General features: G+C 41.2%; 196 protein-coding genes, 7 tRNA genes, 2 pseudogenes and 1 riboswitch (2 of these 206 running past the window's edge). Of the genes and pseudogenes, 138 read left to right on the top strand and 67 right to left on the bottom strand.

Annotated elements, in window-relative coordinates:
- From BQ7997_RS10510 to BQ7997_RS10410, 22 genes are all read left to right on the top strand, one after another.
- A protein-coding gene (locus BQ7997_RS10510) for a phage portal protein (RefSeq protein ID WP_073346071.1) crosses the window boundary here: on the top strand, window positions 1-1,226 show its 3' portion. Its footprint begins 31 nt before the window's first position; the window shows 1,226 of its 1,257 coding nt (coding positions 32-1,257); its start codon lies beyond the left edge, outside the window; its stop codon occupies window positions 1,224-1,226.
- A 51-nt stretch (window positions 1,227-1,277) separates the two neighbouring features.
- On the top strand, window positions 1,278-1,865 hold the full coding sequence (locus BQ7997_RS10505; RefSeq protein WP_073346070.1) for an HK97 family phage prohead protease: 588 nt from the start codon (window positions 1,278-1,280) through the stop codon (window positions 1,863-1,865).
- Window positions 1,862-3,001: a phage major capsid protein gene (locus BQ7997_RS10500; RefSeq protein ID WP_073346068.1), complete on the top strand. Its 1,140-nt coding sequence runs from the start codon at window positions 1,862-1,864 to the stop codon at window positions 2,999-3,001. The genes BQ7997_RS10505 and BQ7997_RS10500 overlap by 4 nt, the downstream gene beginning before the upstream one ends.
- A 106-nt stretch (window positions 3,002-3,107) precedes the next feature.
- A complete protein-coding gene (locus BQ7997_RS10495) occupies window positions 3,108-3,425 on the top strand; it encodes a head-tail connector protein (protein ID WP_073346067.1) in 318 nt (105 codons plus the stop codon).
- Entirely contained in the window at window positions 3,422-3,739 is a 318-nt protein-coding gene (locus BQ7997_RS10490; protein ID WP_073346066.1) for a phage head closure protein, read from the top strand. The genes BQ7997_RS10495 and BQ7997_RS10490 overlap by 4 nt, the downstream gene beginning before the upstream one ends.
- On the top strand, window positions 3,739-4,200 hold the full coding sequence (locus tag BQ7997_RS10485) for a hypothetical protein (protein ID WP_073346064.1): 462 nt from the start codon (window positions 3,739-3,741) through the stop codon (window positions 4,198-4,200). Before BQ7997_RS10490 ends, BQ7997_RS10485 begins: the two co-directional genes overlap by 1 nt.
- Entirely contained in the window at window positions 4,193-4,609 is a 417-nt protein-coding gene (gp17, locus tag BQ7997_RS10480; RefSeq protein WP_073346062.1) for a tail completion protein gp17, read from the top strand. The genes BQ7997_RS10485 and gp17 overlap by 8 nt, the downstream gene beginning before the upstream one ends.
- Before the next feature lie 19 nt (window positions 4,610-4,628).
- Window positions 4,629-5,096: a phage tail tube protein gene (locus tag BQ7997_RS10475; protein ID WP_073346061.1), complete on the top strand. Its 468-nt coding sequence runs from the start codon at window positions 4,629-4,631 to the stop codon at window positions 5,094-5,096.
- 192 nt (window positions 5,097-5,288) lie between these two features.
- Window positions 5,289-5,951 (top strand): hypothetical protein, encoded by a 663-nt coding sequence (locus BQ7997_RS10470; RefSeq protein WP_073346059.1) that lies wholly within the window; start codon window positions 5,289-5,291, stop codon window positions 5,949-5,951.
- Window positions 5,952-5,971: 20 nt separating this feature from the next.
- Window positions 5,972-10,063, top strand: coding sequence for a phage tail tape measure protein (locus BQ7997_RS10465; RefSeq protein ID WP_073346058.1), 4,092 nt, complete (start codon window positions 5,972-5,974; stop codon window positions 10,061-10,063).
- On the top strand, window positions 10,063-12,438 hold the full coding sequence (locus BQ7997_RS10460; protein WP_073346056.1) for a hypothetical protein: 2,376 nt from the start codon (window positions 10,063-10,065) through the stop codon (window positions 12,436-12,438). Before BQ7997_RS10465 ends, BQ7997_RS10460 begins: the two co-directional genes overlap by 1 nt.
- A gap of 3 nt (window positions 12,439-12,441) precedes the next feature.
- Window positions 12,442-14,745, top strand: coding sequence for a tail fiber domain-containing protein (locus BQ7997_RS10455; protein WP_073346055.1), 2,304 nt, complete (start codon window positions 12,442-12,444; stop codon window positions 14,743-14,745).
- A gap of 6 nt (window positions 14,746-14,751) precedes the next feature.
- The gene (locus BQ7997_RS10450) at window positions 14,752-15,900 is read left to right on the top strand and encodes a hypothetical protein (RefSeq protein ID WP_073346053.1); all 1,149 of its coding nucleotides are present in this window, start codon (window positions 14,752-14,754) and stop codon (window positions 15,898-15,900) included.
- On the top strand, window positions 15,900-16,142 hold the full coding sequence (locus BQ7997_RS10445; protein ID WP_073346052.1) for a hypothetical protein: 243 nt from the start codon (window positions 15,900-15,902) through the stop codon (window positions 16,140-16,142). The genes BQ7997_RS10450 and BQ7997_RS10445 overlap by 1 nt, the downstream gene beginning before the upstream one ends.
- Window positions 16,143-16,289: 147 nt before the next feature.
- Complete coding sequence (locus BQ7997_RS10440) at window positions 16,290-16,763, top strand: hypothetical protein (protein ID WP_073346050.1); 474 nt, start codon at window positions 16,290-16,292, stop codon at window positions 16,761-16,763.
- 2 nt (window positions 16,764-16,765) lie between these two features.
- Window positions 16,766-17,164: a hypothetical protein gene (locus BQ7997_RS10435; RefSeq protein WP_073346049.1), complete on the top strand. Its 399-nt coding sequence runs from the start codon at window positions 16,766-16,768 to the stop codon at window positions 17,162-17,164.
- Between the two features lie 1,890 nt (window positions 17,165-19,054).
- Window positions 19,055-19,648, top strand: a complete 594-nt coding sequence (locus tag BQ7997_RS10430) for an HNH endonuclease (protein ID WP_073346047.1) — start codon at window positions 19,055-19,057, stop codon at window positions 19,646-19,648.
- Between the two features lie 2 nt (window positions 19,649-19,650).
- Window positions 19,651-19,818 carry a hypothetical protein gene (locus BQ7997_RS25485; RefSeq protein ID WP_159436756.1) on the top strand — a complete coding sequence of 56 codons (168 nt, stop codon included), beginning with the start codon at window positions 19,651-19,653 and terminating at the stop codon, window positions 19,816-19,818.
- A gap of 17 nt (window positions 19,819-19,835) precedes the next feature.
- Complete coding sequence (locus BQ7997_RS10425) at window positions 19,836-20,195, top strand: helix-turn-helix domain-containing protein (RefSeq protein WP_073346046.1); 360 nt, start codon at window positions 19,836-19,838, stop codon at window positions 20,193-20,195.
- A 600-nt stretch (window positions 20,196-20,795) separates the two neighbouring features.
- Window positions 20,796-21,074, top strand: a complete 279-nt coding sequence (locus BQ7997_RS10420; RefSeq protein WP_073346044.1) for a hypothetical protein — start codon at window positions 20,796-20,798, stop codon at window positions 21,072-21,074.
- Between the two features lie 466 nt (window positions 21,075-21,540).
- Window positions 21,541-21,613 (top strand) — tRNA-Met (locus BQ7997_RS10415).
- A 300-nt stretch (window positions 21,614-21,913) separates the two neighbouring features.
- Complete coding sequence (locus BQ7997_RS10410) at window positions 21,914-22,372, top strand: hypothetical protein (protein WP_073346043.1); 459 nt, start codon at window positions 21,914-21,916, stop codon at window positions 22,370-22,372.
- A 237-nt stretch (window positions 22,373-22,609) separates the two neighbouring features.
- Here BQ7997_RS10410 and BQ7997_RS10405 read toward each other — a convergent pair whose 3' ends face one another.
- The 3 genes from BQ7997_RS10405 to BQ7997_RS10395 form a co-directional block, all read right to left on the bottom strand.
- Window positions 22,610-23,017 (bottom strand): hypothetical protein, encoded by a 408-nt coding sequence (locus BQ7997_RS10405; protein ID WP_139260897.1) that lies wholly within the window; start codon window positions 23,015-23,017, stop codon window positions 22,610-22,612.
- A gap of 12 nt (window positions 23,018-23,029) precedes the next feature.
- Window positions 23,030-23,359 carry a hypothetical protein gene (locus BQ7997_RS10400; RefSeq protein ID WP_139260896.1) on the bottom strand — a complete coding sequence of 110 codons (330 nt, stop codon included), beginning with the start codon at window positions 23,357-23,359 and terminating at the stop codon, window positions 23,030-23,032.
- Between the two features lie 290 nt (window positions 23,360-23,649).
- The gene (locus BQ7997_RS10395) at window positions 23,650-25,410 is read right to left on the bottom strand and encodes a recombinase family protein (RefSeq protein ID WP_073346039.1); all 1,761 of its coding nucleotides are present in this window, start codon (window positions 25,408-25,410) and stop codon (window positions 23,650-23,652) included.
- A gap of 112 nt (window positions 25,411-25,522) precedes the next feature.
- Between BQ7997_RS10395 and BQ7997_RS10390 the strand changes: the two genes are divergently transcribed.
- The 4 genes from BQ7997_RS10390 (at window position 25,523) to BQ7997_RS10375 (ending at window position 28,652) form a co-directional block, all read left to right on the top strand.
- Window positions 25,523-25,852, top strand: coding sequence for a PadR family transcriptional regulator (locus BQ7997_RS10390; protein ID WP_073346037.1), 330 nt, complete (start codon window positions 25,523-25,525; stop codon window positions 25,850-25,852).
- 20 nt (window positions 25,853-25,872) lie between these two features.
- Window positions 25,873-26,970, top strand: coding sequence for a PspC domain-containing protein (locus BQ7997_RS10385; protein WP_073346036.1), 1,098 nt, complete (start codon window positions 25,873-25,875; stop codon window positions 26,968-26,970).
- A gap of 154 nt (window positions 26,971-27,124) precedes the next feature.
- Window positions 27,125-28,123: an MBL fold metallo-hydrolase gene (locus BQ7997_RS10380; RefSeq protein ID WP_022139285.1), complete on the top strand. Its 999-nt coding sequence runs from the start codon at window positions 27,125-27,127 to the stop codon at window positions 28,121-28,123.
- Between the two features lie 22 nt (window positions 28,124-28,145).
- A complete protein-coding gene (locus BQ7997_RS10375; protein WP_022139286.1) occupies window positions 28,146-28,652 on the top strand; it encodes a flavin reductase family protein in 507 nt (168 codons plus the stop codon).
- Between the two features lie 147 nt (window positions 28,653-28,799).
- Here BQ7997_RS10375 and BQ7997_RS10365 read toward each other — a convergent pair whose 3' ends face one another.
- The 4 genes from BQ7997_RS10365 to BQ7997_RS10350 form a co-directional block, all read right to left on the bottom strand.
- The gene (locus tag BQ7997_RS10365; protein ID WP_073346034.1) at window positions 28,800-30,902 is read right to left on the bottom strand and encodes a dipeptidyl-peptidase Dpp5; all 2,103 of its coding nucleotides are present in this window, start codon (window positions 30,900-30,902) and stop codon (window positions 28,800-28,802) included.
- Window positions 30,903-30,950: 48 nt separating this feature from the next.
- Window positions 30,951-32,282: a multidrug efflux MATE transporter BexA gene (gene bexA, locus BQ7997_RS10360; protein ID WP_073346539.1), complete on the bottom strand. Its 1,332-nt coding sequence runs from the start codon at window positions 32,280-32,282 to the stop codon at window positions 30,951-30,953.
- An 83-nt stretch (window positions 32,283-32,365) separates the two neighbouring features.
- Complete coding sequence (gene yidC, locus BQ7997_RS10355; RefSeq protein WP_073346033.1) at window positions 32,366-34,222, bottom strand: membrane protein insertase YidC; 1,857 nt, start codon at window positions 34,220-34,222, stop codon at window positions 32,366-32,368.
- A 26-nt stretch (window positions 34,223-34,248) separates the two neighbouring features.
- Window positions 34,249-35,859 (bottom strand): CTP synthase, encoded by a 1,611-nt coding sequence (locus tag BQ7997_RS10350; protein ID WP_022139290.1) that lies wholly within the window; start codon window positions 35,857-35,859, stop codon window positions 34,249-34,251.
- Between the two features lie 189 nt (window positions 35,860-36,048).
- Between BQ7997_RS10350 and BQ7997_RS10345 the strand changes: the two genes are divergently transcribed.
- The 34 genes from BQ7997_RS10345 (at window position 36,049) to BQ7997_RS10175 (ending at window position 77,783) form a co-directional block, all read left to right on the top strand.
- Complete coding sequence (locus BQ7997_RS10345; protein WP_044656379.1) at window positions 36,049-37,587, top strand: DUF3078 domain-containing protein; 1,539 nt, start codon at window positions 36,049-36,051, stop codon at window positions 37,585-37,587.
- A gap of 130 nt (window positions 37,588-37,717) precedes the next feature.
- A complete protein-coding gene (locus BQ7997_RS10340) occupies window positions 37,718-38,923 on the top strand; it encodes a tyrosine-type recombinase/integrase (RefSeq protein ID WP_073346031.1) in 1,206 nt (401 codons plus the stop codon).
- A gap of 419 nt (window positions 38,924-39,342) precedes the next feature.
- Window positions 39,343-39,927 (top strand): DUF3575 domain-containing protein, encoded by a 585-nt coding sequence (locus BQ7997_RS10335; RefSeq protein ID WP_073346536.1) that lies wholly within the window; start codon window positions 39,343-39,345, stop codon window positions 39,925-39,927.
- A gap of 14 nt (window positions 39,928-39,941) precedes the next feature.
- Window positions 39,942-41,381, top strand: a complete 1,440-nt coding sequence (locus BQ7997_RS10330; RefSeq protein ID WP_073346030.1) for a DUF3868 domain-containing protein — start codon at window positions 39,942-39,944, stop codon at window positions 41,379-41,381.
- An 11-nt stretch (window positions 41,382-41,392) separates the two neighbouring features.
- Window positions 41,393-43,219, top strand: a complete 1,827-nt coding sequence (locus tag BQ7997_RS10325; protein WP_073346028.1) for an Mfa1 family fimbria major subunit — start codon at window positions 41,393-41,395, stop codon at window positions 43,217-43,219.
- Window positions 43,220-43,462: 243 nt separating this feature from the next.
- Window positions 43,463-44,572, top strand: coding sequence for a FimB/Mfa2 family fimbrial subunit (locus tag BQ7997_RS10320; RefSeq protein ID WP_073346534.1), 1,110 nt, complete (start codon window positions 43,463-43,465; stop codon window positions 44,570-44,572).
- A 5-nt stretch (window positions 44,573-44,577) separates the two neighbouring features.
- On the top strand, window positions 44,578-45,744 hold the full coding sequence (locus BQ7997_RS10315; protein ID WP_235817278.1) for a hypothetical protein: 1,167 nt from the start codon (window positions 44,578-44,580) through the stop codon (window positions 45,742-45,744).
- A gap of 45 nt (window positions 45,745-45,789) precedes the next feature.
- Entirely contained in the window at window positions 45,790-48,828 is a 3,039-nt protein-coding gene (locus tag BQ7997_RS10310) for a DUF4906 domain-containing protein (RefSeq protein ID WP_073346023.1), read from the top strand.
- 133 nt (window positions 48,829-48,961) lie between these two features.
- The gene (locus BQ7997_RS10305; protein WP_073346020.1) at window positions 48,962-49,552 is read left to right on the top strand and encodes a UpxY family transcription antiterminator; all 591 of its coding nucleotides are present in this window, start codon (window positions 48,962-48,964) and stop codon (window positions 49,550-49,552) included.
- A gap of 267 nt (window positions 49,553-49,819) precedes the next feature.
- Complete coding sequence (locus tag BQ7997_RS10300; RefSeq protein WP_073346017.1) at window positions 49,820-51,751, top strand: polysaccharide biosynthesis protein; 1,932 nt, start codon at window positions 49,820-49,822, stop codon at window positions 51,749-51,751.
- Between the two features lie 13 nt (window positions 51,752-51,764).
- A complete protein-coding gene (locus BQ7997_RS10295; protein WP_073346015.1) occupies window positions 51,765-52,601 on the top strand; it encodes a polysaccharide biosynthesis/export family protein in 837 nt (278 codons plus the stop codon).
- Between the two features lie 9 nt (window positions 52,602-52,610).
- Window positions 52,611-55,025, top strand: a complete 2,415-nt coding sequence (locus tag BQ7997_RS10290; RefSeq protein ID WP_073346012.1) for a GumC family protein — start codon at window positions 52,611-52,613, stop codon at window positions 55,023-55,025.
- A gap of 685 nt (window positions 55,026-55,710) precedes the next feature.
- Window positions 55,711-57,024, top strand: a complete 1,314-nt coding sequence (locus BQ7997_RS10285) for a UDP-glucose dehydrogenase family protein (protein ID WP_073346009.1) — start codon at window positions 55,711-55,713, stop codon at window positions 57,022-57,024.
- Between the two features lie 549 nt (window positions 57,025-57,573).
- Window positions 57,574-59,013 carry a lipopolysaccharide biosynthesis protein gene (locus BQ7997_RS10275; RefSeq protein WP_073346005.1) on the top strand — a complete coding sequence of 480 codons (1,440 nt, stop codon included), beginning with the start codon at window positions 57,574-57,576 and terminating at the stop codon, window positions 59,011-59,013.
- Between the two features lie 3 nt (window positions 59,014-59,016).
- Window positions 59,017-59,922: a hypothetical protein gene (locus BQ7997_RS10270; RefSeq protein WP_073346003.1), complete on the top strand. Its 906-nt coding sequence runs from the start codon at window positions 59,017-59,019 to the stop codon at window positions 59,920-59,922.
- Between the two features lie 86 nt (window positions 59,923-60,008).
- On the top strand, window positions 60,009-60,947 hold the full coding sequence (locus BQ7997_RS10265; RefSeq protein WP_139260895.1) for a hypothetical protein: 939 nt from the start codon (window positions 60,009-60,011) through the stop codon (window positions 60,945-60,947).
- Window positions 60,948-60,950: 3 nt separating this feature from the next.
- A complete protein-coding gene (locus BQ7997_RS10260) occupies window positions 60,951-62,015 on the top strand; it encodes an acyltransferase family protein (protein WP_073345997.1) in 1,065 nt (354 codons plus the stop codon).
- Between the two features lie 8 nt (window positions 62,016-62,023).
- Window positions 62,024-62,317, top strand: a complete 294-nt coding sequence (locus BQ7997_RS26105) for an acyltransferase family protein (protein ID WP_073345995.1) — start codon at window positions 62,024-62,026, stop codon at window positions 62,315-62,317.
- A gap of 475 nt (window positions 62,318-62,792) precedes the next feature.
- Complete coding sequence (locus BQ7997_RS10250; protein ID WP_073345992.1) at window positions 62,793-63,758, top strand: glycosyltransferase family 2 protein; 966 nt, start codon at window positions 62,793-62,795, stop codon at window positions 63,756-63,758.
- The gene (locus BQ7997_RS10245; protein ID WP_073345990.1) at window positions 63,743-64,462 is read left to right on the top strand and encodes a glycosyltransferase family 25 protein; all 720 of its coding nucleotides are present in this window, start codon (window positions 63,743-63,745) and stop codon (window positions 64,460-64,462) included. Before BQ7997_RS10250 ends, BQ7997_RS10245 begins: the two co-directional genes overlap by 16 nt.
- A 28-nt stretch (window positions 64,463-64,490) precedes the next feature.
- Window positions 64,491-65,651, top strand: a complete 1,161-nt coding sequence (locus tag BQ7997_RS10240; RefSeq protein ID WP_073345988.1) for an ATP-grasp domain-containing protein — start codon at window positions 64,491-64,493, stop codon at window positions 65,649-65,651.
- A gap of 32 nt (window positions 65,652-65,683) precedes the next feature.
- Window positions 65,684-66,700 (top strand): polysaccharide deacetylase family protein, encoded by a 1,017-nt coding sequence (locus BQ7997_RS10235; protein ID WP_073345985.1) that lies wholly within the window; start codon window positions 65,684-65,686, stop codon window positions 66,698-66,700.
- 44 nt (window positions 66,701-66,744) lie between these two features.
- Window positions 66,745-67,734, top strand: coding sequence for an acyltransferase family protein (locus BQ7997_RS10230; RefSeq protein ID WP_159436755.1), 990 nt, complete (start codon window positions 66,745-66,747; stop codon window positions 67,732-67,734).
- Window positions 67,706-69,010, top strand: coding sequence for a glycosyltransferase family 4 protein (locus BQ7997_RS10225; RefSeq protein WP_083589208.1), 1,305 nt, complete (start codon window positions 67,706-67,708; stop codon window positions 69,008-69,010). Before BQ7997_RS10230 ends, BQ7997_RS10225 begins: the two co-directional genes overlap by 29 nt.
- A 35-nt stretch (window positions 69,011-69,045) precedes the next feature.
- Window positions 69,046-70,269: an O-antigen ligase family protein gene (locus tag BQ7997_RS10220; protein ID WP_073345978.1), complete on the top strand. Its 1,224-nt coding sequence runs from the start codon at window positions 69,046-69,048 to the stop codon at window positions 70,267-70,269.
- Window positions 70,270-70,283: 14 nt separating this feature from the next.
- The gene (locus BQ7997_RS10215) at window positions 70,284-71,426 is read left to right on the top strand and encodes a glycosyltransferase family 4 protein (RefSeq protein ID WP_073345975.1); all 1,143 of its coding nucleotides are present in this window, start codon (window positions 70,284-70,286) and stop codon (window positions 71,424-71,426) included.
- A 9-nt stretch (window positions 71,427-71,435) separates the two neighbouring features.
- Window positions 71,436-72,587 (top strand): glycosyltransferase, encoded by a 1,152-nt coding sequence (locus BQ7997_RS10210; RefSeq protein ID WP_073345972.1) that lies wholly within the window; start codon window positions 71,436-71,438, stop codon window positions 72,585-72,587.
- A gap of 10 nt (window positions 72,588-72,597) precedes the next feature.
- The gene (locus BQ7997_RS10205) at window positions 72,598-73,203 is read left to right on the top strand and encodes an LbetaH domain-containing protein (protein WP_073345969.1); all 606 of its coding nucleotides are present in this window, start codon (window positions 72,598-72,600) and stop codon (window positions 73,201-73,203) included.
- Window positions 73,204-73,472: 269 nt separating this feature from the next.
- On the top strand, window positions 73,473-73,760 hold the full coding sequence (locus tag BQ7997_RS24930; protein WP_083589207.1) for an LbetaH domain-containing protein: 288 nt from the start codon (window positions 73,473-73,475) through the stop codon (window positions 73,758-73,760).
- Window positions 73,753-74,667 (top strand): glycosyltransferase family 2 protein, encoded by a 915-nt coding sequence (locus BQ7997_RS10195; protein ID WP_073345963.1) that lies wholly within the window; start codon window positions 73,753-73,755, stop codon window positions 74,665-74,667. The genes BQ7997_RS24930 and BQ7997_RS10195 overlap by 8 nt, the downstream gene beginning before the upstream one ends.
- A gap of 31 nt (window positions 74,668-74,698) precedes the next feature.
- Window positions 74,699-75,466 (top strand): glycosyltransferase family 2 protein, encoded by a 768-nt coding sequence (locus BQ7997_RS10190; protein ID WP_073345961.1) that lies wholly within the window; start codon window positions 74,699-74,701, stop codon window positions 75,464-75,466.
- 1 nt (window position 75,467) lies between these two features.
- The gene (locus tag BQ7997_RS10185) at window positions 75,468-76,406 is read left to right on the top strand and encodes an NAD-dependent epimerase/dehydratase family protein (protein ID WP_073345958.1); all 939 of its coding nucleotides are present in this window, start codon (window positions 75,468-75,470) and stop codon (window positions 76,404-76,406) included.
- 2 nt (window positions 76,407-76,408) lie between these two features.
- Complete coding sequence (locus tag BQ7997_RS10180) at window positions 76,409-77,398, top strand: MraY family glycosyltransferase (RefSeq protein ID WP_073345955.1); 990 nt, start codon at window positions 76,409-76,411, stop codon at window positions 77,396-77,398.
- Window positions 77,388-77,783: a WbuC family cupin fold metalloprotein gene (locus tag BQ7997_RS10175; protein WP_073346531.1), complete on the top strand. Its 396-nt coding sequence runs from the start codon at window positions 77,388-77,390 to the stop codon at window positions 77,781-77,783. Before BQ7997_RS10180 ends, BQ7997_RS10175 begins: the two co-directional genes overlap by 11 nt.
- A 75-nt stretch (window positions 77,784-77,858) precedes the next feature.
- Here the strand turns inward: BQ7997_RS10175 and BQ7997_RS10170 are convergent, their stop codons facing one another.
- The 3 genes from BQ7997_RS10170 to BQ7997_RS10165 all read right to left on the bottom strand — a co-directional run bounded on the left by BQ7997_RS10170 (window position 77,859) and on the right by BQ7997_RS10165 (window position 78,986).
- A complete protein-coding gene (locus BQ7997_RS10170; protein WP_044653406.1) occupies window positions 77,859-78,272 on the bottom strand; it encodes an N-acetylmuramoyl-L-alanine amidase in 414 nt (137 codons plus the stop codon).
- Window positions 78,273-78,276: 4 nt separating this feature from the next.
- Window positions 78,277-78,384 carry a smalltalk protein gene (locus BQ7997_RS25480; RefSeq protein ID WP_022136901.1) on the bottom strand — a complete coding sequence of 36 codons (108 nt, stop codon included), beginning with the start codon at window positions 78,382-78,384 and terminating at the stop codon, window positions 78,277-78,279.
- A gap of 98 nt (window positions 78,385-78,482) precedes the next feature.
- Complete coding sequence (locus tag BQ7997_RS10165; RefSeq protein ID WP_073346528.1) at window positions 78,483-78,986, bottom strand: HU family DNA-binding protein; 504 nt, start codon at window positions 78,984-78,986, stop codon at window positions 78,483-78,485.
- Window positions 78,987-79,206: 220 nt separating this feature from the next.
- Between BQ7997_RS10165 and BQ7997_RS10160 the strand changes: the two genes are divergently transcribed.
- The gene (locus BQ7997_RS10160; protein WP_044653407.1) at window positions 79,207-79,425 is read left to right on the top strand and encodes a DUF4248 domain-containing protein; all 219 of its coding nucleotides are present in this window, start codon (window positions 79,207-79,209) and stop codon (window positions 79,423-79,425) included.
- Between the two features lie 147 nt (window positions 79,426-79,572).
- Here BQ7997_RS10160 and BQ7997_RS10155 read toward each other — a convergent pair.
- Together BQ7997_RS10155 and BQ7997_RS10150 are read right to left on the bottom strand one after the other, a co-directional pair.
- Window positions 79,573-81,407: pseudogene (locus tag BQ7997_RS10155) on the bottom strand (DUF3987 domain-containing protein).
- 74 nt (window positions 81,408-81,481) lie between these two features.
- Window positions 81,482-82,108, bottom strand: a complete 627-nt coding sequence (locus BQ7997_RS10150) for a BT4734/BF3469 family protein (RefSeq protein WP_073345953.1) — start codon at window positions 82,106-82,108, stop codon at window positions 81,482-81,484.
- A gap of 166 nt (window positions 82,109-82,274) precedes the next feature.
- Here BQ7997_RS10150 and BQ7997_RS25720 point away from each other — a divergent pair, with 166 nt between their 5' ends.
- The 9 genes from BQ7997_RS25720 (at window position 82,275) to galE (ending at window position 89,646) form a co-directional block, all read left to right on the top strand.
- Window positions 82,275-82,427 carry a hypothetical protein gene (locus BQ7997_RS25720; protein WP_022136895.1) on the top strand — a complete coding sequence of 51 codons (153 nt, stop codon included), beginning with the start codon at window positions 82,275-82,277 and terminating at the stop codon, window positions 82,425-82,427.
- A gap of 349 nt (window positions 82,428-82,776) precedes the next feature.
- The gene (locus tag BQ7997_RS10145) at window positions 82,777-83,202 is read left to right on the top strand and encodes a SoxR reducing system RseC family protein (protein WP_073345950.1); all 426 of its coding nucleotides are present in this window, start codon (window positions 82,777-82,779) and stop codon (window positions 83,200-83,202) included.
- 7 nt (window positions 83,203-83,209) lie between these two features.
- Entirely contained in the window at window positions 83,210-84,127 is a 918-nt protein-coding gene (locus BQ7997_RS10140; RefSeq protein ID WP_073345948.1) for a Fe-S cluster domain-containing protein, read from the top strand.
- Between the two features lie 25 nt (window positions 84,128-84,152).
- The gene (rsxC, locus tag BQ7997_RS10135) at window positions 84,153-85,490 is read left to right on the top strand and encodes an electron transport complex subunit RsxC (protein WP_044653412.1); all 1,338 of its coding nucleotides are present in this window, start codon (window positions 84,153-84,155) and stop codon (window positions 85,488-85,490) included.
- A 5-nt stretch (window positions 85,491-85,495) separates the two neighbouring features.
- On the top strand, window positions 85,496-86,488 hold the full coding sequence (locus tag BQ7997_RS10130) for an RnfABCDGE type electron transport complex subunit D (RefSeq protein ID WP_073345945.1): 993 nt from the start codon (window positions 85,496-85,498) through the stop codon (window positions 86,486-86,488).
- The gene (locus BQ7997_RS10125) at window positions 86,485-87,174 is read left to right on the top strand and encodes an RnfABCDGE type electron transport complex subunit G (RefSeq protein WP_073345943.1); all 690 of its coding nucleotides are present in this window, start codon (window positions 86,485-86,487) and stop codon (window positions 87,172-87,174) included. The genes BQ7997_RS10130 and BQ7997_RS10125 overlap by 4 nt, the downstream gene beginning before the upstream one ends.
- Before the next feature lie 14 nt (window positions 87,175-87,188).
- The gene (rsxE, locus tag BQ7997_RS10120; RefSeq protein WP_004295586.1) at window positions 87,189-87,773 is read left to right on the top strand and encodes an electron transport complex subunit RsxE; all 585 of its coding nucleotides are present in this window, start codon (window positions 87,189-87,191) and stop codon (window positions 87,771-87,773) included.
- Window positions 87,774-87,795: 22 nt separating this feature from the next.
- A complete protein-coding gene (rsxA, locus tag BQ7997_RS10115) occupies window positions 87,796-88,368 on the top strand; it encodes an electron transport complex subunit RsxA (RefSeq protein WP_004303570.1) in 573 nt (190 codons plus the stop codon).
- 243 nt (window positions 88,369-88,611) lie between these two features.
- Entirely contained in the window at window positions 88,612-89,646 is a 1,035-nt protein-coding gene (gene galE, locus BQ7997_RS10110; RefSeq protein ID WP_022136693.1) for a UDP-glucose 4-epimerase GalE, read from the top strand.
- A 257-nt stretch (window positions 89,647-89,903) separates the two neighbouring features.
- Here the strand turns inward: galE and ispE are convergent, their stop codons facing one another.
- Complete coding sequence (gene ispE, locus BQ7997_RS10105) at window positions 89,904-90,758, bottom strand: 4-(cytidine 5'-diphospho)-2-C-methyl-D-erythritol kinase (protein WP_073345940.1); 855 nt, start codon at window positions 90,756-90,758, stop codon at window positions 89,904-89,906.
- A gap of 230 nt (window positions 90,759-90,988) precedes the next feature.
- Between ispE and dnaB the strand changes: the two genes are divergently transcribed.
- The 6 genes from dnaB to BQ7997_RS10075 all read left to right on the top strand — a co-directional run bounded on the left by dnaB (window position 90,989) and on the right by BQ7997_RS10075 (window position 98,600).
- Window positions 90,989-92,557 (top strand): replicative DNA helicase, encoded by a 1,569-nt coding sequence (gene dnaB / locus BQ7997_RS10100; RefSeq protein ID WP_022136689.1) that lies wholly within the window; start codon window positions 90,989-90,991, stop codon window positions 92,555-92,557.
- A 265-nt stretch (window positions 92,558-92,822) separates the two neighbouring features.
- Entirely contained in the window at window positions 92,823-95,285 is a 2,463-nt protein-coding gene (gene pheT / locus BQ7997_RS10095) for a phenylalanine--tRNA ligase subunit beta (RefSeq protein ID WP_073345938.1), read from the top strand.
- A gap of 40 nt (window positions 95,286-95,325) precedes the next feature.
- Complete coding sequence (locus BQ7997_RS10090; RefSeq protein WP_073345935.1) at window positions 95,326-96,063, top strand: YebC/PmpR family DNA-binding transcriptional regulator; 738 nt, start codon at window positions 95,326-95,328, stop codon at window positions 96,061-96,063.
- 6 nt (window positions 96,064-96,069) lie between these two features.
- Window positions 96,070-96,315 (top strand): TIGR03905 family TSCPD domain-containing protein, encoded by a 246-nt coding sequence (locus BQ7997_RS10085; RefSeq protein WP_022136686.1) that lies wholly within the window; start codon window positions 96,070-96,072, stop codon window positions 96,313-96,315.
- Between the two features lie 237 nt (window positions 96,316-96,552).
- Window positions 96,553-97,806, top strand: a complete 1,254-nt coding sequence (locus tag BQ7997_RS10080) for an Nramp family divalent metal transporter (RefSeq protein WP_073345933.1) — start codon at window positions 96,553-96,555, stop codon at window positions 97,804-97,806.
- Between the two features lie 29 nt (window positions 97,807-97,835).
- Window positions 97,836-98,600: an exodeoxyribonuclease III gene (locus BQ7997_RS10075; protein WP_022136684.1), complete on the top strand. Its 765-nt coding sequence runs from the start codon at window positions 97,836-97,838 to the stop codon at window positions 98,598-98,600.
- Window positions 98,601-98,678: 78 nt separating this feature from the next.
- Here BQ7997_RS10075 and BQ7997_RS10070 read toward each other — a convergent pair whose 3' ends face one another.
- A complete protein-coding gene (locus BQ7997_RS10070; RefSeq protein WP_073346526.1) occupies window positions 98,679-98,945 on the bottom strand; it encodes a hypothetical protein in 267 nt (88 codons plus the stop codon).
- Window positions 98,946-99,037: 92 nt separating this feature from the next.
- Here BQ7997_RS10070 and BQ7997_RS10065 point away from each other — a divergent pair, with 92 nt between their 5' ends.
- The 5 genes from BQ7997_RS10065 (at window position 99,038) to nhaA (ending at window position 104,446) form a co-directional block, all read left to right on the top strand.
- The gene (locus BQ7997_RS10065; protein ID WP_044654714.1) at window positions 99,038-99,496 is read left to right on the top strand and encodes a C-GCAxxG-C-C family protein; all 459 of its coding nucleotides are present in this window, start codon (window positions 99,038-99,040) and stop codon (window positions 99,494-99,496) included.
- Window positions 99,497-99,650: 154 nt separating this feature from the next.
- Window positions 99,651-99,851, top strand: a complete 201-nt coding sequence (locus tag BQ7997_RS10060; protein ID WP_044654713.1) for a winged helix-turn-helix domain-containing protein — start codon at window positions 99,651-99,653, stop codon at window positions 99,849-99,851.
- A gap of 128 nt (window positions 99,852-99,979) precedes the next feature.
- The gene (gene lepA, locus BQ7997_RS10055) at window positions 99,980-101,761 is read left to right on the top strand and encodes a translation elongation factor 4 (protein ID WP_022139216.1); all 1,782 of its coding nucleotides are present in this window, start codon (window positions 99,980-99,982) and stop codon (window positions 101,759-101,761) included.
- A gap of 141 nt (window positions 101,762-101,902) precedes the next feature.
- Complete coding sequence (locus BQ7997_RS10050; protein ID WP_073345930.1) at window positions 101,903-103,081, top strand: cation:proton antiporter family protein; 1,179 nt, start codon at window positions 101,903-101,905, stop codon at window positions 103,079-103,081.
- Window positions 103,082-103,126: 45 nt separating this feature from the next.
- Window positions 103,127-104,446: a Na+/H+ antiporter NhaA gene (gene nhaA / locus BQ7997_RS10045; RefSeq protein ID WP_073345927.1), complete on the top strand. Its 1,320-nt coding sequence runs from the start codon at window positions 103,127-103,129 to the stop codon at window positions 104,444-104,446.
- On the opposite strand, the gene BQ7997_RS10040 is transcribed toward nhaA, so the two are convergent.
- From BQ7997_RS10040 to BQ7997_RS10025, 4 genes are all read right to left on the bottom strand, one after another.
- On the bottom strand, window positions 104,447-105,685 hold the full coding sequence (locus BQ7997_RS10040; protein WP_073345925.1) for a DNA recombination protein RmuC: 1,239 nt from the start codon (window positions 105,683-105,685) through the stop codon (window positions 104,447-104,449). It lies immediately after the preceding gene.
- On the bottom strand, window positions 105,685-106,539 hold the full coding sequence (map, locus tag BQ7997_RS10035; RefSeq protein ID WP_022139212.1) for a type I methionyl aminopeptidase: 855 nt from the start codon (window positions 106,537-106,539) through the stop codon (window positions 105,685-105,687). Before map ends, BQ7997_RS10040 begins: the two co-directional genes overlap by 1 nt.
- 124 nt (window positions 106,540-106,663) lie before the next feature.
- Window positions 106,664-107,287 carry a DUF4858 domain-containing protein gene (locus BQ7997_RS10030; protein ID WP_073345922.1) on the bottom strand — a complete coding sequence of 208 codons (624 nt, stop codon included), beginning with the start codon at window positions 107,285-107,287 and terminating at the stop codon, window positions 106,664-106,666.
- A 151-nt stretch (window positions 107,288-107,438) separates the two neighbouring features.
- The gene (locus tag BQ7997_RS10025) at window positions 107,439-109,073 is read right to left on the bottom strand and encodes a B12-binding domain-containing radical SAM protein (RefSeq protein ID WP_073345920.1); all 1,635 of its coding nucleotides are present in this window, start codon (window positions 109,071-109,073) and stop codon (window positions 107,439-107,441) included.
- Window positions 109,074-109,184: 111 nt separating this feature from the next.
- Here BQ7997_RS10025 and BQ7997_RS10020 point away from each other — a divergent pair, with 111 nt between their 5' ends.
- Window positions 109,185-109,592 carry a hypothetical protein gene (locus tag BQ7997_RS10020; RefSeq protein ID WP_073345917.1) on the top strand — a complete coding sequence of 136 codons (408 nt, stop codon included), beginning with the start codon at window positions 109,185-109,187 and terminating at the stop codon, window positions 109,590-109,592.
- Window positions 109,593-109,658: 66 nt separating this feature from the next.
- Here the strand turns inward: BQ7997_RS10020 and BQ7997_RS10015 are convergent, their stop codons facing one another.
- Together BQ7997_RS10015 and rlmD are read right to left on the bottom strand one after the other, a co-directional pair.
- Window positions 109,659-110,579: an RluA family pseudouridine synthase gene (locus tag BQ7997_RS10015; protein WP_073345916.1), complete on the bottom strand. Its 921-nt coding sequence runs from the start codon at window positions 110,577-110,579 to the stop codon at window positions 109,659-109,661.
- A 9-nt stretch (window positions 110,580-110,588) separates the two neighbouring features.
- On the bottom strand, window positions 110,589-111,959 hold the full coding sequence (gene rlmD / locus BQ7997_RS10010) for a 23S rRNA (uracil(1939)-C(5))-methyltransferase RlmD (protein WP_229088148.1): 1,371 nt from the start codon (window positions 111,957-111,959) through the stop codon (window positions 110,589-110,591).
- 247 nt (window positions 111,960-112,206) lie between these two features.
- Here rlmD and ppdK point away from each other — a divergent pair, with 247 nt between their 5' ends.
- Both ppdK and BQ7997_RS09995 read left to right on the top strand, forming a co-directional pair.
- A complete protein-coding gene (ppdK, locus tag BQ7997_RS10000; protein WP_073345913.1) occupies window positions 112,207-114,927 on the top strand; it encodes a pyruvate, phosphate dikinase in 2,721 nt (906 codons plus the stop codon).
- Window positions 114,928-115,226: 299 nt separating this feature from the next.
- Complete coding sequence (locus BQ7997_RS09995) at window positions 115,227-116,708, top strand: tyrosine-type recombinase/integrase (protein WP_073345910.1); 1,482 nt, start codon at window positions 115,227-115,229, stop codon at window positions 116,706-116,708.
- 151 nt (window positions 116,709-116,859) lie between these two features.
- Here BQ7997_RS09995 and BQ7997_RS09990 read toward each other — a convergent pair whose 3' ends face one another.
- Window positions 116,860-117,162 (bottom strand): hypothetical protein, encoded by a 303-nt coding sequence (locus BQ7997_RS09990; RefSeq protein WP_073345908.1) that lies wholly within the window; start codon window positions 117,160-117,162, stop codon window positions 116,860-116,862.
- Window positions 117,163-117,264: 102 nt separating this feature from the next.
- Here BQ7997_RS09990 and BQ7997_RS09985 point away from each other — a divergent pair, with 102 nt between their 5' ends.
- The 4 genes from BQ7997_RS09985 to BQ7997_RS09970 all read left to right on the top strand — a co-directional run bounded on the left by BQ7997_RS09985 (window position 117,265) and on the right by BQ7997_RS09970 (window position 138,284).
- Window positions 117,265-117,744 (top strand): hypothetical protein, encoded by a 480-nt coding sequence (locus BQ7997_RS09985; protein ID WP_008761272.1) that lies wholly within the window; start codon window positions 117,265-117,267, stop codon window positions 117,742-117,744.
- Window positions 117,745-117,760: 16 nt separating this feature from the next.
- Window positions 117,761-118,876 carry a hypothetical protein gene (locus BQ7997_RS09980; RefSeq protein ID WP_073345905.1) on the top strand — a complete coding sequence of 372 codons (1,116 nt, stop codon included), beginning with the start codon at window positions 117,761-117,763 and terminating at the stop codon, window positions 118,874-118,876.
- A 10-nt stretch (window positions 118,877-118,886) separates the two neighbouring features.
- A complete protein-coding gene (locus tag BQ7997_RS09975; RefSeq protein ID WP_073345903.1) occupies window positions 118,887-136,247 on the top strand; it encodes an LPD38 domain-containing protein in 17,361 nt (5,786 codons plus the stop codon).
- 66 nt (window positions 136,248-136,313) lie between these two features.
- Complete coding sequence (locus tag BQ7997_RS09970) at window positions 136,314-138,284, top strand: portal protein (RefSeq protein WP_008761277.1); 1,971 nt, start codon at window positions 136,314-136,316, stop codon at window positions 138,282-138,284.
- 46 nt (window positions 138,285-138,330) lie between these two features.
- On the opposite strand, the gene BQ7997_RS09965 is transcribed toward BQ7997_RS09970, so the two are convergent.
- Genes BQ7997_RS09965 through BQ7997_RS09945 form a run of 5 tightly spaced genes read right to left on the bottom strand, consistent with a single transcriptional unit; the run spans window position 138,331 to window position 141,926 of the window.
- Window positions 138,331-138,564: a hypothetical protein gene (locus BQ7997_RS09965; RefSeq protein WP_004317974.1), complete on the bottom strand. Its 234-nt coding sequence runs from the start codon at window positions 138,562-138,564 to the stop codon at window positions 138,331-138,333.
- Window positions 138,564-138,893 carry a hypothetical protein gene (locus tag BQ7997_RS09960; protein ID WP_073345900.1) on the bottom strand — a complete coding sequence of 110 codons (330 nt, stop codon included), beginning with the start codon at window positions 138,891-138,893 and terminating at the stop codon, window positions 138,564-138,566. Before BQ7997_RS09960 ends, BQ7997_RS09965 begins: the two co-directional genes overlap by 1 nt.
- A gap of 33 nt (window positions 138,894-138,926) precedes the next feature.
- Window positions 138,927-141,041 carry a terminase large subunit gene (locus BQ7997_RS09955; protein ID WP_073345897.1) on the bottom strand — a complete coding sequence of 705 codons (2,115 nt, stop codon included), beginning with the start codon at window positions 141,039-141,041 and terminating at the stop codon, window positions 138,927-138,929.
- On the bottom strand, window positions 141,034-141,552 hold the full coding sequence (locus tag BQ7997_RS09950) for a rhomboid family intramembrane serine protease (protein WP_073345895.1): 519 nt from the start codon (window positions 141,550-141,552) through the stop codon (window positions 141,034-141,036). Before BQ7997_RS09950 ends, BQ7997_RS09955 begins: the two co-directional genes overlap by 8 nt.
- Window positions 141,513-141,926 carry a hypothetical protein gene (locus BQ7997_RS09945; RefSeq protein ID WP_229056126.1) on the bottom strand — a complete coding sequence of 138 codons (414 nt, stop codon included), beginning with the start codon at window positions 141,924-141,926 and terminating at the stop codon, window positions 141,513-141,515. The genes BQ7997_RS09950 and BQ7997_RS09945 overlap by 40 nt, the downstream gene beginning before the upstream one ends.
- Window positions 141,927-142,080: 154 nt before the next feature.
- Here BQ7997_RS09945 and BQ7997_RS09940 point away from each other — a divergent pair, with 154 nt between their 5' ends.
- From BQ7997_RS09940 to BQ7997_RS09865, 16 genes are all read left to right on the top strand, one after another.
- On the top strand, window positions 142,081-142,860 hold the full coding sequence (locus tag BQ7997_RS09940) for a hypothetical protein (RefSeq protein WP_073345888.1): 780 nt from the start codon (window positions 142,081-142,083) through the stop codon (window positions 142,858-142,860).
- Between the two features lie 40 nt (window positions 142,861-142,900).
- Complete coding sequence (locus tag BQ7997_RS09935) at window positions 142,901-144,355, top strand: SU10 major capsid protein (protein WP_073345885.1); 1,455 nt, start codon at window positions 142,901-142,903, stop codon at window positions 144,353-144,355.
- Window positions 144,356-144,432: 77 nt separating this feature from the next.
- Window positions 144,433-144,942: a hypothetical protein gene (locus tag BQ7997_RS09930; protein WP_073345881.1), complete on the top strand. Its 510-nt coding sequence runs from the start codon at window positions 144,433-144,435 to the stop codon at window positions 144,940-144,942.
- Window positions 144,943-144,959: 17 nt separating this feature from the next.
- On the top strand, window positions 144,960-145,598 hold the full coding sequence (locus tag BQ7997_RS09925) for a hypothetical protein (protein ID WP_073345879.1): 639 nt from the start codon (window positions 144,960-144,962) through the stop codon (window positions 145,596-145,598).
- Window positions 145,595-153,523 carry a hypothetical protein gene (locus BQ7997_RS09920; protein ID WP_073345876.1) on the top strand — a complete coding sequence of 2,643 codons (7,929 nt, stop codon included), beginning with the start codon at window positions 145,595-145,597 and terminating at the stop codon, window positions 153,521-153,523. The genes BQ7997_RS09925 and BQ7997_RS09920 overlap by 4 nt, the downstream gene beginning before the upstream one ends.
- A gap of 179 nt (window positions 153,524-153,702) precedes the next feature.
- The gene (locus tag BQ7997_RS09915) at window positions 153,703-154,047 is read left to right on the top strand and encodes a type II toxin-antitoxin system RelE/ParE family toxin (protein ID WP_008761282.1); all 345 of its coding nucleotides are present in this window, start codon (window positions 153,703-153,705) and stop codon (window positions 154,045-154,047) included.
- Between the two features lie 4 nt (window positions 154,048-154,051).
- Window positions 154,052-154,363, top strand: a complete 312-nt coding sequence (locus BQ7997_RS09910; RefSeq protein ID WP_004317997.1) for a helix-turn-helix domain-containing protein — start codon at window positions 154,052-154,054, stop codon at window positions 154,361-154,363.
- 251 nt (window positions 154,364-154,614) lie between these two features.
- Window positions 154,615-156,105: an RNA-directed DNA polymerase gene (locus tag BQ7997_RS09905; RefSeq protein WP_073345874.1), complete on the top strand. Its 1,491-nt coding sequence runs from the start codon at window positions 154,615-154,617 to the stop codon at window positions 156,103-156,105.
- A 68-nt stretch (window positions 156,106-156,173) separates the two neighbouring features.
- Entirely contained in the window at window positions 156,174-156,656 is a 483-nt protein-coding gene (locus BQ7997_RS09900; protein ID WP_073345871.1) for a hypothetical protein, read from the top strand.
- A gap of 6 nt (window positions 156,657-156,662) precedes the next feature.
- On the top strand, window positions 156,663-156,899 hold the full coding sequence (locus tag BQ7997_RS09895) for a hypothetical protein (RefSeq protein ID WP_008761285.1): 237 nt from the start codon (window positions 156,663-156,665) through the stop codon (window positions 156,897-156,899).
- Entirely contained in the window at window positions 156,896-157,498 is a 603-nt protein-coding gene (locus BQ7997_RS09890; RefSeq protein WP_004318005.1) for a hypothetical protein, read from the top strand. The genes BQ7997_RS09895 and BQ7997_RS09890 overlap by 4 nt, the downstream gene beginning before the upstream one ends.
- A 2-nt stretch (window positions 157,499-157,500) precedes the next feature.
- Window positions 157,501-158,100 (top strand): N-acetylmuramoyl-L-alanine amidase, encoded by a 600-nt coding sequence (locus BQ7997_RS09885; protein ID WP_073345869.1) that lies wholly within the window; start codon window positions 157,501-157,503, stop codon window positions 158,098-158,100.
- Window positions 158,087-158,653 (top strand): DUF6808 domain-containing protein, encoded by a 567-nt coding sequence (locus tag BQ7997_RS09880; protein ID WP_073345866.1) that lies wholly within the window; start codon window positions 158,087-158,089, stop codon window positions 158,651-158,653. The genes BQ7997_RS09885 and BQ7997_RS09880 overlap by 14 nt, the downstream gene beginning before the upstream one ends.
- A 2-nt stretch (window positions 158,654-158,655) precedes the next feature.
- Complete coding sequence (locus BQ7997_RS09875) at window positions 158,656-159,105, top strand: hypothetical protein (protein ID WP_073345864.1); 450 nt, start codon at window positions 158,656-158,658, stop codon at window positions 159,103-159,105.
- A 23-nt stretch (window positions 159,106-159,128) separates the two neighbouring features.
- The gene (locus BQ7997_RS09870) at window positions 159,129-159,644 is read left to right on the top strand and encodes a hypothetical protein (protein WP_008761290.1); all 516 of its coding nucleotides are present in this window, start codon (window positions 159,129-159,131) and stop codon (window positions 159,642-159,644) included.
- A 9-nt stretch (window positions 159,645-159,653) separates the two neighbouring features.
- Window positions 159,654-160,184, top strand: coding sequence for a hypothetical protein (locus tag BQ7997_RS09865; RefSeq protein WP_004318015.1), 531 nt, complete (start codon window positions 159,654-159,656; stop codon window positions 160,182-160,184).
- A 91-nt stretch (window positions 160,185-160,275) separates the two neighbouring features.
- On the opposite strand, the gene BQ7997_RS09860 is transcribed toward BQ7997_RS09865, so the two are convergent.
- The 29 genes and pseudogenes from BQ7997_RS09860 to BQ7997_RS09735 form a co-directional block, all read right to left on the bottom strand.
- The gene (locus BQ7997_RS09860; RefSeq protein WP_073345861.1) at window positions 160,276-162,924 is read right to left on the bottom strand and encodes a hypothetical protein; all 2,649 of its coding nucleotides are present in this window, start codon (window positions 162,922-162,924) and stop codon (window positions 160,276-160,278) included.
- Window positions 162,925-162,987: 63 nt separating this feature from the next.
- Window positions 162,988-163,152 carry a hypothetical protein gene (locus BQ7997_RS25775; protein WP_210436301.1) on the bottom strand — a complete coding sequence of 55 codons (165 nt, stop codon included), beginning with the start codon at window positions 163,150-163,152 and terminating at the stop codon, window positions 162,988-162,990.
- Between the two features lie 101 nt (window positions 163,153-163,253).
- Window positions 163,254-163,679 (bottom strand): hypothetical protein, encoded by a 426-nt coding sequence (locus tag BQ7997_RS09850; protein WP_073345859.1) that lies wholly within the window; start codon window positions 163,677-163,679, stop codon window positions 163,254-163,256.
- 36 nt (window positions 163,680-163,715) lie between these two features.
- A complete protein-coding gene (locus BQ7997_RS09845; RefSeq protein ID WP_004318022.1) occupies window positions 163,716-163,952 on the bottom strand; it encodes a hypothetical protein in 237 nt (78 codons plus the stop codon).
- 12 nt (window positions 163,953-163,964) lie between these two features.
- Window positions 163,965-164,159 carry a hypothetical protein gene (locus tag BQ7997_RS09840; RefSeq protein WP_004318024.1) on the bottom strand — a complete coding sequence of 65 codons (195 nt, stop codon included), beginning with the start codon at window positions 164,157-164,159 and terminating at the stop codon, window positions 163,965-163,967.
- Window positions 164,159-164,326 carry a hypothetical protein gene (locus tag BQ7997_RS25715; protein ID WP_022042982.1) on the bottom strand — a complete coding sequence of 56 codons (168 nt, stop codon included), beginning with the start codon at window positions 164,324-164,326 and terminating at the stop codon, window positions 164,159-164,161. The genes BQ7997_RS09840 and BQ7997_RS25715 overlap by 1 nt, the downstream gene beginning before the upstream one ends.
- A gap of 9 nt (window positions 164,327-164,335) precedes the next feature.
- Entirely contained in the window at window positions 164,336-164,809 is a 474-nt protein-coding gene (locus BQ7997_RS09835; RefSeq protein WP_073345856.1) for a hypothetical protein, read from the bottom strand.
- 20 nt (window positions 164,810-164,829) lie between these two features.
- The gene (locus BQ7997_RS09830) at window positions 164,830-165,438 is read right to left on the bottom strand and encodes a nucleoside triphosphate pyrophosphohydrolase family protein (protein WP_073345854.1); all 609 of its coding nucleotides are present in this window, start codon (window positions 165,436-165,438) and stop codon (window positions 164,830-164,832) included.
- A gap of 13 nt (window positions 165,439-165,451) precedes the next feature.
- Window positions 165,452-165,652: a hypothetical protein gene (locus BQ7997_RS09825; protein ID WP_073345851.1), complete on the bottom strand. Its 201-nt coding sequence runs from the start codon at window positions 165,650-165,652 to the stop codon at window positions 165,452-165,454.
- An 18-nt stretch (window positions 165,653-165,670) separates the two neighbouring features.
- A complete protein-coding gene (locus BQ7997_RS26015) occupies window positions 165,671-165,802 on the bottom strand; it encodes a hypothetical protein (RefSeq protein ID WP_257227923.1) in 132 nt (43 codons plus the stop codon).
- Between the two features lie 17 nt (window positions 165,803-165,819).
- A complete protein-coding gene (locus tag BQ7997_RS09820; protein ID WP_073345849.1) occupies window positions 165,820-166,482 on the bottom strand; it encodes an NUMOD4 domain-containing protein in 663 nt (220 codons plus the stop codon).
- A gap of 24 nt (window positions 166,483-166,506) precedes the next feature.
- Window positions 166,507-168,192, bottom strand: coding sequence for a DNA cytosine methyltransferase (locus tag BQ7997_RS09815; protein WP_073345846.1), 1,686 nt, complete (start codon window positions 168,190-168,192; stop codon window positions 166,507-166,509).
- Window positions 168,189-169,169, bottom strand: a complete 981-nt coding sequence (locus tag BQ7997_RS09810) for a DUF4373 domain-containing protein (protein WP_073345844.1) — start codon at window positions 169,167-169,169, stop codon at window positions 168,189-168,191. The genes BQ7997_RS09815 and BQ7997_RS09810 overlap by 4 nt, the downstream gene beginning before the upstream one ends.
- Window positions 169,154-169,584 (bottom strand): annotated as a pseudogene (locus tag BQ7997_RS09805) (VRR-NUC domain-containing protein). The gene BQ7997_RS09810 and the pseudogene BQ7997_RS09805 overlap by 16 nt, the downstream one beginning before the upstream one ends.
- Window positions 169,526-170,191 carry a DUF4494 domain-containing protein gene (locus BQ7997_RS09800; protein WP_073345838.1) on the bottom strand — a complete coding sequence of 222 codons (666 nt, stop codon included), beginning with the start codon at window positions 170,189-170,191 and terminating at the stop codon, window positions 169,526-169,528. The pseudogene BQ7997_RS09805 and the gene BQ7997_RS09800 overlap by 59 nt, the downstream one beginning before the upstream one ends.
- Window positions 170,188-170,463, bottom strand: a complete 276-nt coding sequence (locus tag BQ7997_RS09795; RefSeq protein WP_073345836.1) for an HU family DNA-binding protein — start codon at window positions 170,461-170,463, stop codon at window positions 170,188-170,190. Before BQ7997_RS09795 ends, BQ7997_RS09800 begins: the two co-directional genes overlap by 4 nt.
- A 13-nt stretch (window positions 170,464-170,476) precedes the next feature.
- On the bottom strand, window positions 170,477-170,683 hold the full coding sequence (locus BQ7997_RS09790) for a hypothetical protein (protein WP_004318054.1): 207 nt from the start codon (window positions 170,681-170,683) through the stop codon (window positions 170,477-170,479).
- A 207-nt stretch (window positions 170,684-170,890) separates the two neighbouring features.
- Window positions 170,891-171,805: a radical SAM protein gene (locus BQ7997_RS09785; RefSeq protein ID WP_008761307.1), complete on the bottom strand. Its 915-nt coding sequence runs from the start codon at window positions 171,803-171,805 to the stop codon at window positions 170,891-170,893.
- 19 nt (window positions 171,806-171,824) lie between these two features.
- On the bottom strand, window positions 171,825-172,223 hold the full coding sequence (locus BQ7997_RS09780) for a hypothetical protein (RefSeq protein WP_008761308.1): 399 nt from the start codon (window positions 172,221-172,223) through the stop codon (window positions 171,825-171,827).
- A 351-nt stretch (window positions 172,224-172,574) separates the two neighbouring features.
- The gene (locus tag BQ7997_RS09775; protein WP_073345834.1) at window positions 172,575-174,011 is read right to left on the bottom strand and encodes a DEAD/DEAH box helicase; all 1,437 of its coding nucleotides are present in this window, start codon (window positions 174,009-174,011) and stop codon (window positions 172,575-172,577) included.
- Complete coding sequence (locus BQ7997_RS09770) at window positions 173,980-174,192, bottom strand: hypothetical protein (RefSeq protein WP_008761310.1); 213 nt, start codon at window positions 174,190-174,192, stop codon at window positions 173,980-173,982. Before BQ7997_RS09770 ends, BQ7997_RS09775 begins: the two co-directional genes overlap by 32 nt.
- Entirely contained in the window at window positions 174,189-174,626 is a 438-nt protein-coding gene (locus BQ7997_RS09765; protein WP_032850348.1) for a DUF1367 family protein, read from the bottom strand. The genes BQ7997_RS09770 and BQ7997_RS09765 overlap by 4 nt, the downstream gene beginning before the upstream one ends.
- 2 nt (window positions 174,627-174,628) lie before the next feature.
- Window positions 174,629-175,291, bottom strand: coding sequence for a hypothetical protein (locus BQ7997_RS09760; protein WP_073345832.1), 663 nt, complete (start codon window positions 175,289-175,291; stop codon window positions 174,629-174,631).
- A 2-nt stretch (window positions 175,292-175,293) separates the two neighbouring features.
- The gene (locus BQ7997_RS09755; RefSeq protein WP_073345829.1) at window positions 175,294-176,490 is read right to left on the bottom strand and encodes a hypothetical protein; all 1,197 of its coding nucleotides are present in this window, start codon (window positions 176,488-176,490) and stop codon (window positions 175,294-175,296) included.
- Between the two features lie 18 nt (window positions 176,491-176,508).
- The gene (locus tag BQ7997_RS09750) at window positions 176,509-177,465 is read right to left on the bottom strand and encodes a recombinase RecT (protein WP_073345828.1); all 957 of its coding nucleotides are present in this window, start codon (window positions 177,463-177,465) and stop codon (window positions 176,509-176,511) included.
- A gap of 106 nt (window positions 177,466-177,571) precedes the next feature.
- Window positions 177,572-177,841 (bottom strand): hypothetical protein, encoded by a 270-nt coding sequence (locus BQ7997_RS09745; RefSeq protein WP_008761315.1) that lies wholly within the window; start codon window positions 177,839-177,841, stop codon window positions 177,572-177,574.
- A 19-nt stretch (window positions 177,842-177,860) separates the two neighbouring features.
- Window positions 177,861-178,094 (bottom strand): hypothetical protein, encoded by a 234-nt coding sequence (locus BQ7997_RS09740; RefSeq protein ID WP_004318077.1) that lies wholly within the window; start codon window positions 178,092-178,094, stop codon window positions 177,861-177,863.
- A 32-nt stretch (window positions 178,095-178,126) separates the two neighbouring features.
- On the bottom strand, window positions 178,127-178,282 hold the full coding sequence (locus tag BQ7997_RS25710; protein WP_008761316.1) for a hypothetical protein: 156 nt from the start codon (window positions 178,280-178,282) through the stop codon (window positions 178,127-178,129).
- Window positions 178,283-178,303: 21 nt separating this feature from the next.
- The gene (locus BQ7997_RS09735; RefSeq protein WP_004318078.1) at window positions 178,304-178,495 is read right to left on the bottom strand and encodes a hypothetical protein; all 192 of its coding nucleotides are present in this window, start codon (window positions 178,493-178,495) and stop codon (window positions 178,304-178,306) included.
- 113 nt (window positions 178,496-178,608) lie between these two features.
- Between BQ7997_RS09735 and BQ7997_RS09730 the strand changes: the two genes are divergently transcribed.
- From BQ7997_RS09730 to BQ7997_RS09715, 4 genes are all read left to right on the top strand, one after another.
- Complete coding sequence (locus BQ7997_RS09730; protein WP_073345825.1) at window positions 178,609-178,992, top strand: helix-turn-helix domain-containing protein; 384 nt, start codon at window positions 178,609-178,611, stop codon at window positions 178,990-178,992.
- The gene (locus BQ7997_RS09725; RefSeq protein ID WP_073345822.1) at window positions 178,989-180,059 is read left to right on the top strand and encodes a BACON domain-containing protein; all 1,071 of its coding nucleotides are present in this window, start codon (window positions 178,989-178,991) and stop codon (window positions 180,057-180,059) included. Before BQ7997_RS09730 ends, BQ7997_RS09725 begins: the two co-directional genes overlap by 4 nt.
- 308 nt (window positions 180,060-180,367) lie before the next feature.
- Window positions 180,368-180,883: an outer membrane beta-barrel protein gene (locus BQ7997_RS09720; protein WP_022139205.1), complete on the top strand. Its 516-nt coding sequence runs from the start codon at window positions 180,368-180,370 to the stop codon at window positions 180,881-180,883.
- A gap of 192 nt (window positions 180,884-181,075) precedes the next feature.
- Window positions 181,076-181,648 carry a porin family protein gene (locus BQ7997_RS09715; protein ID WP_073345819.1) on the top strand — a complete coding sequence of 191 codons (573 nt, stop codon included), beginning with the start codon at window positions 181,076-181,078 and terminating at the stop codon, window positions 181,646-181,648.
- 108 nt (window positions 181,649-181,756) lie between these two features.
- Here BQ7997_RS09715 and BQ7997_RS09710 read toward each other — a convergent pair whose 3' ends face one another.
- From BQ7997_RS09710 to BQ7997_RS09665, 10 genes are all read right to left on the bottom strand, one after another.
- Complete coding sequence (locus BQ7997_RS09710; protein WP_044655886.1) at window positions 181,757-182,365, bottom strand: thiamine phosphate synthase; 609 nt, start codon at window positions 182,363-182,365, stop codon at window positions 181,757-181,759.
- Window positions 182,366-182,426: 61 nt separating this feature from the next.
- A complete protein-coding gene (locus BQ7997_RS09705) occupies window positions 182,427-183,119 on the bottom strand; it encodes a HesA/MoeB/ThiF family protein (protein ID WP_073345817.1) in 693 nt (230 codons plus the stop codon).
- Window positions 183,120-183,123: 4 nt separating this feature from the next.
- On the bottom strand, window positions 183,124-184,248 hold the full coding sequence (gene thiH, locus BQ7997_RS09700) for a 2-iminoacetate synthase ThiH (RefSeq protein ID WP_073346523.1): 1,125 nt from the start codon (window positions 184,246-184,248) through the stop codon (window positions 183,124-183,126).
- A 4-nt stretch (window positions 184,249-184,252) separates the two neighbouring features.
- Window positions 184,253-185,947, bottom strand: coding sequence for a phosphomethylpyrimidine synthase ThiC (gene thiC, locus BQ7997_RS09695; RefSeq protein ID WP_073345814.1), 1,695 nt, complete (start codon window positions 185,945-185,947; stop codon window positions 184,253-184,255).
- 34 nt (window positions 185,948-185,981) lie between these two features.
- The gene (locus BQ7997_RS09690) at window positions 185,982-186,758 is read right to left on the bottom strand and encodes a thiazole synthase (protein WP_073345811.1); all 777 of its coding nucleotides are present in this window, start codon (window positions 186,756-186,758) and stop codon (window positions 185,982-185,984) included.
- Window positions 186,759-186,921: 163 nt separating this feature from the next.
- Window positions 186,922-187,539, bottom strand: a complete 618-nt coding sequence (locus BQ7997_RS09685) for a thiamine phosphate synthase (RefSeq protein ID WP_073346522.1) — start codon at window positions 187,537-187,539, stop codon at window positions 186,922-186,924.
- A gap of 4 nt (window positions 187,540-187,543) precedes the next feature.
- On the bottom strand, window positions 187,544-187,744 hold the full coding sequence (gene thiS / locus BQ7997_RS09680) for a sulfur carrier protein ThiS (RefSeq protein ID WP_044655891.1): 201 nt from the start codon (window positions 187,742-187,744) through the stop codon (window positions 187,544-187,546).
- 60 nt (window positions 187,745-187,804) lie between these two features.
- A riboswitch (TPP riboswitch) is annotated at window positions 187,805-187,898 on the bottom strand.
- A gap of 163 nt (window positions 187,899-188,061) precedes the next feature.
- On the bottom strand, window positions 188,062-189,699 hold the full coding sequence (locus BQ7997_RS09675) for an IS1182-like element ISBf3 family transposase (protein ID WP_073345809.1): 1,638 nt from the start codon (window positions 189,697-189,699) through the stop codon (window positions 188,062-188,064).
- Between the two features lie 149 nt (window positions 189,700-189,848).
- Window positions 189,849-190,466 carry a superoxide dismutase gene (locus BQ7997_RS09670; protein WP_073345806.1) on the bottom strand — a complete coding sequence of 206 codons (618 nt, stop codon included), beginning with the start codon at window positions 190,464-190,466 and terminating at the stop codon, window positions 189,849-189,851.
- 75 nt (window positions 190,467-190,541) lie between these two features.
- Entirely contained in the window at window positions 190,542-192,281 is a 1,740-nt protein-coding gene (locus tag BQ7997_RS09665) for a hypothetical protein (RefSeq protein WP_073345804.1), read from the bottom strand.
- A 146-nt stretch (window positions 192,282-192,427) separates the two neighbouring features.
- On the opposite strand from BQ7997_RS09665, the gene BQ7997_RS09660 reads away from it, so the two are divergent.
- Together BQ7997_RS09660 and BQ7997_RS09655 are read left to right on the top strand one after the other, a co-directional pair.
- Window positions 192,428-194,803, top strand: a complete 2,376-nt coding sequence (locus BQ7997_RS09660; RefSeq protein ID WP_073346519.1) for an ATP-dependent helicase — start codon at window positions 192,428-192,430, stop codon at window positions 194,801-194,803.
- Between the two features lie 25 nt (window positions 194,804-194,828).
- Window positions 194,829-195,515, top strand: coding sequence for a glycine zipper family protein (locus BQ7997_RS09655; RefSeq protein ID WP_073345801.1), 687 nt, complete (start codon window positions 194,829-194,831; stop codon window positions 195,513-195,515).
- 111 nt (window positions 195,516-195,626) lie between these two features.
- Here the strand turns inward: BQ7997_RS09655 and BQ7997_RS09650 are convergent, their stop codons facing one another.
- Complete coding sequence (locus tag BQ7997_RS09650; RefSeq protein ID WP_073345799.1) at window positions 195,627-196,871, bottom strand: ATP-binding protein; 1,245 nt, start codon at window positions 196,869-196,871, stop codon at window positions 195,627-195,629.
- 263 nt (window positions 196,872-197,134) lie between these two features.
- Between BQ7997_RS09650 and BQ7997_RS09645 the strand changes: the two genes are divergently transcribed.
- The 17 genes from BQ7997_RS09645 to BQ7997_RS09565 all read left to right on the top strand — a co-directional run bounded on the left by BQ7997_RS09645 (window position 197,135) and on the right by BQ7997_RS09565 (window position 222,981).
- Entirely contained in the window at window positions 197,135-198,697 is a 1,563-nt protein-coding gene (locus BQ7997_RS09645; protein ID WP_073345796.1) for an ATP-binding protein, read from the top strand.
- 61 nt (window positions 198,698-198,758) lie between these two features.
- Window positions 198,759-199,646: an Rpn family recombination-promoting nuclease/putative transposase gene (locus tag BQ7997_RS09640; protein WP_073345793.1), complete on the top strand. Its 888-nt coding sequence runs from the start codon at window positions 198,759-198,761 to the stop codon at window positions 199,644-199,646.
- Window positions 199,647-199,887: 241 nt separating this feature from the next.
- Window positions 199,888-200,847: an Rpn family recombination-promoting nuclease/putative transposase gene (locus BQ7997_RS09635; protein WP_073345791.1), complete on the top strand. Its 960-nt coding sequence runs from the start codon at window positions 199,888-199,890 to the stop codon at window positions 200,845-200,847.
- A 768-nt stretch (window positions 200,848-201,615) separates the two neighbouring features.
- Window positions 201,616-202,677, top strand: a complete 1,062-nt coding sequence (locus BQ7997_RS09630) for an AfsR/SARP family transcriptional regulator (protein ID WP_235817277.1) — start codon at window positions 201,616-201,618, stop codon at window positions 202,675-202,677.
- Window positions 202,678-202,766: 89 nt separating this feature from the next.
- Window positions 202,767-203,000, top strand: coding sequence for an NVEALA domain-containing protein (locus tag BQ7997_RS09625; protein ID WP_073345788.1), 234 nt, complete (start codon window positions 202,767-202,769; stop codon window positions 202,998-203,000).
- Window positions 202,969-204,051, top strand: a complete 1,083-nt coding sequence (locus BQ7997_RS09620) for a BF3164 family lipoprotein (RefSeq protein ID WP_162842110.1) — start codon at window positions 202,969-202,971, stop codon at window positions 204,049-204,051. The genes BQ7997_RS09625 and BQ7997_RS09620 overlap by 32 nt, the downstream gene beginning before the upstream one ends.
- A gap of 205 nt (window positions 204,052-204,256) precedes the next feature.
- Window positions 204,257-204,490: an NVEALA domain-containing protein gene (locus BQ7997_RS09615; RefSeq protein WP_073345786.1), complete on the top strand. Its 234-nt coding sequence runs from the start codon at window positions 204,257-204,259 to the stop codon at window positions 204,488-204,490.
- 62 nt (window positions 204,491-204,552) lie between these two features.
- Window positions 204,553-205,713, top strand: coding sequence for a DUF4221 family protein (locus BQ7997_RS09610; protein ID WP_083589206.1), 1,161 nt, complete (start codon window positions 204,553-204,555; stop codon window positions 205,711-205,713).
- 492 nt (window positions 205,714-206,205) lie between these two features.
- Window positions 206,206-206,997, top strand: a complete 792-nt coding sequence (locus BQ7997_RS09605) for a DUF1573 domain-containing protein (RefSeq protein WP_159436754.1) — start codon at window positions 206,206-206,208, stop codon at window positions 206,995-206,997.
- Between the two features lie 6 nt (window positions 206,998-207,003).
- Window positions 207,004-209,010, top strand: a complete 2,007-nt coding sequence (locus BQ7997_RS09600) for a hypothetical protein (RefSeq protein WP_073345779.1) — start codon at window positions 207,004-207,006, stop codon at window positions 209,008-209,010.
- A complete protein-coding gene (locus BQ7997_RS09595) occupies window positions 209,001-210,890 on the top strand; it encodes a glutaminase domain-containing protein (RefSeq protein WP_073345777.1) in 1,890 nt (629 codons plus the stop codon). The genes BQ7997_RS09600 and BQ7997_RS09595 overlap by 10 nt, the downstream gene beginning before the upstream one ends.
- Window positions 210,887-211,762, top strand: coding sequence for a signal peptidase I (gene lepB / locus BQ7997_RS09590; protein ID WP_083589205.1), 876 nt, complete (start codon window positions 210,887-210,889; stop codon window positions 211,760-211,762). Before BQ7997_RS09595 ends, lepB begins: the two co-directional genes overlap by 4 nt.
- A 380-nt stretch (window positions 211,763-212,142) precedes the next feature.
- A complete protein-coding gene (locus BQ7997_RS09585; RefSeq protein ID WP_073345772.1) occupies window positions 212,143-213,768 on the top strand; it encodes an O-antigen ligase family protein in 1,626 nt (541 codons plus the stop codon).
- A gap of 14 nt (window positions 213,769-213,782) precedes the next feature.
- Window positions 213,783-214,874 carry an efflux RND transporter periplasmic adaptor subunit gene (locus BQ7997_RS09580; RefSeq protein ID WP_073345769.1) on the top strand — a complete coding sequence of 364 codons (1,092 nt, stop codon included), beginning with the start codon at window positions 213,783-213,785 and terminating at the stop codon, window positions 214,872-214,874.
- 22 nt (window positions 214,875-214,896) lie between these two features.
- Window positions 214,897-217,992: an efflux RND transporter permease subunit gene (locus BQ7997_RS09575; protein WP_073345767.1), complete on the top strand. Its 3,096-nt coding sequence runs from the start codon at window positions 214,897-214,899 to the stop codon at window positions 217,990-217,992.
- Between the two features lie 34 nt (window positions 217,993-218,026).
- Window positions 218,027-219,532: a TolC family protein gene (locus tag BQ7997_RS09570; RefSeq protein WP_022138523.1), complete on the top strand. Its 1,506-nt coding sequence runs from the start codon at window positions 218,027-218,029 to the stop codon at window positions 219,530-219,532.
- 170 nt (window positions 219,533-219,702) lie between these two features.
- The gene (locus tag BQ7997_RS09565) at window positions 219,703-222,981 is read left to right on the top strand and encodes an efflux RND transporter permease subunit (RefSeq protein WP_073345764.1); all 3,279 of its coding nucleotides are present in this window, start codon (window positions 219,703-219,705) and stop codon (window positions 222,979-222,981) included.
- 47 nt (window positions 222,982-223,028) lie between these two features.
- Here BQ7997_RS09565 and BQ7997_RS09560 read toward each other — a convergent pair whose 3' ends face one another.
- Entirely contained in the window at window positions 223,029-223,586 is a 558-nt protein-coding gene (locus BQ7997_RS09560; protein WP_022138521.1) for an NAD(P)H-dependent oxidoreductase, read from the bottom strand.
- A 176-nt stretch (window positions 223,587-223,762) separates the two neighbouring features.
- Here BQ7997_RS09560 and nspC point away from each other — a divergent pair, with 176 nt between their 5' ends.
- The 11 genes from nspC to BQ7997_RS09505 form a co-directional block, all read left to right on the top strand.
- Window positions 223,763-224,902, top strand: coding sequence for a carboxynorspermidine decarboxylase (gene nspC / locus BQ7997_RS09555; RefSeq protein WP_073345762.1), 1,140 nt, complete (start codon window positions 223,763-223,765; stop codon window positions 224,900-224,902).
- A 118-nt stretch (window positions 224,903-225,020) separates the two neighbouring features.
- Window positions 225,021-225,093: transfer RNA gene (locus BQ7997_RS09550), tRNA-Gly, on the top strand.
- Between the two features lie 34 nt (window positions 225,094-225,127).
- Window positions 225,128-225,209, top strand: a tRNA-Leu gene (locus BQ7997_RS09545).
- A gap of 25 nt (window positions 225,210-225,234) precedes the next feature.
- Window positions 225,235-225,318, top strand: a tRNA-Leu gene (locus BQ7997_RS09540).
- A 21-nt stretch (window positions 225,319-225,339) separates the two neighbouring features.
- Window positions 225,340-225,412: transfer RNA gene (locus tag BQ7997_RS09535), tRNA-Gly, on the top strand.
- A gap of 32 nt (window positions 225,413-225,444) precedes the next feature.
- A tRNA-Leu gene (locus BQ7997_RS09530) sits at window positions 225,445-225,529 on the top strand.
- 34 nt (window positions 225,530-225,563) lie between these two features.
- Window positions 225,564-225,639, top strand: a tRNA-Gly gene (locus BQ7997_RS09525).
- 199 nt (window positions 225,640-225,838) lie between these two features.
- Window positions 225,839-227,005, top strand: coding sequence for an N-acetylglucosamine-6-phosphate deacetylase (gene nagA, locus BQ7997_RS09520; protein ID WP_073345759.1), 1,167 nt, complete (start codon window positions 225,839-225,841; stop codon window positions 227,003-227,005).
- Between the two features lie 20 nt (window positions 227,006-227,025).
- Entirely contained in the window at window positions 227,026-228,198 is a 1,173-nt protein-coding gene (nagA, locus tag BQ7997_RS09515) for an N-acetylglucosamine-6-phosphate deacetylase (RefSeq protein WP_073345756.1), read from the top strand.
- Window positions 228,199-228,422: 224 nt separating this feature from the next.
- Window positions 228,423-229,688 carry a TolC family protein gene (locus tag BQ7997_RS09510; protein ID WP_073345754.1) on the top strand — a complete coding sequence of 422 codons (1,266 nt, stop codon included), beginning with the start codon at window positions 228,423-228,425 and terminating at the stop codon, window positions 229,686-229,688.
- A 22-nt stretch (window positions 229,689-229,710) separates the two neighbouring features.
- Window positions 229,711-230,686, top strand: partial view of an efflux RND transporter periplasmic adaptor subunit gene (locus tag BQ7997_RS09505; protein WP_073345752.1) — the 5' portion only. Its footprint extends 119 nt past the window's final position; 976 of the gene's 1,095 nt are visible here — the first part of the coding sequence; the start codon lies at window positions 229,711-229,713; its stop codon lies off the right edge, out of view.

Genomic DNA, 230,686 nt, shown 5'->3' with positions numbered 1-230,686 from the left:
ATAAGGAAAACAAACGAAGTGGAGAAGTCAATGTCAGATACGTGGGAGCTAAACAGAACAAGTATTCCCCAATCTATGATGAAGAAAAAGCCTTAACCAATAGCGTTATATATAGAGGTGTTTCCATCCTGACGGATTCAGTTGCTTCGATTCCTCTTTCAATCTATCGAAAGGATAAAAAGGGCTTTTGGAAAATTGATGAAAAGAATACATTATATAATGTCCTAACGAGAAATGCCAATGAAAGACAAACAGTATATGAGTTACTTGAAGGAATTGTCTTCCAAATGGTGATGTACGGCAATAGCTACATATTGATAAAGAGAAATGCAAGTTCTGACGTAAAAGAATTAGTATTGTTATATCCTCACACTGTTTATCACGATGTTATTTCAAACACATACAACATTACAGATACCTACAATGGTGTTTCAGGCTTATTTAATTCTAATCAAATTATCCATCTACGACACAAATCTTTAGAAAATATTGTCGGAAAGTCAGTTGTAGATTATTGTGGTAAAACTTTAGGTTTAGCGAGTGCTTGCGATTCAGAATCATTATCTACATTATCTAATGGTAACAAGATGAAGGGTATTATATCTTCAGAATCTAGTGTAATTGGATTTGGCGATGCACAGGATAATCAATTGATTGATATTCAAACAAATATCCAAAACGAGATTGATTCAGGAAAGGATATAATGACTTTGCCTTCAGGCGTTAAATTCCAATCTATGAGCTTGTCAGCAAAAGATAGTTTATTGCTTGATAACAAGCAATATAGCTTATCTGATTTAGCCCGTTTTATGGGTGTATCATTATCCAAGTTGGGTATTTCTTTAGGGTCGAATTACCAAGCAGCCCAGCAAGACCAATTGAATTTTTATATCGATACCTTAAATCCGATTTTGAAAAAAATCGAAAACGCTTTTAATTCAAAATTAATTGCTGATTCAGTTTCAAATCGCTACAAAATAGAGTTTGATAGAACATCATTAGCCTATTTCAATGACATTATGAAGAATTATAAATCAATGCTTGAACTTGGAATCCTTAGTGTTAACGATGTACGTAGAAACTTCAATAAGGATGAAGTTGATGGTGGCGATGAAATCTTGGTAAGTACCAATCTTCAATCCATCCAAAATTACAAAGTAACAATAGATAATATCGATAATCCAATTGAAAATGAATCAACTGAAAATCAAGATGTTACATCTTGATTGATACTAAAAATAACAAAACAAACATACAGGTAAACGATTTATAAAACTATGGAAATCAGAAGCATAGAAACTACATTTGAACAAAATGACAATATAATTGAAGGTTATGCTATTCGTTTTAACTGTACTTCCAACGTCTTATACGATAAAGAGAAAAGAAGATTCTTCAGAGAAATAATTGATAGAGAAGCCATCAATCAAGAACTGATAGATAATAGTGATATTAAGTTCTTATTCAACCACGATAAAGAAAGATTATTAGCAAGAAGAAACAGGGGAACTGGAAGCCTGAACGTTGAACTTCGTGAAGATGGTGTGTATTTCAGTTTTGAGATTCCAAATACCACTGTTGGTGGTGACTTGAAAGAAATGATAAAAAGAGGTGAGGTGACTACTTGTTCTTTTGCGTTCGTGGACGGGGATTCAATAGAGTGGGACTTTAGTAATAGAGAAGTACCAACACGAACCGTAAAATCAATTAGAGGACTTTTCGATTTAAGTGCCGTATTTGATGCAGCATATTCTCAAACAGAAATCTCTTGTCGTTCATTGAACGAAATGATAGAAGCACAAACACAGACAGACGAAACTTGGAAACAAGAATTAAATAATTACAGACAAAGACTTAACGAATGAATCAAGAGTTGATTGATAAGATAGCGTTGCTCAAAGAAGAACTTAGAGAATTGATAGACAACGCTGAAACAGAAAAAAGAAGTCTTTCAGATGATGAAAAAATTCTCTTTGAAAATAAAGAGAAACAAATAAAAGACTTGCAGACACAAATCGAAGACACCAATAAAAGAAGTGTCGATAATAATGTAGAAAAAAACACAGACAAAAATAATATGAAGAAAACTTTTAAAGAAAATATTGCTTTAGCTATGCAAGCTATCGCTAACAACAGAAGCATTGAAGATTTAGAAAATGTAGCAGGTAACGTTATTTCATTGAGAGCAGGCGAAACAGGTAACACTACTTCAACAGAAGTTGATGCAGTTAGAGGTGAATACGCTACTGAATTGTTAGAACCACTCCAAGACGCATTAATCGTTGATAAGTTGGGAATCAAAGTCATCACTACTGGTAAGGCTGTTGTAATGCCATCCGTATCTTCAGTTGAAGCTTCAATTGAAGGTGAAGTAACTGAATTGGTAGGACAAAAACTTGAATTTGCGAAAACTAAAGTAACTCCTTTCCGTGTTGGTTTATCGCTTCCTTTCTCAAATACAGCTATCAAAGAAGCTGATATTAATTTAGTTAACTATGCTATCAACTTAGCAGGAAAGAGCGAAGCCCAATTAATCAACAAAGTAATGTTCGCCAAAGAAGCTGTTAACGGTCAAAAAGGTGCATTTGTTGACGCTTATGCTGCTGAAACTGGTAACACTGCTATTAGCTACAAAAACATTGTAAAATTAGCAGCAAAAGTTAAGAAAGCTAACGTAATCTTCGATAACACAGCAGCTTATGTTGTTTCTCCTGATGTTGAAGCCGAATTAAAAACAACTCCAGTTGACGCAGGTAGTGGTAGAATGGTGTTAGAAAACGGTCAAATGAACGGCTTCCCTGTATTGGTGTCAAATGCTGTTGAAGGCTACATTGGTTTTGGTGTATTCTCAAATTTCTTAATCCAAAAAGTTGGTGCGCCTGATATGGTGGTAGACAATTTATCACGTTCAAAAGAAAATATCACTGAAATCAACTTTAACGACAATATCGCATTGCAAACCATTAGAAAAGAAGCATTTGCGGTAATGAAAATTGCATAATTATATAATTTCATAGATGATTGAGACATTAAATTAATTGATGTCTCTTTCATTTATTTATTCAATTTTGATTTTAAATAAAAATAAAAACTAGCGATAATTAAAAATGAGATACGTAACAGTAGAAGATATTAAAAAACATCTGTATATAGACTTTGAAGCTGATGATTATATTATCGCTGATTCAATTGATGCAGCACAAGAGATTATTGAGAAATACTTGAATGTGAAGTTATGTGATTTAGTGATTGATGAAAGGCTTCCGTACCCGATATTACAAGCAATAAAAATAATGGTGGGTAACTTATATAACAACCGTGAAGGGGTCTCTTTTAATGCAGTTCCATATAAAGTTCCTTTTAGTTTTGAGTATCTGCTTCAACCATACAAATCTTATAAAAGAGAAAGTGAGGTAGCCCAATGAGAGCAGCACTATTACGAGAGTTTATCACTATATATAGGTATGAGAATATTCAATCAGAGACAGGACAGATAACCAAAGAGAAAAAGGAGATAGCCCTATTGAGAGCATACCGATTAAAATCGACAGGTTCAAATAAAGAGGTAGCGAAAGAATTATTTGATTCTCAATCGATTGTATTTCAAATAAGATACTTTTCTGATATAAGGGATTCCGATATACTTGTATATAAAGACACTGAATATAAGATAGTATCTATTGATGAGAATATTTGGGACAGGACACTCAAAATAACAGTTCAAAAAATCAATAAGTAATGACTAATAAGGACTTAGATGTTCAAATAGAACTGATTAATTTAGAGACTGTTAAGGATGCGATTCAAGAGCTAGGTGATTCAATTACTCAACACAAAGTCGTTGATGCAGCTTTGAAAAAGGGTGCTAGATACTTAATGAATAAGGGACGCTTGAAGTTACGTCAACGGATGAAGAACCGCAAGGGTGTGTCGGGTAACTTGTTGAAGTCATTCTCATATAGGATTAAGAAACGCAAGTTCGGTGCATTAATCGGTTTTAAAGAGAAAGGACGACACGCACATCTTGTCAGTCAAGGAACTAGAAAACGTTATACCCGAAAAGGTCAGTATAGAGGATTCGTAGTTGGAAACGCCTTTTGGGAAGATACACGGAAAAAGGAAACTCCTAGAGCTATGTTGATTATTCTCAATCAGATAAAAGCATCAATAACAAACATAAAAAATAGACGAAATGGATAATGTAACTTTTTATCCTTCCAAATTACAGACAAAATTTAGTGTATGTACATTGATAAGGGAAAGGCTATTGGCAGACGAAAAGATAAAGGAATTGGTAGGAACACAGATTTACCCAATAATCGCTCCTGAAGGAACAACAAATAACTATATAGTCTACGTAAGAGACGAATATAGTATCGATAGAACGAAGGTAGGAATTGCTTTTCATAACTGTATTGTTTTTATCAGTTGTGTTTCTTCTTCTTATGATGAATCACAAAAAATCGCTGATGCAGTCTTTCAAACCTTGGATGGCAAGTACAAAATAAATTCTGAACAACACAATATAAATGCTATCGAACTAGTTGATAGTACAGAAGATTACGATGGAGATGTTTATATACAAACTCTCTCATTTTCAATAAAATAAAAAAACAAAAAATAAAAATATGGCAAATTATACATCAGATAATTTAATTTTAGGTGATGAGTTATTCCTTTATGTGAAGGCAGGAACGGGTGACACTTATTCTCCTATTGCTTACTCAACATCTTGCTCTTTGAACTTGTCTCAAGATGCAATCGACACTTCAAACAAAATGGCGGGAGTGTGGGCTTCTGCTCTTCCAGGTAAGTTGCAATGGACTGTAAGTACCGAATCTTTAATGAGTTACGATGAAACAGGCTACGGCTTCTTCGTTGATATGATGACACAAAGAAAGCCTTTTTTAATAAAGTTCGGACAAACAACTGACATTTCAGCAGGTGACTTCACAATGGACGAAACTAAGACTTATTATACAGGTCAAGCATATTGTACATCTTGTAATTTGAGTGCAGATAACGGTTCGGTTTGTACGATGTCAATCGAGTTAACGGGCGATGGTGCATTGACTAAAACAGACGCAAAAGCATAAAAACAGTAATTATTTGAAGGTGGCTAATTAATTTTAGTCACCTTTTTTATATATAATAATGTACGTGCGCGCGTGCGTACCTTTATATATATAGTTGTGCGAACAGTGCGAACTTTATTTTTAGGTACGCATAGTTCGCACTTTTTTTATTATTCATTTTAATCATTAAAAACATATCTAATAAAAATAGATATGAAGAAATTAAATTTCAATTTAAAATTAAATATCAAATCAATTATATATTATGAAAGGTTGACTGGAAAACCGTTCTCAACGTTCACAGGTTCAGAAGAAGATGTCATTCCTCTGCTTTATTGTATGTTGGTAGCGAATAATGACTTCAAGCGCACCTACGAAGAAACGATACAATACTTATTTACTGATGAAAAATTTGTAGAGGAAATTAATTCAAGGCTTCAAAAGATTTTTCTCTTTGAGAGTCAGTTCTTCAATAAAGAAGAGGTAGATGAAAAATTACCTTCTCAAAATAATACCCAAAATAAAGAGGAATCAAATAAAGTCTATATCTATCAGTTAGTACCAATCTTGGTGATGGACTGTAACTTGGATATTGATTATGTTCTCAATGAGATGCACTACTCCGAAATAGATAGTTATATCAAATACAGAGACGATAAAAACAAAAACAGACTAGAAGAAAAAAGACTGTTTACCTATTTAACCATAATGCCACACATCAACGCTAAAAAACTAACAGTTAATGAATTACTACCATTCTCTTGGGAAAAAGAAGAAAAGGAAAAAGAAGGATTAAAAGTGATTGATAATCATAAAGATAAGTTACATCAATTTATGAATAGCGGTCAAATCGAATGGAAACAACCTACTGAATAAAAATACAAACACAAACATAAATGAGCAAAAAACTAGATTTCTCTATCGCTGTCAAACTGGCGGCAGAGAATTTTAATAAAGGAATAAAAGGAATACAATCACAACTTGGTAAGTTTAAGAAGCTAGCTATCAATGCTTTTGCTGGCTTTTCAGCCTTATCTTTTGGTCGTGATATGATTCGTGCGGGTGCTGATTTTCAAGACGCTATGGCACGTGTTCAGGCTATCAGTAAGGCTTCCACCAACGATTTGAAGTCATTACGAGAAGAAGCAATGAGATTGGGACGTGATACGAAGTACACGGCAACTGAAGCTGCAAGTGCACTGGAACAGTTAATCCGTAACGGTCTGAAGCCACTTGCAGCAAAAGAAGCGTTAGGCGGTGTGTTACAGTTAGCTCAATCCCAAGCAATTAGTTTGGCGGAAGCAGCCGACATTGCTACCACATCAATGAACGCTTTTGGCTTGTCTACTAAGGACTTAACTAGAATTAATGATGTACTAGCAGCAACCGCAAGTAATACAGCTACTAACGTGTTGGAATTATTTGAAGCGTTCAAGATTGCCGCTCCGATTGCAAAATCAGCAGGCGTTAGTCTTGAAGAAACAGCTACCGTATTAGGTGCTCTAGCAAATCAGGGCTTCCGTGGTTCTGAAGCGGGAACAGGTCTCAAACAGGTGATTCTTGCGATTGCGGACAAAACGCCTGACGCCATTAAGGTAGCGTCTAAATACGGAATCCAGTTGGATGAAGTATCATTACGTTCTGAAGGTTTGATAAAGACATTGGAGAGAATGAAGGCTGCTGCTATGGGTTTTAGTATTCAGGATTTAAGTCAGTTCGCAAACAAGTTGGGGTCGCCAAAGATGGCAGCAGTGCTAAATACCGATATGTCAGAGCTTTATCAAGCCGTAGCCAACAGTCAAGGTGAAGCTGCACGAATGTTTGACGAGGGTTTGGGTGAATTTGAAAAGGCTCAAAAGACGTTGAAGTCTGTTTATGAAAACACTCAAATTAAGGTATTTGATTCATTTAAGAATTTTTTTACTGAACCATTAAATATACTAGCTGAATTTATTCGTAGGATTCAAGATGTTCCTACCGTGATGGTGGCTTCAATCGGGCTTGCTCTATCTAAAATTGGTGGATTATTTCAAAAAACACAAACTAAATTGAAGAGCTTTGCGGAAGCAGAATACAGTAAAGAATTAAACAAAAGAAGTGACGCTTATCAAAATGCTGCCATAGCTCAAAGTATCACTAATATAAATCAAGGTGTCAACAAAGATACAGCAAACTATTATAAGTTGTTACATCAAGAACTGGGACAAGTAGCCGATAAATTCGATTTAAGTACAAAAAATGGAAAGGTTTATCAGAAATTGATGAATGACCTAACCTATATCACAAACGCTAGCACCACAAATACACAGAAGTATAAGAGAGCTATCGCCAATGTCGCTGATACTTTATCTACCTTCAATCGTCAAAGTCAGAATGTTAATGTCAATGTACTACGTACCGCATACACGGACTTCGAGAGAGACAAAAGTAAGATTATTGCTAGTGCTAGCAATTTCCAAAGTACAATGACAACGGTATTTTCCAAGATTGGAAATGCTGCTAAAACGGTCGGACGTTCGATTTATAGCTTTTTTGGTGGTTGGGTTGGTATCGCTTTGACATTGGTAAGTGTCATCGGAACTTCTTTGGTTAGTGCTTGGAGAAAGAGCACTGAAGCGGTAAGGAACGCCAATAAGTTGATGAATGAAGCCACCACAAACAATAATAAGTTAGAGACTTCATTTCTTCAATTAGTATCAATATTGAGAGAGCACGAATCAAGTAGTTATGCTTGGCAAGCTGCTATGAGTAAGCTAAAAAGAGAATACCCTGAACTATTGGAAAAATTACATCTTGAAAAAATATCAGTTAATCAGAGTGCCGAAGAATATGATAAGTTAGCAAATCGAATCAAAGACGTAATCAAATGGCAAAAGCAATATAATCTGTACAAAGCTAAAAATGATGCCATCGAGGGATTAAATAAGAGCTTCTTTGAAAATAATTCTGTTTTCAATGAATTAATGAATAATATTCAAAAGAGATTTGAATCTAACGGATTAATAAAAGAAGTAGCAAAAATAAGAACTGACGATTTAAAGAATAGCGTAAATAATATTTTATTATCTGATAAAAACGATACAATTAAGAAACAAGAATTAATTAAATTAATTCAAGATGCTTTCAAAAATGATAAAAATTCAGCTTCTTTAAATTCAACAGCAGAAAGATTTGCCAACTTGACAATAGCACATTATAATGCTAAAGCAGGATTGAAAATCAAAGAGTTAAATAGAAACTTTCCTGAAGGTGAACCTATAAAAGATAAGTTGACATCTGACATTGATAAATACTTATCAGATAAGGAAGGCGAACTGAATTTGGCTATCGCCAACGTAAGAAAAGAAGGTGCTGCAAAGGGATGGGGTGATGAACAAATTAAACAGAAAATCAACACTTTAGCAAAAGATTTGATTGATGAAATATATAAGGAATTGGACGGTCAAACCTATATTGATAAAAAGGGGGATAAGCGTTCCTCATTGGAATATGCTCAAACTACTAGTCCATATCAATTCATTAAAAATCAATCTATTGCCAATATCGCCAAACCTGATAAAAAAGCTGAACAACGTGAAAATTCAATCGCTGACGCTGAAAAGAGATACGCTATCAATCTTGATTATTACACAAAAGAATTAAAATTAAATTTGATTGATGAAAAGAAATTTCACGAGAAAAAATTATCTGCTCTTCAATCACTTATTTCTAGTTATGAGTTCAACGGAGACGCAAGTAAATTGGAGACTCAAAAATATAAGGATTTGATTAAAGAAAGAGAAAATTTAATCAAGACGCTAAAGAAAGAGAATGACGATGCAGAACGAGCTAAAGAACTTAATCGTTATAATCGTGAAGCTAGTTCTCGTGCCGCCTACCTGAAGAAGAACTATGATAATGTGGTGAATGGTGCAGGTCGTGAGCGCATTAATAAGTGGGATTTCCTTTCATTTGATAAAAAAGAAGATAGAGAAAATGAGGTTTTAACAGGTTACTTAAAAGCTCAATTGGATAAACTCAAACAACTACGTTCCAACATTTCTGCTGAAGACATTGCTAAAGCAAAAGAGTTACAGACGGAAGGTTCTAATGAACTATTAAGGCAAGTTGAACAGCTTGATAATGCTATTGAGAAGTTAGGTGAACACGTTACCAACTTGGAAGACAAGTTTCAATTTAAACAAGCCCAACAACGTATTAAAGATTTGAAAAAGCAGATGGATAGAGGTATCTATGAGGGCTTAAAAGTTACACTTGCTGAAACTCCCAAAACATTTAAAGCTCTTATTGATTCTTTTGAAGATTGGGATGAAATGACAACTTTTGAAAGATTCCAAACCTTTGTAGATAGCTTGTTTGGTGGAATCGATGCGATATTGGAAATGTATAGTGCCTGGAAACAACTTACTGACGTTATCAATAACTATAAGACTGCTACACAGACACTTAGTATGATTGAAAACGGTGCGACAGCACAAAGAATCGCCAACACACAGGCTGAAGCTAATGCGGTTATGACTGCTGAATTGAGTAAAACAACTGCTAAAGCTCAAAGTACAACTCAAAGTATTGCATTAGATTCTGCGGCTGCTGCTAGCACTAAAGCGACAGCAACATCAAACGTTGCTGCTAATACTAGTGAAGCTGCTTCTTCTGCTGCGAAAGGTGCTGCAAAATTGCCTTTTCCGATGAATATCATCGCCATTGCGGGTGCGATAGCAGGTGTCTTAGCTTTATTCAAAGCGATTCCGAAATTCGCCAATGGTGGTGTAATCGGTGGCTCAAAATTTAGTGGTGATGCTAATCTGGCTAGGGTCAATAGTGGTGAAGCTATTTTAAATGGTAGTCAACAGGCACGCTTGTTTAAAGTATTGAATGGTAATTCACCTGTTAACCAAATGAACGGTCAAGTTGAGTTTAAAATCAGTGATAAGGCTTTGGTGGGAATCCTTAAACAACATAATAACAGAATAAACAGATTAATCTAATGTACAAATTATTATATACTTCGATGTTCAAAGACATCGATAATAATTCAATCGAAATAGAAATATATAAGAATTTTGAGGATGCGGCAACAACAGTCGCACCCTCCGAATTACAATGTTCTGCTGACGCTGTTAGTATCAACTATGAGAGTGATGATGATGTATTTAAGCCCTTAAAATGTTCTGATTGTCAAATCAATATAGTTACAAAAACAATATTAACAGAGTTATATACCGCATTGAAAAATGAAATTTATTGCTTGATTAAAAAGAATGGTAAGACAATATGGTGTGGTTTCTCTGTTCCTTGCCTGTATCAATCTGACTATGACAATGAATATAATCAGTTATCTCTTCAATTTAATGATATTCTATCTTCCTTAGAAAACTACAAATATACTTATGTAAATGATAGTCAATCAATAGTTAGTTTCTATTCAATTTTAAAACACATAATAAATAAAATTGATTCAAACAATTTAATTAAAAATATTTATGTACATAATTCAAAAAGAATAAATGGTACAACAGAACTACTGAATAACCTATTTATTTTAGATAGAAATTTCTTTGATGAAAGTGAAGAAGCTGAAAACTGTAAGGACATTATAGAGTATATATCGAGGTTTCTAGGGACAACCTGTTATTATTTTGAGGATTCGATTTATTTCACTGATTTTAATTCGATTAAATCTATCAAAGAATACACCAAATATAATTTGATTGATGATACCAATTCCCTAGTAAGTATTGATAATAATGTAATTGATGTAAATAGTAATGTGTATTACGCTAACGCTGCAATATCAATTAACGAACAATATAATAAGGTAGTAGTAATAGCTAATACAAATTCAAATAATACGATTATCCCTGATTGGGATGATGATTTAATTAATCAGAACGCTGACCCCAATAAATTCTATGAAACACATAGAAGCATTGATAATAAAGACTATACGATGCTTAATGCCTTCTTCAAAAGTAGGTCAAATTGGAACTGGCAGAAGCCCAATATATTGGGTGTCGTACTAGAAGAAATTACAGTTCAAAATGCAGATTCAAATGGCTCGTACTGGCAAAAAGTTGCTTCTTACGAGACTGAAAATGAGCCTTCAAGCCTTAGTTGGAAAACTTACTTTACAATGGCTGATTATGGTCTAATGGGATTAAAAACAACGAGTGGCGTTCAACTTTCATTGAAGAACCGACCACCGATTGCAGTAAAAGGTGGGACGTTCATCATTGACATAAAGTACAAATTATCAGGCGATTGGAATGCTTCAAATCACGTTAAAACTAGTGATGAACAATATTATAATGGTAAGTACAGCACAGGCTTCTATGATACTATGTTTCAATGCCGACTTGCTATCGCTGATAAAATGTACTTCGATGGCGAACAGTGGGTAAGTTACACTGAATATCAAAATAAGGTGGATAGAGGTTACTATCAAGTGTGTCAAGGTCCTAACACGTGGCAAGGAGCACGTTGGTATCGCTATCTTGATGAATACAGCTACTGGCGGTTCTGTAATGAAGCTGAATACAATGCAAGTACACGTGAAAAATACACTGGTGGTTTTGCTGATGTAAATGCAGTATATATGTTTATGCGTAATGGTGAGAGGATTTTCGTTGAAAAGTGGTACTATGATGAATGTAAGTTGCAGGACTGCTTTTATTTAGTTCATAAAAATAAGGTTGATGATAAAGTATTTGACACAGAATATAGTTTAACAAATACTGTATCTTGGAGAATGAACCTTGCTGACAGCGAAGATGGGGTGGCGATACATTTGCCTGAAGACAATATTACTCTAGGCGAATTGGTATTTGAATTATATCCTGCAAACCAATTGGGAACTGTACCGATGCGTAGAACCGACCAAGAACCAGTTCGATGCAACGCTTTTCATTTATCCGACATTAAATTGAAATACACCACTTCATCTTACGTTAAAGATGTATTCAATGATGAAGTATATGATGATGATATAAAATTCGAAAATGTAATCAATGAGGAAATAGTAAAAGAACTGGATGATATTGAATTTCGTGTGAATACCTTCAACGAGCATTCAGGTAGTTATTCTTATGTATTATTCAAGCAAGGAGACAGCTATAAATTCGTAGACAATATTTTTGATATATCATCTAAAGAAACAAAAAAATCAGAAGAGCATTGCATTGAAAAATACACGAATTATTATTCAAAACCGAGATTTATTTATTCAAATTCAATAAAGAATAAAAATGTAAATCTCAATTCGATTCTTAATGAAAAGAGTACTCAAAAAGATTACATAATAAATTCGATAGTGTACGATTTAATTAATAATAAAGTTGATGTTCAGCTAAATGAAATTAATTAGAAAATGGAAATAAAAACAAATTATATACCTCATAACTTTAGAAATAAGTATTTAAAGAATACAGGTGGCTACGCTTCGTCTTCTTCATCTAATGTAAGTACAGGGAATGGTCTGCCTTATACTCTTGATGAAAACGGAAACTATGTTGTTGAGAAACAGGTACTTTTTAAAAAATCGATAATAAGTAAAGAAGAGGTGGTGGCGTATGGAGAGGATAATGTTGATTATGTAGGTACTTACGCACCATTAAGCCATCCACACGGTATTGATGATATTACAGGGCTTCAAGAAATCCTAGACAATATTGAAGGTGGCACTGGTGGAGCAAGCATTGAAGTGATAGATAATCTTGATTCTGTTTCTTCAACTGCTGCATTATCAGCAAGACAGGGAAAGATTTTATCAGACTTAATAAGTGATAAAAGTAGTGTATCAAGTTGGAACGACATAAAAGATAAGCCTACCACATTTCCACCTTCAACACATAACCATACTGTAACGGAAATTACAGGATTACAAAGTCAATTGGATGGTAAGGCTAGTTCTTCTCACAGTCACGTTATTTCAGGTATCACGGGACTATCAACTGAATTGGGTAATAAGGCTAATGTGAATCATTCTCATTCTATATCGGGTATCACTAACTTACAAAATCAATTAGATTCAAAAGCTGCTAGTTCTCATACTCATTCAATTTCTGCGATAACAAATTTGACTGGTGAATTAAATAAAAAATCAAATACGGGACACACACATACTGTAAGTGACATTACCAATTTAAAAGAAGGATTGCCTTATACTGTTGATAGTGCAGGAAATTATGTGATTGATAAAAAGGTGATATTCAATGAAACAATTGTCAGTAAAGGCGAAGTGGTAGCTTACGGAGAGGACGATAAGAAGTATGTTGCCACTTATGCACCATTTACTCATTCACATACGGTTGATGATGTAACAGGGCTTCAAGAAATATTAGATAATATTGAAGGTGGTAGTGGTGGAACAATCGAGGTGATAGATAATCTTGATTCTGTTTCTTCGACTGCTGCATTATCAGCTAAACAGGGAAAAATTTTATCAGACTTAATAAGTGATAAGACAGTAACTTGGGACACATTACAGAATAAACCTGCCACATTTACACCTTCAGCGCATAGTCACGCTATTTCGGGTATTACAGGACTTCAGACACAACTAGATAGTAAAGCCGCTAGTAGTCATACACATACGATAGCTAATATATCGAATCTACAAAGTCAATTGGATAGTAAAGCTAGTGCAAGCCATACGCACGCAATATCAGCAGTAACTAATTTACAAGCTGAATTAAATAAGAAATCTGATACGGCACATACTCACGATAATAGGTACTATACTGAAACAGAGGTTAATAACTTACTTGCTGCTAAGGCTAGTAGTAGTCATACACATACGATAGCTAATGTAACAGGGCTTCAAGGACAGTTGGATGGTAAGTCAAATAACGGTCACACTCACGATGATAGGTACTACACAGAGACAGAGATAAATAGCTTGTTGAGTGGTAAAACCAACAACGGTCACACTCATACAATAGCTAATGTGACAGGACTTCAGGGACAGTTAGATTCAAAGGCAAGTAGTAGTCATACTCATACGATAGCGAATGTAACTAATTTACAAACTGAATTAAATAAGAAATCTGACACAGCACATACTCACGATAGTCGATATTACACAGAGACAGAGGTAAATAACTTACTTGCTACTAAGGCTAGCAGTAGCCATACTCACACAATAGCGAATATCACTAATTTACAGATTGAATTGAATAACAAATCAAATATAAATCATACTCACGCTATATCAGGTGTAACAGGCTTGCAGACACAACTAGACAGCAAAGTTAATACATCTTCTTTGTCTACTTTGAGTGTTAAAAATTCAGATACGGTTGATAATTTACACGCTGCTAGTTTTATGAGGTCTGATACAGATACAACGTGTTCAGGTACGATTACTTGTGCTAATTTAGTATCGACAGGTGAGGTGACAGCTTATTCAGATAGAAGGCTAAAAACAGATATTCAAGCATTGAATAACAGGGGATTATTGAATCCTGTTGTTTACACTAAAGATAATAAAAAGCAGATTGGATTCATAGCACAAGAGGTACAAGAAGTTTATCCTGAATTGATAACGGAAGATGTCAATGGCTATCTATCATTGAACTATCAACAACTAACAGCCGTATTGTCATCACAAATAAATGATTTATATTCAATTATAAATGAATTAAAATTAGAAATAAGTAAGTTAAAAAAATAATTAAAAATGAGTTTACCATACAAGAATTTGACTTTTGAAATTGTAGCGAAAGAACTAGGTGAGAAATCATTGAAACTAAGTGATTTATGTACGAGTAAGAATATAAATCTGTTCGCTTGGAGAAAGCCTTTCGCTTATGCTGCAAACAAAGTCGAAATGGATGATTATCAGGCGTGGCGAGGTAGGGCTTATGGCTTTCAATTGGCTCCTCAAATCAATAGACCTGAAAGTGGTGCGGAGTTAGCAGAAATGTCTTATAATCCGCCTAGTGGTGGTACGAGTGAGCCTTTCAGGTTAGGTGATTTTCGTGGCTACGACCACCACGCCAAAAGCCCAATTACATTAAGCATTACGACCGAATATGATGATGTAAGCCCGACCGTCTGCAAATTAACTTTCAATCAATTAGACGGACAACTAACACTATCAGAAATCTTTAATACACAGTCACTTTACCTTACTTTTATATATGTAAATGCAAACCGAATAAGGGTTATATCAGCAGATAAACCTATTAAAGATTTAGATAGGGTAGAACAGACCTTAGAGATACCATCTTCAAGTGGCGATACAGGTATTCAAACTGACTTATACGTTTGTATGACATTAAAACAGTTTACCGATTATAGAGATTTGAATGAATGGAGTAGTTTAGGTGGTTGTTTCCCACTCAATTTCCCTAACTATCATAATTATCATTCGTCATTCGTTGTGCAAGCTCCTAAGTACGAAGCTATTAAGTTTACAAGTTCGACAATGAGGTATGTACATCATAATAACAACGGGGCAATTTGGTTGAATAATCCTGTTATCACATACGCCAAAGAAAATGTAAATCAAGCTTCTGTAACGTTCAATGCTGATGAGTATTATTTGGAATATGAGCTATCAGGACATCAATTTATTGGCCTTGATAATAAGCGACAAAATCAATTGATTGTCAATGATTTGGAAGGCACATATACCACAACATCTTACGAAGAAACAATTGAATTTGATAAGAAGATTTATATCAAATTTGATGAGTACGCTTATGATAAAAACACTAACTTATTGAAAGATAAAGTAAGTTGTAGAATTTATAGAAAGAAAGATTATAAGCTGATGGCGTATTATGAAATAGATTTTAATAACCTTGAAAAATCACGATTATAATGAAACTAACGATAAAAGAAATTGTAACATTATCAACTGCTGTATTTGCTATTGTGGCAGGATTCGGATTGACGATAGCAGGATTCGTTGTACCGCCTTTGGGAGCTATTAGTGATTCTGTTTTGTGGGTTCTTGGACAGAGTTTAGTGTATGCGGGTAGCATATTCGGAATCTCAACACATTATTCATCTGAAGTAAAGAAGTTCAAAGATGAAATAAAAAACGAAATAAATAACAAATAAAAATAAAGAAGCGTGCTATTTTTTATAGTGCGCTTTTCTTTTTATATCAATTACAAATATTGAATTTAAATTAAAAATAGTATTTGATTTACTTGCTTTTTTGAAATTAATTTCTGTAATTTGCGATTGTATTTAAAATAAAACGTTATGCCTAGAAGTAGAGTTATTAAAGACGAAAATGAATATCGTGCAAACGAGATATTTGGGTATCTCGAAAAGTTGGAATATGGTTTTGCTTTAGTAAAAGGAGAGCTTCATTTCAAGCTTTATGATGATATTCTTCCATTGTTAGAAAAAAAGATGTCAACGGTGAAGAATAGTGATGTAAAAGAGCTGTTTGAAGACTTTAAGAATCATTTTGAACGCTATAGAGGGGCTAAAGAGGGCACAGTGGTAGATATTCCTAAAGAGTTTCAAACTCCAATTTCAAAAACAATTTTTTATTTGAAAAATAGGGATTTTAATTCAGCATTAAAGCAATCTGAACGATTCTCAACAGGTGACTTTGAAGATATTATTGTTCCGCAAGTAGAAGCACTTTTGAAGGAAAGCGGCAATGAATTATCGGCTCGTCTGTTTGATGTGATTAAGTGGCAAATTTTAGAAAACAATAATCAATAATTATGGCAACAGCAGGTAGAAAAGCACTATCCGAACAGGATAAGCTAACAGAAATTACTAAGCACGAAGAGAGCTATTTAGCTTCAATTTCAGATACAAAAAAGTCAAAATGGGCTTCATTATCAGTTGAAGACAAATACAAAAGAATCGTATTCTATAAGCGAAAACTGAAAGAAAAACGTACCCTTGTTCCTCTTTTTGAGGATATTAAAGCAGGACTAAAAAACTACGTAGAAACAGTTGCTCTTCAATCATATAAGGTTGAATTACAAGAAATTATTAAATTGATTGATAAGAAGATTGAAAACAATAAAGAAGCTGATAAAAAACTAGCTGAAATTGAGAAAAAGAAAAAAGAATTGGAAGAACAAGAAAAAGAAATAAAATCAAAACAAAAATAAATAATTTAGGGTATCAATGATTGATACCCTTTTTTGATTAGTTATCCCACTCAATTTACCCCTTGCACAACTTAATAGACCCTTTCAATTAAAATGTTGAATTGCATAACTTTCAAATACTTTGCAAAAATAGACTGTTTATCAATATATTACAAACTCGTATAATAATTTTTTTTAGTTTTTATAAAGTATTAAAAAAAATGGCAGTAACTTGAATTACTGCCACTTAAGTATAACCTTTTCACAAAGACTAGGGACTTGTCATTAGATTTATTTTACATCAAATTCAGTACAAATAGTAATGAATCAGTTCTCCTTTCACAAAGAGATAATAGCTTATTTTGATTTTAAGTTAATGCGTGACAAAGATAAGTTATTTTGATAGTTCAGCAATTTTTTATTTGGATTTATTTAATAAAAAAGTTGTTTTTTAAATAAAAAAAATGTACATTTGGGTAAACTTTTGAAAAGTATCTGATATTTATATATAAAAGGAAAACAATCTACTACGAGATTGTATCATTCTAGTAACAATTTAGGCGATGTACGGCTAGAATAGACATCGGGTAATGAGATTCTAAATAAGAATTGAGTTGATAAGTTGAAAGCCAAACCCCGATATTTCCGAAAAATTGTTTAATGAATAAAAGTCAGTTATTCAGTTGTAGTTTGAGGAAACTGAATATTTATATGCCCTAAGCAAGCATATATCTGGTAATGGAAGACTCACTGACAAGAATAGTTAAACTAAGGCAGCAATAGGAATCAAAAACGATTTCTATTTTTAAAAAACTTATTTCCCACGGAAGGGATAACTGCGACTTGACCGTAGGAAACAAGATTTAGAAATTTTATTTAAAAGATAAAATAAAAAATAGAAAAACAATATTTGAAATAACATTTAAAGTATTATTTGAATTTATATTTAAAATAAAAATAAAATGATATTTAAAATAAAAAGTAACATTTGAATAATATTTCAAAACTCCATTTCATTACGTTTCTCAATATTTCTTTTAAACAAAATTTCAAAATAGCTAAAAGCTTCATATTTGAACAGATATGGAGTTATATAAAGCAGTAAATTATATCCAATTGTAAGCAATTTGATAAGGGGATTCAGCTACGCTATTGTTTAAAATGTTACTTCAAGCGGAGTGGCTAACGCTGTTCTTTCTTTTTCAATTTTTCAATTGAGATAATGAATAAAATAAGAATTTGCTAACGCTATTATTCCAATCGGAGTGGCTAACGCTGTTCTTTCTTTTTTAATTTTTCAATTGAAGTAATTAATAAAATGGTACTGCTGACGCTAATACTACAAATGGAGTGGCTGACGCTATGTTTTTCTTTCAATTTTATTCTTTTTGAAATAAAAAATATCTTCCAATTGGAGTAAATTGATAATAAGAGCAAGCTACGCTAGTGATAAAATATGGTACTGCTAACGCTATTACTTCAATCGGAGTGGCTGACGCTATTTCTTTTTTTAATTTTTTTCAATTGAAGTAATTAATAAAAATGAGAAAAGCTAACGCTATGATTTCAAGTGGTACTGCTAACGCTATGATTCTTTTTTATTTTTTGATTGAAATAAAAAATATCTTTCAATTTGAATAAATTGATAATAAGAGCAAGCTACGCTAATAAAATTATCTTCCAACTGGAAGTTATTATAAAAATGGTACTGTTGCAAATAATATTAAATGTAGTCCAACGATTAGACTGACGTTGTTTTGCCCAGCCCATTTGAGCTTTTTTATTAGCTGACGCTGTTATCCAATCGGAAGACTAACGTGGTGTTGCCCAGCCCATTTGAGTATTAGCTTATAAATCGGGTACAGTAATTTAATAAGAGGTATATTGAAAAATACCTCAATTGTAAAACTAATGAAAATGATTAACTATGACAAACTTGAAAAAATAAGTGAGCCTTGCGAGAACTGGAAATATTTAATAGCTGAAGACAGAAAGAAGAATGAGGACTTTGTAGTCTCCAACTTCGGTAGAATTTATTCAACGAAATATAACAGGCTAGTGAAGTTATATCATAATAAGCATACAGGCTACGATTACTTCTTCATTAATGAATACAGAGATAAAGATTACGACACAATGAACGTTCATAGGGCAGTAGCTTTAACGTGGTTAGACATTCCAACAGATTTGAAGGATGATTATTATGTTGTTGACCATAAGAATGAGGTCAAAGCTGATAACAGAGTTACCAACCTTCAGTGGATTACACACCAAGAGAACGTGACAAGAGCGACAGCCCAAGAAAGAAAAGTAGAAAATTATAAAAAGACAGTTGAAATACGGAAACTTATTCAAGAAAAAGATGCTGAAATAGAACGACTTACAACAGAAAATAAAATCTTGAAGGAAAGGTTGTTAAAATACGAAGATAAGGTTGAAACAGCATTGGCACTAAATCAAATAGGTACTAAAAAGAAAAAGCTAGATTATAAACAATTTATTTAATTATGAAGGGAAAAGTAAGAGGAACTTATAGTGACAGTTTTTACTATGATGTGGTAGAAGGGATTTATAGTATTAATAAAAAGAATGAAGAGAGAGTGTATAAATACAATCATAGACTGAAAAAGAAAAGAAAAGCTCAAAGAAAGAAACAGGCTTCCAATAATGTTTAATTTAATGAAAAATGAATATGAAAGAAAATGATTTTGAAAATTATGTGATGGTGAATCCATACTTATTTAGTTTGTTGAATCCTAATGAATTTGTTGTATTTGCGGAAATAATACGGTTATGCAATATCAACAGGAATTTTGCATCATTGAAGTACTTTAAAGAGAGATTGAATATTTCAATTGGTACAATCAGAAAATCAATTGAAAAACTAATCAAATTGAAATTAATATCGAGATACCAAGATTATAATGTTGGTTGTCATTGTTATAGTTTGAATCTTGAAGTGATTGCAGACATATACGATAAACTTAATTCATTTGATACAATTGAAGAAAGACATTCATTTTGTCAAAAATATATTGGTGAATGTGCTTAAATGGTAGCAATTTCCCAATTACTACCATTTCTAAAAATAAACACGTTGTTATCTGAATTTTAGAGAAAAGTGTTAGAATATTAATAATACATTAACAACTGAATTTGTGACAAAGATAAATCATTTTGATAATTTATGCAAATAACTTATCTTTGCGAAGTATTTAGGGATAAACGAGATTTTGAGTTTTTGAAATCTGTTTTGGGATGCAAATTAATGCATCCCTTTTTTATATATAATAATGTACCCGTACCTATTAATATAGTTTTCCACATAAAAATATTATCCATATATCCAAATATAATTAACGTTTATTAATATAAGAAATTTGTATTATATTGAAATTATCTGTATCTTTGCATTGTATTTAAGAGATACACTACTTAATCAGAATCAAAATTAAAATCAATTAAAAAAACAGACGGAAAATAATATTGACTTCAAGCAATTGAAGCCAGTTTCGTGTGTGTTGGTTTTAGTGTTGATTCTTTTTTTGTGTCTTTTTGAATGCAAGTTAAGTTAATTTGTATAATTCTGTATTTGTGATAGCTCTTAACTCATACAGAATATCAATAACGAGCTAAAAATGAAATAAAAAAAATGAATACATTAAAAGATGAATTGGATTATTTAAAGGGTATATTCAAGTACTTAACAATTGATTATGATGGTGGACGTGAAGTTAAAATCAGTGCACAGCCAGGTATTAATTTTAGGCGTACATATTATTGTGCGACAAACAAACAATTGGATTATATTATGAGTTTGGCTAAAACTAAATTGTATAAAAGTAAACTGCAAAAATATTATAGTAAGCAGTGTATTTCAAGCCTGATTGACTTGTGTAAGAGATTTAATGTAAATTTGATTTTGGAATAAAAATATTCCTCAAAATGATAACTTTTTTGAATTCAATAGATATTTATAATTAAATAGAAAAATAATTTTATTCAAAAAGTTGTTTTTCAAAAATAAAAAATATACATTTGGATTGTAAGTTAAGATATGTATTAAATACCTCTTTCAAGAGGTAATTACAATGAAGGTCGCTGGTTCGATTCTAGCTTTTGAAGCAACAAACTATGTATTATATACCTATTTTATAGGTAATTACAATCAAGAAGGTGGAGCGTTACCACCATCCGTAACAAAACTATGTATTAAATACCTCTGCGGTAATTACAATTAAGTTGGAGACAGGTATAACATTACCCTTATTCACAACAAATAATCTATGTATTAAATACCTATTTTAATAGGTAATTACAATGAAGATACTTGGAGCGTTACCAAGATTCTCAACAAATAACTAATGTATTAAATACCTCTTCCAAGAGGTAATTATTGCGGGATGGAGAAGTGGTTATCTCGTCAGTCTCATAAACTGAAGGCCGTGCGTTCGAGCCGCACTCTCGCAACGATAAATATCAATCTTATGTGAGTTATTTTGATAACTTAACTGATATTTCTCTTGTTAAATATTTTGTTCTTTAATTTATTATTTATGATTGATGTGCTGTTGTGATAACAGCACATTTTTTTATTCATTTTTCTATCACTTTTTGATTTATACAGATATTTATAAATAAAAGAAAGAAAATGAAATACTATACTTTTATTTTGATTCTTATTTGTATTGTACTTTTGATTAAAACATATAATACGAATAAATTAATTCAAATTATAAATAAAAATAAAATTGAAAATGTGACAAGAAAATGACAAGCAAAGAACAAATTGAAAAACAAGAACAGAAAGATAGAGAAGAAGTTATCAAGCTATTTAATACTATTTTTAAAGATGTACAATATACAGAGTTACCAATATCAGCTACCACTGATATAACCGTGACTGCTGTCACAACAGGGCACTGTACAGGATTATACAACATAGAAATAAAAGAAAGAAATGTTCCTTTTAATAAATACCAAGATTGTTTCCTTGAAGTGATGAAACACGATAGCCTTAAATCTACATTTACAGACCATAGACCGCTTTATATAGCTCTTTATCCTTCGGATAGAACAGCCTGTGTCTGGAGCTTCAAATTTATTGATATGTCGGAGATTAAACAAGAGAAAAGATGGATGAACAAGTCTACGTTCTGTGATACAGAGAAAGTTCTGAAAGACGTGTATTTGCTACCATTAAGCGAAGCAAAACAATATAAATACTAATTTTTCTGTCATTACATAATATATTTTTTTAAGATAAATCCCCCTGTCTTCACAGATAAGGGGATTCGCTTTTTTGTGCAAGTGTGTTTTTCAATTATAATTGGACGTTTACTTCATAGAAAAGTATGTAAAAATATTAGTTAATTATGAAAACTTTAGATGTTCTGTCGTGTAATAACTATTTAACTCAATGTCGCTTTGTTTGTTTGTAGTGATACAAATAATACAAAAAGGATATTATTTTACACGTTTATATTTCGTTGTAATTGGGGTCCCAGTAATCGGATTTTTGCTTTTTGCGGTGAAATTCTTATCAGTAATTTCAGTTATTTCAGCTTCAAAGGATAAACCAAACTCTGATTTGAATTTGAAAATGTTGCCTTCCATTTGCCATTTACCGCTATCAGAACCATTGTCATTACCGTTCCAATAAGTTCCGTCTTCATTAATCTTGAAGATTGAGGTAAATTCATCTTCATCGTAACCTGTACTGCTTTCGATTACTTGCCACCAACCGATAATCATTTCAGCATAGTTCTTGTCTCCGTCATCGTCTTTTGTTTCATCATCATCTGACGAACAACTAACGAATAGACTAACACTAAACAACATTGCTAATAAAGCAAATAAATTAATTTTTTTCATCTCATAAAAATTTTAATGGTTAATAATTATTTTATTTAAAAAGAATTTTAATTTAATTTTAAATTGTGATTTATTTAAATCAAAAATAGAATGCTCTCTATTCTGTAAATTAACCGAATGTAATTGATTGTTTTTTGTGAGGATATATAGATTCCTTTCGTCTATTGATAGACCGTATATGCTAGCAATAGAAAGCTGTTCTAGTTCTTCATAGAAGTACACGTAATCAAAATCAACGTCTAAATTTATTTTTAGACATATCAATTGAAGTTGTTCCAAGTTTTCAAGATAGCTCTGTCTTGAAATTGATTGTGCGATTTTTAATGCTTCTCTAGTATTCATATACTCATTGATATTGTCGCACAAAAAAAGTGCGGAACTATACTGACACGGATAGGAGGGTACTAGCAATAACCACGAACCACAGTGTAAGCAAGTCCGCACCCATATCGCATACAGTTAAGTATATACAATGAGTACGAACGCTTAACACGCTGCGGTTCTGATAGTTCAAATTGCTAGTTTTACCTATCCGCATTGTTAAACGCCTATTAACGTGTACTTGATTTCTCCCAAGTACACGGCAAATATAGTGATTTTCTGTTACATATATAATAAAAAAGCCCGAATAATTATTCGGGCTGCTCTGTTTGCTGATTTCTTTTGAGTTGTTCTTGTTTGATTCTATATAATTCTCTAGCTCTTGCATTTCTCTTTTCTTTATTTTTGTCTCTTTGTTCTTTTGCTTTGACTGCATTGTAGTTGTCTTTATAATGCAATTCTTTGTTGAATACTAGTGTTCTTGAATATAGTGCATCTTCTGCCATTGCTTGATACCAGGAGTATGAGCATTTATATTCATCATCAATATACACATCAATCATTTTAGTTTCTTTATTGAATTTAGTATGATGATTGTATTGTTTTGCATACGATTTGTGACTAGTTGTACTTGCAATGAAAAAAGATTCATAGTCATAACGTTTGCATTTAATTTTGATAATCTTGTGTTGACTTATATCAGCATTGTATATTTTGATATATTCAATGTTGTTTCTAATAATTTCACGTCTAGTTGGTAAATCTGTAATGTTGTCGAGATTTCCTTTTACTGTTTCGTATGATGTTCTATATGCTTTTAAATCATTCAAGCCATTTATTTTTTCGTTTATTGTTTTGATGTCGTTTTCAATATTTCTTCTTTCAGCTTTTATTTTATTATTCTCTGTTTCATATTCATCATCGCTAAGTGCGTCTATTTTATACATCTTATTATTTTTAGCTCTGTTTTTTTCATTTAATTCTAATAAGTGATTACAGTTTTCAATCTGTTTGTTAAGTTCTTCAATCTCACGTTCAATTCTAGCAACTTCACTAATCAAATTGGATGGATTAAATGATTCAATCTTTTTGGTGAATTCCCATACAATAGCATCAAGTAGATTTATTGATATAGATGGTGCGCTGCATTTATGTGGTAAGTTGTATGCGTCAGGGGATAGTTTGCCACGACACGTATATTGGTGTGTACCTTTGATTCCTGAATATCTATAACCACATAGATGACATTTAATCAATCCTGCACATAAATAGAAATTTTTAGTTTTTAAACCAATATTAGTGTTGTTCTTTCTGGCAATTTCACGGCTTAATTGAAACATTTCTTTTGATATTATTTGCGGGTATTTTACGCCACCCTCATTTAAACTTGCATACGAGTTGTTAGTTAGTATATTACGTACTTGATAACTTTTGTTTATTTTGAATCCTTTCAATCTTGCTTCTGCTGAGATTGTCTTTACGCTATGTCTTTCACTAACGTAAGAATTGAAGATAAATCTAACTTCTTCTGCTTCATCTTCTTTTATTTGAAAATATCCTTCTTCATCAACACAATATCCGAAAGGGTAGAAGCCACCTATATATTTACCTTTAGATTTTGATGCAGTCTTGCTTCTGCTAAATCTAGCCGTTTTATTTCTCATTTCTGATTCCGCCATTTGAGCAAATAGCGTGAATATGGTTTCAGATGCTTCGTTGATTGAACCATCAGCGTTTAATAGTGTAATCGATGGTTCTTGTATCTTTAATTGAATTTTCCGTGTTATTAGATAATCTAAGATTGAAAATAGAACTTTCTTTTTTCTTGCGATTCGGCTAATTTCCCAAGCATATACACAGTTGATTTCATTGTCAGCTTCAATAGCTTCTTTCATTCTATTAAGTCCTTGTCGTTCTTCTTCAGATAATTTGATACCTGACTCTTTCTCTTTAATTGGTATAATGTCACTATCCTTATATCCATCTCTAATCGCTTGGCTATAAATGATTTTTTCCTGTTCATCATACTCCTGCCTGTCGGTTGATACTCTAACTAATAGTATTGCTTTCATATAGTTAATATTGGTTATATTATAGTTCTATGTAATACAAGGTACTATATTTTATTTGTATGTTTGTCCTCGTAATCATAACATTTGCAAATATAATAAATTCACGCATTATATGAAACATATAGAAAGTGTAAAATCCCAGATGAGAAAAGGCATGCTTGAATATTGCATCATGCTTTTGCTGCATAAGGAGCCTGCTTATGCTTCAGACATCATTCAGAAACTGAAAGAGGCTCAACTAATTGTGGTAGAGGGTACTTTATACCCTTTGCTGACACGTTTGAAGAATGATGATTTGTTGAGCTATGAATGGGTGGAATCCACGCAGGGGCCCCCCCGCAAATATTACAAACTCACAGAGAGAGGAGAAGCCTTCCTGGGAGAACTTGAAATCTCCTGGAAAGAATTGAACGAAACAGTGAACCATATTGCCAATAGATAATCCGAAAAGAAAAAATTAAAATGAAAAAGACATTGACCATCAATTTAGGAGGAACTGTCTATCATATAGATGATGATGCCTACCGTCTGTTAGACAATTACCTGTCTAATCTGAAGCATTACTTTCGTAAACAGGAAGGTGCGGAAGAAATCGTAAACGATATTGAAATGCGTATTGCCGAACTGTTTGCTGAAAAAATAGCTGAAGGAAAACAAGTCATAACTGTATCGGATGTGGAAGAAATTATAGCGCGTGTAGGTAAGCCGGAAGACTTCGGAATAACTGACGATGATACGGATTCACAGAAAAAGACGGAACAGTCCGCTTCCGGCAATCAGAGTTATGCACATACTGCCGCTCCGCGCCGTTGGTTTCGCGATCCGGACAATAAGTTACTGGGTGGTGTAGCATCAGGACTGGCGGCTTATTTTGATTGGGATATCACCCTGGTGCGTATCCTGATGATCATTCTGGTATTTGTCCCTTACTGTCCGATGATCATACTCTATATTATCGGATGGATTGTTATACCGGAAGCTCATACAGCGGCAGAAAAGCTGAGTATGCATGGAAAAGCGGTGACCATCGAAAATATTGGTAAAACGGTGACAGACGGCTTCGAACGGGTAGCGGACGGAGTCAATAACTATATGAATTCCGGAAAGCCCCGTACCTTTCTTCAGAAAGTAGGAGATGTGTTTGTTTCCATTGCTGCCGTCCTCTTTAAGATATTTCTGGTAGCTTTGGTGATTATCTGTTGCCCTGTATTGTTCGTATTGGCTGTCGTATTGGTAGCCCTGGTGTTCGCTGCTGTTGCGGTAGCGGTCAGTGGCGGGGCATTGCTTTACGAAATGCTGCCTGCCATCAATTGGATACCGGTTACTTCCGTATCTCCTATGATGACATTGCTTGGCACGATTGCCGGAGTCGCCCTGATTGGTATTCCATTGGGAGCTTTCCTTTATACTATTCTTCGCCAGTTATTCCATTGGTCACCGATGGGGACAGGCTTGAAATGGTCGTTGCTGATTCTATGGATATTGGGTGTTGTCATTATGGTAATTAACCTTTCAGCCCTCGGATGGCAACTGCCTTTATACGGCTTACACTGCTCTTAACTAACTCTTGTTCTATTAAAAAAGGATAATATTTATTCTTTTATAACTAAATGTACCCCGATAGTGTGTCCGGGGTACATTTTTTGTTTGTTCTTATTTATAGTAAATCGAGAATTTTTTATTAAGTTTGTAAAGACGTATTCAAGAAATAAAAATGGGTGAACATATATGTTTTAGGAGAAACGAACGTTTGGCTACCGTCAATCCTTATTGGAGAGGAAATCCGATGGTACGCGGACGCTTTTTTAACAGACAGCATCGCTTCCGTCCGGGGATGGGAAGTGTACTGAAATGGCGTCTTTCGCCCAATCCACAACGAAAAGAAAAGAAGACGGTGAAGTGGAATCCGAAAGTCTGCTATCTTCGTTCTCTGGACGCAGTGGTAGGGGACTCACTGGTATGGTTGGGACATAATTCCTTTTTTCTCCAATTGGCAGGCAAAAGAATCATGTTCGATCCTGTGTTCGGCAGCATCCCTTTTGTAAAGCGTCAGAGCGAATTTCCCGCTAATCCTGACATCTTTACAGGGATTGATTATCTGCTCGTCAGCCACGACCATTTCGACCATTTGGATAAACAAAGTATCGCCCGTCTCTTGAAGAACAATCCGCAAATGAAACTCTTCTGCGGACTGGGAACAGGAGAATTAATCCAGAACTGGTTTCCTGAAATGAAGATAATTGAAGCCGGCTGGTATCAGCAGATGGAAGACGAAGGACTCAAAATAACCTTCCTTCCGGCACAGCATTGGAGCAAACGTTCCGTGCGTGACGGCGGACAACGATTGTGGGGAGCATTTATGTTGCAAGGCGATGGCATCTCACTCTATTATAGCGGTGACACAGGATATTCCAGCCACTTCCGTGAAATCCCGGACTTGTTCGGTTCGCCGGATTATGCTTTACTGGGAATCGGTGCATACAAGCCCCGTTGGTTTATGCGTCCCAACCATATCTCGCCTTACGAATCCCTGACCGCTGCCGAAGAAATGCGCGCCGGGCTTACTATCCCGATGCATTATGGTACATTTGACTTGTCTGATGAACCTTTGCACGATCCCCCGAAAGTTTTTGCGGCAGAAGCGAAGAAAAGAAAGATCCCGGTAGAGATTCCTTACTTGGGAGAAATTGTAAAACTAAATAAGAAGAAATAACTATAAACGAACGAGTAAAGAGATGAAGAAATTAGAAATTAAAGACCTGAAAGAGAACTTTTTCGAAGCAATCGGAAAAGAATGGATGCTGGTTACAGCCGGCACCAAAGAGAAGTTCAATACAATGACAGCAAGTTGGGGCGGTATCGGTTGGTTGTGGAATAAGCCCGTAGCCTTTGTTTTTGTTCGCCCTGAACGCTATACATATGAATTTATAGAGAAGGGTGACTATCTGACGTTATCCTTCTTAGGAGAAGAAAATAAGAAAATTCATGCAGTCTGTGGCTCCAAGTCGGGACGGAATATAGATAAAGTCAAAGAAACCGGATTGAAACCTATATTTACGGAAGAGGGTAATGTATTGTTCGAGCAAGCCCGTCTGAGCCTGGAATGTAAGAAACTCTACGCCGATGGCATCAAACCGGAATGTTTTCTGGATAAGGAATCATTGGAAAAATGGTATGATAGTGCGCATGGCGGTTTTCATAAGATGTATATTGTAGAAATTAAAAATATATATTCGGAATAAATTTAGCGGATTTTTTATGAATGCAATGGAGAAGCCCCTGAACTCAAGAGATTGAGAACAGGGGCTTCTTTTAGTTTACTATGTTTTCGTTTACTACGCCTTAGTTTACTATGTTTTATTCTACTATGTAACTAATTTCTTGAAATCTTATTTGGATGGAGCTTTCTTTACCCATTTGTCCAGCCATTCAAAGAAAGTACGTTGCCACAACACTCCGTTTTGAGGTTTCAGTACCCAGTGGTTTTCATCCGGATAAATCAGCAGCTCGGCAGGAACCCCACGCATCACGGCAGCGTCAAAAGCAGCCATCGCTTGATTAGCCAGGATACGATAATCTTTTTCTCCATGGATGCAGAGAATCGGAGTATCCCATTTTTCTACGAAGAGGTGAGGGGAGTTGGCGAAAGTACGCTGTGCCACCGGATTTTGTTTTTCCCAGTATGCGCCACCCATATCCCAGTTGGCAAACCATTTCTCTTCAGTTTCCAGATATTGCATTTCCATATTGAAGATACCGTCATGGGCAATAAATGCCTTGAAGCGCTTGTCATGATGTCCGGCCAACCAATACACGGAGAACCCCCCGAAACTGGCACCTACACATCCCAAACGGTCATTATCTACATACGGCTCTTTCGCCATCTCGTCAATAGCCGTGAAGTAATCCTTCATACACTGCCCGCCGTAATCACCGCTGATCTGTTCGTTCCATTCCACACCGAATCCCGGCAGACCGCGACGGTTCGGAGCGACGATGATATAATCATTAGCCGCCATAATCTGGAAGTTCCAACGATAAGACCAGAACTGGCTTACTGGACTTTGAGGGCCACCCTCGCAGAACAACAGAGTAGGATATTTCTTATTCGGATCGAATTGAGGCGGATAGATCACCCACGTCAGCATCTCCTTACCATCTGTTGTCTTCATCCAGCGACCTTCCACTTTTCCCATCTCCAACTGGTCATAAATCTGCTTGTTTTCCTGTGTCAGTTGAGTGGCTGTTCCGTCCAGTGCCACTGTATAAATCTCATCACCCATACTCATGGAATGACGTTTGGCAATCAGCTTGTCACCGAAAAGAGCCACCCCTTCGTAGTCATACATTCCCGAAGTAACCGCCTTTACCGAATCATTAGCCAAATCAAGCGCATAAATCTGCGATTCTCCATGCCATACCCCAGTGAAATAGATCACCTTGGCATCTGCACCCCAAACAAAGGCATCCACATTCGATTCGAACGCCTTGCTGACAAAACGCTTTTCACCCGTTTCCAGATTCATGATAAACAGGCGGTTCAGATCAGCCTCGTAACCGTCACGCTCCATGCTCTGCCAGGCAATATACTTGCCGTCCGGTGAATATTGCGGATTGGTATCATATCCTTTATTTTCTTCAGTGATATTCTCCGTCTTCTTAGTATTCAGATCATAGATATAAATATCCGAATTGGTAGAAATCGCATACGCCAGTCCGGTCTTCTTGCGGCAAGTATAAGCTACTTTGTCCGAAGTCGTGTTCCAAGCGAGTTGCTCGATTCCGCCCCAGGGCTTCATCGGACTTTCATACGGCTCACCGTCCAGAATATCCACGATATTGGAAATACCGTTACCGTCAAAATCAGCAACGAAAGGATGCGGAGCAGTCGTTACCCATTCATCCCAATGCTTGTACATCAAGTCGGTGACGATGATGCCTGTAGCTTTAGGCAGATCCGGATATTTATCGGCTGTACTTTCTTTCGTTTTGACTTGTGAGATAAACAAGAGCTTCTTGCCGTCCGGTGAGACAGAATATCCTTCGATGTCACCGTCATAGTTGGTCAACTGCTTGCGTCCGCTACCATCGGGATTCATCTCATAAAGCTGGCTGCTCCCGTTGTCATTGCTTAGAAAAGCGAGCTTGGTACCCCCTTTGATCCATGTCACTTCATTCTCCTGATAGGGGGTACGGGTGATCTGCTGATTGTCGCTTTCGTCTGCGTTCATCACGAAGACTTCGCGGTTACTCTTGTTTTCCGGTACACTGTAATATGCCACCGTATACGCAATTTTCTTTCCGTCGGGCGATACCGCGAATCCGCCGATACGTCCCATGGCCCAAAGTGCTTCGGGAGTCATGCGCTTCCCTTCAATCTTAATATCCGATTTCTCGATAAGCACCTGAACCGTTTTGCCTGCTTCTTTGGTTCCGCCGCAGGCCGCTAACAACATTGCTGCCGACATCATAAATAAATTAGCTTGTCTCATATATTTTATAAAATGTTTATTTTCTTGCGAAGATAGTGAAAAAAGGATTTAAATCTTCTTTTTCTGCCAGTTTCCTTTCTTCATATATATGTAGCAGAATATCAATGTGAAAATACCATACACACACTCCGTTGTCCATGCAAATGCGATGTCCATCCGCAGATACAGGATAAAGTACATTGAGTAAGCGACATAAATGGTCAGTACGCAAAGTTCCATCGCCAGAGCTGTACGGGTGTTTCCCGTCCCTGATACCGACTGGAAATAAACATTGGCGGGAACTAGCACCAGATAAGCCGAACATAGCACCCAAAGAGAATGGACGGATGCTTCCCTTAATTCCGGAATGTCCGTATAGATACTCAGAACCAGGTCAGGGAAAAGACAGAAGAAAATCAATATCGGTATTACAAGCATATACCCGATACGGATATGCTGCCTGATAGTTCCTCGTACGCAATCCTGTTCGCCTGCGCCAATAAGGTTGCTGACCAGTGAACCGCAGGTAGAGGCGAAAGCCATCGCAATCATAAACGGAATTCCCGATACATTACGGATTATATTGGCGATTGCCAGCGACCGTTCTCCCAAGTGTTCCACGAAAAGGAAGAACATGAACCAGGTCGATAGGGAAACGAAGTTCTGAATCATCGTCCAAACGGAAATATTGAGAATCCGTTTCAACATCTGTACACGGAATTTTGGCAGGATATTCAATGCATACTTCTTGCAGTCAATCCGTTTCCATGTATAGATGATAAAGAAAATCACCGAAACCATTTCGGCTAACGAAGAACCGATGGCAGCACCGGCAATCCCCAGTTGCGGGAAACCGAATTTACCGAAGATTAGGATATAATTGAATACAACATTCGAGAGTACCATCACAATGGAGTTCAATGTCAGTGTTTTGGTCTGGGTGGTTCCTACGAAGAAAGCCCGGAACATAACGCCGACAAAAGAGAAGAAGAAACCGTAGACTCTCCAGTGTATATAGCTCTCGGCTGCATCGTAGATGTGCGGAGAAGATATGATATTCTTCAATATATGCGGTGAGAATACAATGGATAGGGTGAACAATATAGCTGCAACCACCAGTAAAAAATAGATGCCCTGATAGAAGATCAGACCTATCTCTTTGTAATTCCCTTCCCCGTTGCGACGGGCAATCAATATCTGGGCTCCGATGCTGAAACCGAAAGCCAGCATAAAGATAGCGAGGTAATATACACCTGCAATGGCAGATGCCCCCAGTTCAATTTCACCGACACGCCCGAGAAAAGCGGTGTCCGTCATACCTATCAGTTGCTCCATAATCAGACTGATCAGGATGGGATAGGCGATAGTCCATATTTGTTTATAAGTATATTTAGTCTTCATCATACTTTGTTTATTTAGAGAAAGAAAGCCGGGCAACCAAAATAGGATGTCCGGCTTTCTCAGAATATATAGGATTTTATTCCTTATTTCTTATTCTGTCTTTGCTGCTGCAATAGCTCCTGTTGCTTTTGCATCGCTTCTAAGCGTGCGGCAAATCCGGTCTTTTTCATTTGTTTCGGGTCTTTCTTTTTCGCTTCAAGGATAGCCAGCAATTTTGTTTCGTTAGTAGTTTTACGAAGCAGAATCATGGTACCTACACTAATCAACGTTGACACGAAATAATAATAGTTCAAACCTGACGGATAATCGTTCAAGACAAACAAGAACATAATCGGCATCAGATACATCATCCATTTCATGGCAGCCATTTGCGGTTGCGCGCCTGTATCCTGCATAGACATCGTGTACTTCGTGTTCAGGATATTGGTCACCGTCATCAGCAAACAGAATAAGCTGAGGTGATTACCCAGAAATGGAATATTGAATGGGAATGTAATGAACGCGTCATAAGTGGAAAGGTCGTCCGCCCACAAGAAACTCTGTTGGCGCAACTCGATAGCACTCGGCACGAACATAAACAAAGCCATCAGGATAGGGAACTGCAACAACATCGGCAGACAGCCGCCCATTGGGCTTACCCCGTATTGGCTGTAAAGCCCCATCACTTCCTGCTGCTTCTTCATCGCGTCTTCCTGCTTCGGATACTTCTTGTTGATTTCGTCGATTTTCGGTTTCAAAACGCGCATCTTGGCAGAAGACATATAAGTTTTCCAGGTAGCCGGATAAACCACAACTTTCACCATGATAGTCAGAATCAACAATACGATACCCATGCTCAAGCCCCAACCGGACAACCAGTCGAATACGTTGATCGTGATGAATTGATTAATCCAGCGAATCAACGGCCAACCCAGATATACCAGTCTGTGAAGTTCCCATTTCTCGGTACGACCCTTATCCAACGCCTTCAGCGTCTTGAAGTGGTTCGGACCGAAATAGAAATACATCTCTGTCGGTTCTTTGCCTGTCGGATCGAAGAATGTATTCATTTCAGCAGAGTAATCCTTGATATATCCGCTTCCTTGCTGTTCCATTCTCGATTTTACAGAGACCTTTTCGAAATCCTGTTCGGCGATAAATACAGAAGAGAAGAACTGGTTCTTGAAAGCCACCCAGTCAATGCGGCTTTCCAACTTCTTATCATCATCTTTAGCGGCCGACAAGTTATCTACATTTTCACCTGTCACCTTATAAGTCAGCTCAGACAAACGATTCTCGTAAGTGAATCCTTTTTCCAGTTGGCGGGCACGTTGCGACCAGTCAATGTCCACATATTTGGTGCTTGCCAGTTTGTCCGCCATACCTGTAGCCTTGATTTCAAAGTTCATCAAGTAGCTGTCCGGCTTCAGCGTATATATGAAGTCAATATAGCTTTCGCTGTTCGCAGCCAAACGCATGGTAACACTACTATCCGTCTTGTTCACTGCTTCAAAGAAATAATCCTTTGTCTGAATAGCACCTTCTTTATTGTAGAAGTTGAAATTCATCGAAGCATCATCACCGTCGAACAGCATGACCGGAGTCTTCTTATCCTGTGCCATGTAATCCTTCAGCATGGCTGAATATACACGTCCCCCCTTCGTTGTGAAAGTGATTTCTGCTACGTTATTCTGAATGCTGATTTTAGAGTCTGTTCCATGCATGGCATTGAAAAACAGGGCGGAAGAATCGGCTACCGATGTAGCAGTCTCTTGCTTGCTGTTAGCCAGTGCAGCTTCCGTTTTCGCCTTCAGCGCTTCTTCTTGCTGCTGTACCACGGCAATAGAATCGTAGTATCTCTTTTGTGCAGCTATCTGCTCCTCGCTGGGACGGCTCAGAAAACTGAATCCTACCAATAATATACCTATTAAAACGAGACCTGTGATGGTGTTTTTATCCATTCTTATTTTAATTACAAATTACTAATTTACTTTTCGTTTTCGATAGCAGCTTTCACAAACGCTACGAACAACGGATGCGGGTTCAATACCGTACTACCGTATTCCGGATGGAACTGCGTACCAACGAACCACTTCAATGCCGGGATTTCCACAATTTCCACCAAATCCGACTCTGGGTTGATACCTACACATTTCATGCCGGCAGCTTCGTATTGTTCTTTGTAGTCATTGTTGAACTCATAACGGTGACGGTGACGTTCCTGAATGTGTTCCTGTCCGTAAGCCTGATAGGTCTTGGAGTCTTTATTCAATACGCATTCGTAAGCGCCCAGACGCATCGTACCACCCATATTGGTGATTGCCTTTTGTTCTTCCATGATGTCGATCACGTTGTGCGGAGTCTTTTCATCCATCTCGCGTGAGTTGGCATCGGCATAACCCAGTACGTTGCGTGCAAATTCGATGGCGATACATTGCATACCCAAGCAAATACCGAAAGTCGGAATATCATGTGTACGCGTATATTTGATAGCAACAAACTTGCCGTCAATACCACGCTGACCGAATCCCGGGCCGATCATGACACCGGCCATACCTTTCAACGCTTCATCTACATTCTCGTCTGTCAGCTTTTCACTGTTTACGAAATGCACTTCCACCTTGCGGTCATTGTAAGTACCGGCCTGTGACAAAGCTTCACGGATAGATTTATACGCATCCTGCAAGTCATATTTCCCGACTAGCGCAATATTAACCGGCTCTTTTGTTTCAGCAGCGTGACGGCGTTCCAGGAATTTGCGCCATGGGCCGAGTCCCGGAGTTTCTCCTACCGGCAGTCCCATCTTTTCAAGAATGGTGCTGTCCAGTCCTTGTGCCTGCATCAGGATAGGTACTTCGTAGATTGTTTCCGCGTCGATAGACTGCACTACGGCTTTATCGTCCACATTACAAAATTGTGCCACCTTTTTGCGCAATCCGTCGCTTAGCGGATGTTCGGCACGGAGTACCAGTACATCCGGCTGAATACCTACACTCTGAAGTTCCTTCACCGAATGTTGTGTCGGTTTCGTTTTCAGTTCTCCGGCAGCGGCAAGATAAGGAACATAAGTCAAGTGCACACAAAGAGCATTTTTGCCAAGTTCCCATTTCAACTGACGGATACTTTCGAGGTAGGGAAGTGACTCGATGTCGCCGACCGTACCACCGATTTCTGTGATTACAAAATCGAATTTATACTTGTTTCCGAGCAGCTTCACATTCCGTTTGATTTCATCCGTGATATGAGGAATCACCTGGATTGTCTTACCCAGATAATCTCCACGGCGCTCCTTATCGATAACGCTCTTGTAGATACGTCCCGTAGTAATGTTGTTCGCCTTTGTCGTTTGAATGCCCAGGAAACGCTCATAGTGTCCCAGGTCGAGGTCGGCTTCGTGTCCGTCTACGGTAACATAGCACTCTCCGTGCTCATATGGATTCAATGTTCCCGGGTCGATGTTGATGTACGGGTCAAACTTTTGGATGGTTACATTATAACCTCTTGCTTGTAGCAACTTACCGATGGATGATGAGATGATACCTTTTCCTAATGAAGAGGCAACACCACCGGTGACGAAAATATACTTTGTTTCTCCCACAGCTATAACTGTTTTAAAAATTGTTTACTTAGTAGTATTCTTACGAACTTAAAAAGCGCAAAATTATAAAAAAAAGAGGAAGAATGCTGTCTTTCGTCTCTACAAATTTATTAAAAAATGCAATTTTAAAAGTTTCCTATGATTTCTGAACAAAATAATGTAGCTTTGCACCCTAAACCATAGACAAATATGATGAGAATTACTACTTTATGTTCAGCTTTTATCCTGTCCTTATTAACGTTATCACTTTATGCACAGGAGCCTGTTCAGGAATCAGCCGTTGATTCCGTGATTCCGGTTGATTCTTTGCAGCCTGCTCCCGAAACTCTCAAACCTGCCAAGGCGACCAAATCCCCGAAAACGACCAAGCCTTCAACAGTAGTGGCAAAAGCCAAAGTTGTGAAAGCAGATACGCTTTCAGCGGAACTTCAGAAATATTTGATGCTCAAGCTCAACATGTCAGGCCCGACTCCGAAACTGGATACAGTCTCTTATTTATATAATAAGTATATCGCCCAACTGGATTATCTGAATGACCTGTCCGTACCTGCGCGTTATATTCCGTCCGATCCTGACTATTTCCGTCTGTTTACTCCGCTGGCATATTATTATGCCCCGATGGAACAATATTCAAAACTGGAATGGAAGCCTGTGCAGCCGGATACCACTCCGCAACTGCCAACGGAGCTTCTTCCTTATGACACGCTGGCATTCTCCAAGACCCGACGTGCCAATACTTTGGTCAATAAGGCATTGATGGATCTTTATCTGCAAAAACCACAACTGGTAGTCACTACGGAAGACCGCATCATGAGCCGTGATGTTTTCCGTCGCGACGTGAAACCGAAAATATCCCCGAAAGCCAGTGTTGTCCACCTGTTCCAACCGGAGAACATGGATAATAATGTAGGTAAGGCCGATATAAAGATCAGCCGTCCCAACTGGTGGGTGACCGGTGGTAACGGATCGCTGCAAATCAGCCAGAACCACCTTTCGGACAACTGGTACAAGGGTGGTGAAAGCAACTTCTCCGGTTTGGCGACTTTCCAAATTTTTGCCAACTACAACGACAATGAAAGAATCCTGTTCGAGAATCAACTCGAAGCTAAGGTAGGTATGACTTCCACCCCGTCTGACGAATATCACAAATACCTGTTTAATACCGACCAGCTCCGCCTGTATAACAAATTAGGTTTGCGGGCCCTCAAAAACTGGTACTATACCATTTCTTCCGAATTCAAGACCCAGTTCTTCAACGGCTACAAGGCGAACAGTGAAGATCTGGTTTCAGCTTTCATGTCTCCGGCAGATTTGGCAGTCAGTGTCGGTATGGACTATAAACTGAGTAAGAAGAAATTCAATCTTTCCGTCTTTATGGCACCGTTGACCTATAACTTGCGTTATATCGGCAGCTCGGAAGTAGACGAAACCAAATTCGGTCTGGACAAAGGCAAATGTTCCAAGAATGACTTCGGTTCCCAATTACAATCGACATTCAACTGGACTATTATCTCTGCCGTAACATTGGAATCCCGTCTCAACTACTTGACCAACTACCATTGGGCGCGTGTAGAATGGGAAAATACCTTCAATTTCGTCCTGAACCGCTATCTCTCTACCAAACTTTACGTGCATACCCGTTTTGACGACAGTTCTAAACCGACTGAAGGCGACAGCTTTTTCCAGTTGAAAGAACTGCTTAGTTTTGGTATTAACTATAAATGGTAGGTAGAGACTCCAAGTTAACTCTAAAAAAGAAATAGTAAGAGGCTGTTTAACAATAAAAAGTTATTCAGTCTCTTTTTTTTATTCCCATATTTGTTATATCAATAATTATTTAATTCAAAATATAACTTATATGGCAACAGTAAAAGTTAAGTTTCGTCCTTCCTCGGTTTTTGATAAAGAGGGGACTTTGTTTTATCAGGTGACCCATGACCGGGTCGTGAGGCAAATAAGCACCGGCTACAAGCTTTTCTCCTCAGAATGGGACAAGAGATTGTCGTTAATCGTCATTCCTGCTGACGACGCAATGCGTGCACATTATCTAACCACATTGAGAAAATGTATTTTGGAAGATCAATCCCGACTTCGGGAAATAGTCCTGAGTCTCGAGCGGTCTACAAATTCCTTTACGTCAGGAGATGTAGTGAGGGCTTATCAGTCTCCTTCTGTTGGTGGTTTTCTTTCGTTTGGGCGAGAGCTTGTTGCGCAGTTAAAGCAGATTGGTAAAGAACGTACTGCTGAAACTTATGCAGCAACTCTGAACAGTTTCGAACGTTTCATGGGAAATCGTGGAGATATACTTATTGAAGGAATCGATTCGGTTCTTATGGTTGAGTATGAGACCTACTTGAAATCTGCCGGAGTATGCCCCAATAGTTCTTCGTATTATATGAGAAATTTGCGGGCAATATATAACCGTGCTGTAGACAAAGAGTTAACTGTACAGCGCAATCCCTTTAAGCATGTGTATACTGGAATTGACAAGACCATGAAGCGTGCTGTACCCATGAAAGTCATCCGTCAGATAAGGGATATGGAATTGAGATTCTCCCCGTCGATGGATTATGCCCGGGACATCTTTATGTTTTCGTTTTATACCCGCGGGATGTCATTCGTAGATATGGCATTTCTCAAAAAGAAAGATATCCGGAACGGTATCTTGTCTTATCGGCGTCACAAAACGAACCAGCAGCTTTTTATCAAATGGGAAAAACCTATGCAGGAAATTATCAATAAGTATGATACGGCAGATACGCCTTATCTGCTGCCGATAATAAAGGACATCAATAAAAACGAGAGACGCCAATATCAAAATGCGGCACACTTGATAAACAGGAAATTAAAAATGATTGGAAAACTTTTGAACTTGAATGTTACGCTGACAACATATGTCGCCCGTCACGCTTGGGCAAGTATAGCCAAAAGTAAAAATATCTCTATTTCTGTGATTTGTGAAGCTATGGGACACGATTCTGAGAATACTACGAAGATTTATCTTGCTTCATTGGATACTTCTGCTGTTGATAAGGCTAATAGTCTTATTATCAATTCTTTATAATAATATAAAAAGTATGAAAACACGTTGTTAACCCGGTACTTTTCTTATCAAGAAAAGTATTAGATGATGCAAAATTACAAAAAATAAGGTATACACTATTATATTCAATAAACTTTTTTGATTCACAACAAAAAATATTAGCATTTTTTGTCAAATGTTAAGCGGAGTGGAATGTCCGTACAGCACAAATGTGTAAATATCAGATATAAATGTTAGCGGTACTTTTCTTGATAAGAGAAGTATCGGATTAAGCTATCAAACGAATATAATTGGGGCATAAACATATTTACAAGGGAAACTAAAATACAAGTTATATTCTTGGATTATCAGTGAAATGTTAATCTGTTTATTGCTACTTGTTTGGATGATATTCCAAGGGAAATGACAACAAATGTTTAGCATAAGAATACACACAAATGATGAAGCTAGGGATTTTTCTTCTGATAATAGTCATGAATATTGTGACTCATCCGGTCTGTGCACAGAATGTGGCAATCAAGACCAATATTTTATCCGATGTTTTTTTGAATATAAATACCGGTTTGGAGGTTGGACTGGCACCTCGCTGGACGCTTGACATCTCCGGAGAGGTCAATGCATGGACATTGTCGCATGATCGCCGGTGGAAGCATTGGGCGGTGCAACCTGAGGCCCGTTATTGGTTCTGCGATCGCTTTGCAGGACATTTCGTCGGAGCTCATCTGCATGGCGGCCAATATAATATAGGTGGCATTGACACTGATTTCAGTTTATTGGGTACGGATTTCTCAAGTCTTAAAGATACCCGGTATCAAGGATGGTTTGTTGGTGCGGGCGTTGCTTATGGCTATGCCTGGATATTGGGACGGCATTGGAATATCGAGGCTGAAATAGGTGTCGGTTATTCCTATATCCGTTATGACCGTTTCAGGTGTGCCGGATGTGGAAAGAAAGTCGGTGAAAACAGACCACATAACTATTTCGGCCCAACTAAGGCAGCAGTAAATCTAGTCTATTTATTCTAAAAAAGCGTTTAGTTATGAAACAAATGATTCTTATTATAACAGCATGGCTGGGAACATGCTGTATGCTGAATGCCCAGCAAACTGTCGGAGTGACAACCGATAGTCTCAGGATTGAACGGAACGGTGAATACATAGTGGTTGACATGAGCATGGGTTTGTCTCCTTTGGATGTGGACGTAAACAGGGCTGTATTACTTACTCCCCGTTTTGTGTGCGCAACAGACACGCTTGAACTTCCGTCGATAGGAATTTATGGGCGTCAACGCTATTATTACTATGTGCGTAATGGAGAAAGCATGTTGTCCGGTGCAAAAGAGATGTCATTTAAGGCGCGTTCAAAACCCTCAGATGTGGCATATCATGCCATTATGCCTTACTATGGATGGATGAACGGGGCCGTATTGGAGTTATATCGCAGTGATTACGGCTGTTGCAACACACTATTGGCGGAATATGTCGAGCCATTAGGAGGATATATGGAAGTGATCCCGTTGTCTCCGCAATTGCTTTATGTTTACCCTCAGGCAGAAGCGGTCAAAAGCCGCTCACTTTCCGGTTCGGCTTTCATTGATTTTCCGGTCGATAAGACGGTTATTTATCCCGAATATCGTCAGAATACACATGAATTGGGTAAAATCCAAGCTTCTATCGATTCTGTACGGAACGACAAGGATATTACTATTACTTCGGTGTGGCTCAAGGGATATGCGTCACCCGAAAGTCCGTATTCTCATAACCGGGATTTGGCTATAGGCCGTACGGCAGCATTGAAACATTATATCAATCAGCTATATCATTTTAAGGATAGTGTTATAGTTACGGACTATGAGCCGGAAGATTGGGCCGGGTTGCGCCGTTATGTTGAGAAGACCAATCTGGCACACCGCACAGAAATATTGAATATGATTGACAGCAATCTGGAACCGGATGCTAAAGAAGCGAAGATAAAACGGACTTATCCGGAAGAATACCGCTTCTTGTTGCAGAACTGTTATCCGGCCTTACGTCATACCGATTATCGTATAGACTACGTTATCCGCAGCTTTAGCGATGTGGAAGAGATAAAACGTATCATGCAGACGCAGCCTCAGAAACTCAGCCTCAATGAGTTCTATCTTGTGGCACGGACATACGAACCGGGAAGCGTTGAGTTCAACGATGTGTTTGAGACGGCTGTGAGAATGTATCCTGATGACGAGACAGCCAACTTGAATGCGGCGAATTCTGCAATGCAGCGTAAGGAGCTTGAAAGCGCAAAACGTTATCTTTCAAAATCGGGAAATTCACCGCAGGCTGTATACGCCCGTGGGGTATACGCCTTTTTTGTTGAGGATTATGATAGTGCGCGAAGACTCTTGAATGATGCGAAAGCGATGGGGGTAGAGCAGGCTGAGATAATCCTTATTGAAATAGATAAAATAGAGAAAGCTAAAAATAATTTATTAATCCATTAACATTTAATTTTATGAAGTTATCAAATTTATTTTGGGGCTTGCTTGGAGTAATGGCATTTAGTGCTTGTTCCAGCGATGAAATTACGCCCGAAACCGACAGCTTGGAGATGAACGGTCAGGATCGTTTCCTGTCCGTCCAGATTGCGAACACGACTGCTGTTACTAGAACGCGTGCTGACCATAATCAGACTCTTGGTGAAGGTGATAGTACATACGAAGAAGGATTGGATGCGGAAAACGCAGTGAACAAAGTACGATTCTATTTCTTTGATGCAAACAAGAATGCTTGTCCTGTAAAACATGATGGTACTAACTTTTTTGATTGTACTTTGAATTCTGAAGGCAAGGATATGCCTAACATTGAGGAAAAGTTGGAAGCAGTAATTGTTATCAGTACTAAGGAAGGGGATAATGCGGATAATTTGAAATCAATGGTTGCTTTAATTAATCATGAAGGTTTGAATTTAGGTAGTGAAAGTTTGTCTCTTTCTGCGCTTCGTGATAAAGTGGCGGATTACAGTTCTACAACCAATGGTTTCTTGATGACAAGTTCTGTTTTTGGTTCAGAGAGTGACGATTTTTTTTGTGAGGTAGAGATACCAGGTAGCGCACTCAAAAAGTCTGAGACAGAGGCAAAGGAGAATCCGGTAGATGTCTATGTAGAGCGTGTTCTGGCTAAGGTGAGGTTACATACCGAATGGAGTAACGAAATGACAAAAATAGAGGACGTGTCATACAATGGTAAGAAATATACTGCAGTGAAATTGAAGACAGCAAAAGGAGCGGATGGAAAAGATGTTACTGTTGTTGAAGGAAATGATGAAAAAGATGTCTACGTAATTTTTACAGGCTGGGAAGTGACTGGTACTGCTAATGTCTCATATCTTTTCAAACAAGTAAATTCTGATTGGACGTTTACTCCAAATTGGGCATGGAATCATCCGATTTACCATCGTTCTTATTGGGCATTGAATCCTACTTCCGATCAAGGTTTCAAGCTTCAGTATAATAAGACATATAAGGATATAACTGCGCAAATTGGTACTGCTGGGGTGACAACTTCCAGTCCTTCTTATGATGGAAGTGAACTTTATTGTCAGGAAAATGCGGCAGATAATGCAGATGGTACAAAGTTTATATATGATCCGGAACAAGCGGTGAGTAACTATACTCAGGCTGTTATTGCTGCCGTGTTGGTAACAGTTGATGAAACTACGAAAGAGGCGAGACCGGTAGACCTGGCTAAATGGGTAGGCAAAGACTATACTAAAGAAGGAGTGCTGAATGCAATGTTGGGAACTGTCGATACACAAATTTATATTGCAACTACGAATGATGAAGGAGAAGATCTGTCTTATAGAAAGATTGGAGCAGATGATGTCGAATTAGTATCAGGTGAGGCTGCAGGCGAGGCTGATGATGAAAGTGAAGACAGTAAACGTTATTTAAGTTACTTAAAATTGAAAGAGAGTTCTCATGGATTTGATTTCCGTAACGGTGGGGATCACAAAACAAAATATGATTTTGCAAAAGTTAATGAAATCTTGGCTACTGCACCAGGAGCAAAAGTATGGCAGTCTGGACAAACCTATTATTATACCAATATTCAGCACTTAAATCAAAATGATAAAACCGGTACTAACGGTCAATATGGAGTAGTTCGTAACCATATCTACGAGATTGCTATTAATTCAGTTTATGGTTTGGGTACTCCGGTTCTTGATCCTGACGAAGTTCTTGTTCCGCAACATCCAAAAGAAGACGAGACTTATCTTGCTGCACGAATAAATATTCTCTCATGGAGAGTTGTAAAACAGAATGTTGATTTAGAATGGTGATTATTCATAGCAAACAGAATCATAAAAACAACCACTAAGTAATCCTGATGGCGGGGCGCTTCCCGTCGAGAAAGCATTCCGCCATCTTTTTAATGTAAAGAAAGCGTTTAGGTATCGGCGCAAAGAGAGATGCCGTTTTGAAATCCCGAAGAAGATTCCGGGTTTCCACTTAATCAGAAATTTCCACTGCGGTTTCGTTCCGCAGACTATATATAATCATTAATTAAGAAATGATAGATGATAATGAATACACTGTCTTATATCAAATATTTGGGAATAACAGTATTGGCAATCATAGTGAGTGCCTTCCTGTTCGTGTCGTGTGACGGTATGATTTATAACGACGAAGGTGACTGCTCCGTGCGCTACCGACTGAAATTCCGTTATGACATGAACCTGAAATTTGCCGACGCCTTTGCTCACGAAGTAAAGTCCGTCAGACTTTACGCGTTCACCCCGGACGGTGAGTTGGTATGGCAGTCTGCCGAACAAGGCAGTGTTCTTGCATCAGAAGAATATGTCATGCCTATCGACCTTGCTCCGGGTGACTATCATCTTGTTGCGTGGTGTGGACTTGACAATGAAGAATCCTTCACTTTGCCCGATGTGTCGCATGGGTGCCACCTGGAAGATTTGCACTGCAAGTTGAAACGGCAATATGATATGGAGACAGATGTAGCCACAGGTGCGCAAAAACGTATCACTTGTTCCAAGCAAGACTTGCATCCGTTATTTCATGGCACTCTCGATGTCAGTCTGCCTGTAAATGATGACGGGGGTGAGTATACATATGTCATGCCGCTGACGAAAGATACGAATATATTTCGCGTGGTACTTCAGCACCTTTCCGGAGAAGATATAAACGCTGACGACTTTGTCTTTAGCATCGAAGACCGGAACGGTTGGATGGCACATGATAATTCATTGATCAATGACGAGCCGATTACCTATCGTGCCTGGTCCACCTATTCGGGTGAAGCAGGTGTTGATATACCGACAAAAGCCGGTGCGGATGTAATGCCCGGAGCCGGGAAACGTGTTATAACAACAGTCAAAGCTGCCGTAGCAGAACTTACGGTAAGCAGGCTGGTGAAGAGGGACTGGAGCCAGTATCCACGTCCGATGTTGACAATTCGCACTACTGAGGGAAAGCTAGTTGTTTCCATTCCGGTCATTGACTACGCTTTGTTGGTAAGAGGCGAATGTAACAGGAGTATGTCCGAACAGGAATTTCTCGATCGGGCAGATGAATATAATATGACATTCTTCCTTGATGAAGACAATAAATGGGTGAGTACAGTGATACAAATCCTTTCGTGGAAAGTGGTACGTTCTAATGTAGATATAGAGTGAAAAAAATGCTGCGACATATGGTATGGATGGCGGCATTTGTCAGTTGGGCATTGTTGTTGACAGCATGTAGCAGCGGAACAAGTGGCTATACGGACGAAGTACAGCCGGACGATCCCACCGCTACGCTCATCCTGCATACCGCTCTTCTTGACAAAACCCGTGCGGCCGATATCCCTGCGGATAGCCCTGTCGAATATATGTACACGTTACGCATTATTGTCCTTCATGCGGACGGCAGTGTGGAGCATAACGTTCATGTCGATTTTGGTAACTCCCCTCAAACCGAATGTTTCAGGATACTAAAGGTGACACGGAATGAAACAAAGAAAATATACCTGATAGCTAACGAAGAAAGCGTATCTTCCGAGCTTCACGGAAAATTGGAAACATTGACAGCAGGCGATAATACATTCCGGAGCATTGTGGACGAATTGTATTTCACCCCCGATTATAAGAACCCCATTCCTATGAGCTCGGTGTATGATGTCCCGGTCAATGCGGAGAGTTTGGTAGAGCGGCAGTTCTATTTGGTTCGTGCCGCTACCAAATTTACTTTCCGTCTCACGAACGAACGTGAAAATGCTGTCAGTGTGGATGCAATCGGTATTTCCGGAATAGTCGGGAAAACGTATCTGATACCTCATAAAAAGGAAAATGAGATGTTTTTTGAGGGTGAGCCGTTCTTTTGGATCGACTGGCTGAAAAAAGTGGCGGATGAGTCGCAAAATCATCCGGAGGATGTGACGTTGGCGGATAGGAGAGGGTGGATACAGGATTACGATATTCCTTCCGCACAGATTCACGAGGAAGTTGTCGTTCGTTCCCCGACTCTGGTTCCCGGTCTCACATATCACGTGAATGAAGCTCCCACTCCCGGTGAAAAAATATTCCCAGTGTTTTATCTTCCGGAAAGTAAGAATCTCAAAGATGGAGCACAAGAATATGGAGAGCAAGCCTATACGATGACCCTTCATCTGACGGAAAAAACTCCTGAAGGGGAAGCCGGAACCTCAGAGGAGAAAAAAGTATCGTTTACCCGGTCTTTCCCTAATCTGAGAGCCCTTTTCCGCAACACACACATACTGGTTGACGTCACATTTTGGGAGGAAGGGGTAAAAGTAGATGTGATACCTTATAGTGAAGTTATCCTTAAACCGGATTTCGGATTATAAATGAGATGGCAAAAACAAATAAAAAAAGAATGATAATACGATAAGATGATGAGACGCGATATAGTATATACATCTCTGTTGGTACTTGTCTTCAGTGTGGCAAGTTGTGTGGACGACTGGTTTGAAAGACCGGAATCCGTCGGGGAGGGTAAAAGCACAGTGTCTGCTACCGTGGATTTCCGTCCTATGGCTTCAGGGCTTACGCAAAGCACAAGAGCGGCGGGAGATGCGATTAAGGAAATAGAGACGCTCCATGTCTTGTTGTATGATGAAAGTGGAAACCTAGTGGAGAATCAAAGCCGTCAGATTCTAGACTATGAAATCACTGATGAGAAACGTGTGGATACAGATGCAGATAACAATGTATCAGCAGAAACACGGACTCCACGTGCCACTTTCAAATTGAAAGAAATACCTTTTGGCAGATACTATATTTATGCTGTTGCCAATATCCCCGATCTTCTTATCAAGTATTCCGATTATATCAAGACCAAAGAGGGGTTAAAGCGTATACCGCTTACCTGGCATAATGCTTCCGGTGAAGTCGGCAAGAACAGTCAGATGCTTGGATATTTCACGTCGACCAAGAAAGATCAGCCGGAAAACGAACCTCTTACCATCAACAGACCGAGCATCTACCTGCATTCGTGGATGCGCCGGGCTGCTTCGAAACTTACGATCGCTTATGACGGCAGTCGCCTGAAAGAAGGTGTTTTTGTATACCTTAAATCGGTACGGATAAAAGATATTCCGTCACAATGTTATCTGGGCGAAGATAATAATGTAGGTGCGGAAGGATACGGACTGAGCAAAACCTTGTTGGACGGTGAAGAAATAAAATACTATAAAGGAGACTTGCCTACGGATTACGACCACGAATATAATGGCCCGCGTATCACGCGGGGAAATCCCCATTATGGTTCGCATCATGAAGACTCTGTTGCTGTATACTTTTATGAGAATATACAGGGGGAAGGTAAGGACAAGCGGCAGGATGCTGATGGAAAAGACGGGCTTGACGCTCCGGGGATGCCGGGAGCCCCCGGCTATAAGCTTAAGGATGACAAACCATATGGCACATATGTAGAAGTAGACGCTTATTACGTCTCCATCAATTCAGAAAGAATTGGAAACGGTCCTATCAAGTACCGGTTCATGCTTGGGCAGGATATTTTCAAAGATTATAATGCCAAGCGTAACTGCCATTACAAACTGACACTCGGATTCAAGAATTTTGCCAACGATGTAGACTGGCATATCGAGTATGTGGAGCCGGAACCGGGTGTTGTTACTCCGGAACCCTATTTCATATCATACTTGTATAATCACTCAATGATGTATCCAATTAAAGTAAATACAGGTGGGCTTGAAATTGAATACATAAAGGCGGAAATTATGGATAATCGCTGGGCTCCGTATAATGCCAATGACTCGATATATTATTCTAAAATGGACAAGCCGAATGAGAATCAGTGGAATGGTTTTCTTTCATTACATAAGACTGTTGATCTGGTTATTCCTAAAACAACCCCTTCGGTAACTGTAGATTCTAATAAGGACCATTATGAGAAAGCTCCTAAAAGAGGAGAGCGTACATATACGGATATGAGTGTAGGCGAACATATCACAACTGGTTCCGATTCGAAAGACACATACCGTGTGGAGCAACATCCTACCGAAGCGAATACATACAATGTCTTTATACCTATGTATACACGTGCCAAGCAATTGATAAAAGAAACGGCTTATACGGGTAACAATCCTTATGTCGCATACCATCGGAAGGCGGAAGTCAAGATTACGACCAAGCTGAAAGGTCTGGAAAAAACGTTTGAAAATATGGTAACCATTTATCAAGTACGTCGTATTGTCAATCCCAAAGGCATATTTCGTAGTAGCGGAAAGAGTGATCCGTTTCATGTGGTGCTGAAACGTTTACCAAAGGAGAATGCAACCAAATTTGAGACATTTGTGTCAGAAGGACCGTGGAAAGCATATGTTGTAAGGTATTGTAACAGCGATGGTAGTGCAGGGCAAGTTGTCAACCTTGACAAAGGCAGTGGAATGTCCGAATGTATAAAAGATACCGTATATGGAAAAACAGGTTCCGAGATTGATTTTAATGTCAATTTTGACGGAACGTGTGATGCCAATACTTCCCGTTATGCTATTATAAGGGTCGAATATCACAACTATACTTGTTATCATCTGATATTTGTACGGCAGGGTGACAGTCCGGACGACCTGATAGCAGGCGGAACGAGATGGCACACCAAGAACATGAGGACAAAAACGGAAGAAGCTGAATCTCCGCTGGACGAAGGCTCTCTGTTCGGGCGTGGTAATTGGGATTATCCTATTGATGCGCTGAATAATAAGAATCCCAAGGAATATTGGGTGAATGTACTACCGGAAGATTTTAACAACTCATATCCGGCAGATGGCTTTTTTACAATAGCCGGAAGTGGTGAAAAGAAGAAGTGGAGTGATATAGCCAAAAACGCAGATTTTACAGAGCCTAAAACCGGTTGGAGGGTTGCTGGTGCCTCAGATTATCAGGCATTGTTTGATAGTGATATTATAAAACAGGGATACGGAGTGCTATATGGAGATGGAGCGAAAGAAGTTGCAGATGACCTTAATGATGTGTACGGTTACGATTACACAACCTCAAAGGCACGTGGAATGAGAGGATGTTTTGTCTATAACGAACAAACAGGAAAAAATCTTTTCTTTCCGATAGGTGCTTCCGGTTATGGGCATCGAAAAGATTCTCGAGGTGAATCTAAAATACATGTCGGAATTTTAAGATATGCTGCAAGTAGGAATACGTACTTTAGCTCAAATGATGCAAGTGCCCTTTATCCTAATGGTGTCAATGACTGTCCATTGTTTTATGACATTTATATGCGTCCGGGTGCGATATACTGGTATGACAAGACCGGGCAGAATAAAATAAATGGTACAACAGAAAGCAATGTAGGCTGGGACTTCAATTATTTTACATTTGATTTTTATCCTATGGGTAGTTGGGGCACAAGCGGAGGTATGGATGCCTGCTTTGTTCGTTGTGTAGAAAAGTAATTTAACTACATATTTGGATTTGTGAGTAAAAAGAAAACGTTTTTTCTTGTTTACTATTTATAATTTTGCCTATATTTGCAACCAAATTCATTCCGTTACCGAAGAAGTAACGGAGAAATGAAGGCTAAAATACATGATCATTAACAAAAATGACGACCGAAAAACTCTGCCAACAAATGTGATTGGCAGCGGCGTAGCGCACTCTAAACGTTGGTTAGTGGCAATTGTGCGCATCTGTCACGAGAAAAAAACGAGTGAGCGTCTCACAAAAATGGGGATTGAAAACTTCCTTCCGATTCAACAGGAAGTACATCAATGGAGCGATCGCCGTAAAGTTGTTGATCGGGTATTAATTCCGATGATGATTTTCGTTCACGTTGATGTACATGAACAAAAAGAAGTTTTAACCTTATCCGCAATCAGCCGTTATATGGTACTACGTGGGGAGAGTACGCCGGCTATCATTCCTGACCAGCAAATGTTGCGATTCAAATTTATGCTCGATTATTCGGATGAGACGATTAGTATGAGTACATCGCCATTGGCACCGGGAGAGAAGATACGGGTTATCAAAGGACCATTAGCAGGACTGGAAGGGGAACTGGTAAATGTGAATGGGAAATCAAAGGTTGCTGTCCGATTGACAATGTTAGGGTGTGCATGCGTGGATATACCGGTTGGATGTGTTGAGCCGGTATCAGAAAAAGGGGAATTACACGATTAATCATCTGTTTATTTTATGGGGGTATGGGGATTCTACTACAAGAATGTAATGAAAGTTTGCGAAATCTAGCAGACAGTCTATCAGACATCGGTGATGAAAAATCAGATACATATACCGGTGACCTCTCGAATAAATAAAAATCCATGAAAGTATTGATAAATTGTATCTTTTGAAAGATGCAGTGTAGAAGTGTGCGTAACTATCAGAAGGTGATAATTATCGATCAAATCAGTCAATTTGAAATATAATTTATTCGTTTATACTATAATGGAAAAAACATTAAGGGGTATAGCTCAATACGCTCGTAAGAACTATTTGAGTTATTGGATCATTTTGGGTATTGATACGGTGGTATCTGTCTTATGTTCATTGGTCGCTTATGCTGTCATTCATTATATGGCGCATGTTCCGATGAGCGACTGGATGCTTTGTCAGTTTGTCGGTGTTTCTTTGGTGGCAAGTGTTGCCGGAGCCTTATTGTTTCACACCTATCGCAATACCATCCGTTTTTCTCAGGCACGCGAGCTTTGGCGTATCATGTGCGCTGTATTATTCAAGATAGGATGTTTGTCCGTGATTTCTTTCTGGATTATATCCGACACACAGCTACTTGATAATTATAAAGTCTCCTACCTTCTGTTTGACGGTTTGTTGACGCTGGCTGCGCTGACGGTCTTTCGTGTTTCACTTATCATCACTTACGATTTTTTGTTGGATTGGGTAAATAAGAAGAATACACGTATCCTTATTTATGGTGTTGACGAGGAGAGTGTGGCCTTGAAGTTGCGTCTCCGTGACAGTGCACATTATAAGGTTGCAGGCTTTTATGTCTATGGCAAAAACAACAGCCGTCGCCACTTGGCGGATCTTCCTATTTATTATTTTGAAAATGAATCGGATGTTGACTATATAATACGTAAGCGTGGTATTAAGGGTATTCTTTTTGCCCGTTATGAGGATACCCGTCTGGAGGAAAACCGTCTTTTGGAATATTGTAAAAGCAATGCTCTTAAAACTCTGATTGCTCCCACTATCAGTGAGGCGGATTCCGACGGTAATTTCCATCAGTGGATACGTCCCATTAAGATTGAAGACTTGCTGGGTCGTGCTGAAATAAACATCAATCTTCGTCAGGTTGCTGAAGAGTTCCGGGGCAAAGTTGTGTTGGTAACCGGTGCAGCAGGTAGTATCGGTAGTGAACTTTGCCGTCAGCTTGTACAGATGGGTATTCGGAAACTCATCATGTTTGACTCTGCCGAGACTCCTTTACATAATGTCCGTCTTGAATTTGAGAAAAAATATCCTGCCATAGATTTTATTCCGGTGATTGGCGATGTGCGTGTGAAAGAACGCGTACGCATGGTATTCGATCTCTATCATCCGCAAATTGTCTTTCATGCCGCCGCTTACAAACATGTGCCTTTGATGGAGGAAAATCCCTGCGAAGCTGTTCTGGTGAATGTCACAGGTTCCCGTCAGGTAGCTGATATGGCGGTGGAGTATGGTGCGGAAAAAATGGTCATGGTCTCTACCGATAAAGCAGTTAATCCTACCAATGTGATGGGCTGTTCCAAACGTCTGGCGGAAATCTATGTACAGAGTCTGGGATGTGCCATCCGTGAGGGAAAAGTGAAAGGCCATACCAAATTCATCACTACCCGTTTCGGTAATGTATTGGGCAGTAACGGTTCAGTTATCCCTCGCTTTAGAGAACAGATTGAGAATGGCGGTCCTGTCACAGTTACTCATCCTGATATCATCCGCTTCTTTATGACTATTCCTGAGGCTTGCCGTTTGGTGATGGAAGCCGCTACGATGGGAGAGGGTAATGAGATTTTTGTCTTTGAGATGGGTAAGGCTGTGAAGATTGTCGATCTGGCTACCCGCATGATTGAACTGGCTGGTTATCGTCCGGGAGAGGATATCAAGATTGAATTCACCGGTTTGCGCCCTGGTGAGAAACTTTATGAAGAGGTATTGAGTGATAAGGAAAATACGCTTCCGACTGAGAACAAGAAGATAATGATAGCTAAAGTCCGTCGGTATGAGTATGCCGATATCCTTGATACGTACACAGAGTTTGAGAGACTTTCCCGTGCGGTTAAGATCATGGATACGGTCAGACTGATGAAGAAAGTGGTTCCTGAATTCAAATCAAAGAATTCTCCGCGGTTTGAGGTGCTGGATAAAGAACAATAAACTAGAATATATTATGAACAATTCATTTTGCATTGCTGCAAGTATGCAGAAAAAAGTCGGTGGAATACTTCCCTGCCTGTTTATACTCTTTCTGCTTGCTTCCTGCCAGTCATACAAGAAAGTCCCCTATCTACAGGACTCTGAAGTTGTGGGACAGATTGCCCAACAGGAAACTCTGTATGATGCCAGGATAATGCCTAAGGATCAGCTTACTATCATGGTGTCATGTACGAACCCTGAATTGGCAGCTCCTTTCAACCTGGGAGTGGTTGGTTCCGTTGGTTTGACTTCCGGGAACTCACAGGGGGGGAGCCAATCTTCCCAACAGACTTATCTGGTGGATAATGAGGGTAATATCAATTTCCCTGTATTGGGGATATTGAAAGTAGGTGGGCTGACCAAAAAGGAGGTGGAGCAAATGATAGTGGAGAAACTGAAGCCCTATATTAAAGAAACTCCGATTGTCACAGCCCGTATGGTCAATTATAAAATCTCCGTGTTAGGTGAAGTCGCTCGTCCCGGCACATTTACTGTCAGTAATGAGAAAGTGAACCTGTTGGAGGCTTTGGCCATGGCAGGTGATATGACCATTTATGGAATCCGTGACAATGTAAAGCTGATTCGTGAAGGTGCTGACGGTAAGCAGTTGATTATAACATTGGATTTGAATAAGGCCGAAATTCTTCTTTCCCCTTATTATTGGTTGCAGCAGAATGATATTGTGTATGTGACTCCGAATAAGGCGAAGGCACGCAATTCGGATATCAGTAATAGTACAAGTCTTTGGTTCTCTGCTACCTCTGTTTTAGTGTCATTGGCAAGTATATTAGTAACAATCTTCAAAAAGTAGCATTGTAGTATGATTGAGGAAAGAAAGGAAAGAACGGGGACACAATCCGAAGAACAGATCAACATTCAGGAAATCCTTTTCCGTTATCTGATTCATTGGCCATGGTTCGTAGTTTCGGTGATAGTATGTGTTGCTGTTGCATGGGGATATCTACGTCTGACAACACCTGTATATAATATTTCTGCCACTGTCTTGATTAAGGATGAGAAGAAAGGAGGCGGTGCGAATATGTCTTCCGAACTGGAGAAGATGGGGATGAACGGATTTGTCTCTTCATCGAGTAATATAGAGAATGAAATTGAAGTTTTGAGTTCCAGGACATTGGCAAGGGAGGTGGTTAGTGCTTTGGGATTATTTGTAACTTATATGGACGAGGATAGGTTTCCCAAAAAGGAATTGTATCGTACTTCCCCAGTTCTGGTAAGCTTGACTCCACAGGAAGCAGACAAACTTCCGCAGACAATGAAGGTGGGTATGTCCTTACAACCTTCCGGTGTGATGGATGTACAAATCAGGGTGGGAGAAAAGGAGTATCGGAAACGTTTTGAGAAATTGCCTGCCGTACTTCCGACCGACGAAGGTACAATTGCTTTTTTTACGAATAACGATACCTTATCACCTATCCATCCGGAGAGTGTTACGAAAGAACGTCATATCACGGCTTATATTAACAGACCTTTTTCCGTGGCGAAGGGTTATGCTGGTTCTCTGTCAATAATTCCTACCTCGAAGGCTACTTCTGTAGTGACCGTTTCACTCAAGAATTCTAATACTCAGCGTGGTAAGGACTATATAGATAAGCTGCTTGAAATGTATAATATCAATGCCAATAATGACAAGAATGAGGTGGCTCAGAGGACGGCAGAGTTTATTGACGAGCGTATTGGTATCATTTCAAAAGAACTAGGCAGTACGGAGCGTGATTTGGAGAACTTCAAGCGTAGCGCTGGTATCACGGATTTGAGCAGTGAAGCCCAGATAGCTTTGGCTGGTAATGCCGAATACGAGAAGAAGCGTGTGGAGAATCAGACGCAGATTAATCTTGTTATGGATTTACAAAGATATCTGCAGGGTAACGAATATGAAGTCTTGCCTTCAAATGTCGGTTTACAAGATGCGGGTGTAGCGAGTGCAATTGATCGATATAATGAAATGGTGTCCGAGCGTAACCGTCTGTTGCGTACATCAACGGAAAGCAATCCGGCAATTGTAAATCTTAATGCCAGCATCCGTGCAATGCGTGGTAATATACAAACCACCTTGGATGCAACGCTGAAAGGTCTTGAGATCACTAGGGCTGATTTGGCCCGTGAAGCAGGCCGTTATTCCCGTCGTATCAGTGACGCTCCCACTCAGGAACGACAATTTGTTAGTATTGCCCGCCAACAGGAGATCAAGTCTGGCTTGTACTTGATGCTGCTTCAAAAGCGTGAGGAGAACGCCATTGTCCTGGCCGCTATAGCCAATAATGCCAAGATTATTGACGAGGCACAGGCGGACGGTGCTCCGATTTCCCCAAAGAGGATGACTATTTATTTGGCAGCTTTGGTATTCGGAATAGGTATTCCGGTAGGTATCATTTATCTGATTGGTCTGACCAAGTTCAAGGTAGAAGGTCGTGCTGATGTTGAAAAACTGACTTCGATTCCTGTTATTGGTGATGTTCCGCTAGCCGATGAGAAAAATGGTTCTATTGCTGTATTTGAGAATCAGAATAATTTGATGAGTGAAACCTTCCGTAATGTTCGTACCAATCTTCAGTTCATGCTTGAAAATGGTAAGAATGTAATTCTGGTGACTTCTACTATTAGTGGTGAGGGTAAGTCCTTTGTTTCTGCCAATTTGGCTATCAGCCTTTCTTTGTTAGGCAAGAAAGTTGTGATTGTTGGACTTGATATTCGTAAGCCGGGCTTGAACAAGGTCTTCAACATACCTAAGAAAGAGCATGGTATTACCCAGTTTCTGACTAATCCTGCTATAAATCTGATGGATTTGGTACAGCCTTCTGATATAAACAAGAACTTATATATTCTTCCCGGTGGAACAGTTCCGCCTAATCCAACAGAGTTATTGGCTCGTGATGGATTGGAGAAGGCTGTTGAAACACTGAAGAAGAATTTTGACTATGTGATACTGGATACTGCTCCTGTAGGTATGGTGACAGATACTTTGCTCATAGGACGTGTAGCGAACTTATCAGTTTATGTATGCCGTGCTGATTACACCCGTAAGGCTGAGTTTACTTTGATCAACGACCTTGCCGAGAATAACAAATTGCCTAATCTCTGTATTGTCATCAATGGTTTGGATCTTCAGAAGAAGAAATATGGCTATTACTATGGTTATGGTAAATACGGTAAGTATTATGGTTATGGAAAGCGATACGGATATGGGTATGGTTATGGAGAACATAAAGTAAAATGAATATAACATTTTGTCATTTTTCTATCTATTGGAAGTAAATCAGTCCTTAATATTGATGAGGGGCATAATAGTAAAGGAAAGAGGTACTTATTGGAAGGTATCTGAAAACAAGATAGCCTACAGGCAACATTTGAAAATAGAGAAAGCCAAGTCTCCTTCTAAAGTCGTAGCTTATCTATTTACAGCCTTAAATTATCTGGATATTTGTTTTGGGGGACAATATTTTTGCTTATTTTAAAGATGGTAGTTGTTAGGTAGATAACAATGTGGTAGAACGTGCTGTTGCTTCACTGACAACTTAACGTACTTCATGCTTTATTTCGAGTATTGGTGAAGTGGATGAAATATCAGTTTCCTGTCCATATAATCTGTACAGTGAAGCTGCAAGGTAGAACTATAGGGGATTATTTAGGTAAGTTTTTTACTAATATCTTTAACGGTTGTAGATATTTTTATAGTCTGTAACCAAATAAGATTGGATTAGCAACATACCAATAGTTACGCAAACGTTTATATATAACAGCTTAAAATACGGCAACTTGCAAAAAGTGCTTGTATAAAGGGGAGATGTTTAAAATTGGGTACTAACATCTTTTTGTATATGTAAATACTTCTAATTGCCCCCCTCTGTGAGATATATACTCAATTCTGCATGAGATTACAAGATTTTAATCAATAACAATATATGAAAATAGCAATTGTTGGCACAGGCTATGTGGGCTTGGTGTCCGGTACCTGTTTTGCTGAAATGGGTGCTACAGTGACTTGCGTGGATGTAGACGCAAATAAGATTAATAAGCTGAAAAAGGGTGAAATGCCCATTTATGAACCAGGGCTAGAAGAATTGGTGAAACGTAACGTGGGGTATGGACGATTGAATTTCACAACAAATTTGATTGATATTTTGGATGATGTGGAAGTTGTTTTTTCTGCTGTAGGAACTCCTCCGGATGAAGATGGTAGTGCCGATTTGAAATACGTACTTGCTGTAGCCAAGCAGTTTGGACAAAACATCAACAAATACACTATTTTAGTAACTAAATCTACCGTGCCTGTTGGCACTGCTCAAAAAGTGAAAGCTGTCATTCAGGAAGAGTTAGATAAACGTGGAATGGATGTACCCTTTGATGTAGCCAGTAACCCAGAGTTTCTGAAAGAGGGTGCTGCTATCAAAGACTTTATGAGTCCTGATCGTGTGGTTGTAGGTATTGAAAGTAAAAAAGCAGAAGAGGTGATGACCAAGCTCTATCAACCTTTCTTGCTTCAGAATTTCCGTGTAATTTTTATGGATATTCCTAGTGCAGAAATGACCAAATATGCTGCTAATGCTATGCTGGCTACTCGTATTAGTTTTATGAACGATATTGCCAACTTGTGTGAACGGGTAGGTGCCAACGTAGATTATGTACGTAAAGGAATAGGGGCAGATGTACGTATCGGTCAGAAATTTCTTTATGCTGGTTGCGGGTATGGCGGTAGCTGTTTCCCGAAAGATGTGAAAGCTCTGTTACATACTGGTATTGACAACGGTTATCACATGGAGGTGATTGAAGCTGTAGAGAGAGTTAATGATCGTCAGAAGAGCATCGTTTATGACAAACTTATTCGTTTGATGGGCGATGTAAAAGGTAAGACCATTGCTCTGTTAGGTTTGGCTTTTAAACCCGATACGGATGATATGCGTGAAGCTCCTGCTTTGGTGGTGATTGATAGATTACTGAAGGATGGTGCTAGTGTGAGAGTGTTCGACCCCATTGCAATGAATGAGTGTAAACGTCGTATTGGAGAACTAGTAACTTATACCGAAAATCTCTATGATTGTGCTGATGGTGCGGATGCGTTGCTTCTCATGACTGAATGGAGACAATTCCGGTTACCCACTTGGAAGGTGATTCAGAAAGTAATGACTGATAAGTATGTTGTAGATGGACGTAACATCTGGAATCGTGTGGAGTTGGAAGAAATGGGATTTAGTTATACCCGAATAGGAGAAAAGTAGAATGCTCTTCTGTACAAACTACTTCACGAATGAAACAACCTTTTGCAACTTGTTGTTTCATATATATGCTCATAGGCTATCAATGTCGATCTTTCACTGCTCAGTGTTTTCTACTCGTACCATTGTTGTCTTATCTATAGCTCTAGTGGTGCATTGTATTTTTTGCTAGGTAGGTATAATGGATATGAAACATACTAACATGGGTATCGCTCTATTGATTCTCTTGTCGTTACTGAGTATTGGCGCAGTAATCGTAATATCAGAGTTTCTTCAAAACTATAAGGCGCTGTATGTTGTATTGAATATCATTGGTTCTGCATCAATTGTAATGATGTGTTTACATCAATTCTCCATTATCGACTTTGATGATTATTTGCTTGCATCACTATCGGCATTGGTAAGCTTATTAATACCAATCCGATTGTGTATCAGTTCTAAATTCTTATTCAATAATGGAAGTAAAACAACGTATTGATACCTACGATTACATGAAGTGTATTACTATTTCATTTATAATGGAAAGAGTCTCATTTTGTACTAAAATTTGATATGTCGCTAAAATCTAAATTAGTAACAGGTGTGTTTTGGTCTGCTGTAGAGAAATATTCATCTACGGCTGTAGCACTTATTGTATCTGCAGTGTTAGCTAGATTAGTTAGTCCTGAAGAATTTGGAATTGTTTCATTGGCTTCTGTAATGATTGCTTTTTTTTCCATATTTACATCTATGGGTATTGTCCCAGCAATTATACAGCGTAAAGACCTGACTTCTAAGAATCTTGATTCAATTTTTACCTATACAATAATCTTAGGTACTATAGTTGCTTTGTTGTTTTTTTCATGTTCTTGGTTTATTTCTTCATTCTATAATAATGTGCAATTGATTTATGTTTGTCAGCTTCTATCCCTTAATCTATTTCTATCATCAATAAATTTAGTGCCTAATGCATTAATGTTAAAGAACCAACGTTTTAAATTGATAGCTATAAGAACTTTAGTGATACAAATTGTGGGATGTTCCTTAGCTATATGGGCTGCTTATGCAGGATGGGGGGTATATGCCTTGTTAATATCACCTTTGTTATCACTTCTATTGATGTTTGTTTTTAATTTGTATAATTATCCGAGAGCAATAGATTGGACATTCGATAAAGAGCCTTTGAAAAGAATATTTTCTTATTCTGCATATCAATTTCTATTTGAAGTTGTAAATTATTTTTCCCGTAATTTGGATAAACTTATTATTGGACGGTCTTTGAATATGAATGCTTTAGGCTACTATGACAAATCTTATCGATTAATGTTAATGCCTTTACAGCAAATAACATCTGTTATTTCTCCAGTCTTACAGCCTGTATTATCTTCTTTGCAAGAACAAAAGAGAGAGATGGGCGAAAAATACAACAAATTAATAACATTTATTGGTCATATTAGCTTTCCATTAGCCGTATTTCTTTACTTCTCTGCTTTTGAATTAATAAATATTGTATTTGGTAATAATTGGAATCCTTCTGTTCCTGCTTTCAAAATATTAGCCCTGTCACTTCCTTTGCAGATGATTTTGTCAACAAGTGGTTCTATTTTTCAAGCATCTAATACAACCAATTTGATGTTCTTTGTAGGAATAAGAAATACAATCAGTACAGTTTCTTGTTTGATAATAGCAGTAAGTTGCTTTTCATCAATAGAGGCCGTAGCGTGGTCGTGGGTGATTTCTTTAACTATAAACTTTATTATGAGTTACCATACGATGTATCATAAAGTGTTTGAATCAAATCTTAAAAGTATGGTATTTCAGCTTAGAATGCCTCTATTGTCAGCAATAATAATGATATCTTTATTATTATTACAGGAGATTTTTCTTCCTGTTGACAATATATATTTATCATTCGCAATTAAATGTCTTATAGCAATGGTTTCTATGGCAATTTTGTTATTTGGTCTTATGCGTTTTAGTGTTACTAATATAATAAAGTCTTTAAGGAGTTAAGCAATGTTTAGAGTAATAGAAAAATTTAAGAATACATTCTTCAATATCAATCGTTCATCAAAGATAATATACAATATTGAATTTCAGCAACGCAAGCGTATTTTAGAGCAAAATATATTATTTAAAACAGAAATGGGCATAACTGATGAAAAGTATATGGATCATGATATAATAGTTTCGCTTACAACGTTCGGAAAGAGACTTTACGATGTGGCACTTACCATTGAGTCAATAATGGAACAAACAATGAAAGCTAATCGTATTATATTGTGGTTACAAAATGATTTAAAGAATACTACGCTCCCAGGTTCTTTAGAGCTACTTAAAAAGCGAGGATTAGAGATAGCCTTCTGCAAGGATATTCGGTCTTATAAAAAGCTAGTGCCTTCTTTACATACATATCCCAATGATGCAATAATTACAGTAGACGATGATTTACTGTATGAATACGATGTGCTTGAACAATTAATAGTGGCATATAAATATAATCCTCAATACATCTATTGTCATAGAGCTCACCAGATAAAAGTTGATTTGTCTGGAAAACTAATGCCATATTCAGATTGGGGATGGGAGCAGTATTTTGAATTGCCAAGTAATCTGTGTTTTCCTACAGGAGGAGCAGGAAGCCTTTATCCTCCTCATTCTTTGGATGTAGAGGTATTTAATGAAAAGGTTTTTATGGATATTTGTCCATTTGCGGACGATGTTTGGTTTAAGGCTATGGCATTAAAAAAAGGAACTTTGGCTGTATCGGTGTATTCACATAATAAGAATGGATGTGATTATCTCATAAATGAGTCAGTTCAAGATATTGGTCTATGTAAAGTAAATGTTGATCAAAATAGAAATGATCAACAGATTGCTGCTGTTTTTAATAAATATAATTTGTATCAGCAACTTAGATAATAACAGAAATAGATTGTAAAAACAATATAGCTACAATGGAGGTAAAGATACTATATGTTCTCACAAGCACCTATAAAGATATCTATATGGAGCAATTATGGGTATCGGTAACATCGTTGAGAATGTACAATCCAGAAACTACGGTTGTCCTATTGATGGATAAAATCACTTATGAGGGGCTAATAGGATATCGTGCAAAACTTCTTGATTTGATTGATGAGTCTATTGTAGTACCAACCCCCGAGGGATATTCACAAAGAGAAATGTCTCGTTATATTAAGACGACTGCGAGACAATGGGTGAAAGGAGATTTTTTGTTTATTGATACTGACACTGTTATAGCTGGTGATTTAAGTGATGTGGATAAACTTGAGGGGGATGTTCTGATTTGTCCCGAGTTTCATGAATCTCTCAAGAACAATCCAATGAGTATTTCTTTGATAGATCGTGTGAAACAAATCTTTGATACTGATATAAGCAATGCTCCTAATTATTATAATTCGGGCATAATCTTATGTAGAGATACAGAATTCGCACATAAGTTTTATAAACAGTGGAATGAAAATTGGACGCAATCCTTAAAATGTAAAAATGTTAATTTCGATCAACCCGCTTTAGCTAAAACAGACCATGATTTAGGGTATATTGTCAAAGAATTGGATGGTCAGTACCACTGTCAAATATTTCTTAGTATTAAGTACTTGTATCGTGCTAAAATTATTCATTTCTTTAATATGACTTGGTTCAAGGATGCTGCCATCTCACCATTCTTGACAAAGGAGCTGTATCTGAATGTTAAGAATAAAGGTTACATTGATGATGAAACCCTATTCTTAATTAAGGATGTAAAGAATCAATTTCCTGCGGTTTCTGTGGCTGTTTGCAGAAAAGAGTTTGACCTTTTGGTTGATTATGGAAAGTCGCTGATGACAATCATGGTTAATCCAGATACAAAGTTGAAGAAGTTCTGCAAATTTATGATAGAAAAAGCTATTCGTATATACTGGATATTCCAACGCTTTTAAAAGATGAGGCAACCCCATATTGAATTGTTGCGTATCTGCGCTATGCTATTGGTATTGATAGTGCATACTGCTTATTACTCAATGGGTTCTCCTACAGGAGAGATGATAGTCTGTGCGCCCGTTGAATGGACATGGATTACATTTGTACAGTCTGTATCTGTAATTTCTGTGGATGTATTTGTGCTAATCTCAGGTTGGTTTGGCATCAGACCTAAGGTAAAGTCGCTTGTAGGTTTCTTTTTTCAAGTATTTTTCTTTCTTATATTATCATTTGGTGTGATGGCGGCATTGGGGAAAGTGCCCGTATCGATGAACAATATTACCAAATGCCTAACCGTCATTAATACTCTTTGGTTTGTTAGTGCATACCTTTTGCTATATATACTTAGTCCCGCATTGAATGCCTTGGTAGAGCATACTAGTAGGCGAACTTTCAAAAGGGTACTGATAGCGTTTTATGTGTTACAATTTGTATATGGTTGGACTGGGTTACTACCGATATACGAGGGTGGCTATTCAGTCCTATCGTTCGTTGGTCTCTACCTTTTGGCCAGATATTTCAAGGTGTATCAACCTAAGTTTACGAGGTATAACCAGTACACATATATATATTCATATATGTTGATAGCTATTTTGCTCACTATCCTTGGTGTGGCAATTGCATATCTGCCAGTCTTATGCGACCATGTATCCGTAGTCAGTTGGACACTATTTGCATATAACAGTCCATTCGTTATTCTTGAAGCATGCGCCTTTTTCTTTATCTTTGAAAAGATGTATCTCCCTCTTCATTTTCAACGAGTTATTGTGTGGGTGTCATCTTCAAGTTTTGCGGTTTACCTATTACATGCTAATCCTTTTGCACTAAGTGTGTGGTACAAACCTGTAGTGTCAGGTCTTTACCAGATGACAGATTGGGTATTTGTGAATGAAATATGTATTCTTGCATTTGTTGTGGGAGTATTTGTCGTTGCTATTGTGATTGATAGGTTGAGGATAGTACTATGGGATATTGTTTGGCGGAAAATGGAAAAGCCGATTAGAAGGGTAGTAGAAGCAGTGACCTAATCAATATTATGAGAAATCTAAACGGTATTGATTTGTTAAAGTTCATAATGTCAATCATCATCGTTGGCGTACATAGTTGTGTTTTCGAGATGCTTGCCAATGATTATTTTGGAGTACTCATAAACAATATATCCAATGTCTGTGTATCAACATTTTTTGTTATCTCTTCTTTTTTCTTTTTCTGTAAGGTACGTAGCCTTACAACAACTAAAGAAAAGAATAGGCAATTACTTATGTTTGAAAAAAGAACATTATTTCTTTATCTTTTTTGGATAGTTGTACAGTTGCCATATATGGTATAGAGTGCATGTAGGGAGTCTAATTCTTTCATTTTGGAGAGGAATGTTTTGGATGATGTTAGGATATTATTGCTCGTCAGATAAATTTGTAAGAGTTATTGGGAGGACGCCACAGTATGTAAAATTACTTCTACTTGTTTCTATCTTATTGCTTACGCCAGTATGTCCGATAGAATACATTAGTATACCATTTACTATTCTTGTGTTTGCTGTATTTTACACTATGCCATTAAAAGATTCTGCTGTATATAAACAGTTGCGAGTTTATTCAATTATTATTTATTGTATTCATGGAACAGTATTGGCTGCTATATCATTTCTTTTACACCCAAGTACAATTATGTTAACCGTTATCGCTGTGTTTATTTGCATAATTGTAGCAGTGGTTGTTTATAGACTTTCGATGGTTCCCCGCTTCAAACTTTTGCAATTAGCTTATTGATATAACCTGTCCTTTGATTGTAATATTTTTAGATTTATGCCTTTAGTTTCAATTATCATACCTGTTTACAACGTAGATAAATATCTACGTACATGTTTAGACTCAATTATCAATTGGACATTTACCAATTGGGAGGCAATCCTTATAGATGATGGAACGCCGGATAATAGTGGCGTCGTCTGTGATGAATATGCAGTAAAAGATACGCGCTTCAAGGTAATTCACAAACAGAATGAAGGTGTCTCCGTTGCTCGTAATTTAGGGCTGGATATAGCAAAAGGACAATGGTGTTGGTTTGTTGATTCAGATGATCTTATTGATTCAAATACACCTGTTGATGTAGAATTATTGAAAGAAAAAGATATAGTAATGTTCGACATTAAGATGTTTAATGATGGCGAAGCAATTCCATACGCTGTTGAAACTACATCATATGATGAATGCGATAACTTAGATACTTTTTACAAAAGGTGGATTTCATATACGCATCCAACTATATGGTATAACCGGAAATTTTGGGATAAAAATGGAGAGTATGCCATTCGTTTTACAAAAGGTATAATATTGGGCGAGGACTTGGAATTCATGCGTAAGTGCGAGTTGCTGACAACCAATCCTATAAAGATTCATTATACCAATTATTACTATCGTCTTCGTGAAGGTTCTGCATATCATAATGCTAACATTCATCAGCAAGTTATAGATGATACTTTCAAAGTTTTGACTAATCTTTATGAGTTTATTTCCAAGTATCACATAAAACCAACTAATGGTTTTCTTCCTCGACTTACAAATCTCGCAACATGCATACCTTCTCATGCTGTAACTGGCAAGATATGGAATCGGCCTTTACAGAAAAAATTTAAAGAAGTTATGAGTAAATACGAACAAAAAAGGATTCATTTGACTTCGGCTCGTTATATTTGGTTAGCGACAAAGCTGCCATGGCTATTATCTTGGGCAACAAAGCTTAAAACAGTATTAACATGCAAACATTCTTGATAAATTTAGATAAAGACAAAGAGCGTCTTATAGCAGCAGATGCTCAACTCAAAAGATTGTGTATCGCATATGAACGTTTCCCGGCTGTTTATGCGAAGGAAATGCCAAAGGAAGAAAGAGATTCAAAAGTGAATTATTTCCGGTTTCGTTGTTGTACGGGGCGAGATATTTGGCTAGGTGAAATAGGTTGCTGTTTATCTCATTACTCACTTTATCAGAGAATGATAGATGAAAATATTCCTTATGCGTGTATATTAGAAGATGATATTGTTTTAACGGAAAATTTCAAATCTACAGTAAAACGAGTGGAACTCTTTTTAGAACACAGTCTACCTCAGGTTTTTCTACTTTCAAATTATACTAACGAGGTGGTTGATGGAGAAGAAATAAGAGAAGTAAATAACGGATATTGTACTGATGCTTATATAATTACTCAGCCTGCAGCAAAAGCTCTCTTGAAAGAGAATTTGCCAATTTGTGTTCCTTGTGATCATTGGGCACGATGGGTACGGCACAAGGCTATAAAACTTTATGTAGTTCTTCCTTCTGTTTGTACACAAAATAATACAGATTTTGTGACTAGCATTCCTAGTAATGGGGAAAAAAAAGTGAGCGACATGTCGTTGCTTGAGAAAATTGGATTTAAGGCTAGACGAGTATTAGGGAGCTCTTTTGATTATATTCTTTATAAGTTGCATAAATAGCTTTTCTTGATTACAAAAGTAATTTGTTATGAAAAAAAAAGGTACAGACAATAAGATTATTGTTATTGGCGGAAGTCACTATAATACACTTGGATTGATAAAAAGTTTAGGCAAAAAGAGATATCCAATTATAGTACTCTTGGAACATTGTAGACTCGATTGGTGTAGTTTGAGATTCAGTAAATATATATCAGAACTTTATCATCTTGAATCATTGGACAATGCACTTGAGATATTGCGTAAGAATTATTGGAACGAGCCTAATAAGCCTATTATTTTATGTGCTAGCGATGCTTCAATATGTTTTTTAGATAATCATTATGATGCATTGAAAGATAAATTCTTTATTTTTAATGTGAATGAGCAGCAAGGAATGATAAATCATTATATGAATAAATGGAATACATTTTCTATAGCTGAAAAGAGTGGATTCTCAATAATAAAATCCTATCATATTGCAAATAAGGAGGATATTCCTAAATGCATCAGTTTTCCTTGTTTAATAAAAGGTAATAGCAGTGTTACTAGTTTAAAAACAGATATGTTCAGATGTGAAAACGAAGAAGAATTAAAAAACTGTTTTCATGAAGGAGTTGATTATCTGCTGCAAGAGTATATTGATAAAGATTACGAAATAGATGTTGTAGGTTTTGCGTATAATCATGGTCAAGACACTATTATTACAGGAGCAGTGAGAAAGATTCGGGATGATTTGCAACGACAGTCTGTTTACATACGTTTAGATGATATTAATGATTACCCTCAGCAAATCAAAAAATCGATTTCTATATTTTTAAAGGAGATAAAATATGATGGAATTTTTAGTATAGAACTTTTATGCAAAGGTGATAAGTTTTATTTTTTGGAAATAAATTTGCGTAATGATGGGAATGGGTATTTGTATACGGCTGCGGGGGTAAACTATCCACTGTGTTGGGTTAAATACTGTACAGGAACACTAACTGAAGATTATATAGAATCCATTCGGATAAAAACTCCTTATCTGTTAATGCAATTATTGGATATTTATAATGTATTTGAGGGAAAGGTCTCATTCCTAAAATGGTGTTGGCAAGCAATAACAGCAAATGCTTATTATGTATTAGATTGGCATGATCCTAAACCATTTATCCATATAGTTGTAGTTAGCGTAAAGCAGGTTAGCAAGAAAATATTAAGATTGTTATAGCCTTTATTAGTAACAGAAATATTTTGTAGTACATGACAAAATTGATAGCTCAAATATGTTATATTTTACAATTGCATAGATTGGCGTATTTTTTCAACAGGGATAGAAAACGAATCATCACATTTCATAATGTATTGCCAGACGATTGTTTTGAAAAAAATGTTGCAAACGGAGTCTCGTGTTCGCTATCTGATTTTAAAACCATCATAGATGAAATTTCACGTTTTTATGGTTTTTCATTGGATCTTGACGATGCAAAGACTGTAACGGTAACTTTTGATGATGGGTATCAGAATCAAGTGGAAATTGCAGCCCCATATTTGTTTGCAAGAGGTATCCCAGCCTATTTGTTTGTTTCTGGGCAATTATTGCCGCCAAATAGTGATGATGGTGAGAGAAATGAAGAAGCTAGACCACTTACTATTGATTTGCTTTTGCATTGGGTAAGCTATGTGCCAAATGGTGAATACAAACTTAGATTTGGTGAAAGATGCTTAGATATTCATGTTACTGACAATAATCGTCTACAAATATGGTCAAGCGTGTTATGGCCTGCATTTCTGGATGATTCTATTTCAAAGGGGGTGAGGCTGTTGAACGCACTGGACGCAACTTATCCCATTGATTCAGTCATAAAATCATTGCCAAAGAAGTATGCTGAACAAAGATTGGGATGTCCAACCATTGAACAACTGAATGAACTTAGAACAAAAGGTTGGGAGATCGGTTGGCATACGTATTCTCATTATCCATTAGCAAAACTTTCACATGAAGAAAAAATAAAAGAACTGATGTCAGATTTGAAATGTCCTAGCAAAGTGTTGTCCTTTCCTTTTGGTGGTCCTCAAGAAGTAGATTGTGAGTGCTTGGAAATAGCGAAATCTATGAATTATTCTACAGCAGTTAGTAATGTTAATGTTGTGAATACTTTGTCAGGAAAATGGTTTCGTTCAAGGATGAGTTTGAGTCCTGAACCTGCATTATTGCATTTTGAATTGAGCGGTTTAAGATATATAATCAAGCATAGAAAACTTTTGCCTAAGATTTAATTTTTGGATTGAATTTTTTCTATATAATCAATATGATGTGTATAATGATACAAAAAACTTATTTAAGAATTCCCGAGTTAGATTACATGCGTGGGCTAGCAATGTTATTTGTAGTTATGGGGCACATTCTTGAATTTGGAATGCAGGCAGATAGTTATCCACGAGCATTTATGAGCATTGTTCAAATGCCTATATTTTTCATGATAGCTGGTTTCTTTGCTTATAAAGACGGAGATGAGAGTGTGAAAGCTGTTGTACATCGTTTTGTGTTGCGCACCAGAGCGTTGCTTGTTCCGTTAATAGTATGGTCGGTATTGCTAAACGTCTGCAATGGTGTTGTAACATCTCCACTATCAATGGTATACAGGGGTGGGTATTGGTTTTTCTTGGCATTATGGTGGTGTGATGTTATAAGTACATTGTGTGCTTATGCGTCAAAGAAGTTCAAGTATGGTATAGTGTCAGATATAGTTTTTTATTCTACCCTCTATGCGATTATACTTATAGGCAAAATAGAAGACATAGAACTTGCAGGACTGTTGCCTATACAAAATGTACAGTACTACTTCCCTTTTTTTGCACTGGGTATAATGTGCCGGAAATATCCATGTATATATAGTGCTGTTTTGAACAAATATACATATGCATTAGGTCTCGTAACGGTTATTGTGGGATGGTATTTCTCTTACTTGCAGAGCTATGCAATATTTGCTACAACAGCTCTTGGTGGCTGCGTGGTAATATGGATGGCATGCAAAGAGATTCCTGACAAAGTAAAGTGGGCTAAAGCATTGAGCATTGTTGGCAAGAACACGTTACCAATATATGCTATTCATTATTTGTTTATAACAACTTTGCCACAATGTTTGCATGATGTAGTCAATGTACCTATGGGCTTTTTCTTACAATTTGTCATAGCATTTGCATATGCTGTTATTGTGGTAATTTTGTGTCTTATCATAGACCGCATTATCTCTATTAACCCTATCACTAGAATGGTATTTTTTGGCGAAAGTAAGAAAAGAGAATGGTAATTTGAATGCTATTTCTAATCTTATTAATGTAGAAAAGTTTATTATATATCCTGTGAAAAAGCTATATATATCTATTACGCCTTTTTTTCCTACGAAAGATTCTTTTAGAGGCCCTTATGTGTATGATCAAGTAAAGGCAATTGAAAAGAATAGTGACTATGAAGTCATAGTATTTAAGCCTAAGCGTCCTTGGACAAGGACTATGACCTATGACTATGAAGGGATAAAGGTGTACTACTTCGATAGTATTGAAATGCCTTCTTATATTCTGAATGGATTGACGAATGATATTAACTCCTACCTATTTATAAAGAGAGTCAAAGAACTTGGTATTCAGATTAATGACATTGCAGTAGCTCATGGTCATACTTCTCAGTTTGCTGCCTATACTTTGGCTCTGAAGAATCTTAACCCAAAGATAAAAGCTATCGTTCAACATCATGATTGCGATCCCTTTACCATACGTAATGGAAAATGGGCGAGAAAAAAATGGAATGCAATTTTTAGAGCAAATAAAAGTATTGAATTGTTTGAGAAAGTGGATTTGCATGTTTGCGTCAGTGAAGGAATGAAAGATTCTTTACTGAGTTTTCCTAATGCACCGCAACATCTTTATTATGATGACTACCGCAATGCATTAAGTGCTGTGAAAGGAGTTCGTAAACCAAAAATAAAGGATGTTTATGTATTATATAATGGAGTTGATTGTGATAAGTTTAAACCCTTGGAAAAAACGCAGGATTTAGAAAGAAGAGTAAACATTAAGCCTTATACCATAGGTTGTATAGCAAACTTTGTGGAATTGAAAGATCAAATAACACTCCTTAAAGCACTAAAAATACTTGTTGACAATGGCATTCATGATATTAAAATAATTTTTGTTGGCTCTGGCCCCACATTGAGCAACTGTAAACAATATATAGTTAATAATAATTTGACACAATATATTGAGATACTTTCTGAGTTTGAGCATTCTCAATTGAGGGGATATTACCAATCGTTGGATTTATTTGTGTTGCCAACTTATTTTGAGGGATTTGGATGTGTATGTACTGAGGCAGCAGCCTGTGGTGTACCATTTATGATATGTAAGTATCAAGGGGTTGCTGAATATATTGGGAAAGATGATGAAGATTTGTGGACATTTGAACCACATGATTATAAAACATTGGCTAGATTGATTGCTAATGCTAAATCGCAAAATTTGAAGCAGACTTTGATACATCCATATGATATAAACACTCTTGTTGCAGGATATTTGAAGTATATCAGTTAATAAATTTTTTATTATATACGTTGTGATGAATTACAATGAATAAAATTCTTAACTATTTGATAAACTTACCTGTTTTTGCAAATGTAGATGCTACGATCAATTGTAAGCGAATGGCGTGGTTGTTTACGATAATTGCGATAAATGGCATAACAGGCTTTAGTATTCCATTATTAGGAAGTATATATATTCCCGTGTGTATGGTTTGTTTGTTATATATATTGGCATGTGGCAAACTGAAAATCGATGGACTGTATGTGGTAATGTATATAGCCTTTTTTCTAAGTGCATTAGGGGCAACTGAACCTTTTTTCAACTCTAATATCCGGTACTTATTGTTTCTATGTGTAACATTACTATGTACGTCATGTATTTCTTCTCCTACAGCAATAGCTTTTAGGAGTCTTGTGTACCGTAATATATTAATACTTCTCACATTTCTTACAATAGGTTCATTTGTGTGTTATTTCCTCGGCATTAATTTAGTGCGTAAAGATTTGATGCATGATGTTACGTCAGCAGGTGTATTCGGAGGACTCTATGCGCATTCAATGTTACTTGGACCTATGTCTGCACTTGTGGCATTGATGTTTCTTAACACATATGTGGTTTATCGTAAAAAGATTCTTATTGCACTTTTTTTTATAGCGGCAGCGGCAGTTGTAATGTCAGCAAGTAGAGGAGCTACATTGGCTATGGTTGTACCTATTGTTTATTCACTTTTTTTTATGAAAGACTTGGGTGGTGGCCGAAAGGCTCTTATTGGATTGCTGGTAGTAACATCAATTGTAGCTATACCTATTGCAGATAGAATTGCAACGGGATTGATAACTAAGCAGCAACGTAATGAAAAGGCTGGTAGCACATTTGATAGTCGTGAGGATAAATGGGATAATAGAATACGAGAATTTGAGGAGAATCCAGTTTTGGGAATTGGGTTTTGTTCTGTTGATTTGAGGAACTCAGAAGATTATAATGCTGCGGGTGGGGTAGAGTCAGGCTCTACTCATTTATCTATTCTTTCTATGACAGGAGTGGTTGGTATGATACCCTATTTATGTGTGTTATTAAGTGCATACAAAAGTGTACGTAGGGATAGAAGCGTAGTGGCCCAAATGAGAATGTATATGTTTCTTGCAATGATAACACATGCTATGTTTGAGGGGTATGCTTTATATGCAGGTGGGTTTCTCTGCTTTGTTTATTGGTTGATGATTGGGCATTGTGCTGATTATAAGAAACTGAAAAATAGGTTGGAATAAATAATACTTGAGGTATGACAATAGTATTTGTATCAATAGCATTGAATATTCATCAGGCTTGTGTTGCTGATGAACTATATAAATTGACCAATGGAAATTATTGGTTTGTGGAGACAGGTGATGTTGATAATGACTATAGCAAAGGTGGAGATATGAATGACTTTTCTAGCCGACCCTACTTGATTCGGTTGGCTGATGGTAAGGAATCTGTGCAGAAGGCATTGAGGTTAATTCGTGAGGTAGATGTGATGATATACGCTGCTGCGCCTTTGATATTTTTAAAAGAGAGGATTCGGACAAACAAAATTACATTTATTAATAGTGAACGTTGGTTGAAACGTGGGGTGATAAACTTACTGTCTCCTCGTTTACTTAAACAACAGTGGTATTATCACACTTCTTGTCATGGTAAGCCATTCTATGCTTTGTGTTCGAGTGCTTATGCAGCAGGAGATTTTCGTTTAATGCAGTCATTCAAGAAGAAATGTTATAAATGGGGATATTTTACTGCTGTACCAGATATTGATATTGAAGTTATACAAAAGGCAAAGCGAAATGCTTCCACTGTAAAAATCTTGTGGGTAGCAAGATTTTTACAGTTGAAGCATCCGGAACGGATGCTTCAACTGGCTTCCTTGCTTTATCGTGAAAAAGTGGATTTTATAATCAATATGATTGGAACGGGTCCCGAATATAGTAAAATAGAAGCTTTAATACAACGTAAAGGTTTGAAGGGGGTTGTTCACCTGCTTGGTAGTATGCATAACAGTAAAGTAATAGAGACTATGCGCATGCATGACATTTTTTGTTTTACCAGTGATAAGAATGAGGGATGGGGTGCCGTACTCAATGAGGCAATGAGCTGCGGATGTTGTCCTGTAAGTTCCATAGAGACAGGTTCAACTCCTTATCTTATAAAAGAGGGCATAAACGGCTTTTCATTTAATCTTAAGAAAAAGAATGATTTATTCGATAAAGTGCTTTGGCTGATAAAACACCCTAAAGAACGCGAAAGAATGAGCATAGAGGCTTACAAGACAATACGTGATGTGTGGAGTCCAAAGAATGCTGCCGAGCAATTGTATAAATTGTGCCAATCGATGTTACAAGGTGAAAGTTATGTAGTAGAAGACGGTCCTTGTTCAAAAGCAGAATAATTAAAAATAATGAAAGTATTACAGACTATACAGGGATTATCTGCTTCATCTGGTGGTCCTAGTACTTGTACTCGTGACCTTTTGGAGGGGTTGGAAGACTTGGGAGCTACAGTTCATTTACTAACTACCGAAAGCGCTGATGGTAAGGGACCTAATTTGGGTAAGGGGAGTGGCTGGCTTATTGAAGTGGCAAATGATTATAAAACGCCTTTAGCTTTTTCTGCCAATTTGCAGCGTGCTTTAGCTGAATCTGATTGTGACATTTACCATACTAATGGTTTGTGGATGTATTCTAACCACGTAACTTGCAAAATGGCACGTGCCAAAAAGAAGCCATATATTATTTCTCCCCATGGTATGCTGTATCCTTCTGCACTTGCTATTAAGCGATGGAAAAAGTGGCCTATGCTGAAATTATGGTTTAATAAGGATGTGCATAACGCGACTTGTCTACATGCTACCTGCAAGCAAGAAATGGAACATTGTAGAACTTTCGGCTATAAAGGTCCTATTGCGGTAATTCCTAATCCTGTGGTTTTTCCAAAAGGAGTGGAAGCTGTTATCAATAAACCAGAAGGTCGTAAACAGATAGGATTTTTGGGGCGGTTGCACCCTATTAAAAGAGTAGAGAATCTAATTTATGCGCTTACTCTTTTATCGAAAGAAGAGCAAAACGGGTTGTCTTTACAAATTATGGGTAAATACGATGATTGTTATGAAGAATTTTTGAAAACGGAAGTTAAGCGTTTGGGGCTGGATGATTGTGTAGAATTTGTAGGGTTTGTGAATGGTAAGGATAAATATGAACGTCTATCGCGCTTATGGGCATTGATGGTTCCTAGTACGCAAGAGAACTTTGGTATGATTGTACCTGAAGCTCTAATTTGTGGTACACCAGTATATGCTTCATTGGGTACGCCTTGGAGCGAATTGAATGAGTATCAATGTGGATGGTGGAAGGGCAATGAGCCGCAAACTATAGCGAAGGTGATGCTTGAAATATTGAGAATGTCGGAAGCTGACGCTGTAGCTATGGGAGCGAGAGGGCGTAAGTTGATGGAAGAAAAATATGAACAGCACAAAGTGGCTGGTATGATGAACGATTTATATAGATGGGTGGTTGGCAAATGTGCCAAACCGGATTTTGTGTATACTCTTTGATTAGTGTGTGATGGAAAAAATAGATTTGTTAAAGTATCATAATACCTTAGGTCGAAAGCATCAATGTGTGCGTTTGGTTTGGAGTATCGTGTGGAGTTGTTTAGCGAGACCGTTACCAAGAAGCATGGGAAGCGGATGGAAGCGTATGTTGCTTCGATTGTTTGGGGCTAAGATTGATTCCACTGCCGTGGTGTATTCATCAGCAAAAGTTTACTATCCAAAGAATTTGATCATGGGGAGATGTTCATGTTTGGCATCTAATGTAGATTGTTATAATGTAGCTCCTATAATATTAGGTGACAATGTGACTGTATCACAAGGTGCTTTTCTTTGTACAGCCAGCCACGATGCAACAGATCCATTACATCCTCTTATTACCGCTCCTATTGTGATTGAAGATGCTGTTTGGATAGCAGCTGATGCTTTTGTGAGCATGGGGGTAACTATAGGCGAAGGGGCTATAGTTGGTGCTCGGGCTTGTGTTTTTAAGGATGTGGAACGATGGAAAATAATTGGAGGTAATCCTGCTAAGGTGTTAAAAGATAGAATATTAAAAGGGACTGATGTAAAGGATAATCTTAGCTTTTCTTTAGCAACGAAAGGGGGGGCAAGATGATTTCTCTTTTTAATCCCATACAAACAAATGGCTTGAGCCGTAATGAGAAGATTAAGAATTTATTGTGGGTGACAGTAAATTGTACCATATTTCGTTGGAGTCCCTCTCGATTGGGAATTTTTCGGAGATATCGAGTGTGGTTAACTCGCCTTTTTGGGAGTAAAATAGATTATACTTGTAGTTTACATCCGTCCTGCAAGATTGAATACCCGTGGAATGTAACAATGGGATGCCTTTCTTCGTTAGGTGAAAAATCTTGGGTATATGCAATGGCTCCTATCACAATTGGTGAAAAGTCTTGTATAGGAAAGGATGTTTATATTCTTACAGGTTCACATGATATAAATAGTCCACATTTTTCATTAATTACGCGTAGAATTACTATCGGTAGTGCTGTATGGCTTGCTACAGGTTGCAGGGTGCTTCCAGGAATATGTATTGGTGATGGTGTAGTGGCTTCTGCAGCATCTTTAATCTGTAAGGATGTTGAACAATGGACTGTCGTTGGAGGTAACCCTGCAAAATTTATTAAGAAGAGAGAACTGAAAAATGAATAAACTTGATTTAACAACCATCATCCTCACATACAATGAGGAAATACATATTCGTCGTTGTTTGGAAAATGTATGTCCATTTTCCAAAAAGGTCATCGTGATAGATAGCTCATCTACCGACAAAACGGTAGGAATATGTAAAGAGTTTGAAAATGTGGAAGTTGTTGTTCACGAATATCCGGGTAATCAAGCGGAACAGTTTAATTGGGCACTTGATAATGTAGAGATATTGACAGAATGGGTGCTGCGTATTGATGCAGATGAGTACTTGCTGCCAGAATTGGTGGAAGAGATTGAAACGAAGTTGCCTACTTTGCCCAAGGAGGTGACTGGTATAGAGTTGAAGCGTCGTCACATCTTTATGGATAGGTGGGTAAAGCATGGCGTATATCCTGTGTTGATTATGCGTATGTTTCGCAAAGGTATGGGCAGATATGACGATGCTCGCTTGATGGATGAGCATATTGCGCTGAAAGAGGGGCATTCAATAGTGTTGAATAATGATTTCTGTGATCATTCTTTAATTGATTTGGGTGACTATTGTCGCAAACACATCAACTATGCACAGCGTGAAGCTTGCGAGGTGTTGAATGATGAGTTCAACTTTTCAGGGGGTAATGATAGAGACAAAAATGGGGGACTTGGCAAACAAGCAAAGGAGAAACATAACCGCAAGAATAATTATAACAAGCTCCCATTGTTTTGGCGTAGTTTTGTATATTTCTGTTATCGCTATGTTATGAGAGGTGGTTTCCTTGATGGCAAGGAGGGTTTCTTGTTCGCATTCATCCAAGGATGGTGGTATCGTGCTATGGTGGATGGTAATATCCTAGCTTGTAAGAAGGTTTGTGGCAAGGATAAGGAGAAAATGAAGGTATTTATTAAGAATCGTTGGAATATTTCGCTGTAAAGCTGTGTGGTTTAATGACTAATGATAAATTATGAGGATTTCTATAGTAACAGTTACTTGGAATAGCGCTGCAACTCTACGGGACACCATCGAGAGTGTATTTAAACAAGACTATAAAGATTTGGAATACATCATTGCCGACGGCTTGTCTAAGGATGAAACCGTGAGCATAATCAAGGAATATGAGCCTAAATTCAATGGCCGCATGAAATGGTTCTCAGAGAAGGACAAGGGTATGTATGATGCCATGAATAAAGGTATCAAAATGGCTACCGGTAACGTAGTGGGCATTATCAATTCGGATGACTTCTTTCATCGCACGGATGTGATTTCAAAGGTAGCAGAGGCTTTTGAACAGGATAAATCCATCGAGGCAGTGTATGGTGATGTTCGCTTTGTGAATGACAGTGATTTGGATAAGACAGTACGCTATTATTCGTCTAAGAACTTTGCGCCTTGGCGTTTCCGCTTTGGCTTTATGCCTGCACATCCTTCGTTTTATACATATAAGCACAATTTTGAGAAATATGGCTATTACCAGTATGACTATAAGATTGCGGCTGATTACGAGTTGCTGACTCGTTTCCTTTATTCAAATAAATTGAAATCAAAGTATTTGCATTTGGATTTCATGAAGATGCGCACAGGAGGTAAGAGTACCGCTAACTTGAAGAGTAACTGGATATTGAACAAGGAGATTGTCCGTGCGTGTCGTGAAAATGGAATATGGACATGTATGCCGTTGCTTGGATTGAAATACTTTGTGAAAGTTTTTGAGTTGATTTTTACAAAAGAATAATATGAAGATACTTATAACCGGAATCCATGGCTTTGTAGGAAGTAATATTGTGAAAGCCATGGGCCGGAATCATGAGATTTATGGTCTCGACATTGTTGCTCCTGAAAAGGAGGGTGTAGTCAAGACCTTTTCCTGGAACGACCTTGATGAAAATAAGATTCCACAAGTAGATGCTGTTATCCATCTTGCCGGCAAGGCACACGATTTGAAGAAAACATCGGGGCCGGAGGTATATTTCAAGATTAATACCGGATTGACACAGAAAATCTATGACTGGTTCCTTCAGTCATCGGCCGGAAAATTTGTCTTCTTCTCGTCTGTAAAGGCTGCTGCCGATTTTGTTCCGGGCGATATTCTTACTGAGGATATTGTTCCTAAGCCGGTGGGGCCTTACGGTGAGTCCAAGATTAAGGCTGAAGAGTATATCTTGTCTCATCCAGCAACCGGTAAGCAAGTGTATATCCTGCGTCCATGTATGATACACGGTCCCGGAAACAAAGGTAATCTCAATCTGCTCTACGGTGTAGTGAAAAGAGGGATACCTTGGCCGTTGGGGGCATTTGAAAACCGACGTTGTTTTACTTCCGTTGGCAATCTTTGTTTTGCCATTGAGGGGTTGCTTACCAAAGATGTCGCTTCGGGCATCTACAATATGGGAGATGATGAGTCTTTGTCAACGAACGAGCTTATTGCAGTCATTTGCAATGCGCTGGGCAAGAGGGCACACATCTGGCATCTGCCCAAGGGATTGATGAACGGCATGGCAAAAGTGGGAGACGTTTTGCACCTGCCGCTGAACTCGGAGCGTTTGACGAAACTTACCGAAAACTATGTGGTGAGCAATGCCAAAATAAAAAGGGCGCTGGGGGTAGATAAAATGCCCATACGTGCCGAAGAAGGACTGACACAAACCGTTAAATCATTTGCAAATACAAAATAAGTATGGTCGTATATCTGTTGATAGCAGTATTGTTGCTTGTTCTTGAATTAGCATATTTCAAGATTGCCGATAAGTGTAACATTATAGATAAACCCAACTTGCGTTCATCGCACAGTTCTATAGTGTTGCGTGGCGGTGGTATTATTTTCTTGTTTGGAGCCTGGCTTTATGCCGCCTTTTATGGTTTAACATGTCCGCGGTTCCTGTTGGGGCTCACCATGTTGGGTGGCATCAGTTTTGCCGATGATATTCATTCGGTACCCAATAAATTTCGACTGATTGTACATTTCGCCGCTATGACGCTCATGTTCTATCAGTGGGGCATTTTACTGCCTGAGTATTGGTGGGTGGTTATCATTGCACTTATAGTATGTACAGGTATTATCAATGCGTATAACTTCATGGACGGCATAAATGGTATCACCGGTGGCTATTCATTGGCGGTATTGATTCCCTTGTTGCTCTTGAATATGCAGGAGGAATACACCGATAATAATTTCATTATTGTGACTTTGTTGAGTGTATTGGTGTTCTGCCTGTTCAACTTCCGCACCAGGGCAAAATGCTTTGCCGGTGATGTGGGTAGTGTCTCCATTGCATTTATTCTGCTCTATTTCCTGGGCTCTTATATTTTACAGAGCGGAAACTATTGGGCTATAGTGCTGTTGATGGTATATGGTGTGGACAGTGTGCTTACTATCTGTCACCGCATCATGCTACACGAGAATATAGGTCAACCCCATCGCAAGCATGCTTATCAACTGATGGCTAATGAACTGCATATTAAGCATGTGACGGTGTCCACCATCTACATGGCTTTGCAGTTGGTAATTTCTTTGGGTGCCATCTATCTGCCGGTGAACAAGTATCTGTATCTCGTAGTGGTGTTGGTATTGCTGTGTGTAGCCTATATATTGTTCAAAAAGAAGTATTATCATTTGCACGAAGAGTATCTGCATGCTAAAGCTAACGAAAGGAATGATGGAAATTAATAACCAATTGCTTGATGAGTTGCTGTCTCAAGCTGAAACCAATGAGAGACGTCGTGTCAATCTGGATTTGCGTAATGGCGATGGAGACACTTCACAACGTATGCTCAATGCCTTGCAATCGGGAACGCATGTTCCCATTCATCGTCACACAACGACTAGTGAAACCGTAATTCTGCTTAGAGGTCATGTCACCGAACTTTTCTATAACGAAAAAGGAGTTGAATGCGGTCGTTATGATTTGAATCCCGTGAAAGGTGTTTATGGTGTTCAAGTCCCCGTTGGAATGTGGCACACTCTTATTGTACATGAACCTTCTGTTATCATAGAGATGAAAGATGGTGCTTATGTGCCCATTACCATGGATGATATTTGGCAGTACGAATAAATTCAGGGTTATTATAGAAAATATAAGACGAATGGCTGATAATGAAATCTTCTGTCAGCCATTCGTCTTTTTAATTTATACCTGCAAATACTCTTTTACCGCATCAAAGCACGGACACCCCTTCATCGGATTCAAATCACGATGCCCCACAATCAACGCTTTCGGAAACTGTCTCCGCAACTCCCTCAACAAAGCAAGCAACGAACCCTTTTGCTCTAAGGTACGAGTATCCTTCGGCTTTCCTTCCGCATCCAGCCCGCCTTCGTAGCAAATACCTACCGAATGTGCGTTATGGTTCCGGCAATGTGCCCCAACCTTTTCAAGCGACCGTCCCCGATGGATTTCCCCGTCACGTGTGATATAGAAATGATAACCGATGTCACGAAATCCCCGGTGGTGGATATGGTCTGAACGACAGGCTTCCGCCGAGAGGGATTTCCCCTCCGGCGTAGCGCTGCAATGAATGATAATTAGCGTAATAGTCCTCATTAGCCTACATACAGCTTTGCACTCCGAACACACCGCCGATGGCGGTGGCTACAGTGATGATAATTTTGAGAACCAGGCTCCATACGGAGCGGCGTGATGATGAATTGCTCATAAGTCGATTTTTTAAGATTAAATAATTTAATATTAGCGAGCCCTTCGTAAAAAGAAGGGCTCACAGAAAATAGGAGAGACAGGAGATAGAGGCAAGGGTTAAGCTGCCGGATCCGGATCAGGAGTCTCTCCGCCATCATCCGGGTTCGGATCAGGCGTATTGCCGGAATCCGAACCGGAACCGCCGCCACCGGAAGTGGTAGGCTTCTGATACTCCGCCTGCTGTCTCAGTTGGCTGTCGAGCTTCAGGTTGGTCGTTGACAGATTGCCGGTGGCACGTGCCTTGAGTCTCATACCGGTGATATTCTTCTCCAGCGAAAACTCTTCCAACGTTTCGGCAGCCTTGCTGCGGATACCTACACCGAAAATGGCAAGGTCGTCAATTTTCACACATTTGCCGTCGAGCAGCAGCTCCTTGATGCAGTCCACCATATCGGTGAGCACACCCTTGATGACACCGCCGGAATACGGTGAATTGTGCTTCGACATATGTTCGGCAAGCTTGCCCAAATCATACGTCTCATCACTTACCGCACGGGCGAACCACTTTCCCGCATTCAAGCCTTTCTTCTGCTGGTTCTGATAAATTTTGTAACGAATCATAAAACAATAATTTAAAGGGTTATACATGGTGTCTCCGGGATTCTTTCCCCTTTCGACAATACAAAGATACAACCCCGGACTACCGGAAAATCGGTTGTGTACCGTTATGCTCATACCTTGTCGGTTATATGCAATTAGGGTCGGTTATTCAATGGGAAATCGTTGGTTATGTGGAAATATTTTGTTACTTTTGTGACAGTAAATCAGAAACTTATCCATCATGAAAGAATTCAGAATACGTGCGTATGGACGCATGGAGCTGGCGCAACTCTATTCTCCCGAACTTACCGATATTGCCGCTTACCGGAAAATGAAGAAATGGATCCTACGGTGTCCCGGACTTTTACAACGCCTGTATGATTTGGGTTATCAACCGGAACATCGCTCTTTCACACCGTTGGAGGTGAGGGTGATTGTGGATGCGTTGGGCGAGCCTTAGGAGAGCGGCGTTTTACGACTGCTAAAGCGGCGCTTTAGAGGACGTAAAGCTAAGCTTTAGCACTCGTAAAGCGCCGCTTTGGTATAGACCAATCACTGCGTTGTTAATAACGGGCAGGTACAGCAGGTACACTTTTCCGGGGCTCCCTTACACACGCACACGTGCGTGCGCGTAAGTTCCTTTTCCGTCTATACTGATAAGCACTCCGCTTTTTGTCAATCGTTTCAACCAGGTGAGGGCAGTGTTTTCTTTGATTCCCATGGCAGCTGCCTGTTCCAACAACTGTGCGCGGGTAAATTCTTCACCCAACTGTTCGAAGAGGAAATCCCGGTCGGCATTAGAACGGTGACTGATTTCTACGGCAGGAAGGAAAGACAGGATATGCGTGGCATGACAGTAGAGAGGTTCAGCAAGTGCAAGCACAGCTTTAAAGTCCTCGGGAGTAATAGTTACGTCCCAACGGGTAATAATACCGTCATTGATGTTGTCAGTAGGAATCTCCTTGTCGGGAGTAAAGCTGGAAGCAGGGGATACCTTGAACTGATAAGACTGCGGACTTTCGAGAGCACGCAATACAGCTACTTCCGCCATGATACGACACAGGTTGACAGCCAGGCGGGCTACGAAACTGTACATCTCCCTGCCATTAGCTATGCTCGAACGGGAGAACAGGCGGGAGAAGAGTGCGTCGAATTCTTCTTTCTGTCCAACCGTGAGCTGGAGTGTGTGAATTCCATGTGCTTTTATCATATCCAGTTTCCCTTTCCATTCCAATCCCATAGCGGTAAATACCTCTTCCAAATTTATCTTGTCCTCTGTAAACTGGCTCACCCATTTCCAGATGCCGTGCAGGTAGTAGAACAGTTGACGGGAGAAAGCACCGTCTTCTGTCGTTGGAATAAAAGTTTTGACTTGTGAGGGTGTTCCGGAAATCAGGACGGAAAGAAAGCTCTTTTTAACTTCCCGGTATTCCTGATCCGTACGGGGTTGTAAGACAAGCGGTCGTGGTCGAACGCTTTGCGGAGCGTGTCGCTCCAGTGGCCGTAATCCGAGCCTATGGCAGTGGAAAGGGTATCCGCTTCGGCTTCACAGATAAGTCCTGTTCCTTCGGAATCCATGATATTTTGCAGGATACCCGTGCCGGTATTATTACCGGAAATGAGAAACATCCTGTTGGCAGGAATTTGCGGAGCTTCCACTTTTGAACGCTCTTTGCCCATTGCTTCATAAGCTGCTTTCTCTCTCTTATACGCTTTCATCTGTACGGCCACTTCTGTACGAATCTGGTCGTGGATAGGTTCTACGAGCAACCGGATATAGGAAAGGATGCTTTTGCCGGAAGCGGAAGGAGCGATGACGAAACATTGCATACAGGGATACTGGTATTTACCGCCATAAGAACAACGCACATACCGTTCCATGGAAGAACCTAAGGCTGTCAATGCTCCTAATAGCATGATGTCGTGTTGGGCCGCAGTGTTTCCATAGCTTATGATACGTTGCAGAAACTCCGGCCAATCAGCTTTGGGGAAGGTAGGTAGCGGATGCTGCGGTTCACTGCCCGGCAATAGTTCTTCTTCTCCGTTTCCGCAAGTTTCGTCATTTCTTACCTTATTACGCGCGCACGTGTGTGTGAGAAAATTGCGGGGTGTACCTGCTGTACCTTTTGTACCCGCCGGGCTGTTCATAACTTCGTCTTTGCGGATGGTTACCCCTGCGGTTTCGGCGAGGTGGAACACTGTGCCCAGATGTATGTCGCCATGTTTCGTGGTGAGTGCGTTGGAGAATACCCTGTCGGCTTGTTCACGCTGATATTTGGCGGACATGCGGCAGAGACGGTGAAAATAGTCGCGTCCGGCTTCGCCGCAATCTGTGGCGATGGCAAATGCCAGTTGTACGTACTCAATGTAAGTCGGGGCGATATCCGCTCCTGCCGTTTCGACTGTCTCGGTGAGGCGGCGTAGTGATTCAATGTCGTTCATTTTTCTTGGATTGGGAATTATACAATTGAGAAATATAAATTCGTATATGGTCAGGCAATGACTTATAAGTCATATCAGATGTTTCTGAATAAGGCTTCGGGGTCGTGGCTCAGGAAGCAGGCTCTTACCAGGTCTTTCCCTGAACCGTCTACGCCTTTGGCAGTTGTCCGGGCGGCGATGTCCGTTGCCGGGGCGTAGGCCATTTCGACATATTGCATGGCTCTGTGGATGCTTTCTGTGACATTCCGTATCTCGTCTGCCGGAAATGGCGTGCCGGTCGGGATGAATGCTTTCACGCCCCGGCCGCTGGGGCTGATATACGTAAGTATGGGGCGGAGGAAGGGATCGTCGAACAAGGTGCGGCGCATTCCGGCGGCTTCTTCGTAGGAGTCGAGGTGGTCTACGTCTATCACTATCAGCCGTGAGGGGGATAGGAAGCACTTGCCGTTGCGACGGGTGAAGGTGCCGCAGGGAGTCACGTAAGGCAGGAGTGTGGCTTTCGCCGTCCGCATATCCGGTGCGTTGCGTACTTGTTCGGTCAGGAGCCTGAGGTCTTCGTTGCAGGTGATCATCTGGAAAACTTGTTCCACGGAGATTTCGCAGAAGGGGAGAAGGGTGGCGGGGGTGACAATTCGTCCTTCTTCATTCCTGACGGGGGCGATGGGTGGCATGAAATAGGACATTCTGTAGTTGTTTGGCATATTGTTTTGCTGTAATGAGTTTAAATTTTTACCTTTGCGAAAAAAACACGAATGTGCTTTAAAACACGGTGTAAAATTAGCAAATACGAAATAAACATCATCCCGACATATGGGATGAAAGTTAAAATAATTAATCGTTACGGTGTGTTTTTAACAATAAATAAGAATGAAAAAAGAAAAAGCTTGTTATGAGAGTTTGGGCGCTTGCATTTTGGAGTTGCAAGACCGTTCGGGTTTGAAGAATCCTGAAGTGTATAAGGCAATAGGCATCGGTCATTCTACCTATAATGATGTAAAAAAGGGCTGGATGGCAGATTGAGTCATTACGTAGAAGTTGTCGATTTCTTTTTTGACTCCTTTAGTGAGGAGGAAATCGAGGCGTATTGGGATAAATGGAAGCTGCTGTATCTGGAGCACAGAAAGAGAAGAGAGGAGGAGCGGGGAGAACAGTGAAAAAACAGATAAAGTGAAAGAGTTGCAGGCGGGAAACTTTTTCCCGCCTGCCTTTTTTGTTGCAAACATATCAAATAGTAGTCATATCTTTTTCCGTGTGCGATAACGCAAACACAAAAAATAACAATTTATTATGTATAAAAATAAGGGAGAATGCTTCGTAGTTCACAAATAATGATTAAATTTGCCGCGATTTGTAATGTTGAGTTTGCAAAATGACGAATAATACTATAAAGCATCTAGGTATTGTGGAAAGCATACAAGGTTCTCATCTGTCGGTGAGGATCATCCAGACATCGGCTTGCGCGGCTTGTAGCGCAAAGGGGCACTGTTCCTCGGCGGATAGTAAGGACAAAATCATAGATATAATGGATACTGCGGCTGTTTCTTATCAAGTAGGAGAGAGAGTGATGGTGGTCGGCGAAACGTCGATGGGCATGATGGCAGTGGTATTGGCATTCATAATTCCTTTCGTACTTCTGATTTTTTCATTGTTTCTTTTTATGTCTCTGATAGGGAATGAATTGTATGCAGCACTTCTTTCTCTGGCTATCCTTGTGCCTTATTATTTCATTTTGTGGCTCAATAAAACACGACTCAAACAAAAATTTTCATTTACTATAAAACCAATAAATAACTAAAAACATTATGAATTTGATTCTGATTGCAGTGATTTCATTGGGAGCGATAGCGCTCGTGCTGGCCGCTATTCTGTATCTTGCTTCCAAGAAATTTGCCGTGTATGAAGACCCGCGGATTGCCCAGGTGGGGGAAGTTTTGCCCCAGGCCAATTGTGGTGGATGTGGCTACCCCGGTTGTAGCGGATTTGCCGACGCTTGTGTCAAAGCCGGCTCACTGGATGGCAAGTTCTGTCCCGTAGGCGGACAACCTGTCATGGCAAAGATTGCTGATATTCTCGGATTGGCGGCAGGTGAAGCCGAACCGATGGTAGCAGTAGTGAGATGTAACGGAACATGCGCCAACCGTCCGCGTACCAATCTGTACGATGGTGCGAAGAGTTGCGCTATCGCCGCTTCACTGTATGGTGGAGAAACCGGTTGCAGCTACGGCTGTCTGGGTTGTGGCGACTGTGTGGCTGCCTGCCAGTTCGATGCTATCCACATGAACCCCGAAACAGGGCTTCCGGAAGTGGACGAAGCAAAATGTACGGCTTGTGGTGCTTGTGTGAAGGCTTGTCCGAAGGCGATTATCGAGATTCGCCCGCAGGGTAAGAAGTCGCGCCGTGTGTACGTCTCTTGTGTGAATAAGGACAAGGGTGCCGTAGCACGCAAGGCTTGTACCGTTAGCTGTATCGGCTGTGGCAAGTGTGTGAAGACGTGTCCGTTCGAAGCTATCACGCTGGAGAACAACCTGGCTTACATTGATCCGAACAAGTGTAAATCTTGCCGCAAGTGTGTGGAAGTTTGTCCGCAGAACACCATTACCGAGTTGAATTTCCCGCCGCGCAAACCGAAGACGGAAGAGGCTACGGCTGCTCCGAAACCGGCTGCAAAAGTGGAAACTCCTGCTGCAAAGGCTACAGAAGCTCCGAAAGTAACAGAATAAATAACAGAATAAAATACAGAATTGTATGTTAAAGACATTTTCAATTGGTGGAGTTCATCCACACGAAAATAAATTGTCGGCACATCAACCTATTATCACGGCGGAAGTTCCTGCAAAGGCAGTTATTCTGCTGGGGCAGCATATCGGTGCGCCTGCAAAACCGATTGTCGCGAAAGGTGATGTGGTAAAGGTGGGCACTAAGATTGCCGAACCTGCCGGCTTTGTTTCGGCAGCAATTCACTCTTCAGTCAGTGGCAAAGTGGCGAAGATTGATACGATAGTCGATGCCAGCGGTTATGCGAAACCTGCCATCTTCATTGACGTGGAAGGTGATGAATGGGAAGAAACAATCGACCGCAGCAAGACGCTGGTGAAGAAATGTGAACTTCCGGCGGAAGAAATCGTGAAGAAGATTGCCGATGCGGGAATCGTAGGTCTGGGCGGTGCTTGTTTCCCTACGCAGGTGAAACTGTGTCCTCCTCCTTCTTTCAAGGCTGAATGTGTGATTATCAACGCGGTAGAGTGCGAACCCTATCTGACTGCCGACCATCAGCTCATGCTGGAACATGCGGAAGAAATCATGGTAGGTGTCTCTATCCTGATGAAAGCCGTGAAAGTAAACAAGGCATTTATCGGAATCGAAAATAATAAGCCCGATGCTATCGAGCTGATGACAAAAATAGCTTCCAGTTATGCAGGTATCGAGGTTGTGCCTTTGAAGGTGCAATATCCGCAAGGAGGTGAAAAACAACTGATCGACGCGATTACCAAACGTCAGGTGGCCAGCGGCGCACTGCCTATCTCTACGGGAGCGGTAGTGCAGAACGTGGGTACGGCGTTTGCTGTTTATGAAGCTGTCCAGAAGAATAAACCGTTATTTGAACGTGTGATTACTGTGACGGGAAAGTCGGTGGCTAAGCCGTCCAACTTCCTGGCTCGTATCGGTACGCCGATGAAGCAGTTGATTGACGCTTGCGGCGGTCTGCCGGAAGACACGGGGAAAGTAATCGGTGGTGGCCCGATGATGGGTAAGGCACTGGTGAATATCGAAGTTCCCACTGCGAAGGGCAGTTCCGGTATTCTGATTATGAATCAGAAGGAAGCCAAGCGTGGCGAGGAACAGACCTGTATCCGTTGCGCGAAGTGCGTGAGCGCTTGTCCGATGGGACTGGAGCCGTACTTGCTCGGAGCTTTGTCCGAAAACGGGGATTTTGAATCAATGGAAAAAGAAAGAATCATGGATTGCATCGAGTGTGGCTCCTGCCAGTTCACTTGTCCCGCCAATCGTCCGTTGCTCGACTACTGTCGTCTGGGCAAAGGCAAGGTAGGAGCTATGATTCGCGCACGTCAAGCTAAAAAATAACGAATATGGAAAATAAATTAATCGTATCACTATCACCCCACGTTCATGGCGGAGACAGCGTGAAGAAGAATATGTACGGCGTGCTGATTGCACTGGTTCCGGCTTTTCTGGTGTCTCTCTATTTCTTCGGACTGGGTGCCCTGATTGTTACAGCTACTTCCGTTGCGGCTTGTTTGTTCTTCGAATGGGCGATCGGGAAATATTTAATGAAGAAACCGACCACGACTATCTGCGACGGCTCTGCCGTTATCACAGGTGTGTTGCTGGCATTTAACTTACCTTCCAATCTGCCGATTTGGATTATCATTCTCGGTGCGTTGTTCGCTATCGGTGTGGGCAAGATGTCTTTCGGCGGACTGGGTTGCAATCCTTTCAACCCTGCGTTGGCAGGACGTGTGTTCCTGTTGCTCTCTTTCCCGGTGCAGATGACAAGTTGGCCGGTAGTCGGTCAGTTGACCGCTTATACGGACGCCACCACCGGAGCTACTCCGTTGGCGTTGATGAAGCAGGCGATTCATGGCGATACCTCTGCGCTGAGCCAGATACCGGATGCTTTGAGTCTGCTGATCGGGCAGAACGGCGGATGTATCGGTGAGGTCAGTGCGTTGGCGTTGCTGATCGGACTGGTTTATATGCTGTGGAAGAAGATTATCACCTGGCATATTCCTGTATCTATCCTGGTGACTGTATTCGTATTTGCCGGCATCATGCATCTGGTGGATCCTGAGAAATACGTTTCTCCGCTGTTGCAGTTACTCTCCGGAGGTCTGATGTTGGGCGCTGTCTTTATGGCAACGGATTACGTGACTTCTCCGATGAGCAAAAAAGGAATGTTGATTTATGGTGTTTGTATCGGTCTGCTGACGGTGGTTATCCGTCTGTTCGGTGCCTATCCCGAAGGTATGTCGTTCGCCATCCTGATAATGAATGCGTTCACTCCGCTGATTAACACCTATTGTAAACCTAAACGCTTTGGGGAGGTAGCGAAGAAGAAATGAAAAAGTTACAATCATCTTTAAAGAATATGTTGCTGGTGCTTACGGGTGTGACTGCTGTCTCCGTAGCGTTGCTGGCTTATGTGAATGAACTGACCAAAGGCCCTATCGCCGAAGCGAACGCAAAGACGCTGAACGAGGCTTTGAAGAAGGTTCTTCCCGAATTTACCAATAATCCGGTAGCGGAAAGCGATACTATTTTCGGTGAGAAAGACGGAAAGAAGTTCGTTGACTTCATTGTCTATCCGGCAAAGAACGGCGAAGAGCTGGTCGGTACGGCTGTTGAAGCCAAATCTATGGGATTCGGCGGTGAGCTGAAAGTGCTGGTAGGCTTTAATGCTGAAGGTAAAATCTATAATTACTCCCTGCTGGCTCATGCGGAAACTCCGGGGCTGGGCTCGAAAGCCGACAAATGGTTTGGCGCTTATGACCCTGCCAAAGGTGAGCAGGCAGTGTCGCACGAAGAAAGTGCGAAGTCTATCCTGGGCATGAATCCGGGTGAAGCTCCGCTGACTGTCAGCAAGGACGGTGGACAGGTGGATGCCATCACAGCGTCTACTATCAGTTCGCGCGCTTTCCTGAATGCTGTGAATGCGGCTTACCAGGCTTATAAAGCAACTCCGGACGCAGACGCCGCTACGGGAGCTACGATTAAAGTTGAACTTACTGATTCTATCAGTGCTAAATAAGAAAGGAGACAAGTATGAATAACTTTAAAGTAATGATGAACGGGATTATCAAAGAGAATCCTACGTTTGTGCTCCTGCTTGGTATGTGTCCTACGTTGGGTACGACTTCATCGGCTATCAACGGTATGGGCATGGGACTGGCTACGATGTTCGTGCTGATCTGCTCGAACGTGGTGATCTCCCTGATTAAGAATCTGATTCCGGATATGGTGCGTATCCCTTCATTTATCGTGGTAATCGCGTCTTTCGTGACGTTGCTTCAGATGGTGATGCAGGCTTATGTGCCGGGACTGTATGCTACGCTCGGTCTTTTCATTCCATTGATTGTGGTGAACTGTATCGTGTTGGGACGTGCCGAGGCTTTCGCCGCAAAAAATAACGCGGTCGCTTCCATGTTCGACGGTATCGGCATGGGATTGGGCTTTACCATTGCCCTCACTCTGCTGGGTGCTGTCCGCGAGTTTCTGGGAACAGGCAAGATTTTCGACCTGACAATCATGCCGGAAGAATACGGAATGTTGGTATTCGTACTGGCTCCGGGTGCTTTCATCGCTTTGGGATACCTCATCGCGCTGATTAACAGTTTCAAGAAAGCCTAACTCAATTAAATAAGAAAAGAATATGGAATATATATTGATTTTTATTTCGGCAATCTTTGTAAACAACATCGTGTTGTCGCAGTTCCTGGGTATCTGTCCGTTCCTCGGCGTATCCAAGAAAGTGGAAACTGCGATGGGTATGAGCGCTGCGGTTGCTTTTGTGCTGACCATCGCTACCATCGTTACCTTCCTGATTCAGAAGTTTGTCCTTGATGTTTTCGGTTTGGGATACTTGCAGACGATTACTTTCATCCTGGTGATTGCCGGACTGGTGCAGATGGTGGAAATCATCCTGAAGAAGGTTTCTCCGGCTCTTTATCAGGCATTGGGCGTGTTCCTGCCGCTGATTACGACCAACTGTTGTATTCTTGGTGTGGCTATCCTGGTGATTCAGAAGGACTATGATTTGCTGACAGGAGTTGTGTATGCGTTCTCTACGGCTATCGGCTTCGGACTGGCATTGGTACTCTTTGCCGGACTGCGTGAGCAAATGAGCCTGGTGAAAGTTCCGAAAGGAATGCAAGGCACTCCGATTGCCCTGATTACCGCCGGTCTGCTTGCTATGGCATTCATGGGATTCTCAGGTGTGGTGTAAGACTTACAGTTGATAATTAAATATGGGATTGGAAACTCCGGCGTATGGCGACATACAGGCTGTGGGTTTCCAATTCTTTTTTTGTACCTGAATGCTGTTTTTTTATACCTGAATACCACCGAATCGTACCAAATCGTTTTTTTGATAAATAATTTCGTGACAATTTATTGCAAATCCATTTTATTTCCATAAATTTGTAGCTCAAACGACAAAAAGCCGAAAAACTAACCATTTATAAAGAATATGAAAGAAAGAATTTTAGTAACGGGCGGAACAGGATATATAGGTTCTCACACTGTAGTAGAACTACAGAACAGTGGATATGAAGTAATCATCATCGATAATTTATCAAATTCAAGTGCCGACGTTGTTGACAATATAGAGAAGGTATCCGGTATTCGTCCGGTTTTCGAGAAATTGGATTGTCTCGATTTGGAAGGTCTGGATGCTGTGTTTACTAAATATAAAGGAATTAAGGCTATCATTCACTTTGCAGCGAGCAAAGCAGTAGGAGAATCAGTGGAGAAACCGTTGCTTTATTATCGCAACAACCTCGTTTCTTTGATTAACCTTCTTGAACTGATGCCTAAACATGGAGTGGAAGGTATTGTGTTCTCTTCTTCTTGTACAGTATACGGTCAGCCGGATGAACTGCCGGTAACGGAAAAGGCTCCGATCAAGAAAGCGGAATCGCCTTATGGAAATACCAAACAAATCAATGAAGAGATTATTCGCGATACAGTCGCTTCCGGAGCTCCGATCAATGCTATCATGCTGCGTTATTTCAATCCGATTGGCGCGCATCCTACCGCATTGCTGGGCGAACTGCCGAATGGCGTTCCTCAAAACCTGATTCCTTATCTGACTCAGACTGCTATGGGTATCCGTGAGAAACTCAGCGTGTTTGGTGATGATTATGATACGCCTGACGGCTCTTGTATCCGTGACTTTATCAACGTTGTTGACTTGGCTAAAGCACACGTAATCGCTATCCGCCGTATCCTGGAAAAAGGACAGAAAGAAAAAGTGGAAGTATTCAATATCGGTACGGGACGTGGTGTTTCCGTTTTGGAATTAATCAATGGCTTTGAAAAAGCTACCGGTGTGAAATTGAATTACCAGATAGTCGGACGCCGTGCAGGTGATATCGAAAAGGTTTGGGCAAACCCTGATTTTGCAAATAATGAACTGGGTTGGAAAGCCGTAGAAACTTTGGAAGATACTTTACGTTCTGCATGGAACTGGCAACTGAAGCTTCGTGAGAGAGGTATTCAGTAAAAGAGATAAATGTTTTAATTAACATAAAAGTTTAAACAAACCGTGCATGCGGTTTGTTTAATAATTGCAAATCGACCTGAAGCTGGTTGTGAGTATGTGAATATACATAAGCAGTACTTATACCTCCCGGTATAGACAGGTGATTGCATAGTAGTTTTGTCGTGTTTTATTTTGTGTTTGTGTTGTGACGGTACTACGACGTGAGTCGTGGTACCGTTTTTTTGTTTGCCCGCAAAGCGGGCGAACAGCTTTTGTAGTTATAGCTTTCCTTTAAAGCAGAAGGTATCGGGCTTCCTGGTGATTTCCGGTAGCGTAGCATCCGGTGCGAACAGCCCGAATACGGAGGAACCGGAGCCGCTCATGGAAGCATAGATTGCCCCTTGGTTATAGAGTTCTTGCTTGATTTCTCCGATAACGGGATGCTGCGGAAAGACGCTCGCTTCGAAATCGTTGATTAATGTATCCTTCCATTCTGCGACCGGACGATGGATTACCTCTTTGACCGGATGTTCGGGATGATGGGGATGAATGTTCGCGAAGGCTTCGCGGGTGGAAACGAAAACGTCCGGCTTCACAATCATAATCTGATAACCTTTTAATGAAAGTTCGATTGGCGAGAAGATGTTGCCGATGCCTTCGGCGTAGACTGGTTTGTTCTTAATAAAGAAAGCACAGTCAGCTCCTAAGGTGGCGGCGTATATTTCCAGTTGCTCTTCAGATAAATTCAAATGAAACTGCTCGTTGAGTAACTTCAGCATAAAAGCGGCGTCTGACGAACCGCCACCCAATCCGGCTCCTGAAGGAATATGCTTGTATAGATGAATCTCGACAGGGGGAAGGTGAAATTCCTTGTCCAGCAGTGAATAGGCTTTTGCGACCAGGTTGTCTTCCGGGATGCCGGCTATCTCCATTCCATACTGGTGGAGGGTGATTTTCTTGTCTGCTTCGGAGAGACTTGCTTTGGGGAGACTTGCTTTGGGGAGAACGCGGATTTCGAGAGCATCCTCAAGGGCTACCGGATAGAAAACTGTTTCAAGGTTGTGATAACCGTCCGGGCGTTTCTCCGTGATGGAGAGCCCCAGGTTTATTTTGATATTCGGAAAAGCGATCATATGTACTTTTTTACGATTTACAATTTAGTGTTTACAGTGCTCCACATTACCATTAATCATAGTTGGATAATGTGAATCGGGAGCAAAGTTAGTAAAATCTTCATTTTTCCTTATTCATTCTTCGTGATTATATTCTATCTTTGTCGTCCCGACTGGAAGAACTCTGTTATAAAGGAGTCTGTCCGGTCGCAAAATAGTAAATAGTAAATTGAAAAATAGTAAATATCTTCATGGCCGAACAGAGAAAAAATACCCGCAATACAAAGTCTACTAAAGTGCAACCGGTAAATGATTATGGTCGTATCCAGCCTCAGGCGCCTGAGCTGGAAGAAGCTGTGTTGGGAGCTTTGATGATTGAGAAGGATGCCTACTCGCTAGTGAGCGAGATTCTCCGTCCCGAATCTTTTTATGAGCACCGTCACCAGTTGATTTATGCAGCTATTACCGACCTTGCCGTCAACCAGAAACCGGTGGATATTCTGACGGTAAAGGAACAGCTTAGTAAACGGGGAGATTTGGATGAGGTCGGGGGGCCGTTTTATATTACTCAGTTGAGTAGTAAGGTCGCTTCTTCGGCACATATTGAATACCATGCGCGTATCATTGCGCAGAAGTCGCTGGCACGTGAGTTGATTACGTTTACGAGCAATATCCAGAGCAAGGCTTTTGATGAGACACTGGATGTGGATGACCTGATGCAGGAAGCGGAAGGCAAGCTTTTCGAGATTTCGCAGCAGAACATGAAGAAAGACTATACGCAGATCAATCCGGTGATTGACGAAGCTTATAAGCTGATTCAGAAGGCTGCGGCACGAACCGACGGTTTGAGCGGTCTTGAAAGTGGTTTTACGAAACTGGACAAGATGACTTCCGGCTGGCAGAATTCCGACCTTATTATTATTGCTGCCCGTCCTGCCATGGGTAAGACAGCTTTCGTGCTTTCTATGGCGAAGAATATAGCTGTTGATTATCGGAATCCGGTGGCGTTGTTCTCTCTTGAAATGAGTAATGTCCAGTTGGTGAACCGTTTGATTACGAATGTCTGCGAGATTCCGAGTGAGAAAATCAAGAGCGGACAGTTGGCGAATTACGAGTGGCAGCAATTGGATTACAAGCTGAAGGACTTGCTGGACGCGCCGCTTTACGTGGATGATACCCCGTCCTTGTCGGTTTTCGAGCTTCGTACGAAAGCACGCCGTCTGGTGCGTGAGCATGGGGTGAGAATTATTATTATTGACTACCTTCAGTTGATGAATGCGAGCGGTATGGCATTCGGAAGCCGTCAGGAAGAGGTGAGTACCATTTCGCGTTCGTTGAAGGGATTGGCGAAGGAGTTGAATATTCCGATTATCGCGCTGTCGCAGTTGAATCGTGGTGTGGAAAGCCGTGAAGGTATCGACGGTAAGCGTCCGCAGTTGAGTGACCTTCGTGAATCGGGAGCCATCGAGCAGGATGCCGATATGGTGTGCTTTATCCACCGTCCGGAATATTATAAGATCTTCCAGGATGACAGGGGAAATGACTTGCGCGGTATGGCGGAGATTGTGATAGCCAAGCACCGTAATGGTGCGGTAGGCGAGGTGTTGCTCCGGTTTAAGGGTGAGTTTACCCGGTTCTCGAATCCGGAAGACGACATGGTTATCCCGATGCCGGGCGAGCCTGCCGGTGCCATGCTGGGTTCTAAAATGAATACAGGAGGAGCGGGTTCCGTTCCACCGCCGCCGGCGCCTGACTTTGCTCCGCAGGCGGAGAATCCGTTTGCCGCGCCGATAGGAGGGGACGGGCCGTTGCCATTCTAGTTGTTCATTATTTCACCACAGAGGACGCAGAGGACACAGAGTTCTTTCTTTTTACTAAGTACTCATGTTTAATTAGTTCACAAATTAATTATATACATTTACTTATTACGGATTTACACTTGTTTATCATCTTCCCGCTATCCTCTGTGTCCTCTGCGTCCTCTGTGGTGAAATAACTCTCAACTTTTTTAAGAACCTTTTCGGTCAACCGAAAAATCTTATTAACTTTGCGAATCTTTTTGAGAAACAATAAAAAAATAATGATATGAATATCTCTTACAACTGGCTGAAAGAGTATGTCAACTTCGATTTGACGCCCGAAGAAACGGCGGCTGCGTTGACTTCTATCGGCTTGGAAACAGGTGGTGTGGAAGAAGTGCAAACCATTAAAGGTGGTTTGGAAGGTCTTGTGATCGGCGAAGTGCTGACTTGCGTGGAACACCCGAATTCCGACCATTTGCATATTACTACTGTCAATCTGGGAGAAGGCGATCCGGTGCAGATCGTTTGTGGTGCTCCGAATGTGGCTGCCGGACAAAAAGTGGTGGTAGCTACTTTGGGAACAAAACTCTATGACGGTGACGAATGTTTTACCATCAAGAAATCAAAAATCCGTGGTGTGGAATCTACCGGTATGATTTGCGCTGAAGACGAAATAGGTCTCGGTACGGATCATGCGGGCATCATTGTATTGCCGGAAACTGCTGTTCCGGGTACGCTCGCCAAGGATTATTATAATATCAAGAGCGACTATGTGCTTGAAGTGGACATCACGCCCAATCGCGCGGATGCCTGCTCACACTATGGGGTAGCCCGTGACTTGTATGCCTATCTGATTCAGAACGGCAAGCAGGCCACTTTGCAACGCCCGTCAGTGGATGACTTCAAAGTGGAAAACCACGACTTGAATATTGAAGTGAAGGTTGAAAACAGCGAGGCTTGTCCGCACTATGCCGGAGTTACCGTGAAAGGGGTGACAGTGAAGGAAAGCCCGGAATGGTTGCAGAACAAACTGCGACTGATCGGTGTGCGTCCTATTAATAATGTAGTGGATATTACCAATTATATCGTTCATGCTTTCGGTCAGCCTTTGCACTGCTTCGATGCCGCCAAGATAAAAGGCAATGAGGTGATTGTAAAGACAATGCCCGAAGGAACTACGTTCGTCACACTGGATGAAGTGGAACGCAAACTGAACGAACGCGACCTGATGATCTGCAATAAGGAGGAAGGCATGTGTATTGCCGGTGTATTCGGCGGACTGGACTCCGGTTCTACGGAAGCTACGACGGATGTATTCATCGAAAGTGCTTACTTCCATCCTACATGGGTGCGTAAGACTGCACGACGTCATGGTCTGAACACGGATGCTTCTTTCCGTTTCGAGCGTGGTATCGATCCGAACGGCGTGATTTATTGCCTGAAACTGGCTGCCATGATGGTGAAAGAACTGGCCGGCGGTACGATTTCTTCTGATATTAAGGATATATATACTACTCCCGCGCAGGATTTCATCGTAGACTTGGCTTATGACAAAGTCAATTCATTGATAGGCAAGGTGATTCCGGTAGAGACAATCAAGAGCATTGTGACCAGTCTGGAAATGAAAATCACCAATGAAACGGCTGAAGGTCTGACATTGGCTGTTCCGCCTTACCGGGTAGATGTGCAGCGCGATTGTGACGTGATTGAGGATATTCTCCGCATCTACGGATATAATAATGTGGAGATTCCGTCTACTCTGAAATCCAGTCTGACAACAAAGGGGGAACATGATAAATCCAATAAATTACAGAATCTGGTGGCAGAACAGTTGGTGGGCTGCGGATTCAATGAAATACTGAACAACTCATTGACCCGTGCCGCTTACTATGATGGTTTGGAGACGTATCCGTCAAACCGCCTGGTGATGCTGCTGAACCCGTTGAGCGCGGATTTGAACGCTATGCGTCAGACTTTGTTGTTCGGTGGACTGGAAAGCATCGCTCACAACGCGAACCGTAAGAATGCCGACTTGAAATTCTTCGAATTCGGTAACTGCTATTATTTCGACGGAGACAAGAAGAATGAGGAAAAGGTATTGGCTCCTTACTCGGAAGATTATCATCTGGGCTTGTGGGTGACCGGCAAGAAGGTTTCCAACTCGTGGGCGCATGTAGACGAGAACAGTTCTGTTTATGAATTGAAGGCTTATGTGGAGAATATATTGAAACGTCTGGGACTGGATCTGCATAATCTGGTTGTAGGTAATCTGACCGATGATGTTTTTGCTGCTGCGCTTTCTGTGAACACGAGGGGGGGCAAGCGTCTTGCGTCTTTCGGTGTAGTGACCAGGAAATTGCTGAAGGCATTCGATATCGATAATGAAGTTTATTTCGCCGACTTGAACTGGAAAGAGCTTATGAAGGCTATCCGTTCGGTGAAGATCAGCTACAAGGAAATTTCCAAGTTCCCGGCTGTGAAGCGTGACCTGGCTTTGTTGCTTGACAAGAATGTACAGTTTGCCGAAATCGAGAAGATTGCTTACGATACGGAGAAGAAGTTGCTGAAAGAAGTGGAACTTTTTGATGTGTACGAAGGCAAGAATCTGGAAGCAGGCAAGAAATCTTATGCAGTGAGCTTCTTGCTTCAGGATGAGAACCAGACATTGAACGACAAGATGATTGACAAGATCATGTCGAAACTGGTGAAGAACCTGGAAGATAAACTGGGCGCCAAACTAAGATAATCAGATAAACTTAGAATTGTTATTATAAAAATATAAACCAATGGGAAGAGCATTTGAATATAGAAAGGCCGCCAAACTGAAAAGATGGGGCCACATGGCTAAAACATTTACAAGACTGGGTAAGCAAATCGCTATCGCTGTGAAGGCGGGCGGCCCGGAGCCTGAAAATAACCCGACGCTGCGTTCGGTAATCGCTACTTGTAAGCGTGAGAATATGCCGAAGGATAATATCGAACGTGCTATCAAGAACGCGATGGGTAAAGACCAGAGCGACTACAAGAGCATGACTTACGAAGGATACGGCCCGCATGGAATTGCTGTCTTTGTGGATACGTTGACAGACAATACTACCCGTACGGTGGCTGACGTCCGTTCGGTATTCAACAAGTTCGGCGGTAACCTGGGTACAATGGGTTCTCTGGCATTCCTTTTCGACCACAAGTGTATGTTCACTTTCAAGAAGAAAGACGGATTGGATATGGAAGAGCTGATTCTCGACCTGATTGACTATGATGTGGAAGATGAATATGACGAGGATGAAGAAGAAGGTACAATCACTATCTACGGTGATCCCAAGAGTTATGCGGCTATTCAGAAGCACTTGGAAGAATGTGGTTTCGAAGATGTCGGTGGAGACTTCACTTATATCCCGAACGATATGAAGGATGTGACTTCCGAACAACGCGAAACTCTGGATAAGATGATTGAACGTCTGGAAGAATTTGACGACGTGCAGACTGTTTATACAAACATGAAACCTGAAGAAAGCGAAGAATAAGCCGGTATGGAGTATGTTTATAAAACCAAAGGCACTTGCAGCACGAACATCGAACTGAATGTGGAAGATGGAGTGGTGAAGGAAGTGGCCTTTTGGGGCGGATGCAATGGAAACCTGCAAGGTATTTCGCGCCTGGTAAAAGGCATGAAAGTGGAAGAGGTGATTACCAAGCTTGAGGGTGTACGTTGCGGTGGCAGACCGACGTCTTGTCCCGACCAATTATGTCGTGCATTGCATGAGATGGGATATTAACGGACAACGTTTCCTTTTTTTATAGTTATATCAGAAGGGAGTGGCAAAAAACTCCCTTTTGATTTTTATTCAGGCACGGATTACACGGATAACACGGTTTTGATTGATTTAGAACCGTGAAATCCGTGAAATCCGTGCCTGAATCTTATTTACTTATTTGTCGGTATTTTGAACCAAAATCGAACTCCAGTCGTTATTTATAAGTATATTTGTACTGGATAAACTATTATGCAAGAAATGAAGAATATTTTTCAAGACTTAAAACGCAAAGATCATAAACGTTATTTGGGCGGGCTGGATGTGTTCAGATATATCGGGCCGGGGCTTTTGGTGACGGTAGGATTTATTGATCCGGGAAACTGGGCGTCTAATTTCGCTGCCGGTTCCGAATTCGGATATTCGCTGCTTTGGGTAGTAACCTTGTCCACTATCATGTTGATTGTGCTTCAACACAACGTTGCCCACCTGGGGATTGTCACTGGGCTTTGCCTTTCGGAAGCGGCCACTAAATATACACCCAAATGGGTATCCCGTCCGATATTGGGTACGGCGGTGCTGGCTTCCATCTCTACTTCGCTGGCGGAGATTCTGGGTGGTGCCATTGCTTTGGAAATGCTGTTGGATATTCCCATCATATGGGGGGCTGTATTGACAACGCTTTTTGTCTCTATCATGCTTTTCACCAATTCTTATAAGAAGATAGAACGTTCCATCATTGCGTTCGTTTCCGTGATCGGGCTTTCGTTTATTTATGAGTTGTTTCTGGTGGAGATAGACTGGCCGGCTGCGGCAGCGGGATGGGTGACTCCGTCTTTTCCGAAAGGAAGTATGCTGATTATTATGAGTGTATTGGGTGCGGTGGTGATGCCGCATAACCTGTTCCTTCATTCGGAAGTGATACAGAGCCACGAGTATAATAAGAAAGACGATGCGTCCATCAAGAAGGTGCTGAAATATGAGTTGTTCGATACGCTGTTTTCGATGATTGTCGGTTGGGCGATTAACAGTGCGATGATTCTGTTGGCTGCCGCTACGTTCTTCAAGAGCGGTATCCAGGTGGAAGAATTGCAGCAGGCGAAATCGCTGCTCGAACCGTTATTGGGAAGCAATGCCGCTATTGTATTCGCGTTGGCACTGTTGATGGCGGGAATTTCGTCGACTATCACAAGCGGGATGGCGGCAGGTTCTATCTTCGCGGGTATTTTCGGCGAATCGTATCACATCAAGGACAGCCACTCGCAAGTCGGTGTTCTTCTGTCTTTGGGGATTGCCTTGCTGCTGATTTTCTTTATCGGAGATCCTTTCAAGGGGTTGATTATATCGCAGATGATACTTAGTATCCAGTTGCCCTTCACGGTGTTCTTGCAGGTGGGGCTGACTTCTTCGCGGAAGGTGATGGGGGATTATGTGAACAGCCGTTGGAGCACCTTTGTGCTGTACACCATTGCCATCATCGTGTCGGTACTGAATATCATGCTGTTATTCTCATAAAATGAACATGAATTAATAAATATGTGACAATGAAGATTATTACTTATAACGTGAACGGGCTACGTGCTGCTGTTTCCAAGGGTTTCGCGGAATGGCTGGCGCAGGAGAATCCCGATGTTCTTTGTCTGCAAGAGACAAAACTACAACCGGATCAATATCCGGCAGAGGTGTTTGAAGCACTGGGGTACAAGTCTTATTTGTATTCGGCACAGAAGAAAGGGTATAGCGGAGTGGCGATACTTACCAAGCAGGAACCGGATCATGTGGAATATGGGATGGGGATGGAAGCCTATGATAATGAAGGCCGTTTTATCCGTGCCGACTTCGGAGATTTGTCGGTAGTCAGCGTGTATCATCCTTCGGGAACGAGCGGGGATGAACGCCAGGCATTTAAGATGGTGTGGCTGGAAGACTTTCAGAACTATGTGACGGAGTTGCGGAAAACCCGTCCGAACCTGATTCTTTGCGGGGATTATAATATTTGCCATGAACCGATTGATATTCACGATCCTGTGAGGAACGCGAAGAACAGTGGTTTCCTTCCTGAAGAACGGGAATGGATGACCCGTTTCCTTTCTGCGGGATTTATTGATTCTTTCCGGTTGCTTTATCCCGAAAAGCAGGAATATACGTGGTGGAGCTACCGCTTTAATTCGCGTGCCAAGAATAAGGGTTGGCGGATAGATTACTGCATGACGAGCGAACCGGTACGTCCTTTGCTGAAGAGTGCACGGATTCTGAATGATGCTGTGCATTCCGATCACTGTCCGATGGTGCTGGAAATCGAACGTTGAGCTGAAATTGGCAATATTTGACTTACAGGTGTCTCCTCAGGCGTGAAATTCGCGGAGGCAGACACCTTGTTTTATCCTTTAGTATTTGGATGGCGGATTTAAATCCACATAAGGATCTTTGATGGCTGACTCCATCATTGCGTCCACAGTGATTCCTGTATCTTCTTTATATGTCCTTCTTTTGTTCCACTCGCGTATATCCTTGAGTGTGACCTCACGCTTTTTTCTGTTTTGGGGAAAATTGATTTTTCTTCTCCTATCAGCGTATTCGTCTTTACGTGCGGAACTCATCATAGCCTGGATGGCTATGGCCGTCGATTCCTTATATGATATTGATTTGCCCATATTTTCAAATTTAGATTTTAATCTTGGTGTAATTTCCGCTAACAAAGATACTTTTTTATATTTTTGCATGAAAATAAAAAGCGATAAATAGTATGGAAGACAGAATAGAAAAAGCGGTGGAGCTTTTTAAGAGCGGATATAATTGTTCGCAGTCGGTAGTGGCTGCCTTTGCGGATATGTACGGATTCACACAGGAACAGGCTTTGCGCATGGGTGCGTCCTTCGGTGGCGGGATAGGCCGGATGCGCGAGACTTGCGGGGCGGCCTGCGGAATGTTTCTCGTTGCAGGCTTGGAGACAGGGGCGACGGAAGCAACCGACCGGGAAGGCAAGGCTGCCAACTATGCGGTAGTGCAGGAACTGGCGGCTGAGTTCAAGAAACGCAACGGTTCGCTGATTTGCGGCGAATTGTTGGGATTAAAGAAAAAAGAACCGGTTTCCACCGTTCCGGAAGAGCGTACTGCTCAATATTATAGCAAGCGCCCTTGCGCGAAAATGGTGGAAGAAGCGGCAAGAATCTGGTGTGAATACCTCGAAAAGCATCCGAAATGAGCGGAAAAATGCTTTTTTATTACAAAATCAATAAAAAAACATTCAATAAAGTGTTATATAACATAAAAATAACTATCTTTGTCCCCGAAATAAAATCTGAAAGTCTTTATGGCACGGATGATTTTAAGCATGTCTAACTAAAATTTCAAAGCAAATGTTGAAAGAAAAAGCAGGTGTAATCGCAGGAAATATCTGGAATGCACTGAATGAAACAGAAGGAATGACTGCCAAGCAACTGAAGAAAGCAACTAAGTTGGTTGACAAAGACCTGTTCCTCGGACTTGGCTGGTTATTGAGAGAAGACAAAGTCTCTGTGGAAGAAGTTGAAGGTGAACTCTTCATCAAATTGATCTAAGCGAGTAACTCACTTAAGCAATAAAAAAAATGCGTTGGTACATTGTCAGAATGTTATCAACGCATTTTTTTTTATTCCGCCATTTACGTATCTTTGCACACCAAAAAGATAAAATAATAAGAATTCGAATGAAGAATATACGCAATTTTTGTATTATTGCTCATATTGACCACGGTAAGTCAACGCTCGCCGACCGCCTGCTGGAGTTTACCAAGACTATTCAGGTGACTTCGGGACAGATGCTTGACAATATGGATCTGGAGAAGGAGAGAGGGATTACCATCAAGAGTCATGCTATTCAGATGGAATATATCTATAAGGGCGAGAAGTATGTCCTTAACCTGATCGACACTCCGGGACACGTGGATTTCTCGTACGAGGTGTCCCGCTCCATTGCGGCTTGTGAAGGTGCATTGCTGATTGTCGATGCGTCGCAGGGCGTACAGGCACAGACCATTTCCAACTTGTATATGGCTATCGAGCACGATCTTGAAATTATTCCGGTTATCAATAAATGTGATATGGTGAGTGCCAACCCGGAAGAGGTGGAAGATGAGATCGTGGAATTGCTGGGCTGCAAGCGTGAGGAGGTGATCCGTGCATCGGGTAAAACCGGTATGGGTGTGGAAGAGATCCTTGCGGCTGTTATCGAACGTATCCCTCATCCCGAAGGAGACGAAGATGCTCCGTTGCAGGCATTGATTTTCGACTCTGTGTTCAACTCTTTCCGTGGAATTATCGCTTATTTCAAGATTGAAAACGGTATAATCCGCAAGGGTGACAAGGTGAAATTCTTCAATACGGGCAAGGAATATGATGCCGACGAGGTAGGGGTGCTGAAAATGGATTTGGTTCCTCGTAACGAGCTTCGTACGGGAGACGTAGGATATATTATTTCGGGTATCAAGACTTCCAAGGAGGTGAAAGTGGGGGATACCATTACGCATATCGCCCGTCCGTGCGACAAGGCTATTGCCGGTTTTGAGGAAGTGAAGCCGATGGTGTTTGCGGGAGTTTACCCGATTGAGGCGGAAGACTTTGAAGACCTTCGTGCGTCTTTGGAAAAGTTGCAGTTGAATGATGCTTCCTTGACGTTCCAGCCGGAGTCTTCGTTGGCTTTGGGCTTTGGTTTCCGTTGTGGTTTCCTCGGATTGCTTCATATGGAGATTGTGCAGGAACGTTTGGATCGTGAGTTTGACATGAATGTGATTACTACGGTGCCGAATGTATCCTATCATATATTTGACAAGCAGGGCAATATGAAGGAAGTGCACAATCCGGGCGGTATGCCCGATCCGACGATGATAGATCATATCGAGGAGCCGTATATCAAGGCTTCCATCATTACGACGACCGATTATATAGGCCCTATCATGACGCTTTGCCTGGGTAAACGGGGTGAGCTTATCAAGCAGGAGTATATTTCCGGTAATCGTGTGGAGATATATTATAATATACCTTTGGGTGAGATTGTGATCGACTTTTATGATAGGCTGAAGAGTATTTCCAAAGGGTATGCCTCGTTTGATTATCATCCGAACGGTTTCCGCACTTCCAAGTTGGTGAAGCTCGATATTCTTCTGAACGGCGAGCCTGTGGACGCGCTTTCTACGCTGACACATATTGACAATGCCTATGACATGGGCAGACGGATGTGTGAGAAGTTGAAGGAACTGATTCCCCGCCAGCAATTTGATATTGCCATTCAGGCAGCTATCGGTGCGAAGATTATTTCCCGTGAAACGATTAAGGCAGTTCGTAAGGATGTGACTGCAAAATGTTACGGTGGTGACGTCAGCCGTAAACGTAAACTGCTTGAAAAGCAGAAAAGAGGTAAGAAACGAATGAAACAAATCGGTAACGTGGAGGTTCCTCAAAAAGCCTTCCTCGCTGTACTGAAACTGGATTAAGAATATTGCCGCAAGCAATTTTTTCAGAGTATATCCTGAACAAATTGACTTGCGGTTAGTTTTTTAATACACCAGGGTGATCGCCTTCTGTCCGCAGAGCTTTCCTTGGCAATCACTTTTAAAAAACAAACGACTATAAATATGAGAAAAGTTCTGTCTTTTTCGGGCTTCCTTATGTTGGGGCTCATTCTTTCACAATTCCTGCCGGTACTGGCAGGGCAAGGTTATGGAGCCGTTAAATCCATTTCGAATGTACTGCTTTATGTATGCCTTAGTTTTATAATGATTAATGTGGGCCGGGAATTTGTTCTCGACAAGGTTCGGTGGAAAAGCTATGCTCAGGATTATTTCATAGCGATGGCGACGGCAGCCCTGCCGTGGTTTATGATTGCCATTTATTATGTGTTTATATTGTTGCCGCCCGATTATTGGAATAGTTGGGAAGCGTGGAAGGAGAATCTGTTGTTGAGCCGTTTTGCGGCGCCGACATCGGCGGGTATCTTATTTACGATGCTGGCTGCTATCGGGCTGAAGTCCAGTTGGATTTATAAGAAGATTCAAGTGCTGGCTATCTTTGATGATTTGGATACGATTATCCTGATGATTCCTCTTCAGATAATGATGATCGGATTGCGCTGGCAATTGATTATTGTGGTGGTGGTCGTGTTTATGTTGTTGGCTGTCGGCTGGCAGAAGTTGAATAAATATGACTGGCGCCAGGACTGGAAGGCTATTCTCTTTTATTCGGTTATCATATTCCTGGCTACGCAGATTCTTTATCTGGGCAGCAAGGAATTGTATGGAGAAGAGGGTAGTATCCATATTGAAGTGCTGTTGCCGGCTTTTGTCTTGGGTATGATTATGAAACATAGGGAGCATGATACGCCCGTGGAACGGAAGGTGTCAACCGGAATCTCTTTCTTGTTTATGTTCCTGGTGGGGATGAGTATGCCTCATTTTATCGGGGTGAACTTTGCGGAGACTCATGCGGGCACGCATTCCGTAACGGGTTCGCAGGAGATGATGTCTTGGGGAATGATTATGTTTCATGTGGTGATTGTCTCTTTGTTGTCGAATGTAGGAAAACTCTGCCCGATGTTCTTTTATCGCGACCGGAAGTTGAGTGAACGGCTGGCTCTTTCTATCGGAATGTTTACCCGTGGGGAAGTGGGTGCCGGAATTATTTTCATTGCGTTGGGATACAATTTGGGAGGACCTGCGTTGGTGATTTCTGTGCTGACTTTGGTGTTGAACCTGATTTTGACAGGAATCTTTGTGCTTTGGGTGAAAAACCTGGCTTTGAGGAGCTATATTAATTAGAAAAATCCGTATATTGCGAGTCTAATATTATAAATACATTTCGTTATGACTATTTTGCGGACTATGCGGAATTTCTCATCCATGAATATCACAGCGAGTATTCTTCTATTTCTGGCTGCTATTTCGGCAGCCATCATTGCGAACTCTTCTGTGGCTCCGGTTTATCAGGAGTTTCTGTCTCATGAGCTTCATTTGCAGATTGGTAGTTTTAATTTACTTTCGCATGGCGGGGAAAATCTACGGATGATTGAGTTTATCAATGATGGATTGATGACGATTTTCTTCCTGATGGTGGGACTGGAGATCAAACGGGAGTTATTGGTTGGCGAGCTTTCTTCTTTCCGCAAAGCGTCATTGCCTTTTATTGCCGCTTGCGGCGGTATGGTGTTTCCGGTGTTGATTTATATGCTGTTTTGCCCGCCGGGTAGTGATGGTGGACGGGGACTTGCCATTCCAATGGCGACGGATATTGCTTTTTCATTGGGAGTGTTGAGCTTGCTAGGGAATCGTGTTCCGCTGAGTCTGAAAATCTTTCTGACGGCTTTTGCGGTGGTTGATGATATTGGCGGTATTCTGGTGATTGCCATTTTTTATAGTTCACATGTCTCTTACGGTTATCTTCTGGTGGCTGCATTGCTTTATGTTTTGCTTTACTTTATTGGAAAATGGGGGGCGACAAATAAGATTTTCTTTTTAGTGATTGGGGGCGTTATTTGGTATTTATTTTTGCAATCGGGTATTCATAGTACAATCTCCGGGGTTATCCTGGCTTTTGTTATTCCCGCAAAGCCTCGTTTGAACGTAGGAAAGTATATTGAAGATATCCGTCGTATAATAGCCGGCTTCCCGACAATGGAGTCGGGAAGTATTGTGTTGACTAATGAGCAGATTGCCAAACTGAAAGAGGTGGAGTCGGCTTCCGACCGTGTGATTAGTCCGTTGCAATCATTGGAAGACAATCTGCATGGGGCGGTCAATTACCTGATTCTTCCGCTTTTTGCTTTTGTCAATGCCGGCGTTGTGTTTAGCGGGGGTGGCGAGTTGGTCGGCAACGTGGGTATTGCGGTGGCAGCCGGATTGTTATTGGGAAAATTCATCGGTATTTATTCGTTCACCTGGTTGGCTATCAGAACAGGACTGACTCCCAGACCATTGGGAATGAACTGGATGAATCTTACCGGAGTTGCATTGTTAGGCGGCATCGGTTTTACCGTATCGCTTTTCATTGCCAACCTTTCTTTCGGTGCTGATTATCCGGTCTTGTTGAATCAGGCTAAGTTTGGAGTATTGTCGGGTTCCATACTTTCCGGATTATTGGGGTATATTGTGCTCCGGGTGGTGCTTGCAAAGGGGCAGGGGCGTTGACTATTCATCTGTAAGTTCATCATCTATTCCGTCAATCGGCAGAATCTTCTGACTTTCTTCATGTGGTAACTGCTCTACTTGCCGCAGTTTCCGTTCGATGGCGCGTGTCCGTTTTCCCATTACTTCTTCCAGTTGGTCTCCAGCGCTTTGCAGGTTCTTCTGTACTTTCTCAAGCAATCCGCCGAACTTGCCGAATTCCGTTTTGACGGCTCCTAATACAGTCCAAACTTCGCCGGTACGCTTTTGGATGGCAAGAGTTCGGAATCCCATTTGAAGGCTGTTCAAGATAGCTCCTAGTGTCGTCGGTCCGGTCACTACGATCTTATATTCTTTCTGAAGCGTCTCTACAAGACTTGTTCTTCGGATTACCTCAGCGTAAATGCTTTCAAAAGGTAAGAACATGATGGCGAAATCGGTAGTAAAAGGGGGATCCACATATTTATCGTGAATATCCTTGGCCATCTTTTTAATCGTGCTTTCCAACTGCTTGCCGGATGATTCCATCAGTGCGGCATCTCCCGCTTCGAAAGCATCATAATATTGTTCGTATATGTCTTTCGGGAATTTGGCATCAATCGGAAGGTAAACGGTGCTGTTGGCATCATCTTTACCCGGAAGTTTGATAGCAAATTCGACGAATTCGGTTCCGCTCTTTTTCGTCTTGACGTTTGCGTCATACTGTTCAGGGCTCATCATTTGTTCGAGTAATGCTCCGAGCTGTACTTCACCGAATGTTCCCCGCATTTTTACGTTGCTCAATACTTTTTTCAGTCCGCCGACGTCCTGTGCCAGGGATTTCATTTCTCCGAGTCCTTTTTGTACGTTCTCAAGCTGTGAACGGACGATTTCAAACGACTGGCCGATTCGTTCGTTCAGTGTCTTTTGCAGCTTTTCTTCTACCATCAGGCGCATATCGTCCAGGCGTTTCTCGGTAGATTTCATCAGTGCTTCCTGTTGGCGTGCCATCGTGTCGAATTTCTGGCGTTGTAACTCTCCGCTGGTCATCATGTTTTTATGCAGTACATCCTGGAGTTGCTGCATATTCTGGTTGAGCGTTTGCGTCATTTCCATGCGAAGTTCCCGGATGCTACGGTTCAGTTCTTCCCGGTTCTCCTGCATCTGTTGGCGCAAAGCTATCTGTAATTGTTCCGCTTGAGTTTGATTGTTGCCTTTGGCCAGTGATAATACCAGCAGGACTGTCACTAATACGGTAATTACAATAAGTAGAATCAGTTCCATCAATAAGTTAGAATTTCGTTTCCGGTTTCAGTAATCAGTATCATATTTTCCCATTGGGCTGAGGGTAGCCCGTCGTCGGTGCAGACAGTCCATCCGTCGGCTTCGTCTATGAATACTTCATAGGTTCCCATGTTTATCATCGGCTCGATGGTAAAAGTCATGCCGGGTACGATCATCATTCCTGTGCCGCGGCGTCCGAAGTGTTCTACATCCGGCTCTTCATGGAACTTCATCCCCACACCGTGTCCGCAAAGGTCACGGACAACGCTATATCCATTCTTTTCGGCATGTTCCTGAATCGCTGCGCCTACATCGCCCAGTTGTTTCCAGGGCTGTGCGGCAGCAATTCCTATTTCCATGCATTCTTTGGTTACCCGAACCAGCTTTTGCATTTCGGGACTTACCTCGCCAATCATAAACATGCGGGACGCGTCGGAGAAATAGCCATTGTAAATCGTAGAAACATCTACATTGACAATGTCACCGCTTTTAAGGATTTCGTTTTTACTTGGTATCCCGTGACACACTACATCATTGATGCTCGTACAAACGCTTTTGGGAAATCCTTCATAATTGAGCGGGGCGGGGATAGCACCATGTCCGGTTGTGAAGTCGTAAACCATCACGTCAATCTCTTCAGTAGACATCCCTTCACGAATATTCTCTGAGATATAATCCAACAATGCTGTATTGATTTTGGCACTTTCACGAATCCCTTCCAGTTGCTCGGGTGTACGAAGCACTTTGCGTGGAGGGAGTTTATAACCTTGCTTTCTGTATTTTTGTATTTTCTCTTCTACTGCTGCCGGATAATTAGAAGGGGTAAACCGGAATCCCTTGATAAAATTCTTCATTATTATAAGATGTTTTTTAATCGTGTTACAAAGGTAGAGAATAAAATGGAAGATACGTTTGCCTGACTTCTAAAACTTTTCTGTCTTTACGGGAAGATGAGATATTATACAGATTGTATTGTATCTACCATTCATATGAAACACTAACTTGAGGTATCCATTCCCATCTTTTTCGCAAGGTATTATATTGATATTGCATGCCGGTTTTGATTTTCCAGTTTTTATTTATTTTCAGTACAACGTTGCTGCCTAGTTGGGTGGGCTCTACTTCGGAAGGGAGTCCCCGGTATTTCCGGGTATTAAGGTTTTGTGAGCCGTATATATTAAGAGACCATTTTTGTGAGAGCTTATATTCAATAAGAGTTTGGATATGGAAGTGACTGGGGCTTTCTGCAAAGTTACTTTTGCTATGCAGGATGAGATTTCTATTTATTCTCATTAAAGAATAAGTCGGTAAAAAGGTAGAGGCAGACTTGTGGAGTATATTATAGGTATTAATGGATGGTTTTGAAAAGATGGTCGAATTTTTAATAGTTGGCAATGTCGGGTCAAAATCCATAAAGGACTTTTGGGGATATATATTCTGCTCTGTGTTTTCAATGAGCTTTCTGTTTATTTTGATTTCCTGTTCAGAGTTTAGTATTTGTTGTAATCTCAATGAGTCCTGCTTACTCCATTCTTGTCCTGCTACGGATAAAGGGAGTAATGACAGGCAGACAATCATCAACTGATATTTTCGGGCATCCATACTGTGTGTGCTAGTAAAGTTTATTGTATGGACGGTGAAAAACAGGAAATGCTGCTTTGAATGATTTGCGAATAGGAATTATTTCACAAAATATGGGAATACTTTTCTTTTTTTATTTGGACAGTTTTTGGGTTTTGAGGGTGGCTTTTTATTAAGTTGTTGCTTTGAATACCGGTTGTATCTTTTGAATCTCCGATTCAAAACCGAACCAGTAACCGTGCCCTTCTTCGTCAGTAGGAAGGAAGCATAAACGTAGATTCTCACGGTATGAACCGTATATAACTTCCCAACTTTCGGGAGGGACTTGCCGTTTGGTTCTTACTTTTTCGGCGGGGGCTTTCTTTAAGGACATTCCTGCTTCTATCCATGCGATGCTGACTTGCGTCAAGTAATCGGGGTATTGACTTTTACAAAAATCGTATAGAATCAATCCTCTTCTTTCTAAACTTAAAGGAGTGTCGATAACATCTGTTTGCACCAAATGGTTGAGGAATTCATGTAAGAAAGAAGGATTCTCCAAAATGAGTGTCCGGGTAATGCTTTGCCAGGTAGGAGTATTGTAGAATCCGTCTAAAAGGCGGGACAGATAATGTGCTGTCTGTAACTCATCTACGGATATTTCACGGGTTTGCAGTACTTCGTACGGTGGAAGCGGTGAGTATTGGATGCCTAATTCTTCTGCTCTTCTTCGCATTTCAGTGCCGGGAAGTAGCTTCAGAGATTCCAGTTGGATTTCTCCTGCACCATATTCTGCCAAGGTGTGGACATCTTCGAATATCTCGGATAAGTGATAGAGTGGGAGTCCGGCTATTAGGTCAGCATGCGTCTCCATGTTTTTTAGAGAGCAGAGATATTTTAATCCTTCAAGGGCATCGGATAATTTTCCGATGCGCCGGCTTTGTTGCAGGACAGACTCTTTTAAACTTTGAATGCCGGCTTCCAGGTGCAATAAACCTTTAGGGAGAACGGATAATTCTTCTTTAAGTTCTTCGGAAAGGAGAGCAGGATGGATTTCAAGATGGAAACAGATGTCCGGATAGTTGCGAAACAGGTCGAGTAATTCTTTGGCACGCTTATTATTGTAATTAAAGGTGCGGTCGAGCACACGTACATTTTTGATACCATGTTGATGAATATCGTTCAGGCGTTCATGGATAGTTTCCAGAGGAATGGTGCGGACAGGCTTTTCACCGCCACTGACGCAAAAAGCGCATGTGTTGAAACATCCCCGGGTTGTTTCAAGTTGGACAAAGGGCTTGCTCCAATTGAAAAAACGGCTCTTTTCAGGAGATATGAGTTGTGAGAAATTCATGACGCGGGCGATACCGTTGTCTTGATATTGATTGTTTTCATCAAGATAACAGAGGCCTGTTATTGATTTCCACTCTTCTTTTGAGTGATTCCACACTTTTAGCCATAAAGGGAATACTTCTTCGCCTTCTCCGCGGAACACTCCGCTTACAAATTTGTTCTTATATAAGAAAGCTGCGTTATCTCCTAAAAACTCGGGGCCGCCGAGTATGATACAGCAATGAGGTAATAATGCTTTTGCACGTGAAACGATGTGTAATAGTTGCTCGTGATTAAATAGCCAATTGGTGGCTGCAATGATATCCGGCTGGTGACGATAGATTTGATTGACAACGCTACCGGTATTTTCATTAATCGTGGCGGAGACTACGCACCATTCAATAGTGGTATCGTCTGCTATTTGAGCATGGAGTGCAGGGAGTGCCAGTGAGGAGTGTGCATAGGAGCTATTTAAATCGAGCCAAAGAAGTTTCATGTAATTTTTTTAATATTATCGGGGCAAAGGTACAAAAAACTTATGGCTTGGGGTGTATAGTAAAATAAAAACGCTAAATTTGTATTTATAAACGCAATAAACTGGAAGATTATGAAAATGGTTAAGAGATATGCAGGTATCTTAATGATGCTGACTTTATTGGTTGGTTTTACTTCGTGTGAGGACGATGAAGACTTAGAAGAGCAGATGTTTGGCAGGATATGGGCAGGAGATGTCGGCATGAGTGCTGTCAATGGAAGGTATATATATAGTGAGTTTACTTTTGACCCGGATGGCTTTGGGGAAGAATATCAATATTATCGTAACGGTGACCCATATGATCATTTTCGTTTTCAATGGTATTGGGAGGATCGTTACAGTAATAACCTTGTTTTGGATTATGGTAGAAATGGAATCTCCTACATGGATGATGTGAATATACGTCGGGGATTAATGACTGGGATTTTTTATTTGACAGGAGATTCGGAAGGTTTTCCTTTTACATTGGAAATGCAATAGAAGATGAATATTTTAATATAAATAAAAAGCGGAAGTCTCTTTTTTAAAGAGTTCCGCTTTTATTTTTTATTTCTTCAAAAACAGCTTCTTGAAATCTGCCGGATAAGGTGTCTCAAACTCCATCAAGTCCCCCGTTACCGGATGATAAAAACAAAGCTTGAAAGCGTGAAGAGCCAATCGTCCGATAGGATTCGAATAGTTTTCTCCGCCATATCTTCCATCACCGACAATCGGATGACCTAAATCCTGCATATGCACACGAATCTGATTCTTGCGTCCTGTCTCCAAATCAAGTTCTACAAGAGAATACCCGTTTGCACGTTTGATGGTTCTATAATGTGTGATTGATTTTGAACCACCGTCATCATATTCGCTGGAGCTTACATACAAAGTCTTATCAGTCAACCAGGATACTACCGTATCATAGTCTTTCTCCATGCTTCCTTCCACTACTGCCACATATCTGCGGTCTGTCACTATTTCGTGCCAATTGTCACGCAGAACCTGCTGGGTCTTTTCGTCTTTGGCAAACATCATCAAGCCGGAAGTGTCCCTGTCCAGGCGGTGAACGATGAATACGCGAAACTGACGTCCGGAACGCTGTACATATTCATTGAGTATTGTATAAGCAGTACGCTCTTTCTGGCGCTCCGTATTGACGGATAAAAGTCCTTGCATCTTTTCGACAACAATGATATAAGCGTCTTCATATATAATTTTCAGCAATCTGTTATTAAATTCTTTCTTTCCCTTTTGCTTGCTGATTTGCACTTTCATTCCCGGTTGAAGAGGGAAGTTGAATTGTGTCGTGATCACATTGTCAACAAATACCACCCGCTTGCTTAACAAAGATTTCAGCTTTGTGCGGCTTGCGTCCGGCATTTTGGCAGCGAGGAAATCCATGAGTTCCATCGGTTCCCTGACTGCATAGTTCGTATATTGGGCACGTGCTCTTTCAGCAGGTGTCTTTCTAGGTCTTTTTTCCATTTTTTTCTTTTATCGAAGTTCTAGTAATACTACATTCTCCACATGATGAGTGTGAGGGAACATATCAACCGGCTGCACAGCTTTCACCTTGTATTTACCATCCAGTAACTGCAAATCGCGTGCCTGAGTAGCAGGATTACAACTTACATAAACAATCCGTTTGGGTTCGGCAAACAAAATGACGTCAACCACATCTTGATGCATACCTGCACGAGGGGGATCTGTAATGATAACGTCCGGGCGTCCATGCTGATTGATGAAGTCCTGAGTCAACATATCCTTCATGTCGCCGGCATAGAACAAGGTATTCTTAATATCATTGATTTCTGCATTTACCTTTGCGTCTTCAATAGCTTCCGGCACATATTCGATACCGATCACCTGGCGCGCCTGGCGTGAGACAAAGTTGGCAATCGTGCCTGTTCCGGTATAAAGGTCGTACACCAGTTCATTTCCGGTCAGTCCGGCAAAGTCACGGGCTATCTTATATAGATTATATGCCTGTTCCGAATTGGTCTGATAGAATGATTTCGGACCTACCTTGAAACGCAGGCCTTCCATCTCCTCAAAGATATGATCTTTACCTTTAAATACGTGCACATCCAAATCATTGATGGTGTCGTTACACTTATTATTAATAATGTATAGCAAAGATGTAATTTCCGGGAAAGAATCAGCGACAAACTGAAGCAGTTTTTTGAATAGGGCCATTTCGTGCTCTTCCGTAATCTTGCAAATCACGATAACCATCAGTTCACCTGTCGAAGAAGTGCGGACAATCATATTCCGCAGCATACCTTCTTGTGTACGCAGATTGATGAATGAATAATCATGTTCGTAAGCATAATCGCGTATCGCATTCCGGATACGGTTGGATATATCGTCCTGCAACCAACATTTCTCGATAGCCAGCACCTTGTCGAACGCACCCGGAATATGGAAACCTACCGCATTCATCTGGTCATACTTCACATCCTGGCGCACTTCTTCGTTTGTCAGCCAACGTTTGTTGGAAAAAGTGAACTCCAGTTTGTTTCTGTACCACTCCGTTTTAGCTGAACCGAGAATAGGAGAAATCTCAGGAAGCTCGATTTTCCCGATACGTCTCAGGTTATCTTCCACTTGCTTCTGTTTGTATCTGATTTGCTCCGGATAGGGGAGCACCTGCCATTTGCAGCCGCCGCATACACCATAGTGCTGGCAGAAAGGAACGGCGCGATTGGGCGATAGTTCATGAAACTTCACCGCTTCTGCTTCGGCATATTTATTCTTTTTACGCTTGATCTGAAGGTCTACGACGTCACCCGGCACTACGTAGGGGACAAAAATTACCAGGTCGTTTACTTTTGCGATGGCTTTTCCTTCGGCAGCCACATCCATGATTGTTACCTTCTCCAATAAGGGAAGCTCTTTTTTCTTTCTTGCCACTTTTACACCAGTCTAATAATTACTCTGCAAAAATAGGTATTTTTTTTGGAAAACTTTCGTGTCTGTAGAAATATTCCAGATTGTAATGTCGAAATTGCATTTTGATAGAAAGTTTTTTCGCAAAAAGTTTTCTGATTTGCGAAATATCCTTAGATTTGCGAACAGAAGATAATCATAATGTAACTTTAAACACAGTATTATGGATAAAAAAAGAGTTTATACCTTTGGTAATGGTCAGGCAGAAGGAAAGGCTGACATGAAGAATTTGCTAGGTGGTAAAGGTGCCAATCTTGCAGAAATGAATTTAATCGGAATTCCAGTCCCTCCCGGATTCACAATAACTACAGATGTTTGTACGGAATACAACACGTTAGGGCGTGACAAAGTGGTTGAGTTGCTCAAAGATGATGTCGTGAAAGCCATTTCTAATGTAGAGGGCTTGATGAAATCAAAATTTGGTGACATTGAAAACCCTCTGTTGGTGTCTGTACGTTCCGGTGCCCGCGCATCTATGCCGGGTATGATGGATACTATTCTGAACCTTGGTCTGAATGACGAAGTGGTGGAAGGTATTATCCGCAAGACTGGTAACGCACGTTTTGCATGGGATTCTTACCGTCGTTTTGTACAGATGTACGGTGACGTGGTTTTGGGAATGAAACCTACTAATAAGGAAGATATCGACCCGTTCGAAGCAATCATCGAAGAGGTGAAAGAAGCGAAAGGTGTGAAACTCGACAACGAGCTGGAAGTGGAAGACCTGAAAGAACTCGTGAAGAAATTTAAGGCTGCCGTAAAAGAACAGACAGGAAAAGATTTCCCGACTTGTGCATACGAACAGCTTTGGGGTGCCATCTGCGCAGTATTCGATTCATGGATGAATGAACGTGCTATCCTTTACCGTAAGATGGAAAGTATTCCTGACGAATGGGGAACAGCCGTAAACGTACAGGCAATGGTATTCGGTAATATGGGAGATACTTCCGCAACCGGCGTTTGTTTCTCACGTGACGCAGCTACAGGTGAAGATCTTTTCAATGGTGAATACCTGATTAACGCGCAAGGTGAAGACGTAGTAGCCGGTATCCGTACTCCGCAACAGATTACTAAGATCGGTTCTCAACGTTGGGCCCAATTGGCCGGAGTAAGCGAAGAAGAACGCGCAGAAAAATATCCTTCTATGGAAGAAGCTATGCCGGAAATCTACAAAGAACTGGATGCGCTTCAGACAAAATTGGAAAATCATTATAAAGATATGCAGGACATGGAGTTTACCGTTCAAGAAGGTAAGCTCTGGTTCCTTCAAACACGCAACGGCAAACGTACGGGTGCTGCCATGGTGAAGATTGCTATGGATTTGCTTCGTCAGGGTATGATTGATGAAAAGACAGCTTTGATGCGTGTTGAGCCGAATAAACTGGACGAATTGCTTCACCCTGTATTTGATAAGGATGCTTTAAAGAAAGCTAAAGTCCTGACTCGCGGTCTTCCGGCTTCTCCGGGTGCTGCAACCGGTCAGATTGTATTCTTCGCCGACGACGCTGCCGAATGGCATGCTGCCGGAAAGCGTGTAGTGATGGTCCGTATCGAAACTTCTCCTGAAGACTTGGCAGGTATGGCAGTTGCCGAAGGTATCCTGACAGCTCGTGGCGGTATGACTTCTCACGCTGCTGTGGTTGCCCGTGGTATGGGTAAATGCTGTGTGTCGGGTGCAGGCGCATTGAATATTGATTATAAGGCACGTACGGTGGAAATTGACGGTGTGGTGCTGAAAGAAGGTGATTACATCTCTCTGAACGGAAGTACGGGTGTAGTATATAATGGTAAGGTAGAGACGAAAGCTGCCGAACTTTCCGGTGACTTTGCCGAATTGATGACATTGGCTGATAAATATACCCGTCTGCAAGTACGTACCAATGCGGATACTCCGCACGATGCGGAAGTGGCCCGTAATTTCGGTGCGGTAGGTATCGGTCTTTGCCGTACGGAACATATGTTCTTCGAAGGTGAGAAGATTAAGGCTATGCGTGAAATGATTTTGGCGGAAGATGCCGAAGGGCGTCGCAAGGCATTGGCTAAGATTCTTCCATACCAGCAGGCTGACTTCAAGGGTATCTTCAAGGCAATGGCGGGCTGTCCGGTGACTGTACGTCTGCTCGATCCTCCTTTGCATGAGTTCGTTCCCCACGATTTGAAGGGACAGCAGGAGATGGCAGATACAATGGGCGTAAGTTTGCAGTATATCCAGCAACGTGTAGAATCCTTGTGCGAACACAACCCGATGTTGGGTCACCGTGGTTGCCGTTTGGGAAATACATATCCTGAAATTACGCAGATGCAGACACGTGCTATCCTGGGTGCTGCATTGGAATTGAAGAAAGAAGGAGTGGAGACTCATCCGGAAATTATGGTTCCGCTGACTGGTATCTTGTATGAATTCAAGGAACAGGAAAACGTGATTCGTACAGAGGCAGCGAAGTTGTTCGAAGAGTTGGGAGACAGCATCGACTTCAAAGTAGGTACAATGATTGAAATCCCGCGTGCAGCTTTGACAGCCGACCGCATTGCTTCTTCTGCTGAATTCTTCTCATTCGGTACAAATGACTTGACGCAGATGACCTTCGGTTATTCTCGTGATGATATTGCTTCCTTCCTTCCTGTTTATCTGGAAAAGAAGATTTTGAAAGTAGACCCGTTCCAGGTGCTCGACCAGAATGGTGTGGGACAACTGGTACGTATGGCAACAGAAAAAGGCCGTGCTATCCGCCCGGATTTGAAATGCGGTATTTGTGGTGAACATGGTGGTGAACCTTCTTCAGTGAAGTTCTGCCACAGAGTAGGCTTGAACTACGTTAGTTGTTCTCCATTTCGCGTGCCTATCGCAAGATTGGCGGCGGCGCAAGCAGCAATCGAGGGATAAAGGCGGTATAGCTGATATTCAGTTAATTAGGCGGTATGCTTTTCATTTACAAAGGCTTACCGCCTATTGTATTTTAAAAATGTACGTGCATTTTGCACAAAAAATGAGTAGAATAAACGCAAATGTTGTACAATAGTTATGCAGTTTTGACAACAGTGTTGTACAAGTGTTGTACAAATGCTTTTTCCGTATAGTCAATAAGTTACGGGCGTTTTGCCTCAATCACATTGGAACACGGAACAATCGCTTTGGAACATAGTACGCCCAAACAGAATGTTTAATTATAAAACGAATATAAAATGGCAACATTGAAAGCAGTAGTGAGAACGGCACGGGCTGACGGATTTTATCCGGTGTATATCCGGGTGACTCATCATCGAAGCTCTGCGTTCATTAAGACAGACAAGATGGTGACGAAGAAGGAACTCACCAAAACTAATGAGATTAAAGACCCGTATGTTTTGCAATTCTGTTCGCAGAGAATATTGGAGTATACGGAGAGGCTTAATAGCAAAAATATCGAGCATTGGACAGTCAAGGAAGTGGTCGAGTTTCTTGCAAGTGGGAATGATGACGTTTGTTTTTCAGATTATGCACGAAAGCATATCAACCGAATGATTGACAACGGTCAACAACGTAATGCTAAGAACTATCAGCTGGCATTGCAACATCTGGAGCGTTTTTTAGGAACAACGCAGATAATGTTCTCACACCTTACATCGCACTTGATGAATAGGTGGATTAAGTCGCTTGAACAGACACACCGAGCTAAGGAGATGTATCCTATCTGTATGCGACAAGTATTTAAAGCTGCTATTCTGGAGTATAACGACTATGATAATGGGATTATTCGTATAAAGACTAATCCATGGGTGAAAGTGGAGATTCCTTCGGCAGATCGTGCAGAAAAACTTGCCATTACACCCGAAGCGTGTCGGGAATTCTTTTCATTTCCTCTGCCGGAAAGTAAGATGAAATATCCACAGACGGAGTTCGGACGTGATATAGCCATGATGGTGCTTTGTTTGGCAGGAATCAACACAGTTGATCTATACAATTTGAAAAAGCAGGATTATCGGAACAGCATTATTCACTATCAGCGTGCCAAGACAAAGAAGTTTCGTGCCGACGGTGCATATATGGAAATGCGCGTGCCGGCAATTATTCAACCGCTCTTCGATAAATATCTCAATACGAAGGAGGATGACGATCGTCTGTTCAATTTTTATCAGCGTATGACAACATCTGACAGTTTTGGTTCCAATGTTAACAGTGGAATTAGGCAAATATGTGAGGCCATGGGAATGGCAAAAGAAGAACGGTATTCGGTCTATACATTCCGGCACACGTGGGGTACTGTGGCACAGAATGACGTGAGAGCTTCAATTGATGAGGTTGCATTTGCGATGAATCATGCTGCTGGACATAAGGTAACACGGGGCTATATAAAGATTGATTATTCTCCTGCTTGGGAATTAAACGAGAAAGTGGTTGATTTCATTTTCTTCTCCGGTAAGACATCTGTTCGCGAGCAGAAGCAGGAAGATACGCATTTTAGATTATCATTCCGATATATGGTAAATGGGGCGGCTTACCACAATGGGCAGAAAGTTGCAGAGTTGACTGATGTAGGATTCAACAACGTGGACGATGTTATAGCACGACTTGTGACAATGTTACCCGAAGATATTCCTAACCGTTCTATGGTGATGTTTAAAATCGTCAATCTTGATAAGAATCAGACGGTAGTATATCAGCGGCAGAAAGGAAAGGGCTTCTGATTTTTTCGAACCTACAAGGAACTTTTTCTTTGTAGGTTTTTGTTTTTATGAAGAAAAGCGACATCCTTTCGGATATCGCTTTCAAGCAAAACTGTATTATATTACCCCTAAGGGTAAGCAACTCCTCGCGTCTAAAGTAGAGAGAAGTAGATTATTCTTCGTCGTCCTCTTCATCCCCAGCAAGTTCGACCAACTTATCTTCAATGGTAAGGTGAATTTCGTTATCATCAATGCTGATGTTTCTCGGCATAATTATTTTAATGAACTCCATAGAAACCTTCACTCGGTCTTTAGGATCAAGTTCTAAAAAGTCTTTCATTATTAGCGGTGCCATATCCCCTTCAGGTATCGTATTGTGAGTTTCAAGCCATTTTTCAATCATGCCTTTGGCCAATGCTGTTATTTTGTTAGGTGTTCCTTTTTGTCGTCCTCCTGTCTTTTTCCCTTTTGCCATACCATAATGATTATTAGTGTAAAAAGATAAAATGATGTTGCGAAGATAAGGGCTTACTTTCGCAAATGAGGTATAACTTTTAATAATTAAAACAAAGGTTTTATGGGATTAATTGGAAGTGCTATAGGAGCGGCAGGTAGCATATTTGGCGGTATCTCTGCATCGAAAGCAATGAAGAAAATTAAGAGCAACGTTGAGGCGCAGCGACAGAAGAACCAAAATTGGTATGATCGCAGGTACAATGAGGATTATACGCAACGAGCCGATGCGCAACGTATTCTCACGCAGACGGAAGAGAGTATCAAGAACCGTAATAAGCAGGCAGCTGGTATACAGGCTGTAATGGGCGGTACTGATGAAAGTGTAGCAGCTACAAAAGAAGCGAATAGCAAGGCTCTTGCTGATGCAACATCACAGATTGCAGCACAGGCGGATGCGCGCAAAGACAACATCGAGGCCACCTATATGCAGAATGACAATGCTTTTGTTGAGCAACTCAATCAGTTAGAAAAAGGTAAGGCAGAAGCGATAGCCGGAGCCGTACAAGGAGTAACGAGTGCGGCAAGCAAAATGCCATTTTAATGTGTGGAGGTAACTTATGGCGACATATGATGATATATTAGGCAATGGAGGTGGCACACCTTTTCCGAAAGGTTCTAAAGAATGGCATGAACAGCAACAAGACGGTTCTTCTGCACCTCCACCTGTAAAGGGTACACAGGAATGGGTGGAACAAAAAGCGGCTACGGCTCCTGTTGTTACCGCACCTAAACCTGACACAACTACTACACCGCCCCCTCCGACCAAGCAAGAAGGCTCGGACGGTGGTGCCCTTTCATATGCTGAACTGTTCAAGAAACTTAATCCTTATACTCCACCGACCGACGAAGAACTTGCTAAAGAGAAGAAAAAGCAGAAACGTGACCAAATTTTTGCTGCAATTGGTGATGGCATATCTGCTCTCTCCAATCTGTACTTTACAACACAGGGTGCACCGAATATGTATAGTGGAAAAAACACAGCTTCGGAAAGGTTACAGGTTAGGTATGATCGATTAATGAAAGAACGTAATGAGAATGCCCGGGCTTATTTGAGCGGCCTGTTCGGTGCTATGCAGGCTGATGATGTCAAAGCGAGAGATGATCGTAATTGGAGACATCAGTTAGCACGCGAGAAAAGAGCCGATGCCATTGCGGACGCAAAGGAAAAACGAGATAACCAGATATTTGATCTCAACGTTAAGCTCCAAAACAATAAAATATCAGCAGCCGAAGCTGATGCAGAACGTAAAAGAGTGGAGGCCGAATATGCTGATGATCTTGCAAAGGCTAGACTTGAAACTGAAAAGGCTAAAGCGGGCGCTTCAAAAGCTTCTGCTTCCGCATCCAATGCTAGAGCTGGGTATTATAACCGTGGTGGTAGTGGCGGCAATAAGAAAAGGATGACACTTACTATTGATGGTAAGACCACTTACTATGATACGAAAGAAGATTATGAGAGAGCGGTGCAGCGTGAGGCTAAACGGTTAGGTATTAAGACTCACCAATATGTGAAAACCACAGAAAATGATGTAATGGGGGCAAAAGAAAAGAATGTCTCTACTCCAAAACCTATCAGCCAACTTGCCGGTGAAGTTGAAACGGCATCGAATAAGAAGAAAAGTCCAACAGCCGGAGATAACAGTAGTAATAAAAAGAAAAGTCCAACATCATAAATGAAACATTATGCCTGAAAATGAGGATAAAATAAAGAAACTATACGACACGTTTGTTTCTGATGGTTACGATATGGAGAGTGAAGAAGATTTCCGCAAGAACTTATCGGATTCTACAAAACGCAAGGCAGCTTATGATGCTCTAGTGAAAGAAGGTTATGAGATGGAACCGTTTGAAGAGTTTGAGAATAATATAGGTTTCGGAAAGATTCAAACACCTGCACCGGAGCCTGCTGTACAAACAGAACAGGCGTGGCAACCTACCGAACAAGAAAAAGCAGAGATGATTGCTAGTACAAACCGTATGATGCAGAATGTGGAAACACAGATACAAGACGCAAATGAACGTGTAGATAATATACAAGAATACGGGTTGAATCCCGGATTGCAAACTAAAGAGGGTAAAATGCAGTTTAATCCTGAAAATGGGAAACTGGAAAAAACATATATTACTCCACTTGGTAACAAGACTACTAGTAAACCTCTTGCTGACATCGAGAGTTTCCGGTACCGACAAGCTGCTGATATGTCAATCGGCGGACAGTTACGCAAGGCTAATCTCCGTTTGCAGGAGTTAAAAGCTAAGCAAGCGGAAAGAGCCTCCGAAGTGCATAAGGAATGGGTAGAAGAAACGGAAAAGAACAAAGCGCCGCTCGCTGCCATATTGGGAGCAGCCACTTACACACCGCGCCAGCAATCAGACAAGGAAAACAGCGCATTGAGAGTAGCCATTAGAGAAACAGAAGAGCTCATCAAGAACCTTGAAGAACAGAAAGACCGTGAAAATGGGGTTGATGTAGGCTTTTGGCGTGGTTTTGGTCGTACTATGGGTGATGTACGCACGTGGGATTTCGGTATGGGTGATATGGCGGATGCCATGACCATGATGAATGCCGACAAACTCAAAGGTGATAATGCCACAGAGGGCGAGCGTGAATCCCATGATATGATGATGGGTGCAATCCATGAGAAACAACAGGCAGAGGAAAGATACGGTGGAAATGCCGACTTTTGGAACAGAGCCGGTGTCATGACTGGATATATGCCTTCATTTATGTTGGATTTCATTTTGACTGGTGGCGGATTCAATGGTTTGTCTACATTCTCAAAAGGAAGCACTAAAGTCGCCGCAAAGGTCATAGGTAAAGAAACGGCTGAAAAAATGGCTCAACAGGGATTTAAATCCTATGTTAAAGAGAATGGTGTCAGAGGGTTAGGACAGTACGCAGCAGATTGGACTATCAAAGCACTTGGGACAACCGCAGATGATTTGCTTGTACGTGCTCCGGCGATGACAAACACCATACAGGCTGGAAAAACGGTCTCTGACATCATTGACCGGAAGCTAGGTGACGTGGTTGTTGATGAAAACGGTAACTATGATTTCTCCAATGATAAGACCTGGGGAAGTGCAATATGGCAAGGTGAAGCCAATGCTATCATTGAGAATTATTCGGAAATGTTCGGTGCGCACCTTGATCCTATTTTTACACTTGGTAATATGAGTAAACTCGCTAATGTTCTAGGGGCAAAGCGATTGGGAGGTGTACTCTCAAAGGCAGATGCCGGTGCATTGAATAGCATAATGGGACAAACTCATCAGATGTTCAATAAAATGGGTGTCAGTGATTATGTTGGTGAAGTATCTGAAGAATACTACGGTCAATTGTGGCGCACAATGCTTAGTCTTGATGATGCTTATCAGCAGAATCCGGACGGCACACGTACTAACTTATTTGCAACTGGACAATTTCACGGTGATATTTGGGGTGGAATGGCACTCTCTATGGGGTTGATGGGGGCAGGAAAACATACCTTGTCTGCCGCAAATTATGCATCCATGAAGCATGGCGTGAACAAAGCAGATGCAAAAGTGAATGAATTACTTGGTAAAGAAGTATGGGAGCCGTTGAAGGCAACACTTGACCTTACTACCAATGAGAATATCGGTGAAGTTGCGGAACTTGTTGCCGGTTATAAAGATTTTACCGCTGATGAGAAAGCAGCCGTACTGAATTATATGGAACGTTCGTTGAATTTGCGTGGATTCAATCTTGCTTCTATGGCCCGGTCCCGTGGCGGTGTTCAAAGTGAAAGCGAACAACAGGCAAATGACAGTTATCTTGACGGATACAACGTCACTTCCTCGCAGGAAATGAACGATGCGAAGAACCTGTACGAATACCATCGAACACAAGTGGCAGACCTTGCAGATGAGAATATGTTTGCGATGATTGAAGAGAATCCGATTGCCGCATTGGAGTTTGTGAACGGGAATGAGCAATGGAGTGATGAGGATAAGTCTTCTGTTATCGACTATATCAATGCCAAGCAGGTTTACAATGGCATGATTCAACGTGTACGTGATGATATAGACGGGCGGGTGGAACAGAGCAATTCGATGATAGATGCACGTGTGAACCGCAAGACAGGTATGATACAGGGGGCAACCATGAAGCAGGATGAACGCAAGGTGTATGTTCTTAGTGGGACTCTTGTACCATATGCAGATGGTAGCGGTGTAAGTGTGACTGATTCTGACAATAGCATCATTGTTCGTGATGCGGACACAGGTGGGCTTGAACAAGTATCTCCCGATGCTATATTGTCTATTGATGATGTACAAGACCCATACGAGCAGAAGGAGTTGGTTGCACAATCTATCAGAGAACAATTTGCACGTGAAGCTGCGGATAAGATTGATGGTGTTGTCACATTCAATCCGGGCGAAACCTATACCATTGCCGGTGAAGGCGGTTCGCAAATACAGGTCACAATAGTTTCAGATGAGAACGGAATCATAGACAATGGCGACGGAACTATCAATGTGACAGACGGAACAAATGTATTCCCTATAGCAAAAGAGGCTATCCAACAGTTTGTGGACGCATCTAACATTGCACGAATCGCAGAGTTTGAGCAACAGAGAGCTGAAGAAAACTTTGCTTTGCAGCAGGAAGAGCAGGAAGCAGACCGACCGCAATATGCAATGAATGACCTTGTGACGCTCCGTGATGAAAATGGTATAGGTATTCGTGGTAACATCACCGCCGATGTGGATGCCGATGGACTATATGAAGTTTATACGGAAGATGCCTTGAATGGTAAGCGTGTGAATATGTTTACCCGTGAAGAGCTTGATTCCATGCTGATAGAACACAATGGGCAACCTGTTGAGATTGCCAATTCAAGTGTGAATGATAATTCGGAAGTGGCAGCAAGTTCTCTGGAGGAACAGCAGTTGCAAGTGTCTGCATTAGAACGAATCCCCAAAGATGAACAAGGTAATCCTATCTATGAGCAGGCGGAAACTCCCGACCTTGCTTGGGATGCCATTGTTGAGCAGACAGAGGGAGACGAAGCTATGGCCCAGTCCGTGGCTAACGGAATGGTTGCGGACAAAGAAGCAGCATTGAAGAAAATCGAGAAAACGAAATCTGCCGGTGGAAACACTATTGCAGAGAAGATTGTAGCAGAGAAAGAACGCAAGGCGGCGATTGATGCAGCCAAACAGGAATTGTCCATTTGGCAAAAGATAGCCGGCACTGCCAACCGCAGAAAAATGGAAGCAGATGCGGAGCGCAGACGTATTGCCGATGAAGCTACCGCATTGCGCAAGGCGGAAGAAGAAAAATTGCGTGCAGAGCGTGAGGAAGCAGAACGCAAGGAACGTGAAGCACTTAACGGAGTTCCCGATATAGTGGAAGATGTTCCCAAAGATGCCCGTGCAAGAGGATATAGACGTGTAAACGGCCATAAGGTTGACAGACAAGGACCATTACAGGCTGTACAAGGTAAAGAGGTGAACGTGAAATTCAGCAATGATGTAGTGGTTCCTGGCAATGTGACCGTGATTGATGCGTCATTGTTGCAACCGAGTCATATACAAGGTGTGCGCAATCCTCTGCATTTTATTGATGAAGCGCAACCAAAGGAACGCAATGACGAAGCAAGCGTATTGTCTGCACGGAAAATCGCCGAGAACATTCGTCCGGAAGAAATCACATCAAGTATTACCGCTTACACCGGTGCGCCGACCGTAAACGAACGTGGTGAAGTAATACAGGGAAACAACCGTAGTGATGCCTTGCGCCTGATGTGGGAAAGTCATTCGGAACAGGCCGAAGCATATAGACAATACCTGAAAGACCATGCGGAAGAGTTTGGACTGCGTGCCGAGGACATTGCGCCCATACAAAGCCCGGTGTTGGTAAATATGCTGCATGTGGACGATACAGAAGCCCTCAATCTTGGTCAGTTTGTTGCACAAGACACAGAAAGTGGAGGTGTTGAACGTATCAAACCTAAAAACACCTTGCAGCGCATGGGAACCGAAATGCGTTCGTTTGCCAACCTGTTGCTTAGGACTTCGGATGATGAAATGTCGTTTGCCGGACTTGTGGATGCCAATGGTGCAAATGTTCTGAAATGGATGAGTCAAAGAGGTTTCATCAGTCACACACAATACAAGAGTGCGTTTGACAGCAAGGGCAACCTAACTCCTGAATCCAAGAATGATTTGCGTGGTATCATGTATCAAAGCATCTTCAAGGACGGCAGCACACGGTTGGAGGAAATGTTCAACGTATTGCCGGTAAAAGCACAAAAGGCTATTCTTGCCACTGCTTTCCGTGATTATGACAGTCCGAACAGTGAACGAATGGTAGATGAGATACAGAATTCCGTTCGTGCTTACTATGCTTTGTCCCAAGATAAAATGTTTGCAGAGGCAAAGAATTTCAAGGAAGCACGTATTGCTGTAGAAAACTGGAAACGCCAGTATCAAATGGATGATGTTACAGGGGAAAGTTATCTCCCTGCTGATAATTTCAGTAACTTTGTCTTGCATTTGGCCGCAATGTATAAAGGCGAAAGCCAAAGCTTCATTCAAAGCACATTCGGCAAGATTTATGACCTTATACAAGGTACACAGGAAGAAACTCTGTTCGAACAGCCGGACAATACCCCTCGGACGCTCGTACAGGCTATTAAAGAAGCATTAAATTTAGATTACAATGGACAACAGCGAAGCAATGTATTGGTTGGCGATACTGCAACAAGCCAACGAGGGCAGCAAGGAAGCAATGGAGCTCTTGCGCCAAGAGAACGAGTTGAGGACGGAAATGGGACAACCGATGATACAGGAAGAACTGAAAGCATTGGTGAACAAAGCGAAATAGAACCTTCTTTATCACAAGAAGAAATGCTATCTTTTGATGATACTGACAATCAACTTAGTGCAAAAATAGCAAGACGCATTGAAGTTCAAGAAGATGATTGGGTTGAAAGCGGAAAGTATGGCGATACTTATAAACAGACAATTATTGTTGATGGTACTCATAAAGTTATAAAAGTTGATGCACCCGATACGAAAGGTAATTATACAGGTAGTACTTATGAGTATGACGGTCAAACATTCGGAGATTTATTGGATGTTGTTAATTATATTGATGCATCTTCGTCTTTAGCCAATGCCGTTGCAGTGGCAGAGAAAGAAACCGATACTACTCCTACGGAGAAACAGAAAGAAGCCGGCAATTATAAGAAAGGTCATGTGCAGGTTGGTACATTCAATATCACCATTGAGAACCCGAAAGGATCCGTTCGTAGCGGAATAGACACAGAGGGCAACAAATGGGAAACGACCATGCAGAACACCTATGGCTATATTCGTGGCACGGAAGGTGTAGACGGCGACCATATAGACGTGTTCCTCTCTGATGATATTGACGGGTGGAATGGTCGCAAGGTGTTTGTGGTTGACCAATATAACGAGGACGGCACGTTTGACGAACACAAGGTTATGCTGGGCTTCAATGAGGCTGACGATGCTGAAGCAGCTTACTTTGCTAATTATGACAGAAATTGGGCGAAGAAGCACAAGACGGTGCTGACGGGCGTTAACTTGGAGGAGTTCGAGAAGTGGATAGAGAGCAGCCATCGCAAGACCAAGGCTTTTTCGGAATACAAGTCTGTAAAGACGATCGAGGGGCAGAGTTCCGGCACGCAAGGCAACAGACTTTCAGAAGTCAAGTTCCGTATTGAAGAATTGCACAAGGAACAAGAAGCAGCGCACAACCGTAGCGACATTTTTGAGGAGGCTCGTATTATTTCTGAAATTAACGACCTTTTTACCGAACAACGCAAGTTGGAACAAGACGCTTCCAGTGAAGAAGCGACTGCACCGACTGATGCTCCGTACACCATTACTCCGGCGCAGTACATCACCAAGCGAGGTAAGGTGTTAGATATGCAACTTGTTGAGTTCCAATCGGAATTGCGCAAGGAAGTTCAAAAGCATGTAAGTATGTTCGCCAAAGAAATGAAAGGTTGGTGGGATAGGGAAAAACACGGCTTTATGATGCGTAGCGAAGAAGATGCCAAACGATTAGCAGAATACGCAGTAGATGCACAAGGCCAACCTCCCATATCAATGTTGGATATACAGGCTTTAAATGATGGTGATGTGCTGTTTACTGAACCCAAAGCACCAGCAAAGGATGAAAAACAGGATTACACCCCTGTATGGCAATACTCTGTTTTTGTTGATAAGGAAACCGGATATACGACTTTGACTCGTGAAGATGTGAGTGGTCCCATACCTATTGGTGATGCACGTTTTCGTCAGACAACCAACAGCCCGGAGGAAATGTTAGGCATTCTTCGCAATCCGCAGAATGGCATGCAAGAAGTTTTGGATGCAGTTGGAGTTTTGCTTGAAAATAAAATTAAGACCCGAGAACTTGATCGCAAGGCAAAGGATGAAATTCATGACAGAAGGACAGATTTCGTTGTTGATAAGGAAATGGATAACAGATATTCTGTTCGTACTTTGATGAAGATGATTGACGCGGAAAAGCAGGCTGTGATGGATTTAGGAGAGAAGCGTGGTGGAGACGTTTATCATGAAGGAAATATTATTTTCCTGACCAAAGATAGTGCAGACAAGTTTGCTAATGAAGCTCGAACTCTTATCAACGATATGAGGAGTAAGCAGCAACAAGACAATTTACAGAAAAAGACTGAAGCGAGTGGTAACCGTCTTGTTACTGATGAGCGTTATGCGGAACTTCGTGAGCGTATGCGTAAGAAGTTACTCGGTCAAATGAATATTGGTATTGACCCTGAAATACTTGCTATTGGCACAGAAATGGCTGTTTACCATTTAGAGAAAGGCTCACGGAAGTTTGCAGAATATGCAAAGGCTATGATTGCAGACTTGGGTGATTCCATACGTCCGTACCTTAAAGCATTTTACAATGGTGCGAGAGATTTGCCTGAGGTGTTAGAAAACGGATTTAATACCGACATGACCTCTTACGATGAGGTGCAGAAGTTTGACGTGGCCAACTTTGACAAGTCCGGCATTGATGCACTCGCCACCGCTGAAACCGTAACGAAAGAGGCGGAAGTGGCGGGGGAGGTTGAAGTTGCACAGGAACGTATAAAGAAAACTCGTTCAACGCGCAAGAAGAGTGAGAAAAAAACTGTAAATTTACAGCAGTCAAACGAGCTTGGTTTGTTTGGCAGTTTGTTTGATAATAACGAAACCAACAACGAAAATGGACGAATACACCAAGAAAGTACTAAGATTACAGGGACACAGCGAGAAGTCGATAGCGAAAATGGAGCTGGAGGAACGGATAGACGTAGCATGCTACCGCCACAAAGCGGAAACGCTAGAAGCACCGTACACATGGAGCGAGGAAGAGTGGACGGAGATTTACAAAGAGGCAGGGATGACGGACGAGGAAATCGTAGAGTACAGGAAGGAACAGACGAAATACAACGGGGGCGAGGAACACGACTTTCCGATGATGCCATAGATGAACCGAAAAATATTCGCAATAATCATTCAGACCGGGGGACGAACTATGCTCCAACTTCGGTAGATGCACGCATAGAGGCCAATATTAAAGCTATAGAGTTGGCACAGCAACTTATTGAGAGTGGAGAGCTTGCTACTCCTAGACAAATGGCAGTACTTCGCAAGTTTAGCGGTTGGGGTGGTTTAGGTAAAGTATTTAGTGATAATACATATTCGACACGTCTACAGCAGTTGATGAGCACAGAAGCCTATCAAGAAGCTGTAATGAGTGCTAATAGTGCGTATTATACCCCTGCTTATGTTGTAGATACTCTTTGGGATATTGTTACACAAATGGGTTTTAAGGGTGGTTACATTCTTGAAGGTTCTGCAGGTATCGGAAACATTTTGGGGCAGATGCCTACAAATATCAGCGAGCACAGCGACATCCATGCTATTGAGATTGACGGGACTTCGGGTGGTATTCTCTCACTCCTTTATCCTGATGCCAAAGTAGAGATACAGGGTTTTGAGCAGACACGTATTCCTAATGGAAGTGTGGACTTGGCTATTACTAATGTTCCGTTCGTTACCGGACTCCGTGTGAATGACACCACGGGCGACAAAGACCTGTCGAAGAAATTCCACAACATACACGATTTCTGTATAGCAAAGAATGTGCGCAAACTGCGTGAGGGCGGTTTGGGTATCTTCATCACGTCCAATGGTACGCTTGACAACAGTAAGAAACTCCGTGACTGGATTGTGGGCGAGGGAGGCGCAGACTTCGTGGGTGCTTTCCGTATGCACAACAAGACTTTCGGCGGCACCGGAGTAACCTCTGACATCGTTGTTATCCGCAAGCGTGTGAACGGGCAGAAGTCTGTCCATGCCATTGATGTAAGTGATGTGAGCGGAGAGCGCATGGCAGAGTATGATACCGGGGAAACGCGCAAGGTTAAAGGCAAGGAGATACCAGTCATTAAGCAGCTTTCAATGGACTACAACCGCTATTTCATTGAACACCCCGAAAACATGGCAGGTGAAATGCACTTTGCATTTGAGAAAGGCGATACTTTCCGCCCGACCAGCAAAGGCTTATATCCTAAACAGAATAAGAAACAGGAAGAAATGTTGGCTGAATTTGTCCGCTCATTCCGTGCAGAGGAATTTGGTGAGCGCAATACCGAGCTTGCCACCGATGTAATGCCCGGCAAGAAGATTGGCGAAGTGTTTGTCAAAGACGGAAAACTATACATCAACTCAACTGCAAGCGCACAACCTCTCGAAGTGAATGCCAACAAGGTAAAGGGGCATACGAAAGTGGAATGCTTTGAGGCATACACCGCTATCAAGGAAGCTCTTGCGGAAGTCCTTTCCTATCAGACTGCGAATGAAAGCGATAAGGGACTTAAACCGTTGCTTGACAAACTCAACAAAGTATACGATGATTTTGTCGGCACATACGGACACTTCAACAAGAACACCGCCATTGCATTTCTCCGAAATGATGTGGACTATGCCAATGTATACGCTCTTGAAAAGTTTGAAGAAACGGCAGATGAAAAAGGAAACCAGATACAGAAATTTGACAAGACCGATGTATTCAGCAAACGTGTTGTTGAAAAAGAAAAAGAACCCACTCCTGCCAATGTCAAGGACGGTATCATTGCAAGTATCTTTAAATTCGGTCGTGTAGATATACCGTATATCGCCGGACAACTTGGCACAGGTATCGAGGATGTGAAGAAAGAAATCATCGAGAGCGGTTACGGTTTCGAGAACCCTGTAACCCGACAGATGGAAGCATCGTATCACTACTTGAGCGGAAATATTCGTGAAAAACTGCGTCAAGCAGAGGTAAATAACGAAAATGGGGAATTTGACCGCAACATCAAGGCATTGCAGGAGGTCATGCCTATGGAAATCCCCGCACATTTGATTGACTTTACCCTCGGAAGTTCTTGGATTGACCCGAAACTGTATGAGGATTTTGTAAAGGAACGCACGGAGGTTGACGTACGGTTTACAGCTGTGGGCGGTACTTGGTTTATGAAAGAACCATACTTCACCGATTATGAGAAGAACCGTGCAATGGGGGTAACCAGCGAAATGCTTAACCGTACCATTATGGGGCATACTCTCATTGAAGCTGCCATTCAGAACAGAAGCATCACCGTTTCCACCACCAAGAAACACTATGACGGCACTACCGAAACCATTACCGACAAGGAAGCGACACAGGCTTGTGCCGCCAAAATTGATGAAATCCGTCAAGATTTCAAGGATTGGGCAAGGCAGAAGATGCAGAGCGACCCGGAAATGTCGGCATTGATTGAGCGTATCTATAATGACACGTTCAATAACTTTGTGCCTATGAGCATACCAGATGAGTTTGTACCGGAGTATTTCGGAGGTGCCTCGCACAAGTTTAAGATGCGTCCGCATCAAGGCAGAGCCATTGTAAGAGGCACACAACAGCCTTTGTTGCTTGCCCATGAGGTTGGAACGGGGAAAACCTTTACTCTAATTTCTACAGCAATGGAAATGCGCCGTTTGGGTACTGCACGCAAACCCATGATTGTGGTGCAGAATGCTACCGTTGGACAATTCGTTGCAAGTGCAAAGGAACTGTACCCCAACGCCAAGATACTGACACTTGAAGAAGCAGACCGCAGTGCAGAGGGCAGAAAGAACTTTTATGCCAAGATACGTTACAACGATTGGGATATGATTGTCGTTCCGCAGTCTACCTTTGAATTTATCCCCGACAGCGAGGAAAGGGAAATGACTTTCGTGCAGGACAAGATTGAGGAGAAGATGCTCATTCTTGAAAAGATGAAAGAAGAAGACCCGGACGGAAAAAATATGATTACCCGACAGGCTGAACGGGAAATCGAATTATTGGAGGAGCAGCTTGCCGGACTTGCAGACAATGCTTCAAAGAAACGTACCGCCAATGATGAAAAGAAACGTGCTGTAGCTTTGCAGAACGCAGAGGTTAAAGCTATGGAAATGCTTGACCGCCGAACTGACGATGTGGAGAACTTTGACGATATGGGCATTGATGCTTTACTTGTAGATGAAGCGCACGAGTATAAGCACCTCGGATTTGCCACTGCCATGCAGCGTGGAGTTAAAGGTGTGGATCCGTCATACAGCAAGAAGTCACAAGGCGTGTTCCTGAAGACACAGGCTATCTTGGAAAAAAACAACGGACGGAACGTAATCTTTGCAACCGGTACACCTATCAGCAACACCGCCGCAGAGATTTGGACGTTCATGCGCTATCTCATGCCTGCTGATACGATGAAAGAGTACGGTATCTATTACTTTGATGACTTTGTGCGCAACTTCGGTAACATTCAGCAGATGCTGGAGTTCACCACAAGCGGAAAGTTCAAAGAGAACAACCGCTTTGCTGGGTATGTCAATCTGCCTGAACTGGTGCGTATATGGTCGGGAGTGTCCGATACCGTCCTAACCAAAGAAGCCGGCGGCGTAAAGGACAAAATACCCGAAATGGAGGGAGGAAAGGCACAAGACCTTTATCTGCCACAGACACGCGCATTACGTAGCATCATGAAGTTCGTAAAGAACGAACTTGAACATTATGAACAGATGAGCGGAAAGGAGAAGAAAGAGAACAGCCACATCCCGCTCACGATGTACGGTATTGCCAAAGCCGCTGCCGTGGATGCCCGATTGGTACAGTCTGATGCTGAAGATGATGTAAACAGTAAGACTCATGAAGCCGTTCGACAGACATTGCGCTCGCTGAAAGAAACAGCCGATTACAAAGGTACGGTTGCCATTTTTGCCGACAATTACCAAAACAAACAGAGTGGCTTCAACCTTTATGATGACATCAGGGATAAGCTGATTACAGAGGGGGTTCCTGCAGATGAGATTGTAATAATGAGGTCGGGAATGACTGTCAAGAAAAAACTTGAAATCTTTGAAAAGGTAAACCGTGGCGAGGTGCGTGTGATTCTCGGTTCGACCTTTACACTCGGTACAGGCGTGAACATTCAGGAACGCTTGCACACGCTGATACATTTGGATGCGCCTAACCGTCCAATGGACTATACCCAACGTAACGGACGTATTTTGCGACAGGGAAATCTGCACAAGGATATGAATAAACCTGTACGTATCTTGCGTTTCGGTGTAGAGGATAGTCTGGACGTTACCGCCTACCAACGTCTGAAAACAAAGGGGGCCATTGCCGATAGTATTATGAATGGCAAGCAGATGATGTCGAACAGTATGACCAACCGTGTGCTTGAGGAGGAAGAAGATGTGTTTGGAGATACTATAGCACAACTCTCCGGCAGTGAGTATGCCATGCTGAAAAACAATGCGGAAAAGAATGTACGCAAGTATGCAAGCCGTAAAAAGCAATGGGAAACAGACCAAGCCTACATCCATAATGCCAAGCCAAGGTTAAAAGCCTTTATCAAAGATGCTGAAAAGCGCATTGAGGATAACAGCCGATCTTTGGAGGCTGTACGTGCATCATTCCCCGATGAACAATTCAAAGAGATTGTAATCGGCAAACATCGCTTTACCTCTGTTGATACAATGGATGATTTCTTCAAGGAACACAACAAGACTGTTCTTGCTGAAATGAAGCAGATGAAAGACGGTGATATTGCAGGGGAACAAAAGCGAGAACTGACTATACAGATAGGCAATTTCCCATTCATTGTAACAACTAAATTGACAAGACAGACCATGCGTGATGGTACAACTTTGTTCAATGACGTTGAAAGAAAAATGACTTATTCATGTACAGAACTTGGTATCGAGGATGTTCCTGTACGTCAAAATCTGCTCCGTAATGCCATTGAGGATATTACCGGCAATGTGATTACAGGAAAAAACTTTACCGAAAGATTGGAAGCCGCTGAGCGAAGCAAGAAACACAATGAGGCCGAATTGAAAGAACTCCTGTCAAGAGAGGGTAAGCCTTTCGAGTATGAAAAAGAATTGGAACAGGCGAAATCACAGTTAGAAGAATACGCTGAACTGATGAAGAAAGAGCTGGAGGAAAAGGAAGCCAAGTATGCTGAAATGGATGCAAGCGTGGAAGCAGCCAACGACATTACAAATGCTGATGAGGATGATGTCTTATATCGCAGCGATGACACGATGTATCGTATTCGCGAAGATGCCGCACCCCAAAATACAGGTATCGGATATAAGGTGTTTGTTTTGAAGAACGGCGAATTGTATCCGCCTATGGTTGCCAATCCGAACGGAGAAGCGACGCCGGTCGGTGTATGGCTGGATGCTGATGCCGCACCGATAGCCGGACAGAGCAAGACGGGACGCAATCAAGTAAAAGCAGGGGGTAAAGGTACACAAGGCGGTAGTGGTAAACTTGCCTATCGTCCCGGATGGCATTTAGGTGTCATTCCATACGCATTGCAGTTTAACCGCATTGATGAGAACGGAGATAAAACCTTGTTTCCTGCCAATTTTGTTTGGGCTGAGGTGGAGTATGCCAATGACGTGGACTATCAGGAAGAGGCTATGAGTTATGGCTACAACAAGAACGGCAAGTTCCAACACAGTTATGCCGGGCTTCCAAGGATTCCTGAAAATGGAGCATACACTTACCGTACCAATCCTAACCCCGAAACCGACCCTTGGATAATCACTGGTGCTATGCGCGTTAAACGCTTGCTTACTCCGTCCGAAGTTGACGAAATGGTCAAGGCGGCAGGTCGTGAACCTCAACGCAGACAGGAAAACGCTGTTACCGATGCAGAGATTGCCGCACTCAATGCAGAGATTATAAATGACTATCGTAACGGTATTGGCGCATATACCGATGATGAGGTCAGTTTTGAGAACGACCCAGTCGCCAAGTTATTAGGCAGACCAAGGAGGACGGCAAAGCAGCGGAGGGAATTTGCACAGCGTGAACGCCAAAGAATGGCAGAGCGTGTGGAAAGCCTTGCAGAGAAACTGCATCTTGGCAATGTGGAGGTTGTTACCGATGCTTCCGTCTTGGAAGGAAAGAAACAGCGTGCGAAAGGCTTCTACTCAAAGAGTACAGGGAAGATAACCATTGTCATTCCTAACCATACCAGTACGTTTGATGTTGAGCAGACGCTGCTGCATGAGGCTGTGGCGCACTATGGTTTACGCCAGTTGTTCGGAGAACATTTCGATACATTCCTCGATAATGTATTCAATAATGCCGATGAGACCATACGCAAACGCATTGTAGATATGGCTGCAAAAAACGGTTGGGATTTCCATAAGGCTACTGAAGAATATCTGGCTTCGCTTGCCGAAGATACCGAATTTGAGAACACCAATGCAAGCTGGTGGCATCAGATTAAGAATTTCTTCTTGAATATGTTGCACAAGATTGGCTTTGAAGATTTCAGAGGGGTAACTCTGACTGACAACGAACTCCGCTATATATTGTGGCGCAGTTATGAGAATCTTGCAGAACCGGGCAGGTACCGCAGCATATTGGGAGAAGCCACCGATATGAGCAAACAATATGAGTTGAAGGTTGGTAACTATGCTGAAATTTCAGCAAGTCAATCAGTCGTAGCCGAAACCGATGATAACTTGTATCGTGATGGCGACCCAGAGATACATGAAAAGGCTTTAGCCCGTGATAGGTATGAGCGGCGTGTACGCAGTGGAATGTATCAGTCACAGGAAGCTTTGCAGGATAGTATGCTTGGTTTGAAAGAAGCAATGACCGCAATCCTCGGCAAGAATATCCAAATGGAAGATGTTGATGGATTTGAAAATGCTTACTTAGGTGAGAACCGCTTATCAAGTGTGAACAAAGCCGAAGCCGATGCCTTTGCGCACCTATTGTTCAAGCCAATGCTTGAAGAGGTAGCCAAACTTGCGCATAATACAGCAGAGCGCGAGGAACTGACCGATTATATGATGGCTAAACACGGTCTTGAACGCAATAGAGTAATGGCAGAGCGTGATGCACAAAAAGACTTCGCGGAATATCAGAAGCAGCATTCGAAGAGTACAAAGACCTTGCAGAACTTTATCGACGAGTGCCGCAAGCGTGATTATGCAGGTCTTACCGCCCTCACAGGTATGGAAGAGATTGCAGATGCAGAAGCCGAAGCACAGGTTATGGTAGATGAGTACGAAAACGCACACGACACCACCGCATTGTGGAGCAAGGTTAATGCCGTCAGCAAGGCAGTCCTTTCCAAGTCCTACGAATGCGGAATGATGAGCAAGGAAACCTACGACAGTGTGAGAGATATGTATGAGTTTTATATCCCTTTGCGTGGATTTGATGAAAAAACGAGTTCTGAAGCATACGCATATCTGACGCACAGGCAAAGTGCGTTCAATGCTCCAATCAAGAAGGCGGAGGGACGCAAGTCGAAAGCAGACGATCCATTTGCCTACTTGCAATCAATGGCAGAAGGTACTATCATGCAGGGAAACCGCAACAAACTCGTGAAGCAGAAGTTCTTGAACTTTGCCCTCAACCATCCGAGCGACCTTGTTAGTGTGAGTGATTTGTGGTTGCAGTACGATGCAGTTTCCGATGAATGGAAACCGATATTCCCCGACAATATTGACATTAACGATAGTCCCGAAGAGGTAGAGCGAAAGTTGAACGAGTTTGAGGATAAGATGAAGCAGCTTGCTGAATCTGCCCCCGATAACTACAAGCACGGCAAAGATGCGGCAAACATTCCGTATCGTGTTGTTGAGAGCCGAGATTTGCGACAGCATCAAGTGGTGGTGAAGCGAAACGGCAGAGACTATGTGATTACCATTAACGGTAATCCGAGAGCTGCACAAGCATTGAACGGACAGACGAACCCGGATAATGATATCAGCGGAAGTATCGGTCAGCTTGTACATCTCATTGGAGATGTGAACAGAACACTGTCCTCATTGTACACCACATTACAGCCGGACTTTATTGCAAGTAACTTCTTGCGTGATATGGTATATTCTAATTCTATGGTGTGGGTTAAGGAAAGTCCGAAATATGCTATTCAATATAACATGAACTTTGCGAAGTTACCTATTGTAAGAATGGTTATGTTATTGGATAAATACCGCAGGGGAACGCTTGATATGAATGATGAAATAGAGAAAATGTTTTATCAGTTCATGATGAACGGTGGCGAGACAGGATTTTCAAGAATGGCAGACATTGACGAGCATAAGAAAGAAATCAAGAAGATGCTGAAAGCGGCGAATGAAAAAATTCCTGCCCATGTGGTACGTGAATGTATGGCTACCTGGATAGGCGAAGTGGGACGAGGTATAGAGATGCGTGCCCGATTTGCCGCCTTTGTAACAAGCAGGAATGCGGGACGGACAATAGACCGCAGTATTTGGGATGCCAAGGAAATCAGTGTGAACTTCAACAAGAAAGGCGCAGGTGATAAGTTCTTGGGGGCTGAAGGACAAACCATGTTGGGAAATGTAGCAGCCGGTGTATCGGGTGCAGGACGAGCCGGATATATCTTTTGGAATGCCGCCCTGCAAGGAACGTTCGGAAACTTCTTGAAGTATGCGATGAGGCATCCCGGCAAAATGGGTACTGTTGTTGCATCATGGTATGGGTTAGCCATGCTTGTTACCGCACTTGCTTCGGCTGGAGGTGATGATGACGATGACAGCTACTATGACATACCCGAACATACTCGCAGACAGAACCTCATTGTCAAGGGGCCCGGTAACGCATGGATAAAGATTCCTTTGCCTATCGAGTACCGAGCTGTGTATGCGATGGGAGAACTTACCGGTTCTTCCCTGTTCCATAACGAGAAATTGGAGGTTAGCGATGTATTGGCACAGATGAGCCAATTGCTTCCCGTAGATATGATGGAGGGGACAAAAGCGTTGTGGCCAAGCAGCGTCAAGCCGATGGTGGAAGTATCGAATAACGAGAGTTGGTACGGTAGTCCGATATGGAAAGATACACCCTACAATAAATATATGCCGAATTGGACGAAAGCCTATAAGAGTGCGAATAAAGACCTTGTAAACCTTTCTGAAACACTGAACGAAGTCAGTGGAGGAAGCAAGTATAGGAAAGGTACTATTGACTTGAATCCTGCTGCCATTGAGTATCTATTGAAACAATACACCGGCGGCTTCTTCACTGTAACCAACCAAATTCGTAATTTGATCAATGTGGGAACAGGTGAAAAAGATTTTGATTGGCGTTATGTTCCGCTTGCTAACCGAATGTTGATGAGCGGTGGCGATGAACGTAATGTAGGTAGGGGGCTGGATGAGAAGTTCTTTGGTTATTTGGATGCATACCGTGCAAAGGCGAGTGAATTCAGCGCCATTAAAGGTGATTTGAGTTTACCGTTGGAGAAGAAAGCAGAACTGATAAGCGAGATTATCATTGATCCTGAATATGTAAAAATGAAAGGAATGGAACGTATTTACTCAAAACTAAAGAAAGCTTATGATACTGCTAAGGAAATCGGAGATACCTCAAAAGCAGAAGAACTTGAAAAGAGGATTAATGAGTTAAAGCGGACATTTATTTTAGAGATGGAGCAAGACGAACGTAAATAGTTAAACCTAAAATGATTGCTTTGGGTACTACTTTTGTACTCTAAGCAATCATTAAACAACGAAAATATGCATAATAAAGGCAAAGGAAAATTGTTACCAATGAGCCGAATTGCGCCGAAACGGAATGAGCTATCTGAAATTGATACCGTTGCTTCTGCAAAGCGGTATGGTGGTCGCAGAGCATTTGATATTCTAATGGAAGCGCAGTACTATTGGAATCAGATGGAGGACTTTCGAAAAGACCGGGAACGCAATAAACGCTATACTTATGGTTTTCAATGGGATGATATGATTTGTGTTGATGGTAAATCCATGACTGAAGAAGAATATATCAAGAGCCAAGGTAATGTGCCATTGAAAAATAATCTTATTCGTCGGCTTGTACGCAGTGTATTGGGGGTGTACCGCAGCCAAAGTAAAGAACCTACTTGTACAGCACGTGATAGAGATGAACAGAAGCTCGGTGAAACAATGAGTACTATATTACAATGCAATATGCAACTCAACCGAATGCCCGATGTGTACGCTCGAAGTATGGAAGAATTTCTAATCAGTGGCTTTATTGTTCATCGTAAATCATATGGTTGGCGTAATGGTAAAGAAGATTGCTGGACGGATTATGTACAGCCGAACAATTTCTTCATTGATAACAATATGAGGGATTTTAGAGGTTGGGATGTGTCCGTGCTTGGAGAAGTACATGATATATCTTTTGGGCAACTGTGTGAGCAATTTGCTTCCAGTCCGCAAGAATATCGTGAGCTTCGTGATATTTATAAGTGGGCTGCAAGAAAGGATTATATAGCCACTTACGCAGAGCGATTTGGGTATAGTCGGTTAGAAAATTATGATTTTCTCTTTACCAGTGAGCCGGGAAGATGCAGGGTAATAGAAATATGGCGTAAGGAACAGAAGCCGAGATACCGTTGTCATGATTACCAAAATGGTGACATTTTCAAGATAGATGAGGAAGATTATGCACAAGTAGTACTTGCCGAAAACGAAGAACGTATGCGTATGGCCAAGGAGGTGGGTATGCCTGAAGAAGAAGTACCGTTGATAAAAGCTACTTGGTTTGTAGATGATTACTGGTATTTCTATTATCTATCTCCATTCGGTGATATATTGAGGGAAGGGGAGACGCCCTACGAACATGGCAGTCATCCATACGTTTTCAAAGCTTATCCGTTTATTGATGGTGAAATACACTCATTCGTGGCGGATGTGATAGACCAGCAACGATACACCAATCGATTGATAACGCTTTATGACTGGATTATGAGGGCAAGCGCAAAAGGTGTATTGATGATGCCGGAAGATTCTTTGCCTGATGGTGTGAGCATTGACGATATTGCAGAGAGCTGGACGGAGTTCAATGGTGTCATTGTGTACAGACCAAGCAAAAGTGGCAAGGTACCGGAACAGGTAGCCAACAACTCCACGAACATAGGTATTGCCGAACTACTGAATATGCAATTGAAATTCTTTGAGGATATTTCGGGGGTAACTGGTGCATTGCAGGGAAAGCCGGGATATTCGGGGGAAAGTGCATCACATTACAATCAACAGACAGAGAATGCTACAAAATCACTACTAGATTTGCTTGAGTGTTTTAGTTGCTTTGTTGTGGACGGGGCATACAAAGATGTGAAGAACATGCAGCAGTTTTATGATACGAAACGTGTGTTCAATATTGCTGGTAGGAGTGGTGCACAAATTGAATATGACCCGAAGAAAATCCGGGATGTAGAATTTGACTTAAGCATTACTGAAAGTACTTCAACACCGGCATACAGGCATCTTGCTAATGATATGCTAATGCAGTTGTACCAGTCCCAAGCGATCAGCGTAGAGCAGTTGCTTGAACATGGAGATTTCCCGTTTGCCGATGAACTATTACAGAGTATCAAGAGCCAAAAGGAACAACTCGCACAGGGGAGAGTTCCTGACGGGCTTTCACCTCAATTACTCCAACAAGCGCAACAAAATGCAAATATGGAAGCTGTAAATCAGTTGCATGGGGCAATGCAAGGCTAAATTCTAAACGGCGAATAGAACCCCGCTCTATTCGCCGTTTAGAAAATTACTCTTTGGACAATTGGTCGCATTCTATCCATGTTTCTAATGTATCATCGAATAGTACTGTACAACCGTAATTATCATCGTCTACTGCTAATACTGTTCCTGAATTTCCATCGTCATTACACACAACTCGGTCGCCAGCTTTTATTTTTCGGATATTGTCAATAGCTAGAGGGTCATTAGTAAGTGTGACAATGCCGTCTATCCCCTGTTTTGCATCATATCTACTTCCCATTACTTTTTTCTTTTTTTGAGTGAATCAAGGTAAGTGAAATATTCTTTGCGCTTGAGTTTCACAATTAATTCAGGTAATGCGCCGCTTCCATTTTTATAAGGAGTACAATAGAAACACTCACGCTCCAAATCATTCACGAATGTTGAACGAGATAAATAACCTTTCTGTTTCAGTTTGCGGAAGTTGAATCTATCCATAATGATGAGTTTACCACTCTTTCCATTGGGCATAACGTAATAACGTTCACCTGTTTCCTCATGTGCTTTGTCTGCTTTCACTACCGCTTCATTTAAACGGATTGATGCACGTAATTTTCTGATAATGTTCATTGTTTATTAGTTTATTAAATTAAATGTTTAATTTTATATTGTTGCTGCCGAAACAGCTTTCTTTCTTCTTTTAACAGTAAATCGGCCAACACGAGGTACAATTTTGGGAGTATCCATTTCAAAGAAGCAGATATGCAGTCCGATAGCCCTTGTCATTAATAAGTCATCATGCTTACCGGTAATTGCGCCAAAAGCGCCGTTCGGCTTTTTCTCATAACACAGATATTCATCCAAACAACGTTCATCACGTTCTGTGTACAGGTTTTCACGAATAACTTTGACTAATGTTGATATAATCATCGGTTTAGTGGAAATGTTGGTATGAAAACCGTATTTTGTAGGTAATCCCTCGCGTACATCTTCTTCTGATTGTTTGCGTGCATACAGGTTGGGATATATATCCTTTATTTGGTTAAGAATAAATCCGGATTGGTCACCATCCACTTGCCGCTCCTTATCATGAGTTTCCAACGTGTTGCTTTCTATCACCAAAAGCGAATTGTCATAAAACGCTGCTATTTGTGCCGCTTTCCACGCAAGCTGGTCGATGTCGCAATGTCCATACCATTGGGCAACCACGACTGGCCTGTCGCCATCAATCATGAATAGACGATCGAACACGACAATGACAGAGAAGTCGGCTTTATTGGAACGGCCTCCCACATCGACAACAGTGAGGTAGCGGTCTGTGACAACTTCCTTTTCATCTATTTCAGGCAGTTCCCAAATATGTAACAACCCCTGTTTGTCTTCCACAAAACGCAAGTTCTGCAAAGCGTTCTTGCCTTCGTCTGCATCGGCGTAGACTTCGCCGACATATTTAGGCTTCTTGCAGGTACCACGCATTGCGTCCACCTTGTATTTGTCAAACACACGCGCTCCTGAATGAACAAAGGCTTCAATATCGTCGGACGGAAATTCGGCAGCCATTTGTCCATGGTCATTATACTTCCTACGTTCGGCTATATACCAGTTGATAGCTTCGAGCGTAGCCCCTTTCTCCCATAACCACCAAAGATACTTACCGCATTCTTCACGTTCGGAACTAGTATTTTCATTGTTACGGTTTTTATAGAGCCATTCTGCAAAACCTTGTTTTTCTTTATCCGAATTGAAAGCTAGCGTGTATTGTTCTATGTCGAACCATGATACGAACATGGCTTCGAACTGGGAATCCCCTTTCTTTGCTGCGGTATATTCCCTGTGAAAGAAATTTCCTGTACCATTCGCTGTACTCTCATAGACAATCATAGTGTATGGTTTTAGGAGAATACCCGAACAGGCCGACCGCACAATATCTTCTGGTTTCTTACCTTCCGTTGCTTTCCATATTCCTACTTCTGAAAGATGTACAAGGTTATAATCTCCACCTCGGCAACTATCCGGGCGTTCCGCTGTACCAATTTTAATTTTACAGTTTCGTTGAGGAACACGGTATATGCTACCCGATTTACCCACTCCTACAAGTTTCGGCTCATTCTCATTGTAAAGTTCATCAATCTTGTGAAGCATTTCGACTGGATATTTTTTAATCATCCTGTCGAACATATCTTTGATTTCATCGGAACCTGCACCTTGATGTGCTATTATGAGTGAATTCAGTCCTATTTTGTGAAGGAGTTGCAACCATGCCATATAAAGCTGTGAAGTGGTAGAGCCGCCCCATTGTCGCGCCTTTAGTAGAATAATACGTATTGGCTTTCCTGCAATACGTAATTTTTCGAGCCGTTCCACAAAGCGACGTTGCGGTCTTGTAAGACGGAACAATACATCTTCTCCACCACCTTTATTCTTGATATAAACGAATGTAGCTGCCCAAAATGGAAAGTCCTCGCGGCTACGTATGCGTACAAATTGCTCTATAACTTTCAGCCGATCATCCGGATTGTCTTCTACTCCCATGTAATCCGTAAGGAATTTGGCAATAGAACCTGCTTCCACAAGTTGACGTACAAGCGGTATTTTCATTACACGCTTTGGTAGCCATTGATTGCGTATAGGAAAATCACTAATGGTACATTTGACACGTCCCCCTACAGAACCTTCGCCGGTAATAGGATTAAATTTTGCATAAATAATTGAATTACGGCGTTCATTCTCTATTAGTATATTGGTAATGGCTTTTATGTTTATATTACCTTTAATCATGTGACTTTTTTATTATCGGCTTGTTAAGCAGAGCCACAAGGAAACCTAACATATAACACCATAGGTGTAATATTGCATTGGTGTGTGGAAATAAGAAACCTGCAGTAAGATAGAGTATCATCCACAACTGGTAATATTGTTTGCGTAATACTTCAAACGAGATTGAGCCAAATAAAACAAATACTATTCCCGATAATCCTACTGTTGGTGATGTCATTTCACCAATAAAACACTCAATAGTGTCAACTGGAATCGTAACAGCAATTATGTAAGCTAGTACTAACCGCCATATTCCAATGTCATAAATAAAAACCATTGAAAGCAAACACCATGAATTAAGGGAAGCGTGCAGAATGTTTGCGTGAAAAAATGGGTACAATACACGTCCGGCAATATCACTTCCTGCGTAAATGCCTACAGTTTGCCAATCCCATACTTTGAAAAATGACAAACCTACAACAATAGTAGAAATTACAAGAGCCGTAATCTTTTCCATTTTTCTTGTATCCATTGTTTTCTTGCTTTACATACCATTACTTTTGCACTGCCTGGCGTAAGGTAGAATTTAGGAGCAGGTTGTGCAATAACTTTGGCGCACAGTTCGGAAATAGTTAATTCAGGATATTCTTCTTGAAGCTTAAATACCCGATTATAAATTTCTTCATACATCTCTTTTTTCAATGGGCACATTGTGCTCAAATCTGTTTTACCTCTCATCATTGCAGAAATAATCAATGCAGCACGTATATCACTAACCCAAAAGCGGCGAGAGGGCATATTGACTATTATTTTGTATACCTCGGACATACGGATATAGTCGCATGATGAAATGTATTCATCGTATGCTCTCATTAAATCGTCCATACGTTCCTTTGAGTATTCCATTATAGCGCCTTTATGCTTCATTTTTCTATTTATCTATGTTCCAAAGTTATAGATTGGAGCGTAAAAAGATAAACGTGGAATCCTTCTTTCCCTCGCTATTTTTGCTTTGTAGATAAAGACTAAAATTTATTTTTCTCACATTATACCTAATAATATGGAAGTTAAGAGCAATCGCGAGCGATACACAGATCGATTGAAAGCAAAGTATCCCGATAAAGAGTTTGCCGACGACGAGGCATTATTCGCTCAAATTAACGACGAATACGACGGTTTGGACAAAGAATTGTCTGGCTATAAAGAACGGGAAAAAGCACTTTCCGATCTTTTTGCGAGTAATCCACGTAGTGCAGCATTTCTCACTGATTGGCGTAAAGGGGAGGATCCAATCATCGGTATGATACGCAAATTTGGTGATGATTTTAAAGCTGCACTTGAAGACCCGGAGAAGCAAGAAGCTCTTGCTGCTGCCAACAAAGAGTATGCGGAACGAATAGCCAAAGAGAAGGAGTTTGAAGAACAGTATCAGCAGAACATTAATGCAACTCTTTCTACTCTTGAACAAATGCAGCAGGAGGAAGGTATTTCTGATGATGAAATAGATCAAGCAATGGAGTTTCTGATTGGAATTATGAAGGACGGACTTCTTGGTAAATTCACTCGTGATAGTATTCAAATGGCTATCAAGGCTATCAAACATGATAGCGATGTAGAAACAGCCAGTCATGAGGGAGAAGTGAAAGGACGTAATAGTAAGATTGAGGAAAAACTACGCAAAGGGAGCAAGAGTGACGGTACTGCTAATCTTGCAGGAAAGAATGGAGGTGGTAATGCAGACTCACGGCAAATGCCAGATCTTGGTGCAATAAGTCGATATGATGGTGCACAAAATATTTGGGAACGTGGAGGCGAAAAACGTAGGTCAATAAACAAATAAAGATACACAATTCATTTATTAACAATTAAAATTTCAAGCAATGAAGAAAGTAATGAATTTCTTTTGTCGCATTACGCTAATGATATTAGCGTTTGTGACGAGTGCATCAAGCGGTGTCATGATGGCTGACGCATCAAACCTGCCAGATGCAGGTAAAGTGACAGCCGGTGCAGACGGTACGGGTGGAACAGATGGTATTGCCACAGAAACCGGTGGTCGTGAAAATGGAGACCCGAATTTTTACTTAAGCGATGTAGATAAACGCATTGTGAAAATTCGTCCGATGGCGACACCTATTGATCAAATTAGTCGTTATGCGAAATCAAGTAGTACTAATTCTTTTGAGGTGAAGTACTATAGTGTGGGTACACGCGAAATAAAGTGTAGTACTAATAAAAAATTGGAAGCAATGACGGGTGGTGCAAGTGTTTCTTTGCCAGTGAGCGATCTGAATATGTTCACATTGGATGACACTATCCGTGTGGTAGGTGTAAGTGCTATTACTAAACCGGATGGGACTGCATATTCAGAAAGTGACAGCAATGTTCCTGACCTTGAACTTTGTGTGTGTGGAAAGGATAGTTCAACTAATTTGCCGACAGTCTATGCAGTAAATGGGAAAATGGATGATTCAAGCAAGCAACCCATTCTTTTACCAGAGATTCCGCAAGGAACAACCCTTGTCCGTATGGGAAAGGCCTGTGGTGAACTGGATGTGCAGACTGGGCGTTTCAACAATATTCCTATGCCGGAAACACAGTACTGTCAGAACTTCATGATACAGGTAGAACAGTCTACCTTTGACAAGATTGCTGCCAAAGAAGTGAATTGGAACTTTTCCGATATTGAAGAAGATGGCGTATATGATATGCGCCTTGCCATGGAGAATACCTACTTGTTTGGCGTTAAACAGGTTATCAAACATGTTGCCAAGGACGGTATGAATACCTGGTTTACAGGGGGAATCTGGTGGATGGCAGGAAAGGATATCGAGGTTGGTGAATGGAACAGCGAAAAGAACTGTGCCGAGATTACTGATGAAAATCTCGTGGATATAACCAAAGACCTTTTTGTCGGTACTGGTATCGGTAATAAGCGTAAGATTTTATTCTGCGGAAGTGATATGCTTTCGGCATTCTCCAAGATTAAGAGTGAGAAATTTCGTTTGAAAGATACCGTTGAGGTTTGGAACTTGAAATTTAAATCTTGGGATACTGACTTCGGAGAAGTTCTTACCATTCATCATGAATTATTTGATGTGAATGGTATGAGTGATTGCGGTTTTGCCATGGATCCGGAATACCTTTCCAAGAAAACCCACGTGTCTTGGGCACGCAATGTGCTTGACTTGAAGAAAGCGGGTATTCGTCGTACCGATGCAGTAGTGATTCAGGAAGTAAGTTGCTTATATCTGCGTTATGCAAAGGCACATGCGCGTATGAGACTTGCAAAGGCACCTGCAACAGTAGAAGATAGTGGTTCAGAAACTGCTTAATTAGAGTATAAATAAATCAAATTATTAATCGGGGGATGGGATAGAAGTCCTATCCCCTTTTTAATTCATTCGACAATATGACTATTAAAACTTACATGGCGAACACCAATATTAGTATTAATGTTGTGCTTCCAAGCAAAAAGAATTTTCATATAACGTTTACTCCTTTGTCAAATGGTAGTAGTGTGTTTACCACAGATAATGAAATCTTACAAAGGTCAATAGAGAGACATTACAACTTTGGAAAGTTGTTTAGACTCCAAACTTCACAGGAGCAAAGTGCTGAAAGAAAGGTGACAGACAAACAAAAGGTTACTTCTTTAAAGAATCAGAAAGAAATTCCGGCTGCTGAGAATGTAGACAAAACTGAATTGGATAACAACGAGAGCGTTGAGCAAAATGGAGAGACGGAAGATAACGCAGGGGCAGGGGATGATGAAACTGTTTGCAAGGTCAAAGTGAGTGATATTGCAGCTGCTAAGGATTATCTTGCTGACAAATTCGGTATCAGTCGTACTTCTATGCGTTCTACTAAAGCCATTCTGGAACAAGCAGCAGCTCATGGAATAGAGTTCGAAGGATTGTAATAATAAAGTAATAGCGTATGACGGTATATCATCTTGACGAGATAGCTGGAGATGTTCGTATAGCACTTGACCAAAACACAACGAGTGATGTATTGAAAGAAATTGGTGATGTAGACACGCTTGCATTAAACGACATCATTAAATCAAAGATTATTGAGGCTGTAAAACGTGTGCACAGTTCTGCACCTCCTTATCTACTCGATGGAGGACATAACTTCGGAGATGAGGTGTATTGGCAGAAATGTGAAAATGGCTGGGTGTTATTGCCGGAGGATTTTATGCGTTTTGTTGTTTTCCAGATGAGCGATTGGGAGCGTGCAGTATTCTACCCTATAAATGTCGACGATCCTGAATACGAGAAGCAATCTTCCCGGTTCAAAGGAATACGTGGCACTACACAACGTCCTGTATGTGCTATTTCTATACGACCAGAGGGGAGAGTATTAGAGTTTTATTCTTGTAAAAGTCAGGATGCAACGGTCAGTCGTGCGGTTTATCTTCCTTATCCCAAGATAGACAAATACGGTGCGATAGAGATTTGTCAGCGATGTTATGACGCGGTGGTGTATACTATTGCCGCATTAGTATTAACAACGTTCGGCGATGTGGAGAAAAGCTCTGCATTGAACGAATTAGCTAAATCAGTATTAATATGAGTTCGATAAAATCAACACAGATAGACGGTGATGTTTCCGTCAGTCGTAATGCGGCAGTAGGTGGAGATGTTACCGTCCAAGGTAAAACCCATTTAAAAGGAAACGTAAAAATAGAGGGGTGGATTGAGGCAAAAAATATCAAGGCAGCTAACAAAGGACTCTTTACTACCATTGAGAAATTGAAAGCGGCTTACCCGTTCCCGCATGACGGTTGGTGGGCACTTGTTGGGCTTTCTTTACCTGCTCCTATATACGTGGGTGATGGAGGTGAGTGGGTTGCAACCGGACAGACAGGTGGCAATCCATCCATAGACAGTGGTAAATTTAACGAAGCTGTTGAAAAACTACAAGAAGACATTACTAAATTGCAAGATGATGTATCGGATATTGAGGATAAAAATAGCTCGCAAGATACTAGTCTTACTACACTTGGGAATAGTGTCAATTCTTTGCAGGAACAGGTAAACACAACCAAAGACACCGCCAACAAAGCAAGTGCCAAAGCGAATGAGGTAGGAAACCAATTGAATGACTTTAAGGGAACGAAAGGAGAAAATGGTGGTATTGCACCTCTTAATGAGTATGGTAAAGTACCTAGCCGTTATTTACCGGCTTCTATGGATGATGTGAAAGATTTCGACGGTTTCGTGGAAAAAGTGCTTGTTCAACCATCGTCTATCGGGAAAAGTTCAACGGATGATGGATGTAAGATTTACTACCACAAGGACACCGATTCGCTTGTTCTTTTCTATGACGGTGTATATTACAACAACTGGCTGGATTCTGAATTGTTTGGAAATGAAACTATTGACGGGATAACTCCTGTTTCGGATAAGGTGTATTCTGACACAATTACAAACAAGACTTATCGTTGGAGCGGTTCAGCACTTGTTATCATTGGTTCAGACCTCGCCCTTGGCTATACAAGTTCGACCGCATTTCCGGGCGATGAGGGTGCGGATTTGAAGCAGAAAATGCTACAAGCCAATGAAGATATTACGGAAAACAAGAACGTATTGTTGTCCCATTACAAACAGATAGTAGCACGAAGCGTAGTAAATGTGAACCAACTCTTTGGGCTTACTAATCGTAAGATAACATTCTCGGTGGCTCTTGATAGATGTGCGACATCCGAATATGCTGAATCTTTGCAAATACCAGGTGTTGTGCTTACCTTTCAGACTGAAGCAGGTTGGCAGTCCAAACAATGGGTTATCATTGATGATTGGAATAAGGAAAGCAATTGGACGGACTTCGGAGCTTCCAATGGAGAAAGCGTTGGTAACACAATCAATGTAAACGCCCTGTGCAAAGATGTGGAATATACGCTATCCACCGCCATAAAAGCCATTATTGACCTTGAGCAAGAGAGCGGAGTGGCATACATTAAGAGCGGTATTGTAGTGACATTCAAGACCGCAGAGAGCGACACCAACGGTGCACCTGTATGGCTTGCCTATCAATTTACACGAGAAGTAAGCGATGTAAACCCGGATGATTTGAAGCCGTGGGTAGCCTTTGGAAACGGAGGTGGCAAGGTGGAAACATCGGACACTCCAGCAGAGGGAGGAAAAGATGCACTTTCAACAGGCGGTGCTTACGCGATGCAGGAAAAAGCAATCGCTGGTTTTGACGAGGAAAGCGATGAGGATTATATCTACTACAAAGCCGTGAACCTGAATGGTGGACAAATAGAAGATGTGATACTGAAAATACCTAAGAACGGAGGTGGAGGCGGTTCCAGCGAGGACAGCACCCTATCCATTTATTTTGAGGATGTCGCTCCCATTGTAGCGTTCGGTTCTGACATAAAAATTAATGTGGCCCTACGTAGTGTGAGTTATCCGGGAGGTGTAGAAACACTTGGCGTTATCCGTAATGTGAGCATAATTGACGCAAGTACGGGACTAACCCTATTTAGCGAGGACATGAATATCGTAGGTTCTGCAAGTGCCACAGACTACAAGTTTGAACTTGACTTTACTGGCTATTTCAGCGGAGCGGCGAGCAAGAGTTTCTTTGTGCAAGCTACAGATGCTGACGGAAATACTAAGAAGAAAGCCATTACAGTAGTAGCCGTGGACATCACCGTGGAGCAGCCTATGGCATTGAATTACACAAGTGATACTGTTCTTACCGTAGGTGGATCCGCCAAGAACATCGGACAGTTTTATAAATTTCCCAATAACACATCATCCATACTTGTGACCGTGGAAATGTACTACAACGGAGAATGGAAGAAACTCGGTGAAGCAATGGTAAGCGACAGTTATACCAAGAGTATATCCGTAAATCCGAACGATGTGTTTGGTGGTGGTGAACGGCTCTCGCATGGTGCATATCCTGTGCGTATCTTCGGTACGGAAAGCAAGTCGGGGGTAAAAGGCAATACCATCTATTCAGCCCTTATGTGCATAGACGAGAATAATAGCACACCTATTGTCGCCCTCCGTTTCAATGACAAGAACAATGGTACATTGCGTCTGTATGACAATCTGACCGTAGAAGTAGCTGCCTATACACCTGGCAAGACAGAAACGCATATTGATGTCTTCTATGATGAAGAAAAGGTTACTTCTGTTGATGCCATGATTGCTGAAACGATTACCGTGAACAAGCAGATAAGCGGCTATAAGGCGGACGGAAGCCAAAGTATTACTGTACACGCTGAAAGTGGAAGTGTCAGCACCAATGAAATAGAAGTGACAGTTAAAGGAAGTGCCATTGACATTGCCATCAAGGACGGTGCTTTGTTTGGGTATGACTTCTCCACACGAAGCAACAGTGAAAGTGACCACACCATTATCAACAATGGGGTAAAGATGGAAATCAAAGGTGCGAACTGGTCAAGCAATGGATTTATAGACTATCTGAACGAACGCTCTTTGCGCATTGCCGAGAATGTAACAGCCGAGATATTGGATTACCGTCCTTTCGGAAATCCGTCCGTAGAAAGTGCTAGTGGTTGTGCTTTCCAATTCGCTTTTGCGACCAAGAACATCAAGGAAGCCAGCTCAAAACTCATAGAGTGTTACGATGCCGACAGCGGTGCCGGATTCTATGTATGCGGAAACAAGGTTGCTATTTTCTGCAAAACAGGTCAGCCGGCATTGGTAGAACGCTCTTTTAAGAACGGAGAAAAGCACACTATGGCTATCGTTGTAGAGCCTTCAACTATCTTTGTAACCCGTGGTGGCAGCAACTATTCATGCATGAAGCTGTATTTGGATGGTGAAGAGGTGGGCTGTATAGGATATATCAGTAATAGCGGAGCTATTCTCAACTCAAAGACTGTCACTTTTGACGGAACAGAGGGAGACCTATACCTTTATTACATCCTTGCCTACAACAGTTACTACGAGTGGGCACAGGCATTTAGAAATTACTTGTGCAAACTGACCGACACAACGGCGATGATTGATGAATATGAGAGGGAGAATTTGCTTGATACACAAAACCGTCCGACTCTTGAATCTCTTGCCGCCAAAGGTATCCCTTACTATGTAGTTGTGAATGATCAGCAGACTTTTGACACCTTTGACGGAGATATTGACACGAGCAAGAAGTTCAAATGCACACTATTCTACTATGATCCCAAACGACCTTGGCGCAGCTTCAAGGCTATCAATGTGCAATGGCGCAGACAGGGAACGACATCGGCGAAGCGCCCTATCAAGAATGACCGTTTCTATCTTCAGAAGAATGACGGTTGGGAAGTTTCTCCTATCTATCCGGAATATACCAACGAAGATGCAAAGGTTTCGTATGACCTGATGAAATTAGGCTATGTACGTGTAGGCGAGAATTCTATACCTGTGAAAATCATCACAGTAAAGGTGGATTACTCCGATAGTAGCAATGCCAATGACTGCGGAGTTTGTAACCTTATGAACGCTACATATCGTGCCCTTGGCAGCAACTATCTGACTCCGGCGCAACGTGCCTTTGACGGAACATGGGTAAAAGGAGACATCTCATTGAGCGGATTGACGATGAACCATTCGACTGCCAACCACCCGATTGCCGCATTTCGTTCGACTATGGAAAGTCTTACCGATGCTTGGTTTCATGCCAAAGGTAATTGGAAAGAGGATAAAGGCGAGCAGGTGGCACTCGGTTTCAAAGACACACCCGGCTACAACAAAGGGTGTTTGAACTATGGCGACTTCATCGAATACTTCGGCAGAAGAGACGAAACCCTTGATGAAATTGAATCACGCTTCAAGAGCGATAGTACCACAGACAAAAGTAAACTCTATATGCTCTCCCTTTATTGTGGCGAGAACTACCGCTTTATGGCATACGAGAGCGGTGCTTGGACTGCACAAAGCGGAGAAATGAAGCAGGTAGATGGCAAGTGGCAGATAACAGGTAAGGTGTTGAATCCTGTAAGCGGTTATGAACTGCTGACTTATGATGCCATGAACTGGTGGCAGGGAGTGGGAAGCATTGATGACATGATGGAACCGACCACGGCAGAATCATCGTGGGTAACAAAACTGAAACTCGGACAACCGACCTATCCGATGTGGACACGCTACTTTGAGTGTATGATAGACGATGACCAACTGCAAATAGATTTGGCTATGGGACGCAAAGTGCCTTGCGACTTGTTTAATGTGTTGGTGTTCTGCGACAGTTGCGACTATGCCAAGGAGGAACTTAAAGACACTTGGAAAGAGATTTGGAAAACGAAGATGTGGAAGTACATAAATCCGTATAGCCTTGTGTCGTACTATCTCTTTACGGACTACCTTGCCGCCGTTGACCAACAGGCGAAGAATATGCAACCTATGTGGTTCTTGGAGGACGGTTGCAGCGTGAAAGACGGAGTATATAGTGGAGCAAACGGTATGGAAGCCAGAAGAATGTACTGCAACAAGGTGTATGATTGTGATACCTGTAACGGCAAGGACAATGACGGTGGCCAGACCATTGATCCGGAGGTTGACCCTGGCGACTTGACGAGTAGCGCGTACGCAGGACGAGGCAGCGTGTTGTGGAACGACATACGCGGACAGCAGACTATGGAGGTGGATCAAAACGGTAACACCATTACGCTTTCGGCTATCGCTGACACCATGCGTTCACTTCCGGACACACTCGGCATTGGTTCGGGGCCATTCTCTCCGAAAGGTGCGCTCCATTACTTCGTTACGGAAATATTGAAGAAGTGGCCAAAAGTGGTGTCAAGTTACGACGGAGAGCGTAAGTACATCAAATACACCGGATACAGCGATATTTATTTCTATGCTTTGCAGGGATTGGGACTTACTTCTTTACCGGCGTTCATCGAACAACGTTGGAGAATCCGCGACGGTTACTACCGTTGTGGCGACTTCAAAGCAGAGAGCGGTTATATAGGCGGTCGTATCGGTGCGAAAGAGGGGGCGGTTATTCGTTTTAAGGCTGCAAAGACAGGCTACTTCGGAATTGGTAACGACAGTGGAAACATCACGCAGGGCATCTATCTGAAAGCAGGAGAAGAGGGTGTGTTCAGTAATTTCCAACATGGCGAGAACATCATGCTCTACATCTATCAAGCCGACCGTATGAGTATGATTGACTTGAGTGAAATCAGCATTGACCCTCAATTCGGTAATACATTGTCGAAGATGGTGTTGTTGCAGGAACTTTTCCTTGGTAGCAACACGCACGGAGATTGGACGATGTCGCCTGGTAACACTGGCTATATGACCAATCTTGATTTGGGCGATATGCCGTTCTTGCGGGTATTCGATGTGCGGCATACGGAACTATTGAGCGTTAACGCATCGAAGTGTCCACGTTTGGAGAAAGTATATGCGGATGGCACAGGGTTATCGACCATAGACCTTGCAGAAACTGCTCCCATTAGTACATTGACGCTGCCCGATACGATGACGGAACTTGTATTGAACAATCTGCCAAACCTGACCTATCCCGGAGGACTTACGCTAGGAGGTGTAGGCAAGGTAGCAAAGATATTCGTAAATGAATGTCCGTATGTGGATGCTATGACACTTTTAGAGCAGATAATTAATGCGAGTGCGATCAGAACTGTACGTATTCCTAATGTAAATGCAACTGCTAGTGTTGATTTGTTACGTTCTATAAAGGATAGTGGAGCAATTGGGCTTGATGCAAACGGGAACGCATACGATGAGAGTGGACAATGTAGTGGTATTACAGGACGTTGGATATTGAGTGAACTTGTAGAAGAGAGTGAAGTAAATGTCCTTACTGCATATTTTCCACAGTTAGAGCTTCATAATTCGCAATTTTCTATTGTGAAAATCAATGATGTTGTGGATAACGATTCATGTGAGAAGTACAGCAATCCTGAAAACAAGACAGGTGAAGACTACGGTAACACATATATTCCTAGTGGGCATACTCTTGCTATAAAGAAAGGTTGCCATGCTTTTAAATGCTCGTTCAACACGAAGAAGAATCAAATGGAAGGTGTACAGTTGAGTGATACAGACTTTAATTATCTGAAAGATGGTAGTAGCTTTGATGTTGCAGATACGGCAGGGGAGGGTTTTGATATATTTTGGCATGCTCCTCACTATTGGTATAAGGGCGTAAATGATTATAAGAACCAAGTGAAGTATTTTATTACTTCTGTTACGGAAAACGAGCCTATTTCGACTGCATTACACAGCAAGAAGGCTAAACTTTCTGAACTTCTGTACAAGGAGAACACTGGAGTGTATGCGAATGATGCTGTTATTGGTGAGGTTATGAGTGAGGATGTTATATCTACAGCTTCTAATACTAACAGCTATAAGATGGACGTAAAAGGTATGAAGCAGGTGAAATGGCCGGGATTGAATCATGCGCGACTAGGTGGTGTATTCACTGATGAAAGTAATTGTGTACTTGGTATATTCATTATGTCCGTAAGTCATACGTATTTTGACTTTTCTATAGGTGAGTGTGTATTCTGCGATGTACCTAGCGGTGCAAAATGGTTCTATTTTACTTCTTTTCGCGACATTGGTAATGTTGAGTGTCTTTCTGTGGATAGTGCCAGCATTGAGGCTCTTGAGCCGGAATGGACTGAACATACAGTAGGTGATAATGACAGTCTTGTAGGTGTTTATCCTATTACTATTGACGGTTTGAAGATGCCACGAAGTCTTTCTGGTGAGGTACGCTCAAAGAAAGGTAATGGTACGTCCACTACATCAGGTGAATGGAAATACGATAGTAGTGGTAATCCTATTGAGATGCCGATTGCTACCCTAAACTACACAGCAAAGGATTTCCAAAATATTTCCCGTTTGAGAGGTGCAGGTTACCAATTACAGGATTATGAACAACACAAAGAGATTAGTAATCTTTGGTGGGCATTAAACGGAACAACCAACGAACAATCTGTAGTCGGTAATGGAGGACATGACGCTATTTTAAATAAGCTGGATTCCATTGGTATGGCAGATAGTAGTAATGCTGGCAATTCTCTTAATTCTATACTTGGTTTGAAGCATTATGTAGGCTGTGATTCAGAGTGGATGGATTATATTGCATTTAATATCCCAAGTTATGAAACATTCTACAAAGCAAGATGTATTGATACTGATAGTTCGTATCCTTCGGATTATATAGCCCATATTTATGATCCTGTGAAAAAGACTGAACGTACAGTGAAATCAGTTGAATCTTCCAATGCAAATTGTGTGGTACGCTTGGTACATGGAGCAAAATGCGATATTTTGCCAAGCAGGGTTCATAATGCAGATACGAGTAAGTATGTTACTCATTATGCGGCTGGTTATTGGATCAATAGTAGCAAAGGCCGTTGTGTTTTGCGGTCTGGCAACTACTCGAGTGCGTACAGCGGTCTCGCTTATGCGTACGCGTGCTATGCATCTTCGCTCTCGAACACGAACTACGGGGCGCGGCTGGCCTTCCGCGGAAAATTCGTAATAATTGAATAGAGCGAAACTCGTTCTTGCGAAAAAAGCGTCAGAGGGAGAGTCGACCAACGGGAGACTGCTCCCTCTCTCTTTTTCTAATGTAGGTTGGGTAATATATTATAGAGCAGCATGAATATTTGTGCCTTAAAATGTTCTATATATGGAACATTTTTTGTATCTTTGCAATGCAATAACAAGGTATGGAATTGAAAGCAAGATTCAAAGTGATAATGTCAAGCGAGGCAGATGCCTTTCTTGATACTTTGCGCCAAGACATTAAAGACAAGATTGTTTATAATGTAGATAAGGTTGCCAATGGATATATGGATAAAGACCTTTTTAAAAAATTGGATGGTACGGATATTTGGGAGTTCCGCACTCTTTATAAAGGTATTCAATATCGTTTGTTGGCTTTTTGGGATACTGATGCGGAAACATTGGTTATTGCTACGCACGGATTCGTCAAAAAGACACAAAAGACCCCAAGTAAAGAGATTAACAAAGCGGAAGCTATTAGAAAATTGTATTTCAACTCAAAAAAATAGTGATATGGAAACGATTAAATTTTATACCCTTGATGAAGTTAAGGATAAGCACATTGGGAAAGTCGGGACACCACATAGGGATAAATATGAGGCTGAATTGCAGTCGTTCCTTATCGGTGAGGCTATTAAGAAAGCCCGGAAATCCCAAAATATGACACAGGAGGAGCTAGCCCAGAAGATTGGTGTTCAGCGTGCACAGGTGTCGAAAATAGAAAGTGGTAGGAATCTGACACTTTCGACTGTTGCGCGTGTATTCAGAGCAATGGGGATGGAGGCCTCTTTAAGTATTGCAGGTTTTGGAAGTATAACTCTTTAAAACATAGTAAGGTGGACAATCCCACGCGCCGTTGTGTTTTGCGGTCTGGCAACAACTCGAATGCGAACAGCGGTCTCGCTTATGCGAACGCGAACAATGCATCTTCGAACTCGAACACGAACTACGGGGCGCGGCTGAAATTCTGTTGGTTAAACTAATCGGAGACTCTATATAAGGTACGAGATTACCACCGATATTCTCCGAGGGATTAGAACCTCGGCAACAGCATAATAATATAATATATATATTTTATGGAAAGCCGGAACATAACATTAACCATATGTGGGGAGTGGCTTGACTTCTCCCCACGAGACCGGAAGGCGGTCTGTAAAATTGATGATTTATTTAAACTGACCGGAAATATACCTCTGGTCAGTTATCCGTTATATAACCTTATACCGGAAATTATATCAGACGAAAATTTGGAACGCTCATTTAAGCGTGTCATGGCGAATCTACGAAATGCAGATGCTCGAAATGGGAACAGGTCTATGCCGAAAACTATCATAGACGGTATCGAATGTTCTCCAAGAATGATTCGTTATGTGACAAATAAAGGAAAAATATTTGAAACGTTGAAAAACCAAATTGGTAATGGTACATTCCGTATCAAGAACCTTAAATCATTTCTTACTGAAGACGGCCCGAAAGTAAGAACAGTACAAGCTCCTTCGGTCATAGAACGCATTGGGAGTAATGCTATTATGGAACCGTTGGAAAATCGACTTTCTTCTTTATTGATAGAAACTACCGCTGCTTCCATACAAGGACGTGGACCGCATGGGTTGTTTCATCAGATACAAGCTGCAATGGCAGAAAATCCTAATCTCAAATATTACTATCAAAGCGACTACAAAGGATATTATGACAGTATTAATCACGAAACTTTAATTTCTATTATTAAAAGATATGTAGGCGATCCTCTTCTTTTGCCCATTCTTGAAAATTTTGTGAAGGCACTCTATCCTGATGGAGAATGTGGTATCAGTAAGGGATTGCGATCGTCTCAATTCCTCGGTAATCTTTATCACAATGATATTGACCACCGGATGATTGATGTGCATGGAGCAAGATATTACTTTCGATTCTGCGATGACATTTTTATTCTTGGAGAAAGTAAACGCGAGTTGTGGAGGTTACGTGACTGCTTGCACATCGAAGCAGATAAGATGGGGCTTACGATAAAATCAAGTGAGAGAGTTGCCCCTATATCTGCTGGTATGGATGCTCTTGGGTATGTAAATTATGGTAGCCATACTCTGTTAAGGAAACGGATAAAAGTAAATGCTGCTAGAAAACTGTCTAAGTTGAAATCCCGAAAGCGTAGACAACAAATAATTGGATCATTTAAGGGTATGGCTTGCCATGCCGATTGCAAGCATCTATTTTATATACTTACAAAAAAGAATATGAAGAAATTTTCAGAAATGGGTGTAACATACACCCCAGCTGACGGAAAGAAACGCTTTCCAGGTAAAGTAACACGATTGAGTGATATAGTAAACATTCCTATTGAAATACATGATTTTGAAACTGGTATAGACACCAAGGAAGGTGAGAACAGATATTTGGTATCATTTCGTAATCCTGCTAAACAAGAATGGGGAAAGTTCTTTACGGCTTCAGCGGAAATGAAGGGAATTTTAGATCAAGTCAGTGACATTGAGGATGGTTTTCCGTTTGAGACAATAATTAAAGGTGAAGTTTTTGACGGAGGTAAACGAAAATATAATTTCACCTAACAGGTAAAAGATAACATACGAATCCGCATCTCATCCGCTACTTTTGTTGAAAATCAAAATTCATAAAGATGGAAAAGATTTACGGCACGAAGCAGCGGCAGGATGGGCTTATACATACAGGCCGAACCAAATGGACATTATTTTATGGCTTTGGAAAGGATGATGAGGCAAGTGAAAGAGGTTGGGAGTACCGACATACATTTGACCACAGTCCAACACTTTCCGAGGTTAAGGAACTTATTATCTCTACTATAAATACTGCCACGCAGGAGAAGATCGTGAACGGCTTTATATGGAATGAAAAGCCGATATACCTATCTGCTGAAAATCAATTGAATTTTGCTGCTATAGAACGTAACAAAAATATTCTATATCCACTTACCCTAAAAATCAATGAACAGGAAGATGGTACTCCCATCTACTACACCTTCGAGAATGTAGATGAATTTATCTCATTCTCCCAGGCAATGAGCCTGTATGTGATAGAAACTGTTCAAAATGGTTGGAAAGAAAAAGACAGTGTGGATTGGACAGTGTTTAATATAAAATAGACAAGAATGAAGAAAAAATTGATTGAATGGCTTGCACAAAGCAACAGGTGGAAACATCTTGTTGGGGGATTTGGTATCGGTATTTGTGCGTTTGATTGGTTTTCTGCAACCTATGCAGGTGTACTTACTGCAGGTGCTTTGGAGTATAAAGACAAGGCATATGGTGGCAATTGGGACTGGATAGATTTCGGCTTAACAGTGGCCGGAACGTGTGTAGGACAATTAGTGAGAACTATCGTATGACGGAAGTGCAACATGTAACGGAGGTGGCTAAAGGCATTAGTGACTATGGCATGATGGCTGTGAGTGCTGCATTTTTTCTTTTGCTTTCAGCAGCTATGATGATAGCACTATTCAAATGGTTTAAGAGTATGATAAACCGCCTTCTGGAACAACAGGAGTGTTTGAATCAATTGCTTGATACAGTACAAGACAATGTGAGTTTGCAACGAAACTTAATGGAAAGACTTCAACCTGAAACCTTACTGCGTATCCGGAATTTGACGGGTTTCGCTTTTGACCTTAGTATCGAACAGGTTTGTAGGTTGATAAAGCGGGTTCGAATAGAGAATCACATAGCTGATCGTGAAGCAACTGTAAACAAAATACGGAAATCACTTCAAGTAATCCATGATGATCGAAAGAGTCGCTTTGACCCTTTTATATATCATGGAAAACCTCTGTCGGAATATTGTAATGAGAATTGGGTGGAAGATGTGGTGAGTGTAGTTGAAAGTGAAATCTATAATGAGGATGGAGAAAATAATGCACGCGCCTATACCAATGTGAAACTTGCATACGACAATATAAAAACGGACTTTTATCAACGCTTAAATAGTTAATTATGAAAATATTAATAGATAATGGACACGGGGAAAATACACCGGGCAAACGTTCTCCTGATGGGAAATTACGAGAATACCTTTATGCACGCGAGATTGCAGAATCTGTGGAACGAGCCTTGCGTGCGAAAGGATATGATGTAGAGCGTATTGTGCATGAGACAGTAGATGTGCCATTGGCAGAACGAGCAAGACGTGTGAATGAAATTTGTGCACGGTATGGGGCAACAAATGTATTACTTGTTTCTATTCATTGCAATGCTGCGGGAAACGGCGAATGGATGAGTGCAAGAGGTTGGTCGGCATACACTTCAAAAGGTAAAACAAAATCGGATGAATTGGCCACTATGTTATACGAGGAAGCCGAACAGAATTTTGCCGGACAAAAAATCCGTAGGGATAATTCGGACGGAGATCCAGATTGGGAAGAGAACTTCTACATTTTAGTAAAAACCAAATGTCCGGCTGTTCTTACAGAAAACTTTTTTCAGGATAATAAAGAAGATGTGGCTTTCCTCAACTCAGATGAGGGGAAGCAAGCTATCATTAAAACTCATGTAAATGCAATAATCAAATACGTCACCAAGTATGGGAAAACTTAAGAATATTGCAGTAGTGTTGTTTATGATTGTATTTCTTGCTTCGTTGTTTATGAATGTAGTACATTTTGCAAGTAGGCAACAGAAAACAAGAGATACAACAAGAACAACCTATGTTGATACAATACCATTTTATAAGCCCATTCCTAAAGACAGCTTTGTTATTCGATATGTTACTGAACGTCTTCCTACAGTCTCGAAATTGCCAGAAAACGTACAAAAATTGCCTGAAAGCGTATCAGAATTTCCGAAAATCGTGAAAAATTTCCATGAATCTGTATCAGAGGATAGTGTAGATGTGATTATTCCTATTACCAAAAAGGTATACAAGGATAGTTTATATACGGCATACGTAAGCGGATATAACCCGAAACTTGACAGCTTGGTATTACATTCGCAACATGAAGTGGTAACCATTAACGACTGCTATCCTAGGTCGAGGAAGAAACGTTGGAGTGTTGGTGTTCAAATTGGATATGGAATAGCATTAAGAGGGGTGCCGGAATTTACACCATATATTGGAGTTGGTGTATCATGTAATCTATTCAATTTTTAATTATGACAGATATTGCTTTAACCGTCAATAAAGAAAGTGTATATGAAGAAGTGGCACAGACCACAGCTTATACCGGGGCTAAGATGGACAACGAACTCGCATACAACCGTATTTTCACAACGGATGAGGATAAGAGTATGCTAGAGCGTTTTTGGAATGAAAGCAAAAACACTGCTTGTAATAGCTTGAAAAAAATACTTCTTAACGAAGTCGAAAGTGAGGGGATATATCAGCTTTCGTTGGGGTTATCAAGTTCGTTTGATGAAGCTTTAACAGAAAGTATGGAACGTAGTCTGTTCTCGTTTTTTGTTATGAATATTACGGCAAAGTGGTACACATTTACCAATAAAGAAGAAGCAACCGGATATGCAACGGAAGCGGCTACCTATATGGAGGACGTCATGCGTAAGGCATTTTTTAAAAAACGTCCTATACGTCCTACGTACAATTGAATTATTTTTAATCTTTATTTATTATGGCAGAAAACAAGAAAACATTGACAGTGACCCAACAGGTTAAAGAGCTTGTTTATGATATTCAGAACAAGGCATACTTGACCGGGCAGGCGCGTGAGGCAGAGGGTAAAAAGAATTATGAAGCCGCCTCTAATATGCAAGCGAGTGATGATGAGGAAAACAGCTATCAAATCCGTCGTTCATTGGCAAATGCGTTTTCATCTTTGAAGAGTCTGCTTGGAGAGTATCTTTCAGAAGACAAAAGTACAAGCAACAATCTGATTGCAAAAGAAATTGATGATAATGGTGTACTAGAACTTGCATTCGAGTTGCCGAGTAACTATAACAACTCTTCGGCTGATGCGTTGGGCAATGGTATTCATGCCTACCTTGTAGATATGGCTTTGGGAGATTGGTTTGCCATTACCAACCCGGAAGATGCAGCTTCATACGTACAGCATTCGGCGATAAGTTTAGAGAATGTAAAGCGTGCGCTTTATAAACGTAGCCGACCTGAAAGACCGACTTATTCTTAATGTATTCTCATGGGATATTGTTGTAAGAAACTCCAGCAGACAAAAACAGTAACGCTGACATTCAAACGTTCAGAGTTACTCTATGACGTAGAGAACTACTCCTTTGTGGAAGGTGATATTATGGAAACGGAGAATGAACATGCCCGGCATCAGGTGTTTGACATTGGACAAAGTGGTAATGTGAACCGGGTTACACGTGTACTCAATCTTACCCATGCAGAATGTGTGGAAATGCTATATCCATATACCAAAGAGGAAATCTCGGACGAACAGGAAGCTCTTGATGATATTCTTGTAGCTCCCGAAGAATATCATATTGTACTCACTTTACCGGAAGATTTTTCTTTATCTACGGTGAAGCTACTAAAACATCTGATACACGAGTATCTTATCTGTAAGGTACTTGCAGATTGGATGAGTATAACGAATCCAAGTAGTAAGGCTAATTGGGAGGAGAAGATAATGAGTATCAGAGCTAAGATACAGACATCGCTAATGTCGAGAAAAGGCAAAATAAAACGAAAGTTGAAACCTTTCTGATAAAAGGAAGAGCCGGAGTGCATCACGCATTCCGGCTCTTTTGCTAACAATCTTTCTTAACCTTAATATGAAAAAAACTAACCTATGTAAGTTATCTTGGTTTATTAAGCATACGGGGGGTGAATTGGACGGTAAACCCCAACAAACTTTCAGATTTGTCTAGTTTGCATATTAGTACAAGTCGGAATGCTTTGTATGGTGTGCCATGGAAACCTCGCATATATTTATCGGTACTACTCCATACTGCATGCCAGTTGAATAAATCATTTGAACCATACAGAACTTGTGAGACATGGCTACTCTTGAAATATCCGCGTTGTATGATGGTGTCTATCGTTTTGAACATGTTTGGATCATCTATTTTGAACGGACGAGTGACAGCTAATGCAGTAATAGGTTCTATTGTGTTATCAGGCTGTGAGAAATTAACGAGATCATTATCTGAAGTCATAGCGAGTGCATCAGGATAGGAGTTTAAACCACTCATGATGTTACTATGCATCATTCCCCATTGCTTACTATCCATTGAATATAAGTAGGCATAGGTACATGATGGGTTGTGAATGATGATACGTTGGTGTATATAGTCGTAAATCATCCTACATGTTTTTAGAAATTCGCGGAAAGTTAGAAATTGAAACTCTGTTGAATTAAATCTTGTATTATTAACCAATTTATTCAAATGGGGTAAAGAATTGATAGAGAAAGCCAATTCACTGTCCAAAATATCCGAAATACATTGGCTTGTAGAACCGCTAATAAGCATAATACCACGGTCAGTCGCAAATAGTACAGCATTATCAATCTGGGTTATACTATCGGAATTAATACACACATCACGTGTGATAGGCTGGCGGGCAGAGTAGGAACCGGTAGAAGAAACCTCGAGGGCCCAAATTCCATCAGTAGAGAAACAGTAAAGAGGAAATTGACCAAATTGGCCTTGTGATAAAGCCTTTGCGGCTGAACTGAGTCCAATGATTGTACCTGTTCCAACAGTGCAGACTCCGAGAGCGGGAAATGAAAAAGGATCGTTTACATCAGAAGTATATATTTTATTTGGATATGGGATTCCGATTTCTGTATCAGTAATGAGGCTCATATCGGGGGTACTAGAGAAACTCGTGTTGATACTTCCGTATACTCCGTTAAGTGTTTCATGTTTATGTAATTTGCTATATGAATAGGATTTTACTCCATTGTTATCTATACGCTCAATAATAAGCTCTTTTGCATTGATGTTGGGATAAAAGAAGTATGAATCAACGATATTCATTGGTATACCGGAAAGAAACTGTACCATAACTTTTCGTTTCTCGGCTTCAATGAAGATGTATGCTTTATAAGAATATGTTTTCTCAACGGCTTTTTTAGTTTCGTTATCATACTCTCCATTAGCATATTGAAAACAAGATTCAAGTGGGAATGTCGGAGGGATAATAGTTACTCCGGTCAGATTTAGACGTGCGTTGTATGGAAATGCATGTTTTGCGACAATTGTTCCCATTAAATTGCTGTCACCCTCCATTACTTCTTTTGCCTCAAGTGAATTGAGAGCACCATTTTCAATAGAAACAATGTTCTCACCCGATTGTATTTTTTTTACGTCAATGGAAGAGATAAGGTAGAAAGGTAATGAAGAGTCATCATCTACGAGTGATTTACCTGACATTCCAAAGAAAAGTTGATTGGAATTGATTGATTCACTTGCATTATGACATCGATATATTAATTTACCGTTGATATTCTCATTACCGGAGTTAGCGCAATAACTTAAAAATGCGGACGAACCACCCATTGGTCCCAAATAGGCATATGGGGAGATTGATTTGCACATACTGTCCTGATCAACAGTATAGAGTGGGGGAGTGATAAATATATCAATACTCTTAACCAACTCCCCCCATTCGGCTACAGATTCTTTCACTTCATCGAAATTTGTTATCTCGTAATATAATTTTGATGCAACATGCGATACAACCATATTGAATTTGGTGTATAGACCATTGTTAACTTCATAACCTGTATAATGTATGAGATAAGGTATGCCATATGATGGGTAGACTTTTACTGGAGATGAAATGTAGTTGAGGGTTCCGTCATACATACGGTAGGCATATCTTATCATGAATGGGTATTGGAATAATCCTGCTGTTTTGGCATCGGCGGTATATTTATTGGTAAATGCCAATACAGTATCTCTTACAGCTTGGCTGGCTTCTATTGAGAGAATAAGTGAATTAAGAATAATAGACGGAGTAAATCCGGGGAAACTTGCAGATAACATATCCGAGTTTCCCATAGATGCTCTTAGTCGGAAAGAGAGCGATGGAAATACCGGGTTACTTCCCATGAGTACATATGTTCCTGACTTGTAGAGGGCATAAATTATGCCCTCAGATGTGAGTATGATTAATGTGTTTCCAAGTGATGTTACCTGATAGAGTTCTCCAGAAATAGATACTATATCTTCGGGCTGCTTATCAGTGTCGTTAGAGGATAACCATTGTAAGGCGGCGGATTCTGTATCGTAAATTATGTAATGTTTATATACCGAGATGTTGTGTATGTATATCACTTTTTTTCCTTGTGGGAGAGTAAATAAACATTGAGGCTTTTGAATGCCTTTTAATACTCCATCTTCAGGAATAAGATTCATTGCAACTGACAAGTCACCATCTGCACATTCGTAATCTGATGGATTGGCAGAATATCCATTGTACTTAATCTCTTTTATCATATTACAAAAGGTATTTAGTGATAATTGGTAATAGTTTACCGTATTCGTTTTCTGTTGGTTCTCCTACACATAATCTTGCTTTAGCTGTTGCTTTACATTCTTGGAGAATTGCTGTACAAAGTCTGCTTGATGAAGTTCTGAAGTGATTTCCTGCCTTATTCGTTGGGAATACCATCGCTTCATGCCTCCCGTTTGGTGAACGAAGTCTAACGTAAAGGTAAAATTCATCTTGGTCAATCATTATGTCCAAAACATCTCCGCGTGAGAGCTGGAGATGTTTTGCGACGCGAGCACTAATATCTATCCTTCCTGATGCGTAAAAGGTGATATCAGCTTTTCGGGTGTTTCCTAATATACTTTGCATTTGGCTTGTCGAATTTATAATAAGTTTTTCCTTGTGGAGTTTTCTGAATTGATACGGACAATTTTACTCGACAGTTATCGGATAGTCCATATTCATAAAGGATGCGGCCGACTGACGGACAGAGCGTTTCAAATCCTATACATTTATACTTGTCGTTGTATTGAATATCGCACATTTGGGTTGCTTGTTCAATAACTGGATTGATTATGAATCCGAATGTATCGTCTCCAGAAATACGGAAAACGAATACACGCGCTGCATCACTCTTCCTGGCATTATTCTTGATATGCAAGAACAAGCGTTTGGAAAGCGTTATCGAGTTGTCGGCAGGGTCGGCAATCACATAATACAGAAGTGATTGCCACCATAATTTTAACTTACTGATAATCATAGTACGAAAGTATGATGAATGATTAGCTTTTGTAGTTTAACTTTTTACTGACGCATTGAGATGTACTCGACGAGAACGAAAGGTAACTGTTTCGACAAAAGTAAACGATAAGGTTGTTTCGATTTCCAATCGATGCCGGTTAGCGGCTTCTTTTGTTGCAAAAATGTAAGAACAGATTTCTTGTTTGGTTGTACCTTTGGTAGCTACAATATTGGCATAATATTTGCGTCCGAAGAGGAACGCAATGATTTCTTTTAATACTGTTGAATTCATAATCTATTGGTTTTAATCTGTGAATAAATTCTTTTGTTCCGGTTGTTTGGGAGGAGGGATGATGCTATTAACACGTTCAATCTCCCGGTCAATCTCGGCTTCGAGTGCTTTGCAAATTCGTAAATTAGCTTGAGTACGACATTTGAAATATTCTTTTTGTGCTTTGCGCATCTGGACAACTTTGGTAAAGAGTGTTTTTGCATCCATTATTTCTTATATTTGTATTGTTCTTTAAACATCGAATCCGCTTCCTGAAATTGTTTTGTAAAGCGGTTTTCTTTATATTCTCTCTTAAAAGTCACATATGGGACTTTCTTTGTGCTACATCCTCCTGTTAGAGCAAGAATAACACATACTAGTAGTATTTTTTTCATTTCTGTCTTTTATTGAACTATTCTACAAATACATTCGATTAGCAACATGAAAAAGGTAACGGCAAAAAGATATTTCCAAAATCTAATTTTCTTTTTAATTCTTTCTTCATGCTTTCTATACATCTTGTCAAAAAGTGTTTGACAATCCTCTTTGTAATGCTTAAACCTATCTTCTACATAGCCTGCAATATCATCAACGATTGCATACTTTATCCTTTCTGGAACAGACATCGGATAACCCCTTTCCCCATAATTCAATTCAGTTATAACGCTATGCCCTACAAGCTCCTCAACACCTCTTATTCTAAATTCCAGTTTGATAGGATTCATACCATCATTGAGATAGTTCCTGAATTTCTTTTCGGCAAGTTTTTCTATTTTCTCACCATTCATTTTTGCCATTCGTTCCATTTTAAGAAAATATGCTTCATCCACGACATAGGCGGTTGAATCAAATTTATATCTAAACTTTATTTCGCTCATTTTTTTATTCGTTATGAGAGTTAATACTTCTTCCCATGCATCTTTTCACAGAGTTCGTTATACTTCATTTTCTGCTCGATGTGCCAAAGCAGGTCTATATCTAAGTGCTTGGCAAGCCCGAAGATTGATAGTATCATATCATTCACGGCTGTAGGAAAATCAAATATTCCGTCATATCTAACAGGAAGTGTAGAGATGGAATAGATTGATTCGGTGAAAGTTTCGTCTTTACAGGCTTCTGCCATATCTTCAATACAGTCATCAATATCTCCGTTGGCAAGTTCAAGGCTTATCCCTCGAAGTCCTGCAAGGTCAAGCAAGCGGATAACAGCATCAGCTAACTCTTCCTCTATTGCCCCTTTGATTGTTTCATTGTATGCAACTTCGTAACCACGCTCTTTGGGAATGTCAGGGTCTAACCCTTGACAAATACGACTGGTTGAGATTTTCTTCTCGAACCAATCAACATTAGCACGCTTTCCCCTTCTATCAGCTTCCACAGCTTCCATTAGTTCGGATATTACAAGGCAAAGACAGTGCTCGTTACTCAATTCTTGATCGTGGAAGCCGTGTTCACAAGCGGTTTTATATGCCTTATCACGGAGGACGTTCAAATCTATTTTACTCATATCTAATCAGTTATTAGTTAACTTTCTGCCATCCAATCTTAAATATGTTAGCTTTAAGGCGGACTTCAACATCTACCTTGTTTAATATATAGCCTTTAGAATCTACATACTCTCCATCTATGATATATAGATATTGAGTACCCATTGCTGGAAGATATTTATGGGTTAATTTAGCACCACTTTGCATGGCTTTTATTGCTTCTTCTATATTCATATCTATTCTTGTTTTACGCTATTCAACTTTTACTTTAAATGGAAGAGGATAACCGCCAATCAAACGATTGTAGATATCTTCCCAGCAGTACGGCATATTGGCATTATTTGCCAATTCCTTTGCTATCTCTTGTAATCTTTCTTTGCTCATAGCTATTCTGATTTGAATTAATACACTCCATGCAGTCTGTTATCATAGAATGACATAATTTTCTTCTTTCTTTCTCTTTGTTTAAATATAATATTCCTTATTGTCACTTTTAGAAATCCTCTGAATGTACCGACGGCCCGTTCTTTTAACAGTATTCCGTTCGAAAGAATGGAACGGGCAGCGCTCCATAACTCTTCCGCTTCATGACGTCCGATTCCAAATTTATGATACACATAACTAATTATTTCTTCTTTATAGGTTTCTATCCGGTGGAAAAGGACAGATGAGTCTCCTGTTTCCCATACGGAAATAATAGTTTGCATATCCCTGTATGCATCCAGTTGCAACATTTTAACATCACCACTCTCTATTTTTTTTCTATTCGTTCTGATCTCTTCGAGAAATTCGTTCCTGCTAAAAATCCGAAGTTCATTCAAGGTGGTTCCTCTTACACAAATACCATCCAACTTGCACCGGTCTATCCCGTTGAAAGTAGAATACATCAATTTCCCTATTGAAATATTCAAATTTTCTCCTCTGCGTTTATGTATCTGAACCATAGTATTTCTGGCTAGCTTCAAAATAATTTCATGACCATTCTTCAGTACATGTTTCACACGCCCCAAACTACTCACATAATACCCGGGGAATCCTACTATCTCTTTCCAAATTTCATTCATCTTTATTCTTGTTTTACTATAATTCTATGCTGCTACTTTTCTCAATTCGCGTAGTTTCTTGCTGACAGCTTCACAAAGAACTCGCGCCATTGTAACCTCTACGGCATTTCCTATGAATTTCTTTTGGTCGGCTTGTGTTCCGATTAACACATAGTTTTCTGGAAACCCCATAATACGCTTTAGCTCTGGTATGCGTAGCATCCGCATTTTAATATCAACTATCCCGTATAAGCCCATGAACTCTTTTATTTTTTTGGTCATAGGACTGTCGGTATCATAAATCTCGATTGCTACACGTCCGGTTTCGGTTGCGACCAAATAAGGTGGCATTTTATCCATACGTGCTATAAGAGTAAAACATGGGTTATCAATGGAACCACCTGCACTATTAAATTGAGGGTTCATTAGGTAGTGCCACTTTCTATTTGCAGTGACTGTTTGTGCGGGCTCTTCTATGCTACTACCAACGTTGGAGAAGTTTGTATTCATAATCCACGGTTTGCAACTAACAAGATTGTACTTAGGATTGGCAGTAATACATCCAAGCGGCTTTTCTGTAGATGAAGGTTTGCTGTTTCCATATTGCTGGTCTATGAAATATGGAGAAACGAGAGAGAATCGATCCTTCGTTGTTACGGTTGCAGACGGTTCATTTATTGAGCGGTTAAATCCGTTACCGTAATGAGCTGATACAAACGCATGATGGTCTTTGCATGTAATTGTTCCGGCTGGTTCATTAATAGAAACATTCTTGCTTTCGGGGTGTCCACTGAACTGTTTTGAAAGAAAGCATACCTGCGCAACTCCCAGTCTGTTTTGCGTAGCTACTACCGGGCATGGTTCATCAATCCCAGGGGCATTATATTTCCCAGTTCGGCTCATGGAATTATATTTGATAAGAAAAGCATCTTTGCCCCCGGCTACAAATTTTATCAGGCCGGCATAGATACGTTCCATTGTCTTTTCAGCAAGTGGCTTCTCACGAAAAATACTTGTTCCTTCATCGGAAAAATCCAATATCTCTTTAACCGGGCGCCACTTTTCCAAACGACCAAACATATCTTGTTTACCGTTTTTACAGTGAGTAGGTTGCGGAAATACTATCGGTAATCCATTTTTAGCAAATATACCAAAGAAGCGTTTTCGAGTAGTATATGCACCATAGTCGGCAGCATTGAGAATACGGAAATCAAAGTTGTAGCCATACTTTCTTACGTTGCGTACCCATCTTTGATATAACCTACCTTTATCCATGCTGATAGGCTTTCCGTTTTCGTCCATATCACCCCATGACATAAACTCCTCAACATTTTCAATCTGGATATAATCTGGATTAACAGCTTCAATATAACGAAAAAGATGTTCTGCCAGTGTCCGACTGTCAGCATCACGTGGCTGTCCGCCTTTTGCTTTGCTAAAATTAGTACACTCCAAAGAAGCCCAAAGAACTAAGTGGGCGTCTGGATATAGTTGTTTCATTCGTTGTACGTGCGCTACTAGAGCTGATAGTTCCAGTGTGCGTATATCTTCAGTGAAATGCATTGCCTCCGGGTGATTGGCTGCATGACTAGCGATCGCATTAGTATCGTGATTTACGCAAGCGATAATCTTTGCGCACTGTTCACCATTTATTCTCGCTGATTCTACTCCAGTGGACGTTCCTCCGGCACCACAAAATAGATCGACGTATAGTAGATTTATATTATTCATTTTAGATTTTGTTTATTAATACTCATTTGACATTCTCTCAACTTTTTGAGCAGGAATCTGCCGGGCTGGTTGATACCGCCTTTTTTAATTTCGGCAATCAGCTTTTTACATTCTTCGAACAGTATCGGGTCTTGGATATATAGGCGAACTGAATCAGCATCGGATTTTGTCAGGTTCATTAGCAGAAAAACATACACAAAGTAGTTTTCATGAGACATTACCCTTATTTGTCCTTCACGCTCCATTCTCTGTAGATTTTGGATGATTATATAGAAGTCACACATTGAGGGATTGTCTAGCCATTGTTTGATGAGCCCCGTGCCGATAGATGATTCTTTACCGTTTTCGGCAAGGCGCATAGCTTCCCATACGTCATTTTCTGTTATGCCCGGTTTACCACGCAATTCTGACTTAATATCAAAATATTTTTCAGAAGAAGGAGACGAAGTTATTCTTCCTCCTCTGTCCGACGAAACGCCCCCGTTAGGGGGAGTTTGAGGAGGTATTTTCTTTTCTTTTATTTCCTTTTCTTTTATTTGTGTACTTTCTGCGGAGTTTTTGGGCTTTTCTTCGGAAGAAATGCGTTTATCTTCGGAAGAAATAAGGTTAAACTCTGAAAATTCACACTTTCTTCTGCAATCATCACATATTCGTTTATAGCGTTCTTGTATTCCGATTGAAGTGAGAACTTTTTCCTTATCAAAGAGTTCTTTAGAAAACAACCCTAATGCCAGGCAACATCTGACGACCTCCTGTATATACGCTTCTTCAAAACCGGTTTGTTCCGATAATATGAAGGGCAACTCTTCGTCCCACAACATGTAATACCCATTTTTATAGATAAGACAAAGCAGGAGAGCATATACAGTGACGGCCTTGCCACGCTGGTACTTGATCAGTTTCCTTATTTTTATGTCCTGAAAAAAGTCAACGTCAAAAGGAAAATAGTCGAGCCCTTTTTTTACATTTCGTCCCATATCATTCTGTATTTTTTAGATAATCATCCACTTCACGAATGAAATCATCCAGCGAACGGCACACAACATATTTGTATTCTCCGTTTTCACAAATTATCTTTTGCCATTCTTTCTGTGAGTCAGATTGCCGACCAACAGGAGTTTTCATTTCAATGAGCAGCGCACCATAATCACGATTGCTTTTCAACAGAATCAAATCGGATACACCGGCTGTTACACCCTCATCTTTCAATTTACCACCTGTAACAGTATCGCGTCTTCCTCCGTTCGGCACTGCAAACAACCGGCCTTTCAACTTCGGATGCTTCAAATTGAAGTATTTTACACAAGCGCATTGTATGCGGTGTTCCTCATCGTTATGTTTTTGCTTCTTTTTTTGTTTTCTTTCCTTTGAGAGCATCTCTTCCAATGTCATGGCTGTTTTCATTTTTAGGTGTAACAATAGTGTCCTTGCCAGTTTTGTCGACTACGACTTTCTTTCCTCCAACTGTTATTGTTGTCTTACAACCTTCAGGAAGTGATTGGATGAAGTTGCGTACAATAGGGGAGTTGGCATTTTCGCTGATGGTATCTGTAATGGATTCTTCGGCAGAATACGGGTAAACATCCATGATAGCGGTTTCGGAAACAGATGCAATTTGATAATCTGCCATTGTTCCCTTCATGCCTTCGTCCAGTTTCTTCACTGCGTCACGTAAGTCGGCAGCCTGTACCAATACTTGTGTGGAAGTCTTTTTTTCCGCACCGCTTTTATCATCCAGTGTGATAAAAAATAGTTTGCATTTGAACCAGCGGTCGGCACTCGCTTCGTCGCTAGGGAAGAGTTCACTATAGTTGGCACGTTTAATGTCTGATATAGTAAATTCTCCAGAGATAAATGGGGTCATTTCTTCGATGATCCGTGCTTCGGCCTCTGTAAAGCTAAGTGCATCGACAAGATAAGGTTCTGTAACTTTCTTGTTCATTCCATTTTCCATTACTCTTTCGTAACGGATTTTACATTCAAACCATGTGTGCATCATAAATTCATTCGAGCTTTAAGTTGTTTACTAATGATGAGCTTGGCAGAGCGTTGAGCTGGAATAACAACTGTTGTTCCCTTGCTAATATTCCGTGCTTTCTTTCTTTTGGAGGTGTGTGCCTTAATTGTGGCAAAACCACGGATATAAACACTCTCACCTTTACAAAGAGAATTTTCAATAGCATCAAAAACGCAATCTACGGCTTGAATAGCTTGTGAACGACTAATAGTCGTATTGTTGATGACGTGTTCAACGATTTCAATTTTCTTCATTGTTGTATTTTTATTAAAATGGTAAATCACTTCCGTTAGGTCTACAATCCTCAATTTTGTACTGAGTATCTTCAATTGATTTTATTGTACATAAAACGTATGCTTTCTTCTTAAGAAGAGTAGCAAGTCTTTTCGCTTCATTTTCGGCGCTTTCCAAATTCTCATGTTTGTAGGTAGGAGTGGCGCATCCTTCTACAAATACCATATAAAATTCATCCATAGCTCTATTTAGTTATTTATAAATAGCCCGCATTTCCCGTTAATTTGGTTTTCCTCTGCTACTGTTTCGACCTTGTAACTCGTACTGCCAACGCAAGCAAGACTAACGAGGATAGATGGTATCTTAATGTTTGTCGATGTTGGCCATCTGTTCCATTCCAAACTTACTGATTACTACAAGGTGTTTACGGGCTATTTTATTTTACTTCTATTCTAATTGTTTTAAATAATATTTGCACTTGAATCCTTTTCGTGGTGAAAAGTCGGCAAAATCACAAGATTTAAATATTTGATGTTTGTTAGCCCACTGTGCAATATCCTTTTCGTATAATGTTGGTTTGCGATCATTATTAAAGTCTCGGTATGGTTGTACAAAAGGTGAGATTCCCAACTCCTTAAGTCGGTTTAACCGATACATATCTTGTTCAATTGTTGAGTTAAAGCCGACTAGAACATAGCAAGACAAATTACGAGGTTTGATATATTTAGTCACTTCTTTTAGCTTTTCAGTAAGGTCAATATCCGGTAAATCCCAAGCAATGTGGATTCTTCTTTTCAATTTCAACTTACTCAAGTAAAATGCTTGCTCCTCATTCATGATCCTGACATCAACACCATGGAAATTAACCATTTGTCCAGCTTTTATAAGATAGTCAATAGCTTCTTTCCATCTCGGGTTTGCAAAGAAGTTGTTGTCTAATACTTCTATCCATTCTCCCTTGGGATTCAGGTCTACAGGGTGGACGGACCGGATGTAGCCCTCTTTTTCCCGAACCAGACAAAATGGGCATTTCCGGATACAGCCTCTTGAAAAGAACTGAATAGAAAAATGATATTGTGGATAAATGGAATAATCCATGAGTGTGCTACAAGATATTTCAAATGGAAGCTTCTTATGAATATCATAACCGGTTCCCCCTTTTTCGATAATATCAGCTTGTAATGTCATATAATTAAAGTCTGGAGTGAAAGTAAACACTTTGCTCGCTAGAACTTTATCATATCTGTTGAAAGGAGTAGCCCATTCTACTTGATCGCCTTTTGCCTTATGGTATGCAGAGGCACGCATAAGAGCGAAGTTTGGAAAGTTATGACCGTCAACGTCTATTAATCCAATGTTCATTACCTATTGTTTTAAATTATTATTCACCCAGCATCGTATTATACATCGCACGCTTCAAATCCGGGCGCCAGGCAAGACAAGACTCTTGTGGATCGCAGAAGGTGTCAATCAGACATTCGGCGGCGGTAACAACGCGCTGCCAGTTGCTGCATCCGCATAATCTCATTCTGCGTTTAATAAACTCGTATAAGACAAGACGGTTGTCCACTTCATCCTCATCACAGTATTCTTCCTCGGCTATTTCTTTACGGATGGCAAGAAGTTCCAGTTTATCCTCGTTGTCATCATCCCACTCTGTCCAGCTTTCCTCATTACTCCACCTATTGTTGAAGAGTTCCTCCATCGGAGAAAGCAGATTGTATACTTTCTCAAAGTCATTCTTGGATGCTTTTGCTATTGTTATTTGATGTGTTGCCATATTATTTTTATTCTTGATTTGAATCGGTAGATAGAAGTAAGACGATAGCTGCAATGGCAAAAGTCATTCCTAAGATGGCATACGTATATGACTTAGATGATTTGGATTCTAAGGCAAAATGAAAGTTCAAAGCAAAAAGGATGACATTTAAAACCACAAATATTATATCGAAATAGATTCTCATATTACTTTATTTACTGGTTACTACTAATTTTTTATTCAGTTTTTTTATTAGTTGTCTTATTACCCATGCGCGACATACATTACGTTGCCCGGGGTGATTGTCATACATTATTGCAGCGTCATCAAGATATTTGATAATTTTCTGCATGTCTGTTTTGCATACTTCCATTATCCCGATGCTGTTAAGAATGATTTGACCAGTTCATTGAAATACATTTCATCGGTCGGAATATCATCGTCAGAGTTCATAATCTCGGAAGCGATGGATTTCTTACGGTGAATAAGGGAGTATATCGTATGGTCGATTGTACCACGACCAAGCAGATAATAACAGGTTACATTGTCCTTTTGTCCTATACGGTGCGCACGGTCTTCACATTGACAGCAATCTGCATATGTCCATGCAAGTTCAATGAAAGCAACATTTGAAGAAGCTGTGAGTGTGAGGCCAACGCCGGCTGCTTTAATGGAACAGATGATGAGTTGCACATTGGGGTTGTTCTGGAAAGCATCCACGGAAGCCTGTTTGTTTATTGCGCTATCACGCCCTGTAACTGTGACGGCTTTCGGAAATACCTTTTGCAGTTCATCTACAATCTCATGAAGCGAGCAGAACACAATCAGTTTTTTGCCACTGTCAAGGAATGTCTTGATAAAGTCAACAGCTTGTGCAATTTTCCCTTTGGTAGCTAAGGAACGAAGTGTCATGAACTTCACAAGTGCTTCCATACGCATCTTGCGGCGTATTTCCCAATCTGTACATTCTGTATATTCTTGTAGGTATGTAGCGAGATCGGAAGCTGCAAGATTGTATTCGGCACTGTTGGATATATCGACATACAGGTCTACTCGTGTTTTGTCAGGTAGCTGGGGAAGTACCTTTGCTTTTTCACGGCGTATCATGCAAGTATCATAGAGTTGCCGAGATAGTTCGGAAAGTGGTACAGCCGGTTCCGCATCCTTGTCTTTCGGGTCAGTGCAATAGTCAGCTATGAATTTTCCGCGACCGCCAAAGTCGTTTAATCTGTTCATGATAGAAAGTTGCGCTATCAAATCCTCCGGACGGTTGACAACGGGGGTACCTGACAGGAGTATTATCCATTCCTTGCCAACAGACAAACCTTTGGTAAAGATTGTTTGCTGTGCAGACGGGTCTTTCACACGATGGCTTTCGTCGATGATGATTGATTTGAACATCTGTATTTGAGGACAGAATACAACATCTTTGAGACGGAACTGCTTACTTTCCGCTTTGATGTCCCAAACAAAATATTTGCGCAAACTTTCGTAATTTACCACTGCTACCTGATGCACTCCCATAGATAACAAGTAATTCCATGTTGTACGTACAGCATTGTCAAGAACGACCGCAGATTTATCCGTGAATTTCTCGAACTCGCGTTGCCAGTTGATTTTGAGCGAGGACGGGCAGATAACAAGACAAGGATATGCATTGGCTGTATCAACAATGCCGATACTTTGCAATGTCTTTCCTAATCCCGGTTCGTCACCGATAATAAGACGGCGGTGTTCCAGTCCATAAACTATACCTTCACGTTGATAGTCGTATGGTTCAACGCGCAGATGATGTTTGAGTCCGTTCATTGTTGTATTTCCAACCATTAAGTTCATAAACACGTTTCTTTGCTTTCTCACGATCGTAGAAGATTGGCTCACTAAGTACCGGAGAGGCTGACTGAAAGCTATCTGTTACCTCTGTATAGCGGTATATGCGGAATCCTCGTCCGTGTGGAGTGTAATGATATTGTCCTACCTGTGGTTTCATTTGAATTCTTCTATTTCTGTGATTAAATCATCTTTGTCAATGCCTTTGATATACTTATTGAGGACAAGGTCAATGCATTGGTTATAGAATTTCTCAAATTCGTGTTGTTCCATGGCGGCAAACGATATACTGAGATACTCTATTTCATGTTCACCATATTCATTGAGAGTATTAGTGAAGTAGCCAAGGTCACGTTTGAATCGGCGAAGCATATCCTGTTCATTATGTATGTGCCACTTCTCGACTAATGGCAGGGGCAAATTGTCGAAAGTAAGGCGTACCAAAGCGAAAAACTTTTTGTGGTGCTCATAATTGCGTGGATTGCTTACCTTACACTTGACTACATTACCAATCTTCAAGTGTTTCTTTAGTTCGAGGTCTGTATTATATAGAGGAACTAATCCATATTGAGTTACTTTGCAATATATGTCCATTGTTAATTGTCTTGTGGAGTTAAACACCAGTATTGGAAAGCCAATTCTTCATATTTCTCGCGTCCACGGTTGTAGACCTTATCATCCCGATTGATGAACTTCTTGAATACTTTGCAGTTCTTTTTGCTGATAGCATAAATGAAATCACGGTCGGAACCTGCAATGTCCATATACCAAGCACGACTCCTGTCCCAATCGAAGAAGTCAATCGCTTCTTCAAACTGTTGCTGTGTTGAGGCAAATGTGGTTTTAAGATCACCGCCAAAAAGGCCGAGCCACCAATCCCACTTACATCGTGTATCAAGCGAAAAGGGGAAACCACAATAAGTAAATTGTTGTTGTGTGTTTACCATGAAACGCTGTGTTTCGGCATAACCAAGCACTTTAAAAAGGAACTCATCGCGGCGTGCTTCCATGCGAAGTGCTTTCTGCATTTCTTGTGCATGTCGGAACTCATCTTCGGTATATTGTTCATCATCTACTGTCAGGCGGTAGTAGTCTACTCGTGCTGGTTCGGTAATAATTGCATCTACCAATGAGCCAAAACGAAATGCAGCTTCTTTATCACCAAATTGCATTCGAGGATGAAGAATATTTTTCAGTTCGGTGAGGTCAGAGTTACTGACCTCACTACGACTATAATATGTATCGGGATTGTGACTCATGGTTACTTTGCTTTCACATCGTCAATATATTGTACACTCTCATTTTCAATATAGACACTATCCTTGTTAGCCAGTTTTTCACAGAACGTAATTTGTTTCTTGAATAACTTACTCAACTCTTCAACCGAAAGCGTGCACCCTTCTTTACTCCACCACATTGAGAGTATTGGCATGATACCTTCAGGGTTAAGTAACTCTATCTTTTGAGTGACTTTTACTTTGGGCTGATAATTCTGCATAGAAGCTTGTTCAGAAAATAATCCGTTCATTTCAGCTTGCTGGCGTGCCATTTCCGCCTTTTGCTTTTCTTCCTCTTCTTTGCGTTTGCGTTCTGCCTCTCGCTCTTCGGCTTCCTTGCGTTGGCGTTCTTCCATTTCAGCTTTGACACGTGCAGCTTCGGCCGCATCAGCTTGTGCCATGCGTTCGAGGTTTGCTTTCTTTGAGGGCAGACGGTCAAGAATGAAATCCTTGTTGTCTTGGATTTCTGCAGTGTATTGTTCGGTAAATTGCTTACCAAGGCGTTCCTTTGTGTCAGTTTCAAATTGTCGAAGCTCGTCTACCGAAATATTGGCAGGTATACGGATGAGAGTATGAAGATTATGTAACCAGTCAGCAGGAAGAGAAACCGAAAAGTTCTTTACCTCACTGTACACTGTGTTATAGTTCTCGAGCGTAACACTGTTATCCTTTGTAGTGAGCCAATTGATGGATTGATTGAGATATGTTTGGAATTGTGCCTTAAAATCCCCTTCAATGTCTTGTCTCAATTTTATACGGGTTTGTTCCGCTTGTTGACGTTTGTACTCTTCCTGACGGCGTTTTTCTTCTTCGGCACGTTTCTTTGCTGCATATTGGTTACGGTATTGTTGGAGTTTATAGGGGATAGTATCAACTTTGGTGGGGTCAATAGCATTCTCTATTACCGTAAACTCTCGACGGATGTCATCAAAAAGTTTTGTGACAGGCGAACGTTTCTCGTTCATTTTCCTGACTGTTTTACGTGCTTTTTCAATGAAAAGAGCTGCTTCTTTATCAAGTTCGTCCGTCATCCCACCATTAGCTGTAATAGTATTGAGTATGGATTGTCCGGCACTGATACATCTTTCACATGACAGTTTATTGTCATTATATGATTGTGGAGCAGCAGACACTATGGTCTGTATATTTTCCTGCTTGATGATTGCTAATTCTGAAGACATATGTACAATGTATTAAGGTTAGAAAGTTTCATCGTTATCTCCTTGACTTGCTGGGTCAATAGTTACCCCTGCCGACATGTCAGGTTGAGGTGCAAAATGCTGTTCTTCCTGCTTTTCCTGTGGTTCGGGTTGCGTGGTGTCAATACCACTGTAAGGATCGAAACCTCCTTGCGGGTTATCAATTATGTCAGATTCCATGACTGAACCTTTGCCGATATTGATTTTAGGATAAGTCTTGAAAGCGTGTTTGATACACTTTGCTATAAGGAATCCCGTATCTATCTGACCGTCCTTGTCGTAGAGTTCATTGGGTCTTGTTACCCACTTGTTTTCTTTGCGGTCGAAATAGGTGTTCTGCTTGTCGGAATATCCTTTCAGGCGCATCCAATCTTGTTCCGTCATGACGGAGTAGTCGATGGAGCCATCTGCACGGGTGATTTTCATGAAGCAGGCGATAATCTTATTCGATTTACGGGGAAATGCGGACATGTAGTTTACTACTTTTTGTCCGTTCTGTTCGCCATATTGGAAACTGTCGCCTTCGTAGACGATGATAGGATTGTCGGAGTGGCGTATCTGTCCGGCATTTTTGCGGAGTACCAGTTCTCCGTAGCCGGAAATGGTAAGATTGCAAACTTTTTCCCATACATCGCTACCCTTGTCGTTCGTTCCTATCTTTACAGAACGAGGGATGAGGTAACAGAGAGCCTGTGCTCCCGTGGCAAGGGTTAGCCCCTTTACCGCAAGGTCGATGAATGCGTAGAAGATAGAAGTCCCGGAACATTCACGGAGGTTTGATTTGTCTCGAAGCTGTTGGTTGAAATAGATAGCCTCTCGCTCGTAGACCTGTTCACCTCCCTCTTTCCAAATGGAATTGTACACGCTGATGAACTGGCTACGTACACGTTCGTTACGTATTACTTCGGTTGCTTTCATTTCTTGCAACTCTTTAGCCAATGAAATAGCATTGCTCATAATTAAAAATTTAAAAGGTTTATAATACAGTTTGCTTTTGTGATCCGAAGCAGATTTGAACTACTACTTTCTATTGATGTGCTTCCTACACTATCGGATCTGGTTGTCATTTGAAATAGTCTTGTTGTTTTTGTTGAAGGACGCGTAACTCTACTGTGCGATATTCAACTTTGCCCGGGCGCTTACAGGGATTTATCTTACCCTGCTTGCGCCATCTATCCACATTGCCGCGACCGAACATTGCGTATGCTTGTCGCTGGCTAACCATTTCGGGATCGTTGCGTGTGTCAGCAAGCATTCGAACCACTGATGTAGCAACATCGTGGATGAATGTGTCATAAGTGACAGATTTATCTGTGAAATCAAGTGTGAACATAGAGTGTTACTTTCTTTGATTATTGTGACAATGCATCGTAATATTGTTTATTGGCCATATATTCATCGGCTATTTGGCGGTCGGTGCATCCATTACCGAGTTTCAGATATATAGCCTCGTATGCCTCTTGTGGCATAGCATAAACTATTTGTTCTGTACGATCAGTGGTACCTGCTATACCAAGTAAGCAGAAGAACATAATGAAGCCTGCTACAAAAACGACGATTTGTTTAGTGACTCTGTTGAAATTCATAATTTAATTTTTTACGTACACATTGTATTTATCTAGTGATTTCTTTCACGATTGAAAAGCAATGCATTGGTTGCATTTATGTCGATGAAGTTTGTCCAACCGGCTTTATGTAGTGCAATTGCCGCTTCTCTGATTGTTATTGAACCATTCTCAACTTTATCTCTTAGTGATTCTAGTATACTTCTCATTACTTCTTTGCTATTTATGGATTATTTTAATCGGGTTACTGTTATTGTACGTTTTTCGCGATCTGTCTCTGTTTGATACTTGCGGTCGAGAATTAACCCGAGGTCAGACGCCTGGGCACGCACACTCTTGGTTTTCGCTATGGGGAAAGTAATCTCTCCGCCTACTTTCAAATCCGTTAAAGCTGGACGTACTTTTACTTGATTTTCTGCCATTTTCTTTGAGGTTTATGGTTTATTGTTTAACTTTATACTGCAAAGATAATCAATCTACTTGATTGCAAGAGTAAATATACTGATTTAACAAGTAAATTAACTATTATTAAAACATGGAGACCATAAACGACAGGCTGCAATGGATTGTCAATGAAAAATTTGATGGCAATAAAGCTGCTTTTGCAAAAGCCATTGGAATCGTGCCAACAAGTATATCTAATTATTTAGGAAAGCAAAGAGCGTCTAAACCTTCCGTTGATATGATTGCTAAAATCGTCAATGTACTTAATGTGGACGCTCGTTGGCTTCTCACAGGGGAAGAGACAGCAAAAGTTGAGCAAGTTTTAACTCATGGTGATTTCTCACCGGCTTCAATCCATGGGGATGTGGTGAATGGCAACATGGATATTGCTGTTTTGCAAGAAAAAGTGAAACATTTAGAGGAACTTCTTGCAGAAAAGGAAAGGTTGATAAGTGTTTTAATGGAACGGAAATGAGAAAGGGTTTAAGCTGTATAGGTCTTTGGTTGTGTCTGCTTTTAATTGTAGGGTGTTCGAACTCAGATAGCCAACCTGAGAATGTTGAAGTATATTTGGAAGCTAATACCGACCGTGTTTTATTAAAGGAAGAAGGTGGTACAGCTTACATAAATATTGCTTCCAATACGAAGTGGACGATACTTGTTGAAAATGACGAAATACCAATTATTGATTTGGATATTACTCCACTTGCAGGTGATGGAGATGGTACCATTAAAATAACTTATGGTCGTGAGATAAACAAAGTACAGTGTGAACACGCTACTCTTATTTTTTATTATTATTCTGAAGGAAAAAGAGTAAGTAAGGAAGTAATTTTGACTAGGCAAGAAAACGATGGTAATAAAGATGAAGAGGGTTGGAAAACTTTTATAACTTTTGCAAAAGCTATAAATTCTTTTCCTGCTACATTTAAAACTGCGGATGGGTATAAATTAATACCCACAGCTATTTCGACTTTCTCTACACCTGGGGATATGTATTATATTGCTGGTCAATATAAAGATTCTATGTTTGATATAGAAAAGAAAGAAATACATATAGAGCTTTTGAGTGATCCTGTTTGTATAAGTGAATTGCCAATTGGATTTGAGAGTGTTGATACGTACCCTTCAAATGCTCCTTTTTATTCATCTAATTATAATGAAGTTAAACCTGTATTTTTTGATGAACATACTATAATTATTCCTATGTTTTTCTGGGTATATGTTGCTAGTACGACTGATGCGATACAAGAAGAATTAAAACGGCATTCTTTTATGTTGGTGTATGATTCTAATGGAAATTCTGATAGTAATTTGGTGTTGTGTTTATTACATAATGTTTCGGATGATGAATATAGGATAAGAACATCATATACTGTACAATATTGTGCGTTTGATATAGCGCCTGCAATTAGCCGATTTGAATTGGAGAAAGGGAATAAGCCTAGTAGAATGACAATAGAGTATAAAATAAATTCATCAAGTGATCATTTAGAGACTGCTAGGATTGAAAAATATATTTTAGATTATAAATTTCAATAGAAAAAATAGTGTGAACAAATAGTTGTACAATATTATAGAACTCGTTGAAAAGCAACGATAATTAGCTGCGGCTCAGGCAGCTATTGAGGGATAGTTGAATACACTGGTTAGGTACTTGACTATCTGATAAATAGGCTGTAAATACTTGTGAAAGTATTTGCAGTCTATTTTATTTTGTACAAACCGAAAATTGTGTATTTTATAAAAAACTAACTAAAAAGTTGTTTTAACGAAAAAAGGGTTATACTTTTGCACCCCGGAAACGGATCTAAATGGGGTCTAATGGTATAATTAAAAAAAACAAGAAGATGAAAAAGAGTTTATTATTGGTAGTTATCATGTTGGTGGCTATCGCTGTAAAAGCACAGGACATTTACGTAGGCGGATCTTTGAACGTTTGGCGTAACAGCACGGACAACACTACATCATTTAAAGTGGCTCCGGAAATCGGATATAACTTTAATAAAACATGGGCATTGGGTGCCGAGTTGAATTATTCACATGAATATGATGAAGGCGTAACTGCCAATGCAGTATTTGTAGCTCCGTATGTTCGTTGGTCTTATTATCAGAACAGTGCTGTTCGTCTGTTTATGGACGGAACTGCTGCTCTCGGCTTTGTGAAAATCAAAGATGGTGATACCAGCAAAGCAGGACAGATCGGTATCAGACCGGGTATTGCTGTGAAACTGAACAAGCATTTCTCTTTCGTTGCCAAGTATGGTTTCTTGGGCTACCGTAGAAACATAAATACTTCCGGAGATTCTTTCGGTCTTAAACTGAGTAGCGAAGACTTGTCATTTGGTTTCCACTACGAATTCTGATAAGAAAGACCGAACAAAAAATAGGAAAGGGAGTTCTCTAAAATAGGGAATTCCCTTTCTTTATGTATAAACTCTATAATTTACGCATTTGTTAACGAAAAAGTTGTTTAATACAAATTACAATTATACATTTGTATTGTTAAACAATAAGGAAAATAAAATCCTTGAGTATTAATTTAAAACTTTAAAATTATGAAGAAGAGTGTTTTATTTGTATTATTTGCGCTGATTTCAGTAGCAGGTTTCTCTCAGATTACAGGTTGGAATGCCAAGGTTGGTATGAACTTTAGTAATTATACAGGTGATCTTGATTTGAATGCAAAAGTTGGTTTCAAACTTGGTGGCGGTTTTGAATATGCTTTTGATGACACATGGTCATTGCAACCTTCTCTATTCTTGACTACAAAAGGTGCAAAGAAAGATGGAAATAGTATTAATGCAATGTATTTGGAATTGCCTGTAATGGCTGCAGCTCGTTTTAATGTAGCGGATAATACTAATCTTGTTGTAAATGCAGGGCCTTATTTTGCTTGTGGTGTTGCGGGAAAAATAAAGAAGGATTTAGGGAATAATACAGAACGTAAATATGATACTTTTGGTGATGATGCTTTGAAGCGTTTTGATGCAGGTCTTGGTGTAGGAGTAGCATTAGAATTTGGTAAGATCATAGCAGGTTTGGATGGTCAATTCGGTTTGGTAGATGTACAAAAAGTTGGCAATCCTAAAAACATGAACTTCTCTATCATTGTAGGATACAAGTTCTGATAACAGAACAGGATATAAGGAAAAAGGAAAGCCGTTGCAGAAGATGATTCGCAACGGCTTTTCTTATATTATTGAAGGTACACTATCAATTTTGATAAACTTCTTTCTTTAATCCGACAACTTCTTCAACTTCTTGAAATGCTCGATCACCGCCAGATAATTCTGATCCGAGCAAGCATCAAACCTGTTCCAAAGGTCACCCAGTACGACCGCTCCCCCAAAACCGAAATCTTTAATTTCCAACAGATTGTCTTCGTTGATACCCCCCAATGCCATCACTTTGGAATCAATGATTTTGGCCTTTTGGGCTTCACGCAATTCTTCGGCAGTATATGTTGAATAGTAATTCACTTTAGAGATACTGTCATAGACAGGGCTCATGAAAACATAATCATAGAAATGCTTTCTATTTTTTACTTCTTCGACGGAGTGGCAAGAACAACTGACGTGCCCCGCATAGTCGTGAGGCTCTTTCGGATTTCGCGCATTCAAGTGAATCCCCATCAGGTTGAATTCCTCCTTCAGATAAAAATGCTCGTGCGTGACAATGCGTCGGTGATATTTTTCCGGGATAAGAGTCAGTAATCGTTCTGAATACATGGCCGGAGTTTCCGGTTTTCTAAGATGTAGGATATCCAGGCCCTCTTCGAAAAGAGCAGTAATAATCTTATCTTCTTCAACGAAGAAAGTGGGTGTGGTGACTACAATTAATTTCATTTCCTTTGTTAACTTGGATTGTTTAGCAAAGTTAGTGATTAACTATATCAGAAACCAACGTTTATAGTGAAAATTTGTTAGATTGCAATGTCCGCAAGTCAATAGTCCATAGTTCACCCGCCAAAACATCTCCGAATCCGCCAATAACTTTCAGGGCTTCCGTAGCTTCAATGCTTCCTACGACGGCGGGAGTAATTCCCATCACACCCTTCGGCGGCGGTGGCATCCGCTTCATTTCTTCTTCGTCAGGATAGAGATCACGGTAATTTTTCTTCCGTTTTCCAAAATTGAATACCGAAACTTGTCCTTCAAAACCGCAGATAGCACCGTATATATACGGCTTTCCCTGTTGGATGCAAATATCATTAATCAGATAGCGTGTGGCGAAGTTATCGCAACCATCCACGACCATATCATATTCCCCAATAATATCAAAAGCATTATCCCCGGTCAACCGGGTGGAGTAGGGCTGTATCTTGATTTCACTGTTAAGGGCGGATAGTCGCTCCGCTGCACATACTGCCTTGGACTTGCCCAGTTCTTTCTCGGAATAGAGCACTTGCCGTTGCAGATTGCTGATGCTTACCACATCGTCATCCACCAACCCGATACAGCCTACACCGGCACCCGCCAGATAGAGGGCGATGGGAGAGCCTAACCCTCCCACGCCTACTATGAGAACTTTGGCATCCAACAGTTTCTTCTGACCTTCTTCTCCAATTTCGGGAAGAATCGTTTGTCTGTCGTACCGCATCCGTTTATCTTTTAAAATCGAAAGACTGATCCCAATCCTTCCAAATCGGTTCACGCCCTAACTTTCTCAAATCACGTTCAACCTCCACCGCTTTCCGTTCATCGCTGACATGAAATTGTTCCAGTGTCTGTGGATAACTGTAATATCCTCCCGGTTCTGTTTTACTTTCCGCACTCATGGTCGTTACACCCAGTGTAGCCATGTTATTCCGGATTTCAGCACTTTCACGGGTAGAATAAGAGATGTCCACATCATGGTCGAAGATACGCATGGCAAATGTCAGTTGAGCCAGTTCCCGGTCGTTCATGATTACGTTCGGTTGGAAACCGCCATTCTCCGACGGGCGCATACGCGGGAAGTTGACGCTGTATTTTGTTTTCCAGTAATGCTTTTGCAGATAACGCAGATGATAAGCCATCATGGTGACATCTGTCCGCCATTCTTCCAGTCCGATCAGGACACCCATGCCAATCTTGTGCACGCCTGCCTGTCCCATGCGGTCGAACCCATCCACACGCCATTCGAATTTTGACTTCATGCCTCTTGGATGATACGTCTTGTAGTTTGACTTATTATAAGTCTCCTGAAAACAAATTACTCCGTTCAGTCCATGATCCGTCAGTTCCTTATATTCTTCCGCTTTAAGCGGCATCACCTCAATTTGCAGATTACTGAAATAAGGCTTTGCCAAATCCAGTGCACGGGCGATATACGGAACTCCGGCTGCCGCAGGGTTCTCACCCGTCACGAGCAGAAGATTCTCAAAAGGAGCCAGCCGTTTGATAGCCTTGTATTCATTGATTATCTCTTCCTCGGTCAGTATCGTTCTTTTCATCGGGTTACTGATATGAAAACCGCAATAGACGCAGGAATTGGTACATGAATTGGTCAGGTAGAGCGGCACAAACATAGAGATGGTCTTGCCAAACCGCTCCATTGTATATTTTTGGCTAAGGCGTGCCATCACTTCCAGGTAAGGAGTGGCGGCAGGCGAAATCAGCGCCATAAAGTCGTTGACGTCCAAATGTTCTTTCTTGCCTAATGCACGGCGTACATCAGCATCAGTTTTGGAATAGATGGCTTTTGTCGTCTCTTCCCAGGATATTTTTTCTAATTCGTCAGAGAACATTTTATTAATCATTTTTTTTACTCTTCTTTAAGTCACGTGATAATCGCATCGCACAGAAGTTGGGCCCGCACATCGTACAATATTCTCCGTCGATGTGGTGTCCTGCACGGAAATAAGTCTGTGCCCGTTCCGGGTCGAGTGACAAGTCGAACTGGTCTTTCCAACGGAATTCATAACGCGCTTTGCTCAATGCGTTGTCGCGTACCTGTGCACCCGGATGCCCTTTGGCAAGGTCGGCGGCATGAGCAGCTATCTTGTAGGTGATAACTCCTACACGGACATCCTCTTTGTCCGGCAGGGCAAGATGCTCCTTCGGAGTCACATAACAAAGCATTGCCGTACCCAGCCATCCGATTTGTGCGGCGCCGATAGCGGAAGTGATATGGTCGTATCCCGGAGCAATATCCGTCACCAACGGGCCGAGCGTGTAGAACGGCGCATCGTGGCATTTCTCAATCTGACGTTCCATATTCTCTTTAATCTTGTGCATCGGAACATGGCCGGGGCCTTCGATAAATGCCTGGACATTCTTCTCCCAGGCACGGAGCACGAGTTCTCCCATCGTATCCAGTTCTGCAAACTGAGCTTCATCGTTGGCATCGTAGATAGAACCCGGACGAAGTCCGTCTCCCAAAGACACCGCTACATCATATTCTGTCAGGATATCGCAAATATCATCGAAGTGATCGTACAAGAAACTTTCCCGGTCATGCACCAGGCACCATTTACTCATAATACTTCCCCCGCGACTGACAATACCACACAGGCGATTATCGGCAAGGTGTACATTATGGCGGCGGATACCCGCATGAATCGTAAAGTAATCCACTCCCTGCTCGCATTGCTCAATCAAAGTGTCCCGGTAGATTTCCCATGTCAGGTCTTCCACCACGCCGTTTACTTTTTCGAGCGCCTGATAGATAGGAACCGTGCCGACCGGAACGGGGCAATTGCGGATAATCCACTCGCGTGTCTCGTGGATATTTTCTCCCGTAGAGAGATCCATCAACGTATCACCGCCCCATTTGCAACTCCACAATGCTTTTTCCACTTCTTCGTCAATGCTCGAAGTAGTAGCGGAGTTTCCGATATTCGTATTGATTTTCACTAGAAAGTTGCGTCCGATAATCATCGGTTCAGCTTCCGGGTGATTGATATTGGCAGGCAGTACGGCACGTCCTTCCGCAATCTCCTTGCGGACAAACTCGGGAGTGATATGGCTTTTTATTCCCAATTCCTCACAGTTCATATTCTCACGGATAGCCACATACTCCATCTCGGGAGTGATGATTCCTCTTTTGGCGTATGCCATTTGGGTGATAGCTTCCCCTTTTTTTGCACGATAAGGCAGGGCGATATGCTCAAAGCGCAGGTGGTCGAGACTCTTGTCATCCCGTCTCATGCGTCCGTATTCGGATGTAATTTCGGGAAGTTGTTCCACATCACCGCGACTTACAATCCATTCTTCACGCATTCGCGGTAACCCTTTTTTAAGGTCGATACTCATATCCGTGTCGCTGAACGGGCCGCTGGTATCATATATATATACTTCGGGATTCGGTGTCGCAATCTTTTCTTCACCTTCAAAACTGACGCTGGGCACTTGCTCCACTTTCCGCATGGCTACACGGATATCTGGATAAAGTTTGCCGGGTAAATATACTTTTTGGGAGCGGGGAAATTTTATTCTTTGTTCCATAATTGTTCTTTTAGTAGTCAGCTACTCATTCATATTATTTATCCAGGAAAGCAGTCAGAGGTGAGCTTGCTTCAGCTATAAAGTTGTCCGCTTGCAGTCCTAATCCCGCTTCGTAAGCCCGCCTTCCGGCTTCGGTAGCAGCTTTGAAAGCCTTTGCCATCTCTACCGGGTTTCCGGCAACGGCGATTGCCGTATTTACCAATACGGCAGAAGCACCCAGTTCCATGGCTTCGGCAGCATGGCTTGGCGCGCCGATACCGGCATCAACGACAACGGGGATACCTGCTTGCTCGATAATAATTTGCAGGAATTCTTTGGTTTGCAATCCCTTATTTGTGCCAATCGGAGCACCGAGAGGCATAACGGTAGCTGCGCCGGCTTCTTCCAACCGTTTGCAAAGCACAGGGTCTGCCTGGCAATAAGGCAATACGATAAAGCCCAGTTTTACCAACTCTTCCGTAGCCTTCAGTGTTTCGATAGAGTCGGGGAGCAGATAACGGGGATCGGGATGAATTTCCAGTTTCAGCCAGTTCGTACCGAACGCTTCACGCGCCATCTGTGCGGCAAAAACAGCTTCTTCCGCATCACGTACACCGGAAGTATTGGGCAATAACTGGATATTCGGATGGATAATATGTTTCAGCATGTCGTCCTCTTTATTGTCCATGTCGATACGTTTCATGGCAACCGTCACCATTTCTGTGCCCGAAGCCAGAATGGACTGTTCCATTACTTCATTGGAATTGAATTTTCCTGTTCCCAGGAAAAGGCGGGAGTTAAATTCACGTCCTGCAATTACTAACTTTTCCATGTCTATGTATTTTAGTTGATTATTCAAATTTTGGACAGAAGAACAAAAGAACATAAATAGCTGCACTTAGATAGTTATTTTGCTGTTATTGAACTACTGTTTTATTTTATGTTCTTTTGTTCTTCTGTCTGAATTAAATTTTCATTTATCATCTGACAAATTATTAATCACTTTCAATGATTCTACGTGTTTCCTCTACCGGATTTTCCGCCCGGAGAATCGTGCCGGACATGGCAATCCCGTTGACTCCTGTGCGGAGAATATCAGGAATATCCTCGTTGGTGATTCCACCGATAGCCACTACGGGCAGTCCGATATTCGCTTCCTTCATTTGGGAAAGGATGGACGAATATCCTTCCAAGCCCAGTATAGGGCTTAGATTCTTTTTGGTAGTGGTGAACCGGAAAGGCCCGATGCCGAGATAGTCGGCTCCGGCGCGATAATGCTGTACGACATCTTCAAATGTGTTTGCCGTGCCGCCGATGATAAAGGCTTCTCCGAGTATCTGCCGTGCCTGATCAATAGGCATATCCTTTTTACCCAGGTGCACACCGTCCACTTCCAGCTTTTTGGCTAGTTCGACGTGGTCATCGAGGATGAGGATAGCTTCGTATTCTTTACAAAGCGGTTTCAGTTGCAGTGCCACCGTTTCCACTTCCTCGAGAGGAGCATCCTTCATGCGTAGTTGAATCCATTTGCACCCGCCTTCGAGTGCCATACGTGCCGATTCGAGGTATGAATACCGTTCGGTCTGATGCGTGATAAATTGTAGGCTGACCATCATTTTATCCTCCGCAAGCTGCCTTGATAATTACCAGGCTGTCATTCTCATGCAGCATGAAACGCTCCCACTCGGTGCGGGGAATCATTTTGTTGTTCACGGCGATAGCGATACCCTGAACCGGAAGTTCGAGTTGTGCTGTCAGTTGTGTAAGGGTAGAGTCAGGAATAATTTCCACCTCTTTGTTGTTCACTTGTACTTTCATTGTCCTATCAGAATAAATAAGTTGAAAGTAAATACAAAGAGCGTGCTTTTATGGAAAGGCGATAAGAAGAAACACAATCCCTACGTCAGTACTAACTGCATCAGGTTCCTAGGGTATAATCTCAGCCCCTCATGGGGCACCCCTTTGTCTTTACGGGGGCAAAGTAAGCGAAAAAGAAACAGAAAAACACTAAATCAGTAGTTTTTTTTCATTATTGTCGTAAAAAAGAGGTTGTGTCAAAACGTTGGCACAACCTCTTTTATATTTTACAGTTCTGCTATATTTTCTTTTGGCTATGCTGCTTTTTCCTCATGCATTTAGCAACAAGTTGCTATATTCCAATTATATCGGGTTATAAATAGTCCCATAAACATATATTTGGCAACTGTAATGAGCCCCTTTCCTTCTTTTATCAGTTTAGCACACATTTTTTTGATATTAAAGGCTATAGCAAAGAAAGCAAAGTCCATTGTAACCTTGTCTTCTCCCACATGCCGGAATCTTCTGTATGCCATGTTGTATTTCATTTGTCCAAACACAGCCTCTGGTTCTATACACCTCCTGCCTCTATGCTTGATACCTTCTTCTGAGAGCAACCTTTCCCGTGCCTGCCGTTTGTATTGATTTAATCGGTGGTTGACTTCTATAATACGGTTCCCCCGAGCTTTAAAACAACTGCCACGCAAAGGGCAACCTTCGCATCTTTTTGCTTTATACCGGGCACTTTCGATGATGTATCCGCTCGCTGTCTTGTCACGTTTGGTTCCTATACGGTTCATGTGCTGTCCCATAGGACAAACGTAATAATCCTCTTGGGCATTGTAATGGAGACTTTCGGCATGGAACGGGTTGGGAGTATAACGAGGACGCTGTTCTTTATGGAAGTAATTGTACTTGATGAAGGCTTCTATCCCATTCTCCTGCATGAACCGGTAATTTTCTTCCGAACCGTAACCGGAGTCTGCCACACAGATATTCGGTAAACGGTTATAGCGGTACTGGAAAGAGTGGAAAAAAGGTATGAGGGTCAGTGTATCGGTAGGGTTGGGAAACAGACGGAAGTCTGTGATGAATTGGTTTTCAGTACCTATTTGCAGATTATATCCGGGTTTGGTCTGCCCGTTCTTCATGGCATCTTCTTTCATGCGCATGAATGTGGCACCAGGATCGGTCTTGGAATAGGAGTTACGTTCTCCAAGGGTATCAAGGTGATTGTCGTATTCTATCAGCTTGTCACGATACCCTTCAAGTTCCATGACCTGCTTCTTCTTTTTGCGCAGGGCTTTCTTTTCTTCCTTATCCTTTGTTGCAGGCTGGCGTTCCAGGGCTTCTTTAAGTTCATCCACTATGTCAGAGAGCCTGCAGGGAGTAAACTCCACGGATGTGTCTTTTATAGAGTTCTCCTGTGCAATGGCTTGATCCACCTGCTCCAAGAGAATACGGATTTTATCCATTAGTATCGTACGGTTCCGTTCGACTGTCTTGCGCCAGACAAAAGTATATTTGTTGGCTTTGGATTCAATCTTGGTGCCGTCGATATACTCTACATCAAGGCTGATGAAACCTTTATCGGCAAGGACAAGAACCAACTGGGTAAATACATTATTTATTTCCTCCTTTACACGGTTACGAAAACGGTTGATCGTGATAAAATCCGGATGCTCATTACCGGCAAGCCAAATATAATGAATGTCACGAAGGAGGTGCTTCTCTATTTTACGGCAAGAATAGATATTATTCATGTAGGCGTAGATTATCACCTTAAGCATCATTTTAGGATGATAAGGACAACGGCCCGTTTCCTTATAAAGCTTCTTGAAACTCTCAAGATTGAGATTGTCAATAACAGCATTCACGATGCGGACTGGGTCGGTCGCAGCTATGTTTTCATCAATTCTTTGTGGAAAAAGAACGGTTTGATTGGGAATGTAAGGACGAAAATGTAACTTTGCCATAACGAAAAACTTTATACCTAAAGATACGAAAACTTTGGGTAATAACAAAGCCCGGGCTTGAGAAAGTCTGGGCTTTGCGCATAAAAAAAGGCTGTGTCAGCGTTTTGACACAACCTCTTTCATTAGTATAGTTTAGTCAGTAAGTCCGGTTACATTCTTTTTTCAACCACATCCCAGTCGATGATGTTCCACAGGGCGTTTACGTGGTCGGCACGGCGGTTTTGGTAATCCAGATAATAGGAGTGTTCCCACACGTCGAATCCGAGAAGCGGTTTCAATCCGGCACGTACAGGGTTACTTCCGTTTCCTTCTTTGGTGATGTGCAGTTTGCCGTCTTTGTCAACGGACAACCAGGCCCATCCCGAACCGAACAATCCTACTGCTGCTGCGTTGAATTCTTTCTTGAAGTTTTCAAAGCTGCCGAAGTCACGTTTGATAGCTTCTCCCAGTTTGCCTACCGGTTCCTTCTTCGCAGGTTTCGGGGCAAATTGCAGGAAATACAGATTGTGGTTCAATACTTGTCCGGCGTTATTGAATATAGCTCCGTCCGGTGCTGCGGCAACGATTTCTTCCACCGTTTTACCTTCATATTCTGTTCCCGGAACGAGGCTGTTCAGATTATTTACATACGTTTGTAGATGTTTTCCGTAATGGAAATCTATCGTTTGCTGACTGATTACAGGTTCCAACGCATTGTTTGCGTAAGGAAGTTTAGGCATTTCGTAAGTCATGGTCATCATAATTAAAGACATTAATATAGTATTCATAATGTTACAAGTTTTAATTGGCTTGTTATACTATAATAACAGAAGCCTTCCGCAAAATGTTCACAGTATCTTGTTTTATTTATAAATATACTGTATCCGTTCCACTTCTTTCGGGTTGTCCCGGTTCGTGCGGCAAATCCATTGTCCCGTATTGTCATATTCATAGTAAGAATTTCCATCAATCCGGTTACCGTATTTATCGTACAAGCAAGTCAGGCAGCCGGACGTTTTCTGGTTGTTGCCCATAATCCGCTGGTAGACAATCTGCGTCAGGTAACCGTATTTGTCATATTCATAAGCATCTTTCTGTGAAATAATCTGGTCGGACGAGTTGGTGAAAAGCAGGTTCTGATGTTGTGAGGCAATCAATCTGCCTTTGTCATCATATTTGTTTGCGGTGTAGCCTTGGAGCTCTCCGTTCTTATTATACTCTTTGGCTTCGGTCAATAAGCCCTGCTTATCATAAGTACTTATGATGAGTCTGCCATCCGCATATCTTAGAGAATCGCTCTCGATGCTTCCATCGGCACCGATACGGCGTGTCCGCCGGTAAACGTCCGTCTTGGTCTTCGGGTTCGTCTGTACTTCAAAGATGCAGTGACCTTGCGGGTCGTACAGCCTGTTTGTCTGCATTTCATTGCTTGCCTGCCCGTTTTTCATGGTCAGTGATAACGTGGAGATGAGTTGTCCCTTATCGTCATATGAATAAGTGGTAGAGATATTCCCCGTACTGTCGTTTTCGGCAGACTTTATCAGCCGTCCTGCATTATAATATTTCACGGAAGTGGGAGTGGAGATGATTGTTTGCAGGATAAACGGTGTCCGTAACGCATTGGCCTGGTCACGAAACTCCTTGTACCTGTGCGTACTAAGAAATTCCTGCAACAGACTCAAAGATTCGGAACTGACTATCGCCGGCTTTAAAAGCTCGAAATCCGCTTTCTCACTAAGATATTCCAAATCATTCAGATGCGTACGCGCTGCGGTATCCAGATAAGGTGTGCGCTTGTAGTCGTCGATGATTTGCCGGATAGCCGTTGCATTTCCCCCTTCCCGTAAGCTGTCAATGCTGTGGAACAGGTAATTGTCGTATAACGTTTGCACTTCACCCAGGAACGGGCGGGTATCCTTATCCGTGAAGAATTTTTGCATGGCGGGATTATCAAAGAAAGCTTTGAAATTCTCCGGTGTCGGATTATTCTTCACAATCTGATAAAGCCGTTTGTTTTCAGCGGCATTGACCTGGGGGATGAATTTTCCGTTCGGATACTCGGTCATGTACGTCTGATAAGTGCCGGATGCAGGTGCTTTCAGCATACCTTCCAGTAGTGCCATTTCGCGGATATCCCGTAACTTCTGTATCAGTGCGGAATCTGCGGAATAGCCGCTTGAACGGATACTGTCCATCAGTGTTCGGCTGAAAGGAATCCGATCTTTCGAAGCCTCTAAAATATAGACGATAGATTGCTCCGCCTTGTCCTGCACGTTGGAAAGCTGTATCTTCTCCTCATCGCAGATGTTGGGAAAATAGGCTTTGGCTGCTTTCTCGTAGCATCCGAAGTAGTCGGTGGCGGCCTGTTCGCTCTGCTTGTTCCACAGGTCGTTGAGGACATCCAGTAAAGCCAGTTCCTCGGCATAATATGCCTGCGTTTCATCGTCTACCTTTTCGCGGTTCTTCTGCCATTTGTCAGCGTCGTTGTCATTCAGATACCTGAGCAGTTTTTCCAACCGGCTCTGTTTCTGTGCCATAGCCTGTGGAATGCAGGCGACTAGGCACAAACCTAAAATAATTGATAAAAATATACCTCTTTTCATTGCTTTTGGGGGTTAGGTTAAAATAGTTAGTGATGAAAAATCATAAAAATACCTTCATTCTCGAATGAATGTTATACTTTTGTATTGAGAACAAAATTGAACGCCGAGGGTTTGTTAAAAAACCTCATTGTTTTTATAATGCTGTTATGAATACCAATTATATAGAGGAATTGAATGAGAGTCAGTGTGCAGCAGTCACTTATAATGACGGGCCTTCACTGGTGATAGCCGGTGCGGGTTCGGGGAAGACGCGCGTGTTGACTTATAAAATCGCCTATTTGCTGGAGAACGGTTACAATCCGTGGAACATCCTCGCGCTGACCTTTACCAATAAGGCAGCCCGTGAGATGAAAGAGCGTATTGCCCGCCAGGTAGGTATGGAGCGGGCACGTTATTTGTGGATGGGGACTTTCCATTCCATATTCTCCCGTATTCTTCGTGCCGAAGCGCAACATATCGGATTTACCTCCCAGTTTACCATTTATGATACGGCGGACAGTAAAAGCCTGCTCCGTTCCATCATCAAAGAGATGGGGCTTGACGAAAAGACCTATAAACCGGGCACCGTGCAATCCCGCATCTCCAATGCCAAGAATCATCTGGTCACTCCTACGGGATATGCTGCCAATAAAGAAGCCTATGAAGGCGATATGGCAGCCAAGATGCCCGCTATCCGTGATATCTATACCCGTTATTGGGAAAGATGCCGCCAGGCGGGAGCCATGGATTTTGACGACCTGCTGGTATATACCTACATTCTGTTCCGTGATTTTCCGGATGTGCTCGCCCGTTATCGGGAGCAGTTCCGTTATGTGCTCGTAGACGAGTATCAGGATACCAATTATGCCCAACATAGCATTGTCCTGCAACTGACCAAAGAGAATCAGCGGGTCTGTGTCGTGGGAGATGACGCGCAAAGTATCTATTCCTTCCGTGGAGCGGATATTGACAATATTCTCTATTTTACGAAAATCTATCCCGACACGAAAGTCTTTAAACTGGAACAGAATTACCGTTCCACACAAACTATTGTCTGTGCTGCCAACAGCCTGATTGAGAAGAATGAGCGTCAGATACGGAAAGCTGTATTCTCCGAGAAGGAGAAAGGAGAAGCTATCGGCGTATTTCAGGCATACAGTGATGTGGAAGAAGGTGATATTGTGGCTAATAAGATAGCCGAATTGCGCCGGGAGCATGACTACGGCTATGCTGATTTTGCCATCCTGTATCGTACGAATGCGCAAAGCCGTATTTTTGAAGAAGCTCTTCGGAAACGGACAATGCCTTATAAGATTTACGGCGGACTGTCTTTCTATCAGCGAAAAGAGATAAAAGACGTCATCGCTTATTTCCGTCTGGTGGTGAATCCGAATGATGAAGAAGCATTCAAGCGTATCATCAATTATCCTGCCCGTGGTATCGGAGATACGACTGTCGGCAAAATAATATCGGCAGCTACCGATAATGGAGTCAGCTTGTGGGCGGCGCTCTGCGAACCGTTAAGCTACGGACTGAATATCAACAAAGGGACGCATACCAAACTTCAGGGTTTCCGTGAACTGATAGAAGGTTTTATTACCGACCAGGCGGATAAGAACGCTTACGAGATAGGAACAGATATTATCCGCCAGTCCGGCATTATCAATGATGTTTGTCAGGACATTTCTCCGGAGAATTTGAGTCGCAAGGAAAACATAGAAGAACTGGTGAATGGTATGAACGACTTCTGTGCTTTGCGGCAGGAAGAAGGTAATCCGAATATTTCCCTTACCGATTTCCTTTCGGAGATTGCCCTGCTTACCGACCAGGACTCCGACAAAGCGGATGATGGAGAGAAGATTACGTTGATGACCGTCCATTCCGCCAAGGGATTGGAATTTAAAAACGTGTTTGTGGTCGGGATGGAAGAAAACTTGTTCCCTAGCGGTATGGTAGGCGATTCACCCCGGGCATTGGAAGAAGAGCGGCGTTTGTTCTATGTAGCCATTACCCGTGCCGAAGAACATTGTTATCTGTCGTTTGCCAAAACCCGTTTCCGTTACGGAAAGATGGAATTTGGAAGTCCCAGCCGTTTCTTGCGGGATATTGATATTAATTTCTTGCGGATGCCGCATGAATCGGGAGTCAGCCGTTCGGTTGATGAAGGTGCGGGACGTTTCCGCAGAGAGATAGAAGGCGGATTTACCCGTTCTGCTTCTCCATCGCGTACACCTTTCGGAAGTACATCTTCGTCTGAACAGCGTGAACGGCCGAAGGCGCAGATTATAGCTCCCAGTGTACCGAGAAACTTGAAGAAGGTGAGTACGATAGGCAGCAGTGGGGGAAGTCAGGCAGCATCTTCCGGTTCGGCATCGGTAGCAGGTGTACAAGCCGGGCAAATGATAGAACATGAGCGTTTCGGACTCGGAGAAGTGATAAAAGTGGAAGGAACGGGAGACAATGCGAAAGCAACCATTCATTTTAAAAATGCGGGTGACAAGCAACTATTATTGCGTTTCGCTCGTTTTAAGGTGGTAGAATAAGAAGTAACACTAAATAGAGAGGTTCATGAAGAAACAACTAACAGTATTTTTGCTTTCCGCTTTGATTTTGAGTGGATGTGCGTCGGGGCGTATGGGGAATCCGGGAGCTATCGTGGCAGGTGCTTCTATCGGTGGCAGTCTGGGAAGTTCGATAGGTGGACTTATCGGAGATAATAATCGTGGGTGGCGAGGTGGTTATCGCGGCTCTGCTATCGGAAATATTGTAGGAACCATTGCCGGCGCGGCGATAGGAAATGCGTTGACGGCACCGAGACAGGAACAGATTGAAGAAGATGCCTACATTCCTGAAGTGCGTGAAGTCCGTGTTCAGAAATACAAGAAACAACCACAGGTTCAGCGCCCGCTTACCCAACTGAAATTACGTAGAATCCGCTTTATTGATGATAACCGCAGCCATGTGATTGATGCGGGAGAGAACAGCAAGATTATTTTTGAAGTTATGAATGAAGGGCGGAAACCAGTTTATAACGTAGTTCCTGTGGTAGAAACCGTTGGTAAAGTGAAACATCTCGGCATTTCCCCTTCCGTTATGATAGAGGAGATTCTTCCGGGCGAAGGTATACGTTATACGGCATCTATCCATGCAGGTGAAAGGCTGAAAGACGGTGAAGTGACATTCCGTGTAGCAGTGGCGGACGAGAATGGGGTAATTTGCGATTCGCAGGAGTTTACTCTGCCTACACAACGTTGATTTTAAGGGGATAATAATCCGGAAATATCCGGCATAAATATAGTGACGGTATGTGCCCGGGATAGTGACGCTATCCTGAGCATATACCGTCACTATGTTGATGGGATAGCGTCACTCTTTTAAGAGCCATTTCCATATAGGAATAATCTGTATTTTTTTGTTATCGATAGTTACTTCCTCGGTTTCGTCATCAGTTAGAATAAGCCCTTCAGTGAGGTTGTAAGCATTAAGTGCGGAAATTAATCCATTAATTTCACGCTGCCTTGTTTTTTCATCTTTCATCGAACGGGTAACTTGACAGGCGGCTACAATATGTCCATTCTCACGCATGATAAAATCGCATTCTATTCCGTCATCATGATAATAGATCTCTTTTCCCCGGCGTTTTATTTCTATAAACACTAAATTCTCAAGTAACTGTCCAATATTGTCAGTAGCATTGAAGCCCACTTTTCCAATAATGGCATTATCAATGAAATAAACTTTCTTTTGGTTATTCATTTGTTTCTTTACAGACCAGTCAAACTTCATTACTTGGAATAGCAGATAAGTATTTTCAAGATATTCCAGATAATTTTTGACCGTTTCCGTATGTTTGATGCCTATTGTTTTTGCTAACGAACTATATGAAAAACGTTTAGTAGCATTGCTAGCCAAATAATAAACCATTTCCAGTAATTCCCTTTCACCATTGAGTTTGTTTCGGGTAACCACATCCTTATAAATAATATTTTCATAAAGGGTGGATAGATAATTACTGTTTTTGTCTTTTATATAACGGGGAAAACCACCAGTTTTTAAGTATTCGTCGAAGTGTCTTTTCAGTATACTTTTCCCAGTGGTGGTATAAAAGTCTTTTTGTTGCGGATATGCTTCCTTCATTTTAAGAAATTCTGGAAATGAGAAAGGGTATAATTCAATCTGACAATAACGCCCGGTGAGGTGTGTACCTAACTCCCTGCTTAACATATTGGCATTGGAGCCTGTGACAAATACTTTGCATCCGCTGTCGTGGAGTCTTCTTACAAACCTTTCCCAACCGGGAATATTCTGTATCTCATCAAAATAAAATGTCTTCTGTTCTCCAAACAATTCAATGAAAGCTTCATATAAAGTTTGAAAATCATCAACCTTGAAGTTGATAAGCCTCTCATCATCAAAATTCATGTAAAAGTCTTGCTCTGACTGTTGCGAGCGTATTTGCTGCAAAAGTACAGATTTACCACATCTTCTTATACCTGAAATAACTAATACTTCAGGACTTTTGACTAAACGTAAATCAATATCTCTTTCAATCATTTGAGATATATCTTTTTCGTGTTGATCGAATATGATATGCTTCAATAATTCTTTCATGATAATTGGGCTTTTAATTGCAAAGATATGAAACTTCTCATTATAAACGAATAGAAAATGCTAAAAGTTCTCATTGGTAATGAATGAAAATTGATAAAAATATTCATTAGTAATGAATGCTATTCCTAATATACTCACGATGATGTTGTATTCTTGAACCAATTGTGTATTTTTGCTTTTTAATGAGAATTTGAAGCATATATACTTGAAATCAAACATTTTCTGCTTACCTTTGCTTGCACGAAGAAATAAAAGCTATTTATATGAAAGAGATATTCAGAAGATATCCTATCGGGATACAGAATTTTGAGCAGTTACGTAATATGAATTGTGTATATATTGATAAAACTGCATTGGTTTATCAATTAGTTCATACTGATACTGTGTATTTTCTTAGCCGTCCCCGCCGCTTCGGAAAAAGTCTTCTAGTCTCTACTCTAGAAGCCTATTTCTCCGGGAAAAAAGATTTATTCAAAGGACTGGCAATAGAACAGTTGGAACAGGAATGGACTGTTTATCCTGTGTTGCATATTGATTTCAGCAGAACAAAATATACCACTATTGAAGATTTGCAGGAACAACTGAATCTTTATCTGAGCGAGTGGGAGCGGACTTATGGAAAAAATGAAGAAGAAACGAGTTATGCAGCTCGTTTGACAGGCTTGCTTCAACGGATTCATCAACAGACAGGGAAGCAGGTTGTCGTATTGATTGACGAGTATGATGCGCCTTTATTGGATAGTAATAGTGACTCTGTTTTACAAGGACAATTACGAACTGAAATGCGTAAGTTCTTTAGCCCCCTTAAAGCACAAGGACAATACCTTCGTTTCTTGTTTCTGACAGGTATTAGTAAGTTCAGTCAGATGAGCATATTCAGTGAGCTGAATAACTTGCAGAATATCAGTATGAGTGATGATTACAGTACTATTTGCGGCATTACAGAGCAGGAATTACGGAATCAGATGCAACCGGATATTGAGAGGATTGCTCAAGCCAACCATGAGACTTATGAAGAAGCCCGCCAGCATTTGAAACGGCAATATGACGGTTATCATTTTAGTAAGAATTGTGAAGATATTTACAATCCGTTCAGTCTTTTCAATGCTTTTTCTCAAAGGGACTATAAAAGTTTCTGGTTCTCTACCGGCACACCCACTTTCTTGATTGAGATGTTACAGCGAATGGACTTCAATCTCAATCTCTTGGAGAAGATGGAAGTGAAAGATGAGGACTTTGATAAAGCGACAGAGGTTATCACCGATCCGATTCCTGTACTTTATCAGAGCGGTTATCTGACTATTAAAGGATATGAACCTCTTTTCCGTACATACACGTTAGGTTATCCTAACGAAGAAGTTAAAATAGGCTTTATTGAGACGTTGATCCCTTCCTATCTCAATCAACCTACCCGCGAAAGTAATTTCTATGTAGTCTCTTTTGTAAGGGATTTGATGAAAGGTGATATTGAGCAATGTCTGCTTCGTACCCGTTCTTTCTTCTCTTCTATTCCTTATGATTTGGAGAATAATCAGGAAAAACACTATCAAACCATCTTTTACTTGCTGTTCCGTTTGATGGGGCAATATGTGGATGTAGAGGTAAAGAATGCCATTGGCAGGGCCGACGTGGTAATCAAAATGCCTGACGCGGTTTATGTACTTGAATTCAAGGTGGATGGTACTCCTGAAGAGGCATTGGCGCAAATTAATAGTAAACAATATGCCATCCCTTATGAGATAGACCATCGCAAGGTTGTTAAAGTTGGAGCGAATTTCGATAGCGCAACGCGGACTTTGGGAGAGTGGGAGATAGAATATTCTTAGACAGAAATAAATTGAATCATATATACTTGAAATCAAACATTTTCTGCTTACCTTTGTTAGCATGAAAAAAGAAAACGGTAAAGGAGACGAACTTATGGCAAGTAATTATATTCGTTTCGATTGGGCAATGAAACGCTTGTTGCGTAATAAAGCCAATTTTGCAGTTCTCGAGGGCTTTCTTACCACTCTTCTAAATGAAAAGATAGTCATTCAGAAGCTGTTGGAAAGTGAAAGTAATCAAGAGGATGAGTTTGACAAGTATAATCGGGTGGATATGCTTGCGGAAAACTCAAAGGGTGAACTCATTTTGATTGAAGTTCAAAACAATAATGAGTATGCGTATTTCCAACGTATGTTATTCGGCACTTCGAAATTGGTGACCGAATACATAAACCGCGGGGAAGGGTATGACAAAGTAAGGAAAGTATATAGTGTCAATATTGTATATTTCTCTTTAGGGAGTGGAAAAGATATCGTATATCATGGAAAAACTGAATTCCGCGGAATCCATCAGGGAGATGTTTTGGAATTGACTCCTTTCCAGAAACAGACATTCAAAGTAGATAGTGTCAGTCAGCTTTATCCCGAATATTACATTCTGAAGGTCAATGATTTCAATCAAGTGGCTCGGAGTCCGTTGGAAGAATGGATTTATTATATGAATACTGGTGATATACCCGATAGTGCGACAGCACCGGGGTTGGATGAGGCTCGTCAACGCTTGAAACTGGATAAGATGACTAAAGAAGAATTAAATGCTTATTATCGTCATTTGGATAATATAGTGATTCTACGTGACAATATATATACCGAACGTGCGGAAGGTCGTGCAGAAGGTCGCATGGAAGAAAAAAGAGAAATGGTACATAATATGAAATCTTTGAATATTCCACTTGATACCATTTCGCAAGTTACAGGACTATCCATTGAAGAAATAAAAAGTTTGTAGTAGGATTGCCACCGAAAATTGTGAATTTTAAAATGATAAAGACAACGCTTCCATTTATACTGGGAGCGTTTTTTATTGGATGTATATTTGCATAAACGTTAGTATGTAAACATGGTAACCATTCCACCGCTGGGGAAGTAAAGGTTTGGTCAGAAAAACTGTTTTCGGGCTAAAACACGACCATACATAAAAATGGGGCACTTTATTTGAAATCAAACATTTTCTGCTTACCTTTGTTAGCATGAAAAAAGAAAACGGTAAAGGAGACGAACTTATGGCAAGTAATTATATTCGTTTCGATTGGGCAATGAAACGCTTGTTGCGTAATAAAGCCAATTTTGCAGTTCTCGAGGGCTTTCTTACCACTCTTCTAAATGAAAAGATAGTCATTCAGAAGCTGTTGGAAAGTGAAAGCAATCAAGAGGATGAGTTTGACAAGTATAATCGGGTGGATATGCTTGCGGAAAACTCAAAGGGTGAACTCATTTTGATTGAAGTTCAAAACAATAATGAGTATGCGTATTTCCAACGTATGTTATTCGGCACTTCGAAATTGGTGACCGAATACATAAACCGCGGGGAAGGGTATGACAAAGTAAGGAAAGTATATAGTGTCAATATTGTATATTTCTCTTTAGGGAGTGGAAAAGATATCGTATATCATGGAAAAACTGAATTCCGCGGAATCCATCAGGGAGATGTTTTGGAATTGACTCCTTTCCAAAAACAGACATTCAAAGTAGATAGTGTCAGTCAGCTTTATCCCGAATATTATATTCTGAAAGTCAATGATTTCAATCAAGTGGCCCGGAGTCCGTTGGAAGAATGGATTTATTATATGAATACTGGTGATATACCCGATAGTGCGACAGCACCGGGGTTGGATGAGGCTCGTCAACGCTTGAAACTGGATAAGATGACTAAAGAAGAATTAAGTGCTTATTATCGTCATTTGGATAACATTGTGATTCTACGTGATAATATATATACCGAGCGTGCGGAAGGTCGCATGGAAGGCCGTATGGAAGGCCGTATAGAGGGTCGTGCAGAGGGCCGTACAGAGGGCCGTGCAGAGGGACTTATGGAAGGTCGCATGGAAGAAAAAAGAGAAATGGTACATAATATGAAATCTTTGAATATTCCACTTGATACCATTTCGCAAGTTACAGGACTATCCATTGAAGAAATAAAAAGCTTGTAGTAGGATTGCTACCGAAAAATGTGAATTTTAAAATGATTAAGACAACGCTTCCATTTATACTGGGAGCGTTTTTTTTATTCATAAAAATAGGATACTGTATGCGTTTCTCTTGCTTGAAATCTGAACAGTACATGATGTGCAAGCAAATATGCGAGTAATCAGGCATTATGAAAATTCGTGTTGCTTCTGCTTATATGTTATTGTGGTGCATATAGTTTTGTAATAAAGCGCTAATTATGATATTTCGTCAGAGAATTGTGGGAATATATCGTATTTTGCTACATCAGTTTATTGTAGTAAAAAGCATGGAATAGCTGAAAATATACAGGTTATTTAGAGTCACACCGATGAATACATTGTTGGTCGGTGAGAAAAGCATTGACCCTCACCGACCAACGATGCGTTCCTTTTAAAGGAACGGAGCTTAGTTGAGAGAGAATAATTTGTTTTTTATTCCTCATTTATGCAGTTTTTAGCTCATGAATAGCATATTCTTGCATTAATTTATGCATTTATTTTTCTATTAGCTCGATTTTGAATTGAATATTAAAAGGGAGAATCTTAAAAATAGAACAGAATCTCTTATTCTGAGAGACACGGTTGACATTTCATTCTCTGTTGAAACTGCAAGAATATTGTTGCTTATGATATGGTTATCGCTTGATTTATTCGTTTGTTAGTTTAAATAATGTTACCTTTGTGGTTGAAAAGGAACTAAAATAAAACATGATGAGAACTATTTATAATAATTTGTTATTGGCGTAGATTATGAATTCAGACAGACAAATGGCTTTACTCTTTTTCATTTTAATGATAATTCTTGTTGTTACATTAGAACGAATGCTTTATGCTTCAGGAGAAGTTGCACTTGAAAATAAGACTAGAATAACTTTATTGGAGGCAATAGAAGATGGACTCAATACACAATATAAGGTACTGGGACTACATGAGTTTAGTCGCAAAATGGAACCGAACAGGAACTTTGAGCATTGTACTATAATTAGTTCTAAAGGTAAAAAAGTAAAAGATATTGCGGTTGAAAAAAATAAGGTCATAGTAAGTTCGGATGTTGATACCAAAATACGTCATACCGTTTTAGCAGAAGAGGGGATAGATGCCGATGCTTGTTTATCTTTGTGGAGTAAGAAACTGTCTGCAGCTAATATTGTTTCCTGTCATGCATTGCAATTACATATTCACACAGATAAGAATAGTGCCTATGTACTTGCTTGTGGAGATTCTACGTTATTTTTACCTGAGTATAAAAAGATTAGTAGTGTTTACGCCGGACTTTCCAATGAAATTGAAGTAGAGCCTTTTATTCGGTATTCTTGGTTGACAGTTCTCAAAAACGCCTCAATAACGATGGTGGTTATTGTGGAATTAATTATCCTTGTTCTTTTATTTGTTTGTTTTATCTATTATCTAAGAAAAAAAATAAAAAAGAGTGTTTCTTCAGTAACAGATATCTCCCAATCAGATATAAAATTGGCGAATCTTCGTTATGTCTACAGTTCGCATGAATTTTATGTAGATAATCGAAAGACTCAGATTCGTGGTCAATCTGCAACTTTGATTTTGTTGTTTTTGAAAGCTCCAAATCATACAGTGACAAAAGAAGAGATTATTTTATGTTTCTGGAGACCGGAAGATAGAGGCGTAGAAGGTAGGTTACGTCGTGTGCTGAGTGATTTAAGGGGCGTATTTCGGGAAAAATCAGTGAACTTATCTATTAAATCATCTGGAAATAGCTATTCTTTGATTGTTGAAAAAGTGCCATTTCATCGAATAAAACTTGTTTTGAGGACTATTGTGAGAAAATTCTCATAATAGTTCTCACAATTTCTCACGCCAATAATTTGCCATGTTCTAATCAGATGCCTACTTTCGGGCAAAAATTAATCAATTTATATCATAGTATGAAAAAGTATTTAAAGTTTGGAGCCTTTTCTTTGGTCGTATTGGTTTCTATTTTCTTTTGTAGAAAAGCTGAGCACAACAAACTACAAAACGTTATTTTATTAAATAATGTGGAAGCATTGGCTGCCGGTGAAAATCCTATGACTACTTGTATTGGCTCCGGTTCTGTGGATTGTCCTATAAATCATGAAAAAGTAAAGTATGTTTTCGAACCATTTAAATTGGATTGGTAAGCTTCTGCTACTGATATTGGTAGTTGGAATATTATTCTCGTGCTCACAGTCCCCAAAAACTTTTTTGGGGATTAAATATTTAGATTTTCCGGAAGAGAAACATCTGTCGGCACAGGTAATAGAGCTTGATACAGCTTTGTTCCGCTATCCTTTTCGGATACAGATAGAAGGGGATAAAGCCATTGTAATGGATTTACATGGTTCCGAATATTATGGGCATTTATTCCAGTACCCAAGTTTCCGGTATCTATCTTCTTTTGGCAGACGAGGCGATTCCCCAACGGAAATGTTGTCAATGGAAAACTTCCGTTTATATAACCATGAATTATGGACTTTAGATGCTAACAAAAGCGAATTAACTAGGTTAGATTTTTCTTCATCCGGTGATTCACTGCTTCGTGAGGAAACGGTAACATTGGATGAAGATATACTTCGACCGCTTGATTTTGCTGTATATGATGATACAACATTTGTCATTCCTGACTATTCAGGTGAGAGCCGTTTTTTGAAGGTTAATTGCAAAGGTAAACTTATAGAGAAGATAGGAGCTATACCTACAGCGAATGAGAAAGCTTTGCAGGAAGCCCGTCCGGCATTAGCACAGGCATGGCGTAGCTTTTTAGATTATAATCCCCATAATGGCGTTTTAGCTGCTGTCACTCAACTGGGAGAGGTGGTTGAAGTTTATAATTTGAAAGACAGTACTCATGTTGTTCGTATCGGTGAGCACGATGAACCTGAATTCAAAATTTCAGATGGATATGGTATACCAACAGGCATCATGGGATTCAGTGATGTTCAAGTAACGGATAATGCCATTTATACGCTGTTTCATGGAACGCCCTTTAAAGAGATATCAAGACAAAGTGGAAGGCTTCCTGACGGAGGAAAATACATTTATGTATTTAGTTTGAAAGGAGAACCGATGTGTAAATATGTACTCGACCATTATATATATGGTATTTGGGTAGATGAAGTTACTAAAACGATAATGGCGACAGATGTGAATAACGATCAGCCAATACTAAAGTTTAGTTTTGGTAGCGTATGAGAGAATTAACTTGATTAAAAGGAGCAGAATGATGAGTTTGTTCATCTTGCCGGATTTGCTTACATATCATCTGCTCCTAAACCTTTAAATAAAGATTCCGATGCAAACATAAGAATAAAAAAGTAATGTAGCAAACTATTGCTGTTCTGTTGAAATGATAAATACAGAAGAAAAATGAAAAAGAACAAACTAAAAAAATGACTGAATGAAAAAGAAACTAATGGGACTTATAGCCATTGTTGCTATTGCCGCTGTTGCGGGATACAATATATATACTTCGCAAAGCAATGTGAAGTTGTCGGATCTAGCTTTGGCTAATGTAGAAGCATTGGCACAGCATGAATGGGGACAAGGTATGCCTACCTACTGTTTTATGAATAAATCAGTTTGGTACTGTATTATGCAGCGTGGAGATACTTCTTGTTATTGCGAAATGTAAACATTAAGATAGAGAGTGTGTCATTTCTGGTACACTCTCATTGCAGAATTTAATCACACATTATGAATAAAATAAGCTTGTTGTTTTTAACACTGTTTTTTGTATTATTGGCGGCTTGCCAACATTCACAAAATGACATTTGTTCATTGGTACCTGCTCAAGACAGTCTTGTCTTTGAATTAGATCCACAAACATCGGTATTTATCAAAGCTATTTTTCCTTATACAGATGCCAATGGGAGAGAATATTTGACGTTTCAAAATAATATAGAGCCGGAAATATTATGGTATGATATAGAAACGCAAGAGTATGTGAAAACGCTGTGTATAGAAAAAGAAGGAGCCGATGGTGTTGGAATGTTTTTTGGATATCTTATTCAATCGGAAGAGGAAATATATATTCCCGAAATCAGGACTACTGTTATTGATGTAGTCAACGGTAGAGGAGAAATAGTACGTAAAATTAAATATGACAAAACCTCTCTAGGAAAATCAGCAATGCCCATTATGAACATTTCATTTCCCCATCATCTGATGTACATAGTAAACGGAAAATTGTACCTTCCTCAAGATCCTAATTTGACTTTAAAGAATATTATGGAAGATAGTCCAGTAGCATTGATGTTAGATACTGTTAGTGGTTCGTTAGATGAATTTGATCTTAGATTTCCAGCTGTGATGACTACAGAGGAAATAAGAGGAAATAAATTTGGAAAGACTGATTGTAGTTCTTGCTATAACGGAAAAGATTTTGTATATTCGTTTTTCTTTGATGAAGATATTTATGTAGTATCCTTGGATGGAAAAGTTCAAAAGCGAGTTAAGGTTAAGAGTAGGTATTTACCCCAAATTTACGATGGAGAAAAAGTTCCATCGGGTATTCCTGAGTTACTCGAGATGATTTGTTCCGTACCTATGTATGGCAATTTGATTTACGATCAATACCGTGAAGTGTATTATCGCTTTGTTTATCCTGAGACAGAATTGGTCAAGGGAGAGAATTATAAAGATGTTTGGGATCTGGGCAGAGGAAAATTTTCAGTCATTATACTTGACAAGAAACTTAATATTATAGGCGAAACTTTATTTCCTGAAAATATGTATGCATCCAGACTGTTTTTTGTGAGTAAAGATGGATTATATATCAGTACTAGCTTTATTAAGAATCCGTATTATAGTGATGACCAACTGTGCTTTCAAAGAATGGATTTAGTCTATGAATAAAGGATATTATGCCTAGACAAATATTCATTTCGATTTTTTGACTACAGTAGTTTTTTATTGTAGTTTTCAGAATATACTGATTTTATGGTAGCATTGGATGGATTGTGAATTTACATATGTTGGTCATACTTGTGTTGTCGCCTTGCCTTTGATTTGCTAAATTCAATAAAGTTGTGATTATCATAGCCTCAAGTTAAAAACGAATAATGATGAAAATTGTAAGTGTAATAATGTTGTAAATTATTATTTATTCATATTCTTTAAATAATAAAAAACTATTAGATGGAATTGAAATCCGCTGCAATATTACCAACTGGATACTCCTATTTTTGATTTTGCTGTTGATGAAAAGTCTAGAATAATTTATGGGTTAACTGATAAACCAGAAAGTCATATTGTACAATTTAAATTTTAATATTAATGAGATATTTGTCAGTTGTTGTATGTATGCTTATGTGTGTCTCTTGTCAAAATGCAGACAGAACTTGTCTTGTGAATACAGTAAAAGAATGGAAAGGAAAGGAAATTAAATTTCCGGCAAAATCTGTTTTTACACAATATATGTGTGATACTGTGAAATTTGATACAGACTCTGATTTTAAATTAATGATTTATGTAGATTCAACTGGGTGTACTAGTTGTAAACTCCAACTGCATAAATGGAAAAGTTTCTTAAGTGAAATGGATTCTGTTGCTAAAGGTAAAATTGATTATCTTTTTTATGTGTGTCCTAAAGATAAGAGGGAATTTGAACATATTTTGAAACGTGATAAATTTGACTATCCAATATGTATTGATGAATATGATTCTCTTAACATTATGAATAATTTTTCTTCCGATCCAAGGTTTCAAGTGCTTTTATTGGATAAAGAGAATAGGGTAATTGCAATTGGCAATCCCATACTTAATCCGAAGATTAAAGATTTATATTTTAATATACTTTTGGGGGCAAATAATAGAGGGGTGAATCAAATACCTCAAACACAAATTACAATTACTGAGCAAATGATAAATATGGGGAGTTTTTCTTGGAAAGATAGTCAGGAGAAAGATTTGATAGTAAAGAATGTTGGTCATTCTCCATTAGTTATTGATGAAATATTGACCTCTTGTGGATGTATTGTTGTAACACATGATAAGAAACCAGTATTACCTAAAGATAGTACTTGTATAAAAATAAGATATCAAGCGGAATATCCGGAATATTTTGATAAAACTATTATAGTGTATTGTAATGCAGAAGGTGCTCCATTAAAGTTAAGAATTAATGGAAACGCAAAATAAAGTTAGATGAGGTGTTTGAAATATATCCAGTTTGTATTTATTGTTCTATCTATTTTGCTAGGATGGCAAGTTGTAAATAGGATAGTACTTGGAGAGGAATTAATGACTTCTCTAGAAGTATCTTTACAATCTGCAGGAAGTAGTAGAAAAGAACTGGAAAAAGTACTTTGCCGTTATCAAGTGCATCCAAGTGATAGTCTAAAGTATAAAGCCGCTTGCTTTCTGATTGAAAATATGCCTTTTTATACTTATTCTGATGGAGAACAATTGGATAATTTCAAATCTTACTATGCATGGCTAAAAATAAGTAAAGGAAAAACACCACAAGAAATCGCCGATTCTGTTAAGAATGCGTATGGTCCTATAAAAGAGATAAATGAAAAGCGAGATATTATGGAAATAGATTCCGCTTATCTATGTCATAATATAGATTGGGCATTTAAAGTCTGGCAGGAGCAACCGTGGGGAAAGAACATCTCGTTTGAAACATTTTGTGAGTACTTACTACCTTACCGGATAGGTGATGAACCATTAACTTATTGGCGTGAAATGTACTATGAAAAATATAATTCGTTATTGGATTCATTGCGTATGTCTGATTCATTAGATATCGAAGATCCCGTGGTTGCTGCTAATTATCTGATAAGTAAATTGCCTGATAAGAGCTATTATTATACTTCTGTAACACCTTATCCATTTGGGCATATAGGACCGGAATATGTACAGTACTTATCCGGTACATGTAGGGAAGTGACTGATTTTGCTGTGTATTTATTTAGAGCTTTGGGTATTCCTTGTGCCATAGATTTTGTTCCTGTACGTAGTTATATAAATGCCGGGCATTTTTGGTTGACAACATGGAATAAGGATGGAGAGGAATATATGACTGATTTCCCGCAAAAATTGCGACCTGTACGTAAGAATTGGTGGTATCGGTGGGATGACAGTTCCAAAGTGTATAGATATACTTTTAGTGTGAATAGAGATCTGTATGAGCAAATGGCAAAGTATGGTGAAGAAGTATATCCTTTTTGGCGTTTGCCGAAATTTACAGACGTAACTTATGGATATGGCTATAGTTTTAAGAAAGAATTGGTTATCCCTTTAGAAAAGCAGTATAAAACGAAACGGAGCGGGAAAATCGCTTATCTATGTGTCAGTGACAGGGATCGTTGGACTCCTGTCGACTGGACTGCATATGATGCGGGGCATCTGGTGTTTCAGTATGTACGGAATGGTTCGTTTATGAGAGTGGCTACTTATGAGAATGGTACATTATGCTTTCTGACCGATCCTTTTTATGTTGATAAACAGAGTAATGAGATCTGCTATTATCCCGCAGGAAAGGAGAAGGAAGATGTGGTATTATATGCCAAGTGTGATATCGGGAGAGAAAATATGTTCAGAGACCGGATGATAGGAGGTGTTTTTGAAGGGAGCAACCATCCTGATTTTTCGGAAAAAGACACTTTGTTCATAATACAGGGCAGACCTAATCGTTTGAATACAACTGTAAAGAGTTGGTCTGATAAAGAATATCGTTATCTAAGATATTTTGGTCCGCCTAGAAGCGCATGTAATATTGCGGAAGTCACTTTTTATGAGAAGAATGATACCGTGGCTTTATCAGGGAAAATTATAGGGACTCCCGGATGTTACCAACATGACGGAACGCATGAATATACTAATGTCTTTGATGGGAAAACATGGACTTCCTTTGATTATCATCAGCCTACCGGTGGATGGGCGGGGCTTGACTTGGGCAGAAAAGTTCGTGTAGACCGTATTGTATATACTCCGCGCAACAGAGATAACTATGTTCGCCCTGATGATCTATATGAGCTGTTTTATTGTGACAAGGATTGGAAGTCTGCCGGAAAAATCAAGGCAACTGCTGATTCATTGGTATTTCGGGATATTCCCGTAAATACGGTGCTGCTTTTGAGAAATCATACACGCGGACTGGACGAGAGAATCTTTATTTATGAAAACGGTAGTCAACTATGGAAATAAGAACGTATATCAGTTTGGTTGCAACATGGAGAATGATTATCATCTCAGGTATCATTTCTCTGGTATATGCTTGCTCTTGTCCGAATGAGAAGATTTCGCATTTGTCCGCTATTGTTCCTTCCAGGCATACGCTGTTGGCTGTTACCCCCAGTTTAAGTCTCCAATTAACGGGGGATACATTAAATAAAAGTTACCCGCAGTTGAGAACCGGAAAGGCGTTTCCGATAACTGGTATTTTACGTGTAGACGGCATACTTTATCGTTTCATGGGAGGTGATTCTTTACGTATATCTCCTTTAGCACCTCTTTCGGGGGATACTGTCGGGTGGACGGGAAAATATTCTTTCTTGTTTCCGGGAAAAGGATGGGAGCAGAGGGTATATGACGATTCTTGGTGGAGTGAAGGAAAAGGGGCTTTTGGCCCGGTAAAAGGGTATTATTATCCGGCTCATACTTTGTGGGGAGCAGAAAATATTTATGTCCGCAGGCATGTCAAGGTGGATAAAAAAGACGCTTTGAAGAATCGTAAAGTTTATGTCCGTTATGTATGCGATGATCGGATAAAGCTTTTCTGTAATGGGAAACATCTGTTGGAAAGCGGATTTACGCATCAAACGAAATGCCAACATTTGACTGATGAAGCAATTAATCAAATAGTTGATGGAGATAATGTCCTGGCTGCATATTGCCGTAATACGGGAGGTGCCGGCTTATTGGATTTTGGTTTGTATATCGAAAATAAAACGTATGCCGATGCGAAACCTGCAACTTTGAAAAAGATAGATGTGCAAGCTACGCAGACTCAATTTATTTTCCAATGTGGAGAGGTGGATCTTCAGATTGACTTTGTCTCACCTTCCTTGTCGGAAAAGTGGGATATGACAGGATGGCCTGTCGGTTTTATTTCCTATCAAGTCCGTACGGAAAGCGGAAAGGAACATACAGTGGAAGTTTTGTTCGACGTGGATATGGAATGGATGTTTGGCAAGAGGGAAGTTGATAGTTGGGCTGAACAGGATTGGCGTTTTGTGAAGTCCGACAGCTTGTATTTGGCTATGGCAGCGGATGAAACAACCTTTTCATGTATGGATGGTCATGCCATCTTGTCTCAAAAGCTGTACGTGGGAAATGAAGAGGATAAGAATAGTGGGGTATTACTTGTCGGATATGAAGAAGGACAGGTGCTGCAATATGATGGAGAGGTGCTGTCTCCTCTTTGGAATAGTGATGGGACAAGGGCGGTAAAAGAATTAATGAAATCCGTAGGAAATAGATATAAGGAACTTAAAGCGGAATGTGATATTTTGGATAACCGATGGAACTCTAAGGCATTTCAGGCAAGGGATAAGGTATTCGCGGGGCAAATGCTTCCTGCTTACCGTAATTTTGTATCCTCTCATAGGTTTATGTCATTTTCTGATAATAAGCTTTTTTGTTTGGGCGATACTTTAGGCAATGTCAGGGAAGCTTATAAGAGTTTTCCGGTATTGTTATTCTTTCATCGTACCGACTGGATGAGAGGTTTGTTGGATCCCATATTCGAGTACTGTGAAGATATTCATTGGAGCAAGAAATATCCGCCATATGATATAGGCTTGTATCCTGTTGCCGGTAAACAGGTGAAATTGGAAGACTGTGCCGTAGAAGCGGCTGCCAATATGCTGATGATGACAACTGCTGTTGTTGAGGCGGAACAGGACTTCAGTTACGCTGATATGCATTGGGAGCAATTGGGGATGTGGGCGGATTATCTGCAAAAGAAGATGAAAAAAGAGACATATCCTTTCACCGGGTTATTGGATGAAAATGACGAACGCGTGAAATGTGTGTTAGGGTTGGCGGCTTATCGTAAATTGATTCAATTAAAGGGAAGCTTATGAGCAAGATAAAGAGAATTCGGGCGATATTGGAGAATCTGGCTTTCTTCATATTCTGTATGGTGGTTATTCTGTTCTTGATGCAACTGTTCTGTTTTACTTCATTCAGGATACCTTCGGATTCTATGGAACCGGCATTGAAGGATGGCGACCGGATATTGGTCAATAAGATGATAAGGGGGGCTCGCCTGTTCGATGTGTTTGCAGCTTTGGATAATGAGGAAATCACTATCCATAGGATGCCCGGATGGGGGAGTTTCAAGAGAAATGATATACTGGTTTTCAATTTCCCTTATCAGATGAACCGTTGGGATAGTGTCCGGATGGATGTAATGCAGTATTATGTAAAACGGTGTGTCGCCCTGCCGGGGGATACATTGGAGATTCGTGGGGGATTTTATAAAGTACGTGGTTGTGACGAACGGTTGGGAAACTACGATGCCCAGCAATATCTGGCGAATTTGAAGCATCCGGAGCAGCATGGTATTGTGGTAGGTACATTTCCGTATGACAAACAAATTGGATGGACTATCCGTGAGTTCGGACCTTTGCCGATTCCCAAGAAAGGTCAGACTGTAATGATGAACCGTACGAACTGTCTTTTATACCGGCAATTGATAGGGTGGGAACAGAAGAAAAAACTACGTATAAAAGACGGACAAATAGTATTGGGAGACAGTGTGATTACCCAATATCGCTTTAAAAAGAATTATTATTTTGTTTCCGGTGATAATATGGCAAATTCACAAGATTCAAGATACTGGGGGATGTTGCCTGAAGAATATATTGTAGGTAAGGCTACCCGTATTTGGTATTCGGAAGATAAATTTACGGAGAAGTTCCGTTGGGACAGGTTAATGAAGAAAATCAGATAAAAGAATGCAATGATTAAAAAAACACTGTGATGATTTTAAAAAACATTGAGAAGAAAAAAATAATCACTTAGCATGTTTTTTGAAAACATGTGATTGTTTCAGTAAAAACATATAGGAGAGTTAGTCAAAAGATGTAGAACGTTTATATAAATGATGTAGATGAGTCAGGAAAGTGTAATACTTCAATATGATATAAGATGTACAGAGTTTATGGCATTCGTCACTTTTTTCTTTATTGTATTGTATATCAGTGAGATATAATGAATGTTCTATAGTCAGATAACTACCTTCATTATAAGTGCTTATGCTATAAGTAAATAATGGAAAAAGTGACAATGACGGAGATTGGAATATGTTTTGATAAATGAGATTTTAAGTTGATGGGAACAGTAAAAAAATGCATAGCGGATGTGGTGGCACTCTTAGGGGTTGCTGCAATCCTGAGTGTAGTGACTTTTGCCACTTCGGGCGATATTCCTGTCGGTGAAATGGCATATCAAAGGCTGTGGTTGGGACGCATGGCTTTTGTTTTTGTCGTTTGTAGTCTGCCGTCTCTTTGCCTGAGCGGGAAACAGCGTCTGTCTTTTTCATCCATAGTGACATGGGTATTGATTGTATTGGGAGGAATCGAAGTTGTCTGGGGATTGAGACAGATATACGGCCTGGCTGTTTCCAATCATTCTTTATATGCGCTTACAGGATCTTTTTATAATCCGGGACCTTATTCAGGATATTTGTCGATGATATTCCCGCTTTGCCTGCATGAATGGCTGAATTTGAAAGAAAGGACGGAACGTACATGGGCGGAGCAGGGAAAGTATTACGTGGCATTAGGAGTTATGTTGTTGATTCTTTGTGTGTTGCCTGCGGGTATGAGCCGCTCGGCATGGATTGCTGCCGCAATATCAGGTACATGGGTATATGGGATGCATGCCTCGTGGGGAAGCAAACTGAAAGAATTTGGGCGAAAATATAAGAAAAGGGTGGTACTGGCTTGTATTGTAGGAGGGAGTATAGTGGTAATGATTGGTTACGCACTTTTTCAACTGAAAGCAACTTCTGCCAACGGCCGCTTGTTCATGTGGAAAGTCAGTGCTCTTGCTATTGCCGAAAGTCCTGTTATAGGACATGGAACAGGGAGTTTTGTCTCGGCCTATGGCAGAACGCAGGAAGATTATTTCGCCAACGGAGAATATTCGGAGACGGAAGAATTGGTGGCAGGAAGTCCGGAATATGCTTTTAATGAATATCTGCAAGTAGCGGTGGAATACGGGATTCCTTTTTTATTAGTTGTCTCTTTAGTTATTGGATTTTGTCTTTGGAAGGGAAGTAGTGAAGGAAGAATAGGTCTTTGTGGGAGTGTAATTTCTGTTTTGGTATTTGCCTTTTCCTCTTATCCGATGCAGATTCCCGGATTTGCAGTGACGTTCTATTTTTTGTTGGCGGCTTGTGTTATCGGGCGTTCAAAGATAATACTGTTATTCTTTATGTCAATGATGGTGCTATTGGGAGCGTATTATTGGAAAAACAACCAATATGATGCGTGTAAGAGTTGGCATCGTGGTAAGATGCTTTATAATATAGGGGCTTACCGGTCAGCTAAAGAAGACTACGAGAAGTTATATCCCGAATTAACGAATCGCGGAGCTTTTCTTTTTGAATACGGATATTCTCTGCATAAATTGAAAGAATATGATAACTCGACAAGGATATTGGAGGAAGCGATGACACACAGTAATGATCCCATGATTCTGAATATTATCGGCAAGAATTATCAGGCATCGGGCGCTTACGAGAAAGCGGAAGAATACCTGATTCGGTCTACGCACCGACTTCCGGGGCGGATTTATCCGTATTATCTGTTGGCGAAACTTTACGCGGAACCAAAATATCGGCAACCTGAAAAATTAAAATATGCTGTTGAAATAGTGTTGACAAAAGAACCCAAAGTTCAATCGACAGCAGTAAGGGAAATGAGAGAAGAAGTAAAGAAATTATTGAAATAAAAGAACCAATAAATATGAAGAAACACGATTGTATATGGTTATTGTTATGTTTGACATTAGGAGTAAACACCTCTTGCTCTGACAAGAAAAATAGTGCCGATGAACAGGAGCAAGGAGTAACCACCGTTCTTCCTGATGCAAAAAATGAGGTAACCATCCAAGTCCTGAAAAGACAGAATTTTAATCACGAGTTGGTAAGCAATGGCAAGGTGAATGCTCGTGGCAAAGCTGATTTGCGTTTTGAGACAAGTGAAGTCATTGCCCATATTTATGTGAAGAATGGCGATCGTGTGCATAAAGGGCAAAAACTGGCGGAGTTGGACAAATTCCGTTTGGAGCAGAAACTGTCCCAGTCGGAGGATGCCTTGTTGAAAGCCGAACTGGAACTGAAAGATATATTGATAGGACAGGGGTATTCTGTTGATGATTTCAGTAACGTTCCGGCGGACATAATGAAGATTGCCAAGGTGAAAAGCGGATATGACCAGTCGAAATCTCAGTATGAGTTGGCAAAAAGGGAAATGGAACATGCCACACTGGTCGCTCCTTTTGACGGGGTGGTGGCTAATCTTTTTTCGAAGACTTTTAATCCGGCTAATACGTCTGAAGTATTTTGTACTATTCTTGATACCAGAGGTATGGAGGCCGAATTTACCGTATTGGAGAATGAACTTGCTTTTATAAAGAAAGGGGATAAGGTAATGGTGCTTCCCTATGCCGGAGGAAGTTCGTTTGAAGGCAGTGTATCTGAAATCAATCCGTTGGTGGATGCGAACGGGATGGTAAAGGTGAAGGCTGACGTAAACGGGGAAGGTAAGCTGTTCAGCGGCATGAACGTAAGGGTGAGCGTCAGAAGAAATCTGGGTGAACAGTTGGTGATTCCCAAGACGGCTGTGGTACTGCGCTCCGGCAAGCAAGTCGTGTTCACATTGAAAGATGGCAAGTCCATGTGGAACTATGTAAATACGGGACTGGAGAATGCTACGGAATACATCGTTTCTGACAAATCTCGGAAAGGTGTTGAAGATGGCTTGCTCGAAGGAGATACGGTCATTGTGACCGGAAACCTGAATTTGGCGCATGAAGCGGAAGTAAATGTAAGATAATCCGTCCCAAAATCAAGTAAGCATGATAAAATTTTTGATTCAGCGTCCTATTGCCGTATTGATGGCCTTCACCGCCTGTTTTATTATCGGGTTGGTGACCTATTCCACCTTACCCATATCCTTGCTTCCGAATATCGCCATTCCGGAGATTACCGTTCAGGTATCCGCCGTCAATACTTCCGCCCGCGAACTGGAAAACACGATTGTGAAACCTTTGCGCGGACAATTGATTCAGGTTTCGACATTGAAAGACATTCATAGTGAATCAAGGGACGGGGCAGGCATTATCCGCTTGTCTTTTGACTATGGCACGAATACTGACCTCGCCTTTATCGAGGTGAACGAGAAGATAGACGCCGCAATGAATTTTCTTCCGAAAGAAACGGAACGCCCGAAAGTGATAAAGGCAAGCGCTACGGATATTCCCGTATTTTACCTGAACCTGACATTGAAGAATGACAGTGCCTATCACAGCACACAGCAGCAGTCTTTCCTGGATCTGTGCGAGTTTGCCGAATCGGTCATCAAGCGCCGGATAGAACAACTGCCGGAAGTCGCCATGGTGGATGTGACCGGAATACTTGAACGCCAGGTACAGATTGTACCCGATGAGGACAAGTTGGCAATGATGGGACTTACCATCGAGGATATTGAATCGGCTCTGTCATCCAACAATGTGGAACCGGGCAGCATGACGGTGCGTGACGGATACTATGAATATAATATAAAATTCTCCACACTGCTGCGCACGGCGGAAGATGTGGAAAATATCTATTTGCGCAAAGGCGACCGCATCGTACAATTAAAGGATTTCTGCAAAGTCAGTATCGTACCCGTGAAAGAAAAGGGCGTATCCGTGTCGAACGGCAAGCGTGCGGTGACACTGGCCGTCATCAAGCAGGCGGACGAGAACATGGATAAGATGAAAAACTCCCTGATAGGCACTATGAATTATTTTCAGCGGGTATATCCGGACATTGATTTCAGTATCAGCCGGAATCAGACCGAACTGCTGGACTATACTATTTCCAACCTGCAACAGAATCTTTCTTTAGGTTTTCTGTTTATCTGCCTGGTGGCGGTTCTCTTCCTGGGTGATGTGAAATCCCCGTTGGTGATCGGACTGAGCATGGTGGTTTCCATCGTCATCAGTTTCGTATTCTTCTACCTTTGCCATATGTCACTGAACATCATTTCCCTTGCAGGGTTGATTCTGGCTTTGGGAATGATGATTGACAGTTCGATTATCGTGACCGAGAATATTTCTCAATATCGGGAGCGGGGATATTCCCTGCGGCGTGCCTGTATTACAGGAACAAGTGAAGTGGTGACTCCTATGTTGAGTTCTTCGCTGACTACCATCGCCGTATTCGCCCCCTTGATTTTTATGAGCGGCATTGCCGGAGCTATTTTCTACGACCAGGCTTTCTCTGTCACGGTAGGGCTGATGGTGTCTTATTTTACGGGAATCATGCTTCTTCCCGTCCTTTATCTGCTGGTCTACCGCACAGGCATCCGTACCCGGAAATGGAAGTGGCTCTCCTTTAAATTCAATAATCCGATAAAAGACCATACACTGGATCGTTTCTATGATACTGGAGTCGACTGGGTATTCTCTCATAAAACGTTCAGCGTGCTATTCTGCATTGTTTCCATCCCGCTCTGCATATTCTTCTTTTTCTTTATAGACAAGCAGCGGATGCCCGATATAGAAGAAAACGAACTGATTGTCCGCATAGAATGGAATGAGAATATCCACGTGGATGAAAACAGGAAGCGTGTGGACGGACTTTTTAAGGAACTGGATGGTCAGTCCCTGGAACAGACGGCTTCTATCGGCAGGCAGGACTTTATCCTGAACCGGGAAAGGGAGCTTTCATCGTCCGAAGCGGAACTTTATTTCCGTACGGAGACTTCCGGTGGAATTGCTCCCTTGGAACAGGAGATATACCGGAGACTGAAAGAACGCTATCCGCTCTCTGTCGTTTCTTTCGCTCCGCCGGAAACGGTGTTTGAGAAACTCTTCGTAACGGGTGACCCGGATGTCGTTACTGAGTTTTATGCCCGCAACAGGGCGCAGGCACCGGACGCGGAAACGATTCGCAAAGTGGAGCAGGGACTGGCGAAAGAAACCGGAATCAACCCTACGGGCATCGCTTTTGAGAACCAGTTGAACCTGAGTATCAGCAAGGAAAAGCTCTTGCTTTACCGTGTTTCTTATAATGAGCTTTACCGCGTCCTGAAAACCGCTTTCCGTGAAAACAGCGTGACCATGCTGCATTCCTACCAACAGTATCTTCCGATTAATATTGCGGGGAATGAGAAAACGGTGAACAGGGTTTTGCAGGAGACATTGGTACAGACACAGCCGGATAGTAAAGGGGACGTGGAATTTATCCCGCTTCGGGAACTGGTGAAGGTGACTCCTGCCGAGGACTTGAAAAGCATCACTTCCGGGCGTAACGGGGAATTTGTGCCTTTCGACTTTTACGGGGTACGGGACGCGGACAAGCTGATAAAGGACGTGAAGCGGGTAGCTGAGGAGACGGGAGACTGGGACACGGGATTTTCCGGCAGCTTCTTCTCGAACCGGGAAATGCTGGACGAACTGGTAGTGATACTTCTGATTTCCCTGTTGCTGATGTATTTTATCCTTGCGGCACAGTTCGAGAGTTTTTTACAGCCTTTGCTTGTCCTGGCGGAAATTCCCATAGACGTGGCCTTTGCTCTGTTGCTGCTTTGGATTTGCGGGCATACGCTGAATCTGATGTCAGCCATCGGGCTTATCGTCACCTGCGGTATCGTCATCAATGACTCTATCCTGAAACTGGACGCAATCAATGAACTGCGCAAGGCAGGCGTCCCTTTGTTGGAAGCCATCCATGAAGCCGGACGCAGGCGCCTGCGTCCCATTATCATGACCTCGCTGACTACGATTTTCGCCATGGTTCCGCTCTTGTTCTCTTCGGATATGGGTTCGGAACTGCAAAAACCGTTATCCATTGCCATGATAGGAACGATGTCGATAGGTACGGCAGTGAGCCTGTTTATCATCCCGTTGTTTTATTGGTTTATTTATAGGAATAAGAAGGCTCAAACGCAGGTTAACGCGGATTGACGCAGATTATTTTTCACGTATAAAATTGTCAGTTATGAATTATCAGTTATTAGTCAGGTGTTATTTTACTTTGGCGTTGGGGTGCGGAATCTGTTTTTCCGCAAATGCCCAGGAACGTTTGGTACTTGACCTGAATCGGACGATTGCTTTGGCCAATGACAGTTCGTTGGAGTCATTCCGCACACAGAATATGTATCTATCCGGTTACTGGGAGTATCGGACGTACCGTGCCAACCGCTTGCCCAGCCTGACACTGGATCTTACCCCGGCACAATATAACCGGGATATCACGAAGCGTTATGATTCGGGTTCCAATCTGGATGTATACCGTACGCAGCAATCTTATTATGCCTATGGCGGACTGAGTGTGAAACAGAATCTCGATCTGACCGGAGGTACTTTCTATCTGGAATCGAATCTTGCCTATATGCGCAACTTCGGTGACAACAGCGCGACGCAACTTACCAGTGTTCCCATACGAATCGGATATTCGCAGAGTCTGGTAGGGTACAATCCTTTCAAGTGGGAACGAAAGATAGAACCGTTGAAATATGAGCGTGTGAAGAAGGAGTTTCTTTATAATGTGGAGAAAGTGTCGGAGACAGCCACGAATTATTTCTTTTCCCTGGCTATGGCACAGGCGGAATATAAACTGGCAAAAGATAACCTGGCTTCCACGGATACGCTTTACCGTATCGGGCAGCAACGACACCGGATAGCCGCCATCTCACAGGCTGACCTGTTGACATTGAGACTGGATCGCGTGAATGCGCAAAACACATTGCAGAACAAGGCAAGCGACCTGAAGCGGGCGATGTTCTCTTTGGCATCTTTCCTTAACCTGGATAAGAATACGCAAATAGAACTGGAACTTCCTTCCCGCCCGAACAGGATAGAGATTCCGGTGGACGAGGCTTTGAGTTGGGGAAGGAGCAACAATCCCCAGTTACTGGAATTGAAGCAGAATGTATTGGAAGCGGAACGGAATGTGGACAGGACAAAGAAAGAATCCCGCTTCAACGCAAGTGTGAACGCGAGTATCGGCTTTAATCAGGTGGCGGATAATTTCGGTGATGTATATCATAAACCGATGCAGCAGGATTTAGTGGCGGTCAGCGTCTCTATTCCCATAGTGGACTGGGGAGTTCGGAAAGGAAAGTATAATATGGCACGTAACAACCTGAATGTGGTGAAAATCTCTGCACGGCAGGATGAGATAAGCATTGAGGAGGAAGTGATTATGACCGTGAGTGATTTCAATATCCAGCAGCAGTTGATAGCAAGTGCGGAAGAAGCGCTTGATTTGGCCGTACTTGCGTATAATGAGACAAAGCAGCGTTTTATCATTGGCAAGGCGGACATTAACAGCCTGACTCTTTCACTTAACCGTCAGCAACAGGCTCAACGGAATTATATTTCCGCCTTGCAGAACTACTGGCTGAATTATTACAAGATACGCCGTCTCACTTTGTTTGATTTCGCTGCGAATCTTTCACTCTCTGACAGGTTTGATTTCAATGGAGGGAAGTTGATTAAATGATATTTTATTTGCAGACAGAATAATAATTTTCTTTTTAGACAGAAGAACATAAGAACAAAAGATGAAACAGTAGTAGTTTAATGACCGGCAGAAATAATTTTCCAAGCGCAGCCTTTATGTTCTTTTGTTCTTATGTCTAAATCAAATTCCCATTTATATAAATAACGATAATGCAAAATCTAGATTCTGAAATAAAGAAGTCTTCAAAGGCTTCCGCTTTTACACTGATTGTCGCATTTATTTGTGTGGCACTGGTCGGGTTGGCGCTCGTTCCGTTGTTGCCTGTCAAGCTGAATCCGTCGCGGACATTGCCGGGCTTTAGTGTCGGCTTCAGTATGTCCGGGACTTCGGCACGTGTGGTGGAGATGACGGCTACCAGCAAATTGGAAGCGATGCTTGCCCGTATAAAAGGGATTCGGAGCATTTCTTCCACTTCGGGGAACGGGTGGGGAAGAATTAATGTAAGCCTGGACAAACATGCGGATGCGTCGGTCGCACGTTTTGAAGCTTCAACGATTATCCGGCAGACATGGCCGGAGTTGCCGGACGGGGTGAGTTATCCGTATATACAGATGCATAGTCCGGAACAACAGAGCCAAGGCCCTTTCATGTCGTTTACGATTAATGCGCCTGCCACTCCCATTCTGATTCAGCAATATGCGGAGGAGCATATCAAGACACGTTTGGCGCAGCTTCCGGGCATTTATAAGATAAATCTTAGCGGAGCTACGCCGATGGAATGGCGGTTGGAATATGACAGTGAGCAATTGCGGACATTGGGAGTAAGTACGGATGATATTCGTCAGGCGGTCGGGCTGCATTATCAGAAAGAATTTTTAGGTACTTATGATGCGGAACAAGGGGCTTCGGGCAGGCAATGGATACGCCTGGCGTTGGTTCCCGAACATGACAGCCGGGAGTTTGATGCCAGTCGGATACAGGTGAAGATGAAGGACGGGAGAATGATTGGCCTGGATGAATTGGTGAAGGTTTCACGGGTGGAACAACAGCCGCAAAGTTATTACCGGATTAATGGGCTGAACTCAATTTATCTGTCGATAGTTGCCGAAGAGACGGCTAATCAATTGGCGTTGAGCAAGGAAGTGAAGGCATATATGGATGACATTCAGCTATTGCTTCCGGCAGGATATGAGATTCATACCAGTTATGATGCTACGGAGTTCATCAAGGATGAGTTGAGTAAGATTTATCTGCGTACGGGAGTCACGGTGGCTATCCTGCTTCTGTTCGTATTGTTGATTACGTTCAGTCCTAAATATCTGTTTCTGATTGTTGTCAGCTTGTCTGTCAATATAGCGATAGCGGTTATTCTTTATTACGCCTTCGGGTTAGAAATGCAGTTGTACTCTTTGGCGGGTATCACTGTCTCGTTGAATCTTGTGATTGATAACACGATAGTGATGAGCGACCACTATCTGCGACGTGGCAACCGGAAAGCGTTTATGTCCGTGCTGGCGGCTACATTGACAACGATGGGAGCATTGGTTATCATCTTTTTCCTCGATGAGAAGATACGGCTTAATTTGCAGGACTTTGCTGCCGTGGTGATTATCAATTTGGGAGTTTCTTTATTGGTTGCCCTGTTTTTTGTTCCTTCCCTGATTGATAAAATCGGATTGAAGCGACGGAAAAGAATTTCTCCTTCAAAACCAAAGTTGAAGCTGAAGCTGAAACCGAAATTGGGACAGCGGATAGGGAACGTACGTTTCTTTGTGTGGGTACGCTCGAAAATGCGTCGTTTTCCGGTTTACTTCAGCCGCTTTTATAGGTGGCTGATACGGATTCTTTGCCGTTGGAGGGTGGCGGTGTGCATACTGTTATTATTAGGATTCGGATTGCCTGTATTCTTGTTGCCGGAAAAGATGAAGGGAGAAGATAAGTGGGCGGAAATTTATAATAAAACGCTGGGTACTTCTACCTATAAAGAAAAGGTGAAACCGGTTGTGGATAAGGCGTTGGGTGGAAGCCTGCGACTGTTTATACAAAAGGTGTATGAGGGGAGTTATTTCTCACGGAATGAAGAAGTAGTGCTTCACGCCAACGCGAATTTACCGAATGGGAGCACGCTTGAGCAGATGAATACACTGATAAAACGGATGGAAACTTATCTGAGTGGATTTAAGGAAATCAAGCAGTTTCAAGCATCCGTGGAGAGTGCCCGCAGGGCATCTATCCATATCTATTTTACTAAAGAGCATCAGAGAAGCGGATTTCCCTATACATTGAAAGCGAATATGATAAGTAAGGCTCTTCAATTGGGAGGTGGAGACTGGAGTATCTACGGATTGCAGGATCAGGGATTCAGTAATAGTGTGCGTGAGAACGCGGGTTCTTTCCGGGTGAAGATGTACGGGTACAATTATGATGAGCTTTATGCGTGGGCGGAGAATTTGAAGGAGAAGCTATTGTCTCACCGACGGATTAGGGAAGTGACGATAGGTTCTGATTTCTCGTGGTGGAAAGATGATTATATGGAATTCTACTTCGACCTGAACAAACGGCGGATGGCTGAAGAAGGAATTGGAGCCGGAGGGTTGTTTTCCGCTATCCGTCCGATATATGGGCGAAATATGGAAATCGGTTCGGTATTGACGGAAGAAGGAACGGAAAAGATAAAGCTTTCTTCCCGGCAATCGGAAGAACGGGATGTATGGGCTATGCAGTACTATCCTTTCCAGTCAGGCGGTAAGGAATATAAGATGTCGGAACTGGCCGTCGTTGAGAAAGGGCAGATGCCGCAGGAAGTGGCAAAAGAAAATCAGCAATATCGCTTGTGCCTGCAATACGAGTATATTGGTTCTTCGGAACAGGGGCATAAACTGCTGAAGAAAGATTTGGAAGAGTTTAACGAGCTTCTTCCGATGGGATATACCGCAAAATCGGAAGATAACAACTGGTCGTGGGGCGGAAAGGATAATAAGCAATATCGTTTGCTCCTGATTGTAATCGCTATTATTTTCTTTATTACAAGTATTCTTTTTAATTCGCTGAAACAGCCGTTAGCGATTATCTTTGTGATTCCGGTATCTTATATCGGCGTGTTCCTGACGTTCTACTGGTTCAAACTGAACTTCGACCAGGGCGGTTTTGCTTCCTTTGTCCTGCTTTGCGGTATTACGGTAAATGCGAGTATTTATATTCTGAATGAATATAATTCTATCCGTAAACGTTTCCCGCGTCTTTCACCGCTCCGGGCTTATGTGAAAGCTTGGAACACAAAGATAATACCTATCTTCCTGACAGTAACTTCTACTATTTTAGGCTTTATCCCTTTCATGGTAGGAGCGGAAAAAGAAGGGTTCTGGTTTCCGTTGGCGGCAGGCACTATCGGCGGACTGATAATGTCTGTCGTCGGAGTATTTATCTTTTTGCCGGTGCTGACGCTGAAGAAGAAGCATTGCTTTGTGTCCTCTAAAGCTATGCTTTAAGGATGCTAAAGCATAGCTTTATCCGGTCTAAAGCTACGCTTTTGGTTTTACCAGTTATTTCCCGCGTTACTGCTGCTGATAAGCATTTCCACTCTCTGCTTGTACAAATTCGCTCCTTCGGCAATATTCTTTCCTGCATCTGCGGTTCCCATTCCGTAAACGACAATGGGTGTCTGCCATGCCATACCCGAGTGAATCGCGCTACCCTGATACGGGCGTAGAAGCTCATCGATTGTGAAGCGGTTTCGCCCGCCGCTACGATAAGCGTCATATTCGGAGCCGGTAGTTGTTACCACCATCAATGGTTTGCCTGCAACAGCCGGAGTCTTGGATAAGTAAGTAAAGACTTCGTCCTGCCATTTTTTTAGTAATGACGGCGCAGCCATCCAATAGAAGGGAAACTGGTAGATGACAGCCGAAGCGTCGGAGATGATCTTACTCCATTCGTCCACATTGAAAGCGATTTCCTCGGACAGTTCATAGAGGTTGAAAACCGCCACTCCTTCAATGTCACTCACGGCGTCGATTAATGCCTTGTTTGCTTGTGATTCTTTCATGTTGGGATGTGCCAGCAGAATCACGACTTTTCTTAAATCTTTATTCATATTCAATCAGGTATTTATGATGATACAATTACTTATATACTATTAAGGTCTAAAAATAAGAAAAAGTTCTCGAAAACCAATATCTTAATTAAAAATAAAACAATCACTCTTTGCTTTTGAATTTGTATTTTTGCATCCACGTTCGTAAGACGTTACTTTAGATAATAATATTGTATATGATAGATTTTACCCGGTTTCCTTCTCCTTGCTATATCATGGAAGAAGAACTTTTAAGAAAGAACCTGAGTTTGATAAAAAACGTAGCCGACAGGGCGGGAGTGGAGATAATCCTGGCTTTCAAGTCATTTGCCATGTGGCGCTCTTTCCCTATCTTTCGTGAATACATCAACCATTCAACAGCCAGTTCGGTATATGAAGCCCGCCTGGCATTGGAAGAATTCGGTAGCAAGGCGCATACCTATTCTCCTGCCTATACAGAACAGGATTTCCCCGAAATCATGCGATGCAGCAGCCATATCACATTCAACTCGATGGCGCAGTTTGCCCGTTTCTATCCGATGACGGTAGCCGAAGGAAGCGGTATCTCCTGTGGTATCCGTGTGAATCCCGAATATTCGGAAGTGGAAACGGAACTTTATAATCCGTGTGCGCCCGGTACCCGTTTCGGGATAACGGCTGATTTGTTGCCGGAGACGCTGCCGCAAGGGATTGAAGGTTTTCATTGCCATTGCCATTGCGAATCTTCCTCTTATGAACTGGAGCGTACATTGGAACATCTGGAAGAGAAGTTTGCCCGTTGGTTTCCGCAGATAAAGTGGCTGAACCTGGGCGGCGGACATCTGATGACCCGCAAAGACTATGATACGGAACATCTGATAAAACTATTGCAAGGATTAAAATCACGCTATCCGCACTTGCAGATTATCCTGGAACCCGGATCGGCTTTTACTTGGCAGACGGGTGTCCTGACTTCCGAGGTGGTGGACATTGTGGAAAGCCGTGGAATCAAGACAGCCATCCTGAACGTCAGCTTTACCTGCCATATGCCCGATTGCCTGGAGATGCCCTATCAGCCGGCAGTCCGTGGCGCGGAAATGGGAAATGAAGGCAAATACATTTACCGTCTTGGCGGAAATTCCTGTTTGAGCGGCGACTATATGGGACTGTGGAGTTTCGACCATGAACTGCAAATCAGAGAGCGGATAGTGTTTGAAGATATGATTCACTATACGATGGTAAAGACAAACATGTTTAACGGAATCCATCATCCGGCCATCGCTTTATGGACAAAAGAGGGAAAAGCAGAAATATACAAGCAATTTTCTTACGAAGATTATCGTGACCGAATGAGTTGATAATCAAAAAGATTGTTTTGCGGCGGGGGCAAAGTGTGCAGATTTCTTTAAAAAAAGTATGCAGAATGTTTGCAGGTTTACGGAAAATCCCTACCTTTGCAACCGCAAACGAAAAAATGCGGAAATAGCTCAGTTGGTAGAGCATAACCTTGCCAAGGTTAGGGTCGCGAGTTCGAGTCTCGTTTTCCGCTCATGTTTCTTTGAAATGTTGGAACAATAATCTTTGCCCAGGTGGCGGAATTGGTAGACGCGCACGTTTCAGGTGCGTGTGTCGAGAGGCATGCAGGTTCGAGTCCTGTTCTGGGCACAGAGATTGAAACTTTTGGAATTACGGAGAGGTGGCGGAATTGGTAGACGCGCTACTTTGAGGGGGTAGTGACAGTTATGTCGTGGGAGTTCGAGTCTCCTTCTCTTCACGGTTCGTTGAAAGTTTATTTGCGGAAATAGCTCAGTTGGTAGAGCATAACCTTGCCAAGGTTAGGGTCGCGAGTTCGAGTCTCGTTTTCCGCTCTTGTTTCTTTGAAATGATGGAACTAAGTTTTGCCCAGGTGGCGGAATTGGTAGACGCGCACGTTTCAGGTGCGTGTGTCGAGAGGCATGCAGGTTCGAGTCCTGTTCTGGGCACCAATCTTTCAGTTTTCTGAATGACGAAATTTAGTTTGCGGAAATAGCTCAGTTGGTAGAGCATAACCTTGCCAAGGTTAGGGTCGCGAGTTCGAGTCTCGTTTTCCGCTCCATATATATAACATAAGAGGTTGTCAGTCGATGTGATTGGCAACCTCTTTTTTTTGTACCTTATTGTAAGTTTACCGGACGATTTTATCAATAGATTGAATAGAAAAGCGTAATTTTGCAGATGAAAAAAATCAATGTACTCCCCCCAAAAAGAGCGTCATTGATTCACGCAGACCTATAATTAATTTAATAACAGATGATATGTTAACACAAATCATTAATGCACGCATCCTGACCCCGCAAGGCTGGCTCAAGGATGGGTCAGTGCTTATCCGCGACAATAAAATTCTGGAAGTGACCAACTGCGACCTTGCCATTATCGGAGCCAAACTGATTGATGCCAAAGGAATGTACATTGTCCCCGGCGGAGTGGAAATCCACGTTCATGGTGGCGGCGGAAGGGATTTTATGGAAGGTACGGAAGAGGCTTTCCGAACAGCTATCAAAGCTCATATGCAGCACGGCACTACCAGTATTTTCCCCACACTTTCTTCTTCAACCATTCCTATGATCCGCGCAGCCGCGGAGACTACCGAGAAAATGATGGCGGAACCGGATAGCCCGGTACTCGGACTTCACCTCGAAGGACATTATTTCAACATGGAAATGGCGGGCGGACAGATTCCCGAAAATATCAAGAATCCCGATCCCGAAGAATATATCCCGTTACTGGAAGAGACGCATTGTATCAAGCGTTGGGATGCCGCACCGGAACTTCCGGGAGCCATGCAGTTCGGTAAGTATATCACGACAAAAGGCATATTGGCTTCGGTAGGACATACACAGGCTGAATTTGAGGATATACTGACGGCTTATGAAGCGGGCTATACTCATGCCACCCATTTCTATAACGCCATGCCGGGATTCCACAAACGGAAGGAATACAAATATGAGGGCACGGTAGAAAGCATTTATCTGATTGACGATATGACCGTGGAAGTAGTGGCGGACGGTATTCATGTGCCCCCGACGATTCTGCGTCTTGTCTACAAAATAAAAGGAGTGGAGCGTACTTGTCTGATAACGGATGCGCTGGCTTGCGCGGCCAGTGACAGTCAGACGGCTTTTGACCCGCGTGTAATTATCGAGGACGGGGTTTGCAAACTCGCAGACCGTTCCGCCCTGGCAGGAAGCGTGGCGACAATGGATCGCCTGATTCGCACGATGGTGCAGAAGGCGGAGATTCCATTGGCGGATGTGATAAGGATGGTTTCCGAAACACCTGCCCGCATCATGGGAGTGCTGGATCGTAAAGGTACGCTCGAGCGTGGCAAGGATGCCGATATCATTGCTTTGGACAGAGACTTGAATGTAAGGGCTGTGTGGGCGATGGGACAACTGGTGGAAGGCACCAACAAACTGTTTTAAATCCTATAAAAAAGAAGACTATGTTAACTCAGATAATAAACGGAAGAATACTTACCCCGCAAGGCTGGTTGAAAGATGGCTCCGTATTGATTTGCGATGGAAAAATATTAGAGGTGACGAACAGTGACCTGGCGGTTATCGGTGCAACGATCATTGATGCCCGCGGGATGACAATCGTACCGGGATTTGTGAGTATGCATGCTCACGGTGGTGGCGGACACGATTTTACCGAAGCTACGGAAGAGGCTTTCCGCACGGCGACTACCGCCCATTTGAAGCATGGTGCCACCAGTATGTTCCCTACTTTATCATCCACTTCTTTCGAAAGACTTTATCAGGCAGTCGATGTTTGCGAGAGTTTGATGCAGGAGAAAGATTCTCCGATTCTCGGTCTGCACATCGAAGGGCCTTACCTGAATCCGAAGATGGCAGGTACGCAGTATGACGGTTTCCTCAAAACACCGGATGAGAATGAATATATTCCTTTGTTGGAGCATACTTCCTGCATCAAGCGTTGGGACATCAGTCCCGAATTGCACGGTGCGCATGATTTCGCGAAGTACACCCGTTCGAAAGGAATTATGACCGCCGTGACACATACCGAAGCCGAGTATGATGAAATTAAGGCTGCGTATGCGGTAGGCTTTACCCATGCCGCGCATTTCTATAATGCGATGCCGGGTTTCCACAAACGCCGTGAGTATAAATATGAAGGTACGGTGGAAAGTGTATATCTGACGGATGGAATGACGGTGGAAGTGATTGCGGACGGTATTCACTTGCCGGCTACGATACTGAAACTGGTATATAAACTGAAAGGTGTGGAGAATACTTGTCTCGTAACGGATGCTTTGGCGTATGCCGCTTCTGACGGTACTGTGCCGGTTGACCCTCAGTATATTATTGAAGGCGGAGTATGTAAGATGGCAGACCATTCTGCGTTGGCAGGTAGTTTGGCTACGATGGATATACTGGTGCGTACCATGGTGAAGAAAGCGAATATACCTTTGGAAGATGCTGTACGCATGGCTTCTGAGACTCCCGCCCGTCTGATTGGAGTTAGCGACCGGAAAGGGGCGTTGGCTAAAGGAAAAGATGCCGATATTGTGATTCTTGATAAGGAACTGAATGTGCGTTGTGTGTGGTCGATGGGAAAGATTGTTCCGGGAACTGATATCCTGTTGCACAAATAACGGTTGAAATAATACGAAACAAGACAGCCCTGATTCTGAATGTAGAGATGCTCTGCTTCGGAATCGGGGCTTATTTTTATGGTATCTGTATGATGAAAACAGCCTTTTTCTAATCGAATTCTAATCTGAAATGAGAGCCTTATAATGGCTTTTTTCCTTCTCTACGATTGCAGAATTGTAATTTTGTCGCGAAAACTACGATAAGGTAACAAAGATTAAACGCAATGAACAGAGTATTTCTAATTTCCTTTTTTCTTCTATTGACAAGGGGAGTATTATGTGCCCAGCAGATTCCGGGCACGCTGACACTAAAGGATGCGGAACAACGTTTTCTGGAACGTAACCTGTCGCTGATAGCCGAACGTTATAACATCGACATGGCACAAGCACAGGTTCTGCAAGCCAAACTATTTGAGAATCCGGTGATTTCACTGGAACAGAATGTCTACAACCGATTAAACGGAAAGTACTTCGATTTTGGGCATGAGGGTGAAGCGGTCGTGGAGATTGAGCAGGTGATTCGCCTTGCCGGTCAGCGGAACAAGCAAGTGAAGCTGGAAAAAATCAACAAGGAAATAGCCGGATATCAGTTTGAAGAAGTGATGCGTACCCTTCGCCGGGAACTGAATGAGAAGTTCGTACAGGTTTATTTCCTTTCCAAATCCATCTCTATTTATGAGAAGGAAGTCAACTCCCTGCAAAATTTACTTGCCGGGATGAAGGTGCAACAAGAAAAAGGAAATATTTCGTTGATGGAAATCTCCCGCCTGGAGTCCATGCTGTTCTCTTTAAAGAAAGAGAAGAATGAACGGGAGAATGAGTTGCTGACTCTAAGAGGTGAGTTCAACAGGTTGCTCAATCTTCCGGGAGATACCCATATTCCGTTATCATTGGATGAGGAAGTATTGAAGCAGCTTGATTTGTCCCGACTGTCATTCGCCGATTTGAAAGCGATGATTAATGAGCGTCCGGACTTGAAAATTGCGCGAAGCATGGCAAGCGCTTCCCGTGCCAATTTGAAATTGCAGAAGTCGATGGCTTTTCCTGAATTTTCGGTGAAAGGTAGTTATGACCGTATCGGAAACTTTATTAGGGATTATTTTGCGGTAGGAGTAAGCCTGTCCGTACCTATCTTCAACCGTAACCAGGGAAATATAAAGGCTGCCCGTTTCAGCATTCAGCAAGCGGGAGTGCAGCAGGAAGATGCTGCCAACCGTGCGGATATGGAGCTTTATACCGCTTATGCTTCACTGGAAAAGGCAGTGCAGCTTTATCAATCTACCAACATGGACTTGGAACGCAACTTTGAGAAACTGATAACAGGTGTGAATGAGAACTTCAGTAAACGCAATATCAGTTTGCTGGAGTTTATTGATTACTATGACAGTTATAAGGAAACCTGTATTCAGTTGCATGAGATAAAGAAAGATGTGTTTCTCGCCATCGAAAACCTGAATACAACTGTCGGACAGAATATATTGAACTACTAATATCTATAAATTATCAAAGACTATGAACTGGAATAAATTCCTTCCTTGCATATTGCTTACTACTTTATTGGGAGCATGCTCCGGCAAAGGCGAACAACCGAATGTTGCCCCGGCTGCCTTATGTCTGACGGACAGCTTGCTGAAAGTCGTATCTGTCGATACGGTTCATGTTCAGGAAGTGATAGACGAACTGACACTGAACGGACGGGTGACATTTAACGAGAATCAAGTGGCACATGTATATCCGATGTTTGGCGGTACGGTGACGGAATTGAAAGCTGAAATCGGGGATTTCGTCCGTAAGGGAGATGTGTTGGCAGTCATCCGTAGTGGGGAAGTGGCAGAGTATGAAAAGCAACTGAAAGACGCGGAGCAGCAATTATTGCTGGCCCGCAGAAATATGGATGCTACACAAGATATGTATTCGTCCGGCATGGCTTCGGATAAGGATATACTTCAGGCGAAACAGGAATTAGCAAGCGCCGAAGCGGAAGAGAGAAGGATAAAGGAAATCTTCTCTATTTATAACTTCTCCGGAAATGCCTACTATCAGTTGAAATCACCTGTATCGGGCTTTATTGTAGAGAAGCAAATCAGCAGGGATATGCAGTTGCGCCCCGACCAAAGTGAAGGACTGTTTACGATTTCGGGACTTTCCGATGTATGGGTGATGGCGGATGTATATGAAAGCGACATCAGCAAAGTGTCCGAAGGGGCTTCGGTGCGTATCTCTACACTGGCCTATCCCGATAAAACATTTGCCGGAACGATTGACAAGGTATATCATCTGCTGAACAATGAAAGCAAGACGATGAATGTCCGTATCAAACTCAAAAATGAGGATTATCTGCTGAAGCCGGGAATGTTTACGAACGTAAGCGTAAAATGCCGGGCGGACGGAACCTCGATGCCCCGCATTGATTCTCATGCGCTGGTATTTGAAGGGGGCAGGAATTATGTGGTGGTTGTGAAACCGGATCAACGGCTGCAAGTGAAAG

The sequence above is a fragment of the Bacteroides congonensis genome, from assembly GCF_900130125.1.
In the GTDB taxonomy this organism is placed as follows: domain Bacteria; phylum Bacteroidota; class Bacteroidia; order Bacteroidales; family Bacteroidaceae; genus Bacteroides; species Bacteroides congonensis.
Note: the sequence above shows the minus strand (reverse complement) of the source record. Positions and strands in the feature narration are given on the sequence as shown.

What these genes read in the sequence shown, in the direction of transcription:
- BQ7997_RS10505 (WP_073346070.1), top strand. Translation starts at nt 1,278, where the DNA reads ATGGAAATCAGAAGCATAGAAACTACATTTGAACAAAATGACAATATA.
- BQ7997_RS10500 (WP_073346068.1), top strand. Translation starts at nt 1,862, where the DNA reads ATGAATCAAGAGTTGATTGATAAGATAGCGTTGCTCAAAGAAGAACTT.
- BQ7997_RS10495 (WP_073346067.1), top strand. Translation starts at nt 3,108, where the DNA reads ATGAGATACGTAACAGTAGAAGATATTAAAAAACATCTGTATATAGAC.
- BQ7997_RS10490 (WP_073346066.1), top strand. Translation starts at nt 3,422, where the DNA reads ATGAGAGCAGCACTATTACGAGAGTTTATCACTATATATAGGTATGAG.
- BQ7997_RS10485 (WP_073346064.1), top strand. Translation starts at nt 3,739, where the DNA reads ATGACTAATAAGGACTTAGATGTTCAAATAGAACTGATTAATTTAGAG.
- gp17 (WP_073346062.1), top strand. Translation starts at nt 4,193, where the DNA reads ATGGATAATGTAACTTTTTATCCTTCCAAATTACAGACAAAATTTAGT.
- BQ7997_RS10475 (WP_073346061.1), top strand. Translation starts at nt 4,629, where the DNA reads ATGGCAAATTATACATCAGATAATTTAATTTTAGGTGATGAGTTATTC.
- BQ7997_RS10470 (WP_073346059.1), top strand. Translation starts at nt 5,289, where the DNA reads ATGAAGAAATTAAATTTCAATTTAAAATTAAATATCAAATCAATTATA.
- BQ7997_RS10465 (WP_073346058.1), top strand. Translation starts at nt 5,972, where the DNA reads ATGAGCAAAAAACTAGATTTCTCTATCGCTGTCAAACTGGCGGCAGAG.
- BQ7997_RS10460 (WP_073346056.1), top strand. Translation starts at nt 10,063, where the DNA reads ATGTACAAATTATTATATACTTCGATGTTCAAAGACATCGATAATAAT.
- BQ7997_RS10455 (WP_073346055.1), top strand. Translation starts at nt 12,442, where the DNA reads ATGGAAATAAAAACAAATTATATACCTCATAACTTTAGAAATAAGTAT.
- BQ7997_RS10450 (WP_073346053.1), top strand. Translation starts at nt 14,752, where the DNA reads ATGAGTTTACCATACAAGAATTTGACTTTTGAAATTGTAGCGAAAGAA.
- BQ7997_RS10445 (WP_073346052.1), top strand. Translation starts at nt 15,900, where the DNA reads ATGAAACTAACGATAAAAGAAATTGTAACATTATCAACTGCTGTATTT.
- BQ7997_RS10440 (WP_073346050.1), top strand. Translation starts at nt 16,290, where the DNA reads ATGCCTAGAAGTAGAGTTATTAAAGACGAAAATGAATATCGTGCAAAC.
- BQ7997_RS10435 (WP_073346049.1), top strand. Translation starts at nt 16,766, where the DNA reads ATGGCAACAGCAGGTAGAAAAGCACTATCCGAACAGGATAAGCTAACA.
- BQ7997_RS10430 (WP_073346047.1), top strand. Translation starts at nt 19,055, where the DNA reads ATGAAAATGATTAACTATGACAAACTTGAAAAAATAAGTGAGCCTTGC.
- BQ7997_RS25485 (WP_159436756.1), top strand. Translation starts at nt 19,651, where the DNA reads ATGAAGGGAAAAGTAAGAGGAACTTATAGTGACAGTTTTTACTATGAT.
- BQ7997_RS10425 (WP_073346046.1), top strand. Translation starts at nt 19,836, where the DNA reads ATGAAAGAAAATGATTTTGAAAATTATGTGATGGTGAATCCATACTTA.
- BQ7997_RS10420 (WP_073346044.1), top strand. Translation starts at nt 20,796, where the DNA reads ATGAATACATTAAAAGATGAATTGGATTATTTAAAGGGTATATTCAAG.
- BQ7997_RS10410 (WP_073346043.1), top strand. Translation starts at nt 21,914, where the DNA reads ATGACAAGCAAAGAACAAATTGAAAAACAAGAACAGAAAGATAGAGAA.
- BQ7997_RS10405 (WP_139260897.1), bottom strand. Translation starts at nt 23,017, where the DNA reads ATGAAAAAAATTAATTTATTTGCTTTATTAGCAATGTTGTTTAGTGTT.
- BQ7997_RS10400 (WP_139260896.1), bottom strand. Translation starts at nt 23,359, where the DNA reads ATGAATACTAGAGAAGCATTAAAAATCGCACAATCAATTTCAAGACAG.
- BQ7997_RS10395 (WP_073346039.1), bottom strand. Translation starts at nt 25,410, where the DNA reads ATGAAAGCAATACTATTAGTTAGAGTATCAACCGACAGGCAGGAGTAT.
- BQ7997_RS10390 (WP_073346037.1), top strand. Translation starts at nt 25,523, where the DNA reads ATGAAACATATAGAAAGTGTAAAATCCCAGATGAGAAAAGGCATGCTT.
- BQ7997_RS10385 (WP_073346036.1), top strand. Translation starts at nt 25,873, where the DNA reads ATGAAAAAGACATTGACCATCAATTTAGGAGGAACTGTCTATCATATA.
- BQ7997_RS10380 (WP_022139285.1), top strand. Translation starts at nt 27,125, where the DNA reads ATGGGTGAACATATATGTTTTAGGAGAAACGAACGTTTGGCTACCGTC.
- BQ7997_RS10375 (WP_022139286.1), top strand. Translation starts at nt 28,146, where the DNA reads ATGAAGAAATTAGAAATTAAAGACCTGAAAGAGAACTTTTTCGAAGCA.
- BQ7997_RS10365 (WP_073346034.1), bottom strand. Translation starts at nt 30,902, where the DNA reads ATGAGACAAGCTAATTTATTTATGATGTCGGCAGCAATGTTGTTAGCG.
- bexA (WP_073346539.1), bottom strand. Translation starts at nt 32,282, where the DNA reads ATGAAGACTAAATATACTTATAAACAAATATGGACTATCGCCTATCCC.
- yidC (WP_073346033.1), bottom strand. Translation starts at nt 34,222, where the DNA reads ATGGATAAAAACACCATCACAGGTCTCGTTTTAATAGGTATATTATTG.
- BQ7997_RS10345 (WP_044656379.1), top strand. Translation starts at nt 36,049, where the DNA reads ATGATGAGAATTACTACTTTATGTTCAGCTTTTATCCTGTCCTTATTA.
- BQ7997_RS10340 (WP_073346031.1), top strand. Translation starts at nt 37,718, where the DNA reads ATGGCAACAGTAAAAGTTAAGTTTCGTCCTTCCTCGGTTTTTGATAAA.
- BQ7997_RS10335 (WP_073346536.1), top strand. Translation starts at nt 39,343, where the DNA reads ATGAAGCTAGGGATTTTTCTTCTGATAATAGTCATGAATATTGTGACT.
- BQ7997_RS10330 (WP_073346030.1), top strand. Translation starts at nt 39,942, where the DNA reads ATGAAACAAATGATTCTTATTATAACAGCATGGCTGGGAACATGCTGT.
- BQ7997_RS10325 (WP_073346028.1), top strand. Translation starts at nt 41,393, where the DNA reads ATGAAGTTATCAAATTTATTTTGGGGCTTGCTTGGAGTAATGGCATTT.
- BQ7997_RS10320 (WP_073346534.1), top strand. Translation starts at nt 43,463, where the DNA reads ATGAATACACTGTCTTATATCAAATATTTGGGAATAACAGTATTGGCA.
- BQ7997_RS10315 (WP_235817278.1), top strand. Translation starts at nt 44,578, where the DNA reads ATGCTGCGACATATGGTATGGATGGCGGCATTTGTCAGTTGGGCATTG.
- BQ7997_RS10310 (WP_073346023.1), top strand. Translation starts at nt 45,790, where the DNA reads ATGATGAGACGCGATATAGTATATACATCTCTGTTGGTACTTGTCTTC.
- BQ7997_RS10305 (WP_073346020.1), top strand. Translation starts at nt 48,962, where the DNA reads ATGATCATTAACAAAAATGACGACCGAAAAACTCTGCCAACAAATGTG.
- BQ7997_RS10300 (WP_073346017.1), top strand. Translation starts at nt 49,820, where the DNA reads ATGGAAAAAACATTAAGGGGTATAGCTCAATACGCTCGTAAGAACTAT.
- BQ7997_RS10295 (WP_073346015.1), top strand. Translation starts at nt 51,765, where the DNA reads ATGAACAATTCATTTTGCATTGCTGCAAGTATGCAGAAAAAAGTCGGT.
- BQ7997_RS10290 (WP_073346012.1), top strand. Translation starts at nt 52,611, where the DNA reads ATGATTGAGGAAAGAAAGGAAAGAACGGGGACACAATCCGAAGAACAG.
- BQ7997_RS10285 (WP_073346009.1), top strand. Translation starts at nt 55,711, where the DNA reads ATGAAAATAGCAATTGTTGGCACAGGCTATGTGGGCTTGGTGTCCGGT.
- BQ7997_RS10275 (WP_073346005.1), top strand. Translation starts at nt 57,574, where the DNA reads ATGTCGCTAAAATCTAAATTAGTAACAGGTGTGTTTTGGTCTGCTGTA.
- BQ7997_RS10270 (WP_073346003.1), top strand. Translation starts at nt 59,017, where the DNA reads ATGTTTAGAGTAATAGAAAAATTTAAGAATACATTCTTCAATATCAAT.
- BQ7997_RS10265 (WP_139260895.1), top strand. Translation starts at nt 60,009, where the DNA reads ATGGAGCAATTATGGGTATCGGTAACATCGTTGAGAATGTACAATCCA.
- BQ7997_RS10260 (WP_073345997.1), top strand. Translation starts at nt 60,951, where the DNA reads ATGAGGCAACCCCATATTGAATTGTTGCGTATCTGCGCTATGCTATTG.
- BQ7997_RS26105 (WP_073345995.1), top strand. Translation starts at nt 62,024, where the DNA reads ATGAGAAATCTAAACGGTATTGATTTGTTAAAGTTCATAATGTCAATC.
- BQ7997_RS10250 (WP_073345992.1), top strand. Translation starts at nt 62,793, where the DNA reads ATGCCTTTAGTTTCAATTATCATACCTGTTTACAACGTAGATAAATAT.
- BQ7997_RS10245 (WP_073345990.1), top strand. Translation starts at nt 63,743, where the DNA reads ATGCAAACATTCTTGATAAATTTAGATAAAGACAAAGAGCGTCTTATA.
- BQ7997_RS10240 (WP_073345988.1), top strand. Translation starts at nt 64,491, where the DNA reads ATGAAAAAAAAAGGTACAGACAATAAGATTATTGTTATTGGCGGAAGT.
- BQ7997_RS10235 (WP_073345985.1), top strand. Translation starts at nt 65,684, where the DNA reads ATGACAAAATTGATAGCTCAAATATGTTATATTTTACAATTGCATAGA.
- BQ7997_RS10230 (WP_159436755.1), top strand. Translation starts at nt 66,745, where the DNA reads ATGATACAAAAAACTTATTTAAGAATTCCCGAGTTAGATTACATGCGT.
- BQ7997_RS10220 (WP_073345978.1), top strand. Translation starts at nt 69,046, where the DNA reads ATGAATAAAATTCTTAACTATTTGATAAACTTACCTGTTTTTGCAAAT.
- BQ7997_RS10215 (WP_073345975.1), top strand. Translation starts at nt 70,284, where the DNA reads ATGACAATAGTATTTGTATCAATAGCATTGAATATTCATCAGGCTTGT.
- BQ7997_RS10210 (WP_073345972.1), top strand. Translation starts at nt 71,436, where the DNA reads ATGAAAGTATTACAGACTATACAGGGATTATCTGCTTCATCTGGTGGT.
- BQ7997_RS10205 (WP_073345969.1), top strand. Translation starts at nt 72,598, where the DNA reads ATGGAAAAAATAGATTTGTTAAAGTATCATAATACCTTAGGTCGAAAG.
- BQ7997_RS24930 (WP_083589207.1), top strand. Translation starts at nt 73,473, where the DNA reads ATGGCTCCTATCACAATTGGTGAAAAGTCTTGTATAGGAAAGGATGTT.
- BQ7997_RS10195 (WP_073345963.1), top strand. Translation starts at nt 73,753, where the DNA reads ATGAATAAACTTGATTTAACAACCATCATCCTCACATACAATGAGGAA.
- BQ7997_RS10190 (WP_073345961.1), top strand. Translation starts at nt 74,699, where the DNA reads ATGAGGATTTCTATAGTAACAGTTACTTGGAATAGCGCTGCAACTCTA.
- BQ7997_RS10185 (WP_073345958.1), top strand. Translation starts at nt 75,468, where the DNA reads ATGAAGATACTTATAACCGGAATCCATGGCTTTGTAGGAAGTAATATT.
- BQ7997_RS10180 (WP_073345955.1), top strand. Translation starts at nt 76,409, where the DNA reads ATGGTCGTATATCTGTTGATAGCAGTATTGTTGCTTGTTCTTGAATTA.
- BQ7997_RS10175 (WP_073346531.1), top strand. Translation starts at nt 77,388, where the DNA reads ATGGAAATTAATAACCAATTGCTTGATGAGTTGCTGTCTCAAGCTGAA.
- BQ7997_RS10170 (WP_044653406.1), bottom strand. Translation starts at nt 78,272, where the DNA reads ATGAGGACTATTACGCTAATTATCATTCATTGCAGCGCTACGCCGGAG.
- BQ7997_RS25480 (WP_022136901.1), bottom strand. Translation starts at nt 78,384, where the DNA reads ATGAGCAATTCATCATCACGCCGCTCCGTATGGAGCCTGGTTCTCAAA.
- BQ7997_RS10165 (WP_073346528.1), bottom strand. Translation starts at nt 78,986, where the DNA reads ATGATTCGTTACAAAATTTATCAGAACCAGCAGAAGAAAGGCTTGAAT.
- BQ7997_RS10160 (WP_044653407.1), top strand. Translation starts at nt 79,207, where the DNA reads ATGAAAGAATTCAGAATACGTGCGTATGGACGCATGGAGCTGGCGCAA.
- BQ7997_RS10150 (WP_073345953.1), bottom strand. Translation starts at nt 82,108, where the DNA reads ATGCCAAACAACTACAGAATGTCCTATTTCATGCCACCCATCGCCCCC.
- BQ7997_RS25720 (WP_022136895.1), top strand. Translation starts at nt 82,275, where the DNA reads ATGAAAAAAGAAAAAGCTTGTTATGAGAGTTTGGGCGCTTGCATTTTG.
- BQ7997_RS10145 (WP_073345950.1), top strand. Translation starts at nt 82,777, where the DNA reads ATGACGAATAATACTATAAAGCATCTAGGTATTGTGGAAAGCATACAA.
- BQ7997_RS10140 (WP_073345948.1), top strand. Translation starts at nt 83,210, where the DNA reads ATGAATTTGATTCTGATTGCAGTGATTTCATTGGGAGCGATAGCGCTC.
- rsxC (WP_044653412.1), top strand. Translation starts at nt 84,153, where the DNA reads ATGTTAAAGACATTTTCAATTGGTGGAGTTCATCCACACGAAAATAAA.
- BQ7997_RS10130 (WP_073345945.1), top strand. Translation starts at nt 85,496, where the DNA reads ATGGAAAATAAATTAATCGTATCACTATCACCCCACGTTCATGGCGGA.
- BQ7997_RS10125 (WP_073345943.1), top strand. Translation starts at nt 86,485, where the DNA reads ATGAAAAAGTTACAATCATCTTTAAAGAATATGTTGCTGGTGCTTACG.
- rsxE (WP_004295586.1), top strand. Translation starts at nt 87,189, where the DNA reads ATGAATAACTTTAAAGTAATGATGAACGGGATTATCAAAGAGAATCCT.
- rsxA (WP_004303570.1), top strand. Translation starts at nt 87,796, where the DNA reads ATGGAATATATATTGATTTTTATTTCGGCAATCTTTGTAAACAACATC.
- galE (WP_022136693.1), top strand. Translation starts at nt 88,612, where the DNA reads ATGAAAGAAAGAATTTTAGTAACGGGCGGAACAGGATATATAGGTTCT.
- ispE (WP_073345940.1), bottom strand. Translation starts at nt 90,758, where the DNA reads ATGATCGCTTTTCCGAATATCAAAATAAACCTGGGGCTCTCCATCACG.
- dnaB (WP_022136689.1), top strand. Translation starts at nt 90,989, where the DNA reads ATGGCCGAACAGAGAAAAAATACCCGCAATACAAAGTCTACTAAAGTG.
- pheT (WP_073345938.1), top strand. Translation starts at nt 92,823, where the DNA reads ATGAATATCTCTTACAACTGGCTGAAAGAGTATGTCAACTTCGATTTG.
- BQ7997_RS10090 (WP_073345935.1), top strand. Translation starts at nt 95,326, where the DNA reads ATGGGAAGAGCATTTGAATATAGAAAGGCCGCCAAACTGAAAAGATGG.
- BQ7997_RS10085 (WP_022136686.1), top strand. Translation starts at nt 96,070, where the DNA reads ATGGAGTATGTTTATAAAACCAAAGGCACTTGCAGCACGAACATCGAA.
- BQ7997_RS10080 (WP_073345933.1), top strand. Translation starts at nt 96,553, where the DNA reads ATGAAGAATATTTTTCAAGACTTAAAACGCAAAGATCATAAACGTTAT.
- BQ7997_RS10075 (WP_022136684.1), top strand. Translation starts at nt 97,836, where the DNA reads ATGAAGATTATTACTTATAACGTGAACGGGCTACGTGCTGCTGTTTCC.
- BQ7997_RS10070 (WP_073346526.1), bottom strand. Translation starts at nt 98,945, where the DNA reads ATGGGCAAATCAATATCATATAAGGAATCGACGGCCATAGCCATCCAG.
- BQ7997_RS10065 (WP_044654714.1), top strand. Translation starts at nt 99,038, where the DNA reads ATGGAAGACAGAATAGAAAAAGCGGTGGAGCTTTTTAAGAGCGGATAT.
- BQ7997_RS10060 (WP_044654713.1), top strand. Translation starts at nt 99,651, where the DNA reads ATGTTGAAAGAAAAAGCAGGTGTAATCGCAGGAAATATCTGGAATGCA.
- lepA (WP_022139216.1), top strand. Translation starts at nt 99,980, where the DNA reads ATGAAGAATATACGCAATTTTTGTATTATTGCTCATATTGACCACGGT.
- BQ7997_RS10050 (WP_073345930.1), top strand. Translation starts at nt 101,903, where the DNA reads ATGAGAAAAGTTCTGTCTTTTTCGGGCTTCCTTATGTTGGGGCTCATT.
- nhaA (WP_073345927.1), top strand. Translation starts at nt 103,127, where the DNA reads ATGACTATTTTGCGGACTATGCGGAATTTCTCATCCATGAATATCACA.
- BQ7997_RS10040 (WP_073345925.1), bottom strand. Translation starts at nt 105,685, where the DNA reads ATGGAACTGATTCTACTTATTGTAATTACCGTATTAGTGACAGTCCTG.
- map (WP_022139212.1), bottom strand. Translation starts at nt 106,539, where the DNA reads ATGAAGAATTTTATCAAGGGATTCCGGTTTACCCCTTCTAATTATCCG.
- BQ7997_RS10030 (WP_073345922.1), bottom strand. Translation starts at nt 107,287, where the DNA reads ATGGATGCCCGAAAATATCAGTTGATGATTGTCTGCCTGTCATTACTC.
- BQ7997_RS10025 (WP_073345920.1), bottom strand. Translation starts at nt 109,073, where the DNA reads ATGAAACTTCTTTGGCTCGATTTAAATAGCTCCTATGCACACTCCTCA.
- BQ7997_RS10020 (WP_073345917.1), top strand. Translation starts at nt 109,185, where the DNA reads ATGAAAATGGTTAAGAGATATGCAGGTATCTTAATGATGCTGACTTTA.
- BQ7997_RS10015 (WP_073345916.1), bottom strand. Translation starts at nt 110,579, where the DNA reads ATGGAAAAAAGACCTAGAAAGACACCTGCTGAAAGAGCACGTGCCCAA.
- rlmD (WP_229088148.1), bottom strand. Translation starts at nt 111,959, where the DNA reads ATGGATGTGGCTGCCGAAGGAAAAGCCATCGCAAAAGTAAACGACCTG.
- ppdK (WP_073345913.1), top strand. Translation starts at nt 112,207, where the DNA reads ATGGATAAAAAAAGAGTTTATACCTTTGGTAATGGTCAGGCAGAAGGA.
- BQ7997_RS09995 (WP_073345910.1), top strand. Translation starts at nt 115,227, where the DNA reads ATGGCAACATTGAAAGCAGTAGTGAGAACGGCACGGGCTGACGGATTT.
- BQ7997_RS09990 (WP_073345908.1), bottom strand. Translation starts at nt 117,162, where the DNA reads ATGGCAAAAGGGAAAAAGACAGGAGGACGACAAAAAGGAACACCTAAC.
- BQ7997_RS09985 (WP_008761272.1), top strand. Translation starts at nt 117,265, where the DNA reads ATGGGATTAATTGGAAGTGCTATAGGAGCGGCAGGTAGCATATTTGGC.
- BQ7997_RS09980 (WP_073345905.1), top strand. Translation starts at nt 117,761, where the DNA reads ATGGCGACATATGATGATATATTAGGCAATGGAGGTGGCACACCTTTT.
- BQ7997_RS09975 (WP_073345903.1), top strand. Translation starts at nt 118,887, where the DNA reads ATGCCTGAAAATGAGGATAAAATAAAGAAACTATACGACACGTTTGTT.
- BQ7997_RS09970 (WP_008761277.1), top strand. Translation starts at nt 136,314, where the DNA reads ATGCATAATAAAGGCAAAGGAAAATTGTTACCAATGAGCCGAATTGCG.
- BQ7997_RS09965 (WP_004317974.1), bottom strand. Translation starts at nt 138,564, where the DNA reads ATGGGAAGTAGATATGATGCAAAACAGGGGATAGACGGCATTGTCACA.
- BQ7997_RS09960 (WP_073345900.1), bottom strand. Translation starts at nt 138,893, where the DNA reads ATGAACATTATCAGAAAATTACGTGCATCAATCCGTTTAAATGAAGCG.
- BQ7997_RS09955 (WP_073345897.1), bottom strand. Translation starts at nt 141,041, where the DNA reads ATGATTAAAGGTAATATAAACATAAAAGCCATTACCAATATACTAATA.
- BQ7997_RS09950 (WP_073345895.1), bottom strand. Translation starts at nt 141,552, where the DNA reads ATGGATACAAGAAAAATGGAAAAGATTACGGCTCTTGTAATTTCTACT.
- BQ7997_RS09945 (WP_229056126.1), bottom strand. Translation starts at nt 141,926, where the DNA reads ATGGAATACTCAAAGGAACGTATGGACGATTTAATGAGAGCATACGAT.
- BQ7997_RS09940 (WP_073345888.1), top strand. Translation starts at nt 142,081, where the DNA reads ATGGAAGTTAAGAGCAATCGCGAGCGATACACAGATCGATTGAAAGCA.
- BQ7997_RS09935 (WP_073345885.1), top strand. Translation starts at nt 142,901, where the DNA reads ATGAAGAAAGTAATGAATTTCTTTTGTCGCATTACGCTAATGATATTA.
- BQ7997_RS09930 (WP_073345881.1), top strand. Translation starts at nt 144,433, where the DNA reads ATGACTATTAAAACTTACATGGCGAACACCAATATTAGTATTAATGTT.
- BQ7997_RS09925 (WP_073345879.1), top strand. Translation starts at nt 144,960, where the DNA reads ATGACGGTATATCATCTTGACGAGATAGCTGGAGATGTTCGTATAGCA.
- BQ7997_RS09920 (WP_073345876.1), top strand. Translation starts at nt 145,595, where the DNA reads ATGAGTTCGATAAAATCAACACAGATAGACGGTGATGTTTCCGTCAGT.
- BQ7997_RS09915 (WP_008761282.1), top strand. Translation starts at nt 153,703, where the DNA reads ATGGAATTGAAAGCAAGATTCAAAGTGATAATGTCAAGCGAGGCAGAT.
- BQ7997_RS09910 (WP_004317997.1), top strand. Translation starts at nt 154,052, where the DNA reads ATGGAAACGATTAAATTTTATACCCTTGATGAAGTTAAGGATAAGCAC.
- BQ7997_RS09905 (WP_073345874.1), top strand. Translation starts at nt 154,615, where the DNA reads ATGGAAAGCCGGAACATAACATTAACCATATGTGGGGAGTGGCTTGAC.
- BQ7997_RS09900 (WP_073345871.1), top strand. Translation starts at nt 156,174, where the DNA reads ATGGAAAAGATTTACGGCACGAAGCAGCGGCAGGATGGGCTTATACAT.
- BQ7997_RS09895 (WP_008761285.1), top strand. Translation starts at nt 156,663, where the DNA reads ATGAAGAAAAAATTGATTGAATGGCTTGCACAAAGCAACAGGTGGAAA.
- BQ7997_RS09890 (WP_004318005.1), top strand. Translation starts at nt 156,896, where the DNA reads ATGACGGAAGTGCAACATGTAACGGAGGTGGCTAAAGGCATTAGTGAC.
- BQ7997_RS09885 (WP_073345869.1), top strand. Translation starts at nt 157,501, where the DNA reads ATGAAAATATTAATAGATAATGGACACGGGGAAAATACACCGGGCAAA.
- BQ7997_RS09880 (WP_073345866.1), top strand. Translation starts at nt 158,087, where the DNA reads ATGGGAAAACTTAAGAATATTGCAGTAGTGTTGTTTATGATTGTATTT.
- BQ7997_RS09875 (WP_073345864.1), top strand. Translation starts at nt 158,656, where the DNA reads ATGACAGATATTGCTTTAACCGTCAATAAAGAAAGTGTATATGAAGAA.
- BQ7997_RS09870 (WP_008761290.1), top strand. Translation starts at nt 159,129, where the DNA reads ATGGCAGAAAACAAGAAAACATTGACAGTGACCCAACAGGTTAAAGAG.
- BQ7997_RS09865 (WP_004318015.1), top strand. Translation starts at nt 159,654, where the DNA reads ATGGGATATTGTTGTAAGAAACTCCAGCAGACAAAAACAGTAACGCTG.
- BQ7997_RS09860 (WP_073345861.1), bottom strand. Translation starts at nt 162,924, where the DNA reads ATGATAAAAGAGATTAAGTACAATGGATATTCTGCCAATCCATCAGAT.
- BQ7997_RS25775 (WP_210436301.1), bottom strand. Translation starts at nt 163,152, where the DNA reads ATGAATTTTACCTTTACGTTAGACTTCGTTCACCAAACGGGAGGCATG.
- BQ7997_RS09850 (WP_073345859.1), bottom strand. Translation starts at nt 163,679, where the DNA reads ATGATTATCAGTAAGTTAAAATTATGGTGGCAATCACTTCTGTATTAT.
- BQ7997_RS09845 (WP_004318022.1), bottom strand. Translation starts at nt 163,952, where the DNA reads ATGAATTCAACAGTATTAAAAGAAATCATTGCGTTCCTCTTCGGACGC.
- BQ7997_RS09840 (WP_004318024.1), bottom strand. Translation starts at nt 164,159, where the DNA reads ATGGATGCAAAAACACTCTTTACCAAAGTTGTCCAGATGCGCAAAGCA.
- BQ7997_RS25715 (WP_022042982.1), bottom strand. Translation starts at nt 164,326, where the DNA reads ATGAAAAAAATACTACTAGTATGTGTTATTCTTGCTCTAACAGGAGGA.
- BQ7997_RS09835 (WP_073345856.1), bottom strand. Translation starts at nt 164,809, where the DNA reads ATGAGCGAAATAAAGTTTAGATATAAATTTGATTCAACCGCCTATGTC.
- BQ7997_RS09830 (WP_073345854.1), bottom strand. Translation starts at nt 165,438, where the DNA reads ATGAGTAAAATAGATTTGAACGTCCTCCGTGATAAGGCATATAAAACC.
- BQ7997_RS09825 (WP_073345851.1), bottom strand. Translation starts at nt 165,652, where the DNA reads ATGAATATAGAAGAAGCAATAAAAGCCATGCAAAGTGGTGCTAAATTA.
- BQ7997_RS26015 (WP_257227923.1), bottom strand. Translation starts at nt 165,802, where the DNA reads ATGAGCAAAGAAAGATTACAAGAGATAGCAAAGGAATTGGCAAATAAT.
- BQ7997_RS09820 (WP_073345849.1), bottom strand. Translation starts at nt 166,482, where the DNA reads ATGAATGAAATTTGGAAAGAGATAGTAGGATTCCCCGGGTATTATGTG.
- BQ7997_RS09815 (WP_073345846.1), bottom strand. Translation starts at nt 168,192, where the DNA reads ATGAATAATATAAATCTACTATACGTCGATCTATTTTGTGGTGCCGGA.
- BQ7997_RS09810 (WP_073345844.1), bottom strand. Translation starts at nt 169,169, where the DNA reads ATGGGACGAAATGTAAAAAAAGGGCTCGACTATTTTCCTTTTGACGTT.
- BQ7997_RS09800 (WP_073345838.1), bottom strand. Translation starts at nt 170,191, where the DNA reads ATGATGCACACATGGTTTGAATGTAAAATCCGTTACGAAAGAGTAATG.
- BQ7997_RS09795 (WP_073345836.1), bottom strand. Translation starts at nt 170,463, where the DNA reads ATGAAGAAAATTGAAATCGTTGAACACGTCATCAACAATACGACTATT.
- BQ7997_RS09790 (WP_004318054.1), bottom strand. Translation starts at nt 170,683, where the DNA reads ATGGATGAATTTTATATGGTATTTGTAGAAGGATGCGCCACTCCTACC.
- BQ7997_RS09785 (WP_008761307.1), bottom strand. Translation starts at nt 171,805, where the DNA reads ATGAACATTGGATTAATAGACGTTGACGGTCATAACTTTCCAAACTTC.
- BQ7997_RS09780 (WP_008761308.1), bottom strand. Translation starts at nt 172,223, where the DNA reads ATGGCAACACATCAAATAACAATAGCAAAAGCATCCAAGAATGACTTT.
- BQ7997_RS09775 (WP_073345834.1), bottom strand. Translation starts at nt 174,011, where the DNA reads ATGAACGGACTCAAACATCATCTGCGCGTTGAACCATACGACTATCAA.
- BQ7997_RS09770 (WP_008761310.1), bottom strand. Translation starts at nt 174,192, where the DNA reads ATGAAACCACAGGTAGGACAATATCATTACACTCCACACGGACGAGGA.
- BQ7997_RS09765 (WP_032850348.1), bottom strand. Translation starts at nt 174,626, where the DNA reads ATGGACATATATTGCAAAGTAACTCAATATGGATTAGTTCCTCTATAT.
- BQ7997_RS09760 (WP_073345832.1), bottom strand. Translation starts at nt 175,291, where the DNA reads ATGAGTCACAATCCCGATACATATTATAGTCGTAGTGAGGTCAGTAAC.
- BQ7997_RS09755 (WP_073345829.1), bottom strand. Translation starts at nt 176,490, where the DNA reads ATGTCTTCAGAATTAGCAATCATCAAGCAGGAAAATATACAGACCATA.
- BQ7997_RS09750 (WP_073345828.1), bottom strand. Translation starts at nt 177,465, where the DNA reads ATGAGCAATGCTATTTCATTGGCTAAAGAGTTGCAAGAAATGAAAGCA.
- BQ7997_RS09745 (WP_008761315.1), bottom strand. Translation starts at nt 177,841, where the DNA reads ATGTTCACACTTGATTTCACAGATAAATCTGTCACTTATGACACATTC.
- BQ7997_RS09740 (WP_004318077.1), bottom strand. Translation starts at nt 178,094, where the DNA reads ATGAATTTCAACAGAGTCACTAAACAAATCGTCGTTTTTGTAGCAGGC.
- BQ7997_RS25710 (WP_008761316.1), bottom strand. Translation starts at nt 178,282, where the DNA reads ATGAGAAGTATACTAGAATCACTAAGAGATAAAGTTGAGAATGGTTCA.
- BQ7997_RS09735 (WP_004318078.1), bottom strand. Translation starts at nt 178,495, where the DNA reads ATGGCAGAAAATCAAGTAAAAGTACGTCCAGCTTTAACGGATTTGAAA.
- BQ7997_RS09730 (WP_073345825.1), top strand. Translation starts at nt 178,609, where the DNA reads ATGGAGACCATAAACGACAGGCTGCAATGGATTGTCAATGAAAAATTT.
- BQ7997_RS09725 (WP_073345822.1), top strand. Translation starts at nt 178,989, where the DNA reads ATGAGAAAGGGTTTAAGCTGTATAGGTCTTTGGTTGTGTCTGCTTTTA.
- BQ7997_RS09720 (WP_022139205.1), top strand. Translation starts at nt 180,368, where the DNA reads ATGAAAAAGAGTTTATTATTGGTAGTTATCATGTTGGTGGCTATCGCT.
- BQ7997_RS09715 (WP_073345819.1), top strand. Translation starts at nt 181,076, where the DNA reads ATGAAGAAGAGTGTTTTATTTGTATTATTTGCGCTGATTTCAGTAGCA.
- BQ7997_RS09710 (WP_044655886.1), bottom strand. Translation starts at nt 182,365, where the DNA reads ATGAAATTAATTGTAGTCACCACACCCACTTTCTTCGTTGAAGAAGAT.
- BQ7997_RS09705 (WP_073345817.1), bottom strand. Translation starts at nt 183,119, where the DNA reads ATGCGGTACGACAGACAAACGATTCTTCCCGAAATTGGAGAAGAAGGT.
- thiH (WP_073346523.1), bottom strand. Translation starts at nt 184,248, where the DNA reads ATGTTCTCTGACGAATTAGAAAAAATATCCTGGGAAGAGACGACAAAA.
- thiC (WP_073345814.1), bottom strand. Translation starts at nt 185,947, where the DNA reads ATGGAACAAAGAATAAAATTTCCCCGCTCCCAAAAAGTATATTTACCC.
- BQ7997_RS09690 (WP_073345811.1), bottom strand. Translation starts at nt 186,758, where the DNA reads ATGGAAAAGTTAGTAATTGCAGGACGTGAATTTAACTCCCGCCTTTTC.
- BQ7997_RS09685 (WP_073346522.1), bottom strand. Translation starts at nt 187,539, where the DNA reads ATGGTCAGCCTACAATTTATCACGCATCAGACCGAACGGTATTCATAC.
- thiS (WP_044655891.1), bottom strand. Translation starts at nt 187,744, where the DNA reads ATGAAAGTACAAGTGAACAACAAAGAGGTGGAAATTATTCCTGACTCT.
- BQ7997_RS09675 (WP_073345809.1), bottom strand. Translation starts at nt 189,699, where the DNA reads ATGGCAAAGTTACATTTTCGTCCTTACATTCCCAATCAAACCGTTCTT.
- BQ7997_RS09670 (WP_073345806.1), bottom strand. Translation starts at nt 190,466, where the DNA reads ATGAATACTATATTAATGTCTTTAATTATGATGACCATGACTTACGAA.
- BQ7997_RS09665 (WP_073345804.1), bottom strand. Translation starts at nt 192,281, where the DNA reads ATGAAAAGAGGTATATTTTTATCAATTATTTTAGGTTTGTGCCTAGTC.
- BQ7997_RS09660 (WP_073346519.1), top strand. Translation starts at nt 192,428, where the DNA reads ATGAATACCAATTATATAGAGGAATTGAATGAGAGTCAGTGTGCAGCA.
- BQ7997_RS09655 (WP_073345801.1), top strand. Translation starts at nt 194,829, where the DNA reads ATGAAGAAACAACTAACAGTATTTTTGCTTTCCGCTTTGATTTTGAGT.
- BQ7997_RS09650 (WP_073345799.1), bottom strand. Translation starts at nt 196,871, where the DNA reads ATGAAAGAATTATTGAAGCATATCATATTCGATCAACACGAAAAAGAT.
- BQ7997_RS09645 (WP_073345796.1), top strand. Translation starts at nt 197,135, where the DNA reads ATGAAAGAGATATTCAGAAGATATCCTATCGGGATACAGAATTTTGAG.
- BQ7997_RS09640 (WP_073345793.1), top strand. Translation starts at nt 198,759, where the DNA reads ATGAAAAAAGAAAACGGTAAAGGAGACGAACTTATGGCAAGTAATTAT.
- BQ7997_RS09635 (WP_073345791.1), top strand. Translation starts at nt 199,888, where the DNA reads ATGAAAAAAGAAAACGGTAAAGGAGACGAACTTATGGCAAGTAATTAT.
- BQ7997_RS09630 (WP_235817277.1), top strand. Translation starts at nt 201,616, where the DNA reads ATGAATTCAGACAGACAAATGGCTTTACTCTTTTTCATTTTAATGATA.
- BQ7997_RS09625 (WP_073345788.1), top strand. Translation starts at nt 202,767, where the DNA reads ATGAAAAAGTATTTAAAGTTTGGAGCCTTTTCTTTGGTCGTATTGGTT.
- BQ7997_RS09620 (WP_162842110.1), top strand. Translation starts at nt 202,969, where the DNA reads ATGTTTTCGAACCATTTAAATTGGATTGGTAAGCTTCTGCTACTGATA.
- BQ7997_RS09615 (WP_073345786.1), top strand. Translation starts at nt 204,257, where the DNA reads ATGAAAAAGAAACTAATGGGACTTATAGCCATTGTTGCTATTGCCGCT.
- BQ7997_RS09610 (WP_083589206.1), top strand. Translation starts at nt 204,553, where the DNA reads ATGAATAAAATAAGCTTGTTGTTTTTAACACTGTTTTTTGTATTATTG.
- BQ7997_RS09600 (WP_073345779.1), top strand. Translation starts at nt 207,004, where the DNA reads ATGAGGTGTTTGAAATATATCCAGTTTGTATTTATTGTTCTATCTATT.
- BQ7997_RS09595 (WP_073345777.1), top strand. Translation starts at nt 209,001, where the DNA reads ATGGAAATAAGAACGTATATCAGTTTGGTTGCAACATGGAGAATGATT.
- lepB (WP_083589205.1), top strand. Translation starts at nt 210,887, where the DNA reads ATGAGCAAGATAAAGAGAATTCGGGCGATATTGGAGAATCTGGCTTTC.
- BQ7997_RS09585 (WP_073345772.1), top strand. Translation starts at nt 212,143, where the DNA reads ATGGGAACAGTAAAAAAATGCATAGCGGATGTGGTGGCACTCTTAGGG.
- BQ7997_RS09580 (WP_073345769.1), top strand. Translation starts at nt 213,783, where the DNA reads ATGAAGAAACACGATTGTATATGGTTATTGTTATGTTTGACATTAGGA.
- BQ7997_RS09575 (WP_073345767.1), top strand. Translation starts at nt 214,897, where the DNA reads ATGATAAAATTTTTGATTCAGCGTCCTATTGCCGTATTGATGGCCTTC.
- BQ7997_RS09570 (WP_022138523.1), top strand. Translation starts at nt 218,027, where the DNA reads ATGAATTATCAGTTATTAGTCAGGTGTTATTTTACTTTGGCGTTGGGG.
- BQ7997_RS09565 (WP_073345764.1), top strand. Translation starts at nt 219,703, where the DNA reads ATGCAAAATCTAGATTCTGAAATAAAGAAGTCTTCAAAGGCTTCCGCT.
- BQ7997_RS09560 (WP_022138521.1), bottom strand. Translation starts at nt 223,586, where the DNA reads ATGAATAAAGATTTAAGAAAAGTCGTGATTCTGCTGGCACATCCCAAC.
- nspC (WP_073345762.1), top strand. Translation starts at nt 223,763, where the DNA reads ATGATAGATTTTACCCGGTTTCCTTCTCCTTGCTATATCATGGAAGAA.
- nagA (WP_073345759.1), top strand. Translation starts at nt 225,839, where the DNA reads ATGTTAACACAAATCATTAATGCACGCATCCTGACCCCGCAAGGCTGG.
- nagA (WP_073345756.1), top strand. Translation starts at nt 227,026, where the DNA reads ATGTTAACTCAGATAATAAACGGAAGAATACTTACCCCGCAAGGCTGG.
- BQ7997_RS09510 (WP_073345754.1), top strand. Translation starts at nt 228,423, where the DNA reads ATGAACAGAGTATTTCTAATTTCCTTTTTTCTTCTATTGACAAGGGGA.